Source organism: Kaistia nematophila, from assembly GCF_026343855.1.
GTDB lineage: Bacteria > Pseudomonadota > Alphaproteobacteria > Rhizobiales > Kaistiaceae > Kaistia > Kaistia nematophila.
The window spans coordinates 1-221,579 of record NZ_JAPKNK010000007.1; the positions used below are offsets into that span (position 1 = coordinate 1).

Consider the following 221,579-nt stretch of genomic DNA (forward strand, 5'->3'; position numbering starts at 1 on the left):
TGATCCTATCCAGGCCGTCGACGGCCCTGTTCTTCGAGTGAAGATTCTTGAATACGCGTTCCGATGATCTGGCGCTTGAGCTGGCAGGCCTCGTCAAGCAATACGGCCCCGTGCGGGCGCTGGACGGCGCCAATCTCTCGGTGCGGCGAGGCGAGGTCCATGGCCTTATCGGCCAGAACGGCGCCGGCAAGTCGACCATGATCAAGATTCTCTCCGGCCTCGAACGCGCAGACGCCGGGGAGATCAAAATCCGCGGCGAGGCCGTCGAGGGGCTGACGCCCGCCGAAGTGCTGACGCGCGGCATCGGCGTCATCTATCAGGATCGAATGACGATCCCTTCCTTCACCGTTGAGGAAGCGCTTTTCTACGCGACGCCCGCTGCCTCGGCCAATGGTGTCACGGTCAACCGCCGCGCCCTGCGGCGCAGGGCGGATGAGCTCATCGAGCGCTATTTTGGCGTAGGCCTGCCGAAGAACAGGCTGTTGCGGGACCTGACGACCGCCGAACAGCAGGTAGTTCACATCACGCGCACCTTGTTGCTCGGCCCACATATCGTCGTCCTCGACGAACCGACCGCCGCACTCGCCCGTCGGGAGGTGGAGAGTCTTTTCCGCGGCATCGAAGCCATGCGTCAGGACGGCATCACCGTCGTCTACATCTCCCACTATCTCCGCGAGATAAAGGAGATCTGCGACCGCATCACGGTGCTGCGCAATGGCCGCGACGTCGCCATCCTGAATGCCGGGACGGCCAGCATCGAGGATATGACCGGGCCGATGATCGGGAGCGACATAGGCTCGCTCTTTCCCGCGCGCGGGGAGAAGGCCGGCGCGCCGTTCTTCGTCGCCCGGGGGCTTGGACGACGGTCCGGCTTCCGCGATGTCGACCTCGTCGTTCGCAAGGGGGAGATCGTCGGCGTGACCGGGCTGATCGGCTCCGGCATCAAGGAATTCACGCGAGTGCTCTTCGGCCTCGACGCGGCCCATGACGGCGTCATGGAGATCGACGGCGCGGCCTACGCGCCGCGCACGCCGCGCGATGCGCTCGCCGCCGGCCTCGCGCTCGTGCCGGAGGATCGTCGCACCCAGGGCGTCGGGCTGCCGCTCTCGCTGCGCGAGAACATCGTCCTGGCGAGCCTCGAGCGCTTCAGCCGTTTCGGCTTCATGCGCCGCGATGCCGAGACCAAGCGGGCGAGGGGCTTCATTGCCTCGCTCAGCATCAAGGCGCCCGACGAGACGGTGTCGGCAGGAAGCCTCAGCGGTGGCAACCAGCAGAAGGTCGCCATCGCCAAGTGGCTCTGCCGGGAGGCCTCCCTTTACGTCCTCGACGAGCCGACCGTCGGTATCGACGTCGCGGCCAAGGCGGAAATCTATCGTCTGCTCCGCGGTCTCGCCGATGCCGGGCATTCGCTCATCGTCGTCTCATCGGATCTCGACGAGGTGAGGGGACTCGCCGATCGCGTCGTCGTCCTGCATCGCGGCTCAGTGGCGCTGGACGCGCGATCCGAGACCGTCTCTCCCTCGGCATTGCTAGCGGCCGTCGTCGGCGGCCGTCCGGAAGAAGCCCATGACATCCATCACCACTGAAGCGTCTCCCAAGGCGCGCGCCTGGGAGCGCAGCGAAATCGGCGCGCTGTTGCCGGCGATCCTCCGCGCCGGCGCGCTCGTCCTCTTCGCCGCGATCTTCGTCGTCCTCGCGATCCAGTCGCCACTGTTCCTGTCGCCGGGAAACCTGCTCGCCATCGTCTCGCAATCGTCGGTTCTCGGCGCTCTCGCTTTCGGCCTCACCATCGTGGTCATTGTCGGCGGAGACAACGCGCTGGCCGGCGGCATCGACCTGTCGCTGGCCGCGACTATGGGCCTGGCTGCTGCGGTCTACGCGACGCTTGTCCGGACCGGGCAACCGGAAGGGATCGCCATCGGGGCCGCGCTCGCGGCCGGCCTGGGCATCGGCCTGCTGAATGCCGTTTCCGTTGTTTGGCTCCGCATGTTGCCGCTGCTCGCCACGTTGGCTGGCATGACCATCGCGGTCGGCCTGGAGCAACTGGTGACCAAGAGCGCGACCATTCTCGTCGATAGCTCGCTGACGCGGTTTCTCGGCGGGACGGACGCCTTCGGTTTCCCGATGCTCGCCCATGCGCTCTTCGCGACGGCTGTGACGCTGGTGCTCGTCACGCGCTACACGACCCTCGGTCTCAACATGCAGGCGGTCGGCGGCAATCCGCTCGCCGCGCGTGCCGCGGGCCTACGCGTCCCGCTCTACATCGGTGGCTCCTATGTTGCGAGCGGCCTTTTTGGAGCGCTCGGAGGCCTGTTTTCGGTCAGCTTTCTCGGCGCCAGCTCGAAAGGGGCCGACGAGATGCTGCTGCCGATCATCGCGGCGACGTTTCTGGGCGTGGTGTTTTCGCGCCGTCTCGTGCCGACCATCGCCGGGACGCTCGCCGCAAGCCTCTTCATCGGCATGCTGACCAACGGCTTCCAGTTGCTCAACGTATCGAGCTACTGGGTCAGCGGTATCCAGGGAGTGCTGACGCTGCTTGTTGTCGCCGCCACGACCGTGAGGCCCCGGACATGAGCGTCCTCGGAGTTCTGGTTTCGCCCACGCGGGGAGAGACGGCCCGCCTGGCGCGGTTTTCGCGCTTCGGCCTGATCCTCGCCGTCGTCGTCGCCTTCCTCTTCTTTACGCTGCTCGCGCCCGGCTTCATCCAGCTTTCGAACCTGCGCGGCATCCTGGTCAACAATTTCGCGCTGCTCGCGATCGCGGCCATCGCCACGACGCTTGCGGTGCATAGCGGCGGCATCGACCTCTCGGTCGCGACGGCGATCGATCTCGCGAGCCTGGCCTTTGTCTCGGCGATCGTCCTCGGCGCCGACGTTCCGTTCGCCATCCTCGCCGCGCTCGCGGCAGCGGCATGCAGTGGGCTCTTCAATGCCCTGCTCATCGCGGGCCTCGGCATCCCTCCCTTCCTCGCGACGCTTGGCACCCTGTTCATCGGCCATTCCGTGCAGCAACTCGCGACGGGCGGTGGCAACCCGGTCTACATCTCGTTCAAGAGCGTGCCACCGGCCCTGCCGGTCCTGGCGCGGGGGAGCGTCGTCGGCGTGCCGATCCCCGTTCTGGCGGTTTTGGCGATGAGCCTCCTCGTCTATCTGCTGCTCGACCGCACGCGGTTTGGGCGCCGTAGCGCAGCGATCGGCGTCGAACCGCAGCTCGCTCATTATTCCGGCCTGCCGGTGCGCGCGACGCTTGCGACGGTCTATGTGCTCTCGGCCGTTATCGCGGGCACCGCCGGAATCTTCCTGTCGGCGAATGTCAGTGCCTACATGCCCTTCTCGGGCAATGCCTTCCTGATGAACGCCATAGGCGCCGTCTATATCGGCACGACGGTCAGCAAGGCACGCGCGCCGAGCGTGCCGGGCACACTCGCCGGCGTACTTTTCCTCGCCATCATCGCCAACGGGCTGCTGCTCATCGGCTGGGATTTCTACTGGCAGCAACTGGGTTCGGGCATCGCCATCTTCCTGTGCCTTGCCTTGAGCTACGGCGTCCAGCGATTGCGGTCCTGACCAGCCTGCCAAGCCTTCGGAGAACATGCGACATGACACAGATCGAGCTGGCCTGGGGTGAGGGGCCGAGCCAGGAATATGACGGGATCGCCGGACGCTTCCGCCCCGTATTTGCCCGCATCGCGGACGGCGCCGCCGCGCGCGAGGTCGCGCAGGGGCGGCCTGCCGAGCCGATCCTCTGGCTCAAGGAGGCTGGCTTTGCGCGCGCTCGCCTCCCGGTGGAGGAGGGCGGGCTCGGTCTTCGCCTCTCCGAGCAGTTCGCGCTGCTGATCGAGCTCTCCGAGGCTGATTCCAACGTGACGCAGGCCCTGCGCGCCCATCTCGGCTTCGTCGAGGACATCGTCGGTCTGCCGCATGGGGAGCGGCGGGCGCTCTGGGCTGGGCGGGTCGCGAGGGACGAGACGGTCGGCAGTGCCTGGACCGAAGTCGGCGACGCGCCGCAGTTCGGCTTTTCTACGCGCCTTGCGGAGCGGAACGGGCGCCATTTTCTGAATGGCGCCAAATTCTATACCACCGGCTCGCTGTTCGCGGACTGGATCGACGTCGGCGCCACCCGCGAGGCGGACGGCGAGACCGTCGCCGTTTCCGTGCGCCGCCAGGCACCGGGCGTCTCGGTCGTGGACGACTGGGACGGCTTCGGCCAGATCGGGACGGCGAGCGGCACGGCGACATTCGTCGACGTCGACGTCGCGGACGAGGACTTCGTCGTCGAGGCGGGACGCTTCGAATATTCGCCGGCTTACTACCAGCTCGTGCATCTCGCCACGCTCGCCGGCATCGGTCGCGCCATCGTTCGCGATGTCGGCACCCTGGTGTCGACGCGCCGCCGTTCCTATTCCAATGCCCCATCGTCCCAGCCCCGAACTGATCCGCAGGTCCTGCAGGTCGTCGGTCGCACGCGCGGCGCTGCCTATTCCGCCGGTGCCATCGTGCTGCAGGTGGCCCGAAGCCTCGATCGGGCTTTCGAGGCGAGGCTTGCAGGCGATGCGGAAGCCTACCGTCGCGCCGTCGATATCGCGGAGTTGGAAACATCGCAGGCCCTGCCGGTCGTCTCCAGCCTCATCCTCGACGCGGCGACGGTGTTGTTTGATGCCGTTGGGGCCTCGGCTACCCGCAAGGGGCTCGCGCTCGACCGTCATTGGCGCAATGCGCGCACGCTCTCCTCCCACAACCCGCGCATCTACAAGGACCGCATCGTCGGCGACTATGCGGTCAATGGCACGCCGCCGCCCGAGCAGTGGCAGATCGGCACGCCAGCCGGCGCCTGACGGGCTCTTCCATCCCGCGAGCCCGATGGGGCTTGCGTCTTGAATTTCGCCCGATGGCGAGCTCCGCGGCAGCGGAAAGGCAATGACATGTCCGAATTGATCCTGAACGCTTTCATCATGAACAGCCCCGGCCATCTCTCTCCGGGGCTCTGGACCCATCCGGACGACATATCGGTCGATTTCGGCACGATCGGCTTCTGGGTGCGTTTGGCAGAGCTTCTCGAGCGCGGGCTGTTCGACGGGCTGTTCATCGCTGATGCCTACGGACACTACGACGTGTTCGAGGGATCGCCCGGGCCGGCCTTCGCCCATGCGGTCCAGATCCCGCGCAACGATCCGCTGCTCTTGGTTTCGGCGATGGCCCATGCGACACGGCATCTTGGCTTCGGCATCACGCTCTCGACCTCCTACGAGCCGCCCTTCGCCTTGGCGCGACGGCTTTCGACCCTCGATCACCTGACCAATGGCCGGATCGGCTGGAACGTCGTCACCTCCTCCTCGGACAGCGCCGCACGCAATTTCGGGCTCGACCGCCAGCTGACGCATGAGGAGCGCTACGAGATCGCCGATGAGTATCTCGAGCTCTGCTACAAGCTCTGGGAGGCGAGTTGGGAGGAGGATGCCGTGGTTGCCGACAGGGCGCGCGGCCTTTATGCCGATCCTGCCCGCATCCATCCGGTCGATCATGCCGGCCGCCATTTCCGGGTGCAGGGACCGCACCTCGTCGCTCCCTCGCCACAGCGCACGCCGCTCCTGTTCCAGGCTGGCGCTTCCTCGGTCGGCAGGCGCTTTGCGGCCCGGAATGCCGAATGCGTCTTCGTCGGAGCCCCGTCCAAGACGGTGCTTGCCGGTAGTGTGCGCAAGCTGCGCCAGGCCTTTGCCGATGCCGGCCGGGACCCGGCGTCGATTGCGATCATTGCCGAGCACACGGTCATCACCGCGCCGACGAGCGCCGAGGCGCGCGACAAGCATGCGGAGTATCGCCGCCATGCGTCGCGCGAAGGGGCGCTGGTGCTGATGTCGGGTTGGACCGGCGTCGATTTCAGCCGCTTCGCCCCGGACGACGTGTTCGAGCACGTCGAAAGCGAGGCGATCCGGACTGCCGTCGAGGCGATGAGTTCGGCCGATCCTTCCCGAAAATGGACCGCCGGCGAGATCGCCGACTGGTGCGGCATCGGCGGGCTCAGTCCTGTCTCCGTCGGTAGTCCAAGCGAGGTCGCGGACGAACTGGCCAGCTGGGCGGCCGACACCGGCGTGGACGGCTTCAACCTTTCCTACGCCGTCCTCGATTCCGGCTTCCGTGACTTCATCGACCTGGTCGTGCCGGAACTGCAGAACCGCGGCCTCTACAAGACGGGCTATCGGGAAGGCACGTTCCGGCAGAAGCTCTTCGGCCGGGGCGACCGTCTTGAAGCGCCCCACCCGGCGGCTGTCGTGCGGGACGACTTCGCATCGGCCAGAAACCTACGGGCGACGCGCCTGAGGCCCTAGCAGCCGGCGCGAGGCTATCTGCTGAAGGACGAGGCAGCCGACCTGCTCATCGGCATCCTGCGCGCCGGCTCGATCGCGGCGAACTCTCCTTGTCACATCGGTGTGATCTACCGGCGGCTGCGCATCTCGACATGGGCCGGAAGCGGCCCTCGAGGCGGTTCGGCGCGGGTTCGGCTGATCTGGTCGACAGTGCCGCGAATGCCAATACCGCATAAGGATGCCTGCATTCACCGACGATTGGGCCGCCTTCGCCCCCCTGAACGGGGGCTGCCAGGTAGAGGCGCCTCAGGCAGTCTTGCCTTTGGGGGATGCCGGAAATCACTCGGCAAGGCGCTTTACCGGTTGCCGGGCTGGCATGCCGGGCGGCGGCGCGGCGAGCAACGTCACCTCAAAAACTGGATCCACTGGCCGGCCGCTGGGCGCGGTTGAAGGCCCTTGCGCTGATTGACCTTGAGGATGGCTCATGCTCTGCAGATCGAAATTCCTGATTTCCGTCGCGGTCGTCTCCCTGCTCGGATCGCGAGCGGTGTACGCCGGCGGCAGCGTGCTGCCATTGAGCGACATACCCGGCCCCCTGCCGGCCAACAATCTCGGCGTCGCCTATCTCGACATCTCGGGTGACGGCAATACGGTTGCCGGCATTGTGCGCACGGGCGTCTACAGCTATCGCCCCTACACCTTCACGGCGACCGGCAAGACCGAGCTTTCCATGCCTGCCGGCGACGATGTCGGTTATGCCTACGGTGTATCCGAAGATGGCACGGTGGTCGTTGGCTACACCTCCGTGGATCCCTATTCGCACAACAAGGCCCAGGTCTGGCGCAATGGCGTGCGGACGCAACTCGCGGACCTGGAGCCACAGCCCGACGCGCTTCTGACTCCGCGTTCCAGCATCGCCTATGCCGTGTCCGGCGACGGCCATGTCGTCGCCGGAACCAGTATCCTGTCCGCCTATCCCGGCGCGGGCGTCTATCACGCCGTGCGATGGGTGGATGACGGCGCCGCCCAGGACCTGCAAGGCGGAGGGTTCCTCTCCAGCATGGCGCGGGCCGCATCGAGCGACGGCAGCGTCATTGTCGGGTATGGCGGCGCATCGGCCCACACGGAAGAGGCTTTCCGATGGACGTCGTCCACCGGCATGGTCGGTTTGGGCGTCCTCGCCGCTCACGAAGCCGCCACGGCCCGCAGCCGGGCCCTCGGCGTCTCGGCCGACGGCGCCGTCGTCGCCGGCGTCTCGATGTCGGCAGCCGGCGCCCAGGAGGCGTTCCGCTGGACCGCCGGTAGCGGCATGGTCGGGCTCGGCTACTTCTCTGGCGGCACGTACAGCGCCGCAAGCGGCATCAATGCCGACGGCAGCGTCGTCGTCGGCAGCGCCGACCGAACGGGCGACGGTGTCGTCGGATTCCGCTGGACCGAGACCGGCGGTATGCAATCGGTCGGCGACTGGCTGTCGGCGAATGGTGTGTCGACGGGAACTGACAAGTTCACCTCCGCCGACGGTGTCGACGATACCGGCAACGTCGTGTTCGGCAATGGTCAGATCAACGGATCGACGCAGCGCTACATCGCTCGCGTAGCAACAACGCCAACTCCCACTCCGACCCCGACACCCACTCCGACCCCGACGCCGACACCGACGCCCACGCCCACTCCGACGCCTACGCCCACGCCTACGCCCACGCCTACGCCCACTCCGACTCCAACGCCGACCCCCACCCCGACACCGACTCCCCCCGGCACCGGCGTGATCGGCCTGGACGACTACATCGAGAGCCTGGCCAGTCTTGCAGCGCCGCTCTCGACGGTCAGCGCCATGTCCAACCTGAGCCTGTGGGGCGCGCATCATCGCATCCTGGCGGACAACGGGCTAAGCTCGAATCGCTGCTTCTGGATCACGGGGGATCTCTCCCGCCTGAATGACGGGGACGCCAATCAGTATGTCGGGGAGCTTGGCGCCTGCGCCGATGTCGGTGATTTCCGGATTGGCGGAAGCTTCGGCCTGTCCCGGGTCGACCAGGATCTTGCCTTCGGCGGCAGCAGCCGGATCGACGGCTACTATTTCTACGGCGAGGCCGACTACACCATTCCCGGAACCTCGATCGTCGCCAGCCTTTCCGGCTATGCCGGAAACTGGAACACCGATATCTCGCGCAACTACCTGAATGGCGCCGATGTCGACACCAGCACAGGCAGCCCGGATGCCCGCAGCTGGGCGGTTCGCGCGCGCGTCGATTGGCTCAATGCGGTGCAGTGGGGGCAGTTCTATCTGTCGCCCTATGCCGCCTACACGCAGGGCCGCGGCACGGTCGATGCCTATACCGAAAGCGGCGGCGGCTTCCCTGTCTCGATCGACGAATATAGCCAGACGGCCAGGGAGAGCCGCATCGGCACCTCGGTGAAGGTCGCGCTCGCCAAGCGGACGGAACTGCGCGTCAATGGCGAATGGGTGCATCGTTTCGATGGCGACGGCCCGCCGGTCACCGGCGAGATTCTCGGCGGTCTCGGCACCTTCGCGACGCCCGGCCAGAAAGTCTCCAGCGACTGGGCCCGTGTCGGCGCGGATCTCGACCAGCGCATCGGCGCAAACGCGGTGCTCACGGTGTCGTTGCATGGCGCGCTGGGACAGTCCGAAGACGCATCCGCATCGGGAAGCGTATCCCTGAAGGTCGGCTTCTGACCCTGGCGGGCGAGAGCGCCCCTCTCTCGCCCGCCGGAACCGCGCCAAACGAGAGCTGCCAATGGAACTGACCTGCTATCTCTATCCAGGCTGGAAGCCGCGCATTCGCGCGGCTTCATCGCGGCGCGGCTGGATGGACGCCACGCCGGAGGCCTTCGCCTATCGTTGCCTGCCGCTCGCGATCGCCAATTCGCATGGGTGGGAGATTCTGTCGCCCTGCAGCTTCGAGGCCGTCTGGAACGGAGGCATGGCCCCCGGCGACGTCATTGTGCGGGCGCATCCCGGCAGCCTGCCGCATGAACGTCCGGTCGGGCTCTTCGGCCAGGGCGTGCTGACCTTCCACATCGCCGGGATCCTGAGGACCTCCCCCGGCTGGAATCTGTGGGTCGGCGGTCCCGTGAACAGCGCCAAGGACGGTATTTCCCCCCTCTCCGGCGTGGTCGAGACTGATTGGTCTTCGTTCACCTTCACGATGAACTGGCGCTTCACGCGTCCCCACCATCCCGTACGGTTCGAGGAGAACGAGCCGTTTTGCCATATCTTCCCGGTCGAGCGGGCCGCGATCGAGATGACCGAGCCACGCTTCGCCTCGATCGAGGACGAGGCTGGCCTGAAGGAGCAGTTCGAGTCCTGGAGCCGGTCTCGCGATGCCTTCCACCGCAAGATGGCGCAGGAGCCGCCGGCGGCGCCGGCCGATAAGTGGCAGAAGTTCTACTATCGCGGCATCCATGCCGATGGCGCGGCGGGCATCGCCGATCATCAAACCAAGCTGCGGGCGCGGGAGTTCAAGTCCGAAAGTGGTAAGTCCTGTCCGATGTCGTCGCGCAACGGCGGTCGATAGGCCGCTGTCGCGCCCCTAGCTTGTCTCGTCTCGACCGCCTTGCGCCCGACCGCCCAGGCCATCGCCAGGAACGGAACGACTGCCGCGAACAACCCCGGCGAGAAGTGCCCTCGCGTCGCGAAGAGTGGCAGGGCGTGAAAGGAGATGGCGTTGATCGCCATCAGCGACGCGTATCAGCGGCGCGATCGGAAAGCTCGGGGCACGGCCGCTTGGGCGATGCCGAGCGCCACCACGGCGCCGTTGGTGACATGGAAATCCACCCACTCGACCGGACGCTTGATGACGCGCTGGCCCAGTGGCGCCAGTCGAAGACGAATTCTTCGAGGATGTGGATGACCTTGAACGTTTCGCTTTCTATCGCGCAATTCGAGCGGGACATGCGTCCCCCTCCGAGCAGCAGAGCCCATCGCTTCGGCGCCTTGGCGCGCACCAAGACTGGGCACATATCCGCAGCAGGCCACTAACCCGCGGAGTTATCGTCCCTATTCCGGGCAGAGGAATATCGGGGTTTGGGGGAGAATGCTTTGGTACAGTTGGGTGGGCTCGAACCACCGACCTTCGGAGCCACAATCCGACGCTCTAACCAACTGAGCTACAACTGCCTGCCAAAAGCGAGCGGAACCTAGAACCAAAGTTCGAAGGTTTCAAGTGCGGATTCGGACTTATCCGCAGGAGGTTTTCCGCTGTGCAAAAACGGCCCGATTTTCGATCGGGCCGTCATCATTCCAGTGCGATTCCGCCATCCGTCGCTCCGGCCGCGAACCGAGGCAGCCGCGACGGAAGCGGCTCAGTTGGGCTGGAAGCCCTTGAGCGCCTTCTCGACGCCCTGCTTGACCGGGCGCGAGGCGTCGGTGGCCAGCTTCTGCGTGAATTCCTGCAGGTCGCGGGTCTGTTCCGTCAGCGTGTCGAACTGCTTGCGAGCGAAGGACGCCTGCAGTTCCATCGCCTCGGCGAACGACTTGACGCTGAGGAAATCGCGAACGAAGGCGAAGGTGGCGTCGGAATGGGTCTTGGCGTTGTCGAGCGACTTGTGGCCGAGGGCGACGAGCCCTGTGCGGGTGGTCTCATAGCTGTCCTCGAGCGCTTCGGTCGCCTCTTCGGCCGCGCTCTTCAGCTTGGCATAGGCATCCTTCGAGCCGCTGACGGCCTTCTCGGCCATGTCGCGGAAGGCGGCCGGGACCTCGACGTTCGGCACGGCGAAGCTGAACGCCTCGAACGGCGCCTCGAAAGCCTTGCTCGACTTGGCGCTGGACTTGCTGCTCTTGGGGGAGGCGGAAATGGTATCGGACATGAACTGAAAGTCTCCTACGGGCTCCATGGCCGTCGCGGAGCCTGCGCCTGGATCCTGTTATTGGGTCCGTGGCAACCCCGATCGACTTGTTGTGACCATACGTCAACGAATTGTGCGGCGCAACAATTTATTGCAACGCACAATTCCAGAGCGATTTCAGTCCGTTAGGAGGGGCGCGCCGCATGGGCGCGCAAAAAGACTTGGCAGAGACGATGCGAATCTGCCGCTTTCACTATCAATCTGCCGGTCCGGCAGCCTATTTCTTCGCCTGCTGCTGGACGTCGCTTGCCGCCTTGCCCAGCGTCTCGGCCATGTGCTGGCCCTGGCTCTGCACCGTCTCGACCTGGTTCTTCAGGAAGTCCTGCTGGATCTGGCCGAGTTCCTCGACCGTCCGCGCGCGCACCAGCTTCTGCGCGAAATCGAAGGAGGCGGCCATGTTCGCTTCCAGGAAGGCGAGCGCCTGGCGATTGACGTCGCGGGCGCCGGATTGCAGCGTCTTTGCGGAGGTTTCGGACTTCTCGACGGCCTTCACCGTGGCGGTCATGAAATCGTCGAAGGCCTTCTTGGCCTGATCGACGCTCTTGTCGGCAAAGGCGCGCATCTGCTCGGGGATTTCGAACGCGGTCTTGTCAGCCATTGCCATCTCCCATGTTGAGGCAAGACAACAATAGCCCCTGCGGGGAGCGACGCAAGGCGAGCCTGCAGCGAATGCTTCCGCCTGGCTCAGATTTGATGGAAGACGCAAGCAACACATTAACCAAGGGATGGAAGAGATAAGGGAGCGCGGCCGCCACGGCGTGGACCGGGCAGGGGAGGCCCTATATTAGCTTGTCTCTGGACAAGGCGCCCCCTTGCCGCGACGCGATGGGGCGGCGGCAGCCGGGATGCGGGAACGGGATGCGCGAAAGCGGCTTGAACGGGAAGCCGCGCGGGGCGATGGTCAGAACGCCGGGATGGCGGGAAAAGTGACTTCTGTATGAGTGGACGCGATCTTGCCTATCTCGACCTGTCGGCGCTGCCGACCGTCGGACCGGCATTGCTGTCCGCGCAGCCGAGCTTCGTCTGGGCAGCGGACGGTCGCCGCGTGCTCTGGGCCAACGCCGCCGGCGCCGCCTTTTTCGGCGCCAGCGAGCTCGACCGCCTGCTCGAACGCCGCTTCTCGGACACGCTGCCCTCGACCGGCCAGATCGCCCGCTTCGCCCGGGCGCTGCCCATGGGCGCGGCGCGGATCGAGCGCATCAGCTTCGCGACCGGTGGCCGGCTGCAGAGCCTCGCCGCCAGCTGCACGCGCATTGCGCTCGCCGACAAGACGAGCGCCGTCCGCATCGCGCTTGAGGCGCCGCGCGGCGGCGCAGCCTCGCTCGTCGAGCGCGCCGAGCGGCTGACCGACGCGGTCGTCTCAGAGGATTGCCTGGTCGCCATTCTCGATGCCGCCGGCGATGTGGTCGCCGCCTCTGGCGGGCTGGATGCCCTGACGGCGGCGGAGAGCGCCATCGAGGCGCTGGTCGCCGGCATCGATCGCGGCGATGAGCGGCTGGTGAAACGCGTCATCCGCATCGACACCGTGCGCCGCCCCGCCGGCGTCGCCCGCTTCGAGGAGGATGGTCGCCGCTACCATCTGCTGATCGTCGGCCCGGCCGAGCGGGTCCAGCTGGAACCTCTGCCGGCCGTCGAACCGCCGCTGGTGGAACTCCCGGCCTCCGCGTCTGCACCGGTCGAGGCGGAAGCGCCCGGCGAGCCGCCGGCGATCGTGCCGGTGCCGGTTGCCGTTGCCGAACCTGAGCCGGCCGCCGAATCCGCACCCATCGGACCCGAGACGGCTCAGCCGCCGGTCGAGCGCGCCCGGTCGATGGCGGATATCGTCGAGGCGGTAAGCGAAACGGCGGTCGCCACGCCGGCCGAACCGGTCGATGTTTCCGAGCCCGAGCCCGAGCCCGAGCCCGAGCCCGAGCCCGAGCCCGAGCCGCAGGCAGAAGCCGAGGTGTCGGCGCCGGTCGAAGCCGCGACCGAAGCTGCCGCCGAGCCGTCGTCCGCGCCGGTCGAGGCGGAGGGGCGCTTTCAGTTCGTGCCGCCGTCCCGTCCCGTCCGCTTCGTCTTCCAGATGGACGCCGACAGCCGCTTCAGCTTCGTCTCGCCCGATTTCGCGATGGTGGTAGGGCCGAAATCGGCCGCGATCGTCGGCGTCGCCTGGGCCCAGGTCGCCGCCGAGCGCGGCCTCGATCCGCAGGGGGCCATCGCCGCACTGATCGCCCGGCGCGACACCTGGAGCGGCGCGACGCTGAGCTGGCCTGTCGATGGCATGGACCAGCGGGTGCCCGTCGATCTGGCCGCGTTGCCGGCCTTTTCGCGTGATCGCGCCTTCGAGGGCTATCGCGGCTTTGGCGTCATCCGTCCGGTCGAAACGCGGCGCGAGCCGCCGGCTTCCGTTCCCAAAACTCCCGGCGCATCCGCGCCTGCCGCTTCGCCGGCCCGCCCCACTGGCACCGAGCCGTCGAATGTCGTGCGCCTGCCGCGTCCCCCCGTCAGCGCGGCCGAGGCGGAGCGGCTGAGCATGCCGGAGCAGGACGCGTTCCGGCGCATCGCCGTGGCGCTCGGCGCCAAGGTGGAGGACACGCAGGTCCCGGCTTCGCGGCCGGCGGAGCCGGCCGAGAAGACGCCGGATGTCGGGATGCCGCCTGCGAGCGAGACGCCGGTCGCCGAGGCGCCGCCGTCTGTCCTGCCGCCCGAGGCGCCCGTCCCCGCGGCGCCGGAGATGCCGGCTGAGGCCGCAGCCGACCCGAACGACGAGGTGGCACCGGCCGAGCCGCCGCCGGCGGTCGAGCCGGAAGCCTTGCCTGACGAGCCGATCGCCGCGTCCGCGGCGCCGTTGCCGGAGCCGGTGGTGGAAGTCGCCGCCGAGCCCGCTGCTGTCGAGCCGCAGCCGCTGAACGAGGCACCGGTCGTCGCGCCGCGGGCCGTCCAGGATGGCCAACTCGTCGAGGATCTCGCCGCCGCCGGCCAGAAGATCGCCGAGTTGGAAGCGATCCTCGATACGGCGACCGACGGCGTCGCCGTCGTCGATGCCGATGGCAGCATCGTTCGCATCAACCGCAGCGCCGAGGCGCTGTTCGGCGTCGATTCCGCCCATGTGGCCGGCCTGCCTTTCACGCATCTGCTCGCCGAGGAGAGCCGCAAGTCGGCGCTCGACTATCTCGAGGGGCTGGCCCAGAACGGTGTCGCCAGCGTGCTGAACGACGGCCGCGAGGTCATCGGCCGCGTGCCGCAGGGCGGCCTCATCCCGCTGTTCATGACGATGGGCCGGCTCGGCGAGACGGGCAAGTTCTGCGCTGTGCTGCGCGACATCACCCAGTGGAAGAACGCCGAGGAAGAGCTGATCAACGCCCGGCGCGCCGCCGAGACGGCGTCGATGCAGAAGTCGGATTTCCTCGCCAAGGTCAGCCACGAGATCCGCACGCCGCTGAACGCCATCATCGGCTTCTCGGAAGTGATGATGGAGGAGCGCTTCGGCCCGATCGGCACCGAGCGCTACAAGGAATATCTGCGCGACATCCATGTCTCCGGCGCGCATCTGATGAGCCTGCTGAACGACCTGCTTGATCTCTCCAAGATCGAGGCCGGCAAGCTCGACCTGAATTTCGAGGCGGTGGCGCTCAACGACATCGTGATGGAATGCGTGGCGATGATGCAGCCGCAGGCCAATCGCGAGCGCATCATCATCCGCACCAGCCTTTCGAGCCTCGTGCCGAGCATCGTCGCCGATCCGCGCTCGATCCGTCAGATCGTGCTGAACCTGGTTTCGAATGCGGTCAAGTTCACGCTGGCCGGCGGCCAGGTGATCGTCTCGACCGCGCTCGAGGAACGCGGCGAGGTGACGCTGCGCATCCGCGACACCGGCATCGGCATGTCGGAGAAGGACGTCGAGACGGCGCTGATGCCGTTCCGCCAGGTCGCGACCTCGGCCAAGCATCGCAGCGACGGCACCGGCCTCGGCCTGCCGTTGACCAAGGCGCTGGTGGAAGCCAATCGCGCCGCTTTCCAGATCGACAGCGCCGTCGGCCAGGGCACGCTGATCCGCGTGACCTTCCCGGCGACCCGCGTGCTGGCGGGCTAGGGCAAGCAAGCCTCTCCCGCAAGCGGGTGAGGGGACGCGCCCATCCGGTTTTCTCCGAAGGTCCATGGCGATCAGGAACAGGCGCAAGCCAGAAAGCCCTCGCCCGCTTGCGGGAGAGGGTGGATGAGGGACTTGTTTCGATGGTCTGGTCCATCGGCGCGGATCGGCGACGCACCCGCGCACGATTTTGGCCCAACCCGAAGGGCTTGACGGAAACCGGGCCATTTCGGCGTCGCTACCGGCTCGTTGGGTGAGGCCCAACGTCGCCGTCATCTCCTTGAACTGACCCGATTTCCATCAAGCGCTGCCTCGTTCCCAATGGAGTACGGACCCTAGGAGACCGCAGGCCTCGTGCCCAGGCTGGTGAAGAAGCGCAGCAGATAGCCGTCGGGGTCGGCGACGACGAATTGGTGGTGACCGAGCTCTTCCGTTTCGCGCCGATACCAGCGCTCCTCGAAGGGGAGGGTGATCGGCGCGGCGTCGCGCATCCGCTCCCAGAGCTTGCCGACATCGTCGACCTCGATCTGGAAGTTGACGCCGCGGCCGAACGGACGCTGCAGCGGCGCGGCATGGAAGCGCCGGCCGGGGCCTTCCGCCTCCTCCAGCATCAGATGCACGCCGTCGCGGTCGAGATAGGCGAAGCCTTCTTCCGGCCTGCCATAGGCAAGGCGGAAGCCGGCGAGCCCGACATAGAAGCGCAGCGCCTCCGCGAGGCTGGTGACTTCCAGTTCCGGAACCAGCCGGGGCGGTTTGGTCATTCGGCCGCGATCTGCATGGAGAGGTTGTCGAGCGACGACACGATATGCTCGGCGAGGGCGTCGACGATCGGGTTGGAGGGCTTGTTCCACGCCCGCACCAGCCCGATTTCGCAGGGCGGCAGGCGCGGGAAGCCGTCCGCCTCGCCGAGGACACGCATGCCCGGGCGCAGCGCCGATTCCGGCATCACCGAGATCGCCAGCCCGGCGAGGACGGCGGCGGAGACGGCGGTCGAATTATTGCTGGAATAGAGGATGCGGTAGCGCCGTCCGATCGGGCTCAGCGCTTCGATCGCGCTCTTGCGCCAGCAGCAGGTGTCGCGGCCGAGCGCCAGCGGCAGCACGTCGTCCTGTTCCAGCTGGTGATGGTTGGAAACGACCCAGAGCAGGGGCTCCTGCCGGACGACCTCGGTCATCGGCGTGCCCTTGATGTTGGTGATGATGCCGAGATCGAGCCCGCCCTCGCGCAGGCATTCGATCAGCTGCACGGTCGGCTCGCAGACGACCGTCACCTCGACGCGCGGGTTGGAGCGCGAGAAGCGCGCCAGGATTTCCGGCAGGAAGCGGTCGGCATAGTCGTCCGGCGTGCCCAGGCGGACGCGGCCGGAAAGCTCGTCGTCGTCGAAGGCGGCCATCGTCTCGTCGGAAAGGCGGACCATGCGGCGGGCATAGCCGAGCAGGCGCTCGCCGTCCTCGGTCAGCTTGGCGCTGCGCCCGTCGCGGCCGAAGATTGGCTTGCCGATCCGCTCTTCCAGCCGTCGCATCTGCATCGAGACGGCCGACTGCGTCTTGTGGACCGTCTCGGCGGCCCGCGTGAAGCTGCCGGAATCCGCGATGGCGACGAAGGTCCGCAACTGGTCGAGATCGAGCATCGTGGCCATGGCATTTCTCCCGATCGATGCAGGAACCGTTCCGGATCTCGCGGAAATCCCGACGTTTCGCCCGCGAACGAAGCATCGGCGTTTCGGCTGGAACGGTCCGCCGGGAGGGTGCAAGAAGCAGCCGCACCCGGACGACATGCATCATCAATTACGATGGCTGATATTAGAAACATTCGTTGGAATGATCAATCGCGACGGGGCATCTTGAGGCTGTACCCAAGACGCGTGCCGGGCAGCCCCTTCGAGACGATCGAAGGAACCCTTCACGCTTGCCGACGGAGGCTGACATGACCACATTCGAAACGTATACCCCGCATGCACGCGTGTCGCGTGGCCGCCAGATCCTGACGATCGGCGCCGGCGTCGCTGGCGCTCTGGTTACGCGCTTTCGTATCTGGAAAAATCGTCGTTCCGTGGCGCGCCTTCTGCAATGGGACGCGCATATGCTGCGCGACATCGGCCTGACGGAAGGCGACGTCTATTCCGCCCTCGCGTCCCGTGCCGACCAGGATGCCTCGGTGCAGCTTTCGATGCGGTCGCTCGAGCGCCGCTACGCCAACCGTGCGCAGGCGCAGGATCGTCTCGCACAGGCTGCCGAACTGCGCGGCCCCGCCGCACGCTATGAGCGCAAGGCCTGAGCCCCACGGGCCTTGCTCACCCCTGCAGCCGGAACCCCAAGATCCCCTGGCGGTTCCGTACTTGGCCCGCCGCGCATGTGGCGGGCCTTTTTCATTCCGCGGACGCCGGTGCCTCAGTCCTTCTTCGGCAGGGTCGTGAAGCGGTCGAAGATCATCTCCATCGACTTGCGATAGCTGTTCTGCATGCTGCGGCTGGCATCGAACAGGCGGTCGATCACCTCTTCGTTGCTCATCGGCTCGTCGTTCGGATCCGGCTCCGGTTCTTTCTCGGGGCCGAGGAAGCTTTCCATCAGTGTGACGAATGGCAGGTCGGGCCGCTTCTTCGGCGCCGGCTTCGGCGGCGGGCCACCGGTCATCTCGCGCATCATGGCGAGGAAGGGGTTGGCGTCGGCCTTGGTCTGCCGCTGCAGCCCACCCATCATCATGTTGGCCATGACCGGCATCATCCGCCGCACCACGTCCTGCGTGATTCCCGTCGTCGCCTCGACCTGCAGGGCAACCGCGCGGGCGATCTCCGGCGAGCCGAACATCCGCTCGACGATGCTTTCGCCGTCGGCCTGGGCGCGCGGCGTCAGCGCGGCGAGAGGGTTCTCGAAATAGGACTGGAACTGCCCGGCGCCGACCTTTTGCCAGAAGGCGGCGACGCCGAACGGATCGGCGGCGCTGCGCCGGAGTCCGAGCCAGAAGGCCGGCATCATGGCTTCGAACGCCTTCGCCTGCTGGTCCGGGGAGATGCCGAACTCCTTGGCCATGGACGCGGCGAAGGCCCCTTGCTGGGCCTCGAGCATCAGATCGTAGAACGTCTTCATCGCGTGCTCCCGCAGCCCGTCAGTCAGCGTCGCGCGGCATCGGTCGGCGTCGACCAATGTCCGCCGGCCGGCTAGTGCGTCATCAGCACCGGCAGGGCCAGGTCGTTGAGCATGCCGCGCGTCGCCCCGCCGAGGATCCACTCGAGCAGGCGGCTATGGCCATAGGCGCCCATGACGATGATGCCGGCGTCGGCGTCGATGGCCGCCTGGCGGATGGCCTTGGCGACGTCCTTGCCGGGATTGGGCACCTTGCGGATGCTGCTCTCGACGCCGTGGCGCAGCAGGTGGCCGCAGAGCCGCTCGCCGGTCGGCAGCTTCTTGCCGTCGTCGACCAGGACGATCTCGACATGCTTGGCCATCTTGAGGAATGGCATGGCGGCGCGGACGGCGCGCGAGGCGGTGATGGTGCCGTCCCAGGCGATCATGATCCGGCTCGGATCGATCGTCGTCTTGCCCTGGCGCGGCACGATCAGGAGCGGCGAGCCGGCGTTGAACAGCACGGCCTCGGTTAGCGCCTCGCGCACAGGCTCGGGATGGTCGGGATCGTCTTCGCCGATGATGACGAGATCGGCGAGGCGGACCTCGTGCACGATGCCGTCGAGGCCGCCGCCGGCCATGACGTCGACCAGATGCGCCTCGCCGTCGATGCCGGTTTCGGCGGCGATCTGGTGGAAGGCGTCGATCGCCGTCTCGGCTTCCTTGAGCGCCTGGTTGCGGGCGCTGATCATGAAATCGGCCGGGACGGGGGCGACCGCATAGCCCGGCACGATCGGATCATAGGCGAGCGAAAGGCCGGTCAGGTGCGCTTCGAGGCGCTTGGCGAGATCCGCGGCGGCGCGGACGGCGCGCCGTTCGCCGGCGAGATCCACGACGACGCTGATGTCCTTGATATCCATGATGCGCTTCCTTGACTTATCTCGACCGAGGCGAGGCTAGAGTCTACTCCGCCCACGCGCTTTGAGAAGGATCAATCGACAAGAATGCGCAACTAGTAGGCGTGGCGGCGGAAGACCTCGCCGATATCGCCGTTCCACTCGGTGCGGCACTCGTGCAGCAGCCTTTCGGCGAGCGTCTGGCCGCTGGCGACGATCTCTTCGAGCGGCTGCAGGTGGACGGCTTCGTCATGACCGTCGCTGTTCAGCTGGTTGCGGGCGGCGAGACCGCGGCGCGAGATCTGCAGCATGTCGCGGGCGATGTCACGTACCGTGCGATTGCGGAACGGCGTCGCAAGCGCCGTGCGCGGAACGCCGTCGCGCAGCGCCTGGCGCTCCTCCGCCGTCCAGTCCTTGACCAACTCCCAGGCCGCGTCGAGCGAGGCCTGATCATAGAGCAGGCCGACCCAGAGCGCCGGCAGTGCCGTCAGCGACCGCCACGGGCCGGCATCGGCGCCGCGCATCTCGATGTACTTCTTCAGCCGCACATCCGGGAACAGCGTGGTCAGATGGTTGTTCCAGTCGGAAAGCGTCGCCACCTCGCCCGGCAGAGACGGCAGCTCGCCCTTCAGCAGGTCGCGGAACGACTGGCCGGCGACATCGTGATAGGTGTCGCCGCGCTTGACGAAATACATCGGCACGTCGAGCGCCCAGTCGACATAGCGCTCGAAGCCGAAGCCGTCCTCGAACGCGAACGGGATCAGGCCGGAGCGCTGGTTGTCGGTGTCGCGCCAGATCTCGGCGCGGTTCGACAGAAGGCCGTTGGCATTGTTGTCGAGGAAGGGCGAATTGGCGAACAGCGCGGTCGCGATCGGCTGCAGCGCCAGCGAGACGCGCATCTTCTTGACCATGTCGGCTTCGTCGGCGAAGTCGAGGTTCACCTGCACCGTCGAGGTGCGGAACATCATGTCGAGGCCCCGCGTGCCGACCTTCGGCATGTAGCGCGCCATGATCTCGTAGCGCGATTTCGGCATCACCGGGGTCTCGGCCAGCGACCAGATCGGCGAGGTGCCGAGGCCGATGAAACCGACGCCGAGCGGCGCCGCGCATTCGCGCACCTGGGCGAGATGCGCATGCAGCTCGCGGCAGGTCTGGTGGATCGTCTCGAGCGGCGCGCCGGAAAGCTCGAACTGGCCGCCGGGCTCCAGCGAGATGGCGCCGCCGCCGACCGGATCGACGAGGCCGATGATCAGGCCGCGATCCTCGATTGGCTGCCAGCCGAGCAGGCCTTCCATCAGGCGCAGGATGCGTTCGATGCCGCGCGGACCCTCGTAGGGAACGGGCTTCAGGTCATCGCTATAGAAGCCGAATTTCTCGTGCTCGGTGCCGATCCGCCACTGGGCCTTGGGCTTGGAGCCGCTGGCGATTACGTCGACGAGTTCGTCGCGCGATTCGACGATCGTGGAATCGGTAGCGTCGCGGGCCATGAGTACTCCGAAGCAGTGAGGCGCGGCACCTTAGCGGCGTGCCGCAGGAACGGCAATGGACGCGTCCTTCGCCCGCAAAACTGCGGCCGGCGGTGGACCAGAAGCCTGAATCAGTGCACCGATACCACCCGGGAAGCGCTTTCTGGGAGGAAAATCAGAATGTCCGATTCGACGAGGCCTGCAGCCATCATCACTGGGGGAACGCGCGGCATCGGCGCGGCGATCGCACGCGCGCTGGCGGCGCGGGGCGTCGACCTCGTCCTCTCCGGCCGTCACCGCGACGAGCCGGTGGAAAAGCTGATGCGCGAACTGGGCGCGATCACCGGCGTCCTGTTCCATGCCGCCGACGCGGCCGACCCGGCCTCCGCGCCGGCGATCGTCGATGCGGCGCTCGCCCGCTTCGGCCGCATCGACTATCTCGTGCCCTCGGCCGGCGGCGCGGTTCCCGGCACGGCGCTGACCGTGACGCCGGAAGCGTGGGAGAACGCCTTCCGCGTCCATGTCCATGCGCCCTTCCATCTCTTCCGCGCGGCGCATGCTTCCCTTGCCAAGCAGGGCGGGGCGATGCTGCTGATCTCGTCGGTGGCGGGCCTGCGCGGCTGTCCCGCGACGATCGCCTACCAGACGGTCAAGGGCGCGCTGCCGCAGATGGGCCGGGCGCTGGCGCGCGACCATGGCCATGAGGGCATCCGCATCAACACGATCTGCCCCGGCATCATCGAGACGCGCTTTCACGAGGCGATGACGCCGGAGGCGCGCGCCAACAACCTCGCCAACCGCATCCCGCTGCAGCGCCTCGGTTCGCCCGAGCAGGTGGCGACCGCCGCCGTCGAGCTCCTGACCAACGAGTTCATCACCGGCGAGACGCTCGTCGTCGACGGCGGCATGAGCATGCGGATGGTCTGATCGCGCAACCCGGAAGGCCGCGGCCCTCCGGGGCCTTCCCGTTGCTCAGCGCCTGCCGAGCACGATCACGTTGCCGACCATCACCAGTGCAAGGCCGGCGATCGCGAAGATCGTCCAGTGATAGCCTTCGGCGAAAGTCGAGATCAGAAGCGCGAAGACGGGGAACAGCACCGTCGAATAGCCGGCCCGGCCGGAACCGATCCGCCCCAGCAGGGTCAGATAGGCGAAGAAGGCGATCACCGACGAAAGCAGCGACAGCCAGAGCCACGAGGCGATATACTGCAATGACCAGTCGATGATGAACGGCTTGCCGAGGATGGCGGCTGTCAACGCCAGGATCGCCGTGCCATAGGCCATGCCCCAGGCGCTGGCCGAGACGACCGGGATGCCGCGTTTCTGCGTCGAGGCGGAAATCATGTTGCCGATACAGAAGAACAGCGTGCCGCCGACGCAGAGCAGCAGGCCGATCGCTGCGTCGTGGTCGATCTCGGTGCCGGCGATCTCCGGCCAGAACATCAGCGCAACGCCGCCGAAGCCGAAGGCGGCGCCGAGCAGGATCCGCCGGTCGATCGGCTGGCTCAGGAAGATGGCGCCGAGCAGCATGTTGAAGACGGAGGCGAGCGAGAAGATGACGGCGAGCAGGCCCGAGGCCAGTTTGGCGCCGCCGACATAGAACTGCAGGAAGTTCATCGAGAAGATGAAGAAGCCGAGCCCCGCGAAGCGCAGATGCTCGGCGAGCGGGAAGGCGAGGCGATAGCGGCGGAGGACGGCCCAGCCGAACATCACCAGCGAGGCGAGCAGGAACCGCCAGGTCAGCGCCACCTGGGGCGCGACGACGCCGAGCTGCAGCTTCAAGGCGATCCAGCTGGTGCTCCACGCGAAGACGGTGACGGCGTAGAGCGAATAGTCGAGCCGGGTCATCGCGCCGCCGGCCGGTTTTGGCGCTGGCGGCGTGGCGGCGGCAGTCGCGCCGGCGGGGATCGAATCGGAAAGGGAAGGCATGCGGCGGTCCGATTTGCGGGGGGCAAAGGCCACCGAGAGCAGGAACGTCGAGGCGCGTCCAGCAAATCTTTGTGAGCGAAACCTCACGCATTTTGATGAATCGGCCCGACGGAATTTGGGAATTCGCGGAGAACTGCGCCGAATAACGGCCAAAAAGTGAAGCCCGGCGCTGGGTTAGCGCTGGCTGTGGCCGGCCCGCCGCGAGCTTACCGCGATTTAATGAGGAACCCGAAAGCGATCACCCCATAGCTTAGGTGTACGCAGGGGAAAGCTCATCATGCGCAGATCCGTTGTCCTTGGCTTGGCGGTTGTCGTCGTGCTTGGTTTCGGGGTGGCCTACAAGCAGGGCCTGCTTCCGGCCTGGGTCGACGGCCAGGTGGCGAGCTCGGGCCCTCCGGCCAGCGGGCGCGGCGGCGGCACCGGCAAGGCCGGCGCGCGCAACATGGTTCCCTCCGTCACCGTGGCGACGGCGGAAACCGGCAACCTGCCGGTCCGGCGCTCCACCATCGGCTGGATCAACTCGGTTTCCTCGACGACCGTGACCACGCAGCAGCAGGGCGTCGTCACCACTATCGCCGTGGCGAACGGCGCCGACGTCAAGGCCGGCGACCTGCTCGTCCAGCTCGACGATCGTGCCGCGAAGGCCACGCTGGCGCGCGACAAGGCGGCGCTGGCGCGCGATCAGGCCACGGTCGTCTCGACCAAGGCGGATCTGAAGCGGGCGCAGGACCTGGTCGCCCGCCAGGTCGATTCCGCCCAGCAGCTCGACCAGGCCGTGGCGGCGGCGGCGAGCGCGGCCGCTGTAGTGCAGCTCGACCAGGCCAATATCGATGCCGACCAGGTCGTGGTCGACGACATGCACATCACGGCGCCGCATGACGGAAGGCTGGGGGCGTTCGCCATCACCGTCGGCAGCCTCGTCCAGCCCGGCACGACGGTGGTCGTGCTGACCGACATGGACAATCTCGAGGCCAATTTCACCGTCTCCGACGCCGATGTCGGCCTGCTGCGCCAGTCGCTTTCGGCCGGCAACGTGCCGGTCCGGGTGTCGCCGTCCAATCCGCCGACCGCTGCGGTCTCCGGCCAGAAGGCGGGCGGCGATCCCGCCCAGGCGACGCCGGCCGCCGCAGCGGAGCCCGCTCCGGTCCCTGCCGCCCAGGCGACCGTCGATTTCATCGACAGCAACATCAACTCGGGCTCCGGCACCATGGCCGTGCGGGCGGCGGTTCCCAACCGGAACCGCGAGTTCTGGCCGGGGCAGGCCGTCAAGGTCGAGATCGACCTCGGCTCCCATAGCGATGTCGTCCTCGTGCCGACCGTCGCCGTGCAGCCCGGCCAGAACGGCTCCAACGTCTTCGTCGTCAAGCCGGACCAGACCATCGATGTCCGCCAGGTGCAGCTCGCCGGCATCGTCGGCGATCGCGCCGGCATCGTCTCGGGTCTCGAGGCGGGCGACAAGGTGGTGACCGAGGGGCAGCTCTCGCTCGCGAACGGCATGAAGGTGACGGTGCGCGATGGCAAGCCGGCTGCGGCCGGCGCTGCGCCCGCCAATGAAGCCCCGAAGACCGACGCGCCACAGAAGAAGTCCGGCATGCCGGAACAGGTCAGCGGATCGGAGGCCAAGCTGTGAAGATCTCCGAACTCTGCATCCGGCGCCCGGTCGCCACGACGCTGTTCTTCCTCGGCATCGCCATGGGCGGCGTCTTCGCATACCAGCAATTGCCGGTGGCCGCCCTGCCGGAGGTCGCCTTCCCGACGATCAGCGTCTCGGCGCAGTTGCCCGGCGCCTCGCCGCAGACGATGGCGACGGCGGTCGCCACGCCGCTGATCAAGCAGTTCGAAACGATATCCGGCATCGACACGATCACCGCCACGAGTTCGCTCGGCAATTCGCAGGTCGTGCTGCAATTCGTGCTGAACCAGAACATCGACACGGCTGCCGGCGACGTCCAGGCGGCGATCGACCGCGCCCTGCGGCAATTGCCGCCCAACATGCAGAACCCGCCCAGCTACCGGAAGGTCAATCCGGCGGATGCGCCGGTCCTGCTGCTGGCGGTGCAGAGCTCGACCCTGCCGATGTCGACGGTCGACGACTTCGCCGAGAACGTCATCTCGCCGAGCCTCTCGACCCTGCCGGGCATCGCCCAGGTCGGCGTCTATGGCGGCCAGACCTATGCCGTGCGCGTTCAGGCCGATCCCAACAAGCTCGCCACCCGCAACATCGGTCTCGACCAGATCTCGACCGCGCTCGCCGCCGCCAACGACCAGACGCCGGTCGGCACGATGCAGAACAAGAGCCAATCGCTGGTCATCGACGCGCCGACGCAGATGGTGAACGCCGAGGCGTTCAAGCAGCTGATCGTCGCCAACCCGAACAACAACCCGGTCCGCCTTTCCGACGTCGCCAACGTCGTCGACAGCGTCCAGAACACTGAGACCGCAGGTTGGTATGACGGCACGCGCTCGATCGTGCTGGCGATCCAGCGGCAGCCGAGCGCCAACACGGTCGCCGTCGTCGACGCCGTCAACGCGCAGCTGCCCAAGCTGATCGCGTCAATGCCCGCCTCGATGACGATCAAGGTGCTGAACGACCGCTCGACCTCGATCCGCGCCGCCATTGCCGATGTGCAGACGACGCTGGCGATCACCATCGGCCTGGTGATCCTCGTCATCTACCTGTTCCTCGGCAAGCTTTCGGCCACCTTCATCCCGGCGCTGGCGGTGCCGCTGTCGCTGGTCGCCGCCTTCGGCGGCATGTATTTCTTCGGCTTCAGCGTCGACAATATCTCGCTGCTCGGCCTGACGCTCGCGGTCGGCCTCGTCGTCGACGATGCTATCGTCATGCTCGAGAACATCATGCGCCACGTCGAGGAGGGGATGCCGCCCTTCGAGGCGGCGCTGGTCGGCAGCCGCGAGGTCGGGCCGACGATCGTCTCGATGACGCTGTCGCTCGTCGCCGTGTTCCTGCCGGTGCTGCTGATGGGCGGCGTGATCGGCCGGCTGTTCAACGAGTTCGGCGTCGTCGTCACCCTGGCGATCGGCGCCTCGATGGTGGTGTCGCTGACGTTGACGCCGATGCTGACGGCCCGGCTGCCGAAGTCCGCCACCAGCCATGTCCGCCGCGGCCCGGCCGCCTGGTTCGAGCGCGGCTTCCTCTGGGTCGAGCACCGCTATGATCGCGGCGTCGGCTGGTGCCTGGCGCATCGCTTCATCATCCTCGGCGTCTTCCTTGCCTCGGTGGCGGCGTCGGGCTGGCTGTTCATGACGCTGCCGAAGGGCTTCTTCCCGCAGGAGGATATCGGCCAGCTCTCCGTCTCCACCCAGGCGCGCCAGGACATCTCCTTCGACGCCATGGTCGGGTTGCAGCGCCAGGTCGAGGCGACCCTGAAGGCCTCGCCCTATGTCGTCCACGTCGCCTCGTTCGTCGGCGGCGGCCCGGGTTCGGTGACGCTCAATTCCGCCTCGCTGTCGGTGCAGCTGAAGCCGAAGGACCAGCGGCCGCCGCTGAACGTCATCCTGAACGACCTGCGGGCGCAGCTCGGGAAGATCGCCGGCATCCGGTCCTACATTCAGCCGGTGCAGAACCTGCGCATAGGCGGCGTCAGCTCGCAGAGCACCTACCAGCTGATGCTGCAATCGGTCGACCAGCCAACGCTGAACGACTGGGCGACGCGGATGACCACGGCGATGCGGGCGGATCCGCATTTCGTCGACGTCGCCAACAACCTGCAGAACAATGCCCTGCAGGCGCGGATCGTCGTTGATCGCGACAAGGCGGATTCGATCGGCATCTCCGCCGCGACGCTGCGCCAGACGCTGGAGGACGGCTTCGGCACGGCGACCGCCGCGACGATCCAGTCGACCGGCTCCAGCTACGACGTCATCCTCGAATATGATCCGCAGCTCGCCTGGTCGGACAGCCTGCTCTCCGACATCCGCGTCCGTTCGGCCTCCGGCAATCTCGTGCCGCTGTCGAGCTTCGCGAGCGTCCAGCGGACCTTCGGGCCGGTGACGGTCAACCAGCTTGGCCAGCTGCCGGCGGCGACCATCTCCTTCAACCTGCCGGACGGCGTCGCGCTCGGCGACGCCACCGCCCAGGTCGAGGTGCTGAAGCAGCAGATCGGCGTGCCGGCCAACGTCTACACCTCTTATGCCGGCACGGCGCAGGTGTTCCAGCAGTCGCTGGCGACGCAGGGCCTGCTGATCTTCGCGGCGATCCTGACCATCTATGTCGTTCTCGGCATGCTCTATGAGAGCTTCATCCATCCGCTGACCATCCTGTCCGGCCTGCCGGCGGCGGCGTTCGGCGCGCTGGTGGCGCTGAAATGGGCCGGGCTCGACCTCTCGGTGATCGCCCTGATCGGCATCCTGATGCTGATCGGCATCGTCAAGAAGAACGCGATCATGATGGTCGACGTCGCCATCGACGGCCAGCGTGAGGGGGGCCTCGAGCCCGAGGCGGCGATCCACCGCGCCGCGGTGCGCCGGTTCCGGCCGATCATGATGACGACCTTCGCGGCGCTGTTCGGCGCGGTGCCGATCGCGCTCGGCACGGGCGCCAGCGCCGAGCTGCGCCAGCCGCTCGGCATAGCGGTGGTCGGCGGCCTGCTCGTCTCGCAGCTTCTGACGCTGTTCATCACGCCGGTCATCTATATCGAGATGGAGCGCTTCAGCCGCTTCCTGTCGAGCCTGCGCCACCGCACGGCCGCGAAGCCCGGCACCGCGCCGGCCGCGCCCGAGACGGGAGCCCAGCCCCTGCCGCAGCCGGCGGCGGAGTAGGTCGAGGCAGTGCGGCACGAGCCTAGAAAAGTCCGCGCCGCGCACTGGCGGAATCGTTCGGTTCGGCATCTATTGGTGGATGCCTCCATCCTGCGAGCCGACCGTCCATGCGCATCCTCGTCGTCGAGAACTATCAAGCCACGTCGCTCGGCCTGATCCGGCCGGCGCTCGCCGCCGCCGGGGCGGTGATCGATGTCCGCCAGGCGCATGAAGGCGATCCGTTGCCCGATGCGCCGGACGGCTACGACGCGATCATCGTGCTGGGCGGCGGCCAGAGCGCGGTCGACGACGAGAAGCATCCCTACCTGCCGCGCCTCGCCAGGCTGATGCGGGCCTTCGGTGACGCCGACAAATCCGTGCTCGGCATCTGCCTCGGTTCGCAGATTCTGGCGCGCGGCTACGGCGCCCGCAACGTCCTCGGCCGGCCGACCGAGTTCGGCTGGCAGGAGGTGACGCCGACCGAGGCCGGGCGCGACGATCCGGTCGTCGGCGTGCTGGATGGGCCGTCGCCCCTGTTTCACTGGCATTCCGACACCTTCACCCTGCCGGAAGGGGCCGTGCACCTCGCCACCAGCGCGATGACGCCGCACCAGGCGTTTCGCATCGGCCGCGCCGTCTACGGCATCCAGTTCCATTTCGAGGCCGATACGGCCCTGGTGCGCGACTGGAGCGACGCCTTCGGCGACGTCGCCGCCTCGATCGATCCCGATTGGCCGGAGCGCCACGCGCGCGAGGAGGGGCCGCTCGGCAGCCGCGCCGACGCGGCCGGCCGGGCGATCGCACGCGCCTGGATTGCGACGATCCGATGAACGGATTCGTCAATCGCGGACCGAACGGCTAAAGCTGGTGCCACCGCGGCCGAGGGGGCTGGCGGCCTTTCTGACCTCAACGAACGCTGGAACCTCACCATGCGCTTTTGGAAGACCATTGCCTTCGCCGCTGCCGCCGCGCTTGCGCTGGGGGCTTCGGCGGCCCGGGCCGCCGATCTGCCCGATCTCAAGGGCCGCACCATCGTCGCCGTCACCGAAAATGCCTACACGCCGCTGAACTTCGTCGATCCGAAGTCGGGGCAGGGCATCGGCTGGGAATACGATGCCTTCAACGGGATCGCGAAGCGCCTGAACGCCAAGGTCGACTGGAAGCTGGCGAGCTGGGATACGATGATCCAGGCCGTGCGCGATGGTCAGTTCGATGTCGGCATGGACGGCATCACCATCAATGACGAGCGCAGGAAGCAGGTCGACTTCTCCGATCCCTACATGATCTCGCAGCAGCTCATGCTGGTCCGCGCCGACGAGAACCGCTTCACCGACGCCGCCAGCTTCAAGCCGAACGACAAGCTTCTGGTCGGCGCCCAGGCCGGCACGACGAATTTCTACGTCGCGGTCTACAACGTGCTCGACGGCGACGAGAAGAACCCGCGGATCAAGCTCTTCGACACGTTCGGCGCCTCGGTGCAGGCGCTGAAGACCGGCGACGTCGACACCGTGCTGATGGATAAGACTTCGGCCGACGGCTACATCGGCGCCTCGCCGGGCTCGTTCAAGGTGGTCGGCGAGCCGCTCGGCACCGAGGAATTCGGCTTCATCCTGAAGCCCGGCTCGGACCTGACCGCGCCGATCAACGCCGCCATCGCCTCGATGAAGGCCGACGGCACCTTCGACAAGCTGAACCAGAAGTGGTTCTACGAGTACCGGGCCGGCCAGTAGGGATCGGCCCCGGCTGTCATCCTGCAGGATGGACTGGCTCTTCTTTCCCCCTCCCGCGGGAGAGGGAAACGCAGCTTGAGTTTTTCATGCCGTCACCTCCGAAAATGCCGCGTCGCGAAATTCCGTATTGGCTGCTCGCCATCGGCCTGCTCGGCGTACTGTTCCTCTGGCTGATCTCCGCGAATGGCGACTATGCGACCATCTTCGCGGCGGTGCGGCAGGGCGTGTTCGTCACGCTCTGGGTGACGTTCATCGCCTTTGCGCTGGCGATGGCGCTCGGCTTGCTGATCGCGCTGGCGCGCACGTCCCGCCATCGCATCCTGCGCGAGATCGCGACCTTCTATGTCGAGATCGTGCGCGGCATCCCCATGCTGGTGCTGTTGTTCTACATGGCGTTTGTCGGGGCGCCGCAACTCGTCGCCTTCTGGAACTGGGTGCTGGCGACGCCGATCGAGCAGGGATGGCTGCCGGGCCTGGGCGTGCGCGATTTCGGCATGACGGCGCGGGCGATCGCGGCGCTGACGATCGGCTATTCGGCCTTTCTGGCCGAGATTTTTCGCGCCGGCATCGAGGCTGTTCCCAAGGGGCAGACGGAGGCGGCAGCCTCGCTCGGTCTGTCGCGCATGAAGACCTTTCGCCTCGTCGTGCTGCCGCAGGCGACGCGCACCGTCCTGCCGCCGATCGGCAACGACTTCGTCTCGATGATCAAGGATTCGGCGCTGGTCTCGGCGCTCGGCGTGCAGGACCTGACCCAGCTCGGCAAGGTCTATTCGTCCTCGACCTTCCTGTTCTTCGAGACCTACAACGTCGTCGCGTTCCTGTACCTCGTCATGACCATCAGCCTGTCGCTGCTGGTCCGCGCCCTGGAGCGCCGCATGGCGAGGAGCGACGCGCGCTAGGGTCAGTCGGGGTCGAACCCTCTCTCGTCATCCCTGCGAAAGCAGGGATCCATATGACCGAGGTCCCCGGCGCTTCGTCGAGCAACCCGGATGAATGGATCCCGGGCCAAGCCCGGGATGACGGCGAGCGTGTTGCCGGAACGCGCCTAGGCGACAAGTCGTTCAGTTAGCCAGCTATTCTCGGCGCACCGGCCGCTTCGCCGTGGCGCGTTCCTCGAACTGCATCAGCCGCAGCGTGCCGATCTCGGCGCGGGCGCCGGCTTCGGCGGCGTCCCGCATCGAGGCCGAGACATAGGCGATGTGATCGATCGCAGCCTTGCGGGCGGCCTCGGGATCGCCGGCGAAGATTGCGTCGCGCAGCGCCTTGTGCTGGGCGAGCAACTGGTCGCGCGAACCGGTCTGGCCGTAGAGGCGGCTGCGGTTGTAGAAGACGCCGTCGGCGAGCAGCCGGTAGCAGGCCCGCAGCACGTGGATGATGACGATGTTGTGCGTCGCCTCGCCGATCGCCTGGTGGAACTCGACGTCGAGCGCCGCCTCGCGCCGGAAATCCGCCTTGTCGTGCTCCGCCTCCATCGCCTCGATGATGCGGGCGAGGATGGTGCGGTCGGCCTCGGTGGCGCGCTCCGCCGCCATTGCTGCCGCCGTCGCCTCGATCTCGCGCCGGAATTCCAGATAGTCGCCGCCCGCCTTGGGGGATTGCGCGATCAGGTCGACGATCGGCGCGGCGAAGATCGCGCCCTCGATCGCCGCCACATAAGTGCCGCCGCCGGGCCGGCTTTCGACCAGCCCGCGCGCTTCCAGCGCCTTCAGCGCGTCGCGCAGGATCGGCCGCGACACGTCGAGCGTCGCCGACAGGTCACGCTCGCCCGGCAGCTTGTCGCCGGGATGCAGCACGCCCTCCAGCACCAGCATCTCGATCTGTCGCGCCACCTCGTCGGCGGTCGCGCGGGAAGGAATCGGTTGAAAGACCATGCGGAAGAGCCTATCAGCGGAAATCAGGAAGTGGTCAAGAAATTGATCCAGTTGGCGGGCGCGGCCCGCATTTCAAGATTTCAGAACCAATTGGAGCGGCGCCATGGGCGGCTTGAAGGACGCAACGAGCATTGCAGACCTGAGACTTTTGGCGAAGCGCCGCGTGCCGCGCGCCTTCTTCGACTATGCCGATCGCGGCTCCTACAATGAGGAAACGATCGACGCCAATTCGGCCGACTTCAAGGAACTGAAGCTGCGCCAGCGCGTCATGGTCGACGTCTCGAACCGCTCGACCGAGGCGACGCTGCTCGGCGAGAAGTTCGCCTACCCCTTCGCCTTCGCGCCCACCGGCCTCACCGGCATGCAGCATGCCGACGGCGAGATCCTCGCGGCCAAGGCCTGCGAGAAGGCCAACATCCCGTTTGCGCTGTCGACCATGTCGATCTGCTCGATCGAGGACGTCGCTGCCGCCACCTCGCGCCCGTTCTGGTTCCAGCTCTACGTGATGAAGAACCGCAACTTCGCGAAGCAACTGGTCGAGCGCGCCATCGCCGCCAAGTGCTCGGCGCTGATCCTGACGCTCGACCTGCAGGTGCAGGGCCAGCGTCACCGCGACATCAAGAACGGCATGACCGTGCCGCCGCAGATCAAGCTGCACAACGTGCTCGACATGGCAACCAAGCTTCCCTGGGCCTTCGAGGTGCTCGGCAGCAAGCACAAGACCTTCGGCAACCTGACCGGCGTCGAGGGCATGAGCGGCGTCAAGTCGCTCGGCCAGTGGATCTCGGGCCAGTTCGACCCGGCGCTGAACTGGGACGACGTCGCCTGGATCCGTTCGATCTGGCCCGGCAAGCTCATCCTGAAGGGCGTGCTCGACGTCGGCGACGCGCAGAAGGCGGTCAACACCGGCGCCGACGCCATCGTCGTCTCCAACCATGGCGGTCGTCAGCTCGACGGCGCGCCGTCGGCGATCTCGCGCCTGCCGCGCATCGTCGACGCCGTCGGCAAGCAGACCGAGATCCTGTTCGACAGCGGCATCCGCTCGGGCCAGGACGTGCTGCGCGCGCTGGCGCTCGGCGCCAAGGGCTGCATGATGGGCAAGGCCTTTCTGTTCGGCCTCGGCGCCGGCGGCGAGGCGGGCGTCTCCAAGGTGATCCAGATCGTCGGCAAGGAGCTCGACGTCTCGATGGCTCTGACAGGTCGTCGCACCCTGGCCGAGATCGACGAAACCGTCATCGACCGGGGTTGAGCCCGGCCCGCCGCCCGCCTACTGCTTGAGTGGGCGGCGCTGGCGGGAGAGGGCGATGCGCGAAGGGCCGAGACGTTTCGAGGATCACCCGCTGCGCGGCGCCGTGCTGCATGAAATTCATGCGCGGCCCTTCCTCATGATGGAAGCGCCGCGCATCGTCCTGAGCTTCGCCTTCATGACGGACGCGGCCCAGTCCGCGGCGGCGCGGGGCAGCCTGGCGGCGCTCTGCGCTCGCAACGGCCTGCCGCAGCCGGCCGCCGATGCGCGCCACCATGTCGTGGATCTCGCCGGCGGCACGCTGCGCTGGGAGAGCCACGCCGAATTCACCACCTATAGCTGGGACGTGCGCGGCAGCGCCGGCGCATTGCCGGCGGATACGCCGTTCGGCGAGGCGTTCGAGCCGCCGGGGCCGCTGATGGTCGCCGTCCGGCTCGACCTCGTGTCCGACGATCGGCCCGTCGCCGACATCCTCGCCTCCTACGATCCGGGTTCGCTGGCGGTTTCCGAGGTGGCCGGCGGGCGCGGCGTGATCGCCAGCGATTTCCGGGAGGATGGCGACGGCTATACGCGGCTGCTGGTCATCGATCGCGGGTTCGAGCCGCAGGAGGCCGGGCCGGTGGTGCAGCGCCTGCTCGAACTCGAGACCTACCGGACGCTGGCGCTCCTGGGCCTGCCGGAGGCGCAGCGCCTGCAGCCGGAGATCCGCCGGATCGAGACCCAGCTGGTGGCGAACACCGCCCGCTTCCGTTCGAGCGAGGGGTTCGAGGCCAATCGGCGGCTGCTCGACGACCTGACGGCGCTCGCCGGCGAACTGGAGGCGGGCGCCGCCGAAAGCGCCTTCCGCTTCGGCGCCAGCCGCGCCTATTCCGAGATCACCCATCTCAGGCTGAACGCGATGAGCGAGCGGCCGACGCCGGGCTATTCGAGCTTCACCGCCTATCTCGCCCGCCGCATGGCGCCGGCGATGCGCACCTGCCAGACGGTCGAGAGCCGCCAGCAGGATCTGTCGCGCAAGCTCGCCCGCGCGGCGGCGCTGCTGCGGGCGCGCGTCGATGTCGAGTTGTCGCAGCAGAACCGGGCGCTGCTCGACAGCATGAACCGCCGCGCCCGCCTGCAGTTGCGCCTGCAGCAGACGGTCGAAGGGCTCTCCGTCGCGGCGATCAGCTATTACATCGTCGGCCTGATCGGCTATCTGGCCAAGGGTTCGCCGGTGGTCGGCTTCGAGCTCGATCCGACGCATGTCACCGCCTTCGCGGTCATCCCGGTGGCGCTGTTCGTCTGGTTCCTTGTCCGCCGCATCCGCTCGCGGCATGACGATGGACATGGCGACTAGGGGGCTTTCGTCGGCGCGAGGATGGGTTCCAGCCCCTGGTCCCAGTGCGGGTGCTCGCCATAGAGCCTGGCGAGATGGTCGATGAACAGCCGGACCTTGGCGGCGAGGAAGCGGCGGCTCGGATAGACCGCATGCACCGCCACGTGCCGCGAGGCGCGATAAGCCGGCAGCACGACGACGAGGCGGCCTTCGCGCAGTTCCGGCCCGACATCCCAGGTCGAGCGGAAGGCGATGCCGAGCCCGGCGAGCACCGCCTCGCGCACCACCTCGTTCGAATTGGTCCTGAGCCGGCCCTCGACATGCACGGTCGCCGGCCCGTCGGGCCCCTCGAGCCGCCAGGGATCCTGGCTGGCGGTGGCGAGCAGCGTATGCCGCGACAGCTCGGCGATGGTCTTCGGCGTGCCGTGCTCGGCGAGATAGGCAGGCGTCGCGCAGAGCAGGCGATGATTCGGCGCCAGCCGCCGCGCCACCAGGCTCGAATCCGTCAGCTCGGCGATGCGGATCGAGACGTCGATGCCGTCCTTGACCAGGTCGACGAACTCGTCCGACAGCACCAGGTTGACCGTCAGGCCGGGATTGGCGGCGTGGAAGGCGCCGAGATAGGGCGCGATGTGCAGTCGGCCGAAGGTGGTCGGCGCCGACACCTTGAGCGTGCCGCGCGCCACGTCCGAGCGCCGGCTGACGAAGGACTCCGCCTCGTCGATCGAGGCGAGGATCTGCACGACGCGGTCGTGAAAGCCGCGGCCGGCCTCGGTCAGAGCGATCTGCCGGGTGGTGCGCTGGAGCAGACGCGTGCCGAGCCGATCCTCCAGCCGCTTCAAGCGCTTGGAGACGACGGCGGGCGAAAGATCCAGCTCGCGCCCCGCCGCCGAAAGGCTTCCGGCGGTGACAACGCGGGCGAAGATCTCCATATCGGATAGTGTGCTCATTGCCTCTACGGTGGCAAAAAATCAGGGCGATTTTCAATCTACCGGCAAGGATGATTGTTTTCTATCCCGGCTTGGGTACAAACCCGTGCGCGCCTAGAGTGGTTCTGAACTGGGAGGGAGGCTGCCATGTCCGCGATTGAGATTCCGAAGCCGGATCCGCGCATCCTCGCGCGCCGGGCGGAGATCCTCGCCGGCCTCGCCGCGCTGGTGCCGCCGACCTCGCTGATCACCGAGGAGGACGAGCGCCGCGCCTATGAGACGGACGCGCTCACCGCCTATCGCCGCGTGCCGCTCGCCGTCGTGCTACCGGAAACCACCGAGCAGGTTTCCAGGGTGCTGACATTCCTGAACCGGGAAGGCGTCAAGGTCGTCGCCCGCGGCGCCGGCACGTCGCTCGCCGGCGGCGCCATTCCGAGCGAGGACGCCGTGGTGCTCGGCGTCTCGAAGATGAGCCGCATCCTCGACGTCGACACCGCCAACCGCACCATCCGCGTCGAGGCCGGCGTCACCAATCTCGGCGTTTCCGGCGCCGTCTCGCATCTCGGCTTCTTCTACGCGCCCGACCCGTCGAGCCAGCTCGCCTGCACCATCGCCGGCAACATCGCCATGAACTCCGGCGGCGCGCATTGCCTGAAATACGGCGTCACCACCAACAACGTGCTGGGCGTCAAGATGGTGCTGATCGACGGCACCATCGTCGAGCTCGGCGGCGCGCATCTCGATGCCGCCGGCTACGACCTGCTCGGCCTCATCGTCGGCTCGGAGGGCCAGCTCGGCGTCGTCACCGAGGCGACGCTTCGCATCCTGCCGCTCGCCGAGGGCGCCCGGCCGATGCTGATGGGCTTCCAGTCGGCCGAGGACGCCGGCGCCTGCGTCGCCGCCATCATCGCCTCCGGCATCATTCCGGTCGCGATCGAATACATGGACCGGCCGGCGATCAAGGTCTGCGAAGCCTTCGCCCATGCCGGCTATCCGCTCGACGTCGAGGCGCTGCTGATCATCGAGGTCGAGGGTTCCGAGGCCGAGATCGAGGATCTGATCGGGCGCATCACGACGATCGCCGCCGACTACAACCCGTCCGGCCTGCGCATCTCGCAATCGGAAGCCGAGAGCGCCGCGATCTGGAAGGGGCGCAAGTCCGCCTTCGGCGCCATGGGCCGCCTGGCTGACTATATCTGCATGGATGGCACCATCCCGACCGGCCAGCTTTCGGCCGTTTTGACCGGCATCGCCCGGATCTGCGAGGGCTACGGGCTGCGCGTCTCCAACATCTTCCATGCCGGCGACGGCAACCTCCACCCGCTGGTGCTCTTCAATGCCAACGACCCGGCCGAGCAGGAAAAGGCCGAGCGCTGCGGCGAGGACATCCTGAAGCTCTGCGTCGAGCTCGGCGGTTGCCTGACCGGCGAGCATGGCGTCGGCATCGAGAAGCGCGACCTGATGACCTATCAGTTCAACACCATCGATCTCGACCAGCAGATGCGGGTGAAGACCGCGCTTGATCCGCAATGGCTGCTCAACCCGCACAAGGTGTTCCCGCTCGCGGGACGCCCCGTCTGATGCCCGAAATGCCCGTCTTGCAGGAAGTCCGCCGATGACGTCGATCCTTCTTCCCGACAACGAGGCCGAGATCGAGGCGATCGTGCATGAAGCGGCACAGTCGAAGAGCGCGCTGGCCATTCACGGCGGCGGCACGCGGCCGATCGGCCGGCCGGTTCACGCCGAGCGCACGCTGTCGACGCAGCTCCTGACCGGCATCACGCTGTACGAGCCCTCGGAACTGGTGATCTCGGCTCGTGCCGGCACGCCGCTATCCGAGATCCAGGAGACGCTCGCCGCCAACCGGCAGCGCCTGCCGTTCGAGCCGATCGACTATCGCCAGCTGCTCGGCGGTCACGGCACGCCGACGATCGGCGGCATGACCGCCTCCAATAGCTCCGGCCCGCGCCGCATTCATGCCGGCGCCGCGCGCGACTCGCTGATCGGCGTGCGCGCCACCACCGGCCGCGGCGAGACGATCAAGACCGGCGGCCGCGTCATGAAGAACGTGACCGGCTATGATTTCGTCAAGCTGCTGGCCGGTTCCTGGGGCACGCTCGGCGTTCTGACCGAGGTCACATACAAGCTCGTTCCCGAGGCGGAGACGGAGCGGACGCTGCTTCTGAGCGGGCTCTCGTCCGAGCGCGGCGTCGCGGCGCTGACGGCGGCGCTCGGCACGCCCTTCGAGGTGACGGCCGCTGCCCATCTGCCGGCCACGGACGGAATGCCGGCGCGGACGCTGCTGCGGCTGGAAGGCTTCGAGGCTTCCGTCCGCTATCGCAGCGAGCGGCTGGATCAGGTCCTGAAGCCCTTCGGCAATTTTGACATCATCGCCGCCGAGGCCTCGCGCGTGCTCTGGAAGGGCATCCGTGACGTCGAGGCGCTCGAGGTTCCGCATGAGGCGGCGATCTGGCGGATTTCAGTCCGTCCGACCGACGGTCCGAAGGTGGGCGACGCGCTCGCCGCCGCGCTGGGGAGCCGGCTCGTCTATGATTGGGGCGGCGGTCTGGTCTGGGCGAGCGCGCCGGGAGAGGGCGATGGCGGCGCCGCGGTGGTGCGGGCGGCGGTCACGGCCGTGGGCGGTCATGCCATGCTGGTGCGCGGTTCGCCGACGCTGCGGGCGACCGTGCCCGTCTTCGAGCCGGAAGAGCCGGCGGTCGCTGCGATGAGCCGCCTGATCAAGGCGACTTTCGATCCGGCCGGGGTGCTCAATCCGGGAAGGATGTGAGCCATGCCGGAGGCTGGAACAGGAATGGGATGGCCGCCGGCGCGGCAAAGCGCCGGGGCCGCAGCCGTTCTATTCGGTGAAGCGGACGACGCCCACCTCGCAAACGTCGATGCCTTCCTCGACCACTTCGCTGTCATCCGCGAAGACGCCCTTGAAGTCGAATTTGCAGTATCCGCTGCCGTCATCCATGTTGATGGTGACCGATCCGCCGGCGGGAACCTCGTCGTCGCCGAGAATATCCTCTTCCCAATCCTTGGCGCCGACGTTCGAAGCGTAGAATTCGCTGAGGTCGGAACTGGTTTCGTTGATGATCTTCACCTGGCGGTTCTCGGCGCTGGCGGTGCCGGCGAGAACGAGAGACGTGAAGAAGGCCGCTCCGACGGCGGCCCACAGGCGATGCTGCATAGCTATTCCCTTGAATGCGCTGAAGAAATTTCGCGCGCCTCGCCAATGCCAGATGGCCTGGGGTTGCGCAAGCACGATCCGGCACCCTTCTCAACACCGCCCGCAGCGGCAGAGTGATCCATGCAAACCTCCTTCTCCCTTGCCCAGCTCGCCGATCCGGATGTCCGCGAATCCGAGAAGATCCTGCGCACCTGCGTCCATTGCGGCTTCTGTACCGCGACCTGTCCGACCTATGTGCTGCTTGGCGACGAACTCGACAGTCCGCGCGGCCGCATCTACCTGATCAAGGACATGCTGGAGGGCGGCAAGCCGGCCAATGAGCAGGTGGTCAAGCACGTCGATCGCTGCCTTTCCTGCCTTTCCTGCATGTCGACCTGTCCGTCCGGCGTGAACTACATGCACCTCGTCGATCATGCCCGCGCGCATATCGAGGAGACCTATGATCGCCCGCTCGCCGACAAGGTGATCCGCACCGCGATCGCGGGCATCTTGCCCTATCGCAATCGCTTTCGCCTGGCGCTTGTCGGCGCCGCCATGGCGCGTCCCTTCGCGGGCCCGATCGGCAAGGTGCCGGGCTTCAAGCGGATCAGCGCCATGCTGAAGCTGGCGCCGCGCTTCCCGCATGGTCGCACCGCTTCGGAGGGGCCGGGCACGTTCCCGACCCAGGTCGAGAAGCGCGGCCGGGTGGCGCTGCTTTCGGGCTGCGTCCAGCCGGTGCTCGATCCCGGCATCAACGAGGCGACGATCCGCCTGCTGAACCGGGTCGGTGTCGAGGTGGTGATCGCCAGGGGGGAGACCTGCTGCGGTTCGCTCGCCCACCACATGGGCAAATCCGAGCAGTCGCACGAGACGGCGAAGCGGACGATCGACGCCTGGATCGCCGAGATGGACGGCGAGGGGCTCGACGCCATCATCATCACGGCGTCCGGCTGCGGCACGACGATCAAGGACTACGGCTTCATGTTCCGCGAGGACGCCGCCTACGCCGAGAAGGCGAAGCGGGTTTCGGCGATCGCCAAGGACATCACGGAATATCTCGAGAGCCTGAAGCTGGCACCGGTTGCCGCTCCCAAGCCTTTGACCGTCGCCTACCACTCCGCCTGCTCGATGCAGCATGGCCAGCAGATCAAGACGACGCCGAAGACGCTGCTGTCGAAGGCTGGATTCACCGTGCGCGACGTGCCGGAGGGACATCTCTGCTGCGGATCGGCCGGTACCTACAACATGCTGCAGCCGGAGCTCTCCCAGCAGCTGAAGGCGCGCAAGCTAGGCAACATCGCCAAGGTCGCCCCCGACGTCGTCGCCACCGGCAATATCGGCTGCATCACCCAGCTCTCGGGCGGGGTGCCGGTCGTGCATACGATCGAACTGCTGGACTGGGCCTATGGCGGCCCGAAACCGGCGGGGCTTCCCGCCTGATCCCTCAAAGATCGTCGGCGGTCAGAAGGTAGGATCCCTGCGCATGGCGGGAATAGACCCGCTCGGCCGCGCGTTCGATCCGCGCCCGGTTGGCGTCGAAGGCCTGCAGCGCCGCCGCCTCGTCCAGTCCGCCGCCCGGATCAATCCGCGCGAGGGCATCCGTTTCCAGGAAGAACGAGATTTCCAGCGCGCTGTCATAGCCCCAGAACTGGATCCGGTGATGCGAGGGGCTGTAACTGCGGCTTCGGTTCGGAAACTGGAGGTACATGGCGTGATCATACGCCCAACCGGGGCCCTTGGCTGCAAATAGTGCGGCATTGCCGGGCGCTATCGTTCCGGTGGGGCCTGGCCGGGATGGGCGGCGAGCAGCACGCGCTCGACACGGCGGTCCGGCACCAGCCAGATCAGCGCCACGGCCACATAGCAGCCGATCGCGATCCACGGGCTCAGGAAGGCGAGGGCGATCGCGGCGGCGTAGATGACGACCGAGATCCGGCCCTTCCTGTCTTTGCCGAAGGCGATCGCGAGGGCCGAATCCGCGCCTTCCAGGCGGATCAGCGCGCGGGCGAGGATGTAGTAGGCGATGCCGGACATCATCAGGACGAAGCCATAGACGGCGACCGGCACGGATTCGATGTGGTTCTCGCCCATCCAGGCGGTGGTGAAGGGCATCAGCGACAGCCAGAACAGCAGGTGCAGATTGGCCCAGAGCACGCCGCCGCGCACATGCCGCACGGCGTGGAACATGTGATGGTGGTTGTTCCAGTAGATGCCGATCATGACAAAGCTCAGCACATAGCTGAGAAAGACCGGCAGCAGCGGCAGCAGCGTGTGGATGTCCGCTTCGTGCGGAACCTTCAGCTCCAGAACCATGATGGTGATGATGATGGCGATGACGCCGTCGCTGAACGCTTCGATCCGGCTCTTGTTCATGCCCCTCGCTCCGTCGCCATGGCCCTGCCACGCTAGTCCTTTGCGCGTCGCCGCTCCATCCCTTCGGGCCTTGGTCAGGCCTCTAGCCAGAGGCGCGCTTTCATCGCCCGCACCCCGGTCGGGGTGTCGCCGAAGCGGCGGCGGAAGCTGCGGTTGAAATGCGAGAGATCGGTGAAGCCGGCTTCGCTGGCGATCTCGATGATCTTCATATGGCGGGCGTCAGGGTCGCGCAGGCGCTTCAGCACCATCGCGAGACGGGCGTTCAGTACATGCTCGGCGAAGGTCTGGCCGGTTTCTTCCAGCAGCACGTGAACGTAGCGCGGCGTGATGCCGAGCCGCGCCGCCAGGCGGGCGGCGCTGAACTTCGGGTCGTGGCTCTCCTTTTCGATGGCGCGCAGGATGGTGGCGCGCCTGGCGGCGCGGACGCCGCCGGCCTCGGCCTGCTCGCGCGCCTCGCCGCTGGCGCCGAGCGCGACGGCGATCAGGTCGACGAGATGTTCGCCGAAGACGCGCGCGGTCGTATTGCCGAGTGGCGCGCCATGGCTGAACAGGCCTTCGAGGTAGCTGGTGAGCAGGCGCAGCGCGAAGGCATGGTCGCCGAGCGGCGCGCCGGCGAGGCGGTCGATGCGCGGCGTCAGGGTTGCGATGTGGGCGCGCGAGGTGCGCACGCCCCAGTAGCGCGTCGCCGTCTCCATGCGCAGTCCGCCGGTCTGCGAACTGTCGCAGAGAAGGCCGTCGCCGGGAGCGATGCGGCGCGGCTCGCCCTGCGTCGCCATCATTTGTCCCTCGACGCAGAGAAAGGCGAACAGCGCGTCGTTGCCGTCTCGCACCAGGCTCGGCGTGCGCAGATAGCTCGCCGGCGAGGTGGAGATGATGGCGATATCGACAGGGCCGGCCTGGCAGAGCTCGATCTCGCCTTCGAACGGGCTGTCGTCGTGGCGGACGATGTCGAGCGCGACGGCGCGGCGGACGATCTCCTCGCAGAAAACGGGGAATCGGTCCTTCGCGGGCAGGGCCTGCGTGGAAAACTGCTGGCGGCCGGGATAGGGCTGGAGCATGCGGCGGGTCTCGTGCGGCGGTCGAGGCCTCGGCCCGGACGCGGATTGCAAAGGCGAAAGCTAGCAGGCCGCGAGGTTAGGTCGCCGTGACCGCGGTCACAAGGGCCCGGCAGGTCCGTTGACGACCGCTTGCCCCTTGCCTGGATGCCAAGCCGTGATAGGGTCCGCTCGTCTCATCGGGGTGCCCTGATCCATCGGAATTTCCGTCGGAGCTTGGCTGAGAGGTCTTTGGACTAACCCGCGAACCTGATCCGGATCATGCCGGCGGAGGGATTGAGCCAAGCGCCTGGATGCTTCAGCACCTAGATGTCCTTGCCATCGTTCCGTCCTGCGTCACAGCAAAGGACGTCCATTCGTGTCTACCACCCAACATCGCCACCTGACGGTCGCCGACGCTGCCAGCGCGCTCGCAGCCATGCGCGCCGCCCGCCCGCTCGTGCAGAACATCACCAACTACGTCGCGATGACGATCTCGGCCAATGTGCTGCTCGCCGTCGGCGCGTCGCCGGCCATGGTGCATGCCGCCGAGGAGGTCGACGAGTTCGTCGCCATCTCCAGCGCGCTGGTGATCAATATCGGCACGCTGTCGCCGCAATGGATCGAGGGCATGCGCCGCGCCGCGAAGCAGGCCGTCGCGCTCGGCAAGCCCTGGGTCCTCGATCCGGTCGGCTGCGGCGCCACGAAGTTCCGCACCGATTTCGCCGTCGAGATGAGCCGGGCCGGCCCGGCGATCATCCGCGGCAATGCGAGCGAGATCATGAGCCTGGCGGGAGCCGCCGGGGCAGGGGGCAAGGGCGTCGATTCGACCGCCTCGTCCGATGCGGCGCTCGCAGCCGGCAAGGCGCTGGCGCGCGCCAGCGGCGCGGTCGTCGCCATCACCGGCGAGACCGACTACGTCACGGACGGGGATACGGTGGTGGCGGTCACCGGCGGCAGTCCGCTGATGCCGCTTTCGACCGCTCTCGGCTGCGCGCTCTCGGCGACCGTGGCGGCGTTCGCCGCCGTGCGTCCGCCCTTCGAGGCCGCCGTGGCGGCGCTCGCCGTCTATGGCGCCGCCGGCGCCGCGGCCGCTGCGCGCGTGACCGGGCCGGGACACCTTCCCGCCGAACTGTGCGATGCGCTCCACGCCGAAGATGCCGGCATGCTCGAGCGTTACGCCACGATCAAGACCGTTGAAGAGGTGAATGTCTGATGAGCCGTCCTTTCGATCTTTCGCTCTATCTCGTCACCGACGAGGATCTTGCCGGGCCGCGCGGCGTCGTCGAGACCGTCCGCGCCGCCATTGATGGCGGCGTCACGCTCGTCCAGCACCGCTTCAAGCAGGGTTCGACCCGCGATTTCGTCGCGACGGCGTCGGCGCTGGTCGACCTGCTGCGGCCGCGCGGCATCCCGCTCATCATCAATGATCGCGTCGACGTCGCGCTGGCGGTCGACGCCGATGGCGTGCATGTCGGCCAGAGCGACATGCGGGTCGCCAAGGTGCGCGAGCTGATCGGCCCGGATCGCATCCTCGGCCTGTCGGCGGCGCAGATGCACGAACTGACGCCGGAAGAACTCGGCCCGATCGACTATCTCGGTGTCGGCCCGGTCTTCGCCACCTCGACCAAGCCGAATGCGCCGGATCCGATCGGCTTCGAGCATCTCGGTCGCGTCAAGAGGACGGTGGGCCTGCCCGTCGTCGCCATCGGCGGCCTGAAGCCGGAGCATGTCGAACCGACGCTGGCAGCGGGCGCCGATGGCCTCGCCATTGTCTCCGCCATCATCGCGGCGGAAGACCCTGCGGCGGCGGCGCGCGATTTTTCCACCCGGATCGCGCGCTATCGCGGCAAGTAGGCGACCTTTTCCAATTCGGAACAAGTTCTGCCCTGATCGTGCAGGTTCAGTTGAAGACGGTGGCGTGGCATAGTCGCTCCAACGTTCCCACCGAGGAGTTGTCATGTCCGCCACCAACGCTGAACGCCTGGCTGTGAAGGGGGAGATCGGTCCCCGCTTCGACGAGATCCTGACGCCGGAGGCGCTCGCCTTCGTCGCCGAACTGCACGGCCGGTTCGACGCCAAGCGCCGGGCCCTGCTCGAGTTCCGCAACGAGCGCCAGGTCTTCTTCGACAATGGCGGCCTGCCGGACTTCCTGCCCGAGACCAAGGCGATCCGCGAAGGCGACTGGAAGGTCGCGCCGATCCCGGCCGACCTGCAGGATCGTCGCGTCGAGATCACCGGCCCGGTCGACCGCAAGATGATCGTCAACGCGCTGAACTCGGGCGCGAAGGTTTTCATGGCCGACTTCGAGGATGCCTCCTCGCCGGTCTGGGCCAACATGGTCGAGGGCCAGCTCAATCTCAGGGATCGCTGGGAAAACCGGATCGACTTCACCGATCCGCGCACCGGCAAGGCCTACAAGCTCGGCGCCAATCCTGCCGTGCTGATCATCCGTCCGCGCGGCTGGCACCTGCCCGAGCGCCACATCACCTTCGACGGCAAGGACGCATCGGGCTCGCTCGTCGATTTCGGCCTCTATGTCTTCCACAACGCCAAGGCAGCGCTGGCGCAGGGTTCGGGCCCGTATTTCTACCTGCCCAAGACCGAAAGCCATCTGGAGGCCCGTCTCTGGGACGAGGTCTTCACCTATGCCGAGGAGGCGCTTGGCCTCGCACATGGCACGATCAAGGCGACGGTGTTGATCGAGACGCTGCCGGCGGCCTTCGAGATGGACGAGATCCTGTACGAGCTGAAGGACCATATGGCCGGCCTCAACTGCGGCCGCTGGGACTACATCTTCTCGTTCATCAAGACGCTGCGCAACAACAAGGCGTTCCTGCTGCCGGATCGCGGCCAGGTCGTGATGGGCAAGGCCTTCCTGCTCGCCTATTCGGAACTCCTGATCAAGACCTGCCACCGCCGCGGCGCCTTTGCGATGGGCGGCATGGCGGCGCAGATCCCGATCAAGAACAATCCCGAGGCCAACGAGGCGGCGTTCGCCAAGGTGCGCGCCGACAAGGAGCGCGAGGCCAATGCAGGTCATGACGGCACCTGGGTCGCGCATCCCGATCTCGTGCCGGTCGCCATGGAAGTGTTCGATCGCCTGATGCCGACGCCGAACCAGCTCTCACGCCTGCGCGAGGAGGTTTCCTTCGGCCAGAAGGACATGCTCGCGATCCATGATGGCACCCGCACGGAAGAGGGCCTGCGCCACAACATCCGCGTCGGCGTCCAGTACATCGAGGCATGGCTGCGCGGTCGCGGCGCGGTGCCGATCTACAACCTGATGGAAGACGCGGCGACGGCCGAGATCAGCCGCGCCCAGATCTGGCAGCAGCTGAACTTCGAGGCGACGCTGGAAGACGGCCAGAAGGTGACGGAAGACTTGTTCCGTCGCGCGCTCGCCGAGGAGATGGAAGTGGTGAAGGGCGAGGTCGGTCCGGACAATTATGCGGCCGGCCGTTTCCCCGAGGCGATCAGCCTGTTCGCCAAGCTGTCGACGGCCAAGACCTTCGAGCCGTTCCTGACGGTGCCGGCCTACAAGCTGATCGACTGAGCCGATTGACGCGTCGACCGCGTCGACTAAGATCGCGGCAGGCTGGTGCAGCCTGCCGCTTGCGCCCTTTGGGGTATGGTGAATGCACCGGATGAACCGAACCTGATCCGTTGGCCCCGGCGAACGCCTCAGCAATGCAAGCACTGACGTGACTGCGTTCGCCCTGAGGCAAGGAACAGGTTGTATGCGCGATTTTCGCGATGCCAAATCCATGGCAAAGGCGCTGCGGGCGGTGATGGCCGAGCGCGATATCGAACTCACCCACAGCGAAACGCTCGAGATCGTCGCCCGCCAGTTCGGGCTCGACGACTGGAACGTCCTCGCGGCGGCGATCGCCGCCGAGGCCGATCCGATCAAGGCTGCCGCGGCGGACGGATTGCAATTCACCCGGGTGATCCCGATCCTGCGGATATTCGACATCGCCAAGGCGATGGAATTCTATCGCGATTTCCTCGGCTTCCATGTCGATTGGGAGCATCGCTACGGCGAGGGCATGCCGCTCTATGCGCAGATCTCGCGCGCCGGCGCGGTGCTGCATCTCTCCGAGCATCACGGCGACGCCAGCCCTGGCTCGACCGTGTTCGTCTGGATGCGCGGGATCGAGGCCTTCCACCGCGAGCTTCTGGCCAAGAAGTATGGCTATTCGCGCCCGGGGCTTCAGGATACCGGCTTTGACGCCCGCATGGTGCAGGTGCCGGATCCGTTCGGCAACCGCATCCGCTTCCATGAGGCCAATTCCGAAAGCCCGTAGTCGTCCGGCGTGTTCCAGCGCGCGAGCGACTTCCGAAAATCACCCCAACCCGACCGCTCGGGTTGGGGCCTTGTGCGTCTAGACCTCGACCGCCGAAGGGGTGGGGCCGCGGGTGCTGCGCAGCGGGCGCTCTTCCATGATCGCGAGCAGCGCCAGCGAAATGGCGATGCAGATCGTCGCCGCGATGAACACGCCACGGAAAGCGCCGGCGAGCGAAATGCCGGCCCCAGCTGCTGCGGCAATCTTGGCCTCGACCGATCCGCCTTCGCCGCCGGAGATCGCACCGAGGCCGGCGAGGAAGATCGCGCCGAAGGCTGCGACCAGGATGGCGCTGCCGAGCGAGCGCATGAAGTTGATCGTCGCCGTCGCGGTGCCGAGGTGATGCGCCTGCACGGCGTTCTGGGCCACCACGATCGTCACCGGGAATAGCGTGCCGAGTCCGGCGCCGATGAAGGCCAGGACGATCTCGATCGAGATCACGTCCATCCGGCCGGCAAAGGCGGCGAGCAGGGCGGTCAGGATCATCGCGACGGCCAGGCCGATGGTCGGCGAGCGCTTGTAGTGCTGGACGCGGGCCATGACGCGGCCGGAGAACTGGGCGCCGAACACCGTTCCGATCGAGAGGGGGATCAGCGCGAAGCCCGATTCCGCCGCCGACAGGTGCAGTACCGACTGGAAGAACAGCGGCATGTAGATCGACAGGCCGACCATGGTGCCGATGCCGAAGAAGCCGGCGAGCGTCGCCGTCGCCACCACCTGGTCGCGCAGCACGCCGACTGGCAGGAACGGCTCCGGCGCTGTCAGGACGCGAGCGACGAAGAGCACCCACGCCGCCGCCGAGGCCAGCAGGAGCGAGATGATCGGCAGCGAGCCCCACGGATAGTTGACGCCGCCCCAGCTCAGCGCCAGCAGCAGCAGCACGGCCGCCGCCACCAGCAGCACGGCGCCGACCACGTCGAGCCGGTGCGGGCGATCGTTGCGCGGCAGCTTCTTCAGTGCGTTGAACGTCATGGCGAAGGCGATGAGGCCGAGCGGCAGGTTGATCCAGAAGATGACCGACCAGTGCAGCGCCTCGGAAAGCACGCCGCCCAGCACCGGGCCGGCGACGCTGGCGCTGGCGAAGACGGCGCCGAAATAGCCCATGTACTTGGCGCGCTCCTTGGGCGGGATCGCGTCGCCCGTGATCGTATGGGCCAGCGAGATCAGGCCGCCTCCGCCGAGGCCCTGCAGGAAACGGGCGAGGATCAGCCCGGTCATGGTTGGCGCCAGCGCGCAGGCGATCGACCCGACGATGAAGATGGCGATGGCGATCAGCAGTACCGTGCGCCGGCCATGGATGTCGCTGAGCTTGCCGTAGAGCGGCGTCACCGCCGTCGATGACAGCAAGTAGGCGGTCACGACCCAGGCGATGTTCTGCAGGTCACCGAGCTCGCGGCCGATGGTCGGCAGCGCGGTTGCCACGATGGTCTGGTCGAGAGCGGCCAGGAACATGGCCAGCATGACGCCGAGGACGATCGAGCGAACGGTCGCATGGTCGAGCGGAGCCGGACCTGGGCGCGAGGAAACGGAAGCATCCATGGAATATCGCCAATGTGATTGTGCGCCCGCCGGGGGTGGGCCGGGCAAGAGGGGCGCCTGAGGAATCTGGTTCAGCCAGGGCACCCGACACTAGTCCTGTTGCCCGCCGATCTCAATCCGCGGTCTTGGATCGAGCGAGGGGCGAGTGGCGGGAACCCGGAGGATGAACAGGGACGGCCTAGTGGCCGCCCCCTCCGCCTGCCGGTGCGCCCTGCGGCTTCTGCGCCAGCGGGACCAGGAGGACTATTCCTGCGAAGATGACGGCGAGCACGAGGAACACGTCCGAGAACGCCATCACCAGGGCCTCGCGCTTGACCGACTGGGTCAAGGTCTTGATCGCCGCCAGGTTGGCGTCGGAGCCGAGCGTGGCGGCGAAGCCCTTCGTCATGGCGTCGAGCCGCTCGGTCGCCGCCTCGCGGCCCCACTGGACCTGCTCGTGCAGCCGCGTGATGTGCAGGTCCCAGCGGTTGTTCAGTATAGTAGTGATCACCGCAAGGCCGACGGCGCCGCCGAGGTTTCGCGTCAGGTTGAAGAGGCCGGAAGCGTTCTTCATGCGCTCGGGCGGAAGGGTTCCGAGCGCCAGCATCGAGACGGGCATCATCGACGTCATCAGCGCGACGCCGCGCATGGCCTGCGGGATGAACAGCTCGCTGAACGCCCAGTCCTTGGTGATCGGTACCAGTTCGAGGCAGGAAAGCGCGAACAGCGACAGGCCGAACGCCATCATGTAGCGCGGGTCCATCTTCTGGCCGAGGCGGCCGACGATCGGTGCCGTCATCATCATGAACAGGCCGGTGACGAACATGGTCTCGCCGATCTGCAGCGAATCATAGCCGCGCACGCGGGCGAGATAGACCGGATAGAGATAGACGAGGCCGTAGAGGCCGACGCCGAGCATGAAGGAGAACAGCGCGCCGGTCGCGAAGTTGCGGTTCTGGAAGGCGCGCACGTCGACGATCGGTTCGTCGGTCTTCAGCACCCGCCAGAAGAACAGCACGCCTGCGACTACGGTCACCACGGCCAGCGCGGCGATGGTCTCGTCCTGGAACCAGTCATTGGCCGAGCCCTCCTCGAGCACGTATTCGAGGCTGCCGAGGAAGGCGGCGAGCGTGATCAGGCCGATATAGTCGAAGCGCTGCAGCAGCTTGAAATTGGGCTTGTCCCAGTCGACGAAGCTGAGCACGCCGATCGTGACGGCGATGCCGGGGATCACGTTGACCAGGAACAGCCAGTGCCAGGAGAAGATGTTGGTGAGATAGCCGCCAATGGTCGGGCCGACGGTCGGCGCCAGCGTCGCGATCAGGCCGACGATGGCCGAGACCATGGCGCGGCGATTGGGTGGGAAGATCGTGAAGGCGGCCGCGAACACGGCCGGGATCATGCCGCCGCCGATGAAGCCCTGCAGCGCGCGCCAGACGATCATCTCGCCGATCGAGTTCGACGTGGCGCAGCCGATCGAGGTGATGGTGAAGCCGCCGGCGGCGATGGCGAAGAGATAGCGGGTCGAGAGCGCGCGGCCGAGGAAGCCCGAGAGCGGGATCATGATGATCTCGGCGATCAGGTAGGCCGTCTGCACCCAGGAGATTTCCTGCGCGCTGGCGGAAAGGCCCGCCTGGATCTCGGTCAGCGACGACGAGACGATCTGGATGTCGAGGATCGCCATGAACATGCCGACGGCCATGGCGACGAAGCCAAGCGTGCGGCGCGGCGTCATTTCGGGCAGGGCGGGCTGTTGGGGTCCGGCCATGATCGTCTCCTCGGGCGTCAGCCCCGAATGGGCGCCGGCGTTGGCGCCGGCATCACGGCCGTGCGGGGACGGTCGATTTCAACGAGAGGGGAGCCGGAAAGCCGGTAGGGACGACAGGACCGGTTCCCCTCTCGAAGCGCTCCCCGATGGGGAGAAGCTGCTTTCAGTTGGCGGCGGCCGCCTTGGTCTCACCGCCGGTGCGGCTGTCGATGTCGACGACGACCGACAGGCCGGGACGGAGATGGCCCTTCGCGGCCTCGGCGGCCGGGATGCGGATGCGGACCGGCACGCGCTGGGTGATCTTGGTGAAGTTGCCGGTGGCGTTGTCGGGCGGCAGCAGGCTGAACACGGCGCCCGATGCGGGTGCGACGCTGTCGACGACGCCTTCGATCGTGCCGTCCGAATAGGCGTCGACGCTGACGCTCGCGGTCGCGCCCGGCCGGATGCGGTCTAGCTGCGTCTCCTTGAAGTTCGCGTCGACATAGACGTCCTGCAGCGGCACCAATGCCAGCAGGCGCTGGCCGGTGGCGACATACTGGCCCGGATTGACGGCGCGGTTGCCGATCACGCCGTCGAACGGCGCGCGCACGACCATGTGCTCGAGATCCAGCCTCTTCTGCGCCAGCGTCGTCTGATCCTGGTCGAGCGCGCGCTGCGCCTCGACGCGCTGCGCCTGCAGCACCGCGACATTGGCCTCGGCCGTGGTCAGGCCAGCCTTGGCCGATTCCACGGCGGCGGCGGTCTTGTCCTTGGTCGCCTGCGCCTGCTGCAGCGCCTGCTGCGTCGCGAACTGGTTCTTGGCGAGCGCGGTGGCGCGGCCGAGATCCGCCACGGCGAGTTCGGCGTCGGCATTGGCCGAGGCAATCGACGTGCGGGCCTGCGCGACGCCGGCCTGGCCGGCCTCGATCTGGCGGTCGATGCGGTCAATGGCGGCCTGCTGGGCGGCGATCTGGTTCTGTGCCGCCTCGACGGCCAGCTTCTGGTCGGCATCGTCCAGATAGACAAGCGGGTCGCCCGTCTTCACCGCGGTGTTGTTGGCGACGGCGACGCTGGTGACGTAGCCGGGCAGGCGCGGCGCCACGGTCGCGGTGTCGGCGCCGACATAGGCGTCGTCCGTCGAGACCATGAAGCGGCCGACCGTCCACCATTCGTGGCCGAAATAGGCGCCGGCCGCGATCGCGACGACGCCGACGGTCAGGAGAAGAAACCGCCGCCGCCCGCCGCGCTTGGCCGGGGGTGGGGCGATCGCAGGCTTGGCTTCGCCGCTGTTGCCGGGCGCGGAGGGCCGCTCGGCAATGGGCGCAGCCGCCGGCGGCGGCGGTGTGGCTTCGGCGGTGCGGCGCTGGATCGGCTCCAGCTCGGAAACGCCGGTATCTTCAGGGGTCTCGACAAGTGCGACCTTTGCCATGACTCGTCTCCTGTCTTTCAGCCCCGGGAATAGGGTTTGACCGAACCGTTCGGTCAACGGCGCTTGAATTAGTCCCATTGAGGGGTTAAATCAAGATCGAACTGAACGGTTCGGTCAAAAAATCTTGCACCGCAGCACAAGGGGCGGTGCCGGTTGGATTGGCAACCGCTTCTTGGTACTTTGGAATTCAGAAAATGCGGGGCCTGACTCGACGCTGCATCGAGCAGACGGCCCGCGGCGAAGGAGAATGGCCGTGTCACTCGTCGACACCACCCGTGACGCCGAAGAGGGCGGGGCGGGGCAGGATTCGCGCAAACGCGAACAGATCATGCGCGGTGCCAGCCAGGTCTTCCTCGAGAAGGGCTTCGACGCGGCGAGCATGAACGACATCGCGCGCGCAGCCGGCGTCTCCAAGGGCACGCTCTATGTCTACTTTGAAAACAAGGAGCGCCTCTTCATCGAGCTGATCTCGGCCGAGAAGCGCGAGGAGCTGTTCCGGATCGTGATGCTCGATTTCGAGAATCACGATGTCGAGGCGGTGCTGAAGAAATTCGGCCGCGAGCTTTGCACGATCCTGACCAAGCCCTACTACATCAAGGCGATGCGGTCGGTGTTCTCGATCATCAACCGGATGCCGGAAGTCGGGGCGGAATTCTATTCGAACGGCCCGATGCTCTGCACGCAATTGCTGGCCAAATATCTGGACGCCCAGACCAAGGCCGGCATTCTGGAGATCGAGGATTGCCTGCTGGCGGCGCAGCAGTTCGTCGAGCTGTCGCAGAGCGGCGTCATGCGCAGCGTGCTGTTCGGCGTGATCGACAGCCCGGGACCCGAGGAAATCGCGCGCCGCGTCGACAGCGCCGTCACGATTTTCATGAAGGCCTACAAGGCGCCGCAGTCGGCCTTCGCCAACTGAGGCGGCCTGGCCGGGACGCCGCGGGGCGGCATCCCGGATCGTTCGGAACTAGCGGACGATGACCTTGGTGCCGATCGGCACGCGGTCATAGAGGTCGCTCACATCGGCATTCACCATGCGGATGCAGCCCGACGAGACGTTGTGGCCGATCGTCCAGGGCTCGCTGGTGCCGTGGATGCGGAAGATGGTGTCCTGGCCGCCGCGATAGAGATACATGGCGCGCGCGCCGAGCGGGTTCTGCGGGCCGCCTTCCATGTAGGCCGGCAGGATACGGCCCTTCTTGCGCTCGCGGCGGATCATTTCCGCCGGCGGCGTCCAGCCGGGCCATTCCGCCTTGCGGCCGATCTTCACATTGCCCTGCCAGCCGAAGCCTTCGCGACCGACACCGACGCCGTAGCGCAGTGCCTTGCCGTTGCCCTCGACCAGGTAGAGGAACTTGTCGCCGGTATCGATGATGATCGTGCCGGGCTTCTCGTTGGTGTCGAAGCGCACCCGCTGCTTCTGGTACTTGTAGGGCAGCGGAGCCCCGGGTCCGGAAGCGCGCGGGCCGAAATTGTCGCTGCCCTGAAACAGCTTCTGGAAGAAATTCTGGGCGTTGGCGCTGCCGCCTCCGGTCAGGGATACCGCACCGGCCAGAAGCGAGGCGGCAAGGATGCGTCGGAAGTTCATGGAATCCCCCATTTAGGCCCATCGCACCGGTCGGCGCGGTCTCGAGCAAAGGATAGAATCGCTGTCGATCTGCGGCAACCGGCCAACGAATCACGCGGCCGTGATTGTGATCGCGATCACAGAAACGGCATTCTCCCGGTCGGCCATTAATGTTCGGTAACGCGGCGGCAATGTCGTCGTCAGGTCAGCGTCCCGATAGTGGGCAGTCAGACAGCAACCGGTGCTGGTCGGAGAACTCTATGCACAAGCTCAAGTCGGCGCTTGGAACGGTCCTGCGCATCGCGCTTCCCTATTTCCGCTCTTCGGAAATGTGGATTGCGCTCGGTCTGCTCGGCATCGTCATCGGGCTGCGATTGTTCAACGTCTGGCTGGACGTCAAATTCAACTATTGGAACAATGACTTCTATACGGCGCTGCAGAAGAAGGACTGGTCGACCTTCGCCTACCAGATGTTCGTCGTGTTCTCCTGGATCGCGGCGCTCTCGATCATCACCACGGTCTACCAGCTCTATTTTTCGCAATGGCTGCAGATCCGCTGGCGCAATTGGCTGACGCACAAATATCTCGACGGCTGGATGTCGAAGGGCACGCATTACCGGATGCGGCTGACCGGAAACCCCGCCGACAACCCCGACCAGCGTATCGCCGAGGACGCAGACCGCTTCACCGATGGCTTCCTGTCGATAGGCGTTGCGCTGCTCGGCCAGATCGTCACCCTCGTCACCTTCATCTTCATCCTGTGGAGCCTGTCGTCGACGGCGCCGCTGATCATCTTCGGCAAGAGCTACGCCATCCCCGGCTATCTGGTCTGGCTGGCGCTCGGCTATGCGATCCTCGGCACGCTGGTGACGCATTGGGTGGGCAAGCCGCTGGTGGCGCTGAGCTACCAGCAGCAGCGCTACGAGGCCGATTTCCGCTTCGCGCTGGTGCGGCTTCGCGAGAATGGCGAGGAAGTGGCGCTGCTGAAGGGCGAGCCGGCCGAGCGCGTCGGCCTCTATGACCGCTTCGGCTCGGTGCTCTCGAATTTCTACCAGATCATGAGCCGGACCAAGAAGCTGACCTTCCTGACCGCCGGCTACAGCCAGCTCGCCGTCATCTTCCCGTTCATCCTGGTCAGTCCTCTCTATTTCGCCGGTACGCTTGAGCTCGGCGGACTGACCCAGATCGCCTCCGCCTTCGGCACGGTGCAGGGCGCGCTGTCGTTCTTCGTTTCCGCTTATTCGACGCTGGCGACCTGGAAGGCCGTCGTCGATCGTCTCGATGGTTTCGAGCATGCGATCGAGCATTCCGAAGCGCTGGAGAAGCAGGGGCCGGTGCTGCGGCCGGACGGCGCCGGTTCGGATCTTGTCATCCGCGATCTCGTCGTGCATCTCCCGGACGGTCGCGAGATCGTCGACGTGCCCCAACTGACGCTGGCGCCGCGCGAGCGCGTCCTGCTGACGGGACCGTCCGGCTCCGGCAAGTCGAGCCTGTTCCGGGCGCTGAGCGGCATCTGGCCGTTCGGCAATGGCCAGGTCCATATCCCGAACGGGGCGGATCTGCTGACCCTGCCGCAGGGAGCCTACATGCCGCTCGGCACGATCCGCGCCGCGCTTGCCTATCCGCGCGATGCTGAAACGCTCGCGACCGAGCAGGCGACGGAGGCGCTGGAGGCGGTCGGCCTGTCGCGCCTGGTGCCGGAGCTCGATGTCGATGTGCATTGGGGCAATCGCCTTTCCGGCGGCGAGCAGCAGCGCATCGCCATCGCCCGCGCCATCCTCGCCAAGCCGGACTGGCTGCTGCTCGACGAGGCGACGAGCGCGCTCGACGAAAAGGCCGAGGCGCATGTCTACAACCTCATCCGCGAGCGGCTGCCGCAGACCACGGTCATCTCGATCGGCCATCGCTCCAGCCTGACCGCGCTGCACGACCGCTTTCTCGAACTGGTCGAGAATGGCGGTGGCGGTCATGTGCTGGTCGAGCGGCAGGAAGCGGCGCTGCAGATGGCCTGACAAGCCGTTTCGCTCAAGCGCTCCGGAGGGGAATTGTTTGCCCACGTTGAACAGTGTGTCGTGCGGCAGCTACGTTTCGAGCGCCAATCGGATGGGCTATCTTTAGGTCCAGATCAATCGAACGCGCCATCCGGCGTCTGGAGTTGCACATGTCCGATACCACGTCGTCGCAGAAGCTGATCGTCCCCGCCTTTGGCGGCCTCTATGCAGCTTCTCCGTTCTTTGAGGCGGTCCTCCGCTTCGTCGTCGGCTTCTGGCTCGTCCCGCATGGTGCGCAGAAGCTGTTTGGCCTCTTCGGCGGCGGCGGCATCGAGGGCACTGCCGGCTTCTTCGCGCAGATCGGCCTGCAGCCGGCCGTGCTGCTGGCGACGCTTGCCGGCCTCGGCGAATTCTTCGGTGGCCTGTTTCTGGCGATCGGCCTGCTGACCCGTCCGGCCGCCCTGGTCGCCGCCTTCGTGCTGCTGGTCGCCACGCTGTCGGTCCATATCGGCAACGGCTTCTTCATGGCCTCGGGTGGCTTCGAGTACGCTTCGCTCTGGTTCTTCGCCGCGCTCTACTTCGTCTTCAAGGGCGGCAACGAATATTCGGTCGACGCCAAGCTCGGCCGCGCCTTCTAAGCGCTTCGTTCGCAGTACGCTTTGAAAAGGCCGCCCCTCGGGGCGGCCTTTTTGCTTTGCCGTCATGATGTCGTGAGGTTGCCCGTTCAAGGTCGATGCGGTACGAAACGCGCCGCTGAACCCGGTGCGAAACCTGCCGGATGATGCGGTACAGTCGGATCGCCCGAGAGACGGGCGGGAGACCGGCAAGAGACTGAAAAGAGACGGGATCGACGACATGGCCGAGAAAGACAAGACGAACGCCCTGAAGGCGCGCCTGCCGCGCGGGCTCGTCGATCGCCATGCCGGCGCGATCAAGGCGGCGGACCGGATGCTCGCCACGATCCGGGGAGTCTACGAGCTCTACGGCTTCGAGCCGGTCGAGACCCCGCTGATCGAATATACGGATTCGCTCGGCAAGTTCCTGCCCGACCAGGACCGCCCCAACGAGGGCGTGTTCTCGTTCCAGGACGATGACGAGCAGTGGCTGAGCCTGCGCTACGACCTGACCGCGCCGCTCGCCCGCTATGTCGCCGAGAACTACGACCAGCTGCCGAAGCCCTATCGCAGCTACCGCAACGGCTGGGTGTTCCGCAACGAGAAGCCAGGTCCCGGCCGCTTCCGCCAGTTCATGCAGTTCGACGCCGATACGGTGGGCGCCGCGTCGCCGGCCGCCGATGCCGAGATGTGCATGATGATGGCGGACACGATCGAGGCGCTTGGCATCAGCCGCGGCGACTACGTGATCCGCGTCAACAACCGCAAGGTGCTCGACGGCGTCATGGAGGCGATCGGCCTTTCCGGCGCTGAACATGCCGGCACGCGGCTGACCGTGCTGCGCGCCATAGACAAGCTCGACAAGTTCGGTCCCGAGGGCGTCCAGCTCCTGCTCGGCGCCGGCCGCAAGGACGAGAGCGGCGACTTCACCAAGGGCGCGGGCCTCGACGACGCCGGCGTTGCCACGGTGATGAAGTATGTCGCGGCGCAGTCGAGCGTCGGCAACGAGGCGACGGTCGAGAGCATCCGCCAGAATATCGAGATGGGTCCGTCCGGCGTCGAAGGCCTGAACGAGCTTGACCAGATCGCCGTGATCACGACGGCGGCCGGCTATGCCGATCGTATCAAGATCGACCCCTCCGTCGTGCGCGGCCTCGAATATTACACGGGCCCCGTCTTCGAGGCGGAGCTGCTGTTCGAGACGGTCAACGAGAAGGGCGAGCCGGCCCGCTTCGGCTCGGTCGGCGGCGGCGGCCGCTATGACGGCCTGGTCGGCCGCTTCCGCAACGAGGCGGTTCCCGCCACCGGATTCTCGATCGGCGTGTCACGCCTGATGGCGGCGCTGACGGCGCTTGGCAAGATCTCCGCCGAGGCGGAGGTCGGACCCGTCGTGGTGACGATCTTCGATCGCGACCGCGTCGGCGAGTACCAGAAGATGGTCAAGGACCTGCGCGATGCCGGCATCCGGGCCGAGCTTTATCTCGGCGGCTCCGGCCCCAAGGCGCAGCTGAAATACGCCGACAAGCGCAATTCGCCCTGCGTCGTCATCCAGGGAGGCGACGAGAAGGCGAAGGGCGTGATCCAGGTCAAGGATCTGGTGCTCGGCAAGCAGATGTCGACGGAGATCACCGACAACGCCGTCTGGCGCGAGGCGCGTCCGGCGCAGGTCGAGGTGCCGGAGGCGGATCTGGTGGCGGCGGTGCGCGAGATCCTCGCGCGGCAGGCGGGGTGACGGAAATGGTCGAGACAACCCGACTTCGCATTCTTCTTTCCGAGGCGGGTTACCGCTTCGTCGAGCCGCCGATCGTCTCCGACGCCGACGTCTTTCTCGACGTGGCGGGCGAAGACCTGCGTCGCCGGCTCTATCTGACGACGAGCGCCGATGGCCGCGAACAGTGCCTGCGGCCGGAGTTCACCATCCCGGTCTGCCTGCAGCACATCGCTAGCGGCGATGCGCACCGCACCGCCGACTATGCCTATCTCGGCCCTGTCTTCCGCCAGCGCCCCGGCGGCGCGAATGGCGAGTTCCTGCAGGCGGGCGTCGAGTCGCTCGGCCGTACGGACCGCATCACCGCCGACGCCGACGTGCTGGCGCTGGCGCTCGATTCCGTCCGCGTTTACGGGCTCGACGAGCCGATCGTTCGCATCGGTGACTCCGCGCTCTTCGCCGCCATCATCGAGCAACTCGGCATTGCCGCCGTCTGGAAGCGCCGCCTGTCGCGCGCCTTCGGCGACCGCGCCCGTCTCGATGCCACCATCGCGCGGCTCGCCGCCGGCAGGTCGGCCGAAACCCCGGCGCATGCCGGTTTCCTCGCGGCAATAGACGGCACCGATCACGAGGCGGCGCATCGCATTGTCGAGGATCTTCTATCGATTGCCGGAATTCGCGCTGTCGGCGGCCGTTCGGCCGGCGAGATCGCGGATCGCTTCCTGGAGCAATCGGCGCTGGCGGCCGGCGGCGGGCTCGACGAGCGGGCGCAGGCCGTGCTTGGCCGTTTCCTCGGCATTGTCGGCACGCCTTCCGCCGTGCTCGGCGAACTGAAGGCGCTCTCGAATGACGAGAAGCTCGGCATGGACGCCTCGATCGAGGGATTCGAGAAGCGGGCGGAGGGCTTGGCGCGACGCGGCATCGATCTGGAGCGGCTCGATTTCGCCGCCGATTTCGGCCGTCGCCTCGACTATTACTCGGGCTTCGTCTTCGAAATCTACGACAAGGCGCTGCCGGCCGGCCAGCAGGTGGTCGGCGGCGGCCGCTACGACCGTCTGATGCCGTTGCTCGGCGCCAAGTCCACCGTGCCCGCCGTCGGCTTCGCCCTCTGGCTCGATCGCGTCAAGGGAGAAGCGGCATGACCGACGCCCCGCTCGTCCTCGCCGTGCCCTCCAAGGGCCGACTGCAGGAAAACGCCAACGCCTTCTTCGCCCGCGCCGGACTGCCCGTCGTGCAGCAGGGCAGCGAACGCTCCTATCGCGGCCGCATCGGCGGCCTGCCGGACGTCGAGGTTGCGTTTCTCTCGGCTTCCGAGATCACCCGCGAACTCGCCGCCGGCTCGGTCCATCTCGGCATCACCGGGCGCGACCTGGTCGAGGAGGAGGTTTCCGACTTCGCCGAGCGCCTCGATCTCGTGCTGCCGCTCGGCTTCGGCCATGCCGACGTCGTCGTCGCCGTGCCGGAGGCCTGGATCGACGTCCGCTGCATGGCCGATCTCGACGACGTGGCGGCAGATTTCCGCTCCCGCCACGGCCGCTGGCTGACGGTCGCCACCAAATACGTCAACCTGACCCGGCGCTTTTTCACGCGCCACGGCATCGCCGACTACCGCATTGTCGAGAGTCTGGGCGCCACCGAGGGCGCGCCGGCATCGGGCGCCGCCGACCTGATCGTCGACATCACCTCGACCGGCTCGACGCTTGCCGCCAATGCGCTGAAGATCGTCGGCGACGGCGTGATCCTGCAGTCGGAGGCGCATCTGGTCGCGAGCCTCTCCGCCACGTGGAGCGGCGCGGCTCGCGGCGCGTTGCGCACCATCATCGACCGGATCGAGGCGGAATCGGCGGGGCGCTCGCTGCGTGAGATCCGCGCCGATGTCGCCGACGCGGAAGGCGCCGCCAGGGTCGCAGCCGACCGCTTCGGCGCAACGACGCCGTTCGGCATTCCGGCCAGCCATCTGCTGCTGCACTGCCCGGCCTCGAAGGTCTATGCTTGCGCCGAATGGCTGCGCACCGGCGCCGGGGCGCGCACCGTGGCCGTTTCCCGGCTCGATACGGTGTTCTCGGCGACGAGCCCGCTGGCCGAGCATCTGCTCGGCCGCATCGACGGCCGCGCCAAGGCCTGAGCCATCCCTTCAGCCTGGGGCACACCGCGCCTGAAAGGGCGCGGTGGCGTTTGGCTGCCTGCGCTTTGGCATGCAGGAATTGCATTGCTGCGTTGCAACATCATGTTTTGCATTGCGGCAGAATTCGCTTACCTTTGCGTCATCACCCACGACAGGGAGACACGCAGATGTTCAAGTCCTTGAAGAAGTTTCGTCGCAGCTGGTCGGAATACGTCAACTACGACCCGGAAGCCGCGCAGCTTGCCCAGGCTGGCGATCTGATCGACCTGGAAATGATCCAGCGCGACCTCGACCGTCGCGGCCGTCGTTCCTACGGCGGTTACTAGGTCGCCGAGGCCTTGCTCGGCAGCTTGAGTTCATAGCGGAGGCGCGTCGCCTCGGCGCGGCAGTGGCAGCCTTCGACGTGGTCGTTGACGAGACCCATCGCCTGCATGAAGGCGTAGACCGTGGTCGGGCCGACGAAGCTCCAGCCGCGTCGCTTGAGATCCTTCGACAGGCGCACTGAGGTCGGTGACGTGCTGTTGGCCGTCAGGCTCGCCTTGTCGAACGCAGTCGGTCGTTCGCCGGCCGGCGGCTCGAAGCTCCACACATAGGCGGCGATCGAGCCTTCGCTCTCGATCAGCTCCAGCGCACGCTTCGCATTGTTGATCGTCGAGACGATCTTGCCGCGATGGCGCACGATGCCGGGATCGGCGAGCAGGCGGGCGATGTCGTCGTCGCCGAACTTCGCCACCTCGGCCGGTTCGAAATTGGCGAAGGCCTGCCGGAAGGTCTCGCGCTTGCGCAGGATCGTCAGCCAGGACAGGCCGGACTGAAAGCCCTCGAGGCACAGCTTTTCGAACAGGCGGCGGTCGTCCGTGACCGGCCGGCCCCATTCGGCGTCATGATAGGCCTGGTATTCGGCGGTGCCGTTTGACCACCAGCAGCGGGGAACGCCATCTTCGCCGGCGAGGATGCCATCGGGCAGGGTCATGGGCACGCTTTCCTGAAGTTCGTGTTTTGTTCCTGATCTTCTACGATTTCCCGACCCGTCGAGGCAAGGCCTGCGGGACCGGCGAAGCGCTATCCGCCCCGTTAACAGCCTGGTAACGCCCCGTTCACCGCCGCAATTGACGTTCAGGCCTCCTTCACGTTTCCTCTGCCAGCCTTATCTAGCTCAGGGGAGGATCGTTCCGGCTCGGCCGTGCGGTCGCTCCTCCCGGTCGCGGGACCGGGTGTCTTTCTTCCAGCGCGCCGTGGCGCGCGATTTCCTCTCGAGGCGTCCATGCGTAGTGCGCTGCAATCCGTCGTCCTGGTCGGGCTCGCCGTTTTCGGCCTGTCCGTTCTCCCCGCCAAGGCGCAGTTCTATGACGGCTCCGATGGCTATGACGACGGCTATGGCCGGTATGAGCGTCCCTACCGGTATGATCGCTACGACCGGTACGATCGCTATCGGCCGCGCCCGCCGGTGATGGTCGAACCCGAATATGGCCAGCCGGCCTGGTGGATGGAGCGGCCGCCCTACGGCGCGGAGCGCCGCGCACGCCGAGCGCCGCAGCAGGCGGGGCTGATGCCGCGCACCTCCGCGCCGAAGGCGCCCAAGGCCTCGCGCCAGTTCAATCCGGCCTTCCTGCCGGCGGTGGTCGACTATCACGGCCGCGAGAAGCCCGGCACGATCGTGATCGATACCGAGACGCGCTATCTCTATCTGGTCGAGGCGAACGGCACGGCGCGGCGCTATGGCGTCGGCGTCGGCAAGCCGGGCTTCGAATGGGCGGGTGTCCACACGATCACTCGCAAGGCGGAGTGGCCGAGCTGGACGCCGCCGGCGGAGATGCGCGCCCGCCGGCCGGGCCTGCCGGTCCGCATGGAAGGCGGCCTCGACAATCCGCTCGGCTCGCGCGCGCTCTATCTCGGCTCCTCGCTCTACCGCATCCACGGCTCCAACGAGCCCTGGTCGATCGGCCATGCGGTCTCGTCCGGCTGCATCCGCATGCGCAACCAGGATGTCGAGGATCTCTACGAGCGCGTCGGCATCGGCACGCGGGTCGTCGTCCGCTAGCGCGGGCGAGGGAAAAGCGGACAACAAAAAAGGGGGCTTCGGCCCCCTTTCGATTTCGTCCCGCGTCCCGGCCTAGAAGGGCCAGAGCTTGCTGACGTCGAACTTCTTCTTGACCTTCTCCGGCTCGGTCATCGGCGCGTTCGGGTCGGAAGCGCGATAGTCGACGGGCGGCTCGGTCAGATATTTGCGGGTGGGGTTGCCATTGGCGTCGTAGGAACCCGATTTGCCGCTGTGCAGCGCATCCCAGGCCTTCTTGCCCTCGGCCTTGCGGGCCTCGTTGTATTCTTCCTCGCGGCGGTCGAACGAGGTCTGGCCGGGGGCCAGCTTCAGGTTCGGCGCGCCCTCGCTGTTGGGGGCCACCGCGTCATTCTCGCGCTTCTTGCGGCGGGCGAGATCCTTGTCCTTCGGCCAGTTGGCCTGGTCGGCCGAAGCGACGGCCTGGCCAGGCTGCGGCAGCGAGTTGGACGGCGGAACCACGATGCCGCCACGCGGCTTGTAGTCGATCGGCGGACGGTCCTCGCCGCCGAGGCTGGCGATGCTCATCACGTCCGTCAGCGTCTGCGTCTCGGGAGATACGCCGGTGCCGTAGGTCGTGCCGGAGCAGCCGGCGAGGGCGGTCAGGACAAGGGCTCCCGCAGGGAGAACCAGATAACGCTGAACAGTCGAAGCGGGCATGTCGATCGATCACTCCTGGGCGCGCTCGAATCGGCACACCTTAGCCTGTGTCCCACTAAACGCAGAAAAGCAGGCAAAATTCCGGCACGGTCTAGGCCGCCCTTCTACCGGATCGGCTCCCCCGGGGCAACACGCACGGTCGGCGCGATCCCGGCCAGGCGCTGGTCGAGCGCGGTGCCCGGGCCGGCCGCCGCAAGGATCCGGCGGGCGTCGAGCGAATCCTGGTCCATCTGCTCGATCAGGGCCTCGATCGAGGCGAATCGCGCCTCGGAACGCAGAAAGGCGTGGAAGGTGACCGCGACGGTCTCGTCGTAGAGCTGCTCGTTGAAATCGAACACATGCACTTCGAGCAGCACGGCGCCGTTGTCGAAGGTCGGCCGGCGGCCATAGCTGGCGACGGCGGGATGCACGCTGCCGTCGGCGCGCGTCAGCGTCACGGCGTAGATGCCGAGCGCCAGGCCGCAATCGGAAGGCAGCCGCACATTGGCCGTGGGATAGCCGAGCTCGCGGCCGCGCTTGTCGCCGTGCTGGACCGTGCCGCTGACGAACCAGCGATAGCCGAGCTCGGCATTGGCTGTCTCGACCGCGCCGCTTTCGAGCGCCTGCCGGACCCGACTCGAGGAAAAGGCGACGCCATGATCGTCCATGACGGCGCCGAGCACGGACATGGTAAAGCCCCGGCGCAACCCCTCATGCGCGAGGAAGGCCGGCGAGCCCTGCCGGTCATGGCCGAAGTGGAAGTCGTGGCCGATGATCGCGGCGGAGATGTCGAGCTGCCGCACCAGAATACGGTCGACGAAGTCGGCGGCGCTGGTCTTCGAGAATTCCTGGTCGAAATTGGCGACGACGATGCCGTCGAGCCCGAAGGCCGCCGCGATTCGCGCCTTGGCCTCGATCGGCGTCAGGCGGAACAGCGGCGTGTCGGGCCGGAACACGCTGCGCGGATGCGGTTCGAAGGTCAGCAGCAGCGAAGGCGTGCCATGGACCTTGGCCTCGCTGCGCGCCGCGTCGAGCAGCGCCTGGTGGCCGCGATGCATGCCGTCGAAATTGCCGATGGCAACCGCGCTGCGCCTGTATTCCGCCGGCAAGGCGTCGAGCGGCAGGATCCTGGCGGCGGGCAGGGGCGCGTGGGCGCTCGTCATGATGGCTCCAGTTGAGCCGGCCGAGGGGGCGACGGCGGCTGCGGCCGGAAACTGGCCTCTCGATCGGACATGGTCAAGCCGTCAGTTTGGTCGCGGGCCGCGGGCGCGTGCGGGAGGCGCCCATTTCTGGCCTACCAGGCGAGATGCGGAATGAAGGCGCGGGCGCCGAGTTCCTTTTCCGCCAGGAAGCGGTGGACGGCAGCCGCTTCCGGCGCCTCGGTCGGGCCGAAGCTGGCCGAATGGATGCCGCCGGTCACGAACAGGACGTCGAGCGCTTGTTCGCACGCGCCGCGCAGGTCGGTTGGCGCGCCGTCGCCGATCGCCACAACCTGTTCCTTGCCGATCGGGCTGCCGAGGATCGCCGCCGCCTTCTTCAGAGCGGCCTCGTAGATCGGCGGATTGGGTTTGCCTGCGACGAAGCTGGTGCCGCCCAGCGCCTTGTAGCGCTCGGCAAGCGAGCCGGCGCACCAGACGAAACGGTCGCCGCGCTCGACGACGATGTCGGGATTGGCGCAGATCATCGGCAGGTCGCGCCGCCGCCAGGCGGCGAAGCGCTCGTCATAGTCGTCCGGCGTCTCGACCGTGTCGTTGAAGAGGCCGGTGCAGGAGATAAGCTCCGCGTCTTCCTCGCCGACCAGCTGCAGTTCGAGCCCCTCGTAGAGGGTCTTTTCGCGCTCGTTGCCGACATGGAAGGTCTTGGCGGCGCCGCGCTCGGCGAGCAGTGCGCGGGTGACGTCGCCCGACGTGACGATGGCGTCATAGCAATCCGGGCTGACCCCGAGCGTGCCCATCTGCTCGACGATGAAATGGCTGGTGCGCGGCGCATTGGTGATCAGCACAACGACGCCACCCTGGGCGCGGTAGCGCTCGAGCGCGTCGCAGGCCCGCGGAAACGACCGCACGCCGTTGTGGATGACGCCCCAGACGTCGCAGAGGACGGCGCGGTACTGGGGGGCGAGCTCCGACAGGCCGGAGACGGCGATGGGCGAGGTCGTGTTGGTCATAAGCGGGGCGTATTGCTTCCGCACGTAAGGGTCAAGCTCGGCTGGCGGGATTGATGGGCGGCCGCATGAATTTGCCGGGCGGCACCATCGTCGCCGTGTTCTGGAAGGCATGGCCTAACAGTTGCCGGAGGACAGCCGATCCACACTTTGTACGATCCGGTGCTGATATTGTACGATCTGGTCATGATCTCGACACGAAGTCGCGATGGGGTGGCGTAGCGTCAGCTTCGGGAAAACTCGGGGGATTTCCGAATTGGTCGTTCGGCTTGTTCGAGGTTCATGATACCCAGTCACCGACCCTTCGCATGTGCCGGCGTCGAAACACGCCGTTCTCCCGTCCGGCAGCATCGCCGGGGCCAGCGCTTTGCGTGCGAAGAGCGCGAGATGACCGGCGGTGATCAGCCGGCCGCTACGATCCTGCCGGCTCCGGCAGGGGGCAACGTCAACTTGTGCAGGGGATAGGGAAGGGGCGTGAACTACATGCCGCCGGACTCCGGGTCGGCCTTCGACCTCGATTCTGTCTCCGCTGCCGAAGCCCGCGCCGCCCTGGACAAGATCTTGCAGAGCGCCGAGTTCGTCGCGTCGCCGCAGCTCTGCGCATTCCTGAGCTATATCGTCGAGGCGCATCTGGCCGGCAACGAGCACCTGCTCAAGGGCCAGATCATCGGCACTACCGTGCTAGGGCGGCCGGAAGGCTATGATTCGCAGCGCGACCCGATCGTCCGTGTCGAGGCCAACCGCCTGCGCCGCACGCTCGCCGCCTATTACGATCGCGGCGGCGCCGAGGACCCGGTGCGCGTCGTCGTCGAGCGCGGATCCTATGTGCCGCGCTTCGAGCGCATCGTACCGGAGCCGCCTCCCTTGCCGGACGCGGCCGCGATGCCGCAACCGCCCCCTGTCCAGCCGGTCTCGGTCGGATTTCGGCCCGGCGCGATCGCCATCGGCGTCATTCTGGCGTCGATTGCCATCGCGCTGCTCGGGGCCGGGTTCTTCCTGAAGTCTGCCCCGGGCGACGTTCCGGCCGGAGGTCCGCGTCTCGATGTCGTGGCTGCGAGGCCGGGGGCCTCCGCCGTGCCGCGGGCGTCGACGCCCTATCTGCCGAGCGTCGAGGTGATGCCCTTCGTCGCGACCGGAACGGCCGCGGAACGGGCCGACGAGCTCGAATCCGGCCTGATGGTGGCGCTGGCGCGCTTCCCCGAACTGCGCGTGCTCACCAATGGCGGTCCGCCGGCGGATTTCCGTATCGAGGGCGACATCGCCTTCTCGGACCGCAAGAGCACCGTCTCCATGCGCCTGTCCTCGCTCCAGACCGCCGAGGTGCTCTGGAGCGCGTCGATCGATATGCCCGTCGCCGAGCTGATGACCCGCGCCGGAGTCGACCGGCTTCTCGCCATCGCGACCACGGCGATCGCGCCGCAGTTCGGCGCCATCGCCCAGTATGTCGCGCGCGGGGCAGGCGGACCACCCGGCGAGATGAGCGGCTATGATTGCCTGATCGAGGCGCAGTTGCACGGGCACCGGCTCGATGACACCAGCTGGCGCCGCGTCGACGATTGCCTCCGCGATATGATCGAGCGCTATCCGACCTTCGCAACGGCCTGGGCCTCGCGCGCGCTGCTGCTGATGGAGCGTTATCGCCTCAATCCCGACACAGCGGCCGCACTCGCTGCCCGGAAGGAGGCGGAGGAACTGGCGCGCCATGCGCTGCAGCTCGAGCCGACCAATGTCCGCGCCATGACGGCGGTGGCGACCGTCGCCTTCAGCAAGGGCGACCTCGAGGCGGCGCGCGATATCGGCCTCAGGGCCATCTCGGCCAATCCGTATGATCCGCTCTCGCGCTCGCAATATGTGCTGGCGCTGATCGCCTCCGACTATCCCGACCAGGCGCTGGCGCAGGCCGCCGCCGCCCGTCAGCTCGATCCCGCCCATGTCTCGTTCTACGATTCGCTGGAACTGCTGGCCCGGGTGGGCCGGCCGGAGGGGCCCGAGCCGGCTTCCGGCTCGGTGATGGCGGATGTGTCGCTCTTGCCTTATGGTGCCGTCGCCCGCGTGCTGGCCTATGATGCCGCCGGTCAATCTGCCGACCGGAACGCCGCCGTGAAGGCGCTGTATGATCTGATGCCCCTGTTCGCCGACGACATGCCGACCGCGCTCAGCCGCCAGTTTCCGCCTTCGCCCTATACGAAGCGGGTGGAGGAAGCCTTGCGCGGCGCCGGTGTCGGAACCTGAGACGGCGCGCCATGACGGAGCCGGCCGATCAGGAGAGGGGGCAGGAGTTCGGGTTCGAGCCCGAGGCCGTCCGCGCGGCACTGGGTCAGATCGTCGAATCCGCCTCCTTCGTCGCCTCGCGCCAGCTGAGCGCCTTCCTCACCTACGTCGTCGAGAAGACGCTGGCCGGCGAGGCGGATCGCATCAAGGCCTATTCGATCGCGACCGAGGCGCTCGGTCGTCCGGAGACCTTCGACCCGGCCTCGGATCCGATCGTTCGGGTCGAGGCGGGACGCCTGCGCAAGGCGCTCGACGCCTACTACCGGACGGGTGGCGCGAACGCGGCGCTGCGGATCGCAATGCCGCGCGGCAGCTATGTGCCGCATTTCGAGCCGATGGCCGCCGAGGCCGAAGGGCAGGCCGCGAGCGAGGCCGCGCCGGCCGAGCCGGTCACGCCGGCAAGGGAAGCCGCCCTGCCTGCGACGGCCGTGTCCGTCTTCGCCGCCAGGACCCTGTGGCGGCTGCGGATCGGCGGCGCGCTCGCGATCGTCGCCTTCCTGATGGCGCTCGGCGTGTTCGGCCTGCGCCATGCGGCTGTGCTGGCGGATGCCGGGCAGGAGGCGGGGACCGCCGCCGTTGCCGTCGCGTCCGTCGCCGCGATGCCGCATGCCGCGCCGGCGCCCGCGACGCGGCCGCTGGCCCCGCGAATCTTCGTGGCGCCGTTCGCGATCGGCGACGAGCCCGCCGTCGGCATATCGGGCCGTCAGTTCGCCGTCATGCTGGCGACGGCGATCTCCCGCTTCGACGAGGTCACGGTGGTGACCCGGATGGACGGCGACGCCGATTATCTGCTGAGCGGCAGGCTGTCGGCCGGGCCCTCCGGTATCTCCGCCGCCGCGCTGCTGACGGACGCCGCCTCGGGCCGCGTGATCTGGTCGTCGCAGGCGACGGTGCCGCGCAACCCCGTCCGGCCGTCCGTGACCATCGCCCAGCTCAAGGACACGATCGCCACCACCATCGCCCAGCCCTATGGCGTGGTGCTCTCCGACCGCCTGGCGAGGACCGATCTCGCCGATGACGGCTTTCCCTGCGTGATCCGCTCTTTCAACTACTGGCGCAGCTTCGCACCGAAGACGCATGGCGAGGTCACCGCCTGCCTGGAGCAGCTCACCAAACGCTATCCCAGTTATGCGCCGCCCTATGCGCAGCTGACCTTCCTCTACCTGACCGAGGCGGAGCTCGGGCTCGATCCGGACCTGCGCCGCGCCACGCTCGACCGCGCCGTGAAAGCGTCGGCGATGGCCGTCCAGCTGGCGCCGACCAGCGCGAGGGCGATGCAGGCGCTTCAGTACACCTATTACGCCGATGGCCAGATGCAGCGCGCCATCGAGGCCGGCAACCGCGCAATGGTCCTGAACCCGCTCGATCCGGACATCCGCGCCTCGCAGGGCCAGATGCTGATCCTCGCCGGCCGCTACCAGCTCGGCATGCGGCTGATCGAGGAATCGGCCAGCAGCAACGCCGCCTATCCGTCCTGGTACGATCTCTATCTGGCGCTGGCCGCCTTCCAGGGGGGCAAGACCGAGACGCTGCGCAAGCTGATGGGCCGCGTCGACCTGCCGGACCATCCGCTCGCCGCCTTCCTGCGCGTGCTGGCCGCCGCCGATCCGGAGGCGAGGCGCGCGGCGATCGCCGGCATGCGTGACCGCTTTCCGGGAATGGCGACGGACCCGGCCGGCGTGCTCGCCCGCCTGGTGCCGAACCCGGCGCTGGTCGACAGGCTGCTGGCGGCGGGCCGGGAAGCGGGCCTCGAAAGCTGAATTTGCGCTGCCCGTTCCGGGGATTGGCGGACGATCCGGAACGTTTTGTTTACCCTGTTCTGAGAAGAATGATCCGTCGCGAAAAATGTTTCGCGGCGGAAGAGGGGTCTTCCAGGCATGGGTTTCGGCGGCGGCTCGCAAGAGCTCGTTCAGGTATTGATCGTGGATGCGGATCCGGTGCAGCGGCGCACCGTTTCGGCGCAATTGTCGGCGCAGGCGGGGCTGCGTTTCGCGCCGACCGCCTTTGCGACGAAGGCCGAGGCGCTCGAACGGCTCGCCGACCGCCCGCATGCGATTGTCGTCGCCGACCTCGAGACCGTCGGCGGCGTCGATGAACTTGGCGGCCTGTCGAGCCATGATTCCTCCGTCATCGCCATGAGCGCGCGCGGCTCCGTCCATGCCGCCGTGGCCGCCATGCGCGCCGGCGCCATCGATTTCCTGCCCAAGCCCTTCGGCGCCGCGGCGCTGCTCGAAAGGCTGAACGCGGCGATCGCGGAGTGGCCGGCCGCCCGGCCCGCCGAGGCGAAGCGCGCCGAGACGCCCGCCGCCCCGAAGCCGGCCGCGACCGGCCTGGCGCGCGAGGATTTCGAGGGCTTCATCGGCCGTTCGGCCGCGATGGGCCTCGTCTACGACCAGATCAGCCGCATCGCGCCGTCGAAGGCGCCCGTTTTCGTCACCGGCGAGAGCGGCACCGGCAAGGAGCTTTGCGCCGAGGCGATCCACGGCCGCTCCGGCCGCGCCGGCGGCCCCTTCATCGCGCTGAACTGCAGCGCGATCCCGAAGGACCTGATGGAAAGCGAGATCTTCGGCCATGTCCGCGGCGCCTTCACCGGCGCGACCGAAAACCGGACGGGCGCGGCCGAACTCGCCGATGGCGGCACGCTGTTCCTCGACGAGATCGGCGAGATGGACCTCGGCCTGCAGGCGAAGCTCCTGCGCTTCATCCAGAGCGGCACCGTCCAGCGCGTCGGCGACGTCACCGCGCGGCGGGTCGACGTGCGCATCGTCTGCGCCACCCATCGCGATCCCTTCGCCGAGATCGCCGCCGGGCGTTTCCGCGAGGACCTGTTCTACCGGCTGCATGTGCTGCCGATCCAGCTGCCGGCGCTGCGCGAGCGCGCCGAGGACATCCTGCCGCTCGCTTCCGCCTTCCTCGCCCGCTACGCGGCGGAGGAGGCGCGCGCCTTCCGCGGCTTCGAGCCCGAGGCGGCGGCGATGCTGATGCGCCACGCCTGGCCCGGCAATGTCCGCGAATTGCAGAACGCGATCCGCCGCGTGGTGGTGCTGCACCAGGGGGCGGAAGTCACCGTCGCCATGCTGCCGCAGACCATCCGGGCCGGGGGCGCGCAGCCGTCGCGAAACGAGTTTGCCGTCGTAGAAACCCGCGCTGCGCCTCAGCTTGTCGCCCCATTCTGGGAACAGGAGCGCTCGATCATCGAGTGCGCCGTCGAGGCGCATGGCGGCAATATCGCGCGCGCCGCGGCCGCGCTGGAGATCTCTCCGTCGACGATCTATCGCAAGCGCCAGGCCTGGCTGGAGCGCCGTACGGCATAAGCCGTTGGCGCACTGAATTAATCCTCATTTGTCGAAGCCCTTGCGCCGGACGCGCCGGAACGGCATGTTCGCGCGAAATGGGGCTGCAGGGCGCTTGCCGCGCCTGAGACGAGGGGAAAGACATGAAGGATCGGGCATCCCGGATCTCCGGGATTGCAATGGCGGGCGCGTTGCTTTTCGCCGCCTGTGGCGCAGCGATGGCCGGCGAGGTCGCCGACAAGGCCGCCGAGGCGGAAACCCTGCTTCAGACCGGCAAGTCCGCCGAGGCGCAGCAGGCGCTCGATGCCGCCGTCGAGGCCTTCTGGAAATCGGCGCCGCTGACGTTCAGGAATGCGCGCTTCGTCGACGCCGCCAAGGGTTTTGGCGACTACACCGCGCATGCCGGCAACAGCTTCGCCCCCTCGGCCAATCTCCAGGTCTATCTCGAGCCGCAGGGCTTCGGCTGGGCGGAAGTCGCGGACGGCTACAAGATCGCCTTCTCCTCCGAGATCGAGATCCGCAATGCGAGCGGCCAGATCCTGACCAGGTCGGCGACGCCGGCGCTGTTCGAGAAGGTCAGCCGCAACAAGAATCGCGAATTCCAGATCACCGTCGGCTTCCAGCTGCCGGCGCTGAAGGCGGGCGATTACGTGCTGGTCCTGAACGTCACCGACACCACGACGGGTCGTTCGGCGCCAGTCGAGCTGCCCTTCACCGTTTCCGGCTGATCGACGGGTTTTGTGACCGGTTTCATAGCCCCGCCGGTGCGGCCGGGAGCATGAAGGGGAGAGCGCCGGGCCGATGCCCGGCGGTGGTTCGACGTGTGCGGCGCTTTGCATGACCTCCGTCTATGATCTGAAGCCGCGCTTCCAGGCGCTGTTGCGACCGCTGGTCGGCGCGCTGGTGGCGCGTGGCGTCACGGCAAACCAGGTGACGATCGCCGCGATGGTCGCGAGCATCGCCACAGGGCTGGCGCTGTGGGCGCTCGCTGGCGTTCGCGCCAGCCTGTTCCTGCTGCCGGTGGTGCTGTTCCTGCGCATGGCGCTGAACGCCATCGACGGTATGATCGCCCGCGAGCACGACCAGAAGAGCCGGCTGGGCGCCATCCTCAACGAGGTGGGCGACGTGGTCTCCGATGCCGCGCTCTACCTGGCGCTGGTGCCGGCGCTGGCGCCCTATGGGGCGCATGGCTGGCCGATCGCGCTGTTCGTCGTCGCTGCGATCCTGACCGAGTTCGTCGGCGTGCTGGTCCAGGCGCTGGGCGCGGGCCGGCGCTATGACGGGCCGATGGGCAAGTCCGACCGCGCTGCGGTGATCGGCGCGATCGCCTTCCTGGTCGGGCTCGGCGTTCCGGCTGGCTGGTGGCTCGACGGGATCATGCTGCTGCTGGCGGCGCTGGCGGTCTGGACCTCGTTCAATCGCGCGCGCCATGCGCTGGGGGAAAGCTGATGCCCGGCACCGCTTCCTCCTTTACCCTGTTCGACCTGCCGTTGCAGATCCTGGCGACGCTGGCGCTCGTCGTGCTCGGCCTCGCCGCCGCGACCATCCTCGTCTGGATGCGCTCGCCGCCGCCGGAGACGGACGAGAAGGCGCAGGAGAAGCGGCGCGAGCTGAAGGCCCGGATCGGCAGCTGGTGGGCGATGGTGGCGCTGCTGGTTGTGGCGCTGGCGCTCGGCCGCACGGCGATGATCGTGCTTCTCGCCTTCGTCAGCTATCTGGCGCTCAAGGAATACCTGACGATCATCCCGACGCGGCGGGCCGACCGCGTCGTCCTCCTCGTCGCCTATCTCGCCGTGCCGATCCAGTATTACTGGGTCGGGATCGGCTGGTACGGCATGTTCGTCATCTTCGTGCCGGTCTACATGTTCCTGATCCTGCCGGCCGCCATGGTGCTGCGCGGCGAGACGCAGGGCTTCCTGAAGGCCGCCGGCACGCTGCACTGGGGGCTGATGATCGCGGTCTTCGCCGTCAGCCACGCGGCCTATCTGCTCGCCGTGCCGCCGCCCGATGCACCGCCCGGCATGGGGGCAGGCCTGCTGGTCTTCCTGCTGATCGCGACCGAGTTCAACGACGTCGCCCAGTTCGTCTCCGGCAAGCTGATCGGCCGGCGCAAGATCACGCCGAGGGTCTCGCCCAACAAGACGGTCGGTGGCTTCCTCGGGGGGCTCGTCGCGACGACCCTGCTGTCGGCGGCGCTCGCGCCGGTCCTGACGCCGATCGGAGCGTGGCAGGCGGCGATCATCGGCGCGCTGCTGGCGACGGCCGGCTTCTTCGGCGACATCGTGATGTCGGCGGTCAAGCGGGATCTCGGCATCAAGGATACCGGCACCATGCTGCCCGGCCATGGCGGCATTCTCGATCGCATCGACAGCCTGGTGTTCACCGCGCCGATCTTCTTCCACGCCGTTCGCTATTTCTATTTCTGAGCCACGGTGAGGCCCGCCCAACGATGACCGCCCGCGACTGCCTGCGTCTCGTCTTCTTCGCGCTTCTGGTGCGGCCGTTCCTGCTGGTGGCGATCGGGCTTTCCGTGCGCCATCGCGCGCGCCTGCCGAAGGACGGGCCGGTGATCATCGCCGCCAACCACAACAGCCATCTCGACACGCTGGCGCTGATGTCGCTGTTTCCGCTGCGCATGCTGCGCCGGGTGCGCGCCGTGGCGGCGGCGGATTATTTCCTCAGGAACCGGGCGCTCCGGTGGTTCGCGGTCGACCTGATCGGCATCCTGCCGATCGAACGCACCAGCGGCCGCGGCGGCGTCGATCCGCTCGCCGATGCGCTGGCGGCGCTCGATGCCGGCGACATCCTGATCCTCTTTCCCGAGGGCTCGCGCGGCGAGCCGGAGATGCGGCAGGCGTTCAAGCGCGGCGTTGCCCACATGGCGCGCCGCCGGCCGGACGTTCCGGTGCTGCCGGTCTTCCTGCGCGGCTTCGGCAAGGTGCTGCCCAAGGGCGACCATCTTCCCGTCCCATTCTTCTGCGACGTGGTGATCGGCGAGCCGATGACCGGCGCGGGCGAAGGCTTCGTGCAGCGGCTCGAGCAGGCGGTCGATGCGCTCGGCCGCGAGACGCCAAGCCCGGAATGGGCCTGAGGCCGGCGTCGCGTCGCCGCCGCCCGCCTGGGTCGGAAGGGCGCGGCGAAAAAAAACTGACGCGATCGGCGATGCGGTCTCCTTGACATCCCGACACCCGGCTCCTAGATCCGTGCGGCTGCTAGCACTCGCCACTGGTGAGTGCCAACGCATCCATTTTGGCGGGTGGTCCCGAGGGATCGCCCTGCACGCGAGGAGAGAACAAACATGGCATTCCGTCCTCTGCATGACCGCGTCGTCGTCCGTCGCGTTGCGTCGGAAGAGAAGACCGCCGGCGGCATCATCATCCCCGACACCGTCAAGGAAAAGCCGCAGGAAGGCGAAGTCGTCGCTGTCGGCCCCGGCGCGCGTGACGACGCTGGCAAGCTGGTCGCTCTCGACGTCAAGGCCGGCGACCGCATCCTGTTCGGCAAGTGGTCGGGCACGGAAGTCAAGATCGACGGTGAAGAGCTCCTGATCATGAAGGAGTCGGACATCCTCGGCGTAATCACTGGCAAGGCTGGCAAGTAAGTCGCGCGGGGGCTCGCCCCCAGACGTGATTTCCCCTTGTTCGCCATAACCTGGAACGGAGCTATTCAATGGCTGCTAAAGACGTAAAGTTCTCCGCCGACGCGCGCGAGAAGATGCTGCGCGGCGTGGACATCCTCGCCAACGCCGTCAAGGTGACCCTCGGCCCGAAGGGCCGCAACGTCGTCATCGAGAAGTCGTTCGGCGCCCCGCGCATCACCAAGGACGGCGTCACCGTCGCCAAGGAGATCGAGCTCGAGGATCGTTTCGAGAACCTCGGCGCCCAGCTGGTTCGTGAGGTCGCTTCCAAGACCAACGACATCGCTGGCGACGGCACCACCACCGCGACGGTTCTCGCCCAGGCGATCGTCAAGGAAGGCGCCAAGGCCGTTGCGGCCGGCATGAACCCGATGGACCTGAAGCGCGGCATCGATCTCGCCGTCGTCGAGGCCGTCAAGGATCTCGAGAAGCGCTCGAAGAAGATCAAGACCTCCGAGGAAGTCGCTCAGGTCGGCACCATCTCCGCCAATGGCGAGAAGGAAATCGGCCAGATGATCGCTTCGGCGATGCAGAAGGTCGGCAACGAGGGTGTCATCACCGTCGAGGAGGCCAAGACCGCCGAGACCGAGCTCGAAGTCGTCGAGGGCATGCAGTTCGACCGCGGCTACCTGTCGCCGTACTTCGTCACCAACTCCGAGAAGATGGTGGCTGAGCTCGACGACCCCTACATCCTCCTGCACGAGAAGAAGCTCGGCAACCTGCAGGCGATCCTTCCGGTCCTGGAAGCCGTCGTCCAGTCGGGCAAGCCGCTCCTGATCATCTCGGAAGACGTCGAAGGCGAGGCGCTGGCCACGCTCGTCGTCAACAAGCTCCGTGGCGGCCTCAAGGTCGCAGCCGTCAAGGCTCCGGGCTTCGGTGACCGCCGCAAGGCCATGCTCGAGGACATCGCTGTCCTGACCGCTGGCCAGGTGATCTCGGAAGACCTCGGCATCAAGCTCGAGAACGTCACGCTGGCCCAGCTCGGCCGCGCCAAGAAGGTCACGATCTCCAAGGAGAACACGACCATCGTTGACGGCTCCGGCAAGAAGAAAGAGATCGAAGCCCGCGTCAACCAGATCAAGGCTCAGATCGAAGAGACCACCTCGGACTACGACAAGGAGAAGCTCCAGGAGCGTCTCGCCAAGCTCGCAGGCGGCGTCGCGGTCATCCGCGTCGGCGGCGCGACGGAAGTCGAAGTCAAGGAGCGCAAGGACCGCGTCGACGACGCGCTGAACGCAACCCGCGCTGCCGTCGAAGAAGGCATCGTCCCGGGCGGCGGCACGGCTCTCCTGCGCGCCAAGAAGGCCGTTGAGAAGCTGAAGAGCGACAACGCCGACGTCGAGGCTGGCATCAAGATCGTGCTCCGCGCTCTGGAAGCCCCGATCCGTCAGATCTCGGAGAACGCCGGCGTCGAGGGTTCGATCGTCGTCTCCAAGGTTCTGGAAGGCAAGGGCGAGACCTTCGGCTTCGACGCGCAGTCGGAGAGCTTCGTTGATCTGGTCGCGGCCGGCATCATCGACCCGACCAAGGTCGTCCGCACCGCTCTGCAGGACGCCGCTTCGGTGTCGAGCCTGATCGTCACCACCGAGGCGCTCATCGCCGACCGTCCGAAGAAGGACGCCGGCATGCCCGCTATGCCTCCGGGCGGCGGCATGGGCGGCATGGACTTCTAAGAAGTCCATTCGCCCTCGGCGAATGAATGCCAAAGCCGGCAACAGCCGGCTTTGGTCGGCGGCAAGGACTTCTAGGAAGTCCTGTCCCCAAGTCTACGAGAAGGGCGCGGCGCAAGCCGCGCCCTTTTCGTTTTGGCCTTCGCCCTGACTGGCTCCTGCGGGTGCGGTAGTATGGGGGTGTTACCTGTTCGTCTTTCCGGCCGGCTACATTTTGCTGGCCTGGGAACGCGTGGAGGAGACCCGTCTATGGCCAAGAAGATCCTTTTCCTCGTCGGCGACTATGTCGAGGACTATGAAGTGATGGTGCCGTTCCAGCTGCTCGCCGCGGTGGGGCATCAGGTCGAGGCTGCCTGTCCGGGCAAGCCCGCCAATGGCAAGGTCGCGACCGCCATCCATGATTTCGAGGGCGACCAGACCTATTCCGAGAAGCGCGGCCACAATTTCGCGCTGACCACCGACTTCGCGTCGGTGAAGGAGGCGGACTACGACGCGCTCGTCATTCCGGGCGGCCGGGCGCCGGAATATCTGCGCCTCGACGACGGCGTGATCGCCCTGGTCAAGGCCTTCGCCGCCGCCGGCAAGCCGATCGCCGCCGTCTGCCACGGGGCGCAGGTGCTCGCCGCCGCCGACGTCATTCGCGGCCGCACCATTTCGTCCTATCCCGCCTGCGCGCCGGAAGTGCGTCTCGCCGGTGGCCGACACGCCGATATTGCCATCCATGACGCGATCACCGACGATATCTTCGTCACCGCGCCGGCCTGGCCCGCCCACCCGACGTGGATGGCACAGTTTCTCGCGCGCCTCGGCACCACGATCAGCCACGCCTGATCGACGCGGCGCGCGATCCCTGGGGAGGGCGCGCCGTGTGTCATATCTTCGCTTCGACCGATCCTGCCTTGTTCGCGCCGGTGACGCGGTCCGTCCGCATCGCCGGCGTCGTCACCAGCATCCGGCTCGAGGCCATGTTCTGGTCGATGCTCGACGAGATCGCCGCGAGCCAGAAGATGCCGACGGCCCGCTTCCTGTCGACGCTGCATGACGAGGTCGTCGAGCTGCGCGGCGAGATCGGCAATTTCGCGTCGCTTCTGCGCGTCATCTGCAGCCGCCATGCCGAGGCGCGCGCCGAAGCCGTCGATCACCGTGGCAGCTCGGCCGCCTAGGAAGCCGCGCTAGCGCCGGTCCCTGAAGAAATCCCGCAGCAAGTCGGCCGCCGTGCTTTCGGCGATGCCGCCATAGACGTCGGGAGCGTGGTGGCAGGTCGGCTGGCTGTAGAAGCGGACGCCGCTCTCGACCGCGCCGCCCTTCGGGTCGGCGGCGCCGTAGTAGAGCCGGCGGATGCGGGCGAACGAGATTGCCGCCGCGCACATCGGGCAGGGCTCCAGCGTCACGTAGAGATCGCAATCGGGCAGGCGCTGCGATTGCAGCGCCGCGCAGGCGGTGCGGATCGCCAGCGTCTCGGCATGGGCGGTCGGATCGTTGAGCTCCAGCGTGCGGTTGCCGTCGGCCGCCAGCACCACGCCGTCGCGCACGATCACCGCGCCGATCGGCACCTCGCCGCGCTCCGCCGCCTTGCGCGCCTCGTCGAGGGCGAGGTCCATGAAGGAGGTGCCGGCGCCTGTCATCTCCGCTCGCATCGCTCGAATTGGCCTGCCATTTTTGAGATGTCGCATTTTGTTTGCACGAAGCCGTATCCACCCGGCCGCAAAATGCTCTAAGGAACCGTTTCAAGGATGGATAGATGAAGCCGCCGCAGAAACGCACGAAGGACAGCGCCGCGCAAGACGACGCAGAGCACGATCGCATCGCCAAGGTATTGGCGCGCGCCGGCCTCTGCTCGCGCCGGGATGCTGAACGATTGATCCAGGAAGGACGCGTCGCCATCAATGGCCGCGTCCTGACCAGTCCCGCCGTCAATGTCGGTCCGAACGACCGCGTCACGGTCGACGACCAGCCGCTGCCGACCCGCGAGCGCACGCGGCTCTGGCTCTACCACAAGCCGCGCGGCCTGGTGACGACGGCGCATGATCCCGAAGGTCGCCCGACCGTGTTCGATTCGCTGCCGGCGCATCTGCCGCGCGTGATCGCCGTCGGCCGGCTCGACATCAATACCGAGGGGCTGCTGCTCCTGACCAATGACGGCGGCCTCGCCCGGGTGCTGGAGCTGCCTTCGACCGGCTGGATGCGGCGCTACCGCGTCCGCGCCTGGGGCGACATCCTGCAGCCCGACCTCGACAAGCTGAAGGACGGTGTCGAGATCGACGGCGTCATGTATGGCGCCATCGAGGGCACGCTCGACCGCATCCAGGGCTCCAACGTCTGGGCGACGATCGGGCTGCGCGAGGGCAAGAACCGCGAGGTGAAGAAGGTTCTGTCGAGCATCGGCCTCGACGTGAACCGCCTGATCCGCGTCTCCTATGGTCCGTTCCAGCTCGGCGACCTCGCCGAGGGCGAAGCCGTCGAGATCAAGGGCCGCGTTCTGCGCGACCAGCTCGGCGAGAAGCTGGCGAAGGAATCCGGCGCCGATTTCGACGCGCCGCTCCGCGAGGAAGAGGAAGCCGCCCGCCGCAGCAACCGCAAGTCCGGCGGCCGCACCATCCATCGCGGCCCGATCAAGCCGCTGGCGCAGGTGAAGCCGACCGGCGAGCGGCCGACGCGCCGCCGCGACGAGGCCGAGGAAGCCGAGACCGGCGGCCGCCGCAGCGGCCGTCCGATCTCCGAGGCGCGCCGTGGTCGCGATGAGCGCCCGGCCGAAGGACGTGGCGAAGGCAACCGCCGGGGTGGCCGCCCGATTTCGGAGGCGCGTCGCGAGGCCAATCGCGGTCGTGACGAACGCCCGGCTGAAGGTCGCACGCCGCGTGGCGAAGGTGGTCGTGGCCGTGGCGAACGTTCGGCCGAATCGGCAGCGCCGGGCCGCACCTCCCATCGCGGCGCTGCCCGGGGCAGGGGCCGTGGTGAGTTTGCCGAGGCTGGCGAGAAGCGCGAGTTCCAGGATGGCAGGCGTTTCGAGGGCAGCCTCCGCAACGCGCGGCCGGTCACCGGACGCAATCCTGACGGCGACAAGCCGAAGGGCGGGCGCGGCGGCTCGAAGCCGGGTCGCTCCTTCGACAAGCGCCCGGTGACGGGCCGCAACCCCGATGGCGACAAGCCGCGTGGCGGCGGCAGACCGGGCGGCCGGCCTTCGAGCGGCGGGCGTCCGGGTGGTTCAGGCAGCAGGACGGGTGGAACGGGTCGTGCGGATCGTCGCCGGTGAGTTTCGGGGCCGCAATCTGGCGGCGCCGCGTACGCAGACGATACGGCCGACGGCCGATAGGCTGCGCGAAAGTCTCTTCAACGTGCTCGCCCATGCCTATGACGACATCGTCGCCGATGCGCGCGTGCTCGATCTCTTCGCCGGCACCGGCGCGCTGGGCCTCGAAGCGATCTCGCGCGGCGCGCGCTACGCCATCTTCGTCGAGGAAGGCGTCGAGGGGCGCGGCCTGATCCGCGACAATATCGAGGCGCTCGGGCTGACAGGGCGGACCAAGCTGCTGCGCCGCGACGCGACCAAGCTCGGACCCGCCGGAACGGTCGAGCCGTTCCAGCTCGTCTTCGCCGACCCGCCCTATGGCAAGGGGCTCGGCGAGGCGGCACTCGCCTCGGCCGTCGAGGGCGGCTGGCTGGCGCCCGGCGCGATCGTCGTGCTGGAAGAGGAAGCCAAGGCCGAAATCGGCGAAATTCCGGGGCTCGAGCGGATCGAGACCCGTCAGGCCGGTGATAGTCAGCTTGTCTTTCTGAAATTTAATGGTTGATTGCGACAATATTGTCTCAATCTGGCCACAGCGGCTTTCTAAGCCGAAGCCTCGAGTGGCACGCCGAGCAACACGCCGAGCAAATCGAGGGTCAATGGCCTCTATTCTCCAGTCGAGGCTGGCAGCGCGCAAGCGCCGTCCAGCCGCCCTGTTCATCGCTGTCGCGATCAGCATGGCAGCCGCCCCGGCCTTTGCGGAAGAAAAGCCCGCAACGCCGGTCCGGGCAGAGCTCAGCGCCGAAGCCAGCCAGCTTCCGCGCATCGCCCCCGACGCCAGCACGTTCCAGCTTGCGAACGGCATGAATGTCGTGGTGATCCCCGATCATCGCTCCCCGATCGTGACCCACATGGTGTGGTACAAGATCGGCGCGGCGGATGATCCGGCCGGCAAGTCCGGCATCGCCCATTTCCTCGAACACCTCATGTTCAAGGGCACCAAGAATCATCCGGCCGGCGAATTCTCCGCCAGGGTCTCCGATGTGGGCGGCGTCGAGAATGCCTTCACGACGGCCGACGCCACCGCCTACTACCAGACGGTCGCGAAGGAACAGCTCGGCATGGTGATGGGCTTCGAGGCCGATCGCATGGAAGGGCTGCAGCTGACCGACGCGGTCGTGCTGCCGGAGCGTGACGTCATCCTCGAGGAGCGCCGCATGCGCACGGACAATGATCCGGGCGCGCAGCTCAGCGAGGCGATGGACGCCGCACTCTACCAGAACCACCGCTATGGCATTCCCGTCATCGGCTGGGCGCATGAGATGGCCGGGCTGACGCGCGAAGACGCGATCTCCCAGTACCAGCGCTACTACACGCCGAACAACGCCCTCCTGGTTGTCGCCGGCGACGTCACGGCGGACGAGGTCAGGAAGCTCGCCGAGGATACCTATGGCAAGCTGCCGCGCCGGTCCGAGCCGGGCGAGCGTCACCGGCCGAAGGAGCCGGAGCCGCTGGCCGAGCGCTCGCTCGTGCTGCGCGACCAGCGTGTGAGCCAGCCGTCCTGGAACCAGATCTATCTCGCGCCCTCCTATAATTCCGGCAAGCCGGGCGAGGCCGAGGCGCTGGACATCCTCGCCGACGTCATCGGCAGCGGGCCGACCAGCCGCCTCTATCGCGCCCTCGTCGTCGAGCAGGGCATCGCCGGCGGCGCAGGCTCCTATTATTCGGGCGACGGCCTCGACTATGGCCGGCTCGGCTTCTACGCGACGCCGCGCGGCGACGTCACGCTGGACAAGCTGAGCGGCGCCGTGGAAGCGGTCCTGAACGACGTCCGCGAGCACGGCATCACCGCCGAGGAACTGGCGCTGGCCAAGAAGCGCACCCGCGCATCGACCATCTACAGCCAGGACAGCCAGGCTTCGCTCGCCCGCATCTTCGGCACGGCCATGATTTCCGGCCAGTCGCTTTCCGACGTGCAGGATTGGGCGCGCCGGATCGATGCGGTGACGCTCTCCGATGTCTCGCAGGTCGCCGCCAAATATCTCGACAAGCGCCGTTCCGTAACGGGTTCCCTTTTGCCTGCGCCGGCTGAAAGCCGCAGCTGACCGACTGAGGAATTAGCATGAAGAAGAATCTTCTGGCGTGTTTCGGCCTCGCCATCGTCGGTCTCGTTGCGTTCGCGCCGGCCGGCTACGCGATGGAAGTCCAGCGCGTCGTCAGCCCCGGCGGCATCGAGGCCTGGCTGGTCGAAGACTATGCCGTGCCGATCGTGGCGGTGAACTTCGCCTTTGCCGGCGGCATCGCCCAGGACCCGGCCGACAGGCCCGGCCTCGCCAACATGCTCTCGGGCATGCTCGACGAGGGCGCCGGCGGCATGGACAGCAAGACCTTCCAGGCGAAGCTCGACGAGCTTTCGATCGGCATGTCGTTCGACGCGGGCCGCGACGACTTCTTCGGCACGTTGAAGACGCTGGCCGAGAACAAGGACGAGGCCTTTTCGATGCTGGCCGACGCGGTGCAGAAGCCGCGTTTCGACAGCGAGCCGATCGAGCGCATCCGTTCGCAGATCACCATCAGCATCAACGAGGCGAAGAAGGACCCGAACTCGGTCGCTTCGGCCGCCATCCGCGAGACAGCTTATCCGGGCCACCCCTATGGCCAGCCGCCGGAGGGCACGGTCGAAAGCATCGCCGCCATCACGGCGAAGGACCTCGAGACCTATCGCGAGCGGGTGTTCGCGCGCGACCACCTGAAGGTCGCCGTTGTCGGCGCCATCGATCCGAAGGCGGTCGGCGCCATGCTCGACCAGGTCTTCGGTCCGCTGCCCGCCACGGGAAAGCTGGCCGAGATCCCCGATATTGTGCCGCATAGCGGCAAGGTCGACATCGACATGCCCAATCCGCAGACGGTCATCACCTTCGGCGGTCCCGGCCCGCGCCGCAACGATCCCGACTTCATGGCCGCCTTCGTCGCCAATCACATTCTGGGCGGTGGCACCTTCTCGTCGCGTCTCTATGGCGAGGTGCGCGAGCGCCGGGGCCTGGCCTACTCGGTCGGCACGACGCTGCTTCCCTTCCGCCATTCGGCCGGCCTCGCCGGCAGCACGGCGACACGCGCGGACCGCGCCGACGAGACGGCGGCGCTGATCCGGAGCGAGATGGCGCGCCTGGCCAAGGACGGCCCTACGGCCGAGGAACTTGCCAAGGCCAAGAGCTTCCTGATCGGCTCCTATGCGCTGCGCTTTGACTCGTCGTCGAAGATCGCCCGCCAGTTGCTGGCGATCCAGCTGGACGATCTCGGCATGGATTACATCGACAAGCGCAACGGCCTCGTCGACGCGGTGACGCTGGAGGACGTTCAGCGCGCGTCGCAGAAATACTTCACCACCGGCACCGAGCTGATGGTCCGGGTCGGCCCTCACGAGAGCTGATCCAGCGTATGCGACATCGCCACTTCCTCGTGGAGGGCGAGAGAGCGCTGCGTGAAAAATAGAAAGGGCCGGGGAAACTCCCGGCCCTTTTGCATTCCCGAGAAGCGGGCGGCTCAGTCCGCCGGCTCGGCCGTCGCCGACTCGGCTTCCTTGTTGAGCGCCCGCGATTCGCGCTTCGGAACGGTGAGCGGCTCGGGCTCGGGCTTGAAGGGCTTGGTCACGAACATGTCGCGGCCAGCCGAGAGCAGGCCGCCCGCCTGCTGCGCCGCGAGCCGCGCGGCGTCTCGTGTGCGCAGGTTCTCGGCGATGTCGGCGATCCGCTCCGGCGCGACGCCGAGGCCTTCCAGCGCGGCGGCGCCGAAGGTGAAGGCCGATTCCAGCGTCTCGCGCATCTGGTAGTTCACGCCCTTCTTCAGCAGTCGCAGCGTATGGCCGCGGTCATAGGAGCGGACATAGAGCTGCACGAACGGGAATTCGGACTGGATCAGCTCGACGATCTTGTCCGTGACCTCCTGCTTGTCGGTGCAGATGGCGACGATCTGCGAGCGCTCGATGCCGGCGGCGCGCAGCACGTCGAGCCGGGTGCCGTCGCCGAAATAGACCTTGAAACCGAAGCGCGAGGCCGCGCGGATCATCTCGGCGTCCGAATCGATCGCCGTCACGTCGACGCCCTCGGCGAGCAGGAACTGCGCCGAGATCTGGCCGAAGCGGCCGAAGCCGATCATCAGCACGCGGCCGCCGGCGCCGTCGAAATCCTCGTCGAGCTGCTCGGGCGTCGGCGGCGGCAGCAGCCATTTCAGCGACAGCACGACCAGCGGCGTCAGCGCCATGGAGAGGATGATGGTGGCGGTCAGCATGGCGTTGACCTCGCCGGTGAAGATGCCGGCCCCGGCCGCCGCCGCATAGAGGACGAAGGCGAACTCGCCGCCCTGCGCCAGCAGCGCGGCGCGGGTCATCGCCTCGGCATGGTCCGCCTTCAGGAGCCGGGCGACGACATAGATGCCGAGCGATTTCAGCGCCATGTAGGCGATGACCGCGAGCAGGATCGTCTGCCAGTGCCGCGCGATGACGCCGAGATCGAGCGACATGCCGACGCTGAGGAAGAACAGACCGAGCAGGATGCCGCGGAACGGCTCGATATCGGCCTCGAGCTGGTGGCGGAAGCTCGATTCCGACAGCAGCACGCCGGCGAGGAAGGCGCCCATCGCCATCGACAGGCCGCCGACCTGCATGGCGAGCGCGGCGCCGAGCACGACGAGCAGCGCCGCCGCCGTCATCACCTCGCGCGCCTGCACGTTGGCGAGGATGCGGAACATCGGGTTGAGCAGCCAGCGCCCGGCCGCGATCAGGGCGGCGAGCGAGCCGATGGCGATCAGGATCGACAGCCAGCGCGAATGCTCCTCGCCGGTCGAGCCGTGCGAGCCGAGCAGGGCGACGATCGCCAGCAGCGGCACGATGGCGAGATCCTCCAGCAGCAGGATCGAGATGACGCGCTGTCCGGCCGGCGTCGCCGTGTCGCCGCGCTCCTCCAGGATCTGCATGACGATCGCCGTCGACGACAGCACGAAGCCCATGCCGGCGATGAAGGCGACGGCCGGCGCGAAGCCGGCGGCGATGCCGAGGCCGGTCAGCAGCGCGCCGCAGGCGATGACCTGGGCGAGGCCGAGGCCGAAGATCTCGCCGCGCAGGCTCCAGAGCCGCGACGGCCGCATCTCGAGGCCGATGATGAACAGGAACAGCACGACGCCGAGCTCGGCGACATGCAGGATCGCCTGCGGGTCGGTGAAGAGCCGCAATCCGTAGGGACCGATGACCAGGCCAGCGGCGAGATAGCCGAGCACCGTGCCGAGGCCGAGCCGCTTGGAAATGGGCACCGCGATCACGGCGGCGCCGAGAAGCGCCACCAACTGGACGAGATCGGTTCCCTGGGTATCGACCGACATGAAGGCGCCTCGGCTATGTGCTGTAAACGGCGCCACGATGGAGCGTCCACCGCTGCGGCGCAAGGCGCGAGAGGGGCCTGCGAAGCGATTGGGCAGTCTCTCCTGGGGGCGACCGCGCGGCGAAGGTTGCGGCGCCGCGAATTGCCCGTGCGCCCAGGCGGCGACACGTCGTCGCCGGGGTTGTCCGCCCCGCCTTCCATCCCTACTAAAGGGAGCAACGGAGAAGAGCCATGACCGCGCTGCCTGATCAGTCCCGCCTCGTTGAAACCGCCGCCGAGCTCGTCGAGGCCGCGAAGCGGGCCGGCGCGGATGCCGCCGACGCCGTCGCCTTCCGGCGGGTCGGCCTTTCCGTCGATATCCGCAACGGCGCCGTCGAGGAGACGAGCCGCTCGGAGGGCGACGAGTTGGCGCTCCGCGTCTTTGTCGGCGGCCGCCATGCCAGCGTCTCGACCAACGGCCTGTCGCCTGCCGACGAGCTGGCGGTCCGCGCCGTCGCCATGGCGAAGGTCGCGCCGGAGGACCGCTTCGCCGGGCTGGCGCCTGTCGACCGGCTGGCGCGCAGCTTCCCCGAGCTCGACCTGCTCGATCCCGTCGCGCCGTCCTCTGAGGATCTGATCGACCGCGCGATGCGGGCCGAACAGGCGGCGCTGGCCGTGCCCGGCATCGCCAAGTCGGGCGGCACCTCGGCCGGATGGTCGCTTTCCGGCGCCGTGCTGGTGACCTCTCATGGTTTTTCCGGCGCCTATATGGGCTCGCGCCACGGCGTCTCGGCCACCGCCATCGCCGGTGAAGGCACCGGCATGGAGCGCGACTATGACAGTGTCTCGAAGATCCATGCGGGTGACCTGCCGGACCCGGCCGAGATCGGCCGCAGGGCGGCCGAGCGCGCCGTGCGGCGGTTGAACCCGGCCCAGATGCCGACCGGCCCGGCCACCGTCGTCTACGATCCGCGCGTCGCCGTCAGCCTGCTCGGCCATCTCTCCGGCGCCGTCAACGGCAGCTCGATCGCCCGTAAGTCGAGCTTCCTGCAGAAGGCGCTTGGCGAGGCGGTGTTCGCGCCCGGCATTCGCATCACCGACGATCCGCTGCGCGTGCGCGGGCTCGCCTCGCGCCCGTTCGACGGCGAGGGCGTCGCCGCCGAGGCGTTCGATCTCGTCACCGACGGTGTGCTGCAGCGCTGGTTCCTGGACAGCGGCACGGCGCGCGAGCTCGGGCTCGAAACCAATGGCCGCGCCGTCGGCGGCGGCAGCAATCCGCATCCGAGCGCCACCAACCTGACGCTTTTGCCGGGCGAGAGGACTCCAGAACAGCTGATCGCCGACATCGGCGAGGGGCTGTATGTCACCGAGCTGATCGGCCATGGCGCCAATGGCGTGACCGGCGACTACAGCCGCGGCGCCAGCGGCTATCGCATCCGCGGCGGCAAGCTGGCCGAAGCGGTGAGCGAGATCACCATCGCCGGCAACATGCGCGAAATGTTCCGTCGGCTCGTCGTCGCCAACGACCTCGAATACCGCTACGCCTTCAATTCGCCGACCGTCGCGATCGAGGGCATGATGATTGCCGGGCGCTGAGGCCGTGGCGGACAGGGCCGCCGATCTGGCGCTGTTGGTCGAGGCGGCGCAGGAGGCGGGGCGGATCGCGCTCGGCTATTTCGGCCGCGATCCGAAGGTGTGGATCAAGGGCGCCAATTCTCCCGTCACCGAGGCCGATCTCGCCGCCAACCATGCGCTGCACGCGACGCTGACGGCGGCGCGGCCGGACTATGGTTGGCTGTCGGAGGAAAGCGCCGACACGCCGGACCGGCTGGGCCGCCGCCGCCTTTTCGTCGTCGATCCGATCGATGGCACGCGCGGCTTTATCGAGGGCAATCGCGACTGGTGCGTTTCCGTCGCGCTGGTCGAGGATGGCGCGTCGGTCGCCGCTGTCCTGTTCGTGCCGGCCCGCGACGAATTGTTCGCGGCGACGGCGGGGGAGGGCGCCAGCCTTAATGGCGAGGCGATCCGCGTCAGCGGCCGCACGGCGCTCGAAGGGGCCCGTATCGCCGGGCCCGCGCGCCATTTGCGCGCCATGGCGGCGCATGGCATGGACGCGGCCGAGCGCCGCTTCACGCCCTCGCTCGCCTATCGTTTCGCGCTGGTCGCATGCGGCCGTGTGGACGTCGCCACGGCACGTCCCGGCGCCTATGATTGGGATCTTGCGGCAGTGGACCTTTTGGTGCAGGAAGCAGGCGGAACGCTGCGCGATCTCGAGGGCGCGCCGCTTCGTTTCAATGGCGCGACGCCGCGCCATCCGGCCCTGATCGCCTCGACGCCCGGGCTCGCTTCGGCGACCACGGCCATCATCGTTGAAGCCGAGGCCGCGCAGGCCTCGGGGCAGGGCGCGCCCTAGGCGCGCATCATCGGTTTGGACAAGGAGACGCCGGCATATGAGTGGTTCGGACAAGCAGCTGCTGCATCTGGTGTTCGGCGGAGAGCTGAGCGCGGTGGGGACGATGGAGTTCACCGACCTGTCAAAGCTCGACATCGTCGGCATCTATCCCAACTACAAGACCGCCTATGACGCCTGGAAGCAGGCCGCGCAGAGCTCGGTCGACAGCGCCCAGACGCGCTACTTCATCGTCCATCTGCACCGGTTGCTCGATCCCGACGCGACGGCGGGCTGAGAAACGCCTCTGCGCCACGGCGCGGCTGGCGGAAAACGGAACCGCCGCGCTCGCGTCGGCTGGAAGGGATTGAACGTATTTTGGCGAATTCCCAGGCCAAGAGGCGCGACAAGCGCCCCAGCCTCCTCAAGCGGATTGGAACGTCGGACCAGGTCACGCGGCTGGCCGGACGGACAGCGGCCGCCTATCTGCGCTTCGTCCGCCGCACCAGCACGCTCGAATTCGAGCCGAGCGATCCCTACGAGTTCTTCGGTCACCTGCTGCCGGGCATCGTCGCCATGTGGCACGGCCAGCACCTGATGGTGCCGTTCATCCGCCGCGAAGGCCATGACGTCCGCGTCATGATCTCCAAGCATCGGGACGGCGAGATCAACGCCATCGCCGCCGAAAGCCTCGGCCTCGGCACGGTGCGCGCCTCGGCGGCGCGCTCCGCCAATCGCGTGATCGAGAAGGGCGGCCTGCGCGGCTTCCTGGAGATGAAGGCGGCGCTGGCCCAGGGCGCGACCGTCGCCATGACGGCCGATCTCTCCAACCAGAAATCGCGCCGCGCCGGGCCGGGCATCGTCATGCTGGCGCGCGCCTCCGGCCGGCCGATCGTGCCGGTCGCGGTGGCGACCAGCCGCCACTTCGTCGTCAAGAACTGGGACCGCACCACGGTCAATCTGCCCTTCAGCAAGGGCATATGCGTCTTCGGCGGGCCGATCTATGTCCCGGCCGATGCCGATGACACGGTCATCGAGCAGAAGCGCCTGGAACTCGAGAACGAGCTCAACCGCGTCACCGAACGGGCCTATCAGCGCGTCGGCAGGTCGCATGTCTGAGCGCAGGGGAGCCGCGCTAGCCGCCTATCGCCTTGCCGGTTACGCCGCTTTGCCGCTGGTTCCGCTGCTGCTCGCCTATCGCACCACCAAGGGCAAGGAAGATCGAGCCCGCCGCCACGAGCGCTATGGCCGCGGCACGCTGAACCGCCCGGCCGGTGCGCTGGTCTGGATCCATGCCGCCAGCGTCGGCGAGACCAACGCCGTGCTGCCGCTCGTGCGACGGATCGTGGAGGAGGGCGTCAACGTCCTGTTCACCACGATCACGGTGACGAGCGCGGCGGTGGCGGCGCATCGCCTGCCGCGTGGCGCCTTCCACCAATATGCGCCGGTCGACATCGCGCCCTTCGTCAGCCGCTTCCTCGACCACTGGAAGCCGGACCTCGCCATCTCGGTCGAAAGCGAGATCTGGCCGACCAAGATGGACTGCCTCGTCGCCCGCGCCATCCCGCACATCTTCGTCAACGCCCGCATGTCCGAGCGCTCGTTCAAGCGCTGGGCCAAGATCGAGGCGGGCAAAAGCGGCCTGTTCGGCAAGGTGACGATGTCGCTGGCGCAGAGCGAGGGCGACGGCGAGCGCCTCTCCGCCCTCGGCGTCCGCCGGGTGCGCGTCACCGGCAATCTGAAATTCGACGTGCCGCCGCCGCATGCGACGCCCGAGATGGTCGAGGCGATGCGCGGCGCCGTCGAGGGCAGGGCGGTGTTCGTCGCCTCGTCGACGCATGAGGGCGAGGAAGAGGTCATCGCCGCGGCGCATCGCGTGCTGCGTCACCGGCGGCCCGAACTGCTCACCATCCTCGTGCCGCGCCACCCGGTGCGCGGCCCGGCGATCCGCGACATGCTCGTCGCCAAGGGCTTCGACGTGGCGCTGCGCAGCGCCGGCGAGCCGATCACCGCCGCTACCGATATCTATCTCGCCGACACGCTTGGCGAACTCGGCATCTTCTACCGGCTCGCGCCGATCGCCTTCATCGGCGGCACGCTGGTGCCGGTCGGCGGCCACAATCCGATCGAGGCGGCGCAGCTCAACGTCGCGATCCTGCACGGTCCGCATGTCCACAACGCCACCGACATCTATGCGGCGCTCGACCGCACCGGCCGTGCCGAGGTGATCCGCAGCTCCGAGCAGCTCGCCAAGGTGCTCGACGACCTTTTCGCCGATCCCAACGCCATGCGCCGGCGCGCCACCAAGGCGGCCGAGGCGCTGGCGCCCTTCACCGGCGCGCTCGACGCGACGATGCGGGCGCTGGTGCCCTATCTGGAGCCGCTGGCGATCGCCGCGCGGCTGCAGGATCGCGAGCCACCCGCCTCCGCCGGCCGGACGGGGCGGTCGCGATGATCCGCCCGCCGCACTTCTGGTCGCTGCAGCGGCTTTCGGTGCCGGCGCTGCTGCTCGCGCCGGTCGCCGGCCTCTATGGCTGGGTTGCCGGCCGCCGCATGCGGCAGAAGCCGAAGGCGACCGCCGCCGTGCCCGTCATCTGCGTCGGCAATTACGTCGTCGGCGGCGCCGGCAAGACGCCGACGGCGCTCGCGCTGGCGCGGATCGCCCGCGCGCAGGGGCTCAATCCCGGTTTCCTGACCCGCGGCTATGGCGGCACCACGCGCGAGCCGCTGGTGGTCGATCCCGACCAGCACGATGCCGCCCGCGTCGGCGACGAGGCGCTGCTGCTGGCCGAGGCCGGGCCTGTCGTGATCTCGCCCGATCGGCCGGCGGCGCTGCCGCTGCTCGCGAGCCAGGGCGTCGACCTGATCATCATGGATGACGGCTTCCAGAACCCGTCGCTGCGCAAGGATCTGTCACTGATCGTCGTCGATGGAGCCGCCGGTGTCGGCAATGGCCGTGTCTTTCCGGCCGGGCCGCTGCGCGCGCCGCTGAGGACCCAGATCATCCGCACCGACGCCGTCATCGTGGTCGGCGACGGCAAGCCGGGCGACCGCATGGTGCGGCGGGTGTCGCGCGCCGGCAAGGTGGTGCTGAAGGCGAGGCTGGAGCCGGCGGCGATCCGGGTCTGGGGCCCGCGCTCCTTCCTCGCCTTCGCCGGCATCGGCCGGCCGGAGAAGTTCTTCAACACGCTCGACGCGGCCGGCGTGCCGCTCACCGACGTGAAGGGATTTCCCGACCATCACGCCTATACGGCCGAGGATGCGCGCAAGCTCATCGCCCGCGCCGAGGCGGACAAGCTGGACCTGATCACGACGAGCAAGGATTACGTCCGCCTTGCGCGCAAGGACGGCGACCTCGCCGCGCTGCGCGCCCGCACCAAGGTGTTCGAGGTGCGGATGCATTTCGAGAACGAGGCGCGCGTCGCCACGCTGATCGCCGACGTCGTCCGCCGGGTCGCGACGCGGTAGAGCGTTTTCGAGCGAAGTGGATGCCGGTTCGCGTGAAGAAAACGCGATCAAGCAAAGAGCTAGATCTGTTCGGCGTTTCCGTGAAACGCTGAAATGATCTAGTCACGCGGAACCGGGCCGCGAAGCGCGGCTCGGGTCGATCGGAAATGGCTCAGCGCCAGGTCAGGCCGAGCTGCTTGTGGCGGGCGAGGCAGGTGGCCGGATCCACATAGGCTTCCTGGTGCGCGACGTTCCAGTATTTGAGTTCGTCGAGCGGAATCACGGCGCCGGTCACCGCGCAGCGCACGAACGCGCCCGGGGACAGGATCTGGTAATCGCCATCGAGATAACGAATGCGCGCTTCGCCGCCGCGCCCGGCTGGATCAATACGGTTCATGAGCGGGAATATCGTGCGGATCGCGGTCATGTGCAACAGCGCCGAATGCCGCTCGACGCTTGCGCGACGGATTTATTGGCCGGCCATCTCAATCATCATCCTGAGGTGCCCGGCGGAGCCGGGCCTCGAAGGAGGCTCCAGGGAACGCTCCAAGGCGATCGCAATTTGAGATCTAGGGAAAGCCGGAGTGCCTCGCTGGACCCTCCTTCGAGGCTTCGCTGACGCGAAGCGCCTCAGGATGATGGGGCAGGCAGGACCGGGAGCCGTGAAAGGTCCTGTCCGGGATGACGGGGGCGGCGCTTTGCGCCTACCGCCGCCCGAACAGGCGCTCGATGTCGGCGAGCTTCAGTTCGACATAGGTCGGGCGGCCGTGGTTGCACTGGCCGGAGCCGGGCGTCGCTTCCATCTCGCGCAGCAGCGCATCCATTTCCTCCGCCCGCAGCCTTCGGCCGGAGCGGACCGAGCCGTGGCAGGCCATGGTTGCCGCCACATGGTCGAGCTTTTCGCGCAGGCGCGTGGTGTCGTCCCACTCGGCGAGGTCGTCGGCGAGATCGATGAGCAGCGAGCGGGTATCGAGTTCGCCAAGCAGGGCCGGCGTCTCGCGCACCGCCACCGCGCCGGGACCGAAGCTCTCGATCGCGAGGCCCAGTTCGGCCAGCTCGTCGGCGCGCTTCAGGAGCCGCGCCACGTCATCCTCCGGCAGGTCGATGACGTCAGGGATCAGCAGGATCTGCCGCGCCACGCCGGAACGCGCCAATGCCGTCTTCAGCCGCTCATAGACAAGGCGTTCATGCGCCGCATGCTGGTCGACGATGACGATGCCGTGGTCGGTCTGGGCGATGATGTAGTTTTCATGCACCTGCGCGCGGGCGGCGCCGAGCGGCCGGTCGGTCGGGTCATTGGCGGCGACGACATTGGCGCGCGCATCGGCCGAAGGCTGGCTCACCGCCGCGAAGGCCGGCTGGGCCGCCTCGTTGAACTCACGCGCGGGAGCAGGTGTGTTCGCCCAGTCGCGCCAGGAGGGGGCGGCGGCCGCGTTGCCGAAGGATGGCATCGGCGCCGAGGGGCGCCATGCCGTCGAGGCGGGCGGCGCACCGGTGCGGAAGGCGGCGATGGTGGCGCCGCCACCCGTCGTCGCCGAGCGGTGGCCGGCCTGGTGGATGGCGTTGCGCAGCGCGCCGACGATCAGGCCGCGCACCAGGCCCGGATCGCGGAAGCGCACGTCGGACTTGGCCGGGTGGACGTTGACGTCGACGCCATGCGGCTCCAGGTCGATCCGGAGCGCCGCCACCGGATGGCGGTCCCGCGACATCACGTCGGCATAACCGGCCCTGAGCGCGCCCACCAGCAGCTTGTCGCGCACCGGGCGGCCATTGACGAATAGGAACTGCTGCAGGCCGTTGGCGCGGTTATAGGTCGGCAGCCCGGCATAGCCGGAGAGATGCACGCCCTCGCGGGTCGCGTCGATCGCCAGCGAATTGTCGACGAAGTCCTGGCCGAGGATCTGGCCGAGTCGCTCGACGAAGGGCTCGTCGCCATGCGCGACGGGATAGTCGATGGCGCCGCGGTCGCTGCCGGTCAGCGAGAAGCGCACTTCCGGATGCGCCATGGCGAGGCGCTTGACGATGTCGGTGATGGCGCTCGCCTCGGCGCGCTCGCCCTTCAGGAATTTGAGCCGCGCCGGCGTCGAGAAGAACAGGTCGGTGACCTCGACCCGCGTGCCGGAATTGAGGCCGGCCGGGCGCGGCGGATGCACCAGCCCGCCCTCGACGACGATCTCCCAGCCATGCGGCTCGCTGGCATGGCGCGAGGCGATCGAAAGCCGCGCGACGGAGCCGATCGAGGCCAGCGCCTCGCCGCGAAAGCCGAGCGTGCGGATGTCGAGCAGGTCGTCGGTGAGCTTCGAGGTGCAGTGGCGATCGATGGCGAGGCCGAGATCGTCATGCGTCATGCCGCCGCCATCGTCGGTGACGCGGATCAGCGAGGCGCCGCCGCCGGCCGTGACGATCTCGACGCGCTTCGCGCCGGCGTCGATGGCGTTCTCGACCAGTTCCTTGACGACGCTCGCCGGCCGCTCGACCACCTCGCCGGCGGCGATGCGGTTGATCATGTCTTCGGTCAGGCGGCGGACGGTGGTCATGGCGATCAATCTGGCTGTTGGCCGGCGATCCTGCCGGATTCGGGCGGATGAGGGAAGCGGAGCGGGGAGGACGGCCGTGGACAGGCGTCAGGGGGCAGCTCGACCAATCGCAAAGATTTGATCATCTCGGCGAACGTCGGCAAGTCCGGCCTGCGCTATGCCTTGGAAGCCGGGCAGGATCTCGACGGCGATGTGCGACGGGGGAACGTGCATGTCGATCTCAGGTGCGGATCTCGCCGCGGCGATCGATCAGCTCTCCAAGGCCGACCTCCGGAAGGCGGACCCGTTCCGGCCCTGCCTCAACTTCCTGATCGGTCATTTCACCTTCACGCTCGCCATCCTCGCGGCGGCGCTCGCCTCGCTGCCGAAGAAGAGCGAGGAACTGGCGCCGGGCGTGGCGGCGGCGATCGGCGGCGTGCTCGCCTGGATGGCGATCTCTGCGCTCGTCGCCAGCGTGGTGACGCTCCTGGTGCAGTTCCTGAAGACCCGCTACATCCGACAGAATATCCTCGGGCTCCATCCGGAACCCTGGACCAATCTGGCGCTGGTCCTCTGCGTGCTGCCGTTGCTGCCGGGCGCCGTCGCCGTGTTCTTCTGCCTGAGGGTCGGGACGGCCTTGCTGCCGAAGGCGAGCCTGCTTCCTTCGCTCGGCGACGCGCTGCGCAGCCTGCTGTTCTGACCCGCCTCAGGCCTTCTTGACGAACTCGGCCCGGAGCACGAGCCCCTTCACCTGCTTGGTGTTGCACTCGAACGTGTCTGTATCGTCGGTCAGGCGGATGTTCTTGACGACGGTGCCGCGCTTGATCGTCTCCGACGTGCCCTTGACCTTCAGGTCCTTGATCAGCGTGACGGAATCGCCGTCCTTCAACTGCGTGCCGTTGCTGTCGCGCACGATGATTTCGTCCGACATTTCTGTTTCCTGGCTGTTTTCTCACCTCTCTCTCAGGGAGAGGTGAAGAGGATGTTCCGCTTCAAATGGCTTCAGACGGCGCGCCAGCCGATGTCGCGGCGGGAGAAGCCGTCCGGCCAGTCGATGGTGTCGACCGCCTGGTAGGCGCGCTTCTGCGCCTCGGCGACGGTCGCGCCGAGCGCCGTCACGTTGAGGACGCGGCCGCCATTGGCGACCAGCCTGCCTTCAGCGAGTGCCGTGCCGGCCTGGAACACCTTGGTGTCGGGAAGCGCATCGGCTGCCTCGATGCCGGCGATCGGCGTGCCCTTCGCGTAGTCGCCCGGATAGCCCTTCGCCGCCATGACGACCGTGAGGGCGGCTTCCGGCCGCCAGCGCGTCTCAACGCCGTCGAGCTTGCCTTCGGCGGCTGCGAGCAGCAGGTCGAGCAGATCGCTCTCCAGCCGCATCATCAGAACCTGGCATTCCGGGTCGCCGAAGCGGACATTGTATTCGATCAGCTCCGGCCCCTTGGCCGTGATCATCAGCCCGGCGAACAGCACGCCCTTGAACGGGGCGCCGCGCGCCGCCATCGCCTTCATGGTCGGGCGGATGATCTCGGCCATGGTCCGCTCGATCATCGCCTCGGTCATGACCGGGGCGGGAGAATAGGCGCCCATGCCGCCGGTGTTCGGACCGGTGTCGCCGTCGCCGACGCGCTTGTGGTCCTGAGCGGTGGCGAGCGGCACGGCGTGGACGCCGTCGCAGACGGCGAAGAAGCTCGCTTCCTCGCCGATCAGGCATTCTTCCACCACTACCTCGGCACCGGCCGAGCCGAAGGCGCCGTCGAAGCAGGCTTCGATCGCCGCGTGCGCCTCTTCCAGCGTCTCCGCCACGACAACGCCCTTGCCGGCGGCGATGCCATCCGCCTTGACGACGATCGGCGCGCCCATCCTCGTCGCGTAGTCGCGCGCGGGGGCGGCCTCGGTGAAGCGCTGGTATGCGGCGGTCGGGATATCAGCCTCGGCGCAGAGATCCTTGGTGTAGCCTTTCGAGCCTTCGAGGCGGGCCGCCTCCTGGCTCGGGCCGAACACCCTGATGCCGGCCCGCTCGAGCGCATCGGCGAGGCCGGCCACCAGCGGCGCCTCCGGGCCGACGACGACGAAGTCGATCATGTTGTGGCGGCAGAACGTGATGACGGCATCATGATCGAACGGATCGAGCCGGACCAGTTCGGCGAGCGCGCCGATGCCGGGATTGCCAGGCGCGGCATAGAGCCGGCCGAGCCGGGGCGATTTGCGCAAAGCCCAGGCCAAGGCATGCTCGCGGCCGCCCGATCCGATCAGGAGAATGTTGATGCGCGTCTCGGTCATGCTGGCAGCCCGTCGTTGAAAGCGGTGCGCGGCGCTTAGCAAGCAGGGGCTCGCTTGTCGAATCCGGAATCAGCCGGAAGCCGTCTTGGCGAGCAATTCGGCGCCATGGCGACGAAGAGGCGCAAGCGCGGGCTTGGCGCTGGTTTCGAACTGGCGGTATGACAACGCGAGAACCCGCGAGCCGGAAGAGAGACCGCATGTCCCCGATCAGCCTCAGTTCAGGAACCGTCGCCGATGCCGACCGGGGCAACTGGGTCGATCGCCATGCGCCGGTCTGGCTCCGGCCCTATGCCCGGCTGGCGCGCTGGGACCGGCCGATCGGCTGGTGGCTCCTGCTTCTGCCGTGCTGGTGGTCGACTGCGCTCGCCAGCAACGTCGCCGGCGCGACCTGGCCCAATATCGGCCACCTGATCCTGTTCCTGGTCGGCTCCGTGGCCATGCGCGGCGCCGGCTGCACTTATAACGACATCGTCGACCGCGAGCTCGACGCCGGCGTCGCCCGCACCCGTTCGCGGCCGATCCCGAGCGGCCAGGTCCGCGTCCGCGACGCCAAGATCTTCCTCGTCCTGCAGGCGTTTGTCGGCCTCGCCGTGCTGCTTTCGCTGAACTGGTTCTCCGTCGTCCTCGGCATCAGTTCGCTGCTGGTCGTCGCCGCCTATCCGTTCATGAAGCGGATCACCGACTGGCCGCAGCTGGTGCTCGGCCTCGCCTTCTCGTGGGGCGCGCTGATGGGCTGGTCGGCCTGGTTTGGCAGCCTGGCGCTGGCGCCGGTCCTGCTCTATGCCGGCGGCGTGCTGTGGACGATCGGCTACGACACGATCTATGCGCTGCAGGACATCGAGGACGACAAGATCATGGGCGTGCGCTCGACCGCGCGCCTGTTCGGCAGCCGTGCGGCGCCGATCGTTGGCCTTCTCTACACCGGCGCCGTGCTGTTCTGGGCCGCCTCGTTCTGGGTGGCCGGCATCGGCTGGGTCGCCTGGCTCGGCCTCGCGCTGGTCGCGGCACAGTTCGCCTGGCAGGTCGCCACCGTCCGCCTCGACGACGAGGCGCTGGCGCTGCGCCTGTTCAAGTCCAACCGCACGGCGGGGTTGATCCTGTTTGCCGCGCTGGTGCTCGACGGCCTCATCTGACGCGCCGCCGGGCGCGGATAAGCTCTCACGAACACGTCATTTGAAGATGAACCGAAGCGGGCGCGCTATCGGGCGTCCATCCTTGCCTTCACGCGGAGACCATTCAAACAAATTCATTGGGGAGCGATAGCATATGTCTAGAGAAGCACTTGCATCCGTTTCCGAAATCAATCCCGAGCCGTTCATCGAAGCCGTTCTGGGCTTTCGCGATACGGCCGCGATCAAGGCGGCCATCGATCTCGACCTCTTCACCGCGCTCGCCGAGGGCGCGACCGAGCCGGCGGCGCTCGCCATCCGCACCGGCGCTTCCGAGCGCGGCCTGCGCATCCTCTGCGACTATCTCACATTGAAGGGATTTCTCGCGAAGGCCGACGGGCGCTATGCGCCGAGCCCCTCCAGCGCTGTCTTCCTCGACCGTCGCTCGCCCGCCTATATGGGCGGCGTCGCCGATTTCCTGGCGGCGCCGGAAATGATGGCGCTCTTTCTCGACGATCCGGTCTCCTATGTTCGGCATGGCGGCTCCCTCGGCCTCGCCAACATGGCGCCGGAAAACCCGATCTGGATCAAGTTCGCCAAGGCGATGGTGCCGCTGGTGCTTGGCAGCGCCCAGGGCGTCGCTGCCGAGGTCGCCACCTGGTCGCCGCCGCCGCGCCGCGTGCTCGACATCGCCGCCGGCCACGGCTTCTTCGGCATCTCGGTGGCGAAGGCGGTGCCCGGCGCCGCGATCGTCGCCGTCGACTGGCCCGACGTGGTGGCGCTCGCGGCCGAAAACGCGAAGGCGGCCGGCCTCGACGGACGCTATGCGACGCTCCCCGGCAGCGCCTTCGACGTCGACTGGGGCCGCGATTTCGATCTCGTGCTGCTGCCCAATTTCCTGCACCATTTCGACCACGACACCTGTGTGTCGCTGCTCGAGAAGGCGCGCGCCAGCCTGGCGCCGGGCGGCAGGGTGATCGCGGTCGAGCAGGTGCCGGACGCGGAGCGGATCTCGCCGCCCTGGCCGGCAGGTTTCGCCCTGATCATGCTGGCGACGACGCAGCGCGGCGACGCCTATACCGAGGCGGAGCTGGGAGACATGGCGCGTGACGCTGGCTTTTCCGGCGTCGCGCTGACGGCGCTGCCGCCGTCACCGGCGAGTCTGGTGCTCTTCGAAGCCTGAACCGGTGCTAAGAAAAGGGCGCCAGCCTGCGATGGCAGAGCGGCGCCCATTTGGTATTATTGGCAGCGGGCCTCGCCCGTCTCAGTCGCGGGCGATGATCTCGCGGCCGTAGAGCGTCTCGATTTCCTTGTAGAAGCCGGTCTTGCGGCGCTTCAGGAAGCGCGGACGGCGGCCCTTCAGCGCCGACGGCGCGCGGCGCGAGCTGGCCTGGCCGACGACGAGCGGGCCCAGCTGGTCGAGCGGCGCGCGAACCGTGCCGTCGCCATCGACGATCAGCAGCGGCAGGCCGAGCGCGCGGCCCCAGGCCTGCCAGTCGGCGGCGACGTCCTCGCCATCGCCGAGGTCCTCGACGACGACCAACGGCAGCGACATGGCGGGGTCGCGGTGCATCAGTTCGACCGTGGTGCGGATCGCGCCGGTTTCGGCGTCGCCGGACATGCGGACGGCAACGCCACGGAACGCGCTGACCGGCGTGGAAAGGGTGGTGGGGATGCCGCCGAGGCGGCGCTTCACGATCGCCATCTCGCGGTCGATATAGACGGCCGGCGTGGTGGCCGAGGCGGGGCCGGCGAGGGCGGCGGAGTAGCGGACCGGCAGCGCGAAAGGGTCGAGCCGCAGGTCGTTGCCACGGGCGCCATGGGCTGCCGAAACCGTTGCGTTTGCCATTGCCTTGCACTCCATCGCTGCTCGCTTCGGCCCGGTTAACAGGACCTTAAAGGGGTTGGCCCGGTGGACGGGGCCCGCTCTCTGTTGAAGCGACAATGCCATGCGATCCGCCATTTGGAGCTTAATAGGCATGGTTAACGGCCCGGCGATCGCGGGCAGGGTTAGCGGCCGGTGATCGAAGACGGTTGACGAAAACTTGCCGAAATGTGGCAGGCCGCCCGGCGATGGCGGTGCGCCGCCATTTGCGCCGGCGAGGGGACTTGAGGGCGTCGGTGGTGTGCTTGCCGAGGGGATGCAACGAAGGCGGGTCGATGGTGGCTGTCGCCCTGTGGGAAGAGCTTGCGCCCCTCGGCGCGCGTCAACTTTTGCGGCCGACCCGGTGTCCGGCATGTCAATATTTTGGCGCGCGGATCGCGACTTCGTCCGTTTGGCAAGGTGCTTTGGAAGCGCCCGCGCTGCCATGACAGGACGCTCTGGCCAGCAAGTCCCTCACCCAACCTTCTCCCGCGCGCGGGAGAGGGTTGGGTGAGGGACTACGGCGTCCGCCTCAGGGCCGCAGCATCTTGCCGGGGTTGAGGATGCCGTTCGGGTCGAGCGCCTGCTTGATCGACTGCATCATCGCCATCGCGACCGGCCCCTTCGCCGCCGGCAGCAGGTCGCGCTTCAGGCGGCCGATGCCGTGCTCGGCAGAGATCGAGCCGTGATATCTGGCGACGATGCCGTGGATCAGCGCGTTGACCTCGTCCCAGCGGTCGAGGAAGGCCTGCTTGTCGGCGCCGACCGGCTGCGAAATGTTGAAATGGATGTTGCCGTCGCCGAGATGGCCGAACGGCACCGGCCGGCAACCCGGCACGAAGGCCTCGATCGCCGCGATCGCCTCGTCGAGGAAGGCGGGCACGCTGGCGACCGGCACGGAGACGTCGTGCTTGATCGAGCCGCCTTCCGGCTTCTGCGCTTCCGACATGCCGTGCCGCATCCGCCAGAACGTGCTCCGTTCGGCGAGAGACTGGGCGATGCTGGCATCGGCGACGACGCCGTCCTCGAAGGCGGTGGCGAGGATGTCCTCGATGGCGCTCCGCGCCGCCTCGTCGGAATGGCCGGACGAGATCTCCACCAGCGCATACCAGGGCGCCGTCGTGCCGACCGGCTCGCGCGAGCCGGGGATATGGCGCAGCACGAAATCGACGCCGATCCGCGGCATCAGCTCGAAGCCGGTCAGGTCATGGCCGGCGCGATCGCGCGCGAGATTGAACAGGGCGAGCGCGGCGGCGGGGTCGGCCAGCGCCGCGAAGGCGACCGCCTGGCCCTTCGGCCGCGGATAGAGCTTCAGCACGGCGGCGGTGACGATGCCGAGCGTGCCTTCGCCGCCGATGAAGAGTTGCTTCAGGTCGTAGCCCGTATTGTCCTTGCGCAGCGCGCCGAGGCCTTCCCAGACCCGGCCGTCGGCGAGCACCACCTCGAGGCCGAGCACGAGGTCGCGCGTGTTGCCATAGGCGAGCACGGCAGTGCCGCCGGCGTTTGTCGAGATGTTGCCGCCGATCCGGCAGGAGCCCTCCGAGCCGAGCGACAGCGGAAACAGCCGGTCCGCCGCCTCGGCGGCGTTCTGCACGTCGGCGAGGATCGCGCCGGCCTCCGCCGTCAGCGAATAGCCTTCGGGGTCGACGGCGCGGATCCGCGTCATCCGGTCGAGCGAGAGGACGATCTCGCTGCCGCTGCCGTCCGGCACCTGGCCGCCGACCAGGCCGGTATTGCCGCTCTGCGGCACGATCGCCGTCCGCGTCTCATTGGCGAGCGCGAGGATGGCGGAGACCTCCGCCACCGAGCCGGGGCGCAGCACCAGCGGCGTCTCGCCGAGATATTTGTCGCGCCATTCCATCCGGTAGGGCTTTGTCGCTTCCGGATCGGTGAGGGCGGCGGCGGGGCCGACGAGGGCGGCGAAGCGGGCGAGGAGCTCGGGCGTGGGGCGGTTCAACATGATGGCGATTCGATCCTTGCTTGCGGCAAGTCCTTGCCACGCGGGAGAGGATACCCGCCCCTGGGCCGCCGCCGGAAGCCGGAAGAAGGCAAAAAAACGCCGGCCTGCGGGGAGCCGGCCGGCGAGAGCAGTTCGATTGTCGGCTTGCGGGCTGTCTTGGCGACGCGATCGTCGGCTCCCGGAGCAGGGAGGGTGGCGCGAGGATCGCGCCACCCGTCTTCGTCAGCCGCTAGCGGCAGTTGTTCTGGCCGGGCCGGCAGTTGCGGTTGCGATTGTGCTGCTGCGGCCGGTTGCGGTTCTGGTTGTGCTGCCGGGCGCGCTGCTGCGGACGCGCATTCTGGCCGGGCCGCTGCTGCGGACGGGCGTTCTGCGACGGCCGCTGTTGCGGGCGAGCATTCTGGTTCGGCCGCTGCTGCGGACGAGCGTTCTGGTTCGGCCGCTGTTGCGGGCGGGCATTCTGCGACGGCCGCTGCTGCGGACGGGCATTCTGGCTGGGCCGCTGTTGTGGACGGGCGTTCTCCGGACGCGACGGACGGGTCGTCTCCGGCCGGTTGGGCCGGTTCGGACGGTTCTCGGCGCCGGGACGACCGGTCTCGGGCCGGTTCGGTCGCGTGCCGGCGGGACGCTCGGGCCGGTTCGGGCGACCAGCCTCGCTGCCGGGACGCTCGGGACGCGCGTTCGGCCGGTTTGGACGACCGGTTTCCGTGCCGGGGCGTTCAGGCCGGTTCGGCCGTCCGGTCTCGGTTCCCGGCCGGTTCGGGCGGCCGTTCTCCGTGCCGGGACGGTTCGGGCGATTATTGTCGCCCGGACGGCCAGGACGATTGTTGTTGTCGCCGGGGCGACCCGGGCGATTGTTGTCGCCGGGACGACCGGGACGGTTGTTGTCGCCGGGACGGCCATTGTCGGGGCGACCGGGCCGGTTCGGCCGGTCGGGGCGGTTCGGACGTTCCGGCTGCCAGGCGCCCGGCGGACGCGGCCGGTGCGGCGGGCCGGGACGCCAGCCGGGTGCGCCGTGCCAATGGTGGGTGACCCAGACATTGTTCCAGCCGCGATTGTTCCAGCCCCAGCTATTGTTCCAGGCCGAGCCGACCAGGACGGCCGTGCCGAAGATCAGCGCGCCGGTGGCGGCGGTCGTGAACACGTCGGTGGAATTGTAGACCGGGACATAGATGCGCTCCGGCTGGGCCGGGGCGATCGAGATCACGCGCGGTGCGCTCGACGTTGCTTCCTGGACGGTGACGACCTGCTGCGGCGTCGTCTTGAGATTGCCGAGCTTCTCCGCCTGCGCGCGCAGCAGCTGGATGACGGTGGTGACGTCCTCGGGCTGGCGGTCGAAGGCGAAGCCGAGCGATTCGGTCCAGTCCTCGTGATCGACGAGCATCTCGATCACGTCCGGGAAGCGCAGCAGCGCCACGACCGGAGCGTCGAGGCCGAGCTTCTCGGCCTCGGCGAAGTCGCCCGCTTCGGCCGCCTTCGGATTGGCGTTGAGCCAGTCCTCGGCCTTGATCAGCTGGTCGAACGGCGACGTGCTCGCCGACAGCACCAGCGACAGCAGCGGATCGGGATAGAGCGCGATCGGGCCGAGCAGATACTGCAGGTCGGTGACGGTATAGAGATCCGCCGCGTCGTCGGGCGTGGCCGCCGCCTGGGCCTGCGCCGCTCCTGGCACCTTGTCGGGCAGGGCGGGCGCCGCGGCTGGGGCTTCCTCGGCCGGGGCCGGGGTTGAGTCGGATTGCGCCTGCTTGACCGGGGGCGTCAGCGTTTCGGCGAGAACCGGATAGATGGTGGTCGACCAGCCGAAGACGGCGGCGACCGCCAGGCGGGAATAATTGCCTGTTCCAAACCAGGACTTTTCTTTCACTCGTGACTTCACGGCATGGGCCCTCCTGTCGGCCTTACTGCATGCATAGGTGGCACGTCTCCGCCGTTTCAGGAAGCGAGTCCGGCCGGATCGAAGGCGGATGGTTAAATTCGAGACACCAGGGAGAGCCGTGGGATGATTCGCATATCGATCTGTGGATTGGCCAGTTTCGCCCTGTTCCAATTCGATCGGGACCCGCATTCCGCGACAGACGTACATCGAGTGTGATGGGCAACGGCTTGCATCGGCTTGAAGCGCACGGGACCGTATGCGATAGGAGGCGCGCCTCCGGACGCACGAAGAGGAAATAATAGGCATGATCGAAGCAGGCGGTTTGATGAAGGGTAAGCGCGGCCTCGTGCTGGGCGTCGCGAACAACCGGTCGATCGCCTGGGGAATTGCCAAGGCCGCCCACGACCACGGCGCCGAACTGGCTTTTACCTACCAGGGCGATGCGCTGAAGAAGCGCGTGGAGCCGCTTGCGGCTGAACTCGGCGCACTTGTCGTCGGACATTGCGACGTCACCGACGCCGCCTCGATCGACGCGGTCTTCGCCGAAGTCGAGAAGCAGTGGGGCAAGCTCGACTTCCTCGTGCATGCGATCGGCTTCTCCGACAAGGACGAGCTGACCGGCCGCTTTGTCGACACCACAGAAGGCAATTTCAGCAAGACGATGCTGATCTCCGTCTATTCGCTGACGGCCGTGACCCAGCGCGCCGAGAAGCTGATGACGGATGGCGGCTCGATCCTGACGCTGACCTACTATGGCGCCGAGAAGGTGATGCCGAACTACAACGTCATGGGCGTCGCCAAGGCCGCGCTCGAGGCGAGCGTTCAGTATCTCGCCGTCGACCTCGGCCCGAAGAACATCCGCGTCAACGCGATTTCCGCCGGCCCGATCAAGACGTTGGCCGCCTCGGGCATCGGCGATTTCCGCTACATCCTGAAGTGGAACGAGTACAACGCGCCGCTGCGCCGCACGGTCACGACGGAAGAGGTCGGCGATTCCGGCGTCTACTTCCTGTCGGATCTCTCGCGCGCCGTGACGGGCGAAGTGCACCACGTCGATTCGGGCTACCATGTCGTCGGCATGAAGGCCGTCGACGCGCCCGACATCTCCGTCATCAAGGACTAGCCCGGGCCTCGCGGAGCACGCCGTGCCGACCATTGTTTTCATCCGGCACGGCGAGACCGACTGGAACGCCGAAGGGCGCTTCCAGGGCCAGCGCGACATACCGCTCAATGCGCGCGGCCGCGGCCAGGCGCAGCGCAATGGCCGCGTCCTCGCCGAGAAGATGCCGCAGACGGTCGATTTCGATTTCGTCGCGAGTCCGCTCGAGCGCACCCGCCAGACCATGGAGATCGCCCGCGGCGCCATGGGGCTGGACCCTTCCGCCTATCGCCTCGACCCGATTCTGAAGGAAATCACCTTCGGCCGCTGGGAAGGCTATACAGCCCCGGAACTGATGCTGCGCTGGCCGGAACTGGTCGCCGCGCGCGACGTCGACAAATGGGGCTTTCAGCCGCCGGCGGGCGAAAGCTACGCCATGCTCTCGGTCCGGATTGGCGCCTGGCTGGCCGGGGTGGTCAAGGACACGGTCGTCGTCTCGCATGGCGGCGTCTGCCGGGTGCTGCGCGGCCTCCTGCTCGGCCTCGATACAAGCCAGACCCCCAATCTCGACGTGCCGCAGGACCGGATCTTCGTCTGGGACGGTCGCGAGGCCGCCTGGCTCTGATTGCCGCGCCGGCGTCGCCGGCCGCGATCCCTCATCCTCCATCCCGATAGGTTTTTGCGCGTTCCGTCCCCGCAGGGGCCGGCGCGTGAGCGGGGGGCCCTCGGGCGGCGGTGATGAGGCCGGCCCTCGGACGTCGCCCCCACAAACGAAAACGACGCCCGTGGGCGTCGTTGGGTAGTTCCGTCAGGGAGGGGAGAAAGACCCCGATCAGCCCTTGCTGTTGTCGGCGCGGGCGGGGTTCGCCGTGAACGCGCCGAGACCTTCGCTGCCATTGTGGCTGACGCCGACGGCCTGGCCCGGATAGATGCCGAGCAGCTGCTTGCCATTGGCGAACTGGAAGGTCTGGCCGCCCTGCAGCGTCAGCGTGCCGGTCGAGGCGTTGACGCTGGTGACTGTGCCCTGGGTCTGCTCGGCAGCGAAGGCGGTGGCGCCCGTGGCGAGGAAAGCGACAGAGGCGGCGGCGAGGATGAGATTACGCATTTTCTTGAATCCTGGTCGAACCGGGTTCGACATGGTTGTGCCCGTTTTCGGGAGGGCAATTCCCATCGCCTGTCCGGGGGGGGTGAACAGGCGGGTGGCTGAGAGGGTGGCCGGCTTGCCGGACACCCGCTCGGTGGTCAGTTCGTCCTGTCGGGAGGCGAGGCTCCCGGAGGATCAGCCGTTGCTGTTGTCAGCGCGGGCGCGGCTCGGGTTGAAGGCGCCGAGGCCTTCCGAACCCTGGTGAGCGACGCCGACGGTCTGGCCCGGCAGGATGCCGAGCAGCTGCTTGCCGTTCGAGAAGGTGAAGGTCTGGCCGTCCTGGAGCGTCAGCGTGCCGGTCGAGGCATTGACGCTGGTGACGGTGCCTTCGGTCTGCTCGGCGGCCATGGCGGCAGCGCCCGAAGCGAGGAAAGCGACCGAAGCGGCGGCGAGGATGAGATTGCGCATTGTAAGTCTCCTGGTCGAACCCTTGTTCGACATGGTTGTGCCCGTTCGGGGGAGGGCAATTCCCGCCCGCCGGGGGGGGGAGAACCGGCGGGAAGTGCAGGCCGGCCCGGTTGGGGGAGCCGGATGTCGGCCTGCGGTCAGTTCAGGTCAGGTAGAGATGAGATCGCGACAGGCGATCAGTCGTTGGCGGGCTTCGGGTTGTAGGCGCCGAGGCCCTCGCTGCCGTTGTGGCTGACGCCGACGGCCTGGCCCGGCAGGATGCCGTAGAGCTGCGCGCCGTTGGCGAACTGGAAGGACTGGCCGTCCTGGAGCGTCAGCGTGCCGGTCGTGGCATTGACGCTGATGACGGTACCTTCGGTCTGTTCAGCCGCGATTGCGGCAGCGCCGGAGGCGAGGAAAGCTGCAGAGGCAGCGGCAATAATAAGGTTACGCATCTTTTTCTTCTCCTGGTCGATATCGGATCGACCTCATTGCGGCGGCGGCCCCGGTTTCGGTGGGGCGGTTCGTTCATCCCGTCGCCGATGAGCTGTATTTGATCCCCGGCAGCCGATTTTGCAAGCGGGAGAATTTTTTGCATTCGGGCCGATTTGACCCTGGCATTCCTGCATTCGAATACATAATCGGCAAATTTTGGATCTAAATTCCATACTCTCCCGATTTATTGGAATGAGATTCGAATTGTCTGGCGGATTGTTCACTGTTCCTAACGGCACTGTTCGAAAAATAGCGATGCTTATTGTTATCAAAGCTCATCAATTTCGGTCTGGCAGCAAGGGCAGTGGTGCGCCGGCTTGGGAATCGTCGCCAGGCCCAGCCAATCTGACAGCATAAAATCGTGTTGCTGATTGTTGCTGAAGCTTCTGATCTGGAAATCGCTAAAGCAAGTCCGGGCAGGGGAACTCGTCCGGGCGCTATGCCCCGGAGGGGCTGCTGCGATCTGGCGCGGTGGCGCCGCGAGTCGGGCCATGCCGGCTGGCCGGCCGGCGGGCGGGTATCCCGCGGCAGGGCGGGTGGGAGCGGTCGCGCGGGAAGAACGACGCAAAAAAGAAAACGACGTCCGGAGGGGGCGGACGTCGTTTTCGGGAGGTCAGGTATGTCCGGTCGAGATGGGGCCGGTTGCTGGCGCTTAGTTGGCCGGGTTCGGGTTGAACGCGCCGAGGCCCTGGGCGCCGTTGTGGCTCACGCCGACCGTCTGGCCCGGCAGGATGCCGTAGAGCTGAGCGCCATTGGCGAAGTTGAAGGTCTGGCCGTCCTGCAGCGTCAGCGTGCCGCTCTTGGTGTTGACGCTGACAACCGTGCCTTCGGTCTGCTCGGCTGCGATGGCAGCGGCGCCAGAGGCGAGGAAAGCAACGGAAGCAGCTGCAATGATAAGACTACGCATCTTTTTTCTCCTGGTCGAATGGGGAATTCGACACCTTCTCGGTGGCGGCCCGAACCATGGGGCTGGTTCGCTTCACTCCGTCTCCGGTGAGCTGAATTTGGTAAGCCGGGCTAATGAATGCAAGTCGCAGATTTGTGATCTTGCCGCCGATTTAGCCTCTGGCATTCCAAAATCCGGTCAAGTTGACCGCAATATGGGCATTTTTTACGACAATATGGCTAACAATGAGAACGGATTTCTGTTTGGCAGGTGGATTGTTCACCAAACTTCATTTGCCGTTCAATAAATTGTGATGCTTATCGTAGTCGAAGCTCACCAAAACACTGCGGTGGGATGGCGGCCGGATGGCGCCCGGGCTGCGACTCGCGTCAGCAGGCTGATGTCATCGGTTATAAAATGACGCCCTTATCACTTGGCGGGCCTCGATCTCGGACGCGTGGTTGTCGCCGCGCCGCCTGGAGGGCTTTCGCCGAACGCCAGGCATCGGCGAATCGTGCTCCGGAAACGACAACGGCGCCCGGAGGGGTACCGGGCGCCGTTTTCAGAGAGCAGCGACTACGGGGAGGTCAGTAGTTTCCGTATTCGCCGTCACTCTCCGGGTGGGGATCGAAAGCGGTGATCCCCTGGTTCTGGCCGGTGTAGGTCACACCGACGTTCTGTCCGGGCAGAATGCCGTAGAGCACCGCCGGGTTGGTGAAGGTAAATGTCTGCCCCGATTGCAGCGTCAATGTGCCGTTGGCGACGTTGACGCTCGTGACCGACCCTTCGACTTCTTCGGCGGCGTAGGCGGCGCCCGAGGCAAGGAGTGCGACGGACGCTGCGAAGAGAGCGAGATGGCGCATGATGAGGTCTCCAGTTCCTACCTTGTCAGGCCAGGGTCTGATGACTGTCCCCGAAGGAAAATCTCCGCCCGTCCCTGGTCATATCGGAAGATGGATGCGCCTCATCCGAACTCAATTCACAAGGAGTTCACTTGATTCTGCGCGTCGCCGGCGGGGTAGCCGGCTTTGCTGGCGTGTCTGGCTTCTGCCCTCGTTTCCGTTGGAGATGGCGGCTGGCTTCGCCATTCTCTGGGTCCGATCACGGTTTCGTGAAAGTCGCTTTTGCTGATAATAGCAAAGCTTACGATCAGTGCAAGTGATTGTGTCCCATGCTCATTCCCCATGCACCGTTCGCGCTTCCCGTCCGTCGCGCGAAGCTGGCGTTTGACGGGAGGCCGCCGGCTTTCTAGAACCGGGGCCAATCTTCGGGAGCGGTTCGCCCATGTCGCACAATACCTTCGGCCATCTGTTTCGCGTCACGACCTGGGGCGAGAGCCACGGCCCCGCCCTCGGCGCGGTCGTCGACGGCTGTCCGCCGCGCATCGCCATCTCGGAAGCCGAGATCCAGGCCTGGCTCGACAAGCGCAAGCCGGGCACCTCGCGCTTCACCACCCAGCGCCGCGAGCCCGACGAGGTGCGCATCCTTTCCGGCGTCATGCCGCAGGAAGATGGCACGCTGTTGACCACCGGCACGCCCATCGCGCTCGAGATCCAGAACGTCGACCAGCGTTCCAAGGACTATGGCGACATCAAGGACCGTTACCGGCCGGGCCATGCCGATCTCACCTACGACATCAAATACGGCATTCGCGACTACCGCGGCGGCGGCCGCTCCTCGGCCCGCGAGACGGCGGCGCGCGTCGCCGCCGGCGCGATAGCCCGCAAGGTCGTGCCGGGAATGAGCGTGCGCGGCGCGCTCGTCCAGATCGGCCCGCACAAGATCGACCGGTCGCGCTGGAACTGGAACGAGGTCGACCAGAACCCGTTCTTCTGCCCCGACGCCGAGACGGCGAAGGTGTGGGAGGAATATCTCGACGGCATCCGCAAGGCCGGCTCCTCGGTCGGCGCGGTGATCGAGGTGATCGCCGAGGGCGTTCCGGCGGGCCTCGGCGCGCCGGTCTATGCCAAGCTCGACCAGGATATCGCCAGCCTGCTGATGTCGATCAACGCCGTGAAGGGCGTCGAGATCGGCGAGGGCTTCGATGCCGCGGCGCTCACCGGCGAGGAGAACGCCGACGAGATGCGCATGGGCAATGACGGCAAGCCGCTGTTCCTGTCGAATCATGCCGGCGGCATCCTCGGCGGCATCTCGACCGGCCAGCCGATCGTCGCCCGCTTCGCCGTCAAGCCGACCTCGTCGATCCTGACGACGCGCCGCTCGATCACGGCGAAGGGCGAGGAGGTCGACGTGATGACCAAGGGCCGGCACGATCCCTGCGTCGGCATCCGCGCCGTGCCGATCGGCGAGGCGATGGTCGCCTGCGCCGTCGCCGACCACTACCTGCGCCATCGCGGCCAGAACGGCTGATCGGTCGCGGAGGAGACGGACATGAGCGTCGTGCGGGTCGGTGAATTCAGGGCGGCAGAGGGCAGGGCGGACGCGCTGGCGGCGTCTCTCGCCTCGATCCGGCCGATCATCCTCGGCTCCGAAGGCGCGGTCTCCTGCGAGATACTTCGCGATCGGGCCGACCCGGGCCGTTTCCTGGTGATCGAGCACTGGCAGACCACCGAGGCGCACCAGGCCTCGGTGAAGAACATCCCGCCCGAGATGTTCAAGACGGCGATGGCGCTGTTCGCCGAACCGCCCAAGGGCAGCTATTTCGACGGCCTCGCCTGAGCGGCGGGGAGCTGAAACGGTTGACGGACCGTTCACTGCACGGCGTTCTGATAAGCCCTATATATGATCTTATAGGCTTATTTGACCTGCACAGGACGTTTCGTTTTGCTCAAGCTTCAAACCATTGTCGCGTCGACCCGCCCGGGCCGCGCCGGTCTCTCGATCGGCAGCTGGTTCCACGACGTCGCCGCGGCGCGCAAGGATTTCCAGGCCGGCCTGATCGACTTGAAGGCGGTCAACCTGCCGCTGTTCGACGAACCGCATCACCCGCGCATGCTCCAGTATGTGCACCAGCACACCAAGGACTGGAGCGCGACGATCGACGCGGCCGACGCCTTCGTCATCGTGATGCCGGAGTACAATCACGGCTTCACCGCCTCGATCAAGAACGCGCTCGACTATCTCTCGCATGAATGGGCCGACAAGCCGGTCGGCTTCGTCAGCTATGGCGGCGTCTCGGCCGGCACCCGCGCGGTGCAGCTTCTGAAGCCGGTGACCTCAGCGCTCGGCCTGGTCGCGGCAGGCGAGGTCAACATCCCGTTCTTCGCCCAGTACCGCAAGGACGACGCCTTCGCGCCGCCGGAGAGCTTCACCGATTCCGCCAACCTGATGCTGGACCGCATCGCCAAGGTTGGCGCCACGCTGAAGGCGGGCCGCAAGGAACTGGTCGCCGCCTGAGCGGCGGAGCCTTTGGACGAATGAAAATGGCGGCCGATGGCCGCCATTTTTGTGTCAGGCTGTTCTTCACCTCTCCCTGAGGGAGAGGTCGGAGCGAAGCTCCGGGTGAGGGTTTAGGGAACCTCCGGATGAGGCTCTGGGGACGGAGGTTGGCCGGCAGCGCCGTAAACCCTCACCCGCCGGCCTGCGGCCGTCGACCTCTCCCTCAGGGAGAGGTGAAGGCCAGGCCTCGCCCGCCCCAAAAAACTTAGCTCAGCTTGACCCGCCGGGTCGTGCTTCCCTTGCGGGCGAGCTCGAAGGTGGCGACCACCTCGATATGGCCGGACCACAGGAACTGGTCGACCGGCGTGACGCGGGTCAGCCTGTAGCCGCCGTCGATCAGGATGCGGGCATCGCGCGCCAGCGTCGCGGCGTTGCAGGAGACGCCGACGATGCGCGGCACCGCGGATTTCGCCAGCATCTCGGCCTGCGCCTTGGCGCCCGCCCGCGGCGGGTCGAACACGACGGCCTGGAACGGCTTCAGCTCCGGCGGCGCCATCGGGTTCAGGAACAGGTCGCGCCGGCGCATCGTCACGGCCTTGATGTTCTTGGAGAAGCGCATCGAGCGGTCGAGCGCCTGTAGCAGCCTGGCCTCGCCCTCGACGGCGAGCACGGGGAAGCGCCGCGCCAGCTTGAGCGTGAAGGTGCCGATGCCGGAGAAGAGATCGAGCACCGGCCCGGACTTGCCGACCGCCGCGTCGACGAGATCCGCCATACTCTTTTCCGAAGGCGCCGTCGCCTGCAGGAAGCCGCCGGGGCTCGGATAGAGCACGATCGGATCGTTGCGGAGTTCGGGCACGCGGCTCATGACGATTTCCGCGCCATCGACCGTCAGCCGGCAGATCGAGCCGTCCGTCGCGGCGCGGCCGAGCGCCTCATAGTCGGCACGGCCAGGCTTGCGGGCGCCTTCGAGTGAAACGTCGAGGCCCGTATCGGTCGAGACGACGGTCATGCGGGCGCGCTTGCCCTGGTCGACGAGGCGGTTGGCCAGCGCCGCCAGCTTGTCGCGCCGGTTCTCGATCTCCGGCACCAGCAGCGGGCATTCCTCGATCGCCAGCACGTCGTGGCTGTCGCGCTTGTTGAAGCCGAGCACCAAGGCCTTGTCGTCGCGCGCGAGCGTGAAGACGGCGCGGCGGCGCGTATGCGGAGCGACCGGCACGACCGGGTCGACCTCGGTCTCGATGCCGCGTTGGGCGAAGGCGTGGACGACGAGCTCACGCTTCCAGGCCTGGTATCTCTCCGGCGCCCAGTGCTGCAGCGCGCATCCGCCGCAGACGGTGAAATGCTTGCAAGCCGGGTCGATGCGGTCGGGGCTAGGCCGGACGATCGAGACCAGATGACCGCGTTCGCCCTCGATCTCGGCGGTGACGACTTCGCCCGGCAGGGTGAAGGGCACGAACACCTTCTGGCCGGAGGCGGTCTCGGCGATGCCGTCGCCCTCATGGCCGAGGGAAGTGATGGTGAGGGTCTCAGCCATGGGCTTTGTCTTTCCTAACGCCGAGCAGGAATTCGTGATTGCCGTCGCCGCCGGCGATCGGGGAGGGGATGAGTCCATCGACGGTCCATCCCGGCTCCGTGGCGATCCAGTCGACGATGCGCTGGACGGCAGCCTCGCCTTCCAGCGGATCGCGAACCAGGCCGCTTTTGCCGATGCCGTCCTTGCCGACTTCGAACTGCGGCTTGACCAGCAGGATCGCCCAACTGCCGGGCTCGGCCAGTTCGAGAGCCGGCGGCAAGGCGAGGCGGAGCGAGATGAACGACACGTCGCAGACGATGGCGTTGAACGGCTCGCCGATATCCTCTTCGGTCAGATCGCGGACATTGAGGCCCTCGCGCATGGTGACGCGCGAGCGGCTTGCGACGCGCGGATGCAACTGGCCATGCCCGACATCGAGCGCATGGACATGGCGCACGCCGCGTTCGAGCAGCACCTCCGTGAAGCCGCCCGTCGAGGCGCCGAGATCGAGCGCCGTCCGGTCGGTCGGATCATAGCCGAAATGGTCCAGCCCGGCGACGAGCTTCAGCGCGGCGCGCGAGACATAGCGCTGCGCCGGGTCGTCGATCTCGAGCGTGGCGTTGGGGCGGATCGTGGCGGCGGGCTTGGTGATGAGCACGCCGTCGACGCGGACATGGCCGCGCAGGACAGCGTCGCGCGCCTTGGCGCGCGAGGCGACAAGCCCGCGGGCCAGCAGGACCATATCGAGGCGGTGTGTGGTGTCGTTCATGCGGCGAGTGATGGCGCGCGCGACGCCCGAGCGCAAGCGCTATCGGGCCGCAGGCGGGCGAGGACGGGGCTTATCGGTGGGCGGCGATCAGCATCATCATCGGCCGATCGCGCTCTTCGGCGAGCGAAGGCTCCGCCGCGATTTCGGCGTCCGTCGGTCCCCACTCCTCGAAATGGGTGATGGTGAAGCCCTGCCGGATCATCGCGTTCAACTGGGTGCCGATGGTGCGGTGATGCTTGATGACGCCCTTGGCGAGCCAGTCGGTCGTGCGCGGACCCTCGGCGCTGTAGCGATCGATCGGCCAGGTGCGGCGGCCATCGGCATCGATCCCCCAGCCGGGATTCGTCGGCGCCATGTAGATCGGGTGCTCGATCGAGAAGACGAGCCCGCCGCCGGGGGCGAGCGCCCGGTGAATCGTTGCCAACAGCCTCGGCAGATCCTCGATGTAGTGCAGCGTCAGCGAGCTGTAGACGAAATCGAAGCCCGCCTCCGGCAGTTCCAGCGTCTCGAGATCGGCGCGCTCGTAGCGGATCGCCGGGTCGGCGGTCATCGAATTGGCGCGGGCGAGCATCGCTTCCGACACGTCGAGGCCGAGCACCGAGGCCGCGCCCTGTTCGCGGGCATGGCGGCAGAACCAGCCATAGCCGCAGCCGAGATCGACGACGCGCAGGCCCGCGAGGTCGGGCAGGAGAGCGCGGATGGCCGGCCATTCGGCGGCGCCGGCGAGGCCTTCGACGGAGCGGCGCAACTGGCTGTAGCCTTCGAAGAAGGCCGGATTGTCGTAGATGTTCTGCGTCATGCGCTCGTTCTCCATCCGGGCGGTGGCCGGATGGCGTCGTCTAGCATGAAATGCCAGGCAACGCGCCCGGGAGCGGCTCAGCCGGGCCGGGCGCGCTCGACCTCGACCGTCACATGCGACAGGCGGCCGAGATTGGACAGCCGGTGTCGATAGGTTTCGGGCGAAGCCGGATTGGCCGAGACGAGGCTGATCACCGCCGCGTTGTGGCCGGGGCCGACGCGCCAGAGATGCAGGTCGGTGACGCGGCTGCCGTCCCGCTCGATCGTGGCGCGCATGGCGGCGGCGAGCTTCGGGTCGGGAACGGTGTCGACGAGGATGCGGCCGCTGTCGCGCATCAGCTGGATCGACCAGCTGGCGATCAGCACGGCGCCGAGGATGCCGACGGCGGGATCGAGCCAGACCCAGTTGAGAAGCTGTCCGGCCAGGAGCGCCGCGATGGCGAGCACGGAGGTCGCGGCGTCGGCGACGACATGCAGATAGGCGGCGCGCAGATTGTGGTCGCGCGCCGCGCCATGGGCGTGGTGATGATGATGATGATGATCGTGGTCGTCGTGATCGCCATGGTCATGGTCATAGGCGTGTGGCGCATGGCTATGGCCGTGCGCATCGCTCTCATGCAGCAGCGCGGCGCTGACGAGATTGACGACGAGGCCGATGACGGCGACGGCGATCGCCGGGCGAAAGTTGATCTCGACCGGCGAGGTCAGCCGCCAGGCCGCGTCGACGGCGATCAGCAAGGCGATCATGCCGAGAATGACGGCGCTGGCGAAGGCGGCGAGATCGCCGACCTTGCCGGTGCCGAAGGTGAAGGCCGGATCGTGCGCGTGGCGGCGGGCGAAGCGATAGGCGAGCGCCGCCACCAGCAGCGCCCCGGCATGGGTCGACATGTGGAAGCCATCGGCGAGCAGCGCCATCGAGCCATAGGCGTAGCCCGCGACGATCTCTGCCATCATGGTGAGTGCCGTGATGGCGACGACGATCATCGTCCGGCGCTGGTTGCGGTCATGCGACGCGCCGAGGAAGACGTGGTTGTGCCCGCCGAGGCTTTGCGTTGCGTTCATGATGGCTGCTCCTGCCGGCGATCGGTCCGGGCGCGCCGGAACGGCCGGTCTCAAAGATATTTGCTGACTTCCTTGATCTCGGAGACGAGCGCGCGCGCCTCGTCCGCCGGCAGGGCGCTGGCGGCGGCGCCGAGATGCTCGTCGATGTGGTGATGGATCAGCGTGCGCTTGGTGCTCTCGATCGCCTTGATCACCGCCTGCATCTGCTGGGCGATCAGCAGGCAGTCGCGGCCTTCCTCGACCATGGTGATGACACTGGCGAGATGGCCGGAGGCGCGGCGCAGCCGCTGCATGATTTCGGGGTTCTGGGCGTGGCTCATGTCAATATCCTATCCTGGGGGAGGGGATATGGGAAGTGGGAATTCCGGGACGGGGAGGAAAGATAGGGGTGCGTGCGCGGCTAGGATGTCAGTCGCAATGACGCATGAATTTCAGCAAGGAAGCGCTGCCAGAATGCCAAACACAGCGGCTAAGCACAGGAGTGCGGCCACAAGGACTTTTGAGCGGCGCTTGGCGATACTGTTGTCTAATGCTTCCTGCTTCACGGACTGCGTCATTTCCGCGAAGCTTCGTTCGATCAAAGCGGTCTGAAGCAGTCCATCGTCGCTAGATATTTTCCTTGGCGTCAGCCCGATGATGGATCGGCTCTTGTCGTGAAACTTGCCGAGTATCGCTGCCTGGAGCCGCAAGGCTGACCGCCGTCCTCGGTTCCAGTCTCTGAAATCAGCGGCAACAATCTCTGACGACGAAATGAGAGGAGACGGCTTGGCCAGTCCGGGCTTTCTGCTGGCGTCGAGCATCGTCTTTCGATCCCGCTCGATAGATCTGAGCCGCATCGCAATTATTCGACCTGCCCAATTTTCGATAAGTGCAATGAGGCCCGCGAACAATCCAGCAAGGATGCTGGCAATAGCAAATGCAAAACTCGGGATCCCGACGATCTCGCACATTCCTGTCCCCCACAGGAGCTGGTTCGACAGGCTAGAATCGAGTGTCTGTCTTCCTCTGCATTATCATCAAGCACGATGGCAAAGCGTATAGAATTCGAAGCAGCGTTGCCGGGGCAGACTTTTAGCTGAAACGGTGCAGCCATCCGGTCAGCCGGAACGGCTCAGCCGGCGACGAGACGCTTCAGCTTGGCCATGATCGTTTCGTCCTTCTCGTGGTAGTCCACGGTGCCGACGAAATTGGCGTTGGAATCGAGCAGGTATACCGAGGCCGAGTGGTCCATCGTGTAATCCTCGCCGTCGCCGACCTTCTTCGAATAGACCTTGTAGGCCTTCAGGATGCCGTCGATCTGCGGCCGGCTGCCGGTGAGCCCGATGATCCGCGGATCGAAGGCCTGGAGATAGTTGTTCATCTGCTCCGGCGTGTCGCGCTCCGGGTCGACGGTGACGAAATAGACCTTGAGCTTGTCGCCGTCGGGACCGAGCTGCTTCAGCCACTGCGTCGCCTGGAACAGGGTGGTCGGGCAGACATCGGGGCAGAAGGTGAAGCCGAAGAACACGGCCGAGGGGTGGCCCTTCAGCGCCGCCTCGGTGACGGGCTGGCCCTTCTGGTCGACGACCGAGAATGGTCCGCCGATCGCGCTCAGCTGCAGGCCGGGACCCGTCTTCGGCATGAAGGCGAAGCCGGCGATGGCGATGACGGCCACGGCGACCAGGCCCCACAGGACGTAGCGGATGGTCCGCAGCGTGTTGCGGTTGCCGCCCTTCTTGCTCGCATCGGTCATTGCGTGGCGTCCCCGGAATGCATGTCGTGCATCGAATGGTCCTTCGCCGGGCCGGCGGCGCCGATCGGCGAGATGGTCAGCGTGACCTCGACCGCGCCGGCCTTGGCGAAGGTCAGCGTCAGCGGCACGGTCTCGCCCTGGACGAAAGGCGCCTTCGGGCGGATGAACATGACGTGGTAGCCGCCGGGCTCCAGCGTCAGGGAGCCGCCGGCCGGGATCTCGACACCCTCGCTGGCCTGACGCATCGTCATGACGCCGTCTTCGGTCTTCATCAGATGAAGCTCGGTCTTCTCGGCGACCGGCGAAGCGACCGAGACGAGCGTGTCGGGCTCGGCGCCGGTGTTCTTCACCGTCAGGTAGCCGCCGCCGACGCGGGCGCCGGGCGGAGTCGCGCGCGCCCACGCCTCGCGGATGACCAGGGGACCGGCGGTCACGTCGGCGAGCGCCGGAGCGGCCAGCGAGGCGGCGAGAAGGAGGGAGAGGGCGATGCGCTTGATCATGGCGCAGAGATAGCCCCGCACCGCAAAGTTTGAAAGCGCGGCGGACTGCCGCGCGCACCGGTCGATCGGGCGGGCGACGGGGCCGGCTCAGGCCAGCCGGATCGCCGCCGCCTCGTCGCCGCGGCCGAGCGCCTCGAACACGGTGGCGACGATGCCGCGCGCGTCGAGGCCGCTGGAAGCAATCATTGCCTCGGGCTTGTCGTGGTCGATGAACTCGTCCGGCATCACCAGCGTGCGGATGCGCAGTCCGCGATCGAAGGCGCCGGCGCCGGCCAGGAAGGCCAGCACCTGGCCGCCGAAGCCGCCGGTGGCGCCTTCCTCGACCGTGATCACGACTTCGTGATTGCGCGCCAGGTCAAGCACGAGGCGCGTATCGAGCGGCTTCGCGAATCGCGCATCGGCGACCGTGGTCGACAGGCCGTAGGTGTCGAGCTCCTCCGCCGCCTTCATGGCGTCCTTCAGGCGGGTGCCGAAGGAGAGGATCGCCACCTTGGAACCCTGTCGGACGATGCGCCCCCTGCCGATCGGCAGGACCTCGCCGCGTTCCGGCATGTCGATGCCGACGCCTTCGCCGCGCGGATAGCGGAAGGAGGAGGGCGCGTCGTCGATGGCGACCGAAGTCGCGATCATGTGCACCAGCTCTGCCTCGTCGGACGGCGCCATGACGATCATGCCGGGGAGCGCCGTCAGGAAACCGGTGTCGAACGACCCGGCATGGGTGGCGCCGTCGGCGCCGACGAAGCCGGCGCGGTCGATCGCGAAGCGGACCGGCAGCTTCTGGATCGCCACGTCATGAACGATCTGGTCATAGCCGCGCTGCAGGAAGGTCGAATAGATCGCGCAGAACGGCTTGTAGCCCTCGGTGGCGAGGCCGGCGGCGAAGGTGACGGCGTGTTGCTCGGCGATGCCGACGTCGAAGGTGCGGGTCGGGAAGGCCTGGCCGAACAGGTCGAGGCCGGTGCCGGACGGCATCGCCGCCGTGACGGCGACGATCTTGTCGTCGGCCTCGGCCTCCTTGACCAGCGCCTCGGCGAAGACGCGCGTGTAGCTCGGGGCGTTCGGCGTCGCCTTGGCCTGCTTGCCGGTGATGACGTCGAAGCGGTTGACGCCGTGATACTTGTCGGCGGCCGCCTCGGCCGGGGCGTATCCCTTGCCTTTCTGCGTCACGACATGCAGCAGGATGGGGCCTTCCGGCGCATCGCGCAGATTGCGCAGCACGGGCAGCAGGTGGTCGAGATTGTGGCCGTCGATCGGGCCGACATAATAAAAGCCGAGTTCCTCGAACAGCGTGCCGCCGGTGAAGAAGCCGCGGGCATATTCCTCGGTCTGTTTCGCCTTTTCGTGGAAGAAGCGCGGCAGCTTGCGGGCAAGCTGCTTCGCCGCCTCCCGGAACGAGCGATAGGCGCGGCCGGAGACGAGGCGCGCCAGATAGGCCGACATGGCGCCGACGGGCGGCGCGATCGACATGTCGTTGTCGTTCAGGATGACGATCAGTCGCGAGCGCTGCGCGCCGGCATTGTTCATCGCCTCATAGGCCATGCCGGCCGACATGGCGCCGTCGCCGATCACGCACACGACGGCGTTGTCGCCCTCGGAAAGGTCGCGCGCCACCGCCATGCCGAGGCCGGCCGAAATCGAGGTCGACGAATGCGCCGCGCCGAACGGGTCGTATTCGCTCTCGGATCGCTTGGTGAAGCCGGAAAGGCCGCCTGGCTGGCGCAGCGTGCGGATGCGGTCTCGGCGGCCGGTCAGGATCTTGTGCGGATAGGCCTGGTGGCCGACGTCCCAGATGATCCGGTCGGCCGGCGTGTCGAACACGTAGTGCAGCGCCACCGTCAGCTCGACGACGCCGAGGCCGGCGCCGAGATGGCCGCCGGTGATCGAGACGGCGTCGATGGTTTCGGCGCGCAGTTCCGCCGCCAGCTGCGCGAGCGCGCTCTCCGGCAACTTGCGGAGGTCGGCGGGCGTTGCGACGGTATCGAGAAGGGGCGTATCGAGCTTGCCGGTCATCTATCGAGCGTGACTGTTACATGAACGGGGCACGGTTACACGACGCAGCCGCGAGTGGCAACGCGCGCGGCCAGTCAAAGGCGCGGCCAAATCCCGCGTGGTTGCGCGCGGGTCCGTGGCCGTTACTGTGGCCGCATCACGCATTCGAGGGAACAGCATGATCCGGCACACCGTCGTCTTCCGGTTGAAGCACGCGAAAGATTCCGAAGCAGAGCAGGGCTTTCTGGCCGAGGCGCTGGTGCTTGCGGAGATCCCCGGCGTCGAGCGATTCGAGCAGCTTCGCCAGGTCAGCCGCAAGAACGATTATGATTTCGGCTTCTCGATGGAGTTTGCCGACGAAGCGGCCTATGCCGGCTACAACGACCACCCGGTCCATGTCGCCTTCGTCAGGGATCGCTGGATTCCCGAGGTGGAGTCGTTCCTCGAGATCGACTATGTCCCTCTGACGGGCGCCTGACGCCTGCATCGCGGCGGCGGGCATCCGTGCCTGTCGCCAGGACTTTTGCGCGCCGCTCGCCCGGCGCGCCGAACGATGGACGGATGACAGCGTGCTGCGACAGCGACGGTTCATGCGCCGGCCCCGGCGGCTCTGGCTTTCGACCACGATCTGGCGCCGGCGCCTCGTCTTCTGGCTGGGAGCGCTGGCGACCGGCCTCGTCAGCGTCGCCTTCGCCTATAGCGCCGACTGGAGCCAGTCGGTGTTCCACCGGCTGCTGGGCTTTGGCTGGTGGGTGCCGCTCGTTCTGACGCCACTCGGCTTCCTCGTCTGCGCGCATCTCGCCCGCACCGTGTTTCCCGGTTCGCAGGGCAGCGGCATTCCGCAGGCGATCGCCGCCCGCCACCTGACCGACCCAGCGAACCGCGATAAGCTGCTGTCGCTGCGGGTCGCCTTCGGCAAGATCCTGCTGACCCTGATCGGCATAGCCTCGGGGGGCTCGATCGGCCGCGAGGGGCCGACCGTGCAGATCGGCGCGTCGATCATGCTGAAGGCCGGCGAGATCGGCCGGATGGGGCGCGAGCGCGGGCTGATCCTCGCCGGCTCTGCCGCCGGCATCTCGGCCGCCTTCAACACGCCGCTAGCCGGCATCGTCTTCGCCATCGAGGAAATGAGCCGATCGTTCGAGCTGCGTACAAGCGGCCTCGTCCTCTCCGCCGTCATCATCGGCGGCCTCGTCTCGCTCGGCCTCGTCGGCAATTACAGCTATTTCGGCTCGACCTCGGACATCGTCGTCGGCCTGCAGGGCTGGGTGCTCGTCGCCGCCTGCGGCATCCTTGGCGGTGCGGCCGGGGCGCTCTTCTCCAGCCTGATGCTGCGCGGGACGCTGGCGCTCCGGCGCTGGAACTCGGCCAGGCCGCTGCCACGCACATTGCTGGTCGCCGGGCTCTGCGGTCTTGGTGTCGCGCTGATCGGCATCGTGACTGGCGGCATCAGCTTCGGCACCGGCTACGAGCAGGCGAAGATCGCCGTCGAGGGCGGCGTGCTGCCCTGGTATTTCGCGCCGGCCAAGCTCGCCTCGACCCTACTTTCCTCGCTTTCGGGAATTCCGGGCGGTATCTTCGCGCCGTCGCTGGCGGTTGGAACCGGCGTCGGCAGCCTGATCGGCGTGGCGCTTGGCGGCCCCGCCGGCATCGCGGCGCTGCTCGGCATGGCGGGCTATTTCGCTGGCGTGGTGCAGGCGCCGATCACCGCCTTCGTCATCATCCTCGAAATGACCGGCGACACCTCCAACGTTATTCCGGTGATGTGCGCCTCGGTGATCGGCTATGGCGTCTCCCGCATTCTCGCCCCGGAATCGCTCTATCACGGCCTGGCAAAGGGCATGCTCCGCGACATGCGCTAGCGGGCGGTCGACGCCGCCGCAGCAATCCGTCATAGGAAGGCATGTTTCGCTTGCCTTCGCCGCAGGATGAGAATGCACGAGATTCTGACCGACTATCCGCTCGACGCCTGCAACAGTTTCGGCTTCCACGCCCGCAGTCGCTATGCGGTCGAGATCCGCTCCGAGGCCGATCTCGTCTCGGCGCTGGCCGATCCGCGGCTGCGGAACCTGCCGCGCCGGCTCCTCGGCGGCGGCAGCAACATCGTGCTGAGCGCGGACTTCGATGGAGTCACCCTGCTGATGCGCAGCGCCGGTCGCCGGCTGGTCGAGGCGAGGGAAGACGCCTGGATCGTCGAAGCCGCCGCCGGCGAGACCTGGCACGATTTTGTCCGCTGGACGCTCGCCCAGGGCTATCCGGGGCTCGAGAACCTGGCGTTGATCCCCGGCACCGTGGGGGCCGCGCCGGTGCAGAACATCGGCGCCTACGGCATCGAATTGCAGGATCGCTTCGAAAGCCTGCGCGCCTTCGACATCGAGACCGGAGAGTTCGTCGCCTTCGGCGGGGATGACTGCGCCTTCGCCTATCGCGACAGCGTCTTCAAACATCATCCGGGCCGCTATGTCGTCACCGGCGTGCGCTTCCGCCTGCCGCGTCCCTGGCAACCGGTGCTGACCTATCCCGACATTGCCGCGATCTTCGCCAATGCCGCCGACGCCAGCCCGCAGGCGGTGTTCGACGAGGTCGTCGCCGTGCGCGGGCGAAAGCTCCCCGATCCGGCGGTGATCGGCAATGCCGGCAGCTTCTTCCAGAACCCGATCGTCGCGGCGGCGAAGCACGAGGCGCTGAAGGCGGACTATCCGAAGCTCGGCGGCTATCCGCAGCCCGACGGTCAGGTCAAGCTTTCGGCCGCATGGCTGGTCGAGCAGAGCGGCTTCAAGGGCATCCGCCTCGGCCATGTCGGCGTGTATGAACGCCACGCGCTGATCCTCGTCAATCACGGCGGCGGCTCGGCCGCCGAGATCACCACCCTGGCGACGCGGATCAAGGACGGCGTGCTGGAAAAATTCGGCGTGCAACTGGTCGAGGAGCCGGTGTTCCTATGAGGGACGCAGGCCAGGGTAGACGGTTGTCTCCACACGCCCGCCGTCATCCTCGCGCAGGCGAGGATCCATGCAGCCGAAGCCTGCCGAGCACGAAACGCCTTTTAACCCGGCTGAATGGATCCCGGGCCTTCGCCCGGGATGACGCCGAGTGCGGTATGATGCCGAGCCCTACGGCCCTTCCGGCAGGGGAATGAACTCGCTTTCGTCCCCAAAGACCTTGTCGAAGCGGCCTGACTTCCAGTCGTTCTTGGCCTGCTCGATGCGCTCCTTCGACGAGGAGACGAAGTTCCACCAGATGTGGCGCGGGCCGTCCATCGGCGCGCCGCCGACCAGCATCAGCCGCGTCGGCGCGCGGGCGGTCAGGCTGATCCGGTCGCCGGGACGCAGCACCAGCAGCCGACCCGCCTCGAACACGTCGCCCGCGATCTCGATCTCGCCCTCGAAGATGTAGAGCGCCCGCTCCTCATGATCGGCGTCGATCGGCAGCCGGCCTCCCGGTTGCAACAGCACGTCGGCATAGATCGTGTCGGAGAAGGTTTTCACCGGCGAGGTCTCGCCATAGGCGGAGCCGACGATCAGCCGCAGGTCGACGCCGTCGCCGGTGATCACCGGCAACTGGGCGCGGCCATGGTGATGGAAGACGGGGGCGACCTCTTCCTGGTCCTTTGGCAGCGCCACCCAGGTTTGCAGGCCGCCGATCCGCCGGTCGTTGGCGCGGCGGCGGAATTCCTGGCTGGAGCGCTCGGAATGGGCGATACCGCGGCCTGCGGTCATCCAGTTCACGTCGCCCGGCTGGATCGCCTGTTCGACGCCGGTGGAATCGCGGTGGATGATCTCGCCATCGAAGAGATAGGTGACGGTCGCGAGGCCGATATGGGGATGCGGCCGCACGTCGAGCCCTTCGCCGGCCGGAAATTCGCCGGGGCCCATCTGGTCGAGGAAGATGAACGGCCCGACCATGCGCCGCTTGATGGTCGGCAGGGCGCGCTTGACCGCGAAGCCGCCAATATCGACGGAACGCGGCACGACGACGAGTTCGATGGCGTCGGCCGAGGCGGCGTCGCCGAAAACCGGGTCGATGTCGGGCAAGCGGCTCATGGCAATCTCCTTCGCGTTCGGTTCGCACCGATAATGGAGAGGCGCAGTATCAGCCGAAAGGCGCGGTCGCGGCGACGGATTGTTCAGCGAACGGGCCCGCGCACGCGTCGCCGCTATTCGACGTCGAGCGGCTCGGTGCCGGTCGCCTGGCCGTTGCCGCCAGTGCGGATCTTCTCGACCTTGGTTTCGGCCTGCTTCAGCAGCGCCTCGCAATGCTTCTTCAGCGCCTCGCCGCGCTCGTAGATCTTGATCGATTCCTCGAGCGGGACGTCGCCGCGCTCGAGATGGCCGACGATGGTCTCGAGCTCGGCCAGGGCCTTCTCGAAGGAGAGGCCATCAAGGGCGGTCTGGACGTCGGACATGGGCGGGTCTCCGGAATTGCGCGGCCAACCTTTTCGGCCAAAGGGCGTCGTGATGCAAGCCGTGCCGGGCGTCAGCCGGCGTGCATCAACGCCTCGACATGGACAGCGGTCGAGGCGGCGAGCGCCTTCAGGTCATAGCCGCCTTCGAGGATGCTGACGATGCGGCCATGCGCGTGACGGTCGGCCAGATCCATCAGCCGGTCCGTCGCCCAGGCGAAGTCCGCCTCGACGAGTTCGAGCTGCGCGAGCGGGTCACGCGAGTGGGCGTCGAAGCCGGCCGAGATGATGACGAGTTCCGGCGCGAAGCGCTCCAGCGCCGGCAGGATGGAGCCATCGAAGGCGGCGCGGAAATCCTCGCCATCGGCGCCCGGCGCCAGCGGCGCGTTGACGATGTTGCCGGCTCCCCTCTCCGAGGCCGCGCCGGTGCCGGGATAGAGCGGCATCTGGTGCGTCGAGGCATAGAGTACGGAGGGATCGTCCCAGAAGATCGCCTGCGTGCCATTGCCGTGATGTACGTCCCAGTCGACAACTGCGACGCGCCCGACGCCGTGGCCGCGCTGGGCGTGGCGGGCGGCAATCGCCGCCTGATTGAAGAAGCAGAAGCCCATGGCGCGGTCCGGCTCGGCATGGTGGCCGGGCGGACGCATGGCGCAGAAGGCGTTCTTGGCGTCGCCGTCGAGGACGGCATCGACGGCCTGGCAGGCGCCGCCGACGGCAATCAGCGCCGCCTCCAGCGTCTTCGGCGACATGGTGGTGTCGGCGTCGATGCGGATCATGCTTTCCGACGGGCTGTAGTGGCGCATGGCGTCGAGATGCGACTGCGGATGGCAGAGCAGGATCATCTCGACATCGGCCATGCGCGCTTCCTCGCGCACCAGAGCGGAGAAGCGATCCCCGGCGAGCGCCTCCTCGACGGCCTGGATGCGCTCGGGGCGCTCCGGATGGCCGAAGGGCACGAGATGCTCTGCGAAAACCGGATGGTGGATCAGCAGGGTCGACATGGTCTCTCGGATCCCGATTGCGGGGAAACTGCCGACCGGCCCCGCCGATCAGTTCGTCTTTCGCATATAGGCGACGAGTGTATCGCGCGCGACAGGCGAGCGAAGGCGATTGAGAATCTGCGCGATTTCCTGGTCGATGCGGGCCAGCACCTCGCGCCGGTCGCCGCGCATCAGGCGGCGGGTCATGCCGGCCGATTCCATCGAGCGGCCGGCGAGCTTGCGCGCGACCGCGAGCGCCGCCCGTTCGACGTCGTCCGCCGGCACGATGCGGTTGACGATGCCGGCCTGGTAGGCGCGCTCGACGTCGAAGCGTTCGCCGAGCACGAGGAATTCGAAGGCGCGCTGGTAGCCCATGACGCGGGCGCCGAGAAGGGTCGCCGCGCCGGTCGGGATCAGGCCTAGCTCGACGCAGTTCGATTCGAAGGACGACCACTCGCTGGCGACGACATAGTCGCAATGCAGCAGGATGGCGGCGCCGATGCCCATCGCCAGGCCGTCGACGGCGGCGATCAGCGGCTTCTCGATGGTGGCGAGCGTCTTCAGGAAGCGGACGATGCTCTCGTCGATGCGTCCTTCGTCGGCGAACTGGATCAGCTCGCGGAGATCGTTGCCGACGGAAAATACGCCCGGCGATCCCACCATGACGAACGCCTTGTTGCGTCCGTCGCGCTCGCCAAGCACCAGAGCATCGGAAATCGTGGCCAGCATCTCGGCCGTCAGCGCGTTCTGAGTTTCCGGTCTGTCGAACCGAATGACGGTGATCCCGCCCTTCGCTTCGATGCTGATCGGCAAACTCATGCTTTCGCTCATCCGTCCCGCCTTCCCCTGCAGCTTTGGGGGAGGAGCATTGGACAGGTACTGTCGCGAAGTAAAGTGTATGTTCAAAAATGCCTACAAATGCGGCGGTCCGGCGCCGGGGCCAAGTGTCGCCCGGACGTGGCGTCGATTCGGCTTGACTGGCCGGCCGTGGCGGTCCTTCTGGCCATTTCCACAGCAATTGGTTCCTGGAGGCCGGCTTGGCCACGCAACTTTCCGCCAATATCCGTCCGGCCGAGGACCCCGCAGCCCTGCGCGAAGCGGTCGCAGCCCTGGAGGCGGGACAACTCGTCGGCATGCCGACCGAGACCGTCTACGGCCTGGCGGCGGACGCCACCAATGGCGAGGCGGTGGCCCGAATCTACGCCGCCAAGGGGCGCCCGAGCTTCAACCCGCTGATCGCGCATGTCGCCGATCTCGAAGCGGCGGAGCGGCTCGTGCAGTTCGATCCGGTATCGCGCCGTCTCGCCGAGGCCTTCTGGCCGGGGCCGCTGACGCTGGTCCTGCCGAAGCGCGCCGAGGCCGGCGTTTCCGATCTCGCCACGGCCGGGCTCGATACGCTTGCCGTGCGCATGCCGTCGCATCCGGCGGCCCATGCGCTCTTGAAGGCGTTCGGGCGACCGGTGGCGGCGCCGAGCGCCAATCGCTCGGGCCATGTCAGCGCCACCACGGCGGCGCATGTCGTCGCCGATCTCGGCTCCGCCGTCTCGATCGTGCTCGACGCCGGCCCCAGCCATGTCGGCGTGGAATCGACCATCGTCGCGGCGACCCCGACCGGGCTGGCGTTGCTCAGGGCAGGCGGCCTGCCGCGTGACAAGATCGAGGCGGTGGCGGGCATGTCCCTTGACATCGTCGACCTCGCCGATCCCGAGGCTCCGACGGCGCCGGGACAATTGGCGTCGCACTATGCCCCCGGCGCGATGGTCCGCCTCGATGTCGGGACGGTCCTGCCGGGCGAGGCGCTGCTCGCCTTCGGCCACAGCCTGCCGCCGGGCGCCGACAAGGCGGCGGTGACGATCAATCTGAGCCCGCGCGGCGACCTGATCGAGGCGGCCGCGCGACTGTTCTCGGCGCTTCGCGAACTGGACGGCAAGGCCGCCACCATCGCGGTCGCGCCGATCCCGACGACGGGCCTCGGCGAGGCGATCGTCGATCGCCTGCGCCGCGCCGCCGCGCCGCGCCCGTAGAAGGGCAGGGGATTATCCCTCGAACTCGGGACCGCGCGCCGTATAGAACTTCTTGTCGCGCCAGCGATGCATCATCGCCTCGAACTCGGGATCGATTTCGGTCGGCAGCATGATCTTGAGCGCGACCAGCAGGTCGCCATTGCCGCCGACGGCGGTCGGCAGGCCCTTGCCCTTCAGCCGCATCACGCGGCCGCCGTCCGAGTGGGCCGGAATGGTCATCGTGCCGGATCCGGTCAGGGTCGGAACCCGCACCTTGGCGCCGAGGACGGCCTCGTCGAGCGTCACCGGCAGATCAAGGCGCAGCGCGTCGCCATCGACCTTGAACAGCGGATGCGGCACGAACTCGACCGTCACCATGGCGTCGCCGGACTGGCCGCCCGTCGGGCTTGCCCAGCCCTGGCCGCGCAGCCGGATCACCCGACCCGGCCGGGTGCCGGCGGGAATGGCGATTTCGAGCGTGCGGCCGGTCGGCAGTTCGACGCGCACCTTCTCCTCGCGCGCGATCTGTTCCAGCGTCACCGCGACGGTGGCGGAAACATCCTCGCCGCGCGAACGGGCCTGCGACGAGGCGCGCGAACTGCTCGAGAATCCGCCGGTCTGGCCGCCGCCGCCGAAGCCGCTGAAGCCGCCGCCCTGGCCGGCGAAGCCGCCGAAAATGTCGTTCAGTATGTCGTCGGCGCCGCCGCCGCTCGACGACCAGCGGAAGCTGTGCGCGCCGGAGCCGGCGCTGGCACCGCCGCGCGGGTCGAAGCCCTCGAAGCCCTGGAAGCGCGGCTTGCCCTCGGCGTCGATCTCGCCGCGGTCGAACTGACCGCGCTTGTCGGCATCGCCAAGGATCTCGTAGGCGGAATTGATCTCCGAGAACTTCTCCTGGGCCTTGGAGTCGTCCGGATTCTGGTCGGGATGGTGCTTCTTGGCGAGACGACGAAACGCCTTCTTCACCTCGGCCGCCGTCGCCTTCTTGTCGACGCCGAGCACCTGGTATGGATCACGCATGGGAAACCCCCTCTAAGGGCAGGATTCGTCCCGGCCCAAATGGCGGCACCGGAACTCTCCATAACATAGGGAGGCTAGGAATTGATTCCAATCGCCTCGAATCGCTCGAACTTTAGAGAAGCGCGCTGTCTTCGGGAACGACTTCGAAGAGCTGCCACATGCCATCCGGCGCGCGGCAGGCGTCGCCCTTGTAGCGGCGGATGCCGCGCACGTCGCTGACGGTCAGCGCAAAGGGGCGGCACTGGCGGCCGTCCGGCTCGGCATGGGCGGTGCGGACCGGCGACAGCGTGCCGTTCGAGCCCGTGTCGGGATTGGTCCAGTCGATCATCTCGCCATTGGCGGCGCCGGAGATGAAGGTGGAGGCGGTGAGGCGGATATGCTCCCAGTCGGAGGGAGCCACGGCCTCGACGACGCTGCGCTGCGGCGGCGTGGCGGCCGTCGTCGCGGCGGGGGCGATCGAGCCGGTGGTCGTGGTGTCGATGTCGGGCTCCGGGCCGCCCGGCGTCAGGCCGCAGCCCGCCAGTCCTGCGCACAGCATGATCGGTCCTATTCGGCCAATCATTCGCATTCCCGGTCGATCCCGTCTTGTCTGGTCATTTGCCGTCCGGTCGATGTATGTCTTTCCCGTAGCAGCACGAATGATCCTCGGCGGACGCCCTGCGGATCGCAGCATCGGAAAAGATGATTAAGGATGAGTGACTTCACCGCCGCGACGGATCCGTTCGCCCTTTTCGCCAGTTGGCTGATAGAGGCCGAGGCTTCGGAGCCGAACGATCCGAACGGCATGGCGCTCGCCACCGTCGACGCCGACGGCCTTCCGGACGTGCGTATGGTGCTGATGAAGGATTTCGACGAGAGCGGGCTCGTCTTCTACACCAACTATGGCAGCGCCAAGGGACAGGAGATCCTCGCCAATCCCAAGGCGGCGGCGCTGTTCCACTGGAAGAGCCTGCGTCGGCAAGTTCGTGTTCGCGGCCCCGTCGAGCCGGTGACCGATGCCGAGGCCGACGCCTATTTCGCGACGCGGCCGCGCCATAGCCGGCTCGGCGCCTGGGCCTCGAAACAGTCGCAGCCGCTCGAATCCCGATTCGCGCTGGAAAAGGCGGTCGCGGCGCTGGCGGCGAAGCACGCCGTCGGCGAGATTCCGCGTCCGCCGCACTGGTCCGGCTTCCGCATCAAGCCGACGCAGATCGAGTTCTGGAAGGACGGCGCCTTCCGCCTGCACGACCGCGTCGTGTTCCGCCGCGAGGTTCCGGGCGAAGGCGGATGGAGCCGCGAACGGCTCTATCCATGACGGCGACCCCGCCGGCGCCGGCCGCGCGGCGGCGTCGGCGTAGCGCCGCCGAGACGCAGGCCGAAATCCTGGCCAGGGCGGAGGAACTGTTCCGTTCCGCCGGCTACGCGAAGACCTCCATCGCCGACATCGCCGCCTCGCTCGGCATGTCGCCCGCCAATGTCTTCAAGCACTTCCCCTCCAAGATGGCGCTCGGCGACGCGATCGGCGCCATCCATCTCGGCCTGATCGAACAGGCCCTGACGGCGATCCCGACCGCACTGCCGCCGGCCGAACGACTGCGCCGCTTCGGCGAGACCCTGCTCGCCGGGCACCTCCGCAACATGGAGGGCAATCCCTATGTCTTCGACCTCGTCGTCCAGGGCCTGGAGACGGAGGCGGAAGAAATCCGGGCCTTTCATGCCTGGCTGAGCGGCGCGGTCCGCTCGATCGTCGAGGCGGGCATGGCGGACGGCAGCTTCGCCGTCGCGGACGCGGCGACGACGGCGCGCGTCGTGCTGAATTGCCTGGAGGGCGTCACCCATCCGCTGCTCCTCCGCCAGCTCGACCAGCCCGCCCTGGCGCAGAGGCTGGCGGAAATGCTCGATTTCCTGATCGCCGCGCTGCGGAAGCCTCTTGATAAGTGACGAAATTGCGATTACGTCACTTCAGGCTTTGAGGACGGATACCCGGAACGGGCGCTGATCCCTTGGCAAGGATGATCGGCGCTTCCGATCCCACCCACGGCCGGATGGCCGTTCCGGATGACCCTGATGCTGAAACCGAATTCAGTCGCCTTCACGGTGCTGCTGGCGGGCCTCGCCGCCATGGCGCCGATCTCGACCGATATCGCCTTGCCGGCCTATGGCGCGACGGCCGAGGCCCTCGGCACGACTCAGGCGGCGGTCGCCGTCAGTCTCAGCCTGTTCATGATCGGCTATGCGCTCGGTCCGCTGCTGCACGGCCCGCTTTCCGAACGTTTCGGCCGGCGTCCGGTGCTGGTCGCCGGATTGCTGGTCTATCTGGCGAGTTCCGCCATCTGCGCGCTCACGCCGACGCTGTCGGTGCTGCTCGCCGGCCGATTGGTGCAGGGCTTCGCGGCATCGTCCGCCTCGGTGCTGGCGCTCGCCATCGTCCGTGATCTCTATGAAGGCATGGAGGCGCGGCGGAAGCTCTCCTACGTGATGCTGATCCTCGGCCTGATGCCGATGATCGCGCCGACGCTCGGCGCGATCATCCTCGTCAGCTTCGGCTGGCGCAGCGTCTATGTCGCCATGGCGGGCGCTGGCCTCGTGCTGCTCGCCGCCGTCATCTTCGGCTTTGCCGAGAGCATTCGGGCGCGCAATCCGAATGCGCTGGCGCCGCGCCATCTGCTCGCCAGCTATGGCGAGGTGCTGCGCCATCCGACCGGCTTCGGCTTCTCGGCGCTCGGCGCGCTCTGCTTCGGCGTGATGTTCTCGTTCATTTCGGGATCGTCCATGCTGTTCATGGACGTGCTCGGCGTCTCCGCCGCGACCTATGGCTACCTGTTCGCGATCCCCGTGCTCGGCATGATGGCCGGTACGATGGCGAACAGCCGCCTGGTTGGCAGGGGCGTCAGCGATGGCAGGACGATGGCGGCGGGCTTCGCCATCATGCTGGCGGCGGTCGCGCTGCTCCTGGTCGTCAGCCTGACGGGGATGCTCAGCGTCTGGCTGGTCGTGGCGCTGCTGATCGCCAGTAATTTCGGCACCGGGCTGATCCTGCCCAACAGTTCGCACCGCGCGCTGCAGCCGATGCCGCACCTCGCCGGCTTTGCCTCGGCCGTGCTGAATTCGGCGCAGATGGCCGTCGGCGCGATTTCGTCCGCCATCGTCGCGGCGCTGGTGCCGTGGCTCGGCGGCAGCGCCATGGTGATCAGCATGGCCGGCTTCGCCGTCGCGGCCTGCGGCCTGTTCGTGGTGCTGTCGCGGATCGAGCCCGAACCCGCTCGTGCGGCGGGCTGAGTCCGCGCCAGAATGCAAAATGCCGGCGCGTGGAGCGCCGGCATCGCGTTCGGAACAAAGGCGGGGGAGTGCGATCAGGTCGCCGTGCCGCCCACCGTGATCTGGTCGATGCGGATGGTCGGCTGGCCGACGCCGACCGGCACGCCCTGGCCGCTCTTGCCGCAGGTGCCGATGCCGAGATCGAGCGCCATGTCGTTGCCGACCATCGAGACGCGCTTCATCGCGTCCGGCCCGTTGCCGATCAGCATGGCGCCCTTCACCGGCACGCCGATCTTGCCATTCTCGATTCTGTAGCCCTCGGTGCAGGCGAAGACGAACTTGCCGCTCGTGATGTCGACCTGGCCGCCGCCGAACGAGACCATATAGAGGCCGTTCTTGACCGAGCCGAGGATCTCGGCCGGGTCGTCCTTGCCGCTTTTCATGATCGTGTTGGTCATGCGCGGCATCGGCACATGGGCATAGGACTGCCGGCGACCATTGCCGGTCGGCTTCATCCCCATCAGCCGCGCGTTCTGGCGGTCCTGCATGTAGCCGACGAGGATGCCGTCCTCGATCAGAGTCGTCGCCTGGGTAGGCGTGCCCTCGTCGTCGAAGGAGAGCGAGCCGCGCCGGTCGAGGATCGAGCCGTCGTCGACGACGGTGACGCCGCGGGCGGCGACCTGCTGGCCCATCAGGCCGGAAAAGGCGCTTTCGCCGCGACGGTTGAAATCGCCCTCGAGGCCGTGGCCGACCGCTTCATGCAGCATGACGCCCGGCCAGCCGGGGCCGAGCACGACGTCGAAGGTGCCGGCAGGGGCGGGGACGGCCTCCAGATTGACCAGCGCCTGGCGCAGCGCCTCGTCGACGGCGTGATGCCAGCTGTCGCTGGCGACGAACTGGCCGAAGCCCTCGCGCCCGCCCATGCCGTAGGAGCCCTGTTCCTGGCGGTCGCCTTCGCCGGCGATGATCGAGACGCTGACGCGCACCAGCGGGCGGACGTCGCGACGATAGACGCCGTCCGGCCGCAGGATCTCCACCACCTGCCACGAGCCGGCGAGCGAGGCGCTCACCTGTCGGACGCGCGGATCCCGGCTCCGGGCATAGGCGTCGATCGCCTCCAGGAGCTTCACCTTCTCGGCGAAGCTCGGGCTGCCGAGCGGGTTCTCGTCGGTATAGAGGATGCGGTTGGTGCCCTGCGGCGGCTCGGCCAGCGTGCCGGCATGGCCGCGCTTCACCGAGGCGACGGCCTCGCCGGCGCGGCGGATGGCGTCGAGCGAGACTTCGCCCGCATGCGCATAGCCGACGGCTTCGCCGGCGACGGCACGGAGCCCGAAGCCCTGGCGCGTGTCGAAGCTCGCGCCCGACAGGCGGCCATTGTCGAAGACGAGGCCCTCGGACTGCGCGTATTCGAGATAGAGCTCGCCATCGTCGGCGCCGGAGAGCGCCTCGGCCACGACGGTTCTCGTCTCGTCGCGGTCGAGGCCGGCGCGCGCGAGAATGGAAAGATGTTCATCGGCCATGGCAAGCTCCGGAATTCAATCTGAAGTGCAGAAATAGGAGATCGCGAGCGCTTTCGCACCCCCTTGCCGATGGGCCCGTGCCTATTGCTGGCCGGCGAGCGCGTCCATGGCCAGCGAGATCTCGGCCCTGAGCGCGGCGATGCGGGCGTCGTAGACCCGGCCGAGACAGGCGGTGTCGCCGCCGCAGGCGGCGCGGAGCTTGAGGAAATCCGCCGCGGCGTCGCGGCGCGCGGCATTGGCGCCCATCAGCATCGGCACCTTGTTATAGGCGAACCAGAGCGCCGCCATCTCGGTATCGCGTTCCGACAGCGTCGGATCCTGGCAGATGGCGATCTCGTCCGGCGCGGTCGCCTTGGCGCAGTTGAAGCTGGCGGCGTGCGCGGGAATCGCCGCCGTCAGGCCGAGGCTCGTCAGGATCAGGAGGGGGAAAATTTTCATGACGATGCACCTTTGCTGGAATGGGCGGAGATTGATCCGACGCCGGGAGCTTGTCGAGGACCATCCTTGCGCCGTCCCCCATTGCCTTCCGCCCCCCGAATGGCCCATACGCTGCGGCACGGAACACAGGACGGAAAACGCTGGCCGGCATGCTCTTCGAAGAGTCTGCTGCGCCGCGACCCGCCGAAGGAGGATGGAAAGAGCATGGCGACGGCATTCGGTCTGGACAGGCAGGCATTGACGATCATCCCGGTGTCCGGCCCGCTGAACGGCCGCGTCACCCCGCCCGGGTCGAAGTCGATCACCAACCGCGCGCTGCTGCTCGCGGCGCTCGCCAAGGGCACCAGCCGGCTGACCGGCGCGCTGAAGAGCCTCGACACCAAGCTGATGGCCGGCGCCCTGCGCGCCATGGGCGTCACGGTCGACGAGCCCGACGACACGACCTTCATCGTCACCAGCACCGGCCGCCTCAACCCGCCCGCGGAGCCGCTGTTCCTCGGCAATGCCGGCACGGCGATGCGCTTCCTTTCGGCGGCGGTGACGCTGGTCGAGGGCACCGTCGTCGTCGACGGCGACGCGCATATGCGCAAGCGGCCGATCGGCCCGCTGGTCGAGGCGCTGCGCTCGCTCGGCATCGACGCCAGCGACACCGGCGGCTATCCGCCCGTCACCGTGCATGGCAACGGCGCCTTCGGGACCGGCCGCGTCGAGATCGATGGCGGCCTTTCGAGCCAGTATGTCTCGGCGCTGCTGATGGCGGCGGCCTTCGGCAACGGCCCGATCGAGGTGGCGCTGACCGGCAGCGAGATCGGCGCGCGCGGCTATGTCGACCTGACGATCGCGGCGATGCGCGCCTTCGGCGGCGTGGTCGAGCAGATCGACGCGGCGAGCTGGCGCGTGCAGCCGACCGGCTACCGCGCGACCGACTTCGTCATCGAGCCCGACGCCTCGGCCGCCACCTATCTCTGGGCGGCGGAAGTGCTGACCGGCGGCAGCATCGATCTCGGCGTGCCTTCGGATGCGTTCACGCAGCCGGACGCCAAGGCGCGCGAGGTGATCGCCATGTTCCCGAACCTGCCGGCTGTCATCGACGGCTCGCAGATGCAGGACGCGGTTCCGACCATCGCCGTGCTCGCCGCCTTCAACAACACGCCGGTGCGCTTCGTTGGCATCGCCAATCTGCGCGTCAAGGAATGCGACCGCGTTTCGGCGGTGGCGACCGAGCTGTCGCGCATCCGGCCTGGGCTCGGCACGGAGGAGGGCGACGACCTGATCGTCGCTTCCGATCCCTCGCTCGCCGGCCAGACGCTGCCGACCCAGATCACCACCTATTCGGATCACCGCATCGCCATGAGCTTCGCGCTCGCCGGCCTGAAGATCGGCGGCATCACCATCCTCGACCCCGGCTGTGTCGCGAAGACCTATCCGACCTACTGGGAAGCGATGCAGGGCCTCGGCGTGAAGCTGGAGGCCTGAGGGGCACCCTTCAGGACTCCAATGCCCTCCCTCGAGGCCCGGCTTTGCCGGGCACCTCAGGATGATGATCGAGTTCTGGGAAGCAGCCTCAGTAGAGGCTGGTCGCGTAGCGGGCGAGCATCTCGGCCTGGGTTTCGGCAGGCTCGCCGGAGCGCGTGTGGTCCTTGAGCATCTCGCCCATGGTCGGCAGCAGGCCGCGGTCGATCCGGCTTTCCTCGGCCCAGAGCTTCGAGCGCATCACCGCCTTGCCGCATTGCAGGTAGGCCTCGCGCACCGTGATCACCAGCACGGTCGCCGGCACCTTGCCTTCGGCGATGTGCGCGGTGCGCAGCGCGAGGTCGTCGTCGATCGCCGCGACGCCGTTGACGCGCAGCGTCTCGTCGACGCCGGGGATCAGGAACAGCAGGCCGACGCCCGGCCGTTCGACCAGGTTGGCGAGGGAATCGATCCGGTTGTTGCCGACGCGGTCGGGGATGACGATCGTCTTCTCGTCGGCCACGCCGACAAAGCCCGGATGGTCGCCGCGCGGCGTCGCGTCGCCGAGGCCGTCCGGCCCCTGCGTGGCGATGACGACGAACGGCGACAGCGCGATGAAGGACCGGCAGTGCCGGTCGATGTGGTCGAGCTGCTTGGCGACGGAGCGCGGCTTCGGCGTTCCATAGATGGCCCGCAGCGTTTCCATCGTCTCGATGCGGGCCATGATGGTTCCGTCCTTTGCGCGTCAGGGGAGGGCGTCGAAGCCCTGGCCGAAGCCGTTCAGCGAGATCGGGATGCCGATACCTTCTTCCGGTGTCTGGAAGATGACAAAGGTAGCCGTCTTTCCATTGCGCAGCTTGCCGATCAGGTCGTCGTCGAGGATCACCTCGGCGAGGCAGCCGTCCGGCAGGCAGCGCACGAAGCCGGCGCGTCCCATCTCGTTCTGGTCGATCTTGAGGCCGAGGCCGGAGGGCAGCAGCACGCCGAGCGGCGCCAGCACACGCATCACCTTCGACTTCTTGTCGGCCGTCTTCAGCACGATGACGGAGAGGCCGACATTGTCGCGGTCCTCGGCCGTCACGAACTGCATCATCGAACAGACTTCGCCCTGCGCGCCCGGGGGCTTGTCACAGCGCGTCTCCCAGTCGCCATGCATGCCCTTGGAGACGCCCTGCGCGGACGCCGCACCCGGCATGGCGGCCGCCAGGGCAGCCACGGCCAGCGCGTTTAGAACGATTCGCAGGGGCCGGAATGCGCCAAGACGCACAGTTGGATAGACCTTCACCTGAGCGATCTCCTCGATTCTCACAATTGCCGTACATCAATGCACGACGACGCTCGCCGCAGTAACCCTTGCGGGACTCCCCATCGAGCGCGATTTGCCGCATCTCATCTCACGATCCCCCGTTGCTAGGCAAAGGGGCATGTGGTTTGTCTCGGTCGATATTCGGCCGAATCCGAACTCTCCGCATGGCAGAAAAACGCCTTCGGCCTATAGTGTTGTGGAAAATGGCGCAACGGAGGCCGTTTTTCGAGCTTCGTTGCGCTGATCGGCTTCGATGCCGTAAAGGCATGGATAGGGAGTGTACACGTGACGAAGGCGATCACGCGTCTCGGATCATTTTTGGCGCTCGGTGGAGCGTCTGCGGCGGCACTGGGCGGATTGATGGGCGTGGCGCAGGCCGCTCAGCCGACCCCCTGGGCGATGTGGATGCAGCCCGCTGCGTCCCCGATCATGGAAAAGATCCGCAGCTTCAATTTCGGCATCACGGTCGCCATGGCGATCGTCGTGCTCGTCGTCCTGGCGCTGCTCGTCTATGTCGTTCTCCGCTTCAATGCGAAGGCGAACCCGGTGCCCTCGCGCACCTCGCACAACACGATGATCGAGGTCGTGTGGACGCTCGCCCCGATCCTGATCCTGATCGGCATCTCGGTTCCGTCCTTCTCGCTGCTATTCGCGCAGGAAGACCCCGGCCGCATCATCAAGGACTACGACCCGGCCAAGACGCTGACCGTCAAGGCGACCGGCCTGCAGTGGTACTGGAACTACGAATATCCGGACAATGAGGGCGTCGCCTTCGACTCGACCATGCTCGAGGACAAGGATCGCACCGATCCCGTCAATCAGCCGCGCCTGCTCGCCGTCGACAACGACATGATCGTTCCGGTCGGCACGGTGGTCCGTCTGCAGGTCATTGGCGCCGACGTGATCCACTCGTTCGCGCTGCCCGCGTTCGGCATCAAGGTCGACGCGGTTCCCGGTCGCCTGAACGAGACCTGGTTCCTCGCCGAGCGCGAGGGTGTCTATTACGGCCAGTGCTCCGAGCTCTGCGGCGTCAACCACGCCTTCATGCCCATCGCCATCCGCGTCGTGTCGCCGGACCAGTTCAAGACCTGGGTCGCCCAGGCGAAGGACGATCTGCCGGGCGCCTACAAGGCGCTGGCGGAGGCTGTCGCGAAGGACAAGGTCGCCAAGGCCTCGGAAACCGCTGTCGAGGTCGCTGCCCGCTGAGGGCAGCCTACCCACGCAGGATTGCAATTGATCGGCTCCGGCGCGCCAGCGCCGTGACGCCGTAGGACACGAAAAGGGAGCAGGCCATGGCCACGGGTGCTGCACACGCTGCTGAACACCACGACCACCCGACAGGGTGGCGTCGTTGGGTCTATTCGACCAACCATAAAGACATCGGCACGATGTACCTGATCTTCGCGATCGTCGCGGGTATCATCGGCGGTGCGTTGTCGGTCGGCATTCGTCTGGAGCTTCAGCAGCCTGGTCTGCAGATCTTCGGCAACCCCTACGTTTTCAACACCTTCGTCACCGCGCACGGCCTGGTCATGATCTTCTTCATGGTCATGCCCGCGATGATCGGCGGCTTCGGCAACTGGATGGTGCCGATCATGATCGGCGCGCCGGACATGGCGTTCCCGCGCATGAACAACATCTCGTTCTGGCTGCTGCCGCCCTCGCTGCTGCTGCTGCTCATCTCGCTGTTCATGCCGAGCGCGGCTGGCCAGCACGGTGTCGGCGGTGGCTGGACGATGTATCCGCCGCTGTCCGGCTCGGGTCCGGAGGGCGCGGCAGGTCCGGCCGTCGACTTCGCGATCCTGGCCCTGCACATCTCGGGCGCCTCGTCGATCCTCGGTGCGATCAATTTCATCACCACGATCTTCAACATGCGCGCTCCGGGCATGACGCTGCACAAGATGCCGCTGTTCGCCTGGGCCGTGCTCGTTACCGCCTTCCTGCTGCTGCTGTCGCTCCCGGTCCTCGCCGGCGCGATCACCATGCTGCTGACCGACCGCAATTTCGGCACCACTTTCTTCAAGCCGGAAGGCGGCGGTGATCCGATCCTGTTCCAGCACCTGTTCTGGTTCTTCGGTCACCCGGAAGTGTACATTCTGATTCTGCCGGGCTTCGGCATCGTCAGCCACATCATCTCGACCTTCTCGAAGAAGCCGATCTTCGGCTACATCGGCATGGCCTACGCCATGGTCGCGATCGGCGTCGTCGGCTTCATCGTGTGGGCTCACCACATGTACACGACGGGCCTGTCCTTCGAGACGCAGGCCTACTTCGTCGCCGCGACGATGGTCATCGCGGTGCCTACAGGCATCAAGATCTTCTCTTGGATCGCGACGATGTGGGGTGGCTCGATCGACTTCAAGGCTCCCATGCTGTGGGCGATCGGCTTCATCTTCCTGTTCACCGTCGGCGGCGTGACGGGCGTCATGCTGGCCAATGCCGGTCTCGACCGCTCCTTCCACGACACCTACTTCGTGGTGGCGCACTTCCACTACGTGCTGTCGCTGGGCGCCGTCTTCGCGATCTTCGCGGGCTGGTACTACTGGTTCCCGAAGATGTTCGGCTACATGTACAATGAGACTGTCGCCAAGCTGCACTTCTGGGTCATGTTCATCGGCGTGAACCTGGTGTTCTTCCCGCAGCACTTCCTCGGCCTCGACGGCATGCCGCGCCGCTATGCCGACTATCCGGATGCGTTCTGGGGCTGGAACTTCGTCTCGTCGATCGGCTCGTACATCTCGATGGCCGGCGTGGTGATCTTCCTCTACGGCGTCATCGACGCCTTCCTGAAGAAGGTTCCGGCTCCCAACAATCCGTGGGGTTCGGGTGCCACGACGCTCGAGTGGCAGCTGTCGTCGCCGCCGCCCTTCCATCAGTGGGAAGTCCTGCCGCGCATTGGTGACACCAAGCACTAACCGCGCAACGACCAGGGGCCGGGATGCGTCCCGGCCCTCCTTTTTTGAGTAGCTAGAACACACAATGTCCGACGTGCACCTGAACCGGATCGACACCGTGGCCGGCAATCTCGCTAGCCCATCCGACTATCTCGCGCTGCTGAAGCCGCGCGTGATGTCGCTCGTCGTCTTCACGGCCCTGGTCGGCATGGTTCTTGCGCCGGGCGGCATCCACCCGGTGCTCGGTTTCACGGCGCTGCTCTGCATCGCCATCGGCGCGGGCGCCTCGGGCGCGCTCAATATGTGGTACGACGCCGACATCGACCGGATCATGAAGCGCACCCAGTCGCGCCCGATCCCGAAGGGCACGATCACCGAAGGCGAGGCGCTGGCATTTGGCCTGACGCTCGCCGGATTCTCGGTCGCGCTGCTGGCGCTGTTCGTCAACGCCGTCGCCGGCGCGCTGCTCGCCTTCACCATCTTCTTCTATGTCGTCATCTATTCGATGTGGCTGAAGCGGTCGACGCAGCAGAACATCGTGATCGGCGGCGCCGCCGGCGCACTGCCGCCGATGGTCGGCTGGGCTGCCGTCACCGGCAGCGTCAGCCTCGAGAGCATCGTGCTCTTTCTCATGATCTTCATGTGGACGCCGCCCCATTTCTGGGCGCTGGCGCTCTTCAAGTCGGAAGACTACGAGCGGGCCGGCATCCCGATGATGCCCGTCGTCTCCGGCATGGCCGAGACCCGCAAGCAGATCCTTATCTACTCGATCCTGTTGGCGCCGATCGGCGTGCTGCCGGCGATCCTCGGCTTCGCCTCTTTCGCCTACGGCATCGCCGCCGCGGCGCTTGGCGCCGGCTTCGCCCTCCTCGCCTTCCGCGTCTATCGGATGAGCGACGACGACAAGTCGATGCTGCCGGCCAAGCGCCTGTTCGCCTTCTCGATCCTCTATCTCTTCCTGCTCTTCGCCATGCTGCTTGTCGAACGCTGCCTTGGCTTGCTGGGCTTCGTCGCATGAAGGACATCGCCATGAACGAAGAAGACGGTATCCGTCTGACGGAGGAACAGAAGCGTCGGCGCCGGGCCCGCTCGATCGCCATCGCCGCGGTGCTGTTTGCCCTGGTCGCCCTGTTCTACGTGGTCACCATCGTCAAGATGGGGCCGGGCGTCATCGTCAACCGGCCGATATGAGGTCCTGAGATGAGCAATCCCCCGCGCGGGCGGTCCTACGGTCTGACGGCGGCGGCCTGCTGCGTGTTCGTGGCGGCAATGGTCGGCGCGGCGTTCGCGTCGGTGCCGCTCTACAGCATGTTCTGCAAGCTGACGGGCTATGGCGGCACGCCGGTTCGCGCCGATTCCGCTCCGAAGCAGGCGCTGGACCGCACGATCACAGTCCGCTTCGACGGCAACGTCGCCAACGGCATTGGCTGGGCGTTCCGTCCGGAGCAGCGCCAGATGACGGTCAAGATCGGCGAGATCAGCGAAGTGAAGTTCTTCGCCGAGAACCGTACCGAACGGACCTCGACGGGCACGGCGACCTTCAACGTCACGCCGGAAATCACGGGCCAGTATTTCAACAAGATCGCCTGCTTCTGCTTCACGTCGCAGACGCTGAAGCCGGGCGAGAAGGTCGAGATGCCGGTAACCTTCTTCATCGACCCTGCGATCGTCGACAATTACCAGACGCGCAACGTCGACACGATCACGCTGTCCTACACCTTCTTCCCGAGTTCGGAGCAGACCCCGGCGCCCGTCGCCGCGATCCCTGCGACGAACGCGGGAAAGTCGCTTTGAGAAAGACCGGGGAGCATCTCCATGGCTGAGGCCCACGCCAAGCAACACGACTATCACCTCGTCAACCCGAGCCCGTGGCCTTTCGTGGCCTCGGCAGGCGCGTTCGCGCTGGCGCTCGGCGGCATCAGCTACATGCATGGCGGATCCCTGCTGTGGATGGTCCCTGGCCTGCTGATGGTCCTCTACACGATGTACGCCTGGTGGGCCGACGTCATCCACGAGGGCCAGCAGGGCCATCATACGCGCGTGGTGCAGCTGCACCTGCGCTACGGCATGATCCTGTTCATCGCCTCGGAAGTGATGTTCTTCGTGGCCTGGTTCTGGGCCTTCTTCGACGCCAGCCTGTTCGCGAGCGAAGCGCAGAACGTCGCCCGCTACAGCTTCACCGGCGGGCATTGGCCGCCGAAGGGCATCGAGGTGTTCGATCCCTGGCACCTGCCGCTGCTCAACACGCTGATCCTTCTGACCTCCGGCACGACGCTGACCTGGGCGCACCACGCCCTGCTGCACAATGACCGCGAAGGCCTGAAGTGGGGCCTGGTCTGCACCGTCGTGCTCGGCCTGATCTTCTCCTGCGTGCAGGCCTACGAGTATGCCCATGCGGCCTTCTCGTTCGGCGGCAACATCTACGGCGCCACCTTCTTCATGGCGACGGGCTTCCACGGCTTCCACGTGATCATCGGCACGATCTTCCTGATCGTCTGCCTGCTGCGCGCGCTTGCCGGCCAGTTCACGCCGAAGGAGCACTTCGGCATGGAAGCGGCTGCCTGGTATTGGCACTTCGTCGACGTCGTCTGGCTCTTCCTGTTCTTCACGATCTACGTGTGGGGCGGCTGGGGCGCGCCGATGCACGGCGGCTAACCGGAATACGGACGGGCGGCTCTCGGGCCGCCCGTTTCATTTGCAGGCAGGGTTGCGTCCCTGCCGCGAGGGCATTCGCCGCCGAGACGGATGTCGTTTCGCCGCCGGTGCGCGCGATCAGACCGGGAGCCGGAGCCGTTCCCCGCCTGGACATGCAAGGGCTCCAGCGAGAACAGGAGCCGGTCTTGTCCGATCCCAGCCCATCCCATCGCGACAAGGCGATCTATCCGCCGCTGACGCCCGCCAGCACCGGCCTGCATGGCCGCTGTCCGCGCTGCGGCGAGGGGCGGTTGTTCTCCGGCTTTCTGCAGGTGGCGCCGCGCTGCGGCAATTGCGGCCTCGACTATTCGTTCAGCGACGCCGGCGACGGCCCGGCCGTCTTCATCATGCTGATCGTCGGCTTCATCGTCGCCTTCCTTGCGCTCTATGTCGAATTCACCTTCCAGCCGCCCTTCTGGGTGCATGCGCTGCTCTGGATCCCGCTCGTCTTCGCGCTGGCGCTCGGGCTGCTCCGGCCGGCGAAGGGGCTGATGATCGCGATCCAGTATCGCCACAAGGCGGAGGAGGGGCGGCTCGAACAGGGCTGACCCGGCGCGCTTTCCATGTCCGGTAGATACCATGTCTGATACGACCCGCCGCTCGCCCGTGCGCAAGCTGATCCTGCCCGCGATCGCCACCGCGATCGTCTTCGCCATCCTGTGCTCGCTCGGCATGTGGCAGGTCAGGCGCCTGCACTGGAAGGAAGCGCTGATCGCCCAGGTCGATCGCCGCCTGAAGGAGACACCGATCGCCGCACCCGGGCCGGGGCAGTGGAAGACGCTCGACCTTGCCGAGGCGGACTACACGCCGGTCACCGTTTCAGGTGAATTCCTGCATGATGACGAGGCGCATCTCTACAGCTCGCTGATGGAGCCGCGCGGCCCGGTCGGCGGGGTCGGCTGGTTCGTGTTCACGCCGCTCAGGACGGATGAAGGCTGGATCGTCTACGTCAATCGCGGCTTCGTGCCGGTGGAGAAGGAAATCGCGTCGACCCGGCCTGAGGGCCTGACGACGGGGCGTGTCACCGTGACTGGCCTGATGCGCCGGCCGGAGACGCCGGGCAGGTTCCAGGCTTCGGCCAAGCCGACCAGCCAGCAATGGTTCGCGCGCCAGCCGGACAAGTTCGCGGCGCGCAGCGGCCTGCCGGTCGAATCCGTCGCGCCCTACACGATCGACGCGGACGCGACGCCGAACCCCGGCGGCCTGCCGCAGGGCGGCGAGACCACCGTCACCTTCTCCAACAACCACCTGCAGTATGTGGTGACGTGGTTCGGGCTGGCGCTGGCGCTCGTCGGCGTCTTCATCGCCTACGCGCGCGGCGTGCTGAAGCGCCGCGACTGACCCTAGCCGTGGCCGGCCTCGTCGGAGAGCATGGCGAGGTCGACCCCGAGCAGCGCCATGGTGCGATCATACTTGGTCGCGAGTTCCGGATCGAAGATCAGGTCGGACGGGGCGGCGCAATGCAGCCAGCCATTGTGCTGGATCTCCGCCTCGAGCTGGCCGGGTCCCCAGCCGGCATAGCCGAGGGCCAGCATTGCGTTGCGGGGACCGGACCCGGAGGCGATGGCCTTCAGGATCTCGAGCGTTGCCGTCAGGCACACATTCTCGGCGATCGGCAGGGTCGAATTCTCGATGAAGTAATCCGCGCTGTGCAGCACGAAGCCTCGTCCGGTCTCGACCGGGCCGCCGCGCTGCACGATCATGCGGTTCGCCTTGGGCGGAAGGCGGATCTCGGGGCCGTCGGGAATGATGTCGAGCTGGATCAGGAGGTCGACGAAGTCGATCTGCGGGGCGATCTGGTTGATCACGATCCCCATCGCGCCATCGGCGGAATGGGCGCAAATATAGACGACGGAACGGGCGAACCGACCGTCCGCCATGCTGGGCATGGCGATCAAAAATTGCCCGTCGAGATAGCTCGGCTCGACCGGCATGCGGGTCTGTTTCTCGGCCATGGCTGAAAGCGTAGCACGGGTGCTCCAAAAGAAAAGGTCAGGCCGGGATTCGTAGGGCGGGACACAAACAAATGATCGTTCCGCACCCCACCCATCTGGCGGTCGCCCGAAAGCCCGGCTAGCTTTGGCGGATGCGCATACGAAGCCTCTTCCTCAGCCTTCTTCCCGCCGTCCTTTCCCTGCCAGCCTTCGCCGCGATCGGTCCGTGGGTTTCCGCCGATAAGGTCCGGGCGCGCCTCGTCGCCGCCACGCCGGCGGCGGACGGAACGCTGGAAGGGGCGATCGAGATCGAGCTCGCGCCGGGCTGGAAGACCTATTGGCGCTCGCCGGGCGATGCCGGCGTGCCGCCGCGCTTCGATTTCTCCGCTTCGACGAATGCCGAGGCCGCGGCCGTCGAATACCCCGCGCCCGAGCGCTACGACGACGGCTACGCGGCCTCCAACATCTATCGCGACCGTGTGGTGCTTCCGGTCCGCTTCACGGTCGCCGACAAGGCCGACCCTGTGACGCTCGACGTCAAGATGGACATCGGCATCTGCGAGGAGATCTGCATCCCCGTGCACATGACGACGTCGCTCGATGTCGGCAATGCGGGGCATGACGGCGCGGCCTCCACCCTGATCGCCGCTGCGCGGGCGGCGCTGCCGGGGCCGGGCAAGCCGGGCGCGCTCGAACTGCTGTCGCTGAAGCGAAGCGGCGGATCGGACCAGAAGCCGGAGTTCGAGGCGCGCTATCACGCGTCGGGCAAGGAAGCGCTCTTCGTCGAGACGCCGGGCGACTGGTTCGCCGACCCGCCGAAGGCGGCGGAAGGCGAGGGTGGGGCGCGCGTCTTCCGTTTCGCGGTCGACCGCCGTACGGCCGCCGGGACCATAGCCGGCACGGAGATCCGCCTGACGCTCACGGGCGAGGCCGGCGCCACCAGCCGGACTTTCACGCTCGACGCCGGCGACGCGAAGCCGTAACGTCGCCGCGCTTGCTTCCCGGAGTGCTGCCCCGCGCCGCATTCCTCCCGAATCCAATCCACCCACCGCAATCCATGGAGCACGAGATGACCATCTCGGTTGGCGATCGCATCCCCGCAACGAAGTTCCGGGTCGTGACCCCGGACGGCACCGTCGAAAAGACGGAAGCCGATATCTTCGCCGGCAAGAAGGTCGTGCTGTTCGCCGTCCCCGGCGCCTTCACGCCCACCTGCCACAAGAACCACCTGCCGGGCTATCTCGAGCAGGCCGCCGCCATCAAGGCCAAGGGCGTCGACACCATCGCCGTCATCGCCGTGAACGACGCGTTCGTCATGGGCGCATGGGCCAAGGCCACCGGCGCCGAGGATAAGGTCCTGTTCCTCGCCGACGGTTCCGGCGAGTTCACCAAGGCGATCGGCCTGGAGTTCGACCTCTCCGCCAATGGCCTCGGCATCCGCTCGAAGCGCTACGCCATGATCGTCGAGGACGGCGTGGTCAAGACGCTGAACGTCGAGGAAGCCGGTGGCGTCACCGGCTCCGGCGCAGCCGCGATCCTCGAGCTGCTCTAGTCTCCTTGCTTCCGTTTCGGAAACTCATTAGCTGGATATAGGCCGATGGGTTTTCCGCGATGGTACGGGTCAAGATGCACGCGGCGAAGACCAACCTCTCCCGCCTGGTCGTCCAGGCCCTGGCGGGCGAGGATGTCGTGCTGATGCGCGGCGACACGGAGGTCGCGCGGGTTGTCCCGCTCGGGCCTGCCGAGCCGGCTCCGGATCGGTCGCCGCGTATCCCGGGTCGTCTGCGCGGGATGATTGATTTCGACGACCGCTTCTTCGATCCCTATCCGCCTTCCGACCCGTCGCAATGGGATCACTAGGGACCATGCGGCTGCTGCTCGACACGCAAGTCTGGTTCTGGTGGATGATGGGGAGCCCGCGGCTGGCGCCCGCCGCCCGGGCGGCCATCGCCGACGCCGGCAACGATCCCCTGATCAGCGCCGCCTCCGTGCTGGAACTGATGGGAAAGCGCCGCATCGGCATCCTGCCCGCCATGCAGCGGCTTGCCGATCACGTCGAGGAAGAGATCGACCTTGCCGGCTTCGGGCGCCTGCCGATCACGACGGCGCATGCCGTCCGCGCCGAGACGATCGCCGAGGGCCATCCGGATCCGTTCGACAGGCTCCTGATCGCGCAGGCGCTGATCGAGGACATCGCGCTCATTTCGAACGACACGTCGTTCGACCGCTTCGGCGTGCGCCGCCTCTGGGAGCGGGCGATCAGCCCGGCGTGAAGCTCTTCTTCTTCACCTTGTAGGGCGCCATGCCCTCGCGGGCGAGCTGGTCGGCGCGCTCGTTTTCCTCGTTGCCGGCATGGCCCTTGACCCAGTGCCAGGTCACCTTGTGGCGCTGCAGCGCCGTATCGAGGCGCTGCCAGAGGTCGACGTTCTTCACCGGCTTCTTGTCGGCCGTCTTCCAGCCATTGCGCTTCCAGCCATGGATCCAGCCGGTGATGCCGCCCTTCACATATTGGGAGTCGGTATGCAGGTCGACGACGGAGGGCCGCTTCAGCGCGTCGAGAGCTTCGATCGCCGCCGTCAGTTCCATGCGGTTGTTGGTGGTGTCGGCCTCGCCGCCCTTCAGGTCCTTCTCATGCTCGCCGGCGATGAGAACGGCCCCCCAGCCGCCCGGTCCGGGATTGCCGGAGCAGGCGCCGTCGGTCCAGATGGCGATGCGCTTTTCGTCGGTCAAAGGATCAATCCATAGGCGCTGACATCCGCCACCATGCGGTGGAAGCGGAGCTTGCGCAGATATTCGAGAGGGTCTTTCGGCGCGACCAGCGCGCCGGGCGGTACGTTGAGCCAGTCGTAGAGACGGGTCAAAAGGAAACGGAGCGCCGAGCCGCGCGCCAGGAGCGGCAGCGCCGCGAGCTCAGCCGGCGTGAAGGGACGCACCTTCTGGTAGCCGGCGAGCAGCGCGCGCGCCTTGGTGACGTTGAGCGAGCCATCCGGCTCGAAGCACCAGGCATTCAGGCAGACGGCGACGTCATAGGCGAGGAAGTCGTTGCAGGCGAAATAGAAGTCGATCACGCCCGACAGCTCGTCCTGCAGGAAGAAGACGTTGTCGGGGAAGAGGTCGGCGTGGATGACGCCGCGCGGCAGGTCGGTCGGCCAGGTGCTCTCCAGCAGGTCGAGTTCGGCGCGGATGTCGTCCGCGAGGCCGGGCATCACCTCGTCGGCGCGCGCCGAGGCGCGGTCGAACAGCGGCCGCCAGCCATCGACGGTCAGCGCATTGTGCCGGGTCAGCTCGAAGCCTTCGCCGGCGATGTGCAGCTCAGCCAGCACACCGCCGATGGCGAGGCAATGATCGGCGCGCGGACGCCGCACCCACATGCCCTGCAGGAAGGTGACGATCGCCGCCGGCCGTCCGGCCAGCATGCCGAGCGCCTGGCCCTCGCGGTTGCGCACCGGCTGCGGGCAGTTGATGCCGCGGCTTGCCAGGTGCTCCATCAGGCCGATGAAGAAGGGGAGGTCGTTCGGATCGACCCGCTTCTCGTAGAGGGTGAGGATGTGCGGGCCTGCATCCGTCACAAGCAGGTAGTTCGAATTCTCGACTCCCTCGGCGATGCCCTTGAGGGAGACGACATTGCCGATGTCGTAGCCCGCGATGAAGCATGCGAGTTCGTCGTCGGCGATCTCGGTATAGACGGCCATCAGGAAATGCTCATTCTGCGGCTGGAAGGCGGAGTTCGCGGGGCAGGTTGAAGGCGATCGTCTCTTCGGCGTTGCGCACCACCTCGACCGAGACGGCGTAGCGGGCGGCGAAGGCGTCGATCACCTCTTCGACCAGGATTTCGGGCGCCGAGGCTCCGGCCGTGACGCCGACGCGCCGGATGTCGCCGAGCTGGGACCAGTCGATGTCGGAGGCGCGCTGGATCAGCACCGAGACCGCGCACCCCTCGCGCTCGGCCACCTCGCGCAGGCGCTGGGAGTTCGACGAGTTGGGCGCGCCGACGACGATCATCGCGTCGACGTCGCCGGCGATGCGCTTGACCGCTTCCTGCCGGTTGGTGGTCGCGTAGCAGATATCTTCCTTGTGCGGCGCCGTGATCGCCGGGAAGCGTTCCGTCAGCACCTTCACGATCGCCGAGGTATCGTCGACCGAGAGCGTCGTCTGGGTGATGAAGGCGAGCTGTTCCGGGTTCTTGGGCGTGAAGGCGCGGGCGTCCGCGACCGTCTCGATCAACGTCACGCTGCCGTCCGGCAACTGGCCCATGGTGCCGATCACCTCGGGATGGCCGGCATGGCCGATCAGGACGATCTCGCGGTCGCGCTTGAAATGGATCTGCGCTTCCTTGTGCACCTTGGAAACGAGCGGGCAGGTGGCGTCGAGGAAGAACATCTCGCGGGCGCGGGCGTCCTCCGGCACGGATTTCGGCACGCCATGCGCCGAGAAGACCACCGGCTGGCCGTCGTCCGGGATCTCGTCCAGTTCCTCGACGAAGACCGCGCCCTTCTCGCGCAGGCCGTCGACCACATAGCGGTTATGCACGATTTCGTGCCGGACATAGACCGGCGCACCGAAACGCTGCAGCGCCAGCTCGACGATCTGGATCGCGCGATCGACGCCGGCGCAGAAGCCGCGCGGCGCGCAGAGCAGGATTTCGAGCGGGGGCTTGGAGGCGTCGGCCATGGCATTTTCGTTCCGCGACATGAGACGGGAATAGAGGGATGGGGCGGGGCGCTGTCAAGCGCCGTGACGGCAATCCGGCTGCAAACCGGTCGCGTGTGCTCGATCACGAGAACGTGTATAGGTTGGTAGCCTTATGAAATAATATTCCTCATTTTGGGAATGGGGCAGGGGGCGGCCACACGGGGCAGCTTCCATGCAGATCTGGGCGTTTCACGGCATGAGGAGGAGCGGCAACCACGTCGTCCTCAATTGGACGGGACTGACGAACTCCGCATTTTTCCTGAATGACATCCTGCAGCGCGAGCAGGTTCCGGCGCTGCTCGGCGACCCGTTCGGGACCAAGGCCTTCTGGCACTGGTTCCCCCGCTTTTGCGCCCGCCGCCAGCAGCGCAGGATGCTGCGCGAGACAGGCTGGAAGCTGATGGCCCGCGGCCTCTGCATCAGCCTCGAGGATTGGCCGATCGACCGGCCGATCTTCACGCCCTGGCCGCGCCGCTGCCGGCACATCCTGCTGCTTCGCGATCCGCTCAACATGTTCGCCAGCCGCATCCGTATGAAGGGCGGCATGCATCTGCTCTATGGCGGCGAGCGGGCGGACACCTACTTCCAGAACTCGATCGCGCTCTGGAAGATGCATGCGCGCGAATTCCTCGGCGAGACGGACCGTCTGCACGGCCATGTCGGCATCTATTATGACCGCTGGGTGGTGGATCCGGACTATCGGGCCGAGATCGCCGCGAGCCTCTGTCTCGTTCCGGACGAGGGCGCGCTGAACCGCGTGGCGGCCGAGGGCGGCGGCAGTTCGTTCGAGGGCATGTCGCCGCTCGGCGAGGATGCCATCGCACGGCGCCTGTCGCGGCACGATCAGCTCGAAGGCGAGGAGAAGCAGCTTTTCGCCCGCGTCACCGCGGATGGCGAGCTGATGCGGCTGCGCGAGCGCGTGCTGGGCCGCGTCTATGCCTCGGTGCAATGCCGGCAGGTCGCCTGATCGGGAGAAGGCCGGCCGCGTCCTGCGCGCCGGCTTCCGCATCGGTTGAACGCCGGGTAGCCGGAGGCTCCGCCTCCGGCGCAGCCCCTTAGGCGATCATCGCCTCTTCTTCGCGGAAGATCAGCTTGCCGGCTTCCGGCGCCGTCATCGGCTGGCCGAACAGGAAGCCCTGCGCGAACTCGCAGCCGAGATCGTAGAGGTCGAGCGCGTCATCCTCCGTCTCCGCGCCTTCGGCGACGACATCCATGCCGAGTTCGTGCGCCAGGCCGATGATGGCGCGCAGGATCACGCGCTTCTGCTTGGCGGAGGGGCCACGGACGAAGCTCTGGTCGATCTTCAGCGTCTCGAACGGGAAGCGCTGCAGATAGGAGAGCGACGAATAGCCGGTGCCGAAATCGTCGAGCGACAGACCGGCGCCGAGCTCGCGGACGCGGGTCAGCACCTGCGCCGCATATTCCGGGTTCTCCATCACCAGGCTCTCGGTCAGCTCGAGCTTGAGCGAACCGCGCGTGACGGCCGAGCGCGACAGCACCGACTTCACGTCGCTGATCAGGTCGTGGCGGAGCAGCTGGCGGCTGGAGATGTTGACGGAGACGAACAGCGGCACGTCGCGGCCGAGCTGTTCCTGCCAGTCGGAAAGCTGCTTGGCGGCGCGTTCGAGCACGAACAGGCCGAGCGGAATGATTAACCCGTTGCGTTCGGCGAGCGGGATGAACTCCGCCGGCGGGATGCGGCCGTGCTGCGGATGGTCCCAGCGCACGAGCGCCTCGAAGCCGGCGATCGTCCGGTCTTCCAGCCGCACGATCGGCTGGTAGAGAACCTTGATCTCCTCGCGGCCGATGGCGCGGCGCAGATCCGCTTCGAGCGTCAGCGTGTCGGCGCCATGCTGGCGCAGCGCCGGCCGGAACGCCTCGATGCGGTCGCCGCCGAGCCGCTTTGCGTAGTACATGCCGATCTCGGCATCCTTGACGATCTCGGACGCCTCGCTCTGCTTGCTGTCGTGCATGGCGATGCCGATCGACGCGGTCAGGAAGATCTCCTTGTCGCCGAACGAGATCGGCGCGCGCAGCGTGCGGCGGACGGAATCGGCGAAACCGGCGATGCGCTCGGGCTCGCTTTCCGAGATTAGCAGGAAGGCGAACTGGTCGCCTGCGATGCGCGCCAGCGTATCCTGCGGCTTGAGGAGGCGAGTGAGGCGGCGGGCGATGGTCAGCAGGATCGAGTCGCCGACCGAGAGGCCGAAGCCGTCATTGACCTGCTTGAAGCGGTCGATGTCGAGCACGAACACGGACGGGCGGGCGGCGCCCTCGGCCTGGGTGCGTGTCACGGCCGAGGCCAGGCGGTCCATGAACAGCTCGCGGTTCGGCAGGCCGGTCAGGTTGTCATGCACGGCGTCGTGCAGCAGCCGTTCCTCCGCCGTGCGCTCCTCGGTGACGTCGGCGAGCGTGCCGACGCAGCGCGTCACTTCGCCGTCCGAGCCCAGCACCGGGCGGGCGCGCAGGTGGAACCAGCGATAGTGGCCGTCCTCGGCGCGGAGGCGGAAATCCTGCGCGATGCGGCCGCGGCGCTGCTCGATGACGGCGTCCAGCGTCGCCTTGAAGCGGTCTCGGTCGGCGGGGTGCAGCACGTCGAGCCAGTCGCGGGCCGGGCCTTCCAGCGTGCCGTGCTTGAGGCCGAGCAGGTCCTCGGCGTCGGAGCCGGTATAGATGCGGTCGCGCGCGACGTCCCAGTCCCAGACGATGTCGCCTGCGCCGGTCAGCGCCAGCGCGCGGCGCTCGGTCTCGCCGATCGCGCCCTGGGCGATCGCGCCGCCGGCAAAGGCGTGCTGCATCACCGTGAAGCCGATCAGCAGCACGATCAGCACGAGGCCGCCATTCAGCGCCGGCTGGATCACGTCGTTGGCGAGGTTGCCGGTCACCGTCAGATAGGCGCCGAGGATCCAGACCATCAGCAGCACCCAGGTCGGGATCAGCATGATGGCGCGGTCGTAGTGGTGCATCGCCAGGTAGATGATGACGACGAAGCCGAGCGTGACGGTGAGGCCGAAGGAGAAGCGCGCGACGCCGGCGGCAATGCCGGGCTCGAACACGGCGACGCCGAGCAGGATCAGCAGGCCGACCAGCCAGGCGATTGTCGCGTGGCTGTAGCGGGCGTGCCAGCGGTTCAGGTTCAGATAGGTGTAGGTGAAGATCAGCAGCGTCGCCGACAGCAGCACCTCGGCGAAGGCGCGCCACATCTTGTCGTCGCCGGGCGCGATCTGGATGACCTTGTTCCAGAAGCCGAAATCGATGGCGAGATAGATCAGCACCGACCAGGCGAGGCCGGCGGTCGCCGGGAACATCGCGGTTCCCTTGACGACGAACACGATGGTCAGGAACAGCGCAAGTAGTCCGGAAATGCCGAGGACGATGCCGTGATACAGCGTGTAGCTGTTGATCGCGTCCTTGTAGTTGTCGGGATCCCAGAGATAGAGCTGCGGCAGCACGGGTGTGCGCAGCTCGGCCACGAAGGTGACCACGGCGCCGGGATCGAGCGTGACGCGGAAGACGTCGGCTTCCTGGCTTGCCTGCCGCTCCGGCGCGAAACCCTGGCTCGGCGTGACGGTGGCGATGCGCGAGGCGCCGAGGTCGGGGATCAGCAGGCCGGAATTGGCGAGACGGAAATGCGGCGCCACCAGGAGGCGGTCGATCTGCTCGTCGCCATTGTTCGCCAGCGCGAAGGAAACCCAGTAGGAGGTGCCGCCGGCTTCGTTGGAGCGAACCTCGATGCGGCGGACGATGCCGTCGGCGCCGGGCGCGGTCGAGACCTGGACGCGATCGGACGGATCGCGCGAAGCGCGTTCGACGGCCTTGGTCAGGTCGAGCGTCGTCCCGTCGAGCGGAACGTTGACGGCGTCGAGCGCCTGCACGTGCGTGGCAGTGCCGACGACCGCGAACAGGACAAAAAGGACCGCGGCGACGAAGCGGTTAAGCAACAAACAAACCTCCAAGGCCCGAAGGCCGTCGAGAAGTACTATCCGGGTCGTAGCAGCACAAGGAAATTTCGGCTGCGTGACAAGCTGGCAACAGTTCCTTTCGCCCAGTCAGGCGGAGCCCGACGGAGCACGGCGTCTCAAGGTCGTGGATCATCGCTGACGATCGCGTAGAGAAGGTGGTCCTGCCACCGGCCCTCGATGCAGAGATAGCGACGAGCGTAGCCTTCGCGGGTGAATCCGGCTTTTTCGAGAAGACGGATGGATGCCGCGTTGTGGGGGAGGCATGCGGCCTCCAGCCTGTGCAGGCGCAGCGTGTCGAAAACGAAGGGGATCACGGTCCGGACGGCGGCCGTCATCAGCCCCTTGCCGGCGTAGGGCGCGCCCATCCAGTAGCCGAGCGAGCAGCTTTGCGTGACGCCGCGCACGACATGGGAAAGCGTCAGCCCGCCGACGAGCTGCATTCCGTCCGTCGTGAAGACGAGGAAGGGATAGCCGGTGTTGGCGCGCATCTCGCTGTGATAGCGCCGCATCCGCCGGCGGAAGGCGCCGCGGGTCAGGTCGTCGACCGGCCAGAGAGGCTCCCAGGGCGTCAGGAAACTGCGGCTCTGTTCGCGAAGGCTGGACCAGGCGGCGAAATCGGACATGGCCGGGGCGCGCAGGATCACCCTGTCGGTGGCGAGCACCGGCATGGGGTGGAATGGCACGACGGACCGCAAGAACTCCATTTGCCGCGCCGGGCCCCCGCTCCGCGTTGCTCGCCAGAACGACCGGCCCCGAGGGATCGGTCATGGTCCTCGTAGTCACGGTCCCGGCGGCCGGTGATGCCGGGCCGCCGCGATCGCCAGGAACTTGCTTCAGACGACGATCGGCGATCCCAGCCGTTCGGCGATCTTGCCATGGTTCACGAGCTTGTCGATGGGGCCGATCGCGGCCACCGTCGGCGGGCTGCCGGTGAAGATGCGATGCGCGAGGTCGCGTACGCGCGAAATCGAGACGTCGTCGATGCGGGCGACGATTTCCTCAACCGGAATGGGGCGGCCGAACAGCAGCAACTGCCGTGCGACCTGGCCGGCGCGGGCAGCCGGGCTCTCCAGGCTCATCAGCAGGCTGGCGCGCATCTGTGCGCGGGCGCGGCCGAGCTCGGCCTCGGTGATGTCGAGGCTGGCGCGCTCCAGCTCGCCGAGCAGCACCGGCATCAGTTCCTCGATATCGTCGCCGCCGGTCGCGGCATGGATGCCGAACAGGCCGGTATCCGCGAAGCTCCAGTGGAAGGCGTAGATCGAATAGCAGAGGCCGCGCTTCTCGCGCACTTCCTGGAACAGCCGCGAGGACATGCCGCCGCCGAGCATCGAGGCGAGGATCTGCACCGCGTGGAAGTCGTCGGACTTGTAGGGCATGCCCTCGAAGCCGAGCAGGATCTGCGCTTCCATGAGGTCGCGCGTCTCGCGCATCTCGCCGCCGCGGTAATGCGCCGGCTCGCCGGCGTCGAGCTCGGCCGAGGGCAGGCTCGCGAATCGATCTTCCGCGAGCTTGACCAGCGCGTCGTGATCGACGTTGCCGGCCGCCGCCAGCACCATGTTGGGGCCGTGGTAGTGGCGGTCGAGATAGGAAGAGAGGTCGCTCGAATTGGTGCGGCGCACCGTCTCCTCTGTGCCGAGGATGGTGCGGCCGATCGGCTGGTTCGGATAGGCGCTCTCGACGAAGAAGTCGAAAACGCGATCCTCCGGCGTATCGAGCGAGGCGCCGATCTCCTGCACGATGACGTGCTGCTCGCGCTTCAGCTCGTCGGCGTCGAAGGCCGAGTTGCAGAGGATGTCGCTCAGGATGTCGACGGCGAGCTCCGCATCCGGCTTCAGGATGCGCGCATAGTAGGAGGTGGTCTCGACGCTCGTCGCCGCGTTGAGCTCGCCGCCGACCGCCTCGATCTCCTCGGCGATGTCGGTGGCAGAGCGCTTGCGCGTGCCCTTGAAGGCCATGTGCTCGAGCAGGTGGGAGATGCCGTGCTCCGAAGTATCTTCCCGTCTCGAGCCGGCGCCGACCCACACGCCGAGCGCTGCGCTTTCCAGGTGATTCATGTCGTGGGTCGCAACGGTGAGCCCCGACTTGAGTTTCGTCACCTGTACGGTCATGCGCGGATCACCGGCATGAGGAATGCTTCAGGAGCCATGCTTCACACCTTTTCGTGGATGGCGCGGGCCCGGGCTTCGACGAAGCGGGCGATGGCACCGATATCGTTGGGAAGAACGGTAAAGCGCTCTTCCCGCTGCATGAGGTCGCCGAGCCAGAGGGGCAGGGCGGGATGGATGCCGGTGGCTGCCTCGACCGCGGCCGGGAACTTCGCCGGATGCGCCGTCGAGAGCGTCACCATCGGCGAGCCGGTCTCGGGCTGGCGCGCGGCGACCGAAAGCGCCACGGCGGTGTGCGGGTCGGCGAGATAGCCGGCGGCCGCCAGCGTGTCGCGCATCGTCGTCTCGGTCTCGGCTTCGCTGGTGCGGCCGGCGGCGAATTCACCGCGGATGCCCGCGAGCGCCGATTCGGGCAGGGTGAACGCGCCGGACTGGCCGAGGCCGTCCATCAGGCGACGGACGGCGTCGCCGTCGCGGCCGGCCGCCTCGAACAAGAGCCGCTCGAAGTTGGACGAGATCTGGATGTCCATCGAGGGTGACTGCGTCGGCACAACGCCCGTCATCTCATAGCGGCCACTTTCGAGCGTGCGCGCCAGGATGTCGTTGGTGTTGGTGGCGATCACCAGCCGGTCGACCGGCAAGCCGATCTTCTTCGCGACATAGCCGGCGAAGACATCGCCGAAATTGCCGGTCGGCACGGTGAAGGAAACCGAGCGTGCCGGCGCGCCGAGCGAAAGCGCGGCGGTGACGTAATAGACCACCTGCGCGACGATGCGGCCCCAGTTGATCGAATTGACGCCGGAGAGCGAGACACGATCACGGAATCCGTGGTCGTTGAACAGGCCCTTCACGATCGCCTGGCAGTCGTCGAACGTGCCTTCGAGCGCGATGGCGTGGACGTTGGCGTCGTGCACCGTCGTCATCTGGCGCTGCTGCACCGGGGAGACGCGGCCATGCGGGAACAGGATGAAGATGTCGGTGGCGGCCCGGCCGCGGAACGCCTCGATCGCGGCGCCGCCCGTATCGCCCGACGTCGCGCCGACGATGGTGGCGCGACGGCCGCGCTCAGCCAGGACATGATCCATCAGCCGCGCCAGCAACTGCATCGCCACGTCCTTGAAGGCGAGCGTCGGGCCGTGGAAGAGCTCGAGGATGAAGCTGTTCGGGCCCGTCTGCACCAGCGGCGCGATGGCCGGATGACGGAAGGTCGCGTAGGCCTCGGCGCACATGCGCGCGAGGTCCGCATCGGCGATCTCGCCGGCGACGAAGGGATGAATCACCGCATAGGCGATCTCAGGATAGGGGCGCCCGGCCAGGCGCGCGAAGCTCTCGGAGGAAAATGCCGGCCATGTCTCGGGGACATACAGGCCGCCATCGCGTGCGAGCCCTGCCAGAAGAACGTCGGAGAAGCCGAGCGCGGGGGCTAGACCGCGCGTGCTCACATATTTCACGGAAGAAACGCCTCCACATGCGGCGAGACTTGTAGCCAGCCGCTCTTTGTTGCAACCCTATCGTCGCGTGATGCGGCGGGCAAGGTGCGGCGGGCGGTCGGCCACTCAGTCGCCAAAGATCAATCGGACTGTTATAGACGTCGCGCATCAGCGTCGAGGATTATTGGGATGCATGGTTCTTCTTTTGGTGGCCCGGCCGGGTCGCGCCGCCTTCTGACACTCGCGTCGGCCGTAGCCCTGGCCGGTCTGGTTTCCGCCTGCTCCAGCGTGAGCGACGGTTCTTCCGGCGGCGGCAACGTCGTCAACAACGCCCTTTTCGGCGCGCCGAACAAAAATCTGCAGAACGCCACGATCGTCAACGCCGAGAATTTCGGCTTCGCGGTTGACTGCCCGCCGGTGGCGATCCGTCCCGGCACGGAAGAATTGAAGGTGATCGCCAACGGCAAGCCGGATCCGCTGACCGGCGCTGGTCCGCCGGTCGTCTACCAGGCGACGATCAACGACACGGCGCGCGAGTGCTTCAAGTCGCCGAATGGCGGCGTCGTGGTGAAGCTCGGCGTCAAGGGGCGCGTCGCCGCCGGGCCGGCCGGCAAGGCGCAGACCGTCAACGTGCCGCTGCGCATCGTCGTCATGGAAGGCCGCGACAAGGTCCTGAAGTCCGACCTGGCCCGGATCCCCGTCTCGCTGGCGGCCCCGAGCTATGCGGCCGACTTTACCAAGATCGATGATTCGATCGTCGTGCCGCTCAGCGAAGGCAATACTGACTTCCGCATCTATGTCGGCTTCGATGACAAGGCGGCCGGCAAGGGCCGCGGCTGATAGCACGGGCGAATTCGTCATGGCGCGGGCATTCCGATTGACAGGGATGCCCGTGATCCGCCACTAACGAGACAAGCTGGATCCGTGTCGCGATCCAGCCGAGTCGGCGGCCCTGGTCGCCGGCTGAACGACCGCCGGGAGAGACCGAAGGGGTGAGAGCCTCGTCGGCGCCGAAGGAGCAACCGCCCCGGAAACTCTCAGGCCAACGGACCGGACGGTCGGCGACGCTCTGGAAAGCAGCCCTTGCCGCATGCGGCGAAGGCTCACCGAAGGAGTAGCCGCGTTCGCCGCATGGCGGGGCGGGAAATCTCTCAGGTTCTCAGACAGAGGGGGCGCGGAACAGGCCGGATTGGGCCTGCCCGTGCCATTTGGACCCTGTCGAGGATTCTGATGCATGGCTCATTCGGCCGATCTCGAGACGCCGCTTGCCGACCTCCATCGCGAGCTAGGCGCCCGCATGGTGCCGTTCGCCGGCTATTCCATGCCGGTGCAATACCCCAAGGGAATTCTGGCCGAACACAACTGGACGCGTGAGAGCGCCGGCCTGTTCGACGTCTCCCACATGGGACAGGCCTTCCTGGTCGGCCCCGACCACGCCACCACGGCCCGCGCGCTCGAGGCGCTGACGCCGGGCGATTTCCAAGCGCTGGCGCCGGGCCGCATCCGCTACACGCTTCTGACGACGCCGGAAGGCGGCATCATCGACGACCTGATGGTGACGCGCTCCGCCGATCCGAACGAGGACGGCACGCTGACGCTGGTCGTCAACGCCGGCCGCAAGGCGATCGATTACGCCCATATCGCCGCCAACCTGCCCGAGGGCGTCGTGCTGGAACCGGCCGAGGATCTGGCGCTGGTGGCGCTGCAGGGCCCGAGGGCGGCCGAGGTGCTGGCGCGCCACTGCCCCGACGCTGCCTCGATGGGCTTCATGACTGCCGCGCGCCTCGCCTTTGACGGCATCGACTGCCATGTCAGCCGTTCCGGCTATACCGGCGAGGATGGCTACGAGATCTCCGTCAAGGCGGATGATTCCGAGGCGCTGGTCCGCATCCTCCTTGCCGAGCCGGAGGTCGAGCCGATCGGCCTCGGCGCGCGCGATTCGCTCCGCCTCGAGGCCGGGCTCTGCCTCTATGGCCATGACATCGACGAGGCCACGTCGCCCGTCGAGGCCGATCTCGGTTTCGCGCTCGCCAAGCGCCGCCGCGCCGAGGGAGGTTTTCCTGGCGCCGGCCGCATCCTTGGTGAACTGGCAGCCGGCCCGGCCCGGCTGCGCGTCGGCATCAAGCCCGAGGGCAGGGCGCCAGCCCGCGAGGGCACCGAGATCCGCGACGCCTCCGGCACCACCATCGGCATCGTCACCTCGGGCGGCTTCGGCCCGACCGCCGGCGGCCCCGTCGCCATGGGTTATGTCGCGGCCGAACACGCCGCGCCCGGCACGCCGGTGACGCTCCTGGTGCGCGGCAAGGATCTTGCTGCGTCCGTCGTCGCCTTGCCCTTCGTTCCACACCGCTATTTCCGCAAACAAGCCTGAACGGCGCTTCCAGGGAAAATCATCATGACCGTCTATTTCACCAAGGACCATGAATGGATCCGGCTCGAGGGCGACCAGGCCCTCGTCGGCATCACCGACTATGCCCAGTCGCAACTGGGCGACGTCGTCTATGTCGAGTTGCCGGAAGTCGGAAAGACCTTCGCCAAGGGCGACGACGCGGCCGTGGTCGAATCCGTCAAGGCGGCGAGCGACGTATACGCGCCGGTTTCCGGCGTCGTCGTCGCCGTCAACGCGGCGCTCGAAAAGTCGCCGGCCATGATCAACGACGCGCCTGAGAGCGACGGCTGGTTCTGGAAGCTGACGCTGACGGAGCCCGGCGAACTCGACGGCCTGCTCGACGAGGCGGCCTACAAGGCCTTCATCGACACGCTCTGACGCCTCCCGATCCACTCTGAACGGTAGTCCCATGCGCTATCTTCCTCATTCCGATGCCGACCGGCAGGCTATGCTGGCGGCGATCGGCGTCGGCTCGATCGACGATCTCTTCGCCGACATTCCCAAGGATCTTCGCGTCCACGGCCTGGACCTGCCCAGGGCCGCCGGCGAGATGTCGGTCGAACGCACGCTCGGCCGTCTCTCCGCCCGCAACGTGGCGGCCTCCTCGGTGCCGTTCTTCGTCGGCGCCGGCGCCTACAAGCATCATGTGCCCGCCACCGTCGATCACCTGATCCAGCGTTCGGAGTTCCTGACCTCCTACACGCCGTACCAGCCGGAAATCACGCAGGGCACGCTGCAGGTCCTGTTCGAATTCCAGACGCAGATCGCGCACCTGACCGGCATGGAGGTGGCGAACGCCTCGATGTATGACGGCTCGACCGCGACGGTCGAGGCCGTGCTGATGGCGCATCGCCTGACCAAGCGGAAGAAGGCCGTCCTCTCCGGTGGCCTGCATCCGCAGTATCGCGCCGTCGTCGAATCGCTGTCGCCGATGGCAGGCGACACGGTCGAGGCGCTGCCGGCCGATCCGGATGCGACCGAAGATATCCTGGCCTCGATCGATGCCGAGACTTCCTGCGTCGTGGTGCAGTCGCCCTCCGTCTATGGCCATCTGATCGATCTCGCTCCGATCGCGGCGAAGGCGCATGAGGTCGGCGCGCTGCTGATCGCCGTCTTCACCGAGGTCGTCTCGCTCGGCCTGATCGAGCCGCCGGGTGCCCAGGGCGCCGACATCGTCGTCGGCGAAGGCCAGTCGATCGGCAATGCGCTCTCCTTCGGTGGCCCCTATGTCGGGCTGTTCGCGACCCGCCAGAAATTCGTCCGCCAGATGCCGGGCCGGCTCTGCGGCGAGACCGTCGACGCCGAAGGCCGGCGCGGCTTCGTGCTGACGCTTTCCACCCGCGAGCAGCACATCCGCCGCGACAAGGCGACGTCGAATATCTGTACGAATTCAGGGCTTTGCGCGCTGGCATTCACGATTCATATGACGCTTCTCGGCCAGACCGGCCTGGCGCGGCTGGCGCGGATCAACCACGCTAATGCGGTGAAGCTCGCTGAATCGCTTTCTGCGCTGCCGGGCGTAACCCTCTTGAATGACTCGTTCTTCAACGAGTTCACGATCCGCCTGCCCGGCAATGCTGCCGACATCGTCGAGAGGCTGGTGGCGAAGGGCGTGCTCGCCGGCGTGCCGGCCTCGCGCCTCGAACCCGGCAAGGCGGAACTCGCCGATCTCCTGATCGTCGCCTCGACCGAAGTGAACTCGGATGATGACCGCGCCGCCTTCGTCGCAGCGCTTTCGGAGGTGCTCGCATGAGCATGAACAGCCAGGGCCGCCCGACCGTCGCCGCCACCGCCGCGACCTCCGACCTTCCCGACACCTTCACAGGCAACCGCGCCCTGCAGATCGAGGAAGCCCTGCTGTTCGAGGTCGGCCGCGATGACGTCACCGGCGTCGATCTCGACGAGCCGGCCGAATTCACGCCGCGCCTCGGCAAGCTCGCCCGCCAGCAGCCGATCGACCTGCCCGGCCTCTCCGAGCCGGAGACGATGCGCCACTATGTGCGCCTGAGCCAGAAGAACTACTCGATCGACAGCGGCCTCTATCCGCTCGGCTCCTGCACGATGAAGCACAATCCGCGTCTCAACGAGAAGATGGCGCGGCTGCCGGGCATCGGCGACGTGCATCCGCTGCAGCCGCTTTCCACCGTCGGTGGCGCGGTCGAACTGATGGCCGAACTCGGCCGCTGGCTGCTCGAGATGACCGGCATGACATCGGTCGCCCTGTCCCCCAAGGCCGGCGCGCATGGCGAGCTTTGCGGCATGATGGCGATCAAGGCCGCCATCGCTGCCAAGGGCGAGACGCGCAACATCGTACTGGTACCGGAATCGGCGCATGGCACCAACCCGGCCACCGCCGCGCTGATCGGCTTCAAGGTCGTGACGGTCCCGGCGCGGGCTGACGGAACGGTCGACCCGGAGGCAGTCAAGGCGCTGCTGTCGCCCGACGTCGCCGCCATCATGCTGACGAATCCGAACACCTGCGGCCTGTTCGAGCGCGACGTCGTCGAGATCGCCGCGGCGATCCATGCGGCGGGCGCGTATTTCTACTGCGACGGCGCCAATTTCAACGCCATCGTCGGCAAGGCCAAGGTTGGCGAGCTCGGCGTCGATGCCATGCACATCAACCTGCACAAGACCTTCTCGACGCCGCATGGCGGCGGCGGCCCGGGCGCTGGGCCGGTGGTGCTTTCCGAGCGCCTCGCCGCCTTCGCGCCGCTGCCCTTCATTCGCATGGAGGGGAACGACCCGGTGCTGGTCGAGAGCGAAGCGGCGCTCAAGCCGGGCGAAACCCCCTTCGGCCGCATGACTGCCTTCCATGGCCAGATGGGCATGTTCGTGCGGGCGCTGTCCTACATGCTGTCGCACGGCTCGGACGGGCTGCAGCAGGCGTCGGAGGACGCCGTGCTCAACGCCAACTATGTCCGCGCCGGCCTGCGCGACCTGATGAGCCAGCCTTCCGGCGACCGCACCTGCATGCATGAGGTGCTGTTCGACGACACCTTCCTGGAGGGCTCTGGCGTCTCGACGCTCGATTTCGCCAAGGCGATGATCGACGAGGGCTATCACCCGATGACGATGTATTTCCCGCTCGTCGTCCATGGCGCGATGCTGATCGAGCCGACGGAATCGGAATCGAAGGCCTCGCTCGACCTCTTCATCGCGACATTGCGGGATCTGGTGATGAAGGCGAAGGCGGGCGATCTCGAACGCTTCGAGCAGGCGCCGCGCTATGCGCCGCGCCGCCGCCTCGACGAAACCCGCGCTGCGCGCTCGCCCAAGCTCAAATGGGAAAAGCCGGAGCCCTGGGCGGAAGCCGCCGCGGCGGAGTAGGCTGTCCCCCTCCGGTCGCGGCCGGAGGGGCTATCCCTTCGAATTGCTGCCGACCACGACGGCGGCGACGGCGCCGAGCAGCGGGCCGGCGACGAGGGCCGGCTTGGCGTAGGGCTTGCGAAGGCTCATTGCAGTGTGCTCCCGTTCTGATTCGTCGACGGTAGCACGGGATTCCGTAAAGTAAACGACATCGGTCGCGACGTAGGGAGGCGGCGTTGGCGCTGACCGCGCTCTTTCTCGGCAGTCCGTCCCCGGCTCCCGCTGCGGTGGTCGCCCGCTGGTTGGCGAGCGGCCATCGCATCGCGGCGTTCTGGACCGCCGCCGGGCACGAGGATCACTGGCGCCATGATCGGCGGCTCGGCCGCGTCGCGCCGCAATGGTCGCTCGGGCGCCGCCTGCGGTCGGCTGGCGTGCCGCGGATCGAGGTTCCCCGCCTTGCGTCCTGGCCGGACGCTGTGCGCCTGGCTCGGGAAGCCGGTGCCGACGTGCTCATCTCCGCCTATTTCGAGCACCGCGTCCCGCCGGAGATGCTCGCGCTCTTTCCGGGCCGGGCCTTCAACTTCCATCCTTCGCTCCTGCCGCGATATCGCGGTCCGACGCCGGTGCAGGCGATGATCCTCGATCAGGCAGCAGACGCGGCCGGGATCACGCTCCATCTTCTCGCGCCGGCGATCGATGCCGGCGCCATCGTGGCGCAGACGGAGGTCACCTTTCCGCAGCCGCGATATTCGGTGTCGCTCGCCCATGCCGCGGCCGATCTGGTCGATGCGATTCCATCCTTCCTGGCCGGGCGGATCGCCGCGCGGCCGCAGGATGAGAGCCGGGCATCCTATGTCCGCGTCCAGCCGGCACGGGATTTCGTTCTTTCCGAGGATCTGACGGCCGCGACGATCGCCTGGCGATGTCGGGCCATGCCCTATTTTCGCGCGCCCGCCATCCGCGCCCTGCCGGGGCGCGACGCCATCGGCTTCGTGCGGGAGCTGGGGCCGCCGACCGGAGCTCCGCCGCGCGCCGGCTGGCTTTCCGCCGATTTCGACGCCGCCGACCGGCGGGTCCGCGTGCGGCTGCGGTTTGGCGGCTGGCGTCGGCTGGACCGGTGGCGGCACTTCTGGATGCTGCGGCGAACGCCGGTGCTGAACGGGCCCTGCCGCTAGCGGCCGCCCGCGAGGCGGGTGCCGTCGAACCCGCCCCCGGCGATGCCGTCGCAGAGTCCCGACCATTCGCAGCCGCCGCACGCGGTGCGCGAGGTGCCCGCTGCAAAGGCGGCGCGGAAGCGGGAAAGCAGGGCGGCGTCGAGCGCGAAGCGGTAGCCGGGGGCGACCGTCGCGCCGAGCATGTCCGAAGCCGCGGCGGCTGCCTGTGCGTCGCGCACCAGCACGCTGTCGTTGTGGCAATGCGGCGCTTCGGTCGCGAGCAGCGGCGCGCAGACGTCGTCGGGTCCGGCGACGATCTCGATGTCTTCGCCGCGCGTCAGTCGCGCGGCGATCTTGTCGTAGTTGGCGCAGAAATCCGGCGTGTAGCCCTTGCCGACATAGGTCAGCATGCAGAGCAGGTGATGGGCGCGCAGCCGGACCGTCATGGCCGGGGCGTCAGACCTCGTCCGGATGCCAAGAGGCGAGCGCCTCGATGGTGGCCGGCAGGTCGCGCATGCGGTTGATGACCGTGATGGCGCCGGCGGCGGTCAGCGCGTCGGCATGGCCCGGCCAGGAATGGGTGCCGCCCGTGAAGCCGACCACGCGCATGCCGGCGGCGCGGCCGGCGTGGATGCCGTGGGTCGAATCCTCGACGACGATGCAGTCCTTCGGGTCGACGCCGAATTCGGCCGCGCCATGCAGGTAGACGTCGGGCGCCGGCTTCGGCTGCTTGTTGCGCACGGCGACGGCCGAGAAGATGTATGGGCGGAAGCGGTCGTAGAGCCCGGTCTTGGTCAACGAGATCTTCAGCCGCTCGGGCGAGGAGTTCGAGCAGATGCAGCGCGGGTAGTCGAGCGCATCGAGCATCTCCTGGACGCCCGGAATGATCTGCAGGTCCTTGGCGAGCCGCTCGTCGAGCGCCTTGTTGGTCTCGTCGTGGAAGTTCTCCGGCAGCGAATGGCCCAGGTCGGCTTCGATCATCTTGGAGATCCGGTCCCAGGTCAGGCCGGCGAAGCGATGCGACATTTCCTCGACCGAGATGTCGTAGCCGATGGCGGTGAGCCGCTCGCTGTCGACGCGCGAGGACAGGATTTCGGAATCGACGAGCACTCCGTCGCAATCGAAAAGGACAAGCATGGAGGACTTTCCGGTCAGTCTGTGCGGGAACCCGGGAGGTGGAGGCCTGGCGGCCGAGATCGCGCGTTGCAGGATGGACGGACCGGGCGCCTGGCGCGGTCCATCCAGGAAATATGCGGGCTCTCTACCAGATCGGGACGGAACTGTCTTGTTCCGATCCCCGTGCGAGGCCGCGTTGCGGTGGTCTATCGCACCGTCAGCGGCGCGCGGGCGAAGATCGCGGTGCCGTCGCCGGCGACGTAGCGGAGCTCGTAGCTGCCGGCTTCCGAGGGCACGTCGAGCGTGACGGTCGGACGGTCGGGCCGGATCCGCGCCAGCGTGACGTGCTCGCCGGCCGGCATGTCGGCGCGCGCGATGACGACATCGTCGAAGCGGGCCGCCGGGCCCTTCCAGTCGACCTTGATCTGGCTGCCGGGCTTGGCGCTGTCGGGGCCGTTCAGCGAGGCTGAGGGCGGGTCGACGGTGAAGACGGTCCTGGCGGCGACCGAATTGTCGGCGGCTGATCGGTAGCGCACCTCGTAGCGGCCGGCGGCGATCGGCGCCGTGAAGGTGAGGGCGCGGCCGTCCTTGTTGACCTTCAGGCTCGCCAGCTTGGTCTCGGCGAGCTCCGGTGCGATCTCGATGGCATCGGATGCGACGGCGGGGCCGGACCAGGCCACGCTGAAGGGCGCGCCGGCCCCGACATGCTCGGGCACGGCGACGGTGGTCGGCTGCACCTCGACGTCGATCGACTGGGTCGCCAGCACGACGTTGAGCTCGGGATGGTAGTAGCGGACCTCGTAGGTGCCGGGTTCGGCCGGGGCGCGCAGCTTGCGCATCTTGCCGTCCTTGGCGACGAGCACGCTGCGGATTTCCGAGCCGGCCGGCAGGCCCGGCCAGACGATCTGCACGCGGTCGCCCTTGGCCTTGGGGCCGTCATAGGCGACATCGAACACGCTCGACTGGATGACCTTGGCCGGCGCCTCGATATGGGCCGCGGGCAGGTTCGGCGGCGGCGCCTTGGCGGCCGCAAGCGCGGCGGCGAGGCCGCCGGCGACGTCGGTGCCGTCCTTGGCGTTGATGAACTTGCCACCGGTCATCTCGGCCAGGCAGGCAACGCTCTCGATGTCCTTGTCCTCGAGGCCGAGGCCGATCACTTCCACCGTCAGGTCCTTGGCGCGCTTGGCGAGCGATTCCGCCAGCACGCAGGGATTGGCGTCGCAGGCCTCGACCTTGTCGACGAAGACGATGACGGTGGCGCGTTCCTTCTTGTAGTCGAGGGCGTTGGCGGCGCGCTCGACGGCGACGGCGAGCGGCGCCTTGCCACGCGGCTGCAGCTTGGCCGCCGCCGCGGCGGCGAGATCGTTGTTGTTGCGCTGGGGCCGGAGGACGACCTCGGCATCCGAGCAGCTGGTCTTGCTCTTGGCGCCGAAGGCGAGGACGCCGATGCGTGCCTCGGTCGGGAAGTCGGCGACGGCCGTCTCGACGCTGTCGGCAACCAGATCTATCTTTCGGTCGCGTCCGAGCTTGCCGCCCATCGAGGCGGAAGCGTCGAGGACGAGCATCACGTCGTCGGCGAGCACGCTGACGCTGGTGGCGCAGAGAAGAGCCAGCGCAGCCGGCAGGGCAAGAAAACCGCGGATCATGGTGGCCTCGATGGTGTGGCCCGGCGCCGGGCCCGTTCGACGCGAACCATAGACCAAGACTTTGGGCGAAACGATGCCGAAGGCGGCAAAATCGTGCGATTTCGCATGGTTAGAATTGATTAACCATGCTTCGTAACGGGTCCTTCACCCTGTTCGCTAACCATAGGCGCATGTTTTGTTGCGTCGGGGAGTTGGGAAAATGAAGGCACTTGCGCGGAAGCCGGCCGAGATCGCGAACCAGGCACCCTGGCTCGACACCATCATCAAGGGCGATTGTGTCGCCGCGTTGGAGAAGCTGCCGTCGGCATCTGTCGACCTCGTCTTCGCCGACCCGCCCTACAACCTGCAGCTCGAAGGCGGATTGACCCGCCCGGACCATTCGGTCGTCGATGCCGTCGACGATCACTGGGACAAGTTCGACAGCTTCGAGGCCTATGACGCCTTCACCCGCGCCTGGCTGCTGGCCGTGCGCCGCGTCCTGAAGCCGGATGGCGCGCTCTGGGTCATCGGCTCCTATCACAACATCTTCCGCGTCGGCGCGATGCTGCAGGACCTCGGCTTCTGGATCCTGAACGACGTCGTCTGGCGCAAGGCCAACCCGATGCCGAACTTCCGCGGCAAGCGCTTCACCAACGCGCACGAGACGATGATCTGGGCGTCGCGCGGGCAGGGCTCGAAATACACCTTCAACTACGAGGCCATGAAGGCCTTCAACGACGACGTCCAGATGCGCTCCGACTGGCTGCTGCCGATCTGCACCGGCGGCGAGCGGCTGAAGGGCGAGGACGGCCAGAAGGTCCACCCGACCCAGAAGCCGGAAGCGCTGCTCGCCCGCGTCATGCTCGCCTCGTCCAAGCCCGGCGATGTCATCCTCGATCCGTTCTTCGGCTCCGGCACCACCGGCGCCGTCGCCAAGCGCCTCGGTCGCCATTTCGTCGGCGTCGAGCGCGAGCAGACCTATATCGACGCCGCCCGCGCCCGCATCGACGCGGTCGAGACGGCGCCGGCCGCCGCCCTGGAACTCTTGAAGGGCAAGCGCGCCGAGCCGCGCATTCCGTTCGGCACGCTGCTGGAGCGCGGACTGATCGTTCCGGGCGCCGTGCTGACCGATTCCCGTGGCCGTCACCAGGCCCGCGTCCGGGCGGATGGCTCGCTGGAGTCGGGTGCGCTGGTTGGCTCGATCCACCGCGTCGGCGCGCTGGTGCAGGGTTTCGACGCCTGCAACGGCTGGACCTTCTGGCACGTCCACCACAACGGACGGCTGACCTCGATCGACGATCTCCGCAAGGTCGTCCGCGACGAACTGGCTGCAGCCGGAGGCTGAGCCGACGCCGCGGGGCTCCGGTCCCGCGGTGTCCTGTTTGGCCGCTGGTGTGTCGGATCAGGCCGCCAGCGGTTCGAATATCAGCGCCTGGTGCGCCGAGGTTCCGGCCATGACGCCATCCGCCGAGGCAAAGGTGGCGTTATGCATGCCGCGGGCGATGTCGCCGGCGGCGTAGACGCCCGGAACCGTCGTCATCTTCATGGCGTCGGTGAGGATCACCGGTCCCAGAATGCCTTCCTCGAAGGCGCAGCCGAGCTGCTCGGCGATCGGGCTCGCCATCCGGGTGCGCGAACCGGTGAAGAGCGCATCGAGCGCGACGACGCGGCCATCCTGGAGCCGCACCCCCGACAATTCCGTCTCCGTTCCTTCCAGCGCCACGACCCTGGCCGGTTCGATCGCGACGTTCCTGTGTTGCAGCTGGCCGAGCGTATCGGCATCCGGCATCGCGCCGCCGTTGAGGAAGAAGGTCGTCGGCCCCCAGTCGGGCAGCATCAGCGCCTGGTGCACCGACTTTTCCATGACGTTGAGGGCCCCGAGCCGTCGGCCCTTGAACTCGTAGCCGTGGCAATAAGGGCAATGCAGCACCGACTTGCCCCACTTGCCGGCGAGGCCGGGAATGTCGGGAAGCTCGTCGACGACGCCGAAGGCCAGGACGAGCTTGGCGGCCTGAAGCGTCTCGCCCATGCCGAGATCGACGGCGAAGCCATCCGGAATCGCATGGGCATGGATCGCCGTGCCGCCGACGAAATGGACGTTCGGATAGGCGAGAAGCTTTTCGCGCGCCTGGGCGATCATGGCGCGGGGCGCGGCGCCGTCCTGGCCGAAGAAGCCGTGCGAGGCGGCGGCGAAGCGGTTGCGCGGCGTGTCGCTGTCGACGACGCAGACGGAGCGCCCGGCGCGGGCGAGCTGCATGGCGGCCGAAAGCCCGGCATAGCTGCCGCCGATGATGATGGCGTCATGAGGCATGGCTGATGTCCTTCTCTGTACCGCGCCTGGCGAGGTAGCGCTGGTGGAAGTCGGCGGCGAGGGCGGCCAGCGTGACGGCGCCGAGGCGCTCCATCAGGAGCTGTTCGGCCTCCTGGAAGGCGCTCTCCAGCGACGCGTTGACGGCCTGCTCGACCAGGCAGGCCGGATTTTCGGAGCGATGGCCGAGCGCGAAGACCGGCGGCGACCCGAGGGCGACGTAGATGTCGTCGAGGGTGACTGCAGCGGGATCGCAGATGACGGTCCAGCCGCCGCCATGGCCCTTTTCCGAATGGACGAAGCCGGCGTCGCGCAGCCCGGCCATGATTCGGCGGACGACGACCGGATTGGTCGACATCATCTCGGCGAGGCGCTCCGAGGTGATCGGCTCGCCGGCCTCGAGCATGTGGAGGAGGACGTGCAGGACGCCCGAAAGTCTGCTGTCGTGTCTCATGAAACAAATAATGTTACATGAGATGCGGCGTTGTCAACCAGGCGGGGTAAGGGGGAGGGCGCCGGTCAGGCGTTCGGGACGCCGTCGACCGCAATGCGATCGAGCTCGATGCCATGGCGGGCGAGGTCGGCGCGCATGGTTGCCGCGTCGATGAACTGCTCCGCCTGCCAGCCGGCCGCCCGCGCTCCTTCGACATTCGCGGCGTTGTCGTCGAAGAATAGCGTTGCCGCCGGCGTCAGGCCGAAGGTATCGGCGTGCAGCCGGTAGATCTCGGGTTCGGGCTTCACGAGCGCGACGCGGCCGGAAACCGTGACGCCGCGAAACCGGCGCAGATAGGGAAAGCGCTCCTGCGCCTCGATGAAGGTATCTTCGGCGAAGTTGGTCAGCGCGGTGACGTCGTGGCCGTTCGAGATCAGCTGGTCCAGTATGCCGGGCGTTTCCTCCAGCGAGCCCGGCACCATCTCGTGCCAGTGGGCGCGCCAGGCCCGGATCCGCGCTTCCTGTTCCGGGAATTGCGCGATCAGCTCCGTCTCGGCGTCGGCCCAGCTGCGGCCGCGATCCTGTTCCAGGTTCCAGTCATGCGTGCAGATTTCGGCGAGGAAGCGCTGACGCTCCCGGTCGTCCGGGATCAGGCGACGGAAGGGGATCTCCGGATCCCAGCGCAGCAGGACATTGCCGATGTCGAAGACGATGTGCCGGATCTCGCTCATGGGCGTTCGCTCCTGAATGTCTTGAAACATATCCTTGAAACGACTGACTGCCTGCAGTGTCGTTCTCTTCATGACGCTGTGAAGGCAGTCACTGACAATTTCGCGTGCCTTAATAATGTTCCCGCTGGCTGGAAGTTCTGCCGTGGCGTAGATTCCGGCCAAAGAAGATCAGCTTGCTTCGTGTCTGGGACTGCGGCTCTTCTAACCTCTGCTTGGCCGCGCCCGCGCCACGGACGACGTTCCGGGAGAGGCGACCATGTTTACGGGCTCGATGACGGCGCGGTGCAAAGCCAGCGCGGAATCGGCATTTTTCTCATCACGAAGCTGGATGCGGCGCCTATCGGGCGCCGTTTTGCTGTCGCTGGCCGGCGCGGGCTTCGCCGCCAATCCGGCAGGCGCCCAGTCGCAACAGGCGATCGTCGGGCCCGAGGATGCCGTCGTTACCGGCTTCTCGGGCGCGGCGACGGGGCCGGCGCCGAACGGCGCCGACCCGCTCGATTATCTCGTCATACCGCCGGATGGTCCCGCTGCTCGCGTCATCGACCTGTCGCGACTGGGCGGGCAGGGCGGGCTGTCGGACGTCGCCAAGCCGTTCACGGTCAAGGCCGGCCAGGTCGGGCAGGTGTTCGGCGTCGCGCTCGACGATGCGCCGGCGCCCTCGATCTATCTCGCCGCGACGTCGGCCTATGGTCTGTCGATCGGCCTCGCAGACGCATCGGGCGGCGGCTTCAAGCGGCTGCTGCACGGCCTGCAGGGCGCCGAGTTCCTTCCCAACCAGTTCGGCCCGGCGGCGCAGCGCGGTGGCCCGACCTCGATCTGGCGCGTCGATGGCACCACCGGCCAGGTCACGCTCTTCGCCAATATCGGCGATGAGGGCGTCAACGCCGCCGCTTCGCTGGGAGGCCTCGCCTATGACCCGCGCAGCCAGCAGATCTTCGCCGCCGACCGCGCGACCGGACTGATCCACAAGCTCAGCCTTGATGGCACGGACCGCGGCACCTTTGACCACGGGCTGGAGGCCCGCCCCGCCAACGGCCTGGCCGAGGCGCCGCTGACCCCCGTCACCGTCGATATCGCCAGCCAGTCCTTCGATACGGAGCAGCCGGCGACATGGGGCTATGCCGATCCCGAGCGCCTGGTCTTCGCGCTCGCCATGCGGGACGACCGCCTGTTCTATTCCGTCGCCGCCGGGCCGGAGATCTGGTCCGTCGGCATCAACCGCGACGGCTCTTTTGCCCGTGATGCGCGCTTCGAGACCGCCGTGGAGGCGCTTGGCCCGGGCATGGAGGTGTCCTCCATAGCCTTCGACAATCGCGGCCTGCTCTATGTGGCCGAACGCGCGCCGCCGACCGGCGCCTATGATTTCACCAACGTCGCGGAGGGCGGCAACAGCCGCGTGCTGCGTTTCCGCGCGAAGACGCGGGTCGATTCCGAGCCTGGCCTGTGGCAGCCGGTGCCCGAGCAATATGCCGTTGGCCAACTGCCGGACTACCGCAATGCCGATGGCGGCGTCGCCCTCGGCCGCGGCTATGATTCCAGCGGCCGCATCCAGATGAACGCCTGCGCCGTCACGCTCTGGTCGACCGGCGAGCAGCTTCTGGGCGATGCGCCTTCCGTCGAACCCGTCGACGGCCTGCAGGGCAACGACACCCAGCTTGTGCTGCCCACCAACGCGCCGCCGACCAACAGCTGGTTCATCGCCTATGGCGACAAGCCGGGCGACAGGTCATTCTCGGGCCATATGGGCGCCGTCGTCACGCTGCCCTGCGAGGCCGCGCCGGTGCCCGGTCGCCGCGTTGTAGCGCCCCCGCCGCCGCCGCGTTTCTCGGAACCGCTTCCCCCGCCGCCACCGGTGCTGCTCGGTTGCCCGGTCGGAACGTTCCTGGTCGGCGACACCTGCCTGCTGCCGCCCAGTTGCCCGATCGGAACGCGCTTCCGCGATGGCTACTGTGTCTCTATCGGCTGCCCGCCGGACATGATCCGTCTGAACGGCACCTGCCTTCCCCCGCCGATGCATTGCGAGCGTTACGAGACCTTCGTCGACGGGCGCTGCATTCCCTGGCGCTGCCCGCCGGATCTGGTCCGCATGCCCAACGGCTATTGCGGCTGCCCGCGTGACGAAATCTACGTCCGTGGCCAGTGCATCCCGCAGCGTTGCCCGCCGGACATGTTCATGACCCGCGACGGTCGCTGCCTGCCTCCGCAGGGATGCCGCCCGCCCATGTTCATGGATCGCAACGGTCGTTGCGTGCCGCCGGTCGGCTGCCGCCCGCCGCTGTTCATGGACCGCTATGGCCGTTGCGTTCCGCCGCAGGGCGAATGCCGCCCGCCGATGGTGCGGGACTTCAACGGTCGCTGCGTCCCGCCGCAGGGGGAGTGCCGCCCGCCGATGGTGCGCGACTTCAACGGCCGTTGCGTCCCGCCGCAGGGGGAGTGCCGTCCGCCGATGGTGCGCGACTTCAACGGTCGCTGCGTGCCGCCGCAGGGCGAGTGCCGCCCGCCGATGGTGCGCGACAACAACGGCCGTTGCGTGCCGCCACAGGGCGAGTGCCGCCCGCCGATGGTGCGCGACAACAATGGCCGTTGCGTGCCGCCGCAGGGTGAGTGCCGCCCGCCGATGGTGCGCGACAACAACGGCCGTTGCGTGCCGCCGCAGGGCGAGTGCCGCCCGCCGATGGTGCGCGACTTCAACGGTCGCTGCGTGCCGCCGCAGGGCGAGTGCCGCCCGCCGATGGTGCGTGACGACAATGGCCGCTGCGTCCCGCCGCAGGGCGAGTGCCGCCCGCCGATGGTGCGCGACAACAACGGCCGCTGCGTGCCGCCGCAGGGCGAATGCCGTCCGCCGCAGATCCGTGACGACAACGGTCGCTGCGTCGCGCCTCCGGGCCGTCCATGCCCGCGTGGCCAGGAGCGGGCCGACAATGGCCGTTGCCGCCCGGTCGCCCAGCAGGCCTGTCCGGACGGCCAGGTCCGGCGTGGCAACCGTTGCCTGCCGGTGGTCGCGCCGCCGGTCAATCCGGGCCCGGAGACGCCGAATTGCGGCCGTGGCCAGCGTCTGGTGAACGGTAGCTGCGTCGACATCCGCCGGCCGCAGCCGCAGTCGCAGGACTGCCCGGACGGGACGGTGTCGCGGCGTGGCCGCTGCGTGCCGACCCAGGCCCAGCAGCCGGATCGGCCGAATCGGCCGGCGCCGGTCGAATGCGGGCCCGACCAGCGTCTGCGCAATGGTCGTTGCGTCGACGTTCCGCCGCAGCGCCAGCGCATGCCTCGCGACCAGCAGGGCCAGCCGCAACAGCAGCCCGATCGCCAGCGGCCGGATACGCAGCAGCAACGCCAGCGGGACAATCAGCCCCAGCGCAACAACCAGCAGCAGGATCGCAAGCGGCCGGATTGCCCGGAAGGCACCACCTTCCGCCGCGGCCAGTGCATGCCGAACCAGCAGGGTGGCGGCGACAATCAGCAGCGGCCGCAGATCCGTCTGCGCGACCAGATCGAGAAGCTGCAACAGCAACAGCAGCAATAGGCTGGCGCTTCAGAGTTGCGATGACGGCCGGTCCCCGGCCGTCATTTGCGTTTACGGGTCGCTCCGGGGGCCGCCGCCTCGATCGCCTTCTTCATCACGCTGGGCAGCGCCTCATGCGGCAGATCCGCCGCGCTCGCCCACCAAGCATCACCGGGCGCCGGATGCCTATTGGGCAGGCGGGCGTGCCAGATGTCGAGCGTCAGCCGGAAATGGGTGAAGACATGGATGACCGGCAGGGCGATGCGCTGCCAGTTGGCGGCGAGCGGCGCGGACTCGGGACCCGGCGACTTTTTCGCGCCCTGGATCCAGTCCGAGCCCGGAACCTCGGTCATGCCGCCGAGCAGGCCGCGCTCGGGCCGCTTGCGCAGCAAAATCGCGCCGTCGGCGCGGATGGCGACGAAAGCCGCTCCGGCGCGTTCCGGCCGGTCCGTCTTCTCCGCCTTGCGCGGATAGCGCTCTTCGGTGCCGCGCGCATGGGCGACGCAGGCTGTTTCCCAGGGGCAGAGCGAGCAGGCGGGGCGCTTTGGCGTGCAGAGCGTGGCGCCGAGATCCATCATCGCCTGCGCATAGTCGCCGGCCCGCTCCAAGGGCGTCAGCTGCGCCTGCAGCGCGCCGATCTCCTTCTTTGCGGCGGGTAGCGGCGTCTCGATCGCGAAGATGCGCGACAGCACGCGCTCGACATTGCCGTCGACGACGGCGGCGGGCTCGTCATGCGCGATCGAGGCGATCGCCGCCGAGGTATAGGCGCCGATTCCCGGCAGTTCGCGCAGGCCGGCGGCGCTTTCGGGGAAACGGCCGCCATGGTCGCGCACCACCGCGTCGGCGCAGGCCTTCAGGTTGCGGGCGCGCGAATAATAGCCGAGCCCGGCCCAGGCCTTCATGACGTCCTCGGTCGGCGCGGCGGCGAGGTCTCCGACCGTCGGCCAGCGCGCGAGGAAGGCCTCGAAATAGGGCTTCACCGTCGTCACATTGGTCTGCTGCAGCATGATTTCCGAGAGCCACACCCGGTAGGGATCGGGCCTCACGCCGGCGCGGCGCTTCGCCGGCGGCGTGCGCCAGGGCAGCACGCGCGCATGGCGGTCGTACCAGGCGAGCAGGTCGGCGGGACGGGGCGGTTGGACGGGCTGAATCATGCCGGGATCATGCTGGAAAGGCCCTTGTCGCGCCAGCGAGCGGGAAGGAGATGCGACGTTCGATCCCGATGGCTTCCAGGAAATCCTCGTCATGGCTTGCGACGAGCAGGGCGCCGTCGAATTCGCGGAGCGCCGCCTCGATCGCCGCGATCGAATCGAAGTCGAGATGGTTCGTCGGCTCGTCGAGGATGAGCAGGCCGGGCGGCGTCGCGCCGCCGAGCACGCAGGCAAGTCCCGCCCGCAGCATTTCGCCGCCGGAAAGTGCATGCACCGGCTTCAGCGCCGCCTGGTTGCGATAGAGAAAGCGTGCCAGAACCATATGGGCGTGGTTGAGGCTGGCATCCGGATTGAAGCGGCGGAAATTCTCGACGATCGACAGCGTGGGATCGAGGAATTCGACGCTCTGGCCGAGCATGGCGCTGGCGACTGGGCGCTGGATGCGGCCGCCGGTCGGCTCCAGCCTTCCGGCCGCGAGCCGCAGCAGCGTCGACTTGCCCGCGCCATTGGCGCCGACCAGCGCGATACGCTCGGGCCCGGTGATGGTGAGGTTCAGCTGGTGGATCGTGGCCGGCAGGTCGGGATAGGCGAAGTCGACGTTCTCGAAGGCGAGAACGGCGCGCCCGGCCGGCAGGCCGGTCGAAGGCAGGCGCAGCGCCAGCGTCTCGACCCGCTCGACTTCCGCCACTGCGCTGGCGAGCAGCTCGGCCGCCTCCTGCCTCTGGCGCTCGGCGCGCTGGCCGAGGGCGCCGGCAGTGCGTTCGCTGCGATCGCGCTTGCCGTCGAGCAGAATCTTCGGCTGGTCGTTCCTGGCGCGGGCCCTGGCGCCACGGCTGTCGCGCTTCTGCTGGCGTTCGACGCTCGCCTGGATCCGGCGCTCCGTCGCCTTGGCCTCGGCCTTGGCGAGGTCGAGTTCCCGCGCGGCATTGGCGCGTTCCGCCGATTTGCGCTCGGCATAGAGGTCGTAGTTGCCGCCATACATGCGCACACCGAGCGCCGAGAGTTCGACGATGCGGTCCATGTCGCGCAGCAGCGCGCGGTCATGGCTGACGACGATCGCCCCCTTCTTCCAGCCGGCGAGGATACGGGCCACGGCGGCACGACCCTCGGCATCGAGGTTGTTGGTCGGCTCGTCGAGCAGGATCAGGTCGGGCTCGGCCAAGAGCAGCGCGGCGAGGCCGAGCCGGGTGCGCTGGCCGCCGCTGAGGCTCTCCATCGGGCGGGCGGAATCCAGCCCGGCGAGTTCGACGGCAGCAAGCGCATCGGCAAGCCGGGTTTCCAGCGTCCAGTCGGCCTCGACGAAATCCTCGTCGGTGCCGACGCCGCGCTCCAGCCGGCCGAGACGTTCGAGATCGGCGGTGATCCCGAGCGCGTCGGCGACGACCTCGCCGGGCTCGGGCTGCACGATCTGACGCAGCAGGCCGATGCGGCCGGCGCGGCTGACCGAGCCCCCTGAGGGCAGGGTCTCGCCGGTGATGATCTTCAGAAGGGTCGACTTGCCGACGCCGTTGCGGCCGACAAGTCCCGTGCGTTCGGCGCCGAAGCCGAGGTCGATGTGATCGAGGAGGGGACGGCCTTCGGGGAGAGCGAACGAAACGTCATGCAGGGCCACGAGCGACGCGGCGGCGCGAAGAGACATGGGAGATACCGGAAAAAGAAGCAGGGCGCTGGTGGGCGCACCAAGGACAGGCGGGTTACGGCGATTACGCCGTCGCGTTGGCCTGCTGCTTCATTGTCCTGGACTCCTGTTCCGTCAGTGCGCCTTACTTAGAGACTTCGGGCCCGGTTGCCAAGTGGGCGATGAATTCTGGCCAAGGACCACCTTGCCGTGCATCCGGCCGCGCCTATTTCACCATCTGCGACCCAGAGGCCAGCATGGGCAGTGACAGCGCAAGGTTCGTCGGCGACATTCCCGAACACTATGATAGTGGTCTCGGGCCGGTTCTCTTTGCCGACTACGCGGAAGATGTCGCCCGTCGCGTTGCGGCGCTGAATCCGGCGCTGGTACTGGAGATCGCGGCCGGAACCGGCATCCTCTCGCGCCGATTGCGCGACTATCTGCCGGCCAGCGTCCGCCTCACGGTCACCGACCTGAACGCACCGATGCTCGAACGGGCGCAGTCGAAGTTCCAGCCCGGCGAACAGGCGGACTTCCAGACGGCCGACGCCATGGTGCTGCCGTTCCGCGACAATTCCTTTGATGCGGTCGTCTGCCAGTTCGGCATGATGTTCTTTCCCGACAAGGGCCGCTGCGATCGCGAGGTGTTCCGCGTGCTGGAGCCGGGCGGGACCTATCTGTTCAGCACCTGGGGATCTCATGCCGACAATCCCTGCGGCCGGATCGCCCACGAAGTCATTTCGCGGTTCTTTCCTGCCGACCCGCCGCAATTCTATCACATCCCCTATTCCTGCTCGGACCCGTTGCCGATCCGCGCCTCGCTGGCGGAGGCAGGCTTTGTCGATATCGGCACCGACTTCGTGACGCGGCGCGGCGCCATTCCGGATGCGCGCGTGTTCGCGGATGGCCTTGTCTATGGCAATCCGACCATCGCCGAGGTTCGGGCGCGCGGCGGCGTCGATCCCGAAGCGCTGGTCGACGCGATCGCGACGGAATTGCGGCGTGAATTCGGTCCCGATCCCGGCCGGATGCCGATGCGAATCCTGGTGTTCCAGGCGAGAAAGCCGGGCTAGCCGGCTTCGTCCCAAGGGGCGACGGGCAAGAATCTCCCCACCAGCGCATCGACGACGACCCTGAGCTTGAGCGGAAGCGGGCGCTGGGCCGGCCAGAGCGCGTGGATCGGCAGCGCGTCGCTGGAAATGTCCGGCAGCACGGTCTCTAGCGTGCCAGCCCGCAAGGCCTGCCCCACGAGCCAGCCCGGCAGGCAGCCTATGCCGTGCCCTGAAATCACCGCGTCGGCGACCGCGTCGGAGCGGTCGAGCGCGAGGCGCGACGAAACCGCGACAACCCGCGTCGCGCCTTCCCGATCCGTCAGCCGCCAGCCCGATTGCCCGCCCCGCCGCCGTTCGAAAATGCAGGCATGTCCTGCGAGGTCCTCTATCTTTTGCGGCCGGCCGGCCCGTTCGAGATAGGCGGGCGCGGCGCAAAGCTGCGTTGTCTGCGTGCCCAAGCGGCGCGCGACCAGTCCCGACGCGTCGTCGAGCGCGCCGATGCGGACGCCGAGATCGATGCCCTCGGCGGTCAGGTCGGCCACGCGGTTGGAAAAGCCGATGTCGAGTTCCAGCCGGGGGTGACGGGCGGAGAGTTCGAGCAGCAGCGGCAGGATCCATTGCCGGCCGAACAGGACCGGGATCTCGATCCGGAGCCGCCCGGCCGGCTCGCCTGAGCGTTCGGCGAGGCTCGCCTCGGCGCCGTCCAGTTCCGCCAGCGCCCGCAGGCAGCTTTCGCGGAAGCGGACCCCCTCGTCGGTCAGGCTAAGGCTGCGCGTCGTGCGGTGGAAAAGCCGGGCGCCGAGCCGCGCCTCCAGCCGGGCGATACTCTTGCCCACGGCCGAGCGCGTCAGGCCCAGCCGCTCGGCGGCGGCGGTGAAGCTGCCGGCCTCGGCGGTTTCGACAAAGGCGGCGATGCCTTCAAAGCGGGATGTAGGGACCATTCCGCATCATTCGGGAATTGGATTCCCGAGTAAAGGGAGCAGATGCCTGCATACGATCCACTGATGCGCGAATAGGCTGCGTCATCGCCTCGCATCGAAAGGACAGGGTATGACATTTCAGGACAGGACAGTCGCCATCATCGGCGGCGGATCGGGCTTCGGCCTTCGCGTCGCGCATGGGGTGATCGCGGGCGGTGGCACCGTCGTCATCGGTGGCCGCTCGCAGCAAAGGCTTGCCGGCGCGGTGGCGGAGCTCGGGCCCAAGGCAAGGGCGCATGCGGTCGATCTCGAGGACCGTCCCTCGATCGTGGCCTTCTTCGCCGCTGTCGGTTCGCTCGACCATCTCTTCGTGCCGGCCGCGACCTACAAGGTCGGCCCGATTACCGCGCTTTCGGACGAGGATGCCGAAAGCCCGTTCCGGACCAAGTTCTGGGGCCAGTACCATGCCGTGAAGGCCGCGATCCCGAGGATTTCGCAGGATGGTTCGATCGTGCTGATGGCGGGTGCTGCCGGCGCGCGTCCCCTCAAGGGCGCTGCGGCCTATGCCGCTTGCAACAGCGCCATCGAAGGGCTCGGCCGTGCGCTGGCGCTGGAGCTGGCGCCGGTGCGCGTCAACACCGTGTCGCCCGGCACCATCGACGGCCACCTCTGGCGCAGCCGTCCGGCCGAGGTCTATGAGGCGGCCTTCGCGCACTATTCGACGCTGACGGCGCTCGGTCGCCCCGGCACCGAGGACGAGGTCGCCGAGACCGTGCTGTTCCTGATGCGGTGCGGTTACATCACCGGCTCGTCGCTCTACCCCGATGGCGGCTACGCGCTGCGGTAGGGCGGATCCCCGGCGAGGCGGGCTAGCCCGCCTCGCGATACTGCTCGGCCGTCTCCAGATCGACGGAGACCAGCTGGCTGACGCCGCGCTCGCCCATCGTCACGCCGAACAGCCGGCTCATCCGCGCCATGGTGATCGGGTTGTGGGTGATGGTGACGAAGCGGGTGTCGGTCGTCCGCGCCATCTCGTCGAGCAAATTGCAGAAGCGCTCGACATTGTGGTCGTCGAGCGGCGCGTCGACCTCGTCGAGCACGCAGATCGGCGCCGGATTGGTCAGGAACACGGCGAAGATCAGCGCCATCGCCGTCAGCGCCTGCTCGCCGCCGGAAAGCAGCGTCATCGTCTGCGGCTTCTTGCCGGGCGGGCTGGCCATGATTTCGAGGCCGGCTTCCAGCGGATCGTCGGATTCGGTCAGCTGCAATTCGGCCGCGCCGCCGCCGAAGAGATGGGTGAACAGGCGCTGGAAGTGGCCGTTCACGACGTCGAAGGCGGCCAGCAGCCGCTCGCGACCCTCGCGGTTGAGGCTGGCGATGCCCTGGCGGAGCCGGCGGATCGCCTCGATCAGGTCGTCGCGATCCTGGATCAGCGCCTCGCGCCGGCCGGCCACTTCGACCGCCTCGTCATCGGCGCGAAGATTGACGCCCCCGAGCTTCTCGCGCTCCTGCCGCAGCCGGTCGAGGCGCGTTTCGAGCTGGCCGAGGTCGGGCATCGGCGCGGCCGGATCGATCTCGGCGAGCTTCACCACTTCATGCGGCTCGCAATCGAGGATCTCGAGGATGCGCGATTCGATTTCGAGCCGGCGCTCCTGCGTCGCCTTCAGCCTCTCCTCGCCGCGTCCGCGCTGCTCGCGCGCCTCGGAAAGGGCCGTCATCGCGTCCTGCGAGGCCCTGTCGAAGCCGGCCAGCGCCTTCTCGCCTTCGCGCAGCGCGTCGGCGGCATCGCGCTTGGCGGCCTCGGCCCGGGTGATCTCCGAAAGCAGCGCCCGCCGCTTCTGCTCGATCTCGGCCGGCGCGTCGGCAAGCCCGGTCCGCTCCGCCTCGATCTCTTTGCGGCGACCGGCGAGGATCCGGCCCTGGCTCTCGGCGTTGGTGGCGCGTTCGCGCCAGTTCTTGCCTTCGACCGCGATCGCCTCAAGCCGGCGGCGGCGAACCTCCGTCTCGCGCGTCAGGCCATCGGCGGCGGCGCGGGCTTCCGAAAGCGCGCCGCGCTCCTCGGCCACGGCGCCGCGGAGAATCATGACCTGCTGCTGGGCGGCGAGCGGATCGGCCGCTTCGGCCAGCGCGGATGCGGCGCTCGCGTGTTGAGCTTCCGTCTCGGTGACCGAGGCAGCCACCCGCTCGCGCGATTCTTCCAGCGCGGTGCGCCGGCTGGTCAGGCGGCCGGCCTCGCGCTCCACGGCGGCAAGGCGGTTGCGGGCTTCATCGAGCGCGCGCTGCGCGGCGCGGCCGGCATCGCGCACCAAACGTTCCTGCTCCTGCGCGGTGCGGGCGGCAAGCGCCGATCGCGCCAGCGCCGCCTGATGCTTTTCGACCTCGGCGCGGGCGCTGGTGGCCGCTTCCTGCAGTTCCGCCAGCCGGTTGCGGTTGGCGAGCCGCATGGCCGCCGCTGTCGGCGCCTCGGCGGTGGCGACATAGCCGTCCCAGCGCCAGAGGTCGCCCTCGCGCGAGACGAGAAGCTGGCCGGTCTTCAGAAGATGCTGGAGGGTGGGTCCGTCGGTGCGGGCGACGATGCCGACCTGCGCCAGGGCGCGCGTCAGAAGCGCGGGCGCCTTGACCTTGATCGCCAGCGGCTGCGCGCCTTCGGGCAGGGCCGGATCGTCGACGAGTGGCGTGGCGCCGCGCCAGTGCGCCGCCACCTGGCGGTCGTCCGAGGCGTCCAGCGCGTCGCCGAAGGCGGCGGCGAGCGCCGCCTCATATCCCTTGGCGACGGAAAGCGTATCGAGAAGCGGCGGCCGTCTGCCGGCCTGTGCGCCGGAACCGAGGATCTTGGCGAGCGTGCGGGCTTCCGTCTCGATGCCCGACAGCGCGCGTTCGGCCTCGGCCAGGGGCGCTCGGGCTGCCGTCTCGCTGTCGCGTGCCAAGGACGTCTGGCGCTCCGCCGCCTGCGCCTTGGCGTCGGCCTCGGCGACGGCAGCCTCGCCGGCGGCGACCGCTTCCTGCGCCGGGGCGACGCCCGGCAGCGCCGCGATCTGGCTGACCAGTGCCGTCAGTTCGCGATCGACATCCGCCAGTTGCGTACGGGCCCGCGTGGTGCGTTCGCCCGCCTCGCGATGGGCGCGCTCCAGCTCGGACTTTCGCGCGGCGATGGCGGCATGGGCGGCGGTCGCCTCGGCGAGCTTGCGCTCGGTATCGGCCAGCTTGGCCTCGGCCTGCCGGCGGGCTTCGTCGGCGTCGGCCTGCTTGCCGACAGCCTCGACATCCTCGCGGCGCAGTCCCTGTTCCTCGATTTCGAGCCGGGCCAGGATATCCGCGTTTTCCCGCACCATGCGCTCCTCGCGCAGGATGTCCTCGTTGAGCTGGGCGAGGCGGCGATCGAGATCGACCAGCCGCTCCTTCATCCGCTTCTCGTCGGCATCGAGCGCGTCGCGGGCGAGTGTCAGCCGCTGCAGCGCGGCGGCGGATCCCGCCTCCGCCTCGCGCAGGGCGGGCAATCCGCTGGCGGCGACGGCCTGGTCGCGGGCGGCGCGGGCCTGTGCCTCGCTGCGAGCCACCACCGTCTCGCCGGCGGCGGCGAGCGCGGTCTCCGCGTCGCGCATCTGCACGGCGGCGGCGAGCATGCGCAGATAGAGGACGGTCGCCTCCGTCTTGCGGATGTCGGCGGAAAGGTTGCGGTAGCGGTTCGCCTGCCGGGCCTGCCGCTTCAGCGCCTCGAGCTGGTTGTCGAGTTCGGAGAGCACGTCCTCCAGCCGCTCGAGGTTCTGCTCGGCCGCGCGCAGCCGGAGCTCGGCCTCGTTGCGGCGGGAATAGAGGCCGGAGATGCCGGCGGCTTCTTCCAGCACGGCGCGGCGGGCCTGCGGCTTGGCCGAGATCAGCTCGCCGATCCGGCCCTGGCCGACCATGGCGGGCGATCGCGCGCCCGTCGAGGCGTCGGCGAACAGCAATTGCACGTCGCGGGCGCGCACGTCCTTGCCGTTGATCTTGTAGACCGAGCCCGATTCGCGCTCGATCCGGCGCGTCACTTCCAGGACGTCGGCGTCGTTGAAGGCGGCCGGCGCCATCCGGTCCTGGTTGTCGACGACGAGGGTGACCTCGGCCGAATTGCGCGCCGGGCGCTTGCCACTGCCGGCAAAGATGACGTCGTCCATGCCGGACGCGCGCATGTTCTTGTAGGAGCTTTCGCCCATCACCCAGCGCAGCGCCTCGACGAGATTCGACTTGCCGCAGCCATTCGGCCCGACGACGCCGGTCAGGCCGGGCTCGATCAGGAAATCGGTGTTCTCGACGAAGGACTTGAAGCCGTGGACGCGGAGCCGCGTGAATTTCATGACGCGGGACCGGAACTGGAGGGCGCGGACTGCGAGAAGAGAGACTGCATAGGAAAAACCCTCCCGGCGACGGGAGGGCCTGACATTGGATCGAACGGAAGATAACCGTCGCGAAGACGCCTCGGCGACGTCGCGACGGCGGACAGCGGAAGGGGCGGGCGCTTAGGCCAGCAGCTTGTCCATTTCCTCGATCGTGAGGGCACCCGGGTTCCTGTTCCCGTTGATGAAGAAGGTCGGGGTGGCGTTGACGCCGAAGACGTTCGCGCCCCGTTCCTTGACGGCATTCACTCCATCGAGCAGGGCCTGGTTTTTCAAGGTGAGCTCGAAAGTCTCCTGTGTAAAACCAACCTGCTTGGAAAGCTCGAGAAGGGCGGGGACGGGGTTGTCGACGAAGGCCCACTTTTCCTGCTGGTCGAATAGGAGGTCGACCATGGGGAAGAAGTTGTTGTTGGGGGCGGCGTGGCACAGCATGATGGCGGCCGTCGCCAGCGGGTCGAGCGGGAAGTCGCGGAGGATGAAGTTCACCTTGTTGGTGTCGACATACTTTTCGCGGAACGGCTTCCAGGTCGTGTCGTGGAAGTGCTTGCAGTGCGAGCAGGTCAGCGAAGCGTACTCGACGACGCTTTGCGCGGACTTCGGGTCGCCGAGCTGGTTGTCACCGAGCGGACCGGGCTTCAGCAGTTCGGCGAGGTCGACCTTGTCGGCGGCGGCGGCCGAGCGCGGCAGCATCGACACGGCGCCGAGGGCGAGCGAACCGGCACCGACCTGGCCGAGAAACTGTCTGCGATTGAACTTCAAGATCCTGCATCTCCTTTTGCCCCGGCGCCGTACTGGCGTCCGGACAGCGGAACGAATGGCACGCTTGGCGCGAAACCTACCACATCAAATATGGCGTTTCTCGATAAGTTGAAGGGAGAGGGGCTTGCCGCCGGTCGTCAGGGACGCCTGGCCGAGGCGTAGACGCCGCGCCCGAGCCGCTCGAGCGCCTGGCGTAATCCGTCGCTTTCGACCGAGGCGACCGTTTCGACCACCTGGGCCTCTTCGGCGGGCGAGAGCGGGGCAGGGGCGACAGCCGCCTTGCGCGGAGACGACACCGCACCCTGCACGATCTTTAGCTGCGACACAGCGCCGAAGCCCAGGAAGCCGTTGATCCGGTCCAGCATGACGCCGGTCTCGTGCTGCAGATAGATCGCCATGCCGGCATCGACGCGGACGACGAGCGTGGCGCCCGCCGGCGCCTTCGCCTGGTCGCGGCGCGGCCAGGTGATCTTCTCTGGCATCGTGGTGGTCGCGTAGCGCGGTCCCACGATGTCGGCCCAGGACGAAATCAGGTCGGCGGTAGCGAAGCCGCGCTTGGCGCAGACTGGCGCGATCACGCTTCCGATCAGCGCGCCGATCGACTGGGCGCCGGACTTGACCTTGGGATTGGGATTGTCGCTCATGCCCGTCTTGTCGCACGACGGCGGGGCGCTGTGAACGTGCCGCTCGTCAGGGATTCGCCGATTCCGTCAAAATGTCTCAGCGACGATTTGATTAATTCTAATGATTTCAATAGCTTGTGAATGAATTCCGGCTCCTTGACACGAGTTGGAGGCGTCACTATGGTGCGCGCGGTTTCGGGGCGGTACTAAGCTTTGTGAGGCTTTCTCGTACTTGGCAGGGATGACGCGATGAGCGACATGGGTTCGCCAAGTGACGAAGAGAAGATCAGGCGGATGGCTGAGGACGAAGCCGCGCTCTCGGCAAGGCTGCGCGCGCTCAGTCACAAGCTGGACAAGGCTCGTGACGAAGCGCAGGCGGCCGAGCGGGCACAGCCGTCGAACGAGGTTACAGCGCGGGGCATGAGCCTCGCGTTTCGTATCGTCGGCGAGTTCGTGTCGGGCGTGCTGGTCGGTGCCGGCCTCGGCTGGCTTATCGATCACTGGCTAGGCACATCCCCCTGGGGCTTGATCGTGCTCTTGCTGCTCGGTTTCGTTGCGGGCGTCCTGAACGTCCTGCGCGCGGTCGGCAAGGTTGCGCAGCCCGAGGCTCGGCAGGTGTCGCGCCGGGGCAAGAAAACGTAGTTATCAATACGGTCGCGGCATTGGCTGCGGTCAGACTCTGGCGAAGAAGGCGGGCTCGGTGGCGAACGATCCGATCCATCAGTTTCACATCAAGGAATTCTTCCCGCTCGGCCAGTTCGGCGGCATGGAGTTCCACTTCACCAATTCCGCCTTTGCCATGATCGCAACGGTGGTGATCGTGACGGGTTTCCTGCTCATCTCCACGGCGAAGCAGAGCCTGATCCCGGGTCGCCTCCAGTCCGTCGCGGAAATGGCGTACGAATTTGTCGCGGGAACACTCCGATCTAGTGCCGGCAAGGAGGGGATGCGCTTCTTCCCCCTCGTGTTCTCGCTGTTCATGTTCATCCTGGTCGCGAACTTCTTCGGAATGTTCCCCTATTTCATGACTGCGACCAGCCAGATCATCATCACCTTCGCCCTGGCGATGACCGTGATGCTCACGGTGGTGATCTACGGTTTCGTCCGCCACGGCTTCGGCTTCCTCGGCCTGTTCGTGCCGCATGGCGTTCCGATGGCGGTCGTGCCGCTGGTTTCGGCGATCGAGGTCATCTCGTTCCTGTCGCGTCCGATCAGCCTCTCCGTCCGTCTCTTCGGCAACATGCTGGCCGGTCACATCACGCTCAAGGTCTTCGCCGGCTTCGTCGCCAGCATGGCCGGCCTCGGCGCCATCGGCGTCGGCGGCGCGATCCTGCCGCTGGTCATGACGGTCGGCCTGACCGCTCTCGAATTCCTGGTGGCATTCCTCCAGGCCTACATCTTCACGGTCCTTACCTGCATGTATCTGAACGACGCCCTCCACCCCGGGCATTGATCAGCAGGTCGGCGAAGGTACACGTTCTTCCAACCCGAAATTTCGACTTCAAGGAGCATAAAATGGAAGCGGAAGCTGCAAAGTTCATCGGTGCTGGTCTTGCTTGCTTTGGCATGGCCGGAACGGCTCTCGCCCTCGGCAACATCTTCTCGAGCTACCTGACGGGCGCGCTGCGCAACCCGTCGGCTGCCGATGGCCAGTTCGGCCGCCTCATCCTCGGCTTCGCCGTCACCGAAGCGCTGGGCATCTTCTCGCTGCTCGTCGCGCTGCTCCTGCTCTTCGTGGTCTGATCCCGTCAGGCCGCCTTCGGGCGGCCGGGTGAAGCCTCATGCGGCGGCCTCGGGCCGTCGCATGTCAATTGTATTTCGATCTGGGGTCTTCGATGACTTGGTTCATCTCGCCTGCATACGCCGAGGATGCCGCGCCAGCGTCGGCTCCGGCCGACGGCCAGCCGGCGCCGACTGAGACTCACACCGAGGTCGGTCACGCGGCAGGGGAGAAGGCTCCTTTTCCGCCTTTCGATACCCACAAGTACCCGTCGCAGATCCTCTGGTACGTGATCTGCTTCGGCCTTCTCTACCTCCTGATGAAGCGCGTCCTCGTGCCGCGTCTCAGCACGATCGTCGAGGGCCGCGCTGCGCGGATCGCCGGTGATCTGGAGGAGGCGCAGCGCCTGCGCGTCGAGTCCGACAAGGCGCTCGGCACCTACGAGAAGGCTCTTGCGGATGCGCGCTCTTCGGCTCACGCCATTGCGCAGTCGGGGATGGACGAGGCCAAGGCCGCTGCCGTCAAGCAGCGCGCGGAAATCGAGTCCTCGCTGAGCGCCAAGCTCGACGCCGCCGAAGCGCGGATCGGCGAGATCAAGGCGAAGGCGCTTGGCGATGTCGGCGCGATCGCCGAGGAAACCGCTTCCGCCGTCGTCGCGGCGCTGTCGGGCCAGCAGCCGACTTCGGACGAGGTGGCAGCCGCCGTCTCTTCCGTGTCGTCGTCGAAGTAAGGGGCTGAGATCATGGAATTCGATGCTTCCTTTTTCGCACTCGTCGGCCTGATCCTCTTCTTCGTGCTGCTCGCCTTCGTCGGCGTGCACACGAGCCTGGGCAAGGCGCTCGACAAGCGCGCCGAGAGCATTGGCAAGGACCTGGACGACGCCAAGCGTCTCCGCGAGGAAGCGGCGGCCTTGCTCGCCGACTACCAGAAGCGGGCGCGCGAGGCCGAGGCCGAGGCGCAGACCATCGTCGAGAAGGCCCGTCGCGAAGCCGCGGCGATCGCCGACGAGGCGAAGGCCCAGATGGAAGACTATGTCACCCGTCGCACCAAGATGGCCGAGGACAAGATCGTCCAGGCCGAGCATCAGGCTCTGCAGGAAGTGAAGGCGCTTTCCGCTGATGTCGCGATTGCTGCGGCCGAGAAGATCCTGGCGGCCAAGCTCAAGGGCGCGGCCGGCGCCGATCTGGTCGCCTCGTCGATTGCCGACGTGAAGAACCGCCTCAACTGACGAGGAATTCTTCGTCGAAACGATCCACGCCGTCGGCACTGCCGGCGGCGTTTTCTTTTGCGAGCAGCGCACGGATGGGCGCGAAGCTGGTTCGGTGCAGCGGGCAGGCGCCGAGGCTGGCGAGCGCGTCGAGATGGAAGGCGGTGCCGTAGCCGACATGCCGCTCGAAGCCATAGTCCGGATAATGCGCCGCGGCGCGCACCATCATGCGGTCGCGTGTCACCTTGGCGACGATCGAGGCGGCGGCGATCGATACGGAGCGGCCGTCGCCCTTGACGAAGGCCTCGCCGCGGCAGGCGAGGCCCGGCGGCACGTCGTTGCCGTCGACGATCACATGGTCGGCCGCATGTGGCAAGCCGCGGACGGCCTGCGCCATGGCCCAGAGGGTCGCCTGGCGGATGTTGGTGGTATCGATCCGGAGCACCGACGCCGCGACCACCGACACGTGCGCCGACGCCATGATCTGTTCGAACAGCGCCTCGCGCGCGGCGGCAGTCAGCTTCTTCGAATCGTTGAGCCCGTCCGGGATTCGTCTGGGGTCGAGGATCACCGCCGCCGCCACGACTGGTCCGGCGAGCGGGCCGCGACCGACCTCGTCGACACCGGCGATCGCCTTGTGGCCGCTGCGACGCAGCCGTCGCTCGATGGCGTCGGTTGGGACTGGAGGGAGCTCGAACAGGAGCGGCGATTCGGATGTGCGGCGTGCCATGCCGTGAAATTCCGCGACGCGCCGCACGAATGCAAGGCGGCAGATTGGCGGTGGAGGCGCCACGGCGCGCCACCGCTTGAACAAAAACGGGCGCTGGATGATCCCCGCGGCCGTTCGAAATGTCCTGCAACGAGACGCGCGGAGCGCCGCGCCGTCAGCCGCCGCCGAGTTGGCGGAACTCGTTCTTCAGGAAGTTGCCGACCCGCTTGCCGCGGTTGCGCGCCTTCTGGAAGGCGGTCTGATCGACGAAATAGGTGTGCAGGATGCTGTCGCGCGACATCGGCAGCTCGCCGGTCGGGTCTACCGAGTGCCAGGTATTGTCGCCGACCGCGAAGGCGTAGCCGTGGTTCGGGATGAAATCCATCTGCTTCACCCGCGTGAACTTGCCGTCCGCGCCGCGCGAAGAGAACACGGTGCCGACGCCGTTCAGCGATTCGTCGCGCGGCAGGTAGAGCTGGACCGTGATGCCCTTCCAGTGCGTATCGGTGTGCTCGGCGATCCGGTAGCCGGAGGTGTCGCGCGTCAGCATCGGGATCGGGAAGAAGTCGGTCGGCTTGTAGGCGCTGCCGAAGCGGCGCTTCAGGCCCGGGCCCAGGCGCTCGACGAAGGCGTCGCGCACGACGTCGGAGCAGAGCGCCGCGCCGACCAGGTTCCAGAGCGTCTTCCGGCGGCCCTCCAGGTGGCGCAGATATTCCGGGAAGAGGTCTACCTTGACGCGGGTCGAGCTGCCATCATTGCGGATGTTGACGTTGCCGCGGCCCGCGAGCGCGCGAAAATGCCCGGCCGACGGCATCAACTCCTGCATCTCGGCATAGACATCGGCCGGGAAGATGCCGTCGAGGACGAGGTGATAGAACGGCTCCTCGAAGGCCTCCGCCGAACGGATGGCCTGCGCGATGTGGCTGGTCAGGTAGTTGAGATCCGTATGCGCGGACTTGAGCACGGGCGCCTCGCATGAAGGGTTATGGAATTGTCACACTCTAGTCGGCGCGGCGGCGGGGGGCAATTGCGAACGCGCCGGTAGCGGCCGCTCCTGCACGCAACCCCAGATCATTTCACCTTGAGGCGGATCATCACCGCGCGGCCGCCCGCTTCGAGATCGACGCGGCGGACCTCGACGCCGGCCATGGTATCCATGAGGTCGACGAGCTTGCGGAAGCCGTAGTTGCGCGGGTCGAAGTCGGGCATGCGCTTCGACAGGATTTGTCCCACCTGGCCGAGATGCGCCCAGCCATCGTCGCCGGAGACGTCCTCGATGGCGGCGAAGATGTCGTCGCGCGGCAGGCGCGGCGCCGTCTGGGGCGTGGCCTTGGTCGCCTTGTTCGAGGCGCCGTTTCCTTCCTGGCGCTCTTCGGCCAGCAGCAGGTCGCAATAGAAGAAGCGGTCGCAGGCTGCGACATAGGGCTTGGTCGATTTCTGCTCGCCGAAGCCATAGACGGCGAGGCCGTCCTCGCGGATGCGGCTCGCGAGCGTGGTGAAGTCGCTGTCGCTGGAGGCGATGCAGAAGCCGTCCAGGCCCTTCTCGTGCAGCATGTCCATCGCCTCGATGGCGAGCTTCATGTCGGTGGCGTTCTTGCCGACGGCGGCCGGCGGCACATGCACCGGCGTCAGCGCGTGCGAATGGAGAAGGGGCTGCCACTGGGTCATCGCGCTCGAGGCGAAGTGGCCGTAGACGCGGCGGATGACGACGCGGCCGATGGTCGAGGCCTCGCGGATGATGATCGGCAGGAAATCGGCGCGGACATTGTCGGCGTCGATCAGGAGCGCCAGCTTCTGTGTCGCTCCGGGATGTGGATCCGCCAATTTTCACTCCGATCGTTGCGATGGAGGCGCCTGCTGGACCATGACGCGGCGCGCCTGTCACCCGCGCGCCAGATGCATCCTCCTAGCACAAATGTGGAAGGCTGCGGCTGATTTAGAACAGGCTGAGCTGCGCCGGGGGCTGCACGGGCGGGGAAAACTGGTCGGTCCGGAGCTTCAGGTGGCGGCGATTGAGGCCAAGGCGCTGGGCCGCGATCTCGAAACGGCGGCCGATCTGCCACGCATAGGGACCTTCGCCCTTCTGCCGCTTGCCGAACTCGGAATCATAGTCCTTGCCGCCGCGCATCGAGCGCAGCACGGAGAGGACATGACGGAAGCGGTCCGGATAGTGCCGCAACAGCCATTCCTTGAAGATCTCGCTGACCTCGAGCGGCAGGCGCAGCAGCACGTAGCCCGCCTCGGTGGCGCCGGCTGCCGCCGCCGCGTCGAGGATGCGCTCGATTTCCGAATCGTTCAGCGCCGGGATGACGGGCGCGACCAGAACGCCTACCGGGACGCCGGCGTCGGCAAGGCCGCGCAGCGCGTCGAGCCGGCGGCCGGGCGTCGCCGCCCTCGGCTCCATGTCGCGCGCCAGCTTGCGGTCGAGGGAGGTGATCGAGAGCGCCACCTTGGCGAGGCCGCGCTCGGCCATGCGACCGAGAATGTCGACGTCGCGCAGCACCAGCGCCGACTTGGTGACGATGCCGACCGGGTGGTTGAAGCGCTCCAGCACCTCGAGGATGTCGCGCATCATCCTGTGCTGGCGCTCGATCGGCTGGTAGGGATCCGTATTGGTGCCGATGGCGATCGTGCGCGGCTTGTAGCCGGGATCCGAAAGCTCCTTTTCCAGCAGCTTGGCGGCGTCGGGCTTGTAGAAAAGCTTCGATTCGAAATCGAGCCCCGGCGACAGGCCCATATAGGCGTGCGTTGGCCGGGCGAAGCAGTAGGAGCAGCCATGCTCGCAGCCACGATAGGGATTGATCGACCGGTCGAAGGCGAGATCCGGTGAATCGTTGCGGGTGATGATGGTGCGCGCCTTTTCCGGCATCACCTCGGTCTTGAATGGCGGCAGTTCGTCCAGCGTCTGCCAGCCGTCGTCGAACGGGATCGACTGGAAGCGTTCGAAGCGCCCAGAGCTGTTGCTCTGGGCGCCGCGGCCGCGCCGACGGTCAGGGTCGATCGGCGCGGCCAGGGATGGCTCCGCGGGCATGAGCAGCGGGTCGAGATGCGGGGGGAGGGAGCGGGCGAGCGACATGCCCTGACTCATACGCCGCTACAGGGAACAAAACAAGAACAATGCATCTTGCGACGCAACGTCTCTGCTGTTTCGTCTCGCAGTCGCAAAAAAGTCGGTCTAAGATCGAAACGATGATCAGCGTGATCCTTTCCACTCAGAACGATGAAATGGCGTTGGCCCACGCGCTGGCGGCGCTCGTGCCGGCGGCTGCCGACGGCACCGTGCGCGAGGTCATCGTGGTCGACGCCCGCTCGACGGACGAGACGCTTGCCGTCGCCGACGCGGCCGGCTGCAAGATCGTCGTCGGTTCCGGCGATCGCGGCGCCGATCTCGCGGCGGGCGCGGCTGCGGCGCGCTCGGACTGGCTGCTCTTTCTCTCGCCCGACGTCATGCTGGAGCCCGGCTGGCAGCGCGAGGTGCGCGACTTCATGGATCGACTGGCGATGTCGGGGGCGGGCGGCAATCGCGCTGCATCCTTCCGTCATGCCGATGCCGGCTTCGGTTGGCGCGCGCGCCTTTCGGAGGTTCGCGCCTCGGTACGCTCGCGCCTGTTCGCCTCGCCCTCGCGCAAGGAGGGTCTGCTGGTGCCGGCGAGCCTCTATCGCGCCGTCGGTGGCCATCGCGCGCGGCCCGGCAATGTCGAGCGCGATCTCGCCCGCCGCATTGGCCGCGGGCGCCTTTCCTTCCTGCGCTCGCGCGCCGTATCGCGGACCGTGGTGGCCTGATCAGGCCTGGAGCTTGCCGCGCTTCAGGTGCTCGTCCAGGCGCGGCATGATCTCGACGAAGTTGCAAGGCTGGCTGCGATAGTCGAACTGCACGCTGAGGATGCCGTCCCAGGCGTCCTTGCAGGCACCGGGCGAACCCGGAATCGCGAAGATGAAGGTCGAGTTCGCGAGCCCCGCCGTGGCGCGCGACTGGATCGTCGACGTGCCGATCTTGTCGTAGCTGATGCGATGGAACACAGCCGAGAAGCCGTCCATACGCTTCTCGAACAGCGGCTCGATCGCCTCGGGCGTGACGTCCCGGCCGGTGAAGCCAGTGCCCCCCGTGGTGATGACGACGTCGATCTCCGGATCGCTGATCCAGCAGGAGACGATGGTGCGGATCTCGTCGATATCGTCGGGGACGATCGCCCGCTCGGAAAGGGTGTGGCCGGCGGCTTCGATCCGGTCGGCGAGCGTCTTGCCGGACTTGTCGTCCTCAAGCGAGCGCGTGTCCGATACAGTGAGCACGGCGAAACGGACCGGAATGAAGGGAAGGCTTGGGTCGGTCTTGGTCATGGCCCGGATCCTCGTGCGCGCTGCTGGGGCACAGAGATATCCCTCGGCGAGGGCGGAGGAAAGCGCTAGCTGCCGGCCGTCGTGGTTGCGACGACCCACCATGCCGGATGGGCGTTGGAAAGAGCGGCGGCGGCGCGCTCGGCCTCGGTCCACGTGGCGAAGAGTCCGAATATCGTGGCGCCCGATCCGGACATCCGCGCCAGCCGGCAACCGTTCGTAGCCGCCATCTCGGCGAGACTCGCCGCGATCAGGGGCAGGGCGGCGATTGCCGGATTCTCGAGGTCGTTGCGCGTCGTCTTGAGCCATTCAGCGACGGCTTCAGCGTCGGAGAAGACGGGCGGCAATGCTGGCAGCGGCGGATTGTCGGCCCGGGCGAGGCCACGGAAGACGGCAGGAGTCGAAACGGCGACGCCGGGATTGACCAGCACCATCGGCAGCGGGGGGAACCCCGGCAGGGGTTCGATCACCTCGCCGATGCCGGTCGCCCGGAGTGGCGTCGAGATCAGGCACATCGGCACGTCGGCGCCTAGCCTCTCCGCCTGCGTCCGCAAGGTGTCGGCCGCCGTCGCGGGCAGGGGGGCGATCTCGGTCAGCAGGCGGAGCGTCGCCGCCGCGTCGGCCGAACCGCCGCCGATGCCGGAAGCGACGGGGAGGCTCTTGGTGAGGCGAAGGTCGAAGCCGTCGATCCGACCGCCGGCCGTCGCATGGGCGAGCGCGGCGCGCAGCACCAGGTTGCCAGGGCCGGCCTCGAGCCCGGCCGCGAAGGGGCCTGTGATCGTGAGCCGCGGCTCGGTCGTGGAAGGGTTGGCGATCGCCTCGATCGTGTCGCCGATCCCGGCGAACGCGACGAGGCTGTCCAGCAGGTGATAGCCATCGGCGCGACGGCCGATGACGTGCAGGGCGAGGTTGATCTTCGCCGGCGCGAAGGCCGCGCCGAGCCGGTGGCCCGGCCCGGCGACGGGCCGGACGTCTTCCGCCGCGGTCACTGCGCCGTGTCGAACTGCGGAATGTCGATGACCAGGCCCGGCACGATGAGGTTCGGGTTGCTGAGCTTGTCGCGATTGGCGTCGATCAGCCGGCTGTAGAGTTCGCCGTCGCCATAGACCTTGAGCGCGATCTTCCAGAGGCTGTCGCCGGCGCCGATGGTGATGCGGCTCGGGCCTTCCGCGCGCGGCGAGGTGGCGGAACCGGCCTTGGCCGGCTCGCTGTTTGCCGCATCGGTCTTGGTCGTGTCGGTCTTGGCGCTGTCGTCCTTCGACTGTGCGGCCTTTTCCTCCGCCTCGACCTTGTCGAGACCGTGCGCGAGCTTGGCGAGGATGCGTTCCTTGTCCGCCGGCTCGGGGTTCAGGTCGCGGGCATGCGCCCACTGGAACGTCGCCTCGAGCTTGCGGCCAACCTTCCAGTAGGCGTCGCCGAGATGGTCGTTGATGGTGGCGTCGTCGGCCTTGATCGAGATGGCGCGCTCGAGCTGCGCGACGGCTTCGTCGTACTTGCCCTGCTTGTAGTAGGCCCAGCCGAGGCTATCGACGATGTAGCCGTCATTCGGCCGGAGCTCGACGGCCTTCTTGATCATGTCGGTGGCGCGGTCGAGGTTGAGACCGCGATCGATCCAGCTGTAGCCGAGATAGTTGAGCACCTGCGGCTCCTCGGGCGCAATTTCCAGCGCCTTGAGGAAGTCCGCCTCGGCCTTGGCCCATTCCTGGCCGCGCTCATAGGCGATACCGCGGAAATAGTAGATCAGCCAGTTGCGCGGATTATCCTCGGTGAGGGCGTCGATCGCCTTGGTGTAGAGCTTGGACGCATCGCCATAGCGCTTGCTGGTGCGGTTGATCGTGGCGAGCGTCGTCAGCGCGTCGATGTCGCGCGGGTTGGCGGTGATGAGACGCTTCAGCCGCTTGATGGCCTGGTCGGACTTGCCGGCTGCGTCGAGGCTGAGGGCGACCTGGAGGTCGGCATTGCGGCGCAGCGGCGAGGTCTTCGCCACCTGCTCGAAGATGGGGATCGAGCGGTCGAAGCGCTGCGCGTTCTGCGTCAGGTCGCCGAGCGCCATGATGACGAGGTCGTTGGACGGCTGCAGGTAATTGGCGAGCCGCAGGTAGATCGTCGCGAGGTCGGCGCCGCCATTCTCGCCGCCAAGCGCCGAGCCCAGGCCGTACAGAACCTCGCCGGCGCCTTCCTGCGCGTTGCGCACGAGAGGCGCGGGCTTCTTGCCGGCGTTGAGCTCCTTCTGGAGCGCGGCGATGACGGGATGGCCGACGCTGTTCTCGGTGAAGCTGACCAGGGCCTGCTTGGCCTCGTCGACCTTGCCGGCGCGCGCCAGGATCCGGGCGTAGGCCTCGGTGACGCGGAGCGAGCCGCCTTCGGCCTCATAGGCGGCCGTGATCGCCTTCACCGCCGCGTCGGTGCGGCCGGCGTTTTCGTTGATCAGCGCCGTATTGAAGTTCTTGAACACCGAATACCATTCGGGGCCCTGCATGGTGTCGACGATCTTCAGCGCCGCGTCGGTCTGGCCCTGGCCCTGCGCCGCCCAGGCGGAAAGCAGGCCGGACGAGATATTGGCGAGCGGACCGCGGTCGCTCTTGCCGAGATGCTTGCCCGCCTCGGCGAACTTCTTGTCCTTGAGCGCCTTCACGCCGAGGACCATCTGGCCCATCCGCATTTCCGGGTCGAGCTCGACCAGCCGCTGAGCCAGCGGAATGGCGCGATCGATGCGGCCATTGGCGATCAGCAACGTGAACGTCCGTTCGAGCAGGATCGGATTATCGGGATCCTGGCTCAGCGCTTCTTCGAACAGCGCGGTCGCCGAATCATAGTCCTGCGCCGAGATCGCGCTGAGCGCCGCCAGATAGCTGCCGGAAAGCGTCGGCATCGCGTCGTCGAGCAGTTCGGCGACCGATGGTTCGCCGCGCGCCGCGGCTCCGGCCATCAGGCTGGTGCTGGCGAGCAGGGCAAAGCACACCGCAACGGTGCGAAGCGGTCGGACGAGGGAAGGCAGCGTGCGGCGCATCGAAATCCTGTCTGATACCGAGTGCAGGTATGGATCCTCGTTCACGAGGTGGTCCATGAGGATGGCGCTTTTGAGACCACCCCGCAAGCGGCAGCACCGCGAGCGGCGGCAGTTTCCCTGCCGCCGCTCGCGGTGGCTGGCTGTCAGTGCGCGCGCTCGATGCAGAAATCGATGACTTCGAGCAGGGAGGCCTTCCAGGCGCTTTCCGGGAAGGTCGCCAGCGCGTCGCGCGCCACCGTGCCGTAATGGCGGGCGCGCTCGATCGTCTCCTCGATCGTCTTGTGCGAACGCAGCAGGCCGATCGCCTTTTCGAGGTCGCCGTCCTGGATCTCGCCCTTTTCGAGCGTGCGCTGCCAGAAGGCCCGCTCGGCCTCGGAGCCGCGCCGGTAGGCGAGCACGACCGGAAGCGTGATCTTGCCCTCGTGGAAGTCGTCGCCGACATTTTTGCCGAGATCGGCGGAGTTGCCGCCGTAGTCGAGTGCGTCGTCGATCAGCTGGAAGGCGAGGCCGAGATTGGTGCCGTAGGAACGGAAGGCGGCGCGGGCGTCGCGGCCCTTGTCGGCGATGATCGGGCCGACTTCGGCGGCGGCCGAGAACAGCGCCGCCGTCTTGGCCTTGATCACGGCCAGGTATTCGTCCTCGGTGGTCGCCATGTTCTTGGCGGCCGAAAGCTGCATTACCTCGCCCTCGGCGATCACAGTGGCGGCGGCGGAAAGCACGTCGAGCGCGTCGAGCGAGCCGACCTCGACCATCATGCGGAAGGCTTGGCCGAGCAGGAAATCGCCGACCAGCACGCTTGCCTGGTTGCCCCAGACCATGCGCGCCGTCTGCTTGCCGCGCCGCATCTCGCTCTCGTCGACGACGTCGTCATGCAGGAGGGTTGCGGTGTGCATGAACTCGACACTCGCCGCGAGCTTCACATGCGCATCGCCGCGATAGCCGGACATTCGCGCCGCCGCAAGCGTCAGCATCGGACGCAGCCGCTTGCCGCCAGACGAGATGAGATGCTGGGCGACCTCGGGGATCATCTCCACATCAGACCCGGCCTTGGACAGGATGATCTGATTCACCAGATCCATATCGGCCGACACAAGCGCGACGAGAGGTTCGATCCGGGCTGCGCCCTTCTTCTTGCTCTCGTCGAGCGGAACTACCAATCCCACGGGCAACGCTCCCGGTTCGCCTCTGTTTCGCCGGGGACAATAGGGGGGGAGAAGGATCGGAACAAGTGACACGATGGCCCACGGAGGCACGGAAGGGACGGATCGACGATTTTGATGCTGCGGCGCGGCAGCGTTGACGCCGCGATGCACGCATCATTGCCGCCGCGCCCGCCCGGCCTTAGGGTCGAAGCTGTGGAACATTGCCGGATGCGGCCTTCGAGGGGATATGGAAGAGCTTATTCGTACCAATGACATCGTGCTGATTTCCTTCGTCGAGGCGCTCCTGAAGGATGCGGGCATCGAGCATCTCGTCGTCGACCAGAACATGAGCGTCATGGAAGGTTCGCTCGGCGTGCTGCCGAGGCGGATCCTTGTGACGAGCGACGAGGTCGAGGATGCGCGCGCACTCCTGACCGATGCGGGAATCGGCGACGAACTGCGGCCGGAGACGAGATAGGCGATGCTGGCGTCCGCGATCGAGACCACGGTCGATGCGTTCCTGGGCGGCCGCGTCGAGGCGGTGCAGCCGGCGCGGGGGCATCATCGTTCCGGTCTCGACGCGGTCATCCTCGCTGCCGCGCTCGGCGCGGGCGCATCCGGCCGCGCGGTCGATCTCGGCGCGGGAGCCGGCGTCGCCGGTCTTGCACTGGCGGCCCGGGCTAGCCGGCTGCGGCTGGTGCTGGTCGAGCGCGAGCCGGATCTCGTCGCCTGCGCGAGCGAGGCGCTTGCCCGGCCCGCCAATGCCGGCTTCTCCGCCCGGGTCGAGGTGGTGCGCGCGGATCTCCTTGCCGGTGCGGCGCGCAAGGCGGCGGGTCTCGAAGCGGCCAGCTTCGATCATGCCCTGATGAACCCGCCCTTCCACGATGCCGGCCGCGTCCGTGCCTCGCCGGATGATTTCCGCGCCCGCGCGCATGTGCTGGGCGTGGGCGGGCTGGATGACTGGTTCCGTGCCGCCGCCGCATTGGTCCGGCCGCAGGGCACGCTGTCGACGATCCTGCCGGCCGACAGGCTGCCGGCGATTCTCGCCGCCTGCGACGGCCGCTTCGGCGGCCTGGCCGTGCTGCCGCTGCACCCGCGCGCCGACGATCCCGCGACGCGCGTGCTGGTGCGCGGCGTCAAGGGCAGCCGCGCCGCGATGCGCCTGCTGCCCGGTCTCGTGCTGCATGGTGGCTCCGGCTCCTCGTTCCAGCCAGGCCTTGTCGCGATCCTGCGCGACGGCGCGTCGCTTGCCGATATCCATCCCGTCTGGTCCGACCCGCAATGGGGCGAGGCCGCAACCGATCCCTCCTGAAGGTCTGATCGCCGTGTTCCAGGATCTCATGTCAGCCATTCGCAAGCGGCTTCCGGCCCGTTTCCGCAAGGAGGAGATGGTCGTGCCGGTCGTCCGCCTCGCAGGCGTCATCGGCGCCGTCTCGCAGTTCCGCACCGGGTTGACGCTTTCCGGCGTCGCGCCGCTGCTGGAGCGCGCCTTCGCCATGAAGCAGGCGCCGGTGGTTGGCATCGTGATCAACTCGCCGGGCGGCTCGCCGGTCCAGTCGCACCTCATCTTCAAGCGCATCCGCGCGCTTGCCGAAGAGAACAAGAAGGACGTGATCATCGCGGTCGAGGACGTCGCGGCGTCCGGCGGCTATCTGATCGCCCTCGCCGGCGACGTCATCATCGTCGATCCGAGTTCCGTCGTCGGCTCGATCGGCGTCGTCTCGGCCGGTTTCGGCTTCGAGAAGCTGATCGAGAAGATCGGCGTCGAGCGCCGCGTCTATACCGCCGGCGAGAGCAAGGCGATGCTCGATCCGTTCAAGCCGGAAAAGGAATCCGACGTCCAGCACCTGAAGTCGCTGCAGCGCGACGTGCACGACATGTTCATCGATCTGGTGCGGGCGCGGCGCGGCGAGCGGCTTGCCGATGATCCGACGCTGTTCTCCGGCGCCTTCTGGTCGGGGGCGCGAGGGCTGGAACTCGGCCTTGTCGACCGGATCGGCGACCTGCGCTCCTATCTGCGCGGCCGGTTCGGCGACAAGGTGCGCATGGTGCTGGTCGCGCCGAAGCGCGGCGTGTTGGCGCGATTTGGCGGCGGCGGGGCTGGCGGCCTTGCCTCTGCCGCGATTGCGGACAATATGGTGGAGAGTGCGGTTTCCAAACTGGAAGAACGCGCGCATTGGAGCCGGTTCGGGCTCTAGCTGCAGGCCGGGTCTCCGCGCCATTCCAAGGCGGATGGACCAGGGACTCGACAGGGAAGGATAGGATGATGCCGCAGGTTGTGATGTTGGCGCTTCTCGGCACCTTGGGCGTGATCACCGCCCGGACCCTCATGCGGACGCGCGAGCGCGTCGCGGTCCGGATGCGGGAGGCAGAGCGCGCCATGGCCGAACGTCCCATGGCGACTCTGGTTCAGGATCCTGTGACCGGCATCTACCGTCCCTGCGACCGTGTCTAGTTCCGGGAGCCACCGCTCCGCCTAGAACAGGCGGCGGGAAACCTGTGCGCCCTTGGCGCACTGCCGTTCGGCTGCGCGCCGGGCGTTGCGCGAAATCCCTTCACAGCTGGAAGGCGCCCGGTAGCTCGGGTCGCTGTCGTTCGGGCAGATGCAGGCGACGGCCTGGATCATGCAGCCGGACGGCATGTTGGCATAGCCGAATTCGCCGCAACTCGCCGAAGGCATACCGCCGTCGCCACCGCGATCCGGCCCGCCCGGAACGGTCGAGGACGTCGTGCCGCCCGACGGGTGGGTCGAGGGGCGCGACTGCGCCACGGCCGGCGCGATGTCGGCGATGAACAGCGAGGCGACGGCAAGGGCTGCGAGCGTGAAGGCGGCGCGCTTGCCGGACTTTCCGGTGTAGGACTTGGTCGTCATGATGGGCTCCTTCGAGCTGGCCATCGATGGCGACGCGATATCCGGATCGACACCCTGTCGTCCGCGCGCCCATGCGATCCCTTTCGGAGATCCTGCGCCGGGAATGCCCCGGCCGACGGCAGGGGCACCATCGTCCTTTCGCCAAAATCGCAATATGACCGGGGTCACAGGCGGTGACCCCGGTCGCGAACACGGAGCGTCTAGCCCGCTCGCAGCCTGTCACTCCAGCCCGTAGGTCGGCGGCAGCGCGCAGTATTGCGGGGCGTTGGAGTAGCCATAGGTGGTGCAATCATAGTCCGGCATGCTGCTGCTGCTGCTGCCGCCGCCCGCGCCGCTCCCCAGGCCGAGCAGTACCCGCTCCAACTGCGTTGGCGTTGGCGTGGGGGTGGGCGTCGGCGTCGGTGAGCCGCTGGCGCCTTTTCCCGGCCAGTTCCAGCCGCCGGGCCAACTGCCCAGTGTGGCTGGATTCGTCCATCCGGAGGATGTGGTTCCCGACTGGATGATGGACAGGGTGCGGGTGACCGGGTTGCTCCCGGAGGTCGAGCCCCTACTCATCGACGGTCCGCCTGCGGTCCCCATGCCGCCGAACGACGTACTGCCCGTGTGATGCTGACCGGCGAATGCTGGCGCCGCCGCGAGCAGAAGCGACGCGGCGAGAGCAAGCGAAATCGATCTTTGATGGTCCATGATATGTGCTCCTTGAGCCCATGCCATCGGCAACGACGTGCAACTCGGGAGACGGCATGGCCGCCCGCGCGTCGATTTTCTGATCGGATGGTTTTTTCGGGGATGTCACCCCGGCCGAAGGCAAGAGGGGACATCTGCCCTTTTGCGCCCCAGATCAATGCTTCCGGGCGTCACAACGCCGTTACGCTGCGTGAGAACAGGCGAACGGGCCCGGCCGACGGATGCGGCAGCGGGAAAAGCTCTGTCAGTGGAAGCCCTTGCACGGGTTTGTGCGGATGCGCCCGGAGCGGGAAAAAGGCGGGGAAGCGGCCGGGACAGAATGCCCCGGCCGTCCGGTTGTCCTAGCCGCTGACCTTGGCGAAGTCCGCCACGGCGAGCGTGGCGCTGCGGAGCGCGTTGAGCAGGCGGAGGCGGTTGGCGCGGACCTCGGCCTCCTCGGCATTGACCAGCACCTTGTCGAAGAACGCATCGACCGGCGCGCGCAGGCGTCCGAGCGCGGCGATCGCGCCCTCGTAGTCCTCGCGCGCCACGGCCGCTTCTGCCTCGGCGCGGGCCGTCGCGATCGCGACGTGCAGAGCGCGCTCTTCCGAGAGCTTCAGGTGCGCGGCATCGACGGCGCCGTCGAAGCTGTCGCCCTTCTTCTCCTCGGCCTTCAGGATGTTGGCGGCGCGGCGGTAGCCGGCGAGCAGGTTCTTGCCGTCCTCGGTGTCGAGGAACTGGCCGAGCGCCTCGACGCGGCGGGCGATCAGCAGCAGGTCGTCCTGGCCGCCGAGCGCGAACACGGCGTCGACGAGGTCGTGCCGGGCGCCCTGGTCGCGTAACTGAACCTTCAGGCGATCGGCGAAGAAGGCGATCAGGTCCGCGACAATCTCCGGCGTCTTGGCGTCGAGATCGCGGCGCAGCCGGCGGCCATAGCTCTCGAGCGCATTGTCGAGATCCTGCTCGCCATCGACGTCCTGGGTCGTGACGCGGTCCTGCGCCGTCTCATAGGCAGTGAGCGCGTCGGCTTCGGTCTGGTCGTTGTAGCCGTCGATCGCCTTTGCAATCGCCCCGTTGAGCGACAGCCTGGCGTCGATCGAGAGCGCGATGCGGATGACACCGAGCGCGGCGCGGCGCAGCGCATAGGGGTCCTTGCTGCCGGTCGGCTTCTCGTCGATCGCCCAGAAGCCGGTCAGCGTGTCGAGCTTGTCGGCGAGCGCCACCGCGATCGCGACCGGATCCGTCGGCACGCGGTCGCCCGGGCCCTGCGGCTTGTAGTGGTCCTCGATCGCGATCGCGACCGAGGCATCCTCGCCCTGCGCGGCGGCGTAATAGCGCCCCATCAGGCCCTGGACCTCGGGGAACTCGCCGACGACTTCGGTGACCAGGTCGGTCTTGGCGAGCAGCGCGGCGCGGCGGGCCTTCTCGACATCGGCGCCGACCAGCGGCGCGATCGCGGCTGCGAGCTTCTGCAGGCGCAGGATGCGCTCCGCCTGGGTGCCGAGCTTTTCGTGGAAGACGATCTGCTCGAACTTCGGCAGCCGGTCCTCGAGCCGGGTCTTCAGGTCGGTGTCGTAGAAGAACTTGGCGTCCGACAGACGGGCGCGGATGACGCGGCCATTGCCGGCCGTGATCGCCGCGCCGCCGTCCTTCGCCTCGATGTTCGAGACCAGTACGAAGCGGTTGGCGAGCTCGGAGGTGCCGGGCTTGCGGACGACGAAGCACTTCTGGTTGGCGCGGATGGTGGCGCGGATCACCTCCGGCGGAATGCCGAGGAACTCTTCCTCGAAGGTTCCGACGAGCACGACCGGCCATTCGACCAGACCGGCGACTTCCTCGAGCAGGCCCTCGTCCTCGACCAGCTCCAGCCCGAGCGCGAAGACGCGATCGCGTGCATCGTGCAGGATGATGTCCTTGCGGCGATCGGCGTCGAGCACGACCGATGCATGCTCGAGCTTCTCGATGTAGTCGTCGAAGCGCTTCACGGGGATCGCACTCGGCGCGATGAAGCGGTGGCCATGCGTGATCTTGCCCGAGCGGAGGCCGTCGACGTCGAAGTCGATCACTTCCGGCTCTTCGGTTTCCGGGCCGAAAGTGCAGACGATCGACTGCAGCGGGCGCACCCACTGCAGCTTGCCGCTGCCCCAATGCATGGACTTCGGCCAGGGGAACGACCGGATGATGGCGGGGATCGCCGCGGCGATCACGTCCTTGGTGTCCTGGCCAGGCTTATGGATGTGGGCGACGTAGAAATCGCCCTTCTTCGGATCCGAATGGATATGCGCCTGATCGAGCGAGGTTAGTCCCGCACCGCGCAAAAAGCCCTGGATCGCGGCGTCGGGGGCGCCGACCTTCGGCCCCTTGCGATCCTCGTGCGTCGCGGCCGACTGGGCCGGAATGCCGTTGACGGTCAGCGCGAGGCGGCGCGGCGTCGAGAACGCCTTGGCGCCCTCATAATGCAGGCCGGCCTCTACGAGGGCGTCGGTGACGAGCTTCTTCAGGTCTTCCGCCGCCTTGCGCTGCATGCGCGCGGGGATTTCCTCGGAGAAAAGTTCAAGCAGGAGATCGGGCATTTATTCTTTCCCCCCGGCCGGGGTTTCCAGCCAGGCGGCGCCGCAGGCCTTGGCCAGTTCGCGCACGCGCAGGATGTAGCTCTGGCGTTCGGTGACCGAGATCACGCCGCGCGCGTCGAGCAGGTTGAAGGCGTGGCCAGCCTTGAGGCACTGGTCATAGGCGGGAAGCACCATGCCGCCGGCGGCGAGCAGCGCCTGGCATTCCTTCTCGCAGTCCTGGAAGCGGCGGAACAGGATCTCGGTGTCGGCATGCTCGAAATTGTGCCGCGAATATTCCTGCTCGGCCTGCTTGAAGACGTCGCCATAGGTGACCTTCTCGTCGCCCTCGCGGCCGTTGAAGTTCAGGTCGTAGACGTTGTCGACGCCCTGCACATACATGGCGAGGCGCTCGAGGCCGTAGGTGAGCTCGCCCGAGACCGGATTGCACTCGATGCCGGCGACCTGCTGGAAATAGGTGAACTGCGACACTTCCATGCCGTCGCACCAGCACTCCCAGCCGAGGCCCCAGGCGCCGAGCGTCGGGTTCTCCCAGTCGTCCTCGACGAAGCGCACGTCATGCAGCGCCATGTCGATGCCGATGGCGCGCAGCGAGTCGAGATAGAGCTCCTGCAGGTTCGGCGGGTTCGGCTTCAGGATGACCTGGAACTGGTAGTAGTGCTGCAGGCGGTTCGGGTTCTCGCCATAGCGGCCGTCCTTCGGCCGGCGCGAGGGCTGCACATAGGCGGCCTTCCACGGCTTCGGACCGAGCGAGCGCAGCATGGTCGAGGGATGCGAGGTACCGGCGCCCACTTCCATGTCGTAGGGCTGCAGGATCGCGCAGCCATAGTCGGCCCAGAAGCGCTGCAGCGTCAGGATCAGGCCCTGGAAGGACCGGTCGGGGCGCATGTGGGGAGGAAGTGTTTCGAACACCGGCAAACCTTGAGAAATTCGGACGCGTGGCGTGATGCGACGCGAAGGCGGCGCACCCTAATCGGGCGGCGCCCGCCCGGTCAAGGAAGCGCGGCGCGGTAGCGCCCGGAACGCGCGTCGAAAGGGGCGCCAATCGCGCCTTTCTGAACCATGGCCGGGGCTGCGGACTTATCGAAGAGGTTCCAGCTTCCTATGATCGGATGCATCCCGCCGATCGTCAAACCAGGAGGAGATCTCCGATGCCCGGCTTCAAGGCCGTCCTGATCCAGAAGGACGCGAGCGGCGAGCAGTCATGCGGCTTCGTCAGCCTGACCGACGCGGACCTGATGGAGGGCGATGTCACCATCCGGATCGAGCGCTCGACCGTCAACTACAAGGACGGCCTCGCCGTCACCGGACGGGCGCCGGTCGTGCGCCGCTTTCCGATGGTGCCGGGCGTCGATGGCGTCGGCATCGTCGAGCAGTCGGCCTCGCTGTCCTTCAAGCCAGGCGATCGGGTGCTCCTGAACGGCTGGGGCGTCGGCGAACTGCATCTCGGCGCCTGGGCCGAGCGGGCGCGCTGGAAAAGCGACTGGCTGATCGCGCTGCCCTCCGGATTCTCGCCGGACGAGGCGATGGCGATCGGCACGGCCGGCTACACGGCGATGCGGGCGGTGATGGCGCTGGAGCGTCACGGCATTCATCCGCCGGCGGGACCAGTGCTGGTGACCGGAGCGGCCGGCGGCGTCGGCTCGGTCGCTGTCGCCCTGCTGGCCGGGCTCGGCTATCACGTCGTCGCCTCGACGGGGCGCCCGGAAGAGGCGGACTATCTGAAGGGGCTCGGCGCCAGCGAGATCATCCCGCGCTCCGATCTCAACGGCGCCGGCAAGCCGCTGGCGCGCGAGCGCTGGATCGGCGCCATCGATGTCGTCGGCGGCCAGACGCTCGCCAATATCTTGTCGATGATCCGCTATGATGGCGCCGTCGCCGCCTGCGGGCTCGCGGGTGGTCTGGAGCTTCCCACCACCGTGGCGCCGTTCATCCTGCGCGGCGTCACGCTCTACGGCATCGATTCTGTCTATGTGCCGAAACCCGTCCGCATCGCGGCCTGGGACCGCCTCGACCGCGATCTCGACCGCAGGAAGCTGGCGGCGATGACGAAGCGGATTGCGTTCGAAGACGTGATCGACGCCGCACGCCAGATCGTCGATGGCAAGGTCCGCGGCCGGCTGGTGGTCGAGGTCGGGTAGGGAAGGCTTCGGTTCGGCGTTTCAGGAATGCGGCTCGCCGCCTGGCCACACTCCCCGTCATCCCGGCGAAAGCCGGGATCCATCCTTTTCGGTTTCCGCGGTGTTACGGCCCGTCGCCTTGCGATGCACGCCATCGCGCCTGGTCGGCGTCCCGAGTGGAAGGGCTGAGCCCGTCAGATCGGTGGATCCCGGCTTTCGCCGGGATGACGGCGAGGGGATGGAAGCGCCGACGCCGTCAAGCCGATCCGAGTTTCAAACGATGCCGCCTCAGATCCAGCCGCCGCCATAGGTCTTGTAGAAGATGTGGTGGCCGACCTTCTGCATCTTCTTCATCGTCCGCGCCCAGCGCGGCTTCACGTAGTTGGCGTGGTAGTGCGTCGACGAGCCGACGTCGGCGTTCCACCAGTTCTCCTCGAACAGCACGCGCTTGGCGAGCGTCTGCGCCCGCGCCCAGGATGTGGCGTCGGTGATGCGGTCGGGGATGCCGTCGCAGGCGAACGAGAACTGGCAGGCGTTGCGCATGTCCTTGTTCTGGTAGACGACGCCGCAGATCGTCTTCGGATAGGCGGGGTTCTTCAGACGGTTGATGACGACCTGCGCGACCGCCAGTTCGCCCTTCACCGATTCGCCGCGCGCCTCGAAATAGATCGCGGTCGCCAGGCACTTCTGCTCCGAGGCGGAGCGGGCGCTGGCGGGGATCTTGTTCGTCACCCACCAATGGTCGGGCTTGCCGTCCTTGCCGATCGCCATCGGCCGGTTCAGGAGCGCCGTGAACGGCGCGTTGAGCGCCTTGTCCTGGTCGGGATTGGCATAGGCCGAAACGACGAGATCGCTCGGCGACTTGGCGGCGCCGGCGTTCGAGGCGTCCTTGCTGCGCGCCAAAAGCTCGTTGCGGCGCGGCAGCGGCGCGATGGAGGCGAGAGCCACCACCGGCTTCGCGACCTCTTCGCCCTTCTTGCCGTCGATGCCGGCCTTGGACGTGTCTGCCTTGGCGGTGTCGCTGGAAGCGTATCGCAGCGGCTGGTCGGCCGCGGCGATGTCCTGCGCGGTCAGGAACGCCATTTTCGGTACGGCGTTGGCGGAGCTGAACAGGCTGCCGAGATTGGCCGTCTGCAGTACGCCGGCCTTGAAGCGCGCGGCCGCCGTCTTGATCGGCTCGGGCTTGCGCTGGGCGACGGTGATGTCGTGCTTGCCCTGGCGGTTGACCGAGGGCGGCGTGAATTCCGGCGCCGAGACGACGCCCTTTTTGACGACGTCGAGCACGGGTTCGATCAGGACGCCGTCGCTGATCGCGTCGCCGGCGACGAGGCGGGCGTTCGGCATCGAGGAGCCGCCCGGCTGATACGCCTCACCCGAAGGCCGCGGCATCAGCCGAGCCAGCCAGCGCTGCGAGACGGAAAGGTCCTTGCCGTATTGGCTGGCGACGTCCTGCAGCGCGACGGTGGTCGACGACAGCGCGACGATGCCGCTGGCGAGAATACCCGAAAGCAGCGCGATCCGGCCGAGCGATGGCCGCGCGCGGCGACGCCGAAGGACGAATTGCGGAAGATTGCCCGACTGGGCGCGGGGGGACATTCCTGACGTCGGACGCCGCTTGGATCCAGCCATGAGGTACGCAACTCCACGCGCACGGAACGAAACCGACCAGTGTTGTTTGCTGGTCACGTGGCTGGAATCTGCGGCATTAACCTAAAAGCGAGGTTAACGGTCTGGAAGCTCGGCGGGCGACGGCAGGGGAGGGAAGTCGAAATTGGCGGTATCTCTGTTTCGTAAGGCGGCCTGAGCGGCTGCCAGGCGGGCGACGGGCACCCGGAACGGCGAACAGGAGACGTAGTCAAGGTTAATTTCGGCGAAAAAATGGATCGAGGCGGGGTCGCCGCCATGCTCGCCGCAGACGCCGAGCTTCAGTTCGGGCCGGGTCGCGCGGCCGCGATCGCAGGCGATCCGGATCAGTTCGCCGACGCCGTCGCGGTCGATCGAGGCGAAGGGATCGTGCGGCAGGATGCCCTTGGCGAGGTAGGTGTTCAGGTAAGTCGCGGCGTCGTCACGCGAAATTCCGAACGTCGTCTGGGTCAGGTCGTTGGTGCCGAACGAGAAGAAGGTCGCGCTGCGGGCCAACTCGCCGGCGGCGAGCGCCGCGCGCGGCAGCTCGATCATCGTGCCGAGCTGGTATCTCGGCGCACGGCCGTGGATCTGGCGGACGAGCGCTTCCGCCGCACGGATGTGGCTGTTGACGAGGTCCAGCTCCGCCTTGCTGGCGATCAGCGGCACCATGATCTCGAGGTCGACCGGGATTCCGGTCTCGTCGGCGACGTCGAGCGCCGCCTCCAGGATGGCGCGCGCCTGCATCTCGACGATCTCCGGGAAGGAGATGGCGAGCCGCACGCCGCGATGGCCAAGCATCGGGTTGGCTTCGGAAAGCGCTTGCGTGCCGGCGCGGATCTTGGCCGGCGAAATCCCCATGATCGCCGCCAGCTCGGCGATTTCGGCCTCGCCCTTGGGCAGGAACTCGTGCAGGGGCGGATCGAGCAGGCGGATCGTCACGGGCAGGCCGGACATGATCTCGAACAGCGAGGCGAAATCGCTGCGCTGCATCGGCAGCAGCTTGGCCAACGCCTCGGCGCGGGCGGCCGGGGTCTCGGCCAGGATCATCTCGCGCACGGCGACGATGCGGCGCGCGTCGAAGAACATGTGTTCGGTGCGGCAGAGGCCGATGCCCTCGGCGCCGAAGCCGCGCGCGGCGCGTGCATCGGCCGGCGTGTCGACATTGGTGCGGATCTTCAGCCGGCGGAAGCTGTCGGCCCATTCCATCAGTTCGGCGAAGGCGCCCGAAAGCTCCGGCTCGCGCAGCGGCACGGCGCCGAGCAGGACCTGGCCGGTGCCGCCGTCGATGGTGATCGTGTCGCCACGATGGATGGTGCGGCCGCCGGCCGACATCGTGCCGGCGTGGAAATCGACGCGGATGGTACCGGCGCCGGAGACGCAGGGCTTGCCCATGCCGCGCGCCACCACCGCCGCATGGCTGGTCATGCCGCCGCGGGTCGTCAGGATGCCGCGCGCGGCGTGCATGCCGTGCACGTCCTCGGGGCTGGTCTCGACCCGCACCAGGATAACCTTGCGGCCTTGCGTGCGGGCGATCTCGGCTTCCTCGGAGGTGAAGACGACCGTGCCGCTCGCCGCCCCCGGCGAGGCGGGCAAACCGCGTGCAAAAATGTCGCCGCTCGATTCCGGGTCGATGGTCGGATGCAGCAATTGTTCGAGCGCGCGCGGCTCGATGCGGGCGACCGCCTCGGCGCGGGTGATCAGCCCCTCATGCGCCATGTCGACGGCGGTCTTCAGCGCGGCGTGGATCGTCCGCTTGGCGGGCCGCGCCTGCAGCATCCAGAGCCGGCCGCGCTCGATGGTGAATTCGAGATCGAGCACGTCGCGATGATGCTGTTCGAGCGCGGCGCAGACGGCGCGGAACTCGGCGAACACCTCCGGCATCGCCGTTTCCATCGACGGCAACTCGGAGCCGGTCTCGCGGCGCGCGATTTCGGTCAGGTCCTGCGGCGTGCGCATGCCGGAGACGACGTCCTCGCCCTGCGCGTTCGGCAGAAACTCGCCCCAGAGGATCCTGTCGCCGGTCGAGGGATGGCGGGTGAAGGCGACGCCGGTCGCCGATGTCTCGCCGAGATTGCCGAATACCATGGCCTGCACGGTGACGGCGGTGCCGCCGCCCTCCGGCAAATTGTTGATGCGGCGATAGGCCTTGGCGCGCGGGTTGTTCCACGAGCGGATGACGGCCGAGATCGCGCCCCAGAGCTGCTCCTGCGGCGCCTGCGGGAAGGGGACCTCCAGTTCGTCGGCGACGAGCGCCTTGAAGACGTCGCAGACCGCCTGCCAGTCGCCGGCGTCAAGATCGGCGTCGACCGTGTAGCCGCGTTCCAGCTTGTAGTCCTCGAGCTTCTCCTCGAACACGCTGTGATCGAGCCCGAGCACGACGTCGCCATACATCTGGATAAAGCGGCGATAACTGTCGAAGGCGAAGCGGCGGTCGCCGGAGATCTGGGCCAGCCCTTCGACGGTCTCGTCGTTGAGACCCAGGTTGAGGACGGTGTCCATCATGCCGGGCATCGAGATGGCGGCGCCGGAGCGCACGGAAACCAGCAGCGGATGTTCGGTGTCGCCGAAGCGGTGGCCGGCGACCTTGCCGATGCCGTCGAGCGCCTTTGCAACCTGGCGTTCCAGTTCGCGCGGGAAGGCGCCGTCGGTCGCGAGGTAGTGCCGGCAGATTTCGGTCGAAATGGTGAAGCCGGGCGGCACGGGCAGGCCGATCGCGCTCATCTCGGCGAGGCCGGCCCCCTTGGCGCCGAGGATCTCCTTCAGCGTGCCGTCACCTTCGGCGCTTCCGCCTCCAAAGGTGTAGACCCATCTCGTCATCTGCGCACGCTCCCGCGGCAACCACGCCAATCGACGCTAGCTCTAGCTAGATCAAGCTCTTAGTGCGCTGCAACACGAAAATATTGAAATAACCGTGCGGCAGGCGCCATGCGTCGATCGGCGCGTTGGCCGTGGCGGGCGGCCCGGGATCGGGGCTAGTGGACTCGGCGCTGCGCCGTCCCGTCCCGCAGGGTAGGGTCAGCGCGCCAGATCGAGATCGAGCGAGAAGGGATGGCCCTCGAAGGCATCGCGGCCGCGGCCGATCTGCTCGATCGCGCTGACCATGCGGCCGCGGCGGCCGAGAATCTCGTCGGCGAAGCGCACGAGGCGGAGATTCGGCGTGGCGGAGGGCGAGCCGGCGCGGATCAGCGCGGCGATTTCCGCCTCCTCGCGCTCCGGGCGCAGCGCGCAGACGGTGATGAAGGCCGCCGCCGTCGAGCGGCTGATGCCGGCGAAGCAGTGGATGACGATCGGCTTCTCGGGCTTCCAGCCCTCGACGAAATCGAGCAGGGCGGTGACATGTTCCTCGGCCGGCGGCGTCATGCCTTCCATCGGCTCCAGGATGTCGTTGAAGGCGAGGAAGAGGTGGCGGTTCTCGGGAATCGCGGCGGGACGCTCGACCGGCGTGCCGGCATTGATCAGCGTCACGAGATGGCTGGCGCCGGTCTGGGCGACGGTGGCGCCGATCCGGGACAGCGAGCAGACATGAATGCGGGACATCGTTGTTCTCCTTGCACCTTCTCGGTGTGCGCTTCGTCGGCGGAAGGCGGCAGGTGGCCCGATCTGGGCTGAAAATCCGGGTCGGAGCGCCGGTGCCTGCCCGGCCGCATGGACGCTATGTAGTGATTCGGCGCTGCCGGGTCACGCCGAAACGGCTACGCCGGCCGTCATCGCGGCGAGGGCTTCGAAACGATCGAGGAAACGGCGTTCGGCCTCTGCGGTCGGCCAGGGTTCGATCGCGACCTGTTCGCGACGCACGCCGCGCGGCCGGCCGAAGAATTTCGCCGCCTCGGTAGCGGTAAACCCGGCAAGCTCGGTCGCCTCGAAATAAGCGGCGATCCGGTCTGCAGCCTTGATCGCGTCGGAGAGCGCGGCCGGGCGGTCCGCCGGCAGCCCGAATCGAAGGTGGATAGCCGCCTGCAGTCGCGCCTCCACCACCTTGTATTCACCGCCGACCAGCGCCTTGAACGGCGAGATCATGTCGCCGACGACATATTCCGGCGCGTCGTGCAGCAACGCCGCCATCCGTCCCGATGCAGGGAGCGCCGGATTGGCGATGCCGGCGATCTGCTCGACCAGCACGGAATGCTGGGCGACGGAAAAGGCATGCGCGCCGCTGGTCTGGCCGTTCCAGCGCGCGACACGGGCGAGCCCATGCGCGATGTCGCTGATCTCGATGTCGAAGGGCGAGGGGTCGGCGAGGTCGAGACGCCGGCCGGAAAGCATGCGCTGCCAGACGCGCGGTTGTGCGGCCTTCCCGCTCATGCGTCGTCTCCGCCATCCTGCGGCCAGCCGAAGCGGGCGAAGGAGGGCAGGGCGATCGCGAGCGGTATGCCGTCGGCGGTGATGGGCATCCCCTGGTCGAGCGCGCGCTTGGCGCGATCGAGCCGGATCAGCCCGATCCCGGCCGCGCCGCTCTCGCCATCGAACGAGCCGCCCAGCGCGCCGAGCGGCTTGCCGTCCGCCTCGATCGGCGTTCCGGCCGGGGGCAGGGCGCTGGCGCCGGAGACGGCGACGGCGCGGCGGCGGGCCGTGCCGCGATGTTCCATCCGCGAGACGATCTCCTGGCCGACATAGCAGCCCTTGCGGAAGTCGAGCCCGCCGAGGTCGTCCATGTCGACGTCATGCGGGAAGGCGTCGCCGAACGGGAAGTCGCGGCCGCCTTCGGGTATGGTGAGCCCGGTCCGCCAGGCGTGATAGTCCGCCTCGGTCGCCGCCTCGTAGCCGGCAACGTCGAGCGATGCGTCGGCCGGGACGATGGCGCGGAAGCCGAGGGCGGCGAGGCGCGGATCGGCGGTGACGACGCCGGCGATGGCAGGCGCGGCGTCGCCGTCCCAGAAGGCGATGACGGCATCGGCCTCGCTGCGATTGGCGATCTCGACCTTGGCGCGCAGGCGGTAGAGCGTCATGCGCTTCGTGAAGTCGGCCGCAAGCGCGCGCGGCAGGTCGAACAGGAAGCCGCCTTCGGTCGCGAGAACGAGGAAATCAAACAGGATCTTGCCCTGCGGCGATAGCAGCGCGCCATATCCGGCGCCGCTCGAAACCACGCGACCCATGTCGGTCGTGATGATATTCTGCAGGAACGTTTCGGCCTCGGCTCCGCCGATGAAGACGGTGCCGCGGTCGGTAAGGCGGGCATATGACCCATTACGCATAGACATGGTTCCCATGCATTGGACGCGCTTGTGAAGTCCGTCCGCCTTCCGTAATCCGATGCCAGCAATCCGTCATCGAGCTTCGGCGGATCAGGTATGCACTGGGGAGGGCGGCCATGTCGGATACCTACGAGTTTCTCTTTCGGAACGGAACGGTCGTCAATCAGGACGGCATCGGCACGCACGACATCGCCGTGCGCGACGGACGAATCGCCGCGATCGGTGATGTCGATCCGCGCCGAGCCGGCAAGGTGATCGACTGCACCGGTCTGCATATATTGCCGGGTGTCGTCGATACCCAGGTGCATTTCCGCGAGCCGGGCGCCGAGCACAAGGAAGATCTCGAAACCGGATCGCGCGGCGCCGTGCTCGGCGGCGTGACCGGTGTCTTCGAGATGCCGAACACCAATCCGACGACGACCACCGCCGAGGCGCTGGCTGACAAGGTGGCGCGGGCGCGTCATCGCATGCATTGTGATTTCGCCTTCTGGGTCGGCGGCACGCGCGAGAATGTCGACGAGATTCCCGAGCTCGAGCGCCTGCCGGGCGCCGCCGGCATCAAGGTGTTCATCGGCTCCTCGACCGGCAATCTTCTCGTGGCCGACGACGAGGGAATCGCCGCGATCCTCTCCAAGACCCGCCGCCGCGCCGCCTTCCATTCCGAGGACGAGATGCGGCTCGAGGCGCGCAAGCCGCTCCGCGTCGAGGGCGACCCTTCTTCGCATCCGGTCTGGCGCGACGAGATCGCCGCCATGCAGGCGACCGAGCGGCTCGTGGCGATCGCCCGCCGCACGGGCGCGCGCATCCATGTGCTGCACATCTCGACGGCAGAAGAAATCGACTACCTGGCGCTGCACAAGGATGTCGCGACCGCCGAGGCGACGCCGCATCACCTGACGCTGTCGTCCGAGGACTACGCGCGGCTCGGCACGCTGGTGCAGATGAACCCACCGGTCCGCGACGCGCGTCACCGCGCCGGCATCTGGAAGGGTATCTCGCAGGGCATCATCGACGTGCTCGGCTCCGATCACGCCCCGCATACGCTCGAAGAAAAGGCCAAGCCCTATCCGGCGTCGCCCTCCGGCATGACCGGCGTGCAGACGCTGGTGCCGATCATGCTGGACCACGTCAATGCCGGCCGGCTGACGCTGGAGCGGCTGGCCGACCTGACCTCGGCCGGTCCGTCGCGGCTGTTCGGCATGGCGCGCAAGGGCCGGATCGCCGTCGGCTACGACGCCGACTTGACCATCGTCGACATGAAGCGGCGCGAGACGATCACCAACAAGTGGATCGCGTCGCGCGCCGCCTGGACGCCCTATGACGGCAAGCGCGTCATCGGCTGGCCGGTCGGCACCGTCGTGCGCGGCCGTCGCGTCATGTGGGAAGGCGAGATCACCGAGCCCTCGATCGGCGAGCCGATCCAGTTCCTCGAAGCGCTGCCGCGCGGCTGAGCTTCGGGAGGCGCTCACGAGGCGGTCGTTCAGGCCGCCTCGATGACGACCGCTTCCGCCGAACGACGGGCCGGGCCGTGATAGACCGCCTCGATATTGTTGCCGGCCGGATCGAGCAGGAACGCCGCGTAGTAGCCCGGATGATAGGTGCGCGGTCCCGGCGCGCCGTTGTCGCGTCCGCCGGCGGCGAGGCCCGCAGCGTGGAAGGCATCGACCGTCGCCCGGTCCGGTGCCTGGAAGGCGATGTGGGCGCGGCCCGTCGGCGGCGTGCCGCTGCTGACGCAGAACTCGTCCGCGAAGAAATAGCCCTCGCCGGCGAGAATCGGAATGTTGAGGACGCCGAGAACCGCCTCGTAAAAGCGGCGGCTCGCCTCGTAATCGGCGACGACCAGCTGAATGTGGTCGATCAGTCGGCCACGATGGAACTGCATATCGGCCATGGGGTTCTCCTTGTCCGTGGAGAACAAACCATGAACTTGATGGCCTCGTCAACCGGCCTTGGGCAGGCGCGTCAGTCGCCGGCTTCGAAATAGGTCCAGGTTCCGTCCGGGGCGATGCCGAGGCGATAGAACATGTAGGCGCCGAAGCTCTTCATCTCCTCATAGTCGGAGGAGGTGAGGATACGGAACAGCTCGACCATCTGCGGCGCCGTCAGCGCATCGATCGGGTAGCGGGCGAAATAGGGCCAGATATAGGCTTCCTGCGGCGTGCCGACATCGACATGCACATAGCCGGCGTCGAGGATTTCGCTCATGATCGCCAGGATCTCGCGCCCCTCCGGATCGCCGGAAAGCGACTTCAGGAAGGCGATCGGATCCTTGTCCTGGTCTTCGTCGGCGCCGAGATTGGGCGGCGACTTGTTGGCGTCGATGATCGGCTTCAGCTGGTTGATGTCGCCGGTCTTGGCGGCTTCGAGCAGCTTTTCGCGCAGCCGCCGGACCGGCTCCGGCAGCTTGGAGGCGTCATATTCGACGACCGGCAGCGGCTCGTCCGGCGCGACCTTGGCGGCAGGCGCGGCCGGTTTGGTGTCGGCTGGCTCCTCGGCGCCGTCATCCTCCGGATCCGGCGGAATCGTGATGGAGAGCGTCGGCACCGATTTGGTCTCGCCGGCGACGACCGCGTGGGACGCAGTCGTCCCGGCCATCAACATCGCGATCGCAATTCCCGTAACCGTCCAGCGCCCAAGCATGCGTCTCTCCTACCTTCGCCCGTCAGTGATATCCGACCGGCTGGAGACGGCCAAGCGCCGACGTCTGAAATTCGGTACGGCCGGATAAGCAAAAGCCTCGCCGGCGCTTCCGCCGCGAGGCTCTGAATGGATCGGCGATGTCGACCGTGCCGGCTACTGGATCGTCCGCTGCAGCGTGAATTCGCCGCGACGGATGCGGTCCGGCAGCGACACGGCGAGATCCGCGACGGCATCCTCGCCATAGGTGTCGATCAGGTCGGAAAGAGCGGCGAACAGCGCCGCGTGGGCGAGGATATCCGGCTCGATTCCCTCGGCAATCGCCTCGTCCCAGGCTTCCGTCAGGTAGGCGAGGGCCGCTCGCTTCTGTTCGGCAATCTGGATCTCGTCGGAATCGTGTTCCATGGGGTCGCCTGCTTTCCGCAACATGAATGGGCAGAAATCGAATCGCCCTCATCCTCAAGGTAGCACGCGCGGCGGCCGGCGGGCCGAGATCCTGAAGGGGAGGTTAAGATCTAGATAACAATTCGATGCAACTGGTTAACACGTGCAATCAGCGGCCATAGCGCGCCGTGATGTCGCGGGTCAGCTTCTTGCCCTCGAGAAGGTATCGTTCGATCGCGGTCAGCGCCGCCGGCGTGCAGGTCCGGTAGACCGTCGCGAAGCTGGAGAAGCCGAGGTTGAACTGCGATACGATGCGGGCCCGCCGCTCCGGCGTCGGGTCCTCGGCGGCCAGGATCTGGTCCATCTGGTCGCGCCAGACGCTCGGTTCCTCGGCGCCGCAGAGCGGCCGCAGGTAGTGTAGGGCGCCGAGGATTTCGGCCAGCCGCTGCAATTGCTGCTCATAGGGTGGGTCCGCTGCCCCGGCGCCGGTGCCTGTCGCGGCCCCCGCGCCCGCGACCGGGCTGGAGCCGGCGTTGCCGTCGGCGGCGAAGGCCGGCGAACCGGCGAGGCCGAGCAGCAGCGCCAGCGCGATCGCGGTCGATCGTCCGAATTGATGCCCTGGCCTGATCACGCCCGTCCTGTCTGCTCGAACCCGAGGTCGGCGGGATCATGATGGGCCGCGCGTCGGCCCGCAAGGTGAAGCGGCGTCGCGGCCGAACTTTACGACCGGGTGACCGGGGCGGAGCGGGAAACGACCGTCTTCAGCCCCGGCGTCGTGACGAGGCCGTCGATCTCGGCGAGGGTGAACCAGGCGCAGGCGGCCGCGTCGGATGCGGCGACCGGGAGGCCCTCGGCCTTGGCAGTGAAGGTGATGATGACGAAATGGCCGCGAACCGTGCCGTCCTCGGCGCGGTCGATCGCGTCGAGCGCGTCGACCAGTCGCGGCGATCCGATGGCGAGGCCGGTTTCCTCCATCAACTCGCGTGCGGCTGCTGCGGCCAGCGTCTCGCCGCGCTCGACCCGGCCACCGGGGAGGGACCAGGCGCCCCGCCACGGATCGTGACCACGCTGGATCAGCAGAACCTTGCCGTCGCGCCAGACGGCGACGCTGACGCCGAGCACGGGGGCCTTCGGCGCCGGTTCAGGCGGAGCGGGCGAGGGGGACATGGGGTTCGTCCGGGGCGACGCGTTCGGTTCGGGTCTCTTCCGGTGGGGCGGAACGGGCGATGGCATCGCGGGCCTTGGCGATCACGGGCCGGATCTCGGACCTGGCCAGTGCGGCGATCGGCCAGAGCAGGTCGAGCTTGCCGGCACGCACGGCTTCGCGCACGGCGTCCTGCGCCGAGGAGGCCTGGCGATCGATCTCGCTGGCCAGCCGGTCGAGCCGGACGCGGTCGCGGTGGCCGGCGGCGCTGGCGAGCGCCTGCCGACGGTGCTCCGGCCGCCAGGCCAGAGCGCTGTCGACGAGGTCGAGCCGGTGCGGCAATGTCTCAAGAAGCAGCGCCAGGTCCTCGGCGTGATTCAGGAAATTGCTTTCCGGCAAGGCCGGCCCGAACTGCATGCGACGTCTCCCAGGATGCGGTGCCGACAGGCGGCATCGCAAATACGCGGCGAGATGGTGATAGGATGGCGATCGTTACCGGCGCTTCCTTACGAAGTCTTTACCAAAATGGCGCGGCGGCCCGAGTTGGAGCAAAATGCATGTGTGGACGCTATGCGCTGGCGGTGCAGCCCGAGGACGTCGAGGCCGAATTCTCGATGATCCGCATCGAGTGGTTTCCGCCGCGCTACAACATAGCGCCGACGCAGCCCATCCTGATCGTGCGGGCCGAGCGCGGCGAGCGGCGGCCGGCGCTGGTGCGCTGGGGGCTGATCCCGTCCTGGACCAAGGACCTCGCGGCCATGCCGCTCCTGTTCAATGCGCGCTCGGAATCGGCCGCCGAAAAGCCGGCCTTCCGCGGGCCCTACCGCCATCGCCGCTGCCTGATCCCGGCGACCGGCTTCTATGAATGGCAGAAGGGCGCGAATGGCAGGAAGCAGCCCTTCTACCTGCAGCCGGCCAGCGGGGGCGTCATCGCCTTCGCCGGGCTTTGGGACGAGTGGGCGGACGACAAGGGCAATGTCATCGACACGGCGACGATCCTGACCACGGCGGCCAATCGCGAACTGGCGCCGATCCACGAACGCATGCCGGTCGTGGTCCCGCACGCGCAATATGATCTCTGGCTGGGCCTCGACGTCGATCGCGGCGCCAAAGCCGGGCAGGTCCTGCTGCCGCCGCCGGACGGAACGTTCGAGGCGATTCCGATCGGCGCGGCGGTCAACAGTTTCCGCAATGACGAGCCGGCCATCCAGGCGCGCGTCGAGCCGGTGGCGGAGGCGCCGCCGAAGCCGCCGCGTTCGCGCAAGCCGGAGCCGCCCGACGACAAGGACCAGCTGAAGCTGCTCTGAGCAGCGTCGCGCGCGACATTCCATCCGGCAAACGAGGGTGACGGCGGCGCGATCGTCGCCTAATGCTCTCGCCGATGTCCATCTCCTGCTGATTTTCCGGATATTTCCATGACTGAATTGCTGCGGCCCGCGATCGAGGGGTTTCTCCTCGGCGCCAGCCTGATCGTCGCCATCGGCGCGCAGAACGCCTTCGTGCTTCGGCAGGGACTGGTACGGCGCCATGTCTTTCCGATCGCCACCTTCTGTTTCCTGGCCGACGCGCTGCTGATCGCCGCCGGCGTCGGCGGCCTCGGTTCGCTGGTGCAGGCGATGCCCCGCGTTCTGTTCGTGGTGACGCTCGCCGGTGCGGCTTTCCTGTTCGCCTATGGCGCGATGGCGATCCGCCGAGCCTTCCATACGGCAGGGCTTTCGGCGACGGGGGCGGCGGAAACGCGGCTCGGTCCGGCGCTCGCGACCGTCGCCGCGCTCACCTTTCTCAACCCGCATGTCTATCTCGATACGGTGGTGCTGCTCGGATCGCTCTCGGCCCGGCATGCGGGCGAGGCGCGGCTTGCCTTCGCGCTCGGCGCGATGACGGCGTCCGGCGCGTGGTTCTATGCGCTCGGTTACGGCGCTCGGTTGCTCGCGCCGCTGTTCGCCCGTCCGGTCGCCTGGCAGGCGCTCGACATCTTGATCGGCGTGGTGATGTTCTCGATCGCGGCGTCGCTGCTCTGGCAGGCCTTCGCCTAAGGCGAGCCTGTCGGCGCGGCGGAGCCGACCGCGTCATCCGGACGCGGCAGCCAATGCCTGCCGACGGCCCACGCCACCGTTCCGCCAGGCCGCGACGCGGGCAAGCTGGCGGCGACAGGGGTTCGCGGACCCGATCATCCGGCCCGGGGGAGCCGGATCGCGGATTGACGCTTCTGCGTCAGTCCCGATCGCTCGGGGGCAGCGCGGCCTGCATCTGCGGCTGCTTCTGCTGCTCGAGCTTCTTCTTCTGCAGGATCGCGGCGACGATCTCGGGGTTGCCGAGCTCGCCATACTTGGCCTGCAGGTCCTGCTCCTGGTCGCGTTGCGCCTTGGATCGGAAGGGGGGGTGCTTCACAATGGTCATGACAGTCTCGAACTCTTGTACGTTTCCATCGGTTGCTCTGCCGATCTTGCGCCGGCTGGCATCCGAGGGCTGCGCGTATGAAATTCCATTATGGCGGATTCGTGGTTTATGAACTGGTTAAAGAATCACGGCTGAGGACAAGGATTGTTACAGGAGATTAAAGGTGGGAATGCCGGTCGGCTGCGCTAGACTGGCCATCCTGGTTCTCCGAAACAGCGTGGCCGTGGAGGGACAACATGACCGCGCGTCCGTTCGAGCGTGAGGCGAGGACGGCGCCGTGGTCGCTCCGTCTCGCGCTCCTGCCGATCCCACTCCTCATCGTCGCCGTGGTGATGCACCGCTACGAGCAGATCGACACGACGCCGTTCTTCGTCGTGGTGGCGATAGCATGGGCGATCGCGCTGATCGCGCTGGTGCTGGGCGCGATCGCCATGCGACAGATCTGGATCGACGGCGTGCTCGGCTTCGGGCGGGCGCTGGCGGGGTCGCTGCTGGCGGCGCTGGTTCTGGTCATGCCAGGCCTGGTGATCGAGGAGATGATCCGCCTGCCGCGGCTTGCCGATATCTCGACCGATACGAGCGATCCGCCCGCCTTCGGTCCGACCGTCGAGATGGCCCATCCCCTGCCGGATGCGGCCGACAACGCCGAGCAGGCGAAGGCCTATCCCGACATCCTGCCGCGCCACTATCCGGTATCGCCGCCGCGCGTCTTCGACGCCGTCATGACGCTGGTCGGCTCGCGCGGCTGGAAGGTCGGCACGGCCAATGCGCCGGACGCGGAAAACGCCGACGCTTCCGTCGATGCCGTCGCCAAGACGCTGGTGCTGGCCCTGCCGGCCGACGTCGCGATCCGCATCCTGGCCGATGACGATGGCTCGCTGGTCGACATGCGCTCCGCGTCGCGGATCGGCTCGCATGACCTCGGCGACAATGCGCGTCGCATCCGTTCCTTTTTCGAGGATCTCGACGCGGCGTTGCAGGGTGTCGCCGAACCGGCGGAAGGCGACGAGACGGAACTGCCGCCGCTGCCGCCGGTATCGCCGCGCGCCCGCTGAGGCGGCGCGTCAGGCCGGCTCGAAGACGCCGTGGAGCGTGATGCCTTCGGGCGCGCGTAGCTTGCCGCGCGCCACCAGGTCTTCCACATGGGCGAAGACGGAAAGCGCGGCCGCGCCATGAAGGGCGAGGGGCGTGTCGCGATAGATGGCGGCGACGACGTCGGAGATGGTCCGGTCGCCGCGCCCGATGCGGTCGACGATCGCCGCCTCGCGCATGCGCCGATGCGCCTTCAGGCCGCGCACGAAGGCGGGGGCGTCCTCGACCGGGCCGCCATGGCCGGGCAGGTAGATCGTCTCGGGGCGCTCGGCCAGGCGGTCGAGTGATGCCATGTAGTCGGCCATCGCGCCGTCGGGCGGGGCGACGATGGTGGTTGCCCATTTCATCACATGGTCGCCGGAAAAGAGCAGCGGCGTGCCCTCGAGCGCGAAGGCGAGGTGGTTGGCGGCATGGCCCGGCGTGGCGATCGCCGTCAGCGACCAGCCGTCACCGTCGATTCGGTCGCCATCGGCGAGCTTCCGGTCGGGCACGAACTCCATGTCGCCGCTCGCATCCAGCATGTGCGTCTCACCGGTGGCGAGCGGCCGCGCCAGCCGGTGCGGTCCCTCGCCGAGCAGCGTCGCGCCGGTGCGCGCCTTGAGGAGGGCGGCGCCCGGCGAATGGTCGCGATGCGTGTGGGTAATGATGATGTGGCGGATCCGCTCGCCCGTCGTGGCGCGCAGGATCGCCTCGATATGCTCGGGATCGTCCGGTCCCGGATCGATCACGGCGACGTCGCCATGGCCGACGATGTAGCTGTTGGTGCCATGGAAGGTGAACGGTCCGCCATTCGGCACGGTCATGCGGCGCACATGGCTGCCGATGGCGATGGCGTGGCCATAGGCGGGTTCGAAGTCACGGTCGAAGTCCATGGAAGTCATGCCCATGAGCTAGCGGGATAGCCCGGGTGGTTCAAGCTGCTTGGCCGAAATCGGACGCCGGATGCGAAAACGCCCCGGCGGATGCCGGGGCGTTTCCAAGCGCGCCACGCAGGAAGGCGGGCGCGGCGGCTTTGGTGCAGGCTTAGGCCGGCTGCAGGACCTTGGCCGCAACCTTGGCGGCGATGGTCGCGACATGCGCGCCCTGGAACTTGGCGGCTTCCAGCTCGACTTCCGAAGGCTGACGGCTGCCGTCGCCATCGGTGATGGTCGAGGCGCCGTAGGGCGAGCCGCCCTTGACCGCTTCGACGCCCATCTGGCCCTGGAAGGCGTAGGGCAGGCCGACATAGGCCAGGCCGTGATGCAGGAAGGTCGGGATGAAGCCGAGGATGGTCGACTCCTGGCCGCCATGCTGGGTCGCCGACGAGGTGAACATCGAGCCGACCTTGCCGACGAGCTTGCCCTGAGCCCACAGGCCGCCGGTCTGGTCCCAGAAATTGCGCATCTGCGAGGCGACGGTGCCGTAGCGGGTGCCGGCGCCGACGATGATGGCGTCGTAGTTCTCGAGATCGGCCGGGGTCGCGATCGGCGCGGCCTGGTCCATCTTGTAGTAGGAGGCCTTGGCGACTTCCTCGGGAACGAGTTCCGGCACGCGCTTGATATCGACCTTGGCGCCGGTCGAGCGAGCGCCTTCCGCGACGGCTTCCGCCATCTTCTCGATATGGCCGTACGCCGAATAATAGAGAACGAGAACCTTGGTCATGATAGCGCCTTCCTTGATTTGCACTGCGGCATATGTCGGCTGCCTGAGCTTTTTTGGAAAGGCGGTGGCTGGTGAACAGTCTGTCTATGCACGGATATGCAACCCGCTCCCGCATGCGGGGCCTTGCGGCAAAGGTTGCTTGGCCTATGCTTCGGCATCTTTCGACGCCAAATATCGAAGAAAGTGGAGGGGACATGCTTACCAAGGATTTCGTGGTCTATGACGACCGCTTCAAGCGACTGGCGATGGGGAACGTCCATGTCGAGAAACTGGCTGAGGGATGCCGCTGGGCGGAGGGCCCGGCCTATTTCGCCGCCGGCAAGTATCTGATCTGGTCGGACATCCCGAACGATCGCCTGATGCGCTATGACGAGACCGACGGCTCCGTCTCGGTTTTCGCCACGCCTTGCAACAACCACAACGGCCACACCGTCGACCTCGAGGGGCGGCTCGTCTGCTGCGAGCATCGCGGCCGCGCCGTCACCCGCATCGAGCATGACGGCTCGCGCAAGATCCTGGCCGACAGCTACCAGGGCAAGAAGCTGAACGCCCCGAACGACGTCGTCGTGAAGTCGGACGGCTCGGTCTGGTTCACCGACCCGACCTACGGCATCGACGGCGAATACGAGGGCGACAAGGCGGAATCCGAGATCGGCGCCTGCAACGTCTACCGGATCGATCCGGCGTCCGGCGACGTCACCGCCGTCGTCACCGACATGGTGCGGCCGAATGGCCTCGCCTTCTCGCCGGACGAATCGATCCTCTACGTCGCCGATACCGGCCTGACCCACAAGGCGGACTGTTCGCCCGACATCCGCGCCTATCCGGTCGCGGCCGACGGCAAGTCGGTCGGCGCCGGCCGTCATTTCGCGACCTCCGATATCGGCCTGTTCGACGGTTTCCGCGTCGACATCAGCGGCAATATCTGGAGTTCGTGCGGCGACGGCGTGAACTGCTACGCGCCGGATGGCACGCTGATCGGCAAGATCAAGATTCCGGAAGTGGTGGCTAACGTCGAATTCGGCGCCCGCAAGCGCAACCGCCTCTACATCTGCGGCACGACGAGCCTCTACGCGGTGTATCTCAACACCCAGGCGGCGAAGCGCCCGGCCGCGAAGTAGGGTTTGAGAATTGCATACGCATTCCGGGCCTTGGCCCGGAATGCGTTGTAGCGTTCGTGCTGTCGGCCAAATGGATCCCTGCTTTCGCAGGGATGACGGCGAGCGTGGGGCTACGTCGGGATCTTCCGCTCGACCCAGTTGCGATTCTGACGCTCTATCAGTTCGATTTTCCAGCCGCGAACCGCCATATACTTGTGGCAGTTTGCTGGTCCTGCCGATGTAGCGCGTGCTGCGACGGGCGCTGGCCAAGAGGTACACGCAACGCAACATCCATCAAGAATTGCATGACCCAAGCTCGCCGTCATCCCTGCGGAAGCAGGGATCCATGCTTGTGAAGGGGCCATGGATGGGCGATGGATCGAAGCCGTGCGGGTGCCCCCTTACTCAGTCCGCCCCGCGTCGGCCCGCTTCCTCAATGTCGCTCATGCAGGCAGGCGCCGTGGTCGCCCAGGACCTCGATCACCCGGCACTCTGCGACGCGGCCGTGCTCACCCTCGTCGACCATGCGCTGAACTTCCGATCGCAGCGCCGTCAGCTTGGCGATCTTCTCGTCGATCTCGGCCAGATGGCTGCGCGCGATGATGTCGACGTCGGCGCAGGAGCGCTCCGGCTGGTCGGAAAGCGTCAGCAGCTGGCGGATCGCCTCCACCTCGAAGCCGAGTTCGCGGGCGTGGCGGATGAAGCGGAGCCGTTGCACTGCCGCCGCGTCATAGCTGCGCCGGTTGCTATCGGTGCGGGCCGGCGAGGGCAGCAGCCCCACCTCCTCGTAATAGCGGATGGTCGGCACCTTGATGCCGGTTTCGCGAGAAACCGTGCCGATCGGAATAGTCCGGCTCATCGAATTAACCTCTTGATCCTCTAGTCGCTAGAGCATGTAGGGTTCCTGTCGAAACACGCAAGAGCCTCGCACCACCAGGCTGAATTCGAGAGAGATCATGGGAATTCAGGACCGCTACCGCATCACCGGCATGGACTGCGCCTCCTGCGCGCAGAAGATCGACACCGCCGTCCGCCGCATCGAAGGCGTCGAGGACGTCTCGGTGTCCGTGTCCGCCGGCACGATGACGGTCGAACGCGGCGAGCAGGCGGATCCGGCCGATCCGATCCGGGCGATCGTCACCAAACTCGGCTACGGCATCGCCCCGCTTGCGGCCCGTTCGGCCCAGGCTGCGGCGGCACATGACGATCACGGCCATGACCACGGCGCCACCTGCGACGACCACGACCACGACCATAGCCATAGCCATAGCGCCGATCATCACGATCACGATCACGGCCGCGCGCCGGCCGCGACGAAGGCCACTCCGCCGCTTGACCTGCATGGCCACGACGTTGGCGAGGATGACGGCGCCTGGTGGCAATCGAAGAAGGCTCGGCTGACGCTGGCGGCCGGCGCCGCGATCGTCGTCGCCTTCGTTGTCTCGCATCTCTTTCCGGATACGAAGCCGATCGCCTTCGCGGTCGCGATGCTGGTCGGCCTGGTGCCGATTGCCCGCCGCGCCCTGATGGCGGCGCGCTACGGCACGCCATTCTCGATCGAGACGCTGATGACGATCGCCGCCGTTGGTGCCGTGATCATCGGCGCGGGCGAGGAGGCGGCGATGGTCGTCTTCCTGTTCCTGATCGGCGAATTGCTGGAGGGCGTCGCCGCCCGCCGGGCGCGCTCCAGCATTCGCGGACTGGCTACCCTGCTGCCCGAGACGGCCCGTGTCGAAGGTATTGGCGGAACAACCGAAATACCGGCGGCTGAGCTGAAGCTCGGGTCGATCATCCAGATCCGTCCCGGTGACCGCATCGCCGCCGACGGCCGCATCATCGAAGGGGAGAGCGCCATCGACGAGGCGCCGGTGACCGGCGAGAGCGTGCCGAAGCGCAAGGGCGTCGGCGACGCCGTCTTCGCCGGCACCATCAATGCCGATGGCGTCCTCCGCGTCGAGGTGACGGCGATTGCGGCCGACAACACGATCGCCCGCATCGTCCGCCTGGTCGAGGAGGCGCAGGAATCGAAGGCGCCGACCGAGCGCTTCATCGACCGCTTCTCGCGCTGGTACACGCCGGCCGTCCTCCTCGTCGGCGCGCTGGTGGCGATCCTGCCGCCACTGGTCGTTGGCGCCAATTGGGACGAGTGGATCTACAAGGGTCTCGCCATCCTGCTGATCGGCTGCCCTTGCGCGCTGGTCATCTCGACGCCAGCCGCGATCGCCGCCGGCCTTGCCGCCGGCGCGCGCCAGGGCCTGCTGATGAAGGGCGGCGCTGTGCTGGAAACGCTCGCCGGCATCAACCGCGTCGCCTTCGACAAGACGGGAACGCTGACGCTTGGCCGCCCCGTGGTCAGCGATGTCGTCGGCTATGGCCGCTCGGAGACCGAAGTGATCGGGTTCGCCGCCTCGCTCGAGGCCGGCTCCAACCACCCGCTCGCCCGCGCGATTCTCGGCAAGGCGACCGACCTGGCGGCGCCCCAGATGGAGGCGCGGGACATCGCTGCCGTGGCTGGCAAGGGGATGACCGGCAAGGTCGGCGGTGACGTGCTGCTGCTCGGCTCCGCCGCTGCCGCGGCCGAGATCGTGCCGCTGACGGCCGAGCAGGATGCCGCGATCTCCGCGTTTGGAAACGAAGGCAAGAGCGTTTCGGCGCTGCTGGTCAACAATGTGATCGTAGGCATCATCGCCATGCGCGACGGCCCGCGCGCCGACGCCAAGGCGGGTCTTGCCGCGCTCGCCGAACTCAACGTCTTGCCGATCATGCTGACGGGCGACAATGCGCGCGCGGCCAAGGCGGTCGGCGGCGATCTCGGCATCGAGGTCCGCGCCGAACTGCTGCCGCAGGACAAGCAGCGCATCATCCGCGAGCTGCAGGATGGCGGCGCGAAGGTGGCCAAGGTCGGCGACGGCATCAACGACGCGCCGGCGCTCGCCGCCGCCGATGTCGGCATCGCCATGGGCGGCGGCACCGACGTGGCGCTGGAAACGGCCGATGCGGCGATCCTCAACAACAATGTCGGCGACGTCGCGCGGCTGATCCGGCTGGCGCGACGGACGATGACCAACATCCACCAGAACATCGTCATCGCGCTGGGCCTGAAGGCCGTGTTCCTGGTGACGACGATCGTCGGTATCACCGGACTCTGGCCCGCCATCCTAGCCGATACAGGCGCCACGGTGCTGGTGACGATCAACGCGCTGACGCTGCTGGCGGTGAAGAAGGGGTAGGGCGGGCTGCGAACCCGCCCCCCACTTAAGCCTACTCCTCTTTTCGCCTCCGCCCGTGCCAATGCACGGCCGTCATCCCTGCGAAAGCAGGGATCCATGCCGCCGCAGGGCTCGCTGGCAGAGGGTGGCCGGTTCCCCTCTATGGATCCCTGCTTTCGCAGGGATGACCGTGGAGCGGGGACGACGGGCGGAGTGAAACCTAAAGCCTGTCGGCCTAAATGACTGAAGGCGCTACCTTTATTGCAACGCGGCGCTCGCGGTCGCCTCGGGAACCGCAGAAAGGGCGGCGGCCGCATCGACCAGCCCGGCGCCGAAGACATCGTCGCGGCCGGGCTTGCCGAGGTCGCGGGCGGTCCGGGTCAGGATCGAGCGCACCTGCTCCGGCGACAGGTCAGGCGCGTGCTGGAGCAGCAGGGCTGCGACGCCGCTGACCTGCGCCGCGGCGAGCGACGTGCCGGAAAGCTGGGCATAGGTATCGCCCGGAGCGGCGGTCAGGATGTCGATGCCGGGCGCTGCCAGCGCGACATAACCACCGCGATTGGCGGCCGGATAGATGGCATCGTCGGGGCCGGTCGCCGTCACGGCGATCACGGCCGGATGCGCCGCCGGATAGGCGGGCGTCGCCTTCGGGCCATCGTTGCCGGCAGCTGCGATCAGGATCATGCCTTGCCGCGCCGCTGCGTCGAGCCCGCTCGAAAGCAGCGAGTCCTGCGGTCCGGCAAAGCTCAGATTGACGATCCGCGCCTTGGCGGTGGCCGCCTTGTCGAGGCTTTTCAGGATGTCGAGGGTGGAGCCGCGGGCGCTTGCGCCCTGCGGGCCGAGGAAACTGTCGAAGGCGACGATCCGCGCCTCCGGCGCCACGCCGGTCAGGCGCTGGTGCGCCGCGATCACGCCGGCGATCGCCGTGCCGTGCGGGCCGATGGTGGCGGAAAGACTGGCGGGATCGAGGGTGCCGGAGAGTTCGGGATGGCGGCCGTCGACACCGGAATCGATCACCGCGACCAGAACGCCGCGGCCGTCTGCCATCGCATGCGCCTCGTCGAGTCGCGTCTTGGCCGGCGCATACTGCACGGCGGCGAGATCGCCCTTCGCCGCGCCCGGATCGTCCGCCTGCAGCGCGTAGAGATGGTTCAACTCGCTGGAAAGCAAGGATTTATCGGCCCGGAGCGCGCGCAGCGTGCGGCGCGAATCCCCGCCTTTGGCGACGCGGGCGCGAACGATCGTGGTGCCGGTCAGAGCCAGCTCGGCCGTCTCCAGCCGGGTCAGCCGGTAGCGCTGCAGGATGGCGTCGGTGATCTCCGGCGAGGGGGCGGAGAACAGCACCTCGCCCTCGACGAAGCTGCCGTCGGCAATGCGCGGAACGGCTGCCGCCTGCCTCGGCTCGGACGATTTCTTCTTTGCCTGCCGTGGCTTGGCGGCCTTGGGTCTTGTCGCCTGCTGCCGCTCTGCCCGTTGTGGCCGGACGCGGCGCGGGGCCGGGCGTTGGTCGGCATGGGGCGGCGCCACCTCGCGTTCCGGGAGCGCCCCGAGGATCGGGCCGATGAGGATGACCGGGCCGGGCTGCGGCGGGCGCGGCCGGCTCGGGCGCTCGGGCCGGGGCCGCTTCTGCCGCCGCCAGTCCTCATCGTTCGAGCCGTCGTCCGGATAGGCCTGCGCGACGGAAAACCTTTCGGCAGCAATGGCTTGCGTGTGCGGCGTTGTCGCCAGCATGACGGCTGCAAGCGCGATCCAGCCGATCCGATGCGTCGATATCCGAGGCGTGGTCATGGCGTCGCTCCCCAAAAGGGCTCGCGGATGAAGGTGGGGTAGTGTGGGCCTGCGCTCAGGGGGCGGCTATGACCAGCTTCACGATACCGTTCGCGGTCGTCAGCTTGTCGGTCTTCGCCTTGCGGTCGGCTTGGCTCATCGTCGCGTCACCGATCCTGAGCTTGTAGAGGCCGCCGGCGCGGGGGCCGTCGACGATGCTGCCGCCGACCGAGCCGATGATCTGCTCGATCTCGGCGGCGGTAGCCTCCGGCTGGAAGGTGACCAGGAGGTAGGCGCCGGCGGGGTTAACAGCCGTCTCGCCGGACGCGGTCTGGTAACTTCCCGTTACCTCGTGCCGCGCCACCAGCCCGCCGAGCGCGCCGC

213 protein-coding genes, 1 tRNA gene and 2 riboswitches (1 of these 216 running past the window's edge) are annotated in these 221,579 nt (G+C 67.4%); of the genes, 109 read left to right on the top strand and 105 right to left on the bottom strand.

What is annotated here, in order from left to right:
- The first annotated feature begins 47 nt into the window (after positions 1 to 47).
- The 7 genes from OSH07_RS16055 to OSH07_RS16085 all read left to right on the top strand — a co-directional run bounded on the left by OSH07_RS16055 (position 48) and on the right by OSH07_RS16085 (position 9,843).
- Complete coding sequence (locus OSH07_RS16055) at positions 48 to 1,586, top strand: sugar ABC transporter ATP-binding protein (protein ID WP_266339694.1); 1,539 nt, start codon at positions 48 to 50, stop codon at positions 1,584 to 1,586.
- On the top strand, positions 1,567 to 2,574 hold the full coding sequence (locus tag OSH07_RS16060; RefSeq protein WP_266339695.1) for an ABC transporter permease: 1,008 nt from the start codon (positions 1,567 to 1,569) through the stop codon (positions 2,572 to 2,574). The genes OSH07_RS16055 and OSH07_RS16060 overlap by 20 nt, the downstream gene beginning before the upstream one ends.
- A complete protein-coding gene (locus OSH07_RS16065) occupies positions 2,571 to 3,566 on the top strand; it encodes an ABC transporter permease (protein ID WP_266339696.1) in 996 nt (331 codons plus the stop codon). Before OSH07_RS16060 ends, OSH07_RS16065 begins: the two co-directional genes overlap by 4 nt.
- A gap of 32 nt (positions 3,567 to 3,598) precedes the next feature.
- Positions 3,599 to 4,834, top strand: coding sequence for an acyl-CoA dehydrogenase family protein (locus tag OSH07_RS16070; protein WP_266339697.1), 1,236 nt, complete (start codon positions 3,599 to 3,601; stop codon positions 4,832 to 4,834).
- Positions 4,835 to 4,921: 87 nt separating this feature from the next.
- On the top strand, positions 4,922 to 6,325 hold the full coding sequence (locus OSH07_RS16075) for an LLM class flavin-dependent oxidoreductase (RefSeq protein WP_266339698.1): 1,404 nt from the start codon (positions 4,922 to 4,924) through the stop codon (positions 6,323 to 6,325).
- Positions 6,326 to 6,788: 463 nt separating this feature from the next.
- Positions 6,789 to 9,002 (top strand): autotransporter domain-containing protein, encoded by a 2,214-nt coding sequence (locus tag OSH07_RS16080; protein WP_266339699.1) that lies wholly within the window; start codon positions 6,789 to 6,791, stop codon positions 9,000 to 9,002.
- 61 nt (positions 9,003 to 9,063) lie between these two features.
- Positions 9,064 to 9,843: a DUF6065 family protein gene (locus OSH07_RS16085; protein ID WP_266339700.1), complete on the top strand. Its 780-nt coding sequence runs from the start codon at positions 9,064 to 9,066 to the stop codon at positions 9,841 to 9,843.
- A 525-nt stretch (positions 9,844 to 10,368) separates the two neighbouring features.
- Here OSH07_RS16085 and OSH07_RS16090 read toward each other — a convergent pair.
- The 3 genes from OSH07_RS16090 to OSH07_RS16100 all read right to left on the bottom strand — a co-directional run bounded on the left by OSH07_RS16090 (position 10,369) and on the right by OSH07_RS16100 (position 11,771).
- Positions 10,369 to 10,445, bottom strand: a tRNA-His gene (locus OSH07_RS16090).
- A 185-nt stretch (positions 10,446 to 10,630) separates the two neighbouring features.
- The gene (locus tag OSH07_RS16095) at positions 10,631 to 11,134 is read right to left on the bottom strand and encodes a phasin (RefSeq protein WP_266339701.1); all 504 of its coding nucleotides are present in this window, start codon (positions 11,132 to 11,134) and stop codon (positions 10,631 to 10,633) included.
- Positions 11,135 to 11,390: 256 nt separating this feature from the next.
- Positions 11,391 to 11,771 (bottom strand): phasin family protein, encoded by a 381-nt coding sequence (locus tag OSH07_RS16100; RefSeq protein ID WP_266339702.1) that lies wholly within the window; start codon positions 11,769 to 11,771, stop codon positions 11,391 to 11,393.
- Positions 11,772 to 12,110: 339 nt separating this feature from the next.
- Here OSH07_RS16100 and OSH07_RS24385 point away from each other — a divergent pair, with 339 nt between their 5' ends.
- Positions 12,111 to 15,245 carry an ATP-binding protein gene (locus tag OSH07_RS24385; RefSeq protein ID WP_277614306.1) on the top strand — a complete coding sequence of 1,045 codons (3,135 nt, stop codon included), beginning with the start codon at positions 12,111 to 12,113 and terminating at the stop codon, positions 15,243 to 15,245.
- Between the two features lie 332 nt (positions 15,246 to 15,577).
- On the opposite strand, the gene OSH07_RS16110 is transcribed toward OSH07_RS24385, so the two are convergent.
- Together OSH07_RS16110 and OSH07_RS16115 are read right to left on the bottom strand one after the other, a co-directional pair.
- Positions 15,578 to 16,003, bottom strand: coding sequence for a bleomycin resistance protein (locus OSH07_RS16110; protein ID WP_266339703.1), 426 nt, complete (start codon positions 16,001 to 16,003; stop codon positions 15,578 to 15,580).
- Positions 16,000 to 16,881, bottom strand: a complete 882-nt coding sequence (locus OSH07_RS16115; RefSeq protein WP_266339704.1) for a LysR substrate-binding domain-containing protein — start codon at positions 16,879 to 16,881, stop codon at positions 16,000 to 16,002. The genes OSH07_RS16110 and OSH07_RS16115 overlap by 4 nt, the downstream gene beginning before the upstream one ends.
- 287 nt (positions 16,882 to 17,168) lie before the next feature.
- Here OSH07_RS16115 and OSH07_RS16120 point away from each other — a divergent pair, with 287 nt between their 5' ends.
- On the top strand, positions 17,169 to 17,519 hold the full coding sequence (locus OSH07_RS16120; protein WP_266339705.1) for a DUF1127 domain-containing protein: 351 nt from the start codon (positions 17,169 to 17,171) through the stop codon (positions 17,517 to 17,519).
- Positions 17,520 to 17,632: 113 nt separating this feature from the next.
- Here the strand turns inward: OSH07_RS16120 and OSH07_RS16125 are convergent, their stop codons facing one another.
- The 3 genes from OSH07_RS16125 to OSH07_RS16135 all read right to left on the bottom strand — a co-directional run bounded on the left by OSH07_RS16125 (position 17,633) and on the right by OSH07_RS16135 (position 20,687).
- Positions 17,633 to 18,328 (bottom strand): DUF937 domain-containing protein, encoded by a 696-nt coding sequence (locus OSH07_RS16125; RefSeq protein ID WP_266339706.1) that lies wholly within the window; start codon positions 18,326 to 18,328, stop codon positions 17,633 to 17,635.
- Between the two features lie 71 nt (positions 18,329 to 18,399).
- Positions 18,400 to 19,224, bottom strand: coding sequence for a universal stress protein (locus OSH07_RS16130; RefSeq protein ID WP_266339707.1), 825 nt, complete (start codon positions 19,222 to 19,224; stop codon positions 18,400 to 18,402).
- 92 nt (positions 19,225 to 19,316) lie between these two features.
- On the bottom strand, positions 19,317 to 20,687 hold the full coding sequence (locus tag OSH07_RS16135; protein WP_266339708.1) for a glutamate--cysteine ligase: 1,371 nt from the start codon (positions 20,685 to 20,687) through the stop codon (positions 19,317 to 19,319).
- Positions 20,688 to 20,846: 159 nt separating this feature from the next.
- Here OSH07_RS16135 and OSH07_RS16140 point away from each other — a divergent pair, with 159 nt between their 5' ends.
- Positions 20,847 to 21,593, top strand: coding sequence for an SDR family NAD(P)-dependent oxidoreductase (locus OSH07_RS16140; RefSeq protein ID WP_266339709.1), 747 nt, complete (start codon positions 20,847 to 20,849; stop codon positions 21,591 to 21,593).
- A gap of 45 nt (positions 21,594 to 21,638) precedes the next feature.
- Here the strand turns inward: OSH07_RS16140 and OSH07_RS16145 are convergent, their stop codons facing one another.
- Positions 21,639 to 22,595, bottom strand: coding sequence for a DMT family transporter (locus OSH07_RS16145; RefSeq protein WP_266339710.1), 957 nt, complete (start codon positions 22,593 to 22,595; stop codon positions 21,639 to 21,641).
- Positions 22,596 to 22,872: 277 nt separating this feature from the next.
- Here OSH07_RS16145 and OSH07_RS16150 point away from each other — a divergent pair, with 277 nt between their 5' ends.
- The 5 genes from OSH07_RS16150 (at position 22,873) to OSH07_RS16170 (ending at position 29,982) form a co-directional block, all read left to right on the top strand.
- The gene (locus OSH07_RS16150) at positions 22,873 to 24,225 is read left to right on the top strand and encodes an efflux RND transporter periplasmic adaptor subunit (protein ID WP_266339711.1); all 1,353 of its coding nucleotides are present in this window, start codon (positions 22,873 to 22,875) and stop codon (positions 24,223 to 24,225) included.
- Complete coding sequence (locus tag OSH07_RS16155; protein ID WP_266339712.1) at positions 24,222 to 27,374, top strand: efflux RND transporter permease subunit; 3,153 nt, start codon at positions 24,222 to 24,224, stop codon at positions 27,372 to 27,374. The genes OSH07_RS16150 and OSH07_RS16155 overlap by 4 nt, the downstream gene beginning before the upstream one ends.
- Before the next feature lie 107 nt (positions 27,375 to 27,481).
- The gene (locus tag OSH07_RS16160) at positions 27,482 to 28,183 is read left to right on the top strand and encodes a type 1 glutamine amidotransferase (protein WP_266339713.1); all 702 of its coding nucleotides are present in this window, start codon (positions 27,482 to 27,484) and stop codon (positions 28,181 to 28,183) included.
- Between the two features lie 99 nt (positions 28,184 to 28,282).
- Positions 28,283 to 29,083, top strand: coding sequence for a transporter substrate-binding domain-containing protein (locus OSH07_RS16165; protein ID WP_266339714.1), 801 nt, complete (start codon positions 28,283 to 28,285; stop codon positions 29,081 to 29,083).
- A gap of 86 nt (positions 29,084 to 29,169) precedes the next feature.
- The gene (locus OSH07_RS16170) at positions 29,170 to 29,982 is read left to right on the top strand and encodes an amino acid ABC transporter permease (protein ID WP_266339715.1); all 813 of its coding nucleotides are present in this window, start codon (positions 29,170 to 29,172) and stop codon (positions 29,980 to 29,982) included.
- A 174-nt stretch (positions 29,983 to 30,156) separates the two neighbouring features.
- Here OSH07_RS16170 and OSH07_RS16175 read toward each other — a convergent pair whose 3' ends face one another.
- Positions 30,157 to 30,954 (bottom strand): FadR/GntR family transcriptional regulator, encoded by a 798-nt coding sequence (locus OSH07_RS16175; RefSeq protein ID WP_266339716.1) that lies wholly within the window; start codon positions 30,952 to 30,954, stop codon positions 30,157 to 30,159.
- Positions 30,955 to 31,066: 112 nt separating this feature from the next.
- Between OSH07_RS16175 and OSH07_RS16180 the strand changes: the two genes are divergently transcribed.
- Both OSH07_RS16180 and OSH07_RS16185 read left to right on the top strand, forming a co-directional pair.
- Positions 31,067 to 32,203, top strand: a complete 1,137-nt coding sequence (locus tag OSH07_RS16180; protein ID WP_266339946.1) for an alpha-hydroxy acid oxidase — start codon at positions 31,067 to 31,069, stop codon at positions 32,201 to 32,203.
- A 55-nt stretch (positions 32,204 to 32,258) separates the two neighbouring features.
- Entirely contained in the window at positions 32,259 to 33,536 is a 1,278-nt protein-coding gene (locus OSH07_RS16185; protein ID WP_266339717.1) for a DUF3422 family protein, read from the top strand.
- On the opposite strand, the gene OSH07_RS16190 is transcribed toward OSH07_RS16185, so the two are convergent.
- A complete protein-coding gene (locus tag OSH07_RS16190) occupies positions 33,533 to 34,465 on the bottom strand; it encodes a LysR family transcriptional regulator (RefSeq protein ID WP_266339718.1) in 933 nt (310 codons plus the stop codon). The two genes, OSH07_RS16185 and OSH07_RS16190, sit on opposite strands and share 4 nt — an antisense overlap.
- A 126-nt stretch (positions 34,466 to 34,591) precedes the next feature.
- On the opposite strand from OSH07_RS16190, the gene OSH07_RS16195 reads away from it, so the two are divergent.
- The gene (locus tag OSH07_RS16195) at positions 34,592 to 36,025 is read left to right on the top strand and encodes an FAD-linked oxidase C-terminal domain-containing protein (RefSeq protein WP_266339719.1); all 1,434 of its coding nucleotides are present in this window, start codon (positions 34,592 to 34,594) and stop codon (positions 36,023 to 36,025) included.
- Positions 36,026 to 36,059: 34 nt separating this feature from the next.
- On the top strand, positions 36,060 to 37,232 hold the full coding sequence (locus OSH07_RS16200; RefSeq protein WP_266339720.1) for an FAD-binding protein: 1,173 nt from the start codon (positions 36,060 to 36,062) through the stop codon (positions 37,230 to 37,232).
- 69 nt (positions 37,233 to 37,301) lie between these two features.
- Here OSH07_RS16200 and OSH07_RS16205 read toward each other — a convergent pair whose 3' ends face one another.
- On the bottom strand, positions 37,302 to 37,637 hold the full coding sequence (locus OSH07_RS16205; protein WP_266339721.1) for a hypothetical protein: 336 nt from the start codon (positions 37,635 to 37,637) through the stop codon (positions 37,302 to 37,304).
- A gap of 120 nt (positions 37,638 to 37,757) precedes the next feature.
- Here OSH07_RS16205 and glcF point away from each other — a divergent pair, with 120 nt between their 5' ends.
- Positions 37,758 to 39,056, top strand: coding sequence for a glycolate oxidase subunit GlcF (gene glcF, locus OSH07_RS16210; RefSeq protein ID WP_266339722.1), 1,299 nt, complete (start codon positions 37,758 to 37,760; stop codon positions 39,054 to 39,056).
- 4 nt (positions 39,057 to 39,060) lie between these two features.
- Here glcF and OSH07_RS16215 read toward each other — a convergent pair whose 3' ends face one another.
- From OSH07_RS16215 to OSH07_RS16225, 3 genes are all read right to left on the bottom strand, one after another.
- Positions 39,061 to 39,324, bottom strand: a complete 264-nt coding sequence (locus OSH07_RS16215; protein ID WP_266339723.1) for a DUF1488 family protein — start codon at positions 39,322 to 39,324, stop codon at positions 39,061 to 39,063.
- 59 nt (positions 39,325 to 39,383) lie between these two features.
- Positions 39,384 to 39,989: a TMEM175 family protein gene (locus OSH07_RS16220; RefSeq protein WP_266339724.1), complete on the bottom strand. Its 606-nt coding sequence runs from the start codon at positions 39,987 to 39,989 to the stop codon at positions 39,384 to 39,386.
- A gap of 74 nt (positions 39,990 to 40,063) precedes the next feature.
- A complete protein-coding gene (locus tag OSH07_RS16225; RefSeq protein ID WP_266339725.1) occupies positions 40,064 to 41,047 on the bottom strand; it encodes a helix-turn-helix domain-containing protein in 984 nt (327 codons plus the stop codon).
- A gap of 167 nt (positions 41,048 to 41,214) precedes the next feature.
- Positions 41,215 to 41,337, top strand: a riboswitch (TPP riboswitch).
- A 65-nt stretch (positions 41,338 to 41,402) separates the two neighbouring features.
- Here OSH07_RS16225 and thiM point away from each other — a divergent pair.
- The 4 genes from thiM to OSH07_RS16245 all read left to right on the top strand — a co-directional run bounded on the left by thiM (position 41,403) and on the right by OSH07_RS16245 (position 45,330).
- Entirely contained in the window at positions 41,403 to 42,239 is an 837-nt protein-coding gene (gene thiM, locus OSH07_RS16230) for a hydroxyethylthiazole kinase (protein WP_266339726.1), read from the top strand.
- Positions 42,239 to 42,880 (top strand): thiamine phosphate synthase, encoded by a 642-nt coding sequence (gene thiE, locus OSH07_RS16235; RefSeq protein WP_266339727.1) that lies wholly within the window; start codon positions 42,239 to 42,241, stop codon positions 42,878 to 42,880. The genes thiM and thiE overlap by 1 nt, the downstream gene beginning before the upstream one ends.
- A 103-nt stretch (positions 42,881 to 42,983) precedes the next feature.
- Positions 42,984 to 44,579, top strand: a complete 1,596-nt coding sequence (gene aceB, locus OSH07_RS16240) for a malate synthase A (protein WP_266339728.1) — start codon at positions 42,984 to 42,986, stop codon at positions 44,577 to 44,579.
- Positions 44,580 to 44,763: 184 nt separating this feature from the next.
- Positions 44,764 to 45,330, top strand: coding sequence for a glyoxalase superfamily protein (locus OSH07_RS16245; protein ID WP_266339729.1), 567 nt, complete (start codon positions 44,764 to 44,766; stop codon positions 45,328 to 45,330).
- Between the two features lie 78 nt (positions 45,331 to 45,408).
- Here the strand turns inward: OSH07_RS16245 and OSH07_RS16250 are convergent, their stop codons facing one another.
- The 3 genes from OSH07_RS16250 to OSH07_RS16260 all read right to left on the bottom strand — a co-directional run bounded on the left by OSH07_RS16250 (position 45,409) and on the right by OSH07_RS16260 (position 50,063).
- Entirely contained in the window at positions 45,409 to 46,908 is a 1,500-nt protein-coding gene (locus tag OSH07_RS16250; RefSeq protein WP_266339730.1) for an MDR family MFS transporter, read from the bottom strand.
- A 178-nt stretch (positions 46,909 to 47,086) separates the two neighbouring features.
- Positions 47,087 to 48,655 carry a DHA2 family efflux MFS transporter permease subunit gene (locus OSH07_RS16255; RefSeq protein ID WP_266339731.1) on the bottom strand — a complete coding sequence of 523 codons (1,569 nt, stop codon included), beginning with the start codon at positions 48,653 to 48,655 and terminating at the stop codon, positions 47,087 to 47,089.
- Between the two features lie 163 nt (positions 48,656 to 48,818).
- Complete coding sequence (locus OSH07_RS16260; protein WP_266339732.1) at positions 48,819 to 50,063, bottom strand: HlyD family secretion protein; 1,245 nt, start codon at positions 50,061 to 50,063, stop codon at positions 48,819 to 48,821.
- A gap of 253 nt (positions 50,064 to 50,316) precedes the next feature.
- Here OSH07_RS16260 and OSH07_RS16265 point away from each other — a divergent pair, with 253 nt between their 5' ends.
- The gene (locus OSH07_RS16265; protein ID WP_266339733.1) at positions 50,317 to 50,979 is read left to right on the top strand and encodes a TetR/AcrR family transcriptional regulator C-terminal domain-containing protein; all 663 of its coding nucleotides are present in this window, start codon (positions 50,317 to 50,319) and stop codon (positions 50,977 to 50,979) included.
- 48 nt (positions 50,980 to 51,027) lie between these two features.
- Here the strand turns inward: OSH07_RS16265 and OSH07_RS16270 are convergent, their stop codons facing one another.
- Positions 51,028 to 51,648: a L,D-transpeptidase gene (locus tag OSH07_RS16270; RefSeq protein ID WP_266339734.1), complete on the bottom strand. Its 621-nt coding sequence runs from the start codon at positions 51,646 to 51,648 to the stop codon at positions 51,028 to 51,030.
- Between the two features lie 239 nt (positions 51,649 to 51,887).
- Between OSH07_RS16270 and OSH07_RS16275 the strand changes: the two genes are divergently transcribed.
- The 6 genes from OSH07_RS16275 to OSH07_RS16300 all read left to right on the top strand — a co-directional run bounded on the left by OSH07_RS16275 (position 51,888) and on the right by OSH07_RS16300 (position 58,391).
- Positions 51,888 to 53,639: an ABC transporter ATP-binding protein/permease gene (locus OSH07_RS16275; protein WP_266339735.1), complete on the top strand. Its 1,752-nt coding sequence runs from the start codon at positions 51,888 to 51,890 to the stop codon at positions 53,637 to 53,639.
- A 149-nt stretch (positions 53,640 to 53,788) separates the two neighbouring features.
- Positions 53,789 to 54,256, top strand: a complete 468-nt coding sequence (locus OSH07_RS16280) for a DoxX family protein (RefSeq protein WP_266339736.1) — start codon at positions 53,789 to 53,791, stop codon at positions 54,254 to 54,256.
- A gap of 217 nt (positions 54,257 to 54,473) precedes the next feature.
- Positions 54,474 to 55,964: a histidine--tRNA ligase gene (gene hisS / locus OSH07_RS16285; protein WP_266339737.1), complete on the top strand. Its 1,491-nt coding sequence runs from the start codon at positions 54,474 to 54,476 to the stop codon at positions 55,962 to 55,964.
- A 5-nt stretch (positions 55,965 to 55,969) separates the two neighbouring features.
- The gene (locus OSH07_RS16290; protein ID WP_266339738.1) at positions 55,970 to 57,082 is read left to right on the top strand and encodes an ATP phosphoribosyltransferase regulatory subunit; all 1,113 of its coding nucleotides are present in this window, start codon (positions 55,970 to 55,972) and stop codon (positions 57,080 to 57,082) included.
- Complete coding sequence (gene hisG / locus OSH07_RS16295) at positions 57,079 to 58,065, top strand: ATP phosphoribosyltransferase (protein ID WP_266339739.1); 987 nt, start codon at positions 57,079 to 57,081, stop codon at positions 58,063 to 58,065. The genes OSH07_RS16290 and hisG overlap by 4 nt, the downstream gene beginning before the upstream one ends.
- Positions 58,066 to 58,232: 167 nt before the next feature.
- Positions 58,233 to 58,391 (top strand): hypothetical protein, encoded by a 159-nt coding sequence (locus tag OSH07_RS16300; RefSeq protein ID WP_266339740.1) that lies wholly within the window; start codon positions 58,233 to 58,235, stop codon positions 58,389 to 58,391.
- Here OSH07_RS16300 and OSH07_RS16305 read toward each other — a convergent pair.
- Entirely contained in the window at positions 58,388 to 59,038 is a 651-nt protein-coding gene (locus OSH07_RS16305) for a DNA-3-methyladenine glycosylase I (protein WP_266339741.1), read from the bottom strand. The two genes, OSH07_RS16300 and OSH07_RS16305, sit on opposite strands and share 4 nt — an antisense overlap.
- A 291-nt stretch (positions 59,039 to 59,329) precedes the next feature.
- Here OSH07_RS16305 and OSH07_RS16310 point away from each other — a divergent pair, with 291 nt between their 5' ends.
- Positions 59,330 to 60,106 carry a L,D-transpeptidase gene (locus OSH07_RS16310; RefSeq protein ID WP_266339742.1) on the top strand — a complete coding sequence of 259 codons (777 nt, stop codon included), beginning with the start codon at positions 59,330 to 59,332 and terminating at the stop codon, positions 60,104 to 60,106.
- A gap of 72 nt (positions 60,107 to 60,178) precedes the next feature.
- Here the strand turns inward: OSH07_RS16310 and OSH07_RS16315 are convergent, their stop codons facing one another.
- The 3 genes from OSH07_RS16315 to OSH07_RS16325 all read right to left on the bottom strand — a co-directional run bounded on the left by OSH07_RS16315 (position 60,179) and on the right by OSH07_RS16325 (position 62,927).
- On the bottom strand, positions 60,179 to 60,781 hold the full coding sequence (locus tag OSH07_RS16315) for a hypothetical protein (protein WP_266339743.1): 603 nt from the start codon (positions 60,779 to 60,781) through the stop codon (positions 60,179 to 60,181).
- Positions 60,782 to 60,885: 104 nt separating this feature from the next.
- A complete protein-coding gene (locus OSH07_RS16320; protein WP_266339744.1) occupies positions 60,886 to 61,923 on the bottom strand; it encodes a bifunctional riboflavin kinase/FAD synthetase in 1,038 nt (345 codons plus the stop codon).
- A gap of 131 nt (positions 61,924 to 62,054) precedes the next feature.
- Positions 62,055 to 62,927 carry a TIGR01459 family HAD-type hydrolase gene (locus tag OSH07_RS16325; RefSeq protein WP_266339745.1) on the bottom strand — a complete coding sequence of 291 codons (873 nt, stop codon included), beginning with the start codon at positions 62,925 to 62,927 and terminating at the stop codon, positions 62,055 to 62,057.
- 471 nt (positions 62,928 to 63,398) lie between these two features.
- Between OSH07_RS16325 and OSH07_RS16330 the strand changes: the two genes are divergently transcribed.
- The 11 genes from OSH07_RS16330 (at position 63,399) to OSH07_RS16380 (ending at position 74,958) form a co-directional block, all read left to right on the top strand.
- Positions 63,399 to 65,156: a hypothetical protein gene (locus OSH07_RS16330; RefSeq protein ID WP_266339746.1), complete on the top strand. Its 1,758-nt coding sequence runs from the start codon at positions 63,399 to 63,401 to the stop codon at positions 65,154 to 65,156.
- An 11-nt stretch (positions 65,157 to 65,167) separates the two neighbouring features.
- Positions 65,168 to 66,955, top strand: a complete 1,788-nt coding sequence (locus OSH07_RS16335; protein WP_266339747.1) for a hypothetical protein — start codon at positions 65,168 to 65,170, stop codon at positions 66,953 to 66,955.
- 162 nt (positions 66,956 to 67,117) lie between these two features.
- On the top strand, positions 67,118 to 68,509 hold the full coding sequence (locus OSH07_RS16340) for a sigma 54-interacting transcriptional regulator (RefSeq protein ID WP_266339748.1): 1,392 nt from the start codon (positions 67,118 to 67,120) through the stop codon (positions 68,507 to 68,509).
- A gap of 122 nt (positions 68,510 to 68,631) precedes the next feature.
- Entirely contained in the window at positions 68,632 to 69,216 is a 585-nt protein-coding gene (locus OSH07_RS16345) for a hypothetical protein (protein WP_266339749.1), read from the top strand.
- A gap of 109 nt (positions 69,217 to 69,325) precedes the next feature.
- Positions 69,326 to 69,937, top strand: a complete 612-nt coding sequence (locus tag OSH07_RS16350) for a CDP-alcohol phosphatidyltransferase family protein (RefSeq protein ID WP_266339750.1) — start codon at positions 69,326 to 69,328, stop codon at positions 69,935 to 69,937.
- Entirely contained in the window at positions 69,937 to 70,914 is a 978-nt protein-coding gene (locus tag OSH07_RS16355) for a phosphatidate cytidylyltransferase (protein WP_266339751.1), read from the top strand. The genes OSH07_RS16350 and OSH07_RS16355 overlap by 1 nt, the downstream gene beginning before the upstream one ends.
- Positions 70,915 to 70,937: 23 nt before the next feature.
- Complete coding sequence (locus OSH07_RS16360) at positions 70,938 to 71,579, top strand: lysophospholipid acyltransferase family protein (protein ID WP_266339752.1); 642 nt, start codon at positions 70,938 to 70,940, stop codon at positions 71,577 to 71,579.
- Positions 71,580 to 71,786: 207 nt separating this feature from the next.
- Positions 71,787 to 72,089, top strand: coding sequence for a co-chaperone GroES (groES, locus tag OSH07_RS16365; RefSeq protein WP_266339753.1), 303 nt, complete (start codon positions 71,787 to 71,789; stop codon positions 72,087 to 72,089).
- Between the two features lie 68 nt (positions 72,090 to 72,157).
- Positions 72,158 to 73,798 (top strand): chaperonin GroEL, encoded by a 1,641-nt coding sequence (gene groL, locus OSH07_RS16370; protein WP_266339754.1) that lies wholly within the window; start codon positions 72,158 to 72,160, stop codon positions 73,796 to 73,798.
- Between the two features lie 246 nt (positions 73,799 to 74,044).
- Positions 74,045 to 74,626 carry a DJ-1/PfpI family protein gene (locus OSH07_RS16375; RefSeq protein ID WP_266339755.1) on the top strand — a complete coding sequence of 194 codons (582 nt, stop codon included), beginning with the start codon at positions 74,045 to 74,047 and terminating at the stop codon, positions 74,624 to 74,626.
- 35 nt (positions 74,627 to 74,661) lie between these two features.
- Positions 74,662 to 74,958 carry a ribbon-helix-helix domain-containing protein gene (locus OSH07_RS16380; protein WP_266339756.1) on the top strand — a complete coding sequence of 99 codons (297 nt, stop codon included), beginning with the start codon at positions 74,662 to 74,664 and terminating at the stop codon, positions 74,956 to 74,958.
- Between the two features lie 9 nt (positions 74,959 to 74,967).
- On the opposite strand, the gene OSH07_RS16385 is transcribed toward OSH07_RS16380, so the two are convergent.
- On the bottom strand, positions 74,968 to 75,420 hold the full coding sequence (locus OSH07_RS16385) for a nucleoside deaminase (RefSeq protein ID WP_266339757.1): 453 nt from the start codon (positions 75,418 to 75,420) through the stop codon (positions 74,968 to 74,970).
- A gap of 116 nt (positions 75,421 to 75,536) precedes the next feature.
- Between OSH07_RS16385 and OSH07_RS16390 the strand changes: the two genes are divergently transcribed.
- The 4 genes from OSH07_RS16390 (at position 75,537) to OSH07_RS16405 (ending at position 80,451) form a co-directional block, all read left to right on the top strand.
- Entirely contained in the window at positions 75,537 to 77,048 is a 1,512-nt protein-coding gene (locus OSH07_RS16390; RefSeq protein WP_266339758.1) for a pseudouridine synthase, read from the top strand.
- A complete protein-coding gene (gene rsmD, locus OSH07_RS16395; protein ID WP_266339759.1) occupies positions 77,029 to 77,586 on the top strand; it encodes a 16S rRNA (guanine(966)-N(2))-methyltransferase RsmD in 558 nt (185 codons plus the stop codon). The genes OSH07_RS16390 and rsmD overlap by 20 nt, the downstream gene beginning before the upstream one ends.
- Before the next feature lie 94 nt (positions 77,587 to 77,680).
- Positions 77,681 to 79,126 carry a M16 family metallopeptidase gene (locus OSH07_RS16400; protein ID WP_266339760.1) on the top strand — a complete coding sequence of 482 codons (1,446 nt, stop codon included), beginning with the start codon at positions 77,681 to 77,683 and terminating at the stop codon, positions 79,124 to 79,126.
- A 17-nt stretch (positions 79,127 to 79,143) separates the two neighbouring features.
- A complete protein-coding gene (locus OSH07_RS16405; RefSeq protein WP_266339761.1) occupies positions 79,144 to 80,451 on the top strand; it encodes a M16 family metallopeptidase in 1,308 nt (435 codons plus the stop codon).
- Positions 80,452 to 80,564: 113 nt separating this feature from the next.
- Here the strand turns inward: OSH07_RS16405 and OSH07_RS16410 are convergent, their stop codons facing one another.
- Positions 80,565 to 82,394, bottom strand: coding sequence for a monovalent cation:proton antiporter-2 (CPA2) family protein (locus tag OSH07_RS16410; RefSeq protein ID WP_266339762.1), 1,830 nt, complete (start codon positions 82,392 to 82,394; stop codon positions 80,565 to 80,567).
- A gap of 230 nt (positions 82,395 to 82,624) precedes the next feature.
- On the opposite strand from OSH07_RS16410, the gene OSH07_RS16415 reads away from it, so the two are divergent.
- The 6 genes from OSH07_RS16415 to lpxK all read left to right on the top strand — a co-directional run bounded on the left by OSH07_RS16415 (position 82,625) and on the right by lpxK (position 88,229).
- Positions 82,625 to 83,968 carry a TldD/PmbA family protein gene (locus OSH07_RS16415; RefSeq protein ID WP_266339763.1) on the top strand — a complete coding sequence of 448 codons (1,344 nt, stop codon included), beginning with the start codon at positions 82,625 to 82,627 and terminating at the stop codon, positions 83,966 to 83,968.
- 4 nt (positions 83,969 to 83,972) lie between these two features.
- Positions 83,973 to 84,785: a 3'(2'),5'-bisphosphate nucleotidase CysQ gene (locus OSH07_RS16420; RefSeq protein ID WP_266339764.1), complete on the top strand. Its 813-nt coding sequence runs from the start codon at positions 83,973 to 83,975 to the stop codon at positions 84,783 to 84,785.
- Positions 84,786 to 84,822: 37 nt separating this feature from the next.
- Complete coding sequence (locus OSH07_RS16425; RefSeq protein ID WP_266339765.1) at positions 84,823 to 85,059, top strand: DUF4170 domain-containing protein; 237 nt, start codon at positions 84,823 to 84,825, stop codon at positions 85,057 to 85,059.
- Between the two features lie 80 nt (positions 85,060 to 85,139).
- The gene (locus tag OSH07_RS16430) at positions 85,140 to 85,880 is read left to right on the top strand and encodes a lysophospholipid acyltransferase family protein (RefSeq protein ID WP_266339766.1); all 741 of its coding nucleotides are present in this window, start codon (positions 85,140 to 85,142) and stop codon (positions 85,878 to 85,880) included.
- The gene (locus OSH07_RS16435) at positions 85,873 to 87,216 is read left to right on the top strand and encodes a 3-deoxy-D-manno-octulosonic acid transferase (RefSeq protein ID WP_266339767.1); all 1,344 of its coding nucleotides are present in this window, start codon (positions 85,873 to 85,875) and stop codon (positions 87,214 to 87,216) included. The genes OSH07_RS16430 and OSH07_RS16435 overlap by 8 nt, the downstream gene beginning before the upstream one ends.
- Positions 87,213 to 88,229 (top strand): tetraacyldisaccharide 4'-kinase, encoded by a 1,017-nt coding sequence (lpxK, locus tag OSH07_RS16440; RefSeq protein WP_266339768.1) that lies wholly within the window; start codon positions 87,213 to 87,215, stop codon positions 88,227 to 88,229. Before OSH07_RS16435 ends, lpxK begins: the two co-directional genes overlap by 4 nt.
- Positions 88,230 to 88,380: 151 nt before the next feature.
- Here lpxK and OSH07_RS16445 read toward each other — a convergent pair whose 3' ends face one another.
- Both OSH07_RS16445 and mutL read right to left on the bottom strand, forming a co-directional pair.
- Positions 88,381 to 88,605, bottom strand: a complete 225-nt coding sequence (locus OSH07_RS16445; protein WP_266339947.1) for a DUF2093 domain-containing protein — start codon at positions 88,603 to 88,605, stop codon at positions 88,381 to 88,383.
- A gap of 307 nt (positions 88,606 to 88,912) precedes the next feature.
- Entirely contained in the window at positions 88,913 to 90,745 is a 1,833-nt protein-coding gene (mutL, locus tag OSH07_RS16450; protein ID WP_266339769.1) for a DNA mismatch repair endonuclease MutL, read from the bottom strand.
- A 211-nt stretch (positions 90,746 to 90,956) separates the two neighbouring features.
- Between mutL and OSH07_RS16455 the strand changes: the two genes are divergently transcribed.
- Positions 90,957 to 91,424, top strand: coding sequence for a hypothetical protein (locus OSH07_RS16455; RefSeq protein WP_266339770.1), 468 nt, complete (start codon positions 90,957 to 90,959; stop codon positions 91,422 to 91,424).
- A 6-nt stretch (positions 91,425 to 91,430) separates the two neighbouring features.
- Here the strand turns inward: OSH07_RS16455 and OSH07_RS16460 are convergent, their stop codons facing one another.
- Positions 91,431 to 91,655 (bottom strand): alkylphosphonate utilization protein, encoded by a 225-nt coding sequence (locus OSH07_RS16460; RefSeq protein WP_266339771.1) that lies wholly within the window; start codon positions 91,653 to 91,655, stop codon positions 91,431 to 91,433.
- Between the two features lie 71 nt (positions 91,656 to 91,726).
- Positions 91,727 to 92,989: a phosphoribosylamine--glycine ligase gene (purD, locus tag OSH07_RS16465; RefSeq protein WP_266339948.1), complete on the bottom strand. Its 1,263-nt coding sequence runs from the start codon at positions 92,987 to 92,989 to the stop codon at positions 91,727 to 91,729.
- Between the two features lie 212 nt (positions 92,990 to 93,201).
- Here purD and ubiA point away from each other — a divergent pair, with 212 nt between their 5' ends.
- Together ubiA and OSH07_RS16475 are read left to right on the top strand one after the other, a co-directional pair.
- The gene (gene ubiA, locus OSH07_RS16470; protein WP_266339772.1) at positions 93,202 to 94,137 is read left to right on the top strand and encodes a 4-hydroxybenzoate octaprenyltransferase; all 936 of its coding nucleotides are present in this window, start codon (positions 93,202 to 93,204) and stop codon (positions 94,135 to 94,137) included.
- A gap of 133 nt (positions 94,138 to 94,270) precedes the next feature.
- Positions 94,271 to 95,296 (top strand): methyltransferase, encoded by a 1,026-nt coding sequence (locus tag OSH07_RS16475; RefSeq protein ID WP_266339773.1) that lies wholly within the window; start codon positions 94,271 to 94,273, stop codon positions 95,294 to 95,296.
- 81 nt (positions 95,297 to 95,377) lie between these two features.
- On the opposite strand, the gene OSH07_RS16480 is transcribed toward OSH07_RS16475, so the two are convergent.
- The 3 genes from OSH07_RS16480 to OSH07_RS16490 form a co-directional block, all read right to left on the bottom strand.
- Positions 95,378 to 95,962: a DUF6101 family protein gene (locus OSH07_RS16480; protein ID WP_266339774.1), complete on the bottom strand. Its 585-nt coding sequence runs from the start codon at positions 95,960 to 95,962 to the stop codon at positions 95,378 to 95,380.
- 547 nt (positions 95,963 to 96,509) lie between these two features.
- A complete protein-coding gene (locus OSH07_RS16485; protein ID WP_266339775.1) occupies positions 96,510 to 97,937 on the bottom strand; it encodes an FAD-binding oxidoreductase in 1,428 nt (475 codons plus the stop codon).
- Positions 97,938 to 98,166: 229 nt separating this feature from the next.
- Positions 98,167 to 99,798: a DUF3300 domain-containing protein gene (locus tag OSH07_RS16490; RefSeq protein ID WP_266339776.1), complete on the bottom strand. Its 1,632-nt coding sequence runs from the start codon at positions 99,796 to 99,798 to the stop codon at positions 98,167 to 98,169.
- Positions 99,799 to 100,114: 316 nt separating this feature from the next.
- Here OSH07_RS16490 and fabI point away from each other — a divergent pair, with 316 nt between their 5' ends.
- The gene (fabI, locus tag OSH07_RS16495) at positions 100,115 to 100,933 is read left to right on the top strand and encodes an enoyl-ACP reductase FabI (RefSeq protein ID WP_266339777.1); all 819 of its coding nucleotides are present in this window, start codon (positions 100,115 to 100,117) and stop codon (positions 100,931 to 100,933) included.
- 22 nt (positions 100,934 to 100,955) lie between these two features.
- Positions 100,956 to 101,534 carry a histidine phosphatase family protein gene (locus OSH07_RS16500; RefSeq protein ID WP_266339778.1) on the top strand — a complete coding sequence of 193 codons (579 nt, stop codon included), beginning with the start codon at positions 100,956 to 100,958 and terminating at the stop codon, positions 101,532 to 101,534.
- Between the two features lie 207 nt (positions 101,535 to 101,741).
- Here OSH07_RS16500 and OSH07_RS16505 read toward each other — a convergent pair whose 3' ends face one another.
- From OSH07_RS16505 to OSH07_RS16525, 5 genes are all read right to left on the bottom strand, one after another.
- Positions 101,742 to 102,014, bottom strand: coding sequence for a DUF1344 domain-containing protein (locus OSH07_RS16505; protein WP_266339779.1), 273 nt, complete (start codon positions 102,012 to 102,014; stop codon positions 101,742 to 101,744).
- Positions 102,015 to 102,188: 174 nt separating this feature from the next.
- Positions 102,189 to 102,461, bottom strand: coding sequence for a DUF1344 domain-containing protein (locus OSH07_RS16510; protein WP_266339780.1), 273 nt, complete (start codon positions 102,459 to 102,461; stop codon positions 102,189 to 102,191).
- 176 nt (positions 102,462 to 102,637) lie between these two features.
- Positions 102,638 to 102,895, bottom strand: coding sequence for a DUF1344 domain-containing protein (locus OSH07_RS16515; RefSeq protein WP_266339781.1), 258 nt, complete (start codon positions 102,893 to 102,895; stop codon positions 102,638 to 102,640).
- Between the two features lie 692 nt (positions 102,896 to 103,587).
- The gene (locus tag OSH07_RS16520) at positions 103,588 to 103,842 is read right to left on the bottom strand and encodes a DUF1344 domain-containing protein (protein WP_266339782.1); all 255 of its coding nucleotides are present in this window, start codon (positions 103,840 to 103,842) and stop codon (positions 103,588 to 103,590) included.
- Positions 103,843 to 104,408: 566 nt separating this feature from the next.
- Positions 104,409 to 104,684, bottom strand: a complete 276-nt coding sequence (locus OSH07_RS16525; RefSeq protein WP_266339783.1) for a DUF1344 domain-containing protein — start codon at positions 104,682 to 104,684, stop codon at positions 104,409 to 104,411.
- A gap of 421 nt (positions 104,685 to 105,105) precedes the next feature.
- Between OSH07_RS16525 and aroC the strand changes: the two genes are divergently transcribed.
- The 3 genes from aroC (at position 105,106) to OSH07_RS16540 (ending at position 107,178) form a co-directional block, all read left to right on the top strand.
- Positions 105,106 to 106,191: a chorismate synthase gene (gene aroC, locus OSH07_RS16530; RefSeq protein ID WP_266339784.1), complete on the top strand. Its 1,086-nt coding sequence runs from the start codon at positions 105,106 to 105,108 to the stop codon at positions 106,189 to 106,191.
- 21 nt (positions 106,192 to 106,212) lie between these two features.
- Entirely contained in the window at positions 106,213 to 106,500 is a 288-nt protein-coding gene (locus OSH07_RS16535; protein WP_266339785.1) for a putative quinol monooxygenase, read from the top strand.
- Between the two features lie 105 nt (positions 106,501 to 106,605).
- Entirely contained in the window at positions 106,606 to 107,178 is a 573-nt protein-coding gene (locus OSH07_RS16540) for an NADPH-dependent FMN reductase (RefSeq protein ID WP_266339786.1), read from the top strand.
- Between the two features lie 247 nt (positions 107,179 to 107,425).
- Here OSH07_RS16540 and OSH07_RS16545 read toward each other — a convergent pair whose 3' ends face one another.
- The 9 genes from OSH07_RS16545 to dxs all read right to left on the bottom strand — a co-directional run bounded on the left by OSH07_RS16545 (position 107,426) and on the right by dxs (position 115,544).
- On the bottom strand, positions 107,426 to 108,694 hold the full coding sequence (locus tag OSH07_RS16545) for a class I SAM-dependent RNA methyltransferase (protein ID WP_266339787.1): 1,269 nt from the start codon (positions 108,692 to 108,694) through the stop codon (positions 107,426 to 107,428).
- A complete protein-coding gene (locus OSH07_RS16550) occupies positions 108,687 to 109,442 on the bottom strand; it encodes a TlyA family RNA methyltransferase (protein WP_266339788.1) in 756 nt (251 codons plus the stop codon). The genes OSH07_RS16545 and OSH07_RS16550 overlap by 8 nt, the downstream gene beginning before the upstream one ends.
- 70 nt (positions 109,443 to 109,512) lie before the next feature.
- Positions 109,513 to 110,241 (bottom strand): class I SAM-dependent methyltransferase, encoded by a 729-nt coding sequence (locus OSH07_RS16555; RefSeq protein ID WP_266339789.1) that lies wholly within the window; start codon positions 110,239 to 110,241, stop codon positions 109,513 to 109,515.
- Between the two features lie 77 nt (positions 110,242 to 110,318).
- Positions 110,319 to 111,302, bottom strand: a complete 984-nt coding sequence (gene dmeF, locus OSH07_RS16560) for a CDF family Co(II)/Ni(II) efflux transporter DmeF (RefSeq protein WP_266339790.1) — start codon at positions 111,300 to 111,302, stop codon at positions 110,319 to 110,321.
- Positions 111,303 to 111,352: 50 nt separating this feature from the next.
- Positions 111,353 to 111,622, bottom strand: coding sequence for a metal-sensing transcriptional repressor (locus OSH07_RS16565; protein ID WP_266339791.1), 270 nt, complete (start codon positions 111,620 to 111,622; stop codon positions 111,353 to 111,355).
- Between the two features lie 111 nt (positions 111,623 to 111,733).
- On the bottom strand, positions 111,734 to 112,252 hold the full coding sequence (locus OSH07_RS16570) for a hypothetical protein (RefSeq protein WP_266339792.1): 519 nt from the start codon (positions 112,250 to 112,252) through the stop codon (positions 111,734 to 111,736).
- Positions 112,253 to 112,413: 161 nt separating this feature from the next.
- Positions 112,414 to 113,034 (bottom strand): SCO family protein, encoded by a 621-nt coding sequence (locus tag OSH07_RS16575; protein ID WP_277614311.1) that lies wholly within the window; start codon positions 113,032 to 113,034, stop codon positions 112,414 to 112,416.
- Positions 113,031 to 113,534, bottom strand: coding sequence for a copper chaperone PCu(A)C (locus OSH07_RS16580; RefSeq protein WP_266339793.1), 504 nt, complete (start codon positions 113,532 to 113,534; stop codon positions 113,031 to 113,033). The genes OSH07_RS16575 and OSH07_RS16580 overlap by 4 nt, the downstream gene beginning before the upstream one ends.
- 87 nt (positions 113,535 to 113,621) lie before the next feature.
- Positions 113,622 to 115,544: a 1-deoxy-D-xylulose-5-phosphate synthase gene (dxs, locus tag OSH07_RS16585; RefSeq protein ID WP_266339794.1), complete on the bottom strand. Its 1,923-nt coding sequence runs from the start codon at positions 115,542 to 115,544 to the stop codon at positions 113,622 to 113,624.
- A gap of 157 nt (positions 115,545 to 115,701) precedes the next feature.
- Between dxs and OSH07_RS16590 the strand changes: the two genes are divergently transcribed.
- The 3 genes from OSH07_RS16590 to murB all read left to right on the top strand — a co-directional run bounded on the left by OSH07_RS16590 (position 115,702) and on the right by murB (position 118,468).
- Positions 115,702 to 116,001: a Dabb family protein gene (locus OSH07_RS16590; protein WP_266339795.1), complete on the top strand. Its 300-nt coding sequence runs from the start codon at positions 115,702 to 115,704 to the stop codon at positions 115,999 to 116,001.
- A 112-nt stretch (positions 116,002 to 116,113) separates the two neighbouring features.
- On the top strand, positions 116,114 to 117,385 hold the full coding sequence (locus OSH07_RS16595) for a chloride channel protein (RefSeq protein WP_266339950.1): 1,272 nt from the start codon (positions 116,114 to 116,116) through the stop codon (positions 117,383 to 117,385).
- A gap of 72 nt (positions 117,386 to 117,457) precedes the next feature.
- Positions 117,458 to 118,468: a UDP-N-acetylmuramate dehydrogenase gene (murB, locus tag OSH07_RS16600; RefSeq protein ID WP_266339796.1), complete on the top strand. Its 1,011-nt coding sequence runs from the start codon at positions 117,458 to 117,460 to the stop codon at positions 118,466 to 118,468.
- A 168-nt stretch (positions 118,469 to 118,636) separates the two neighbouring features.
- On the opposite strand, the gene OSH07_RS16605 is transcribed toward murB, so the two are convergent.
- The 4 genes from OSH07_RS16605 to OSH07_RS16620 all read right to left on the bottom strand — a co-directional run bounded on the left by OSH07_RS16605 (position 118,637) and on the right by OSH07_RS16620 (position 121,727).
- A complete protein-coding gene (locus OSH07_RS16605; protein WP_266339797.1) occupies positions 118,637 to 119,566 on the bottom strand; it encodes a pirin family protein in 930 nt (309 codons plus the stop codon).
- Positions 119,567 to 119,679: 113 nt separating this feature from the next.
- Entirely contained in the window at positions 119,680 to 119,928 is a 249-nt protein-coding gene (locus OSH07_RS16610) for an exodeoxyribonuclease VII small subunit (RefSeq protein ID WP_266339798.1), read from the bottom strand.
- 71 nt (positions 119,929 to 119,999) lie between these two features.
- Positions 120,000 to 120,929, bottom strand: coding sequence for a histone deacetylase family protein (locus OSH07_RS16615; RefSeq protein ID WP_266339799.1), 930 nt, complete (start codon positions 120,927 to 120,929; stop codon positions 120,000 to 120,002).
- 48 nt (positions 120,930 to 120,977) lie between these two features.
- Positions 120,978 to 121,727: an enoyl-CoA hydratase-related protein gene (locus OSH07_RS16620; RefSeq protein WP_266339800.1), complete on the bottom strand. Its 750-nt coding sequence runs from the start codon at positions 121,725 to 121,727 to the stop codon at positions 120,978 to 120,980.
- A 218-nt stretch (positions 121,728 to 121,945) separates the two neighbouring features.
- Between OSH07_RS16620 and OSH07_RS16625 the strand changes: the two genes are divergently transcribed.
- Complete coding sequence (locus tag OSH07_RS16625; protein WP_420909643.1) at positions 121,946 to 122,932, top strand: L-threonylcarbamoyladenylate synthase; 987 nt, start codon at positions 121,946 to 121,948, stop codon at positions 122,930 to 122,932.
- Between the two features lie 12 nt (positions 122,933 to 122,944).
- On the opposite strand, the gene OSH07_RS16630 is transcribed toward OSH07_RS16625, so the two are convergent.
- Both OSH07_RS16630 and OSH07_RS16635 read right to left on the bottom strand, forming a co-directional pair.
- Positions 122,945 to 123,928, bottom strand: a complete 984-nt coding sequence (locus tag OSH07_RS16630) for a DnaJ C-terminal domain-containing protein (protein WP_266339801.1) — start codon at positions 123,926 to 123,928, stop codon at positions 122,945 to 122,947.
- A gap of 112 nt (positions 123,929 to 124,040) precedes the next feature.
- Positions 124,041 to 124,466 (bottom strand): RT0821/Lpp0805 family surface protein, encoded by a 426-nt coding sequence (locus OSH07_RS16635; RefSeq protein ID WP_266339802.1) that lies wholly within the window; start codon positions 124,464 to 124,466, stop codon positions 124,041 to 124,043.
- Between the two features lie 153 nt (positions 124,467 to 124,619).
- Between OSH07_RS16635 and pdxH the strand changes: the two genes are divergently transcribed.
- From pdxH to OSH07_RS16650, 3 genes are all read left to right on the top strand, one after another.
- Positions 124,620 to 125,222, top strand: a complete 603-nt coding sequence (gene pdxH, locus OSH07_RS16640; RefSeq protein WP_266339803.1) for a pyridoxamine 5'-phosphate oxidase — start codon at positions 124,620 to 124,622, stop codon at positions 125,220 to 125,222.
- Positions 125,219 to 125,848 (top strand): TetR/AcrR family transcriptional regulator, encoded by a 630-nt coding sequence (locus OSH07_RS16645; RefSeq protein ID WP_266339804.1) that lies wholly within the window; start codon positions 125,219 to 125,221, stop codon positions 125,846 to 125,848. The genes pdxH and OSH07_RS16645 overlap by 4 nt, the downstream gene beginning before the upstream one ends.
- 126 nt (positions 125,849 to 125,974) lie before the next feature.
- Positions 125,975 to 127,186: a multidrug effflux MFS transporter gene (locus OSH07_RS16650; protein ID WP_266339805.1), complete on the top strand. Its 1,212-nt coding sequence runs from the start codon at positions 125,975 to 125,977 to the stop codon at positions 127,184 to 127,186.
- Positions 127,187 to 127,260: 74 nt separating this feature from the next.
- Here OSH07_RS16650 and tldD read toward each other — a convergent pair whose 3' ends face one another.
- Positions 127,261 to 128,685 carry a metalloprotease TldD gene (tldD, locus tag OSH07_RS16655; RefSeq protein ID WP_266339806.1) on the bottom strand — a complete coding sequence of 475 codons (1,425 nt, stop codon included), beginning with the start codon at positions 128,683 to 128,685 and terminating at the stop codon, positions 127,261 to 127,263.
- A gap of 81 nt (positions 128,686 to 128,766) precedes the next feature.
- Positions 128,767 to 129,123 carry a lysozyme inhibitor LprI family protein gene (locus OSH07_RS16660; RefSeq protein ID WP_266339807.1) on the bottom strand — a complete coding sequence of 119 codons (357 nt, stop codon included), beginning with the start codon at positions 129,121 to 129,123 and terminating at the stop codon, positions 128,767 to 128,769.
- Positions 129,124 to 129,327: 204 nt separating this feature from the next.
- On the opposite strand from OSH07_RS16660, the gene OSH07_RS16665 reads away from it, so the two are divergent.
- Entirely contained in the window at positions 129,328 to 130,599 is a 1,272-nt protein-coding gene (locus tag OSH07_RS16665; protein WP_266339808.1) for a 3-phosphoshikimate 1-carboxyvinyltransferase, read from the top strand.
- A gap of 88 nt (positions 130,600 to 130,687) precedes the next feature.
- Here OSH07_RS16665 and OSH07_RS16670 read toward each other — a convergent pair whose 3' ends face one another.
- On the bottom strand, positions 130,688 to 131,299 hold the full coding sequence (locus tag OSH07_RS16670) for a pyridoxamine 5'-phosphate oxidase family protein (protein WP_266339809.1): 612 nt from the start codon (positions 131,297 to 131,299) through the stop codon (positions 130,688 to 130,690).
- A 21-nt stretch (positions 131,300 to 131,320) separates the two neighbouring features.
- Positions 131,321 to 131,797, bottom strand: a complete 477-nt coding sequence (locus tag OSH07_RS16675) for an invasion associated locus B family protein (protein ID WP_420909652.1) — start codon at positions 131,795 to 131,797, stop codon at positions 131,321 to 131,323.
- A 444-nt stretch (positions 131,798 to 132,241) separates the two neighbouring features.
- On the opposite strand from OSH07_RS16675, the gene coxB reads away from it, so the two are divergent.
- From coxB to OSH07_RS16715, 8 genes are all read left to right on the top strand, one after another.
- Positions 132,242 to 133,087, top strand: coding sequence for a cytochrome c oxidase subunit II (gene coxB, locus OSH07_RS16680; RefSeq protein ID WP_266339953.1), 846 nt, complete (start codon positions 132,242 to 132,244; stop codon positions 133,085 to 133,087).
- Positions 133,088 to 133,173: 86 nt separating this feature from the next.
- On the top strand, positions 133,174 to 134,796 hold the full coding sequence (gene ctaD, locus OSH07_RS16685) for a cytochrome c oxidase subunit I (protein WP_266339810.1): 1,623 nt from the start codon (positions 133,174 to 133,176) through the stop codon (positions 134,794 to 134,796).
- 64 nt (positions 134,797 to 134,860) lie between these two features.
- Entirely contained in the window at positions 134,861 to 135,793 is a 933-nt protein-coding gene (gene cyoE, locus OSH07_RS16690) for a heme o synthase (protein ID WP_266339811.1), read from the top strand.
- A gap of 11 nt (positions 135,794 to 135,804) precedes the next feature.
- Positions 135,805 to 135,966, top strand: coding sequence for a hypothetical protein (locus OSH07_RS16695; RefSeq protein WP_266339812.1), 162 nt, complete (start codon positions 135,805 to 135,807; stop codon positions 135,964 to 135,966).
- Positions 135,967 to 135,975: 9 nt separating this feature from the next.
- Positions 135,976 to 136,569: a cytochrome c oxidase assembly protein gene (locus OSH07_RS16700; protein WP_266339813.1), complete on the top strand. Its 594-nt coding sequence runs from the start codon at positions 135,976 to 135,978 to the stop codon at positions 136,567 to 136,569.
- A 21-nt stretch (positions 136,570 to 136,590) separates the two neighbouring features.
- Positions 136,591 to 137,430, top strand: a complete 840-nt coding sequence (locus OSH07_RS16705; protein WP_266339814.1) for a cytochrome c oxidase subunit 3 — start codon at positions 136,591 to 136,593, stop codon at positions 137,428 to 137,430.
- Positions 137,431 to 137,582: 152 nt separating this feature from the next.
- On the top strand, positions 137,583 to 138,017 hold the full coding sequence (locus tag OSH07_RS16710; protein ID WP_266339815.1) for a DUF983 domain-containing protein: 435 nt from the start codon (positions 137,583 to 137,585) through the stop codon (positions 138,015 to 138,017).
- Between the two features lie 31 nt (positions 138,018 to 138,048).
- On the top strand, positions 138,049 to 138,810 hold the full coding sequence (locus OSH07_RS16715; protein ID WP_266339816.1) for an SURF1 family protein: 762 nt from the start codon (positions 138,049 to 138,051) through the stop codon (positions 138,808 to 138,810).
- A 2-nt stretch (positions 138,811 to 138,812) separates the two neighbouring features.
- On the opposite strand, the gene OSH07_RS16720 is transcribed toward OSH07_RS16715, so the two are convergent.
- Entirely contained in the window at positions 138,813 to 139,424 is a 612-nt protein-coding gene (locus OSH07_RS16720) for a YqgE/AlgH family protein (protein WP_266339817.1), read from the bottom strand.
- A gap of 131 nt (positions 139,425 to 139,555) precedes the next feature.
- Between OSH07_RS16720 and OSH07_RS16725 the strand changes: the two genes are divergently transcribed.
- From OSH07_RS16725 to OSH07_RS16740, 4 genes are all read left to right on the top strand, one after another.
- Positions 139,556 to 140,386, top strand: coding sequence for a protein-disulfide reductase DsbD domain-containing protein (locus OSH07_RS16725; protein ID WP_266339818.1), 831 nt, complete (start codon positions 139,556 to 139,558; stop codon positions 140,384 to 140,386).
- Between the two features lie 86 nt (positions 140,387 to 140,472).
- The gene (locus OSH07_RS16730; RefSeq protein ID WP_266339819.1) at positions 140,473 to 140,955 is read left to right on the top strand and encodes a peroxiredoxin; all 483 of its coding nucleotides are present in this window, start codon (positions 140,473 to 140,475) and stop codon (positions 140,953 to 140,955) included.
- A 59-nt stretch (positions 140,956 to 141,014) separates the two neighbouring features.
- Positions 141,015 to 141,263 (top strand): type II toxin-antitoxin system Phd/YefM family antitoxin, encoded by a 249-nt coding sequence (locus OSH07_RS16735; protein ID WP_266339820.1) that lies wholly within the window; start codon positions 141,015 to 141,017, stop codon positions 141,261 to 141,263.
- A gap of 5 nt (positions 141,264 to 141,268) precedes the next feature.
- A complete protein-coding gene (locus OSH07_RS16740; protein ID WP_266339821.1) occupies positions 141,269 to 141,676 on the top strand; it encodes a type II toxin-antitoxin system VapC family toxin in 408 nt (135 codons plus the stop codon).
- Here OSH07_RS16740 and rnhA read toward each other — a convergent pair.
- From rnhA to ispH, 3 genes are read right to left on the bottom strand one after another with little or no spacing between them, the layout of a single operon-like run.
- On the bottom strand, positions 141,663 to 142,133 hold the full coding sequence (rnhA, locus tag OSH07_RS16745; protein WP_266339822.1) for a ribonuclease HI: 471 nt from the start codon (positions 142,131 to 142,133) through the stop codon (positions 141,663 to 141,665). The two genes, OSH07_RS16740 and rnhA, sit on opposite strands and share 14 nt — an antisense overlap.
- Positions 142,130 to 143,095 carry a homoserine kinase gene (locus OSH07_RS16750; RefSeq protein WP_266339823.1) on the bottom strand — a complete coding sequence of 322 codons (966 nt, stop codon included), beginning with the start codon at positions 143,093 to 143,095 and terminating at the stop codon, positions 142,130 to 142,132. The genes rnhA and OSH07_RS16750 overlap by 4 nt, the downstream gene beginning before the upstream one ends.
- 10 nt (positions 143,096 to 143,105) lie before the next feature.
- Positions 143,106 to 144,074, bottom strand: coding sequence for a 4-hydroxy-3-methylbut-2-enyl diphosphate reductase (gene ispH / locus OSH07_RS16755; RefSeq protein ID WP_266339824.1), 969 nt, complete (start codon positions 144,072 to 144,074; stop codon positions 143,106 to 143,108).
- Positions 144,075 to 144,267: 193 nt separating this feature from the next.
- Here ispH and OSH07_RS16760 point away from each other — a divergent pair, with 193 nt between their 5' ends.
- A complete protein-coding gene (locus OSH07_RS16760) occupies positions 144,268 to 145,062 on the top strand; it encodes a hypothetical protein (protein ID WP_266339825.1) in 795 nt (264 codons plus the stop codon).
- Between the two features lie 88 nt (positions 145,063 to 145,150).
- Here the strand turns inward: OSH07_RS16760 and OSH07_RS16765 are convergent, their stop codons facing one another.
- The 4 genes from OSH07_RS16765 to thrC all read right to left on the bottom strand — a co-directional run bounded on the left by OSH07_RS16765 (position 145,151) and on the right by thrC (position 151,613).
- Positions 145,151 to 148,039: an EAL domain-containing protein gene (locus OSH07_RS16765; RefSeq protein WP_420909644.1), complete on the bottom strand. Its 2,889-nt coding sequence runs from the start codon at positions 148,037 to 148,039 to the stop codon at positions 145,151 to 145,153.
- A 134-nt stretch (positions 148,040 to 148,173) separates the two neighbouring features.
- Positions 148,174 to 148,761 carry a GNAT family N-acetyltransferase gene (locus OSH07_RS16770; protein WP_266339826.1) on the bottom strand — a complete coding sequence of 196 codons (588 nt, stop codon included), beginning with the start codon at positions 148,759 to 148,761 and terminating at the stop codon, positions 148,174 to 148,176.
- Between the two features lie 129 nt (positions 148,762 to 148,890).
- On the bottom strand, positions 148,891 to 150,165 hold the full coding sequence (locus OSH07_RS16775) for a M16 family metallopeptidase (RefSeq protein WP_266339827.1): 1,275 nt from the start codon (positions 150,163 to 150,165) through the stop codon (positions 148,891 to 148,893).
- Positions 150,166 to 150,206: 41 nt separating this feature from the next.
- Complete coding sequence (gene thrC / locus OSH07_RS16780) at positions 150,207 to 151,613, bottom strand: threonine synthase (protein ID WP_266339828.1); 1,407 nt, start codon at positions 151,611 to 151,613, stop codon at positions 150,207 to 150,209.
- Between the two features lie 267 nt (positions 151,614 to 151,880).
- Here thrC and OSH07_RS16785 point away from each other — a divergent pair, with 267 nt between their 5' ends.
- The 6 genes from OSH07_RS16785 (at position 151,881) to OSH07_RS16810 (ending at position 158,465) form a co-directional block, all read left to right on the top strand.
- The gene (locus tag OSH07_RS16785; RefSeq protein ID WP_266339829.1) at positions 151,881 to 152,432 is read left to right on the top strand and encodes a hypothetical protein; all 552 of its coding nucleotides are present in this window, start codon (positions 151,881 to 151,883) and stop codon (positions 152,430 to 152,432) included.
- 125 nt (positions 152,433 to 152,557) lie between these two features.
- Positions 152,558 to 152,656, top strand: a riboswitch (glycine riboswitch).
- A gap of 170 nt (positions 152,657 to 152,826) precedes the next feature.
- Positions 152,827 to 153,963 carry a glycine cleavage system aminomethyltransferase GcvT gene (gcvT, locus tag OSH07_RS16790; protein ID WP_266339830.1) on the top strand — a complete coding sequence of 379 codons (1,137 nt, stop codon included), beginning with the start codon at positions 152,827 to 152,829 and terminating at the stop codon, positions 153,961 to 153,963.
- A 24-nt stretch (positions 153,964 to 153,987) separates the two neighbouring features.
- On the top strand, positions 153,988 to 154,359 hold the full coding sequence (gene gcvH / locus OSH07_RS16795) for a glycine cleavage system protein GcvH (RefSeq protein ID WP_277614312.1): 372 nt from the start codon (positions 153,988 to 153,990) through the stop codon (positions 154,357 to 154,359).
- 31 nt (positions 154,360 to 154,390) lie between these two features.
- Positions 154,391 to 155,734 (top strand): aminomethyl-transferring glycine dehydrogenase subunit GcvPA, encoded by a 1,344-nt coding sequence (gene gcvPA, locus OSH07_RS16800; RefSeq protein WP_266339831.1) that lies wholly within the window; start codon positions 154,391 to 154,393, stop codon positions 155,732 to 155,734.
- The gene (gene gcvPB / locus OSH07_RS16805; protein ID WP_266339832.1) at positions 155,731 to 157,311 is read left to right on the top strand and encodes an aminomethyl-transferring glycine dehydrogenase subunit GcvPB; all 1,581 of its coding nucleotides are present in this window, start codon (positions 155,731 to 155,733) and stop codon (positions 157,309 to 157,311) included. The genes gcvPA and gcvPB overlap by 4 nt, the downstream gene beginning before the upstream one ends.
- Before the next feature lie 215 nt (positions 157,312 to 157,526).
- Entirely contained in the window at positions 157,527 to 158,465 is a 939-nt protein-coding gene (locus OSH07_RS16810) for a formyltransferase family protein (RefSeq protein ID WP_266339833.1), read from the top strand.
- On the opposite strand, the gene OSH07_RS16815 is transcribed toward OSH07_RS16810, so the two are convergent.
- The 3 genes from OSH07_RS16815 to OSH07_RS16825 all read right to left on the bottom strand — a co-directional run bounded on the left by OSH07_RS16815 (position 158,462) and on the right by OSH07_RS16825 (position 161,206).
- On the bottom strand, positions 158,462 to 158,890 hold the full coding sequence (locus OSH07_RS16815) for a DUF1284 domain-containing protein (protein ID WP_266339834.1): 429 nt from the start codon (positions 158,888 to 158,890) through the stop codon (positions 158,462 to 158,464). The genes OSH07_RS16810 and OSH07_RS16815 overlap by 4 nt on opposite strands.
- A 10-nt stretch (positions 158,891 to 158,900) precedes the next feature.
- Positions 158,901 to 159,581 carry an HAD family hydrolase gene (locus OSH07_RS16820; RefSeq protein ID WP_266339835.1) on the bottom strand — a complete coding sequence of 227 codons (681 nt, stop codon included), beginning with the start codon at positions 159,579 to 159,581 and terminating at the stop codon, positions 158,901 to 158,903.
- A 185-nt stretch (positions 159,582 to 159,766) separates the two neighbouring features.
- Entirely contained in the window at positions 159,767 to 161,206 is a 1,440-nt protein-coding gene (locus OSH07_RS16825; protein WP_266339836.1) for a vWA domain-containing protein, read from the bottom strand.
- A 199-nt stretch (positions 161,207 to 161,405) separates the two neighbouring features.
- On the opposite strand from OSH07_RS16825, the gene OSH07_RS16830 reads away from it, so the two are divergent.
- A complete protein-coding gene (locus OSH07_RS16830) occupies positions 161,406 to 162,530 on the top strand; it encodes a site-specific DNA-methyltransferase (protein WP_266339837.1) in 1,125 nt (374 codons plus the stop codon).
- A gap of 57 nt (positions 162,531 to 162,587) precedes the next feature.
- Here OSH07_RS16830 and OSH07_RS16835 read toward each other — a convergent pair whose 3' ends face one another.
- The 3 genes from OSH07_RS16835 to OSH07_RS16845 form a co-directional block, all read right to left on the bottom strand.
- Positions 162,588 to 163,496: an NAD(P)/FAD-dependent oxidoreductase gene (locus OSH07_RS16835; protein WP_266339838.1), complete on the bottom strand. Its 909-nt coding sequence runs from the start codon at positions 163,494 to 163,496 to the stop codon at positions 162,588 to 162,590.
- Positions 163,486 to 163,947 carry an Rrf2 family transcriptional regulator gene (locus OSH07_RS16840; protein WP_266339839.1) on the bottom strand — a complete coding sequence of 154 codons (462 nt, stop codon included), beginning with the start codon at positions 163,945 to 163,947 and terminating at the stop codon, positions 163,486 to 163,488. The genes OSH07_RS16835 and OSH07_RS16840 overlap by 11 nt, the downstream gene beginning before the upstream one ends.
- Positions 163,948 to 164,012: 65 nt before the next feature.
- Positions 164,013 to 164,657, bottom strand: coding sequence for an HAD family hydrolase (locus OSH07_RS16845; RefSeq protein ID WP_266339840.1), 645 nt, complete (start codon positions 164,655 to 164,657; stop codon positions 164,013 to 164,015).
- Positions 164,658 to 164,985: 328 nt separating this feature from the next.
- Between OSH07_RS16845 and OSH07_RS16850 the strand changes: the two genes are divergently transcribed.
- Entirely contained in the window at positions 164,986 to 168,180 is a 3,195-nt protein-coding gene (locus OSH07_RS16850) for a hypothetical protein (RefSeq protein WP_266339841.1), read from the top strand.
- 41 nt (positions 168,181 to 168,221) lie between these two features.
- Here the strand turns inward: OSH07_RS16850 and mutY are convergent, their stop codons facing one another.
- Both mutY and OSH07_RS16860 read right to left on the bottom strand, forming a co-directional pair.
- Positions 168,222 to 169,313 carry an A/G-specific adenine glycosylase gene (mutY, locus tag OSH07_RS16855; RefSeq protein WP_266339842.1) on the bottom strand — a complete coding sequence of 364 codons (1,092 nt, stop codon included), beginning with the start codon at positions 169,311 to 169,313 and terminating at the stop codon, positions 168,222 to 168,224.
- Positions 169,314 to 169,320: 7 nt separating this feature from the next.
- A complete protein-coding gene (locus OSH07_RS16860; RefSeq protein ID WP_266339843.1) occupies positions 169,321 to 170,949 on the bottom strand; it encodes an ABC-F family ATP-binding cassette domain-containing protein in 1,629 nt (542 codons plus the stop codon).
- Between the two features lie 236 nt (positions 170,950 to 171,185).
- Between OSH07_RS16860 and OSH07_RS16865 the strand changes: the two genes are divergently transcribed.
- Entirely contained in the window at positions 171,186 to 172,001 is an 816-nt protein-coding gene (locus OSH07_RS16865; protein WP_266339844.1) for a class I SAM-dependent methyltransferase, read from the top strand.
- Here OSH07_RS16865 and OSH07_RS16870 read toward each other — a convergent pair.
- A complete protein-coding gene (locus tag OSH07_RS16870; protein ID WP_266339845.1) occupies positions 171,998 to 172,921 on the bottom strand; it encodes a LysR family transcriptional regulator in 924 nt (307 codons plus the stop codon). The two genes, OSH07_RS16865 and OSH07_RS16870, sit on opposite strands and share 4 nt — an antisense overlap.
- Positions 172,922 to 173,030: 109 nt before the next feature.
- Between OSH07_RS16870 and OSH07_RS16875 the strand changes: the two genes are divergently transcribed.
- Positions 173,031 to 173,747: an SDR family oxidoreductase gene (locus tag OSH07_RS16875; RefSeq protein ID WP_266339846.1), complete on the top strand. Its 717-nt coding sequence runs from the start codon at positions 173,031 to 173,033 to the stop codon at positions 173,745 to 173,747.
- Between the two features lie 22 nt (positions 173,748 to 173,769).
- Here the strand turns inward: OSH07_RS16875 and smc are convergent, their stop codons facing one another.
- The 3 genes from smc to OSH07_RS16890 all read right to left on the bottom strand — a co-directional run bounded on the left by smc (position 173,770) and on the right by OSH07_RS16890 (position 178,673).
- Entirely contained in the window at positions 173,770 to 177,231 is a 3,462-nt protein-coding gene (gene smc, locus OSH07_RS16880) for a chromosome segregation protein SMC (protein WP_266339847.1), read from the bottom strand.
- Positions 177,232 to 177,393: 162 nt separating this feature from the next.
- Positions 177,394 to 178,029: a DsbA family protein gene (locus OSH07_RS16885; protein WP_266339848.1), complete on the bottom strand. Its 636-nt coding sequence runs from the start codon at positions 178,027 to 178,029 to the stop codon at positions 177,394 to 177,396.
- 137 nt (positions 178,030 to 178,166) lie between these two features.
- Positions 178,167 to 178,673, bottom strand: a complete 507-nt coding sequence (locus OSH07_RS16890; protein ID WP_266339849.1) for a DUF721 domain-containing protein — start codon at positions 178,671 to 178,673, stop codon at positions 178,167 to 178,169.
- A gap of 228 nt (positions 178,674 to 178,901) precedes the next feature.
- Between OSH07_RS16890 and OSH07_RS16895 the strand changes: the two genes are divergently transcribed.
- The 5 genes from OSH07_RS16895 (at position 178,902) to atpF (ending at position 181,600) form a co-directional block, all read left to right on the top strand.
- The gene (locus tag OSH07_RS16895) at positions 178,902 to 179,294 is read left to right on the top strand and encodes an AtpZ/AtpI family protein (protein WP_266339850.1); all 393 of its coding nucleotides are present in this window, start codon (positions 178,902 to 178,904) and stop codon (positions 179,292 to 179,294) included.
- A gap of 58 nt (positions 179,295 to 179,352) precedes the next feature.
- A complete protein-coding gene (locus OSH07_RS16900; RefSeq protein WP_266339851.1) occupies positions 179,353 to 180,105 on the top strand; it encodes a F0F1 ATP synthase subunit A in 753 nt (250 codons plus the stop codon).
- Positions 180,106 to 180,167: 62 nt separating this feature from the next.
- On the top strand, positions 180,168 to 180,395 hold the full coding sequence (locus OSH07_RS16905) for a F0F1 ATP synthase subunit C (RefSeq protein WP_266332970.1): 228 nt from the start codon (positions 180,168 to 180,170) through the stop codon (positions 180,393 to 180,395).
- A gap of 92 nt (positions 180,396 to 180,487) precedes the next feature.
- Positions 180,488 to 181,102: a F0F1 ATP synthase subunit B gene (locus tag OSH07_RS16910; protein ID WP_266339852.1), complete on the top strand. Its 615-nt coding sequence runs from the start codon at positions 180,488 to 180,490 to the stop codon at positions 181,100 to 181,102.
- A gap of 12 nt (positions 181,103 to 181,114) precedes the next feature.
- Positions 181,115 to 181,600 carry a F0F1 ATP synthase subunit B gene (gene atpF, locus OSH07_RS16915; RefSeq protein WP_266339853.1) on the top strand — a complete coding sequence of 162 codons (486 nt, stop codon included), beginning with the start codon at positions 181,115 to 181,117 and terminating at the stop codon, positions 181,598 to 181,600.
- Here atpF and OSH07_RS16920 read toward each other — a convergent pair.
- The 4 genes from OSH07_RS16920 to OSH07_RS16935 form a co-directional block, all read right to left on the bottom strand.
- A complete protein-coding gene (locus tag OSH07_RS16920) occupies positions 181,593 to 182,309 on the bottom strand; it encodes a ribonuclease HII (protein ID WP_266339854.1) in 717 nt (238 codons plus the stop codon). The two genes, atpF and OSH07_RS16920, sit on opposite strands and share 8 nt — an antisense overlap.
- Positions 182,310 to 182,463: 154 nt before the next feature.
- The gene (locus OSH07_RS16925; RefSeq protein ID WP_266339855.1) at positions 182,464 to 183,252 is read right to left on the bottom strand and encodes a hypothetical protein; all 789 of its coding nucleotides are present in this window, start codon (positions 183,250 to 183,252) and stop codon (positions 182,464 to 182,466) included.
- Positions 183,253 to 183,359: 107 nt separating this feature from the next.
- On the bottom strand, positions 183,360 to 184,112 hold the full coding sequence (locus tag OSH07_RS16930) for an NYN domain-containing protein (protein ID WP_266339856.1): 753 nt from the start codon (positions 184,110 to 184,112) through the stop codon (positions 183,360 to 183,362).
- A gap of 112 nt (positions 184,113 to 184,224) precedes the next feature.
- On the bottom strand, positions 184,225 to 185,376 hold the full coding sequence (locus tag OSH07_RS16935; RefSeq protein ID WP_420909646.1) for a PA0069 family radical SAM protein: 1,152 nt from the start codon (positions 185,374 to 185,376) through the stop codon (positions 184,225 to 184,227).
- A gap of 101 nt (positions 185,377 to 185,477) precedes the next feature.
- On the opposite strand from OSH07_RS16935, the gene OSH07_RS16940 reads away from it, so the two are divergent.
- Positions 185,478 to 186,071 carry a glycosyltransferase gene (locus OSH07_RS16940; RefSeq protein WP_266339857.1) on the top strand — a complete coding sequence of 198 codons (594 nt, stop codon included), beginning with the start codon at positions 185,478 to 185,480 and terminating at the stop codon, positions 186,069 to 186,071.
- On the opposite strand, the gene moaB is transcribed toward OSH07_RS16940, so the two are convergent.
- The 4 genes from moaB to OSH07_RS16960 all read right to left on the bottom strand — a co-directional run bounded on the left by moaB (position 186,072) and on the right by OSH07_RS16960 (position 190,796).
- Positions 186,072 to 186,626, bottom strand: coding sequence for a molybdenum cofactor biosynthesis protein B (gene moaB, locus OSH07_RS16945; protein ID WP_266339858.1), 555 nt, complete (start codon positions 186,624 to 186,626; stop codon positions 186,072 to 186,074).
- Positions 186,627 to 186,691: 65 nt separating this feature from the next.
- Complete coding sequence (locus OSH07_RS16950) at positions 186,692 to 187,612, bottom strand: 4-(cytidine 5'-diphospho)-2-C-methyl-D-erythritol kinase (protein ID WP_266339859.1); 921 nt, start codon at positions 187,610 to 187,612, stop codon at positions 186,692 to 186,694.
- Positions 187,609 to 189,633, bottom strand: a complete 2,025-nt coding sequence (locus OSH07_RS16955; RefSeq protein WP_266339860.1) for a tetratricopeptide repeat protein — start codon at positions 189,631 to 189,633, stop codon at positions 187,609 to 187,611. Before OSH07_RS16955 ends, OSH07_RS16950 begins: the two co-directional genes overlap by 4 nt.
- A gap of 143 nt (positions 189,634 to 189,776) precedes the next feature.
- Entirely contained in the window at positions 189,777 to 190,796 is a 1,020-nt protein-coding gene (locus OSH07_RS16960; protein WP_266339861.1) for a polyprenyl synthetase family protein, read from the bottom strand.
- 226 nt (positions 190,797 to 191,022) lie between these two features.
- On the opposite strand from OSH07_RS16960, the gene OSH07_RS16965 reads away from it, so the two are divergent.
- From OSH07_RS16965 to OSH07_RS16980, 4 genes are all read left to right on the top strand, one after another.
- Complete coding sequence (locus OSH07_RS16965) at positions 191,023 to 191,253, top strand: putative signal transducing protein (RefSeq protein ID WP_266339862.1); 231 nt, start codon at positions 191,023 to 191,025, stop codon at positions 191,251 to 191,253.
- A gap of 3 nt (positions 191,254 to 191,256) precedes the next feature.
- Positions 191,257 to 192,087: a tRNA1(Val) (adenine(37)-N6)-methyltransferase gene (locus tag OSH07_RS16970; protein ID WP_266339863.1), complete on the top strand. Its 831-nt coding sequence runs from the start codon at positions 191,257 to 191,259 to the stop codon at positions 192,085 to 192,087.
- Positions 192,088 to 192,115: 28 nt separating this feature from the next.
- Positions 192,116 to 192,973: a S49 family peptidase gene (locus OSH07_RS16975; protein ID WP_266339864.1), complete on the top strand. Its 858-nt coding sequence runs from the start codon at positions 192,116 to 192,118 to the stop codon at positions 192,971 to 192,973.
- A 65-nt stretch (positions 192,974 to 193,038) separates the two neighbouring features.
- The gene (locus tag OSH07_RS16980; RefSeq protein WP_266339865.1) at positions 193,039 to 193,230 is read left to right on the top strand and encodes a hypothetical protein; all 192 of its coding nucleotides are present in this window, start codon (positions 193,039 to 193,041) and stop codon (positions 193,228 to 193,230) included.
- Between the two features lie 21 nt (positions 193,231 to 193,251).
- Here OSH07_RS16980 and OSH07_RS16985 read toward each other — a convergent pair whose 3' ends face one another.
- The 4 genes from OSH07_RS16985 to OSH07_RS17000 form a co-directional block, all read right to left on the bottom strand.
- Positions 193,252 to 193,647, bottom strand: coding sequence for a hypothetical protein (locus tag OSH07_RS16985; protein ID WP_266339866.1), 396 nt, complete (start codon positions 193,645 to 193,647; stop codon positions 193,252 to 193,254).
- A 219-nt stretch (positions 193,648 to 193,866) separates the two neighbouring features.
- Entirely contained in the window at positions 193,867 to 194,334 is a 468-nt protein-coding gene (locus OSH07_RS16990) for a hypothetical protein (protein WP_266339867.1), read from the bottom strand.
- A 341-nt stretch (positions 194,335 to 194,675) separates the two neighbouring features.
- Positions 194,676 to 196,886: a glycine--tRNA ligase subunit beta gene (gene glyS, locus OSH07_RS16995; protein ID WP_266339868.1), complete on the bottom strand. Its 2,211-nt coding sequence runs from the start codon at positions 196,884 to 196,886 to the stop codon at positions 194,676 to 194,678.
- Positions 196,887 to 197,771, bottom strand: a complete 885-nt coding sequence (locus OSH07_RS17000) for a glycine--tRNA ligase subunit alpha (protein ID WP_266339957.1) — start codon at positions 197,769 to 197,771, stop codon at positions 196,887 to 196,889. It lies immediately after the preceding gene.
- A 263-nt stretch (positions 197,772 to 198,034) separates the two neighbouring features.
- On the opposite strand from OSH07_RS17000, the gene acuI reads away from it, so the two are divergent.
- The gene (acuI, locus tag OSH07_RS17005) at positions 198,035 to 199,024 is read left to right on the top strand and encodes an acrylyl-CoA reductase (NADPH) (protein ID WP_266339869.1); all 990 of its coding nucleotides are present in this window, start codon (positions 198,035 to 198,037) and stop codon (positions 199,022 to 199,024) included.
- Positions 199,025 to 199,291: 267 nt separating this feature from the next.
- Here the strand turns inward: acuI and OSH07_RS24465 are convergent, their stop codons facing one another.
- The 5 genes from OSH07_RS24465 to ygfZ all read right to left on the bottom strand — a co-directional run bounded on the left by OSH07_RS24465 (position 199,292) and on the right by ygfZ (position 205,821).
- On the bottom strand, positions 199,292 to 200,599 hold the full coding sequence (locus OSH07_RS24465) for a cell wall hydrolase (protein WP_338149890.1): 1,308 nt from the start codon (positions 200,597 to 200,599) through the stop codon (positions 199,292 to 199,294).
- 126 nt (positions 200,600 to 200,725) lie between these two features.
- The gene (gene ppdK, locus OSH07_RS17015) at positions 200,726 to 203,446 is read right to left on the bottom strand and encodes a pyruvate, phosphate dikinase (protein ID WP_266339870.1); all 2,721 of its coding nucleotides are present in this window, start codon (positions 203,444 to 203,446) and stop codon (positions 200,726 to 200,728) included.
- 198 nt (positions 203,447 to 203,644) lie between these two features.
- Positions 203,645 to 204,166 carry a tyrosine phosphatase family protein gene (locus OSH07_RS17020; RefSeq protein ID WP_266339871.1) on the bottom strand — a complete coding sequence of 174 codons (522 nt, stop codon included), beginning with the start codon at positions 204,164 to 204,166 and terminating at the stop codon, positions 203,645 to 203,647.
- Positions 204,167 to 204,307: 141 nt separating this feature from the next.
- The gene (locus OSH07_RS17025) at positions 204,308 to 204,931 is read right to left on the bottom strand and encodes an HD family hydrolase (RefSeq protein ID WP_266339872.1); all 624 of its coding nucleotides are present in this window, start codon (positions 204,929 to 204,931) and stop codon (positions 204,308 to 204,310) included.
- Complete coding sequence (ygfZ, locus tag OSH07_RS17030) at positions 204,928 to 205,821, bottom strand: CAF17-like 4Fe-4S cluster assembly/insertion protein YgfZ (RefSeq protein WP_266339873.1); 894 nt, start codon at positions 205,819 to 205,821, stop codon at positions 204,928 to 204,930. The genes OSH07_RS17025 and ygfZ overlap by 4 nt, the downstream gene beginning before the upstream one ends.
- A 116-nt stretch (positions 205,822 to 205,937) precedes the next feature.
- Here ygfZ and OSH07_RS17035 point away from each other — a divergent pair, with 116 nt between their 5' ends.
- Positions 205,938 to 207,272 carry a dihydroorotase gene (locus OSH07_RS17035; RefSeq protein WP_266339874.1) on the top strand — a complete coding sequence of 445 codons (1,335 nt, stop codon included), beginning with the start codon at positions 205,938 to 205,940 and terminating at the stop codon, positions 207,270 to 207,272.
- 29 nt (positions 207,273 to 207,301) lie between these two features.
- Here the strand turns inward: OSH07_RS17035 and OSH07_RS17040 are convergent, their stop codons facing one another.
- From OSH07_RS17040 to OSH07_RS17065, 6 genes are all read right to left on the bottom strand, one after another.
- Positions 207,302 to 207,712 (bottom strand): VOC family protein, encoded by a 411-nt coding sequence (locus tag OSH07_RS17040; RefSeq protein ID WP_266339875.1) that lies wholly within the window; start codon positions 207,710 to 207,712, stop codon positions 207,302 to 207,304.
- A 71-nt stretch (positions 207,713 to 207,783) separates the two neighbouring features.
- Positions 207,784 to 208,461: a hypothetical protein gene (locus tag OSH07_RS17045; protein WP_266339876.1), complete on the bottom strand. Its 678-nt coding sequence runs from the start codon at positions 208,459 to 208,461 to the stop codon at positions 207,784 to 207,786.
- Between the two features lie 153 nt (positions 208,462 to 208,614).
- The gene (locus OSH07_RS17050) at positions 208,615 to 208,863 is read right to left on the bottom strand and encodes a hypothetical protein (protein ID WP_266339877.1); all 249 of its coding nucleotides are present in this window, start codon (positions 208,861 to 208,863) and stop codon (positions 208,615 to 208,617) included.
- A 148-nt stretch (positions 208,864 to 209,011) separates the two neighbouring features.
- On the bottom strand, positions 209,012 to 209,473 hold the full coding sequence (locus tag OSH07_RS17055; protein WP_266339878.1) for a TIGR02301 family protein: 462 nt from the start codon (positions 209,471 to 209,473) through the stop codon (positions 209,012 to 209,014).
- An 89-nt stretch (positions 209,474 to 209,562) separates the two neighbouring features.
- Positions 209,563 to 210,009: an NUDIX hydrolase gene (locus OSH07_RS17060; RefSeq protein WP_266339879.1), complete on the bottom strand. Its 447-nt coding sequence runs from the start codon at positions 210,007 to 210,009 to the stop codon at positions 209,563 to 209,565.
- A complete protein-coding gene (locus tag OSH07_RS17065; RefSeq protein ID WP_266339880.1) occupies positions 209,984 to 210,403 on the bottom strand; it encodes a hypothetical protein in 420 nt (139 codons plus the stop codon). The genes OSH07_RS17060 and OSH07_RS17065 overlap by 26 nt, the downstream gene beginning before the upstream one ends.
- Positions 210,404 to 210,543: 140 nt before the next feature.
- On the opposite strand from OSH07_RS17065, the gene OSH07_RS17070 reads away from it, so the two are divergent.
- Together OSH07_RS17070 and OSH07_RS17075 are read left to right on the top strand one after the other, a co-directional pair.
- Positions 210,544 to 211,293, top strand: coding sequence for an SOS response-associated peptidase (locus OSH07_RS17070; RefSeq protein ID WP_266339881.1), 750 nt, complete (start codon positions 210,544 to 210,546; stop codon positions 211,291 to 211,293).
- A gap of 117 nt (positions 211,294 to 211,410) precedes the next feature.
- Positions 211,411 to 212,022: a LysE/ArgO family amino acid transporter gene (locus tag OSH07_RS17075; RefSeq protein ID WP_266339958.1), complete on the top strand. Its 612-nt coding sequence runs from the start codon at positions 211,411 to 211,413 to the stop codon at positions 212,020 to 212,022.
- Between the two features lie 178 nt (positions 212,023 to 212,200).
- Here the strand turns inward: OSH07_RS17075 and OSH07_RS17080 are convergent, their stop codons facing one another.
- A complete protein-coding gene (locus OSH07_RS17080; protein ID WP_266339882.1) occupies positions 212,201 to 212,386 on the bottom strand; it encodes a hypothetical protein in 186 nt (61 codons plus the stop codon).
- A 236-nt stretch (positions 212,387 to 212,622) separates the two neighbouring features.
- Here OSH07_RS17080 and OSH07_RS17085 point away from each other — a divergent pair, with 236 nt between their 5' ends.
- Positions 212,623 to 213,441, top strand: coding sequence for a DUF1499 domain-containing protein (locus OSH07_RS17085; protein ID WP_266339883.1), 819 nt, complete (start codon positions 212,623 to 212,625; stop codon positions 213,439 to 213,441).
- 9 nt (positions 213,442 to 213,450) lie between these two features.
- On the opposite strand, the gene OSH07_RS17090 is transcribed toward OSH07_RS17085, so the two are convergent.
- Complete coding sequence (locus OSH07_RS17090) at positions 213,451 to 214,359, bottom strand: MBL fold metallo-hydrolase (RefSeq protein ID WP_266339884.1); 909 nt, start codon at positions 214,357 to 214,359, stop codon at positions 213,451 to 213,453.
- Positions 214,360 to 214,501: 142 nt separating this feature from the next.
- Positions 214,502 to 215,119, bottom strand: coding sequence for an NAD(P)H:quinone oxidoreductase type IV (gene wrbA, locus OSH07_RS17095; RefSeq protein ID WP_266339885.1), 618 nt, complete (start codon positions 215,117 to 215,119; stop codon positions 214,502 to 214,504).
- A 194-nt stretch (positions 215,120 to 215,313) separates the two neighbouring features.
- Here wrbA and OSH07_RS17100 point away from each other — a divergent pair, with 194 nt between their 5' ends.
- The gene (locus tag OSH07_RS17100; RefSeq protein ID WP_266339886.1) at positions 215,314 to 216,240 is read left to right on the top strand and encodes an SMP-30/gluconolactonase/LRE family protein; all 927 of its coding nucleotides are present in this window, start codon (positions 215,314 to 215,316) and stop codon (positions 216,238 to 216,240) included.
- Positions 216,241 to 216,652: 412 nt separating this feature from the next.
- Here OSH07_RS17100 and OSH07_RS17105 read toward each other — a convergent pair whose 3' ends face one another.
- The gene (locus OSH07_RS17105) at positions 216,653 to 217,078 is read right to left on the bottom strand and encodes a MerR family transcriptional regulator (RefSeq protein ID WP_266339887.1); all 426 of its coding nucleotides are present in this window, start codon (positions 217,076 to 217,078) and stop codon (positions 216,653 to 216,655) included.
- A 97-nt stretch (positions 217,079 to 217,175) separates the two neighbouring features.
- Here OSH07_RS17105 and OSH07_RS17110 point away from each other — a divergent pair, with 97 nt between their 5' ends.
- A complete protein-coding gene (locus OSH07_RS17110) occupies positions 217,176 to 219,449 on the top strand; it encodes a heavy metal translocating P-type ATPase (RefSeq protein ID WP_266339888.1) in 2,274 nt (757 codons plus the stop codon).
- 237 nt (positions 219,450 to 219,686) lie between these two features.
- On the opposite strand, the gene OSH07_RS17115 is transcribed toward OSH07_RS17110, so the two are convergent.
- Positions 219,687 to 221,216 (bottom strand): S8 family peptidase, encoded by a 1,530-nt coding sequence (locus OSH07_RS17115; RefSeq protein WP_266339889.1) that lies wholly within the window; start codon positions 221,214 to 221,216, stop codon positions 219,687 to 219,689.
- A gap of 55 nt (positions 221,217 to 221,271) precedes the next feature.
- Positions 221,272 to 221,579, bottom strand: partial view of a zf-HC2 domain-containing protein gene (locus OSH07_RS17120; protein WP_266339890.1) — the 3' portion only. The gene runs 367 nt beyond the window's last position; 308 of the gene's 675 nt are visible here — the last part of the coding sequence; its start codon lies beyond the right edge, outside the window; the stop codon is at positions 221,272 to 221,274.

Coding starts and splice junctions, on each gene's coding strand:
- OSH07_RS16060 (WP_266339695.1), top strand. CDS start 1,567: ATGACATCCATCACCACTGAAGCGTCTCCCAAGGCGCGCGCCTGGGAG.
- OSH07_RS16065 (WP_266339696.1), top strand. CDS start 2,571: ATGAGCGTCCTCGGAGTTCTGGTTTCGCCCACGCGGGGAGAGACGGCC.
- OSH07_RS16070 (WP_266339697.1), top strand. CDS start 3,599: ATGACACAGATCGAGCTGGCCTGGGGTGAGGGGCCGAGCCAGGAATAT.
- OSH07_RS16075 (WP_266339698.1), top strand. CDS start 4,922: ATGTCCGAATTGATCCTGAACGCTTTCATCATGAACAGCCCCGGCCAT.
- OSH07_RS16080 (WP_266339699.1), top strand. CDS start 6,789: ATGCTCTGCAGATCGAAATTCCTGATTTCCGTCGCGGTCGTCTCCCTG.
- OSH07_RS16085 (WP_266339700.1), top strand. CDS start 9,064: ATGGAACTGACCTGCTATCTCTATCCAGGCTGGAAGCCGCGCATTCGC.
- OSH07_RS16095 (WP_266339701.1), bottom strand. CDS start 11,134: ATGTCCGATACCATTTCCGCCTCCCCCAAGAGCAGCAAGTCCAGCGCC.
- OSH07_RS16100 (WP_266339702.1), bottom strand. CDS start 11,771: ATGGCTGACAAGACCGCGTTCGAAATCCCCGAGCAGATGCGCGCCTTT.
- OSH07_RS24385 (WP_277614306.1), top strand. CDS start 12,111: ATGAGTGGACGCGATCTTGCCTATCTCGACCTGTCGGCGCTGCCGACC.
- OSH07_RS16110 (WP_266339703.1), bottom strand. CDS start 16,003: ATGACCAAACCGCCCCGGCTGGTTCCGGAACTGGAAGTCACCAGCCTC.
- OSH07_RS16115 (WP_266339704.1), bottom strand. CDS start 16,881: ATGGCCACGATGCTCGATCTCGACCAGTTGCGGACCTTCGTCGCCATC.
- OSH07_RS16120 (WP_266339705.1), top strand. CDS start 17,169: ATGACCACATTCGAAACGTATACCCCGCATGCACGCGTGTCGCGTGGC.
- OSH07_RS16125 (WP_266339706.1), bottom strand. CDS start 18,328: ATGAAGACGTTCTACGATCTGATGCTCGAGGCCCAGCAAGGGGCCTTC.
- OSH07_RS16130 (WP_266339707.1), bottom strand. CDS start 19,224: ATGGATATCAAGGACATCAGCGTCGTCGTGGATCTCGCCGGCGAACGG.
- OSH07_RS16135 (WP_266339708.1), bottom strand. CDS start 20,687: ATGGCCCGCGACGCTACCGATTCCACGATCGTCGAATCGCGCGACGAA.
- OSH07_RS16140 (WP_266339709.1), top strand. CDS start 20,847: ATGTCCGATTCGACGAGGCCTGCAGCCATCATCACTGGGGGAACGCGC.
- OSH07_RS16145 (WP_266339710.1), bottom strand. CDS start 22,595: ATGCCTTCCCTTTCCGATTCGATCCCCGCCGGCGCGACTGCCGCCGCC.
- OSH07_RS16150 (WP_266339711.1), top strand. CDS start 22,873: ATGCGCAGATCCGTTGTCCTTGGCTTGGCGGTTGTCGTCGTGCTTGGT.
- OSH07_RS16160 (WP_266339713.1), top strand. CDS start 27,482: ATGCGCATCCTCGTCGTCGAGAACTATCAAGCCACGTCGCTCGGCCTG.
- OSH07_RS16165 (WP_266339714.1), top strand. CDS start 28,283: ATGCGCTTTTGGAAGACCATTGCCTTCGCCGCTGCCGCCGCGCTTGCG.
- OSH07_RS16170 (WP_266339715.1), top strand. CDS start 29,170: ATGCCGTCACCTCCGAAAATGCCGCGTCGCGAAATTCCGTATTGGCTG.
- OSH07_RS16175 (WP_266339716.1), bottom strand. CDS start 30,954: ATGGTCTTTCAACCGATTCCTTCCCGCGCGACCGCCGACGAGGTGGCG.
- OSH07_RS16185 (WP_266339717.1), top strand. CDS start 32,259: ATGCGCGAAGGGCCGAGACGTTTCGAGGATCACCCGCTGCGCGGCGCC.
- OSH07_RS16190 (WP_266339718.1), bottom strand. CDS start 34,465: ATGAGCACACTATCCGATATGGAGATCTTCGCCCGCGTTGTCACCGCC.
- OSH07_RS16195 (WP_266339719.1), top strand. CDS start 34,592: ATGTCCGCGATTGAGATTCCGAAGCCGGATCCGCGCATCCTCGCGCGC.
- OSH07_RS16200 (WP_266339720.1), top strand. CDS start 36,060: ATGACGTCGATCCTTCTTCCCGACAACGAGGCCGAGATCGAGGCGATC.
- OSH07_RS16205 (WP_266339721.1), bottom strand. CDS start 37,637: ATGCAGCATCGCCTGTGGGCCGCCGTCGGAGCGGCCTTCTTCACGTCT.
- glcF (WP_266339722.1), top strand. CDS start 37,758: ATGCAAACCTCCTTCTCCCTTGCCCAGCTCGCCGATCCGGATGTCCGC.
- OSH07_RS16215 (WP_266339723.1), bottom strand. CDS start 39,324: ATGTACCTCCAGTTTCCGAACCGAAGCCGCAGTTACAGCCCCTCGCAT.
- OSH07_RS16220 (WP_266339724.1), bottom strand. CDS start 39,989: ATGAACAAGAGCCGGATCGAAGCGTTCAGCGACGGCGTCATCGCCATC.
- OSH07_RS16225 (WP_266339725.1), bottom strand. CDS start 41,047: ATGCTCCAGCCCTATCCCGGCCGCCAGCAGTTTTCCACGCAGGCCCTG.
- thiE (WP_266339727.1), top strand. CDS start 42,239: ATGAGCCGTCCTTTCGATCTTTCGCTCTATCTCGTCACCGACGAGGAT.
- aceB (WP_266339728.1), top strand. CDS start 42,984: ATGTCCGCCACCAACGCTGAACGCCTGGCTGTGAAGGGGGAGATCGGT.
- OSH07_RS16245 (WP_266339729.1), top strand. CDS start 44,764: ATGCGCGATTTTCGCGATGCCAAATCCATGGCAAAGGCGCTGCGGGCG.
- OSH07_RS16250 (WP_266339730.1), bottom strand. CDS start 46,908: ATGGATGCTTCCGTTTCCTCGCGCCCAGGTCCGGCTCCGCTCGACCAT.
- OSH07_RS16255 (WP_266339731.1), bottom strand. CDS start 48,655: ATGGCCGGACCCCAACAGCCCGCCCTGCCCGAAATGACGCCGCGCCGC.
- OSH07_RS16260 (WP_266339732.1), bottom strand. CDS start 50,063: ATGGCAAAGGTCGCACTTGTCGAGACCCCTGAAGATACCGGCGTTTCC.
- OSH07_RS16270 (WP_266339734.1), bottom strand. CDS start 51,648: ATGAACTTCCGACGCATCCTTGCCGCCTCGCTTCTGGCCGGTGCGGTA.
- OSH07_RS16275 (WP_266339735.1), top strand. CDS start 51,888: ATGCACAAGCTCAAGTCGGCGCTTGGAACGGTCCTGCGCATCGCGCTT.
- OSH07_RS16280 (WP_266339736.1), top strand. CDS start 53,789: ATGTCCGATACCACGTCGTCGCAGAAGCTGATCGTCCCCGCCTTTGGC.
- hisS (WP_266339737.1), top strand. CDS start 54,474: ATGGCCGAGAAAGACAAGACGAACGCCCTGAAGGCGCGCCTGCCGCGC.
- OSH07_RS16290 (WP_266339738.1), top strand. CDS start 55,970: ATGGTCGAGACAACCCGACTTCGCATTCTTCTTTCCGAGGCGGGTTAC.
- hisG (WP_266339739.1), top strand. CDS start 57,079: ATGACCGACGCCCCGCTCGTCCTCGCCGTGCCCTCCAAGGGCCGACTG.
- OSH07_RS16300 (WP_266339740.1), top strand. CDS start 58,233: ATGTTCAAGTCCTTGAAGAAGTTTCGTCGCAGCTGGTCGGAATACGTC.
- OSH07_RS16305 (WP_266339741.1), bottom strand. CDS start 59,038: ATGACCCTGCCCGATGGCATCCTCGCCGGCGAAGATGGCGTTCCCCGC.
- OSH07_RS16310 (WP_266339742.1), top strand. CDS start 59,330: ATGCGTAGTGCGCTGCAATCCGTCGTCCTGGTCGGGCTCGCCGTTTTC.
- OSH07_RS16315 (WP_266339743.1), bottom strand. CDS start 60,781: ATGCCCGCTTCGACTGTTCAGCGTTATCTGGTTCTCCCTGCGGGAGCC.
- OSH07_RS16320 (WP_266339744.1), bottom strand. CDS start 61,923: ATGACGAGCGCCCACGCGCCCCTGCCCGCCGCCAGGATCCTGCCGCTC.
- OSH07_RS16325 (WP_266339745.1), bottom strand. CDS start 62,927: ATGACCAACACGACCTCGCCCATCGCCGTCTCCGGCCTGTCGGAGCTC.
- OSH07_RS16335 (WP_266339747.1), top strand. CDS start 65,168: ATGACGGAGCCGGCCGATCAGGAGAGGGGGCAGGAGTTCGGGTTCGAG.
- OSH07_RS16345 (WP_266339749.1), top strand. CDS start 68,632: ATGAAGGATCGGGCATCCCGGATCTCCGGGATTGCAATGGCGGGCGCG.
- OSH07_RS16350 (WP_266339750.1), top strand. CDS start 69,326: ATGACCTCCGTCTATGATCTGAAGCCGCGCTTCCAGGCGCTGTTGCGA.
- OSH07_RS16355 (WP_266339751.1), top strand. CDS start 69,937: ATGCCCGGCACCGCTTCCTCCTTTACCCTGTTCGACCTGCCGTTGCAG.
- OSH07_RS16360 (WP_266339752.1), top strand. CDS start 70,938: ATGACCGCCCGCGACTGCCTGCGTCTCGTCTTCTTCGCGCTTCTGGTG.
- groES (WP_266339753.1), top strand. CDS start 71,787: ATGGCATTCCGTCCTCTGCATGACCGCGTCGTCGTCCGTCGCGTTGCG.
- groL (WP_266339754.1), top strand. CDS start 72,158: ATGGCTGCTAAAGACGTAAAGTTCTCCGCCGACGCGCGCGAGAAGATG.
- OSH07_RS16375 (WP_266339755.1), top strand. CDS start 74,045: ATGGCCAAGAAGATCCTTTTCCTCGTCGGCGACTATGTCGAGGACTAT.
- OSH07_RS16385 (WP_266339757.1), bottom strand. CDS start 75,420: ATGACAGGCGCCGGCACCTCCTTCATGGACCTCGCCCTCGACGAGGCG.
- OSH07_RS16390 (WP_266339758.1), top strand. CDS start 75,537: ATGAAGCCGCCGCAGAAACGCACGAAGGACAGCGCCGCGCAAGACGAC.
- OSH07_RS16400 (WP_266339760.1), top strand. CDS start 77,681: ATGGCCTCTATTCTCCAGTCGAGGCTGGCAGCGCGCAAGCGCCGTCCA.
- OSH07_RS16405 (WP_266339761.1), top strand. CDS start 79,144: ATGAAGAAGAATCTTCTGGCGTGTTTCGGCCTCGCCATCGTCGGTCTC.
- OSH07_RS16410 (WP_266339762.1), bottom strand. CDS start 82,394: ATGTCGGTCGATACCCAGGGAACCGATCTCGTCCAGTTGGTGGCGCTT.
- OSH07_RS16415 (WP_266339763.1), top strand. CDS start 82,625: ATGACCGCGCTGCCTGATCAGTCCCGCCTCGTTGAAACCGCCGCCGAG.
- OSH07_RS16425 (WP_266339765.1), top strand. CDS start 84,823: ATGAGTGGTTCGGACAAGCAGCTGCTGCATCTGGTGTTCGGCGGAGAG.
- OSH07_RS16435 (WP_266339767.1), top strand. CDS start 85,873: ATGTCTGAGCGCAGGGGAGCCGCGCTAGCCGCCTATCGCCTTGCCGGT.
- lpxK (WP_266339768.1), top strand. CDS start 87,213: ATGATCCGCCCGCCGCACTTCTGGTCGCTGCAGCGGCTTTCGGTGCCG.
- OSH07_RS16445 (WP_266339947.1), bottom strand. CDS start 88,605: ATGAACCGTATTGATCCAGCCGGGCGCGGCGGCGAAGCGCGCATTCGT.
- mutL (WP_266339769.1), bottom strand. CDS start 90,745: ATGACCACCGTCCGCCGCCTGACCGAAGACATGATCAACCGCATCGCC.
- OSH07_RS16455 (WP_266339770.1), top strand. CDS start 90,957: ATGTCGATCTCAGGTGCGGATCTCGCCGCGGCGATCGATCAGCTCTCC.
- OSH07_RS16460 (WP_266339771.1), bottom strand. CDS start 91,655: ATGTCGGACGAAATCATCGTGCGCGACAGCAACGGCACGCAGTTGAAG.
- ubiA (WP_266339772.1), top strand. CDS start 93,202: ATGTCCCCGATCAGCCTCAGTTCAGGAACCGTCGCCGATGCCGACCGG.
- OSH07_RS16475 (WP_266339773.1), top strand. CDS start 94,271: ATGTCTAGAGAAGCACTTGCATCCGTTTCCGAAATCAATCCCGAGCCG.
- OSH07_RS16480 (WP_266339774.1), bottom strand. CDS start 95,962: ATGGCAAACGCAACGGTTTCGGCAGCCCATGGCGCCCGTGGCAACGAC.
- OSH07_RS16485 (WP_266339775.1), bottom strand. CDS start 97,937: ATGTTGAACCGCCCCACGCCCGAGCTCCTCGCCCGCTTCGCCGCCCTC.
- fabI (WP_266339777.1), top strand. CDS start 100,115: ATGATCGAAGCAGGCGGTTTGATGAAGGGTAAGCGCGGCCTCGTGCTG.
- OSH07_RS16505 (WP_266339779.1), bottom strand. CDS start 102,014: ATGCGTAATCTCATCCTCGCCGCCGCCTCTGTCGCTTTCCTCGCCACG.
- OSH07_RS16510 (WP_266339780.1), bottom strand. CDS start 102,461: ATGCGCAATCTCATCCTCGCCGCCGCTTCGGTCGCTTTCCTCGCTTCG.
- OSH07_RS16515 (WP_266339781.1), bottom strand. CDS start 102,895: ATGCGTAACCTTATTATTGCCGCTGCCTCTGCAGCTTTCCTCGCCTCC.
- OSH07_RS16520 (WP_266339782.1), bottom strand. CDS start 103,842: ATGCGTAGTCTTATCATTGCAGCTGCTTCCGTTGCTTTCCTCGCCTCT.
- OSH07_RS16525 (WP_266339783.1), bottom strand. CDS start 104,684: ATGCGCCATCTCGCTCTCTTCGCAGCGTCCGTCGCACTCCTTGCCTCG.
- aroC (WP_266339784.1), top strand. CDS start 105,106: ATGTCGCACAATACCTTCGGCCATCTGTTTCGCGTCACGACCTGGGGC.
- OSH07_RS16535 (WP_266339785.1), top strand. CDS start 106,213: ATGAGCGTCGTGCGGGTCGGTGAATTCAGGGCGGCAGAGGGCAGGGCG.
- OSH07_RS16545 (WP_266339787.1), bottom strand. CDS start 108,694: ATGGCTGAGACCCTCACCATCACTTCCCTCGGCCATGAGGGCGACGGC.
- OSH07_RS16550 (WP_266339788.1), bottom strand. CDS start 109,442: ATGAACGACACCACACACCGCCTCGATATGGTCCTGCTGGCCCGCGGG.
- OSH07_RS16555 (WP_266339789.1), bottom strand. CDS start 110,241: ATGACGCAGAACATCTACGACAATCCGGCCTTCTTCGAAGGCTACAGC.
- dmeF (WP_266339790.1), bottom strand. CDS start 111,302: ATGAACGCAACGCAAAGCCTCGGCGGGCACAACCACGTCTTCCTCGGC.
- OSH07_RS16565 (WP_266339791.1), bottom strand. CDS start 111,622: ATGAGCCACGCCCAGAACCCCGAAATCATGCAGCGGCTGCGCCGCGCC.
- OSH07_RS16570 (WP_266339792.1), bottom strand. CDS start 112,252: ATGTGCGAGATCGTCGGGATCCCGAGTTTTGCATTTGCTATTGCCAGC.
- OSH07_RS16575 (WP_277614311.1), bottom strand. CDS start 113,034: ATGACCGATGCGAGCAAGAAGGGCGGCAACCGCAACACGCTGCGGACC.
- OSH07_RS16580 (WP_266339793.1), bottom strand. CDS start 113,534: ATGATCAAGCGCATCGCCCTCTCCCTCCTTCTCGCCGCCTCGCTGGCC.
- dxs (WP_266339794.1), bottom strand. CDS start 115,544: ATGACCGGCAAGCTCGATACGCCCCTTCTCGATACCGTCGCAACGCCC.
- OSH07_RS16590 (WP_266339795.1), top strand. CDS start 115,702: ATGATCCGGCACACCGTCGTCTTCCGGTTGAAGCACGCGAAAGATTCC.
- OSH07_RS16595 (WP_266339950.1), top strand. CDS start 116,114: ATGCGCCGGCCCCGGCGGCTCTGGCTTTCGACCACGATCTGGCGCCGG.
- murB (WP_266339796.1), top strand. CDS start 117,458: ATGCACGAGATTCTGACCGACTATCCGCTCGACGCCTGCAACAGTTTC.
- OSH07_RS16605 (WP_266339797.1), bottom strand. CDS start 119,566: ATGAGCCGCTTGCCCGACATCGACCCGGTTTTCGGCGACGCCGCCTCG.
- OSH07_RS16610 (WP_266339798.1), bottom strand. CDS start 119,928: ATGTCCGACGTCCAGACCGCCCTTGATGGCCTCTCCTTCGAGAAGGCC.
- OSH07_RS16615 (WP_266339799.1), bottom strand. CDS start 120,929: ATGTCGACCCTGCTGATCCACCATCCGGTTTTCGCAGAGCATCTCGTG.
- OSH07_RS16620 (WP_266339800.1), bottom strand. CDS start 121,727: ATGAGTTTGCCGATCAGCATCGAAGCGAAGGGCGGGATCACCGTCATT.
- OSH07_RS16630 (WP_266339801.1), bottom strand. CDS start 123,928: ATGCGTGATCCATACCAGGTGCTCGGCGTCGACAAGAAGGCGACGGCG.
- OSH07_RS16635 (WP_266339802.1), bottom strand. CDS start 124,466: ATGCTGTGCGCAGGACTGGCGGGCTGCGGCCTGACGCCGGGCGGCCCG.
- pdxH (WP_266339803.1), top strand. CDS start 124,620: ATGAGTGACTTCACCGCCGCGACGGATCCGTTCGCCCTTTTCGCCAGT.
- OSH07_RS16645 (WP_266339804.1), top strand. CDS start 125,219: ATGACGGCGACCCCGCCGGCGCCGGCCGCGCGGCGGCGTCGGCGTAGC.
- OSH07_RS16650 (WP_266339805.1), top strand. CDS start 125,975: ATGCTGAAACCGAATTCAGTCGCCTTCACGGTGCTGCTGGCGGGCCTC.
- tldD (WP_266339806.1), bottom strand. CDS start 128,685: ATGGCCGATGAACATCTTTCCATTCTCGCGCGCGCCGGCCTCGACCGC.
- OSH07_RS16660 (WP_266339807.1), bottom strand. CDS start 129,123: ATGAAAATTTTCCCCCTCCTGATCCTGACGAGCCTCGGCCTGACGGCG.
- OSH07_RS16665 (WP_266339808.1), top strand. CDS start 129,328: ATGGCGACGGCATTCGGTCTGGACAGGCAGGCATTGACGATCATCCCG.
- OSH07_RS16670 (WP_266339809.1), bottom strand. CDS start 131,299: ATGGCCCGCATCGAGACGATGGAAACGCTGCGGGCCATCTATGGAACG.
- coxB (WP_266339953.1), top strand. CDS start 132,242: ATGGGCGTGGCGCAGGCCGCTCAGCCGACCCCCTGGGCGATGTGGATG.
- ctaD (WP_266339810.1), top strand. CDS start 133,174: ATGGCCACGGGTGCTGCACACGCTGCTGAACACCACGACCACCCGACA.
- cyoE (WP_266339811.1), top strand. CDS start 134,861: ATGTCCGACGTGCACCTGAACCGGATCGACACCGTGGCCGGCAATCTC.
- OSH07_RS16695 (WP_266339812.1), top strand. CDS start 135,805: ATGAACGAAGAAGACGGTATCCGTCTGACGGAGGAACAGAAGCGTCGG.
- OSH07_RS16700 (WP_266339813.1), top strand. CDS start 135,976: ATGAGCAATCCCCCGCGCGGGCGGTCCTACGGTCTGACGGCGGCGGCC.
- OSH07_RS16705 (WP_266339814.1), top strand. CDS start 136,591: ATGGCTGAGGCCCACGCCAAGCAACACGACTATCACCTCGTCAACCCG.
- OSH07_RS16710 (WP_266339815.1), top strand. CDS start 137,583: ATGCAAGGGCTCCAGCGAGAACAGGAGCCGGTCTTGTCCGATCCCAGC.
- OSH07_RS16715 (WP_266339816.1), top strand. CDS start 138,049: ATGTCTGATACGACCCGCCGCTCGCCCGTGCGCAAGCTGATCCTGCCC.
- OSH07_RS16720 (WP_266339817.1), bottom strand. CDS start 139,424: ATGGCCGAGAAACAGACCCGCATGCCGGTCGAGCCGAGCTATCTCGAC.
- OSH07_RS16725 (WP_266339818.1), top strand. CDS start 139,556: ATGCGCATACGAAGCCTCTTCCTCAGCCTTCTTCCCGCCGTCCTTTCC.
- OSH07_RS16730 (WP_266339819.1), top strand. CDS start 140,473: ATGACCATCTCGGTTGGCGATCGCATCCCCGCAACGAAGTTCCGGGTC.
- OSH07_RS16735 (WP_266339820.1), top strand. CDS start 141,015: ATGGTACGGGTCAAGATGCACGCGGCGAAGACCAACCTCTCCCGCCTG.
- OSH07_RS16740 (WP_266339821.1), top strand. CDS start 141,269: ATGCGGCTGCTGCTCGACACGCAAGTCTGGTTCTGGTGGATGATGGGG.
- OSH07_RS16750 (WP_266339823.1), bottom strand. CDS start 143,095: ATGGCCGTCTATACCGAGATCGCCGACGACGAACTCGCATGCTTCATC.
- ispH (WP_266339824.1), bottom strand. CDS start 144,074: ATGGCCGACGCCTCCAAGCCCCCGCTCGAAATCCTGCTCTGCGCGCCG.
- OSH07_RS16760 (WP_266339825.1), top strand. CDS start 144,268: ATGCAGATCTGGGCGTTTCACGGCATGAGGAGGAGCGGCAACCACGTC.
- OSH07_RS16770 (WP_266339826.1), bottom strand. CDS start 148,761: ATGGAGTTCTTGCGGTCCGTCGTGCCATTCCACCCCATGCCGGTGCTC.
- OSH07_RS16775 (WP_266339827.1), bottom strand. CDS start 150,165: ATGACCGTACAGGTGACGAAACTCAAGTCGGGGCTCACCGTTGCGACC.
- gcvT (WP_266339830.1), top strand. CDS start 152,827: ATGGCTCATTCGGCCGATCTCGAGACGCCGCTTGCCGACCTCCATCGC.
- gcvH (WP_277614312.1), top strand. CDS start 153,988: ATGACCGTCTATTTCACCAAGGACCATGAATGGATCCGGCTCGAGGGC.
- gcvPA (WP_266339831.1), top strand. CDS start 154,391: ATGCGCTATCTTCCTCATTCCGATGCCGACCGGCAGGCTATGCTGGCG.
- gcvPB (WP_266339832.1), top strand. CDS start 155,731: ATGAGCATGAACAGCCAGGGCCGCCCGACCGTCGCCGCCACCGCCGCG.
- OSH07_RS16815 (WP_266339834.1), bottom strand. CDS start 158,890: ATGACGGTCCGGCTGCGCGCCCATCACCTGCTCTGCATGCTGACCTAT.
- OSH07_RS16820 (WP_266339835.1), bottom strand. CDS start 159,581: ATGCTTGTCCTTTTCGATTGCGACGGAGTGCTCGTCGATTCCGAAATC.
- OSH07_RS16825 (WP_266339836.1), bottom strand. CDS start 161,206: ATGATCCGCGGTTTTCTTGCCCTGCCGGCTGCGCTGGCTCTTCTCTGC.
- OSH07_RS16830 (WP_266339837.1), top strand. CDS start 161,406: ATGAAGGCACTTGCGCGGAAGCCGGCCGAGATCGCGAACCAGGCACCC.
- OSH07_RS16835 (WP_266339838.1), bottom strand. CDS start 163,496: ATGCCTCATGACGCCATCATCATCGGCGGCAGCTATGCCGGGCTTTCG.
- OSH07_RS16840 (WP_266339839.1), bottom strand. CDS start 163,947: ATGAGACACGACAGCAGACTTTCGGGCGTCCTGCACGTCCTCCTCCAC.
- OSH07_RS16845 (WP_266339840.1), bottom strand. CDS start 164,657: ATGAGCGAGATCCGGCACATCGTCTTCGACATCGGCAATGTCCTGCTG.
- OSH07_RS16850 (WP_266339841.1), top strand. CDS start 164,986: ATGCGGCGCCTATCGGGCGCCGTTTTGCTGTCGCTGGCCGGCGCGGGC.
- mutY (WP_266339842.1), bottom strand. CDS start 169,313: ATGATTCAGCCCGTCCAACCGCCCCGTCCCGCCGACCTGCTCGCCTGG.
- OSH07_RS16860 (WP_266339843.1), bottom strand. CDS start 170,949: ATGTCTCTTCGCGCCGCCGCGTCGCTCGTGGCCCTGCATGACGTTTCG.
- OSH07_RS16865 (WP_266339844.1), top strand. CDS start 171,186: ATGGGCAGTGACAGCGCAAGGTTCGTCGGCGACATTCCCGAACACTAT.
- OSH07_RS16870 (WP_266339845.1), bottom strand. CDS start 172,921: ATGGTCCCTACATCCCGCTTTGAAGGCATCGCCGCCTTTGTCGAAACC.
- OSH07_RS16875 (WP_266339846.1), top strand. CDS start 173,031: ATGACATTTCAGGACAGGACAGTCGCCATCATCGGCGGCGGATCGGGC.
- smc (WP_266339847.1), bottom strand. CDS start 177,231: ATGAAATTCACGCGGCTCCGCGTCCACGGCTTCAAGTCCTTCGTCGAG.
- OSH07_RS16890 (WP_266339849.1), bottom strand. CDS start 178,673: ATGAGCGACAATCCCAATCCCAAGGTCAAGTCCGGCGCCCAGTCGATC.
- OSH07_RS16895 (WP_266339850.1), top strand. CDS start 178,902: ATGAGCGACATGGGTTCGCCAAGTGACGAAGAGAAGATCAGGCGGATG.
- OSH07_RS16905 (WP_266332970.1), top strand. CDS start 180,168: ATGGAAGCGGAAGCTGCAAAGTTCATCGGTGCTGGTCTTGCTTGCTTT.
- OSH07_RS16910 (WP_266339852.1), top strand. CDS start 180,488: ATGACTTGGTTCATCTCGCCTGCATACGCCGAGGATGCCGCGCCAGCG.
- atpF (WP_266339853.1), top strand. CDS start 181,115: ATGGAATTCGATGCTTCCTTTTTCGCACTCGTCGGCCTGATCCTCTTC.
- OSH07_RS16920 (WP_266339854.1), bottom strand. CDS start 182,309: ATGGCACGCCGCACATCCGAATCGCCGCTCCTGTTCGAGCTCCCTCCA.
- OSH07_RS16935 (WP_420909646.1), bottom strand. CDS start 185,376: ATGAGTCAGGGCATGTCGCTCGCCCGCTCCCTCCCCCCGCATCTCGAC.
- OSH07_RS16940 (WP_266339857.1), top strand. CDS start 185,478: ATGATCAGCGTGATCCTTTCCACTCAGAACGATGAAATGGCGTTGGCC.
- moaB (WP_266339858.1), bottom strand. CDS start 186,626: ATGACCAAGACCGACCCAAGCCTTCCCTTCATTCCGGTCCGTTTCGCC.
- OSH07_RS16955 (WP_266339860.1), bottom strand. CDS start 189,633: ATGCGCCGCACGCTGCCTTCCCTCGTCCGACCGCTTCGCACCGTTGCG.
- OSH07_RS16965 (WP_266339862.1), top strand. CDS start 191,023: ATGGAAGAGCTTATTCGTACCAATGACATCGTGCTGATTTCCTTCGTC.
- OSH07_RS16970 (WP_266339863.1), top strand. CDS start 191,257: ATGCTGGCGTCCGCGATCGAGACCACGGTCGATGCGTTCCTGGGCGGC.
- OSH07_RS16975 (WP_266339864.1), top strand. CDS start 192,116: ATGTCAGCCATTCGCAAGCGGCTTCCGGCCCGTTTCCGCAAGGAGGAG.
- OSH07_RS16980 (WP_266339865.1), top strand. CDS start 193,039: ATGATGCCGCAGGTTGTGATGTTGGCGCTTCTCGGCACCTTGGGCGTG.
- OSH07_RS16985 (WP_266339866.1), bottom strand. CDS start 193,647: ATGACGACCAAGTCCTACACCGGAAAGTCCGGCAAGCGCGCCGCCTTC.
- OSH07_RS16990 (WP_266339867.1), bottom strand. CDS start 194,334: ATGGACCATCAAAGATCGATTTCGCTTGCTCTCGCCGCGTCGCTTCTG.
- glyS (WP_266339868.1), bottom strand. CDS start 196,886: ATGCCCGATCTCCTGCTTGAACTTTTCTCCGAGGAAATCCCCGCGCGC.
- OSH07_RS17000 (WP_266339957.1), bottom strand. CDS start 197,771: ATGCGCCCCGACCGGTCCTTCCAGGGCCTGATCCTGACGCTGCAGCGC.
- acuI (WP_266339869.1), top strand. CDS start 198,035: ATGCCCGGCTTCAAGGCCGTCCTGATCCAGAAGGACGCGAGCGGCGAG.
- OSH07_RS24465 (WP_338149890.1), bottom strand. CDS start 200,599: ATGTCCCCCCGCGCCCAGTCGGGCAATCTTCCGCAATTCGTCCTTCGG.
- ppdK (WP_266339870.1), bottom strand. CDS start 203,446: ATGACGAGATGGGTCTACACCTTTGGAGGCGGAAGCGCCGAAGGTGAC.
- OSH07_RS17020 (WP_266339871.1), bottom strand. CDS start 204,166: ATGTCCCGCATTCATGTCTGCTCGCTGTCCCGGATCGGCGCCACCGTC.
- OSH07_RS17025 (WP_266339872.1), bottom strand. CDS start 204,931: ATGAGCGGGAAGGCCGCACAACCGCGCGTCTGGCAGCGCATGCTTTCC.
- ygfZ (WP_266339873.1), bottom strand. CDS start 205,821: ATGCGTAATGGGTCATATGCCCGCCTTACCGACCGCGGCACCGTCTTC.
- OSH07_RS17035 (WP_266339874.1), top strand. CDS start 205,938: ATGTCGGATACCTACGAGTTTCTCTTTCGGAACGGAACGGTCGTCAAT.
- OSH07_RS17040 (WP_266339875.1), bottom strand. CDS start 207,712: ATGGCCGATATGCAGTTCCATCGTGGCCGACTGATCGACCACATTCAG.
- OSH07_RS17045 (WP_266339876.1), bottom strand. CDS start 208,461: ATGCTTGGGCGCTGGACGGTTACGGGAATTGCGATCGCGATGTTGATG.
- OSH07_RS17050 (WP_266339877.1), bottom strand. CDS start 208,863: ATGGAACACGATTCCGACGAGATCCAGATTGCCGAACAGAAGCGAGCG.
- OSH07_RS17060 (WP_266339879.1), bottom strand. CDS start 210,009: ATGTCCCCCTCGCCCGCTCCGCCTGAACCGGCGCCGAAGGCCCCCGTG.
- OSH07_RS17065 (WP_266339880.1), bottom strand. CDS start 210,403: ATGCAGTTCGGGCCGGCCTTGCCGGAAAGCAATTTCCTGAATCACGCC.
- OSH07_RS17070 (WP_266339881.1), top strand. CDS start 210,544: ATGTGTGGACGCTATGCGCTGGCGGTGCAGCCCGAGGACGTCGAGGCC.
- OSH07_RS17080 (WP_266339882.1), bottom strand. CDS start 212,386: ATGACCATTGTGAAGCACCCCCCCTTCCGATCCAAGGCGCAACGCGAC.
- OSH07_RS17085 (WP_266339883.1), top strand. CDS start 212,623: ATGACCGCGCGTCCGTTCGAGCGTGAGGCGAGGACGGCGCCGTGGTCG.
- OSH07_RS17090 (WP_266339884.1), bottom strand. CDS start 214,359: ATGACTTCCATGGACTTCGACCGTGACTTCGAACCCGCCTATGGCCAC.
- wrbA (WP_266339885.1), bottom strand. CDS start 215,119: ATGACCAAGGTTCTCGTTCTCTATTATTCGGCGTACGGCCATATCGAG.
- OSH07_RS17100 (WP_266339886.1), top strand. CDS start 215,314: ATGCTTACCAAGGATTTCGTGGTCTATGACGACCGCTTCAAGCGACTG.
- OSH07_RS17105 (WP_266339887.1), bottom strand. CDS start 217,078: ATGAGCCGGACTATTCCGATCGGCACGGTTTCTCGCGAAACCGGCATC.
- OSH07_RS17110 (WP_266339888.1), top strand. CDS start 217,176: ATGGGAATTCAGGACCGCTACCGCATCACCGGCATGGACTGCGCCTCC.
- OSH07_RS17115 (WP_266339889.1), bottom strand. CDS start 221,216: ATGACCACGCCTCGGATATCGACGCATCGGATCGGCTGGATCGCGCTT.